A 230,686-nucleotide genomic window follows, 5' to 3' on the forward strand; every position below is an offset into this window, starting at 1 on the left:
GCCGCCGGAACGATGGTCAAACAAACCGTTCACGCGGCCGAATTGGAAATTCGGGGTACACGTGCTGCTGGCGTTCACGCGGCCGAATTGGAAATTCGGGGTACACGTGCTGCTGACGTTCAGGCGGCCGAATTGGAAATTCGGGGTACTCGTGCTGCTGGCGTTCAGGCGGCCGAATTGGAAATTCGGGGTACACGTGCTGCTGACGTTCAGGCGGCCGAATTGGAAATTCGGGGTACACGTGCTGCTGACGTTCAGGCGGTCGAATTGGACGCCACCGGAAAAAAGGAATCGGCGAGCCAGATAGTCTCTTCCGTTTCGATGGGGTCGGTGCGGCGGGCATCGAGCAGCCAGTTGCCGCCCTGGTGCTGGCGGGCCAGCACCAGGGCGGCATCGTACGACTCCTGCAATTCGACCAGAATGGTGGGCCGCAGCCAGCGCATGAACAGGATGTGCAGGTCGGGGCGGTACTCGATGGCATCGCTTTTCAACAGCATGCGCGTAAGGATTGGGTGCGTAACCGGGCGCTGCCGGCCAAGGTTTCAGGCAGTGGGGCGGGCCGCTGGCAGGCCCGCCGGGCCGGCCCCGGCTTCCTGCATACCCAGCAGCAGCCAGCCCGTTTGGGCCCCGTGGCTGGTGATGGCCCGGCCGTAGAGGAGCAGCGCCCGGGGCCCGGCCCCCGGGAAGGTAGCCGTGAACTCGAAGTCCTCGAACAGCTCGTCGGGGTGGCGCAGGGCTTCCTCCAGGCGCTGGGCCAGGGCGGGCTGCTGCCAGGCCCCGCCGTCGAGCTCGCGCAGCGGCAGGCCCTTGATGCGGGCGGCGGTGAGCCCGAAAAGCCGGGCAAACGCCCCGCTGAACGCCAGCACCCGCTGCTGGGCGTCGAGCACGAGCAGGGGCTCGCGCATGGTTTCCACGATGCTCTCGGCAAAGCGGGTACTGGCCTGAAGCTGGGTTTCGAGATTCTTGAGCGAGGTGATGTCGGTGAAGGTGATGACGGCCCCGCTGATGTAGTTGTCGAGGGTGCGGTAGGGCAGAATGCGCATGGCGAACCATTCGCCCTGGGTGGTTTGAATATTGGCCTCCACGGTCACCAGGCGGGCGAGCACCTGCCGCACGTCGTGGTCCAGGTGCTCGTAGCGCAGCGAGTTGGCGAAGTGCGTGACGGGCCGGCCCACGTCGGCGGGCAGCAGCGGGATAATGCGATGCACCGGCGGCGTGAAGCGCTTTATCACCATATCGTTGTCGAGGAAGATGGTGGCGATTTCCGTGGCGTCGAGCAGGTTTTTCATGTCGTTGGCGGCCTGGCTCAGCTCCTCGGTTTTGCTCAGGTACTGCGTGTTGAGGGTCATCAGCTCCTCGTTCAGGCTCTGCATTTCCTCCTTGTTGGTCATGGCCTCCTCGTTGGTGCTTTGCAGCTCCTCGTTGGCGCTTTGCAGCTCTTCCAGGCTGCTTTCCATCTCCTCAATGGTGGTTTGGAGGCGGTGCCTGGTGTAGTGCAGCTCCTTTTCCAGGGTCGGCACCTGGGCATCGGGGCTGCTGCCGGCCGCGGGTTTGCCCAGGCGCACCTTGCGGGGCGTGGGCTGTTCCTCAAACACCACCAGCAGCAGGCCGCTGAGCTGCTCGCTCTCCTCCAGCACCTTCACCGTGAGGCGCAGCAGCTGCACGCCGGTATCGAGGTGCAGCTTCACGTTGTCGGCCACCACGTGCTGGCGGGTGGCGGCGGCCTCGTGCACGGCCTCACTCAGCTCGTAGTTGAGCTCGGCGCGGGCCATGTCGAAGATGTTCATGCCGCCGAGGCCGGGGGCGGGCTCCAGGTAGCGGCCGGTGCGGCCGTTCACGTACAGGATTTCGCCTTTGGCGTTGATGACCACGGCGGGTGGCGTGTACTGGCGCAGCAGCACGCGCTGCACCAAACCGGCAAATGCGCCCTCTTTGCGCGAGGAAGTTGAACTCATGGAAGCAGAAGCGGGGGCCGGAATGGGTTGCGTGTGCTGCCGGGCCAGGGCAAACGGAAAATTAGCCACCCGCGTCACCGACGACGGCGTTTCGGTGCGGCGCGAGAGCTTCCACTTCACGTCCAGGGGCTGAAACATTTCCTGAAAGCCGGCCAGGTTTTCGCTGGGCCCCAGAAACAGCAGCCCGCCGGGGTTCAGGGCGTAGTGGAAAACCGGAATGAGGTTCTTTTGCAGCTCCGCGCTCAGGTAAATGAGCAGGTTGCGGCACACCAGCAGGTCAAGTTTCGTGAAGGGCGCGTCCTTGTTCAGGTCGTGCAGGGCAAACACCACCACGTTGCGCACCTCTTTCCTGATGCGGTAGCCGCCCTCGGCCGGGGTGAAGAAGCGCCGCAGCCGCTCGGGGCTCACGTCGGCCGCGATGGTTGCGGGGTAGTATCCGGCGCGGGCCAGGTCGATGCCCTCGGCGTTGATATCGGTGGCGAAAATCTGAATTTTGAGGTACTTCGCACCCTCCACGTCTTCCAGGCATTCGAGCAGCGTGATGGCCAGCGAGTAGGCCTCCTCGCCCGTGGAGCAGCCCGGCGCCCACACCCGCACGGTGCTCTTGGCAGGCTTCTGGCGCAGCAGCGGCAGCAGGCGCTGCCGCAGGTGCTCAAACGCCTCCCGGTCGCGGAAAAACTTAGTCACCCCAATCAGCAGCTCTTTAAACAGGGCCAGCACCTCGGCGGGGTTTGCCTGCAGGTAGCGCACGTAGTGCGTAAACTCCTGAATCTGGTGCGAGTTCATGCGGCGCTCAATGCGCCGGAACACGGTGTTGCGCTTGTAAAACGAAAAGTCGTGCCCGGTCTGGGCCCGGATGAGGTGAAAGATTTTCTGGAGGGCGTGGGCCGGCTTCACGGCGCTTTCGGGCTCCTCGGGGCGGCGGGGGCGCGCGCCCGGGTGGCGCACGAAGTCCAGCAGCTTGGCCGGCAGCTGGTCGGCGGGCAGCACGTAGTCAACAAACTCGGTGGCCAGGGCCGCACGCGGCATCGAATCGAACTCGGCCGTTTCGGGGGCCTGCACCATCACCATCCCAAAGTTTTCCATCACCATTTTCAGCCCCAGGCTGCCGTCGGCCCCCAGCCCCGAGCACACCACGCACACGGCCCGCTCCCGCGCATCCTTGGCCAGGCTCTGGAAAAAGAAGTCGATGGGCAGGCGGCGGCCCGGCGGCTGCGTCGGCACAAACAGCAGCAGCATGCCGTGCAGGATGCTCATGTCGCGGTTCGGCGGAATAACATAGACGTGGTTGGGGCGCACGCGCAGGCCATCGGTCACCTCCAGCACGGGCATTTTGGTGAAGTGCTGCAACACCTGCGTCAGCTCCGATTCCTGGTCAGCCGAGAGGTGCGTGACCACCACGAAGGCCATGCCGCTGTCGGCGGGCATGGCCCGCAAAAACTGCTCGAACGCCACCAGCGAGCCCGCCGAGCCGCCCAGCCCCACCACCGGAAACTGGTCGGCCGGCTTGCCGGGCCGCCCGGCCTCGCGCAGCAAGGTGGGCGTGAGGGGCTCGTCGGCATCGCGCGGCAGGTCGGCGGCGGGCGTGATGACAACCGCGGACTGGCCGGGAGCGGGCGGAATTTCGTTGGATTGCATAAGCAAAAGAGTCGGCGGGACCACACGCGGGCCGGCGCGGCCTCGTTTCGGCCCGCTCCGCTAAAAAGCCGGACTAACCGAAGGCTGACAAATTTACCCCAAAAAGCTCGCCGCGCGTCCCCCTTCCCCTTTGCATTCGCGTAAAGCCGCTAACGTCTTTTTCTTTCTTCATGCCCGCTCCCTCCCATCTCATTGTTATTGGCACCTCGGCCGGCGGCATGCCCGCGCTGGTGCGCCTGGTGGCCCAGCTGCCCGCCACCCTGCCCGCCGCCGTGCTGGTGGTGCAGCATTTTGCGCCCGACTCCGACGGGCAGCAGCTCGTGGACCGGCTGGCCAGCCACACCCAGCTGCGCTGCCGCCTGCCCACCGATGGCGAAACCATTGAGGCCGGCACCCTGTACCTGGCCCCGCCCGACCGCCACCTGCTGGCCAAGGACGGCAGCATCGGCCACCTGCTGGTGACCAAAGGCCCCCGCGAAAACCACTACCGCCCCGCCGTCGATGCCCTGTTCCGGTCGGCGGCGGTGGCCTACGGGCCGCGCACGGTGGGCATCGTGCTCACCGGTATGCTGCACGACGGCACGGCCGGCCTCGAATTCATTAAGCGCTGCGGCGGGGTGACCATCGTGCAGGACCCCCACGAAGCCGAGTACCCCAGCATGCCCGAAACCGCCCTGCGTAACGTCGACATCGACTACGTAGTGCCGCTGGCCATGATGGGGCCCTTACTGGAGGAAATAACCCACGGCGCCGTGCCCCAGGCCCAGGCCCCCATCCCCGAAGACCTGAAGCAGGAGGCCGCCATCGCGGAGCGGGTGGTCGGCAACACCGAAGCAGTTGCCGCAATCGGCCATCAGGTGCCCCTCACCTGCCCCGACTGCGGCGGCAGCCTCTGGCAAGTGAGCGAGGGCCGGCTGCTGCGCTTCCGCTGCCACACCGGCCACGCCCACACCGCCGACAGCCTGCTGAATAAATCCCAAAAAAGCCTGGAGGAAACCCTGTGGGTGGCGCTACGCATGATGGAAGAGCGCAAAAACCTGCTCAGCAGCATGGCCGAACGGGGCGAAGCCCCCTACCCTGAACACCAGGCCGAGCGGCTCGAAGAAATCAAAAAGCACATCAACCGCCTGCGGGAGTTTTTGCTCAACGGCAGCGGCGGTGGCGCCGTGCCCCCGCCGCCGGGGTAGCAGGTGGTGGCCTGGGGGAGCAGCCTAGGCCAGGTGCTGATGGTAGCGCCACTGGTGCCAATGCGCCTGCCGGGCGGCGTCGAGCAAGGTGGGTACGATGCTGAGTGCCGGCCCGGCCTCCTGGGCCAGCAGCACCTTTTTCACGGGTTCCGGCACGTGCACCAGCACCAGCTCGGCCCGCTGCTCGCGGAGGCAGTGGTGCAAACGCCAGAGCAGCCGCGCCGCCTCGGCAGACAGCGACTGGAGCATCCCGCAGTCGACCCACACCGCCGCCTTGCCGCTGCGTTGGGCGCACTTCAGCTGGTGCGCCAGCGCCGTTTCCAGCTGCCCTTGCTGGGTGGGGGCCAATATGATGAGGTAGCTCTCGGGTAATAGCTCGTGGTATACAACTGACATAGCGAAGACAACAAGTTGATAACAAACAGCATACCAGCCAACCAGCCGAACAGCCCGGCCCGGCATCGAGGCTGGTTCGGATTAGTACGCCTCGGAATAATTGACAGCATTACAAATTTATCCACCGCCGTGCAGGAAAGCTACCGCATAAGTACGGGTTGTTGCCGGGGCAAATACTGATATTTATGCGTCAATAAATGCTATTTTCATTAGCTTCCAATCGGTAGTCGTTGCTGCTGCCGCCTGCATTTATGTGGCCCCAATCGCCCGGCTAAAGCATTGAGCCGGGCTTCACGCTTGGCCATGCCAGTAGGCTTGGCAGGTTTTGCTGCTTTGCGGGCACCCTGCCTTTTGCCGTCAGCCGTTCACCTGCCCTCCCAATCCAGCCCCTGTTTTATTTACTGCTGTTACGCAGCAGGATGTAGCGCGGACTTTGTAGTCCGCGAGTCTGCGCCGTGTAGTGGTTGTAGCGGCGCAGACTCGCGGACTACAAAGTCCGCGCTACATCCCCCGAGGCGCTTTAACAAGGAGCGTGCGTAACAGCAGGTATTTATGAGCCCTTCCGCACGCAGCAGCATTGGCTGGCCAACGGCATTCCGGCCATTGCGTTTCTGGTGGGGCTATTCTGGCTGCGCCGGCCCACCGCGGCGGTGCTGGCCTGGTTCCGAACCATTGCCATCCGCCGGGGTTGCTAGCCCATTGGTGGGCGGCACTGGCTTTCTTTGTGCTTCATGAAAATTCTATATACTTACCTGCGCAACTACTGGCCGCTGCTGGCCCTGGCCCTCGTGCTGGCGGCCGTCAACCAGATATTCTCGCTGCTTGACCCCTACATTTTCCGCAAGCTGGTCGACCATTTCGTGCCCAAGAACGGCGGCGTGGGCGGGCTGCTGAAGGTGCCGTTCTGGCCGTTTTTCCGGGAGGCCATCCCCTACATCGGCATGATGCTGGGCGTGGCCATGGTGTCGCGCATCGCCAAGAACTTCCAGGACTACTACGTCAACGTCATCACCCAGCGGCTTGGGGCCAAAATGTATTCCGACGGCCTGCGCCACTCCCTGGAGCTGCCCTACCAGGTGTTTGAGGACCAGCGCTCGGGCGAGACGCTGGGCAAGCTCCAGAAGGTGCGAACCGACGTGGAGAAGCTCATTCAGGCCTTCGTGAACGTGCTGTTTACGTCGCTGGTGGGCATCATTTTCGTGATGTGGTACGCCATCACGGTGTACTGGCCCATTGCGGCGGGCTACTTCATCACCATCCCGCTGCTGGGCATCCTGAGCTTTGTGCTGAGCAAGCGCATCAAGGTCATCCAGCGCACCATTGTGGCCGAAACCACCTCGCTGGCCGGCTCCACCACCGAGAGCCTGCGCAACATTGAGCTGATAAAAAGCCTGGGCCTGGCCCAGCAGGAAACCGAGCGGCTGAACGGCATCACCAACAAAATACTCAAGCTGGAGCTGCGCAAAGTGCGCTACCTGCGCTCACTGAGCTTCGTGCAGGGCACGTTTGTGAACCTGCTGCGCAACACCATTATCCTGCTGCTGCTCTACCTGCGGGTGCAGAACCACATCAGCCTGGGCGAGTTCTTCTCGTTCTTCATCTACTCGTTTTCCATCTTTGGGCCATTGCAGGAACTGGGGGCCATCATCGGCATCTACCGCGAAACCCAGATTTCGCTGGGCAATTTCCAGCAGATTCTCGACACCCCGAAGGACGTGAAGCCGGCCCAGCCCAAGTCCGTGGCGCACATCGACAACCTGGCCTTCGACCACGTCAGCTTCAAGCACCTCACGGCCAACAACCAGGCGTTGTCAGACATTTCCTTCACCACCAGGCTCGGCCAAACCATTGCCTTCGTGGGCCCCTCGGGCTCGGGCAAAACCACGCTGGTGAAGCTGCTGGTGGGCCTCTACCCGCCCCTGTCGGGCCAGATTCTCTACAACGGCATCCCCGGCAATGAAATCGACCTCGACGAGCTGCGCGAGCAAATCGGCTTTGTGACGCAGGACACGCAATTATTTTCCGGCACCATCCGCGAAAATCTCCGTTTCGTGGCCCCCAACGCCACCGACGAGGAATGCCTGCTGGCCCTGCGCCAGGCCGCGGCCGATACCCTACTGTCCCGCGCCCCGCTGGGCCTCGATACCGTGATTGGCGAAGGCGGCGTGAAGGTTTCGGGCGGCGAAAAGCAGCGCCTCAGCATTGCCCGCGCCCTGCTCCGCAAGCCCACCCTCATGGTGTTCGATGAAGCCACGTCGGCCCTCGATTCGCTCACCGAAGAGGAAATCGGCAAGACGGTGCGGGAGCTGTCTGGCTCGCGCCAGCACATGACCATCCTCATCGCCCACCGCCTCAGCACCATCCTCCACGCCGACCGCATCTTCGTACTCGAGCGCGGCAACGTGGCCGAGCAAGGCCGCCACGACGAGCTTCTGGCCCAAAAAGGCCTCTACTACGCCATGTGGCGCCAGCAGATTGGCGAGCGCAAGGAAACGGCCGAAGAAGCGGTGGAGGCACTACGGTAGCCGTCCGTCATTGCGAGCGTAGCGCTGTCATTGCTTCGTCGCACCTCCTCGCAATGACAGCGCTACGCTCGCAATGACAGCCGATTACAGCTTTTGCAGCCGCCCGCGCCGCACGGTGCGGCCATCGGCCCACTCCACCTGGTACAAACCCGTACGCAGGCCACTTACATCAATGTCATTGGGGCCCGCCACCAGCTCAAACCGCGCCACCGCCTGGCCCAGCACATCATAAAAAGTGAGGCGGCCGGCCTGGGCCGGGCCGCTCACCTGCAGGCGGTCGGCCACCGGGTTGGGGTATAATGCCAAGCCCGTTTCGAGCCCCGACACGGCCAGCAGACCCGAGTAGCTGGTGCTGCCGTCGCGGTCGCCCTGCCGCAGCCGGTAATAGCGGATGCCGGACAGCAGGCGCGGGTCGCGGGCCTCGTAGCTGCGGGGGCGGCTACTGCTGCCAGCGGCGGGCTGCCGCAGCACCTCTGTCCAGCTTTTATCACCCTGTTCCTGGGCCTCCATGGCGAAGTAGGCGCTGTTGCGCTCCGTGGCCGTGCTCCACGCCAGGCTGGTGCCTGAGCCAGTTACGTAGCGGGCCGAGAACGCCGTCAGCTCCACGGGCAGCGGCCCACAGCCGGAGGGCGTGGGGGCCGCAGTAGGTGGCAAAAACCCGGTGCAGGGGTTGGTGGCGCTAAAGGCAAATACATCCTGACCGGCCGCAATGTCTGAGTTCGTGCTCAGCGTCCGCTTCACGGCAGTGGGCGCGATGGCGAAATGCATCACCGCCGTGGGCATGATAATGTGGTTTAGCTGGGTGCCGTGGCCAAGCTCGTGCAGGGCCACGCTTTCAAAATCGAACTGCCCGGCAGGAGGTGTCCCAGTGCCATAGTGCCAGGAAATGGCATCGCTGAAAGTATAATCCGTTTCAACCAATGAAAACTGAACCAGGCTGCCCACGAAGCAGCCCGAATAATACGAGGTAGCGGCCGCCAGTGTGCTGCCGCCCAAGGTCCCAAATCGCACCACGTTCACATTGTCGCCCGCGGTGGCTTCGGGAGCAGCAGCGGCCCCTACCACCCGGCGCAGCGGCGTGGCACAGGCCCACGAAGCCAGCGCCCGCTCGAACGAGGCCGGGGCGGCGGCTACCGCCGTTAAGCTGGGACTATACCTCAGCGTATAGCCTCCCTGTGTATCATCGTTGACGAGTTTGGGACGGGTGGGCGTGTCGCTGCCGGTCTGCGTGACGTTGCTCAGAGCGTAAGTTACCGTGAGGGACGCTGGGCTAATGCCGGTTTCAATGGCATCATTTATTACCCGGAAGTTACCCGTGCCGGCCACTTCGCCGGTGGCAATCACTAACGACGGCACCCGCACCTGAATCTGGGTATCGGACCACGAGACATAATCAGTAGGATTCGCCCCGGCGGAGCCGCCCCCGCCATTGTTAGCGTTCGGAAACTCTACGCGCCCGCTCCCTCGCGCCGTGCCGAAATTCGAGCCGTTAATAGTGAGCACGCTCTCGGTACCGGCCGTGAGGCTGGCCGGCGCAAAGCTGCTGATAACCGGCTGCGCCGTGGGCCGGGCCACCGGCAAGGCTCCCGCCAGCGCGGCATTGGGCCGCACGGCGCGCCAGGCCTGGCCGGCCAGGGCCACTACGGCCGGATACAGCGCCCCAGTGATGGAAGCGTAGCGGCCAAATGGTTCGACAGCCGTGCGGTCGGCCAGGTCGTAGCGCACAAAGCCCTGCGGCCCCGCTACCAGCCGGAAAGTACCGGGCAGCAACGGGTTGGGCTCCAGCAAAAACAGCCCCTGCTGCTCAGGAGCCAGCGTAATGCTGGTGCTCACCACCTCCCGCCGCAGGCCCACCGTGCCGCCAGCCTCGGCCAGGCGCAGCAGCACCGGCTCCGTACCCCGAAAAACCTTATACACCGTGAGTTCGCTGATGGTGTAAATGTGGCCGTTTTCGCTCACCGCTTGCTGGGTCCTTACCCCGGCCTCAACGATGAGGGTTGCCGTTGCCACGCGCTCGGCCAGCGGCGTGGGAATCAGCATGCACGCTTCCTGGGCCTGGCCGGAGCCCGCTAGCCCTAGCAGCACCAGCAAGACCACCACCCGAACCCTCAATGAAGTAAAGCCAATTTTCATATAGTAAAAAAACAATTATTTTATATTAAATCAAACCCTGCCCGATTAACTCCCAATTAAGCAGCGCAGTAAAATGGCCATTCCTGGGGTAGTAGTCCATCATATTATTACCTGCTGCTTGGGGTCGAAATTGATGGGGCGGGGCTTGGGGTTCATATCCTCCAGCGCGGCCACCACTATTTCGATAATGGCCAGGTCGCGCACCCATTTGCGATTGGCGGGCACCACAAACCACGGCGCGGAATCGGGCGAGCAATGGCGTAGCGCATCCTCGAAGGCATGCTGGTAATCGTCCCAAAGCGCGCGCTCCTTGAGGTCGTTGGGGTCGAATTTCCAGTTTTTGCCGGGGTCATCGAGGCGCTCCTGCAGGCGCTCGGCCTGCTCCTGTTTGGAGATGTGCAGGAAAAACTTGAGGATGCGCGTGCCGTTGTGGGTCAGCAAGGACTCAAAGTTGTTGATGGCTTCGAACCGCTGCCGGGCCTTTTTGTCGTCAACCAAACCGTGCACGCGGGTTATCAGCACATCTTCGTAGTGCGAGCGGTTGAACACGCCAATATGGCCCTGCTTGGGCGTATGGGCATGAATGCGCCACAGAAAATCATGGCTCAGCTCTTCCTGCGACGGGGCCTTGAACGTGGCCACCTGCACCCCGGCCGGGTTCACACCCGTGAGCAGGTTCTCAATCGCGCCGTCCTTGCCGCCCGTGTCCAGGGCCTGAAACACGATGAGCAGGCTGCGCTTGTGCTCGGCGTAGAGCAGCTCCTGTAGCACGCACAGGCGCTGCCGCAAGGCCAGCAGCCGGGGCCGCGCCGCGCTCTCGCTCGGGCGCTTGTGCGCAAAAGGCGTGGCCGCGTCCGGGTCCACGGCAGCCAGCCGAAACGACTTGCCTTTGACGCGTACGGCCGGGGTTTCGGGTAGTTTGAATTTCATAGGCCGCTAAGCTAACCATACTGGCCGTGACTGTCCTTAGTTACGCTACCCGCTCACCAGCCGCGCAATGCCAAAGGCGGCGGCGGCGGCCAGCGTCCCCACCAAAGCCATTTTGAGGGCCCCGGCCACGGGCGGCTGCCCGGTCATCCGGCTTTTGAGATAGCCAAACACCGTGAGACAGACCAGCGTGATGCCCGCCGACCACGCCAGCCCTTCCGTGGGCGTAGCCGTAAAAAAATAGGCGCTGAGTGGAATCAGCCCGCCCACGGCGTAGGCCGAGCTGATGGTAACGGCGCTTTTGGGGGCCTGCTTGGGGTCGGGCTCTTCCAGGCCCAGCTCATACTTCATCATGAAGCGCACCCACTGCTCGGGGTCGGCGGTGAGCTCCTTGAGGGCCAGCTGGCGGGTGGCGGCCGAGAGGCCCATTTCGGCCAGCAGCTCGTCTACTTCGGCGCGTTCCACGTCGGGCACTTCGTGCACCTCGCGGCGCTCGCGGCCCAGCTCGGTTTCGTAGTGCTCTACCTCGGTGCGGCCCGCCAGGTAGCCGCCCAGGCCCATGGCAATGCTGCCGGCCACTATTTCGGCCAGGCCCGCCGTAATCACCAGCCCCGACGAGGCTACCGCGCCGCTCAGGCCCGCCGCCAGGGCAAACGGCACCGTCAGACCATCCGACAGGCCAATCACCACATCCTGCAGCATGGCCGAGCTGGTGAGGTGGTCTTCGGGGTGCAGGTCGGGCGCGGGCTGGGTAATGGACTCAGACATACAAGGAAATTTAGGACGGGGAGATTAACCCGGGGTGCTGCTTTACGTACGTATAACTAGTTTTTTCGACGCCGGTTCTATCCGGTGGTTTTCACTCACTTCATTCGCCCCATCCCCATGGCATCATCCGCCAAAGCTGCCCCCAAAAGCTCCGCCTCCCCCAAAAAAGCCGCGCCGGCCGCCAAGGCTGCCGCCGCTCCCAAAGCCAGCGCCAACGGCAAGGCCAACACCGGCAATGGGGCCGGCAGCAACGCCGCCGTAGACATTCAGCCCCGCCTGAACCAGCAGCAGAACGCCCCCGCCCCTACCCAGCGCTACGGCACCGTGAGCCAGCGCCTGCCCATTGGCCTGGGCGAAAGCACCCGCCAGGGAAGTGTGACCATGCTCAACCAGCTGCTGGCCGACACCATCACGCTGCGCGACATGTACAAAAAACACCACTGGCAGGTAGTAGGCCCTACTTTCTACCAGCTGCACCTGCTCTTTGATAAGCACTACGAAGAGCAGTCGGTGCTGGTCGATGCCATTGCCGAGCGCATTCAGATTCTGGGGGGTGTAGCCGTGGCCATGGCCCACGACGTGGCCGAGCTGAGCAGCATTCCCCGCGTGCCGCGCGACCGCGAAGAACCGCCCGTACAGGTATCGCGCCTGCTCGACGGCCACCAGCGTATCCTCAAGAACTGCCACGACTACGCCAGCAAAGCCGACAAAAGTGGCGACGATGGCACCAACGACCTCATTGTGAGCCAGCTGGTGCGCACCAACGAACTGCAAGTGTGGTTCGTAGCCGAGCACGTAGTGGATTCGCCGCTCATCCAGGCTGAATAGGGTGTTCATTGATTTGATTTACTAAAAAGCGCTGCCGCATTAGTTGCGGCAGCGCTTTTTGGTGTTCCCGGAATTGCCTCGTCCCGACCCTATTGCGGCTCATCTTCGGTCCGGGCCTCCACTTTTCCGCTCTCATTAGTCTCTGCTTCTTCCACCGAATGCGTCTGGCCCAGGTTGCTGTCCTTTTTGGCCAGTTCGGCTAGGGCACAATAGAAGTTGTGCAGCAGGTTAATTTCCTCTTCCGAGAAGTCCTGGGCATTAATGAGCCGGTTGCTGGCTCCGGGCGTGGCAGCTATCAGCTCATTGAGCTTGAGGTGCAGCACCAGCGAATCCTTATTTTGGGCCCGCTGAATAAGAAAGACCATCAGAAACGTGACGATGGTGGTGCCAGTATTGATAACCAGTTGCCAGGTTTCAGAATAATGAAAGTAGGGCCCGGTTATGCCCCAGGCCAAAATAATAGCCACTGCCGTCGTAAACGCCACGGTGGAGCCCGAAAAATGGGTAATCCGCTCAGCCAGGCGACCAAAAAAGGAGCTTGTTTCGACATTATGGATGGTATGCATGACAGGAAAGTGAGTCTTTGGATAGCAGAAACCCCGATGGCCTCCGCAATGCCACAATATAACACCCTGAATAGTGGGCAATTGATGAAAAAGGCAGCCAGAAGGTTGTACGGCCGAAATCCGCCGGCTATCTTTGCACCCGCTTCGGTACCTCAACGAAGCCGGTTTCGGCCGAAATACCTGGTGCAATTACCCAATTCGCGCACGTGGTGAAACTGGTAGACACGCCATCTTGAGGGGGTGGTGCCTTCGGGTGTGGGAGTTCGAATCTCCCCGCGCGCACGTGAATCGAGAAGCCCGTTCCAAGTACTTGGAACGGGCTTTTTTGCGATAATCCCGGAATGCCCGGAACGTGTACCGCGAAATTTCATTTCGCCACGCGTGCGGTGCGTAAGGCCGTTTTCCCTATCCTTACGACCAAACTTCGCTGCGCTCGTAGCGAAATGAAATTTCGCGGTACACGTTCTGTTCGTATACGTTCTATTCCCGCTCGAAGGGGTTGCCGGGTTTCACCAGCACCACCCGCTCGCGCTCTACTACTACCTGGCCGGGCAAGGCTCCCTTGGGCTTGCGCACGAATTTTTTGGGCGTGACCGTGACCGGGCACAGCGTGTCGTGCTGGCGGCGCGAGTACCAGCCGGCCAGCTGCGCGGCGTGCTCCACCACGGGCTCGGGCACGGGCTGCCCGGCCCGGTGCCGGATGACGACGTGCGAGCCGGTCACGTCCTTGGCGTGCAGCCAGAGGTCGTCTTTGTGGGCGTATTTCTGGGTCAGCAGGTCGTTGTTCGCCGCGTTGCGGCCCACCAGGATGGTGAAGCCCCGGTCCTCAAATACCTTGAAGGGAAGTTCCGTGGCGGCTTTACTGGCGGCGGGCGTGGGGTCGAGGCCGTGCTGCTTGCGCCAGGTGCGCAAGGCCCGCAGCTCGGCCAGCGCGGGCTGGGTATCCATTTCTTCGAGGCGCTCGAGGGCAGTAAAAGCTTCGGTTTCGCGGCGGGCGATGCGCTCGCTGAGCTGGCGCTCTTCAATTTGCTGGTTTTTGCCCTTGCGATAGAGGTTTTCGGCGGTGAGCTGGGGCTTTTCGGTACGCTTGAGCTTTATGAGCCGCGCGGCACCCGTATAGAAATCCAGGACTTCAATCTGCGTGGCTCCGGCCGGAATATCGTGCAGGTTGGCCATGATGAGGTCGGCGGTATGGCGGTATCCCGCCTCGTGGGCCAGGGCGTGGAGGCGCTGGCGGGCGTGGGCGGCGGCGGTGCCGGCTTCGGCGGCGCGGCGCTCCAGGAGCTGGCGCAGCTGCCTGGTTTCCATCTCCAAGGCGCGGCGGCCCAGGGCCATGGGCACGAAGCGGCGCAGGGCCGCAATGGGGTCGTCGCCGCCGAAGGTTTCGAGCACGTCGCCGAGCGGCAGCAGGCTGAGGCGGGTGCGGCCGTCGAGCTGAATGAGGTAGTAGTGGGCCGGCTTTTCCAGCTGAGCCAGCACCTGGTTCACCAAGCGGGTTTTGGTTTCGGGCGGGGCCGGGTCGTAGCCGTGCAGGCGCAGGTAGCGCAGGGGCAGGTCGGCAAGCGGCGGCGGGACCACGACTTTAGCGGACTTTTCGGATTGGTCGGATTTTGTGGTCGGCGCGGGCGGCGCTGGTTGCGGGCGTAACTCCGCATCGGCCAGCAGCTTTTGCTGGAAGAGCTGAGCCGGACCTTCGGGCGACGAGCGGAAAATGGCGTTGGGACGCGGGCCGTAGAGCTTGAACACCAGCCGCGCCCCGCTGCGGAAATTCACTTGCAGCACCCGGTCCTGAGGCCAGGCCACCACGGTTTCGACCTGTTCGCCCAGCAGGTTGGGGAAAAGGTCGACGGAATTGGCACGGGCCCGTTGGAAGGTTTCGGGCAGGGCCAGGGCCGGGAAATTTGCCCCCAGCTGGGCTTTCAGCCAGAATTCGGTGGTACCGTTGATGAGGCCGATAACCAGCTCATCCTTTTCCTGCGTGAAGCACACGGCCACGCGGTAGCCCCGCAGCCGCTCGGTGAGCGCGGGGGCCAGCTGGCGCAGAAAATAGTAGTTGGTATGCAAAGGAAACGCCTAAATCCGGGGAAGATAGTGCCGGGTGAGGGCATGCTCCACGGTGCCGGTGTGGCGCGTAACCTGGGGCTCAACGAGCATAATCCAGGTTTCCTCGCTGGAATACGGTCGGTGCTCTACGCCCCGGGGCACCACCAACATTTCGCCGGGGTTAATGATAGCCGTATGGTCGCGGAACTCAATGTGCAGCTGGCCCCGAACCACTACAAAAAGCTCGTCTTCAGCCTCATGGCTATGCCAAATAAATTCCCCCTGCACTTTGGCCAGCTTCACGTGCTGGTCGTTCAAATCGGCCACCACGTGCGGGTGCCAATGGTCGGAGAACTGCCCAAATTTTTGGTCGAGGTTGATAACGTTCATAGAAAAAAGATGAAGCAGAAGCGAACGGGAGATTTTTCAAACAAAACCGTGTGCGGCCACAAAGCAGTTCCGGCTGATGAATGACTTGATAAAAGCGTTAGAGACCATCGTGCGGCCGATGGCTGAGATGCCGACATCCGGCTCGTCTCCAAGGCTCAAACCTCCACCTTCAGCCCGTCATACGCCAGGCGAATCCACTCCGGCAGCTCGGCTTCTACTTCGGCGTGGCGGCCCAGCTGGTGGCTGATGTGCGTGAGGTAGGCGCGCTTGGGCGAGGCTTCTTCGAGCACGGCCACGGCCTGGGCCAGCGTGAAATGCGAGATGTGCTCCTCGCGGCGCAGGGCGTTGAGTACGATGACGTCGGCATCGCGGAGCTGGGCGCGGGTTTCGGGCCCGATGTGGTTGGCATCGGTGAGGTAGCAGAAGCCGCCGATGCGGAAGCCCAGCACCGGCAGGCGGTGGTGCATGGCCCGCAGCGGCTGTACGGCCAGCCCCTGCACGTCAAATGGCACGTCGTCGCGCTCGATGGGGTGCAGCACCACGCGGGGCACGCCGGGGTACTTGTGCTCGGCAAAGATGTAGGCAAACTCCTGTTGCAGCTGTTGCAGCACCCGCGGCTCGCCATACACCGGCATATCCTGCTGCTGCCGGAAGTTGAAGGCCCGGATATCGTCGAGGCCGGCGGTGTGGTCCTTGTGCTCGTGGGTGAAGAGCAGGCCATCGAGGTGGGTGACGCGGGCCCGCAGCATCTGCTGCCGGAAATCGGGCCCGGAGTCAATCACGAGGCTGCGGCCGCCTACGGCCACGTGCACCGACACCCGCAGCCGGTGGTCGCGGTGGTCGAGCGAGCGGCACACCACGCAGGTGCAGCCTATCATCGGCACCCCGGAGGAAGTGCCCGTGCCTAAGAACGTTACGGTCACTGCGTTTGAATTAAAAATTAAGAATTAAAAATTAAGAGTTACCGCAAAGCCGAACGTGCAACCATATGCGGCGACGCGACATTTTTAATTCTTAATTTTTAATTCTTAATTCAATTTAACCTACGTACTGCTTCACTACGCGCACCAGCGCATCGAAATCGAGGGGCTTGGGCAGGTAGTCGCTCACGCCGGCTTCGCGGAACTGGTCCATCGAGTAGTTGTTGGCGTTGCCGGTGATGGCGATGATGGGGAGCGTGTTGATTTTGGGGTCGGCGTGGGCGCGGATTTCGCGGGTGCACTGCATGCCATCCTTCACCGGAATGTTGATGTCCATGAGCACGCAGTCGACGGCGTTGCTTTCCAGCTGCTTCAGCACTTCGCCCCCGTTTTTGGCCAGCACAATCTTGTACTTCTGCAGTTCCAGAATTTTGCGGGTGAGGTTAAGGATTACCGAGCTGTCCTCAGCAATGAGAATGGTTTTGGGTTGGGGGTCGGCGGACATGAGCGTAGGGTTAGGTGTTGGGTTCATAGGGTAGATTAGGGAGAAAGCAGCCGGTTTTACACGGGCGGGAAAGTAATGGCTCGCTCAACTGCGCCGGGGTACTCGGCAACGAACTGTGCAAAGTAATGTTCCAGAAGTTGAAAACCAGCTGCACCCGCTTCCACCCGTCCTTCTTTGAACTGATGCTCGAGGCGGCGCGCCTGGGCGGCCAGGGCCACGCCGCCCAGCGTAGCGGCCGTGCCCTTGAGCTGGTGCAGCATGGGCAGCAGCTCGCGGAAATTATCGGCGGCGGCCACGGGTGCGGCATCGCGCAGCAAATCGCCGGCTTCCTGCTCAAATTCCTGGTAGAGGTCGGAGGTGAATTCGGGGCCACCCAGCTCGATGAGCTGAAGCAAAATGGCATCGTCGAGGATGGGCTCATCGTTTTCGGGTTTTACCACGGGGGCGGCAACGGCTGACGGGGCCGCGGCCACTACCGGGCCGGCAACAGCCTCGGGCGCCGCTACCAGCGTAGCAGACGTATCAGTATCGGCCTTATCACCAGTTGGCAGCTGGGCCGGGCGGGCCGCCCGGGGGCGCAGCCAGCGGTGCAGCACTTCGTAGAGGTGGCGGCTTTTCACGGGCTTGCCCACGTAGTCGTCGAGGCCCTGGCGCATGAAGCGGCCGGCATCTTCCTGCATGGAGTAGGCCGTCATGGCCACCACGGGCGGGCAGGCGGCCCCCAGCAGCCGGCGGATTTCGGCCGTGGCGGCCACGCCATCCATGTCCGGCATCTGAATGTCCATGAAGATGATGTTGTAATTCGCGTTGGGGGCCGTGGCCAGGGCAATGGCTTCGGGGCCGCCGCTGGCCACGTGCACTTCGCAACCCAGCTTGGAGAGCAGGCGCTGGCCCACTTTCTGGTTGATGGCGTTATCGTCGACGAGCAGCACGCGGGGTATGGCATCGAAGGGCTGGAACACGGGCTCGCGCACCGGGGCCACGGCGGGCCGGTCTTCGGGCCGGGCCTCGCGGGCGCTGATGGTGAACCAGAACACCGAGCCCTCGCCTTCGTCGGAGAGCACCCCGATTTCGCCGCCCAGCAGCTCGGCCAGCTGCCGGCTGATGCTCAGGCCCAGGCCCGTGCCGCCGTAGGCCTTGCTGGGCGTAGTGTCGAGCTGGGTGAAATTGGTGAAAAGCAGGCTGGCGTTGTCGCTCGAAATACCAATGCCCGAGTCCTGCACGGCAAAGCGCAGGGTGTGCAGCTCGCCATCGGTGCTCACGCTGCTTACCACGATGCCCACCGTGCCCTCGTTGGTGAACTTGATGGCGTTGGCCACCAGGTTGCTCAGAATTTGGAGCAGCCGCACCTCGTCGGTCATGACGTGGGTGGGCGTGTGCGGGGTGATGTGGTAGGTGAAGCGGATATTTTTCTGCTCGGCCCGGTAGATAAACAGGGCCCGGATGCGCTCCATCACGGCCTGTAGCTCCAGCGCGCTTTCGTGCACCTGGAGCTTGCCGGCCTGCATCTTCGACAGGTCCAGAATGTCGTTGAGAATGGTGAGCAGGGCGTCGGAGCTTTTGCGCAGCGTGTCCACGTAGTCGAGCTGCTCGTCGGTTTCCACGGTCTGGTCGAGCAGGTCAATCATGCCGATGATGCCGTTCATGGGCGTGCGCAGCTCGTGGCTCATGTTGGCCAGAAACTGGGTTTTGGCTTCCAGGGCGGCTTCGGCGGCGTCTTTGGCCTGGCGCAGGTCGTCCTGCATCTGCCGGATTTCGGTCACGTCGCGGGCAATGCCCTCGGTGCCCACTTCGCCCACTTTCACTACCCGGGCATTCACGAGCACGCTCACGGGGTAGCCGTCCTTGTGCCACATCCGGGTTTCGAAGTTGCGCAGCACGCCGGTGCGCGCGGCCTCGGTATCGGCGCGGGGCAGGTCGTCGGCGCTCACGAAGTAGCTGGCCACGGTCTTGCCAATTACGTCTTCGGGCTCGTAGCCCAGCACCTCGCGCACCGACGGGCTGACGATGGTCAGCAGGCCTTCGTTGTCGGTGCGGTAATAGATATCCTGGAACGACTCGAAAATGGAGCGGAACTTCTCCTCCTGGGCTTCCAGGGCCAGCTGGGCCCGCTTCTGCTCCGTTATATCGTGGGCGATGGCCGAAATTTCCTCGAAGGAGCCATCGCCCAGGTAAATCGGGTTAAGGTAAATATCAGTCCACACATCATAGCCGCGGGCATCGCGCAGGCGCATCTCGAAGCGTTGGGCCTGGCCCTTGGCGGCCGCATCGTAGTGCTGCACAAAGATGTCGCGCTCGGCCTCGGGCATGCGGGCCAGGTCGGCTTCCCACAGGTCGAGGCCGCGCACCGGGTAGGTGCCGTTGCGCCGCAGGAACAGGGCCGCGTAGTTGCGGTTGAAGTTCATGAGGTGGGCGCGGGTATCCACGGTCCACATCACGTGCGAGCCACTTTCGAAGATGGCGTTCAGGCGGGCGGTCTGCTTGCCAATCTGCTCCTCGTTGCGCTTGCGCTCGATGGCCAGCGCCACCTGGTTCGAGATGAAGTGCAGCACGTCGAGGTCGCCGGGCGTGTAGGCATCGGCGCGGGCGTAGTCCTGCACGGCCAGCACGCCGATAATGCGGTCGCCGATGCTCAGCGGCGAGGCCAGCATGACTTCGGGCACCAACCCGTAGGCGTTGATGGTACCGTTGCGGATGAGCTGCTGAAAATCGGCGTGGGTGAGGTAGCGCGGCTGCCCGCCGGCGATGATGTACTCCGACACCCCCGACGAAAACGGCCGCGCCGCCTGCGGCCGGTGCTGGGGGTGCTGGTCGACGTGGTAGGCAAACTGCAGCTCGGTGCGGGCGTCATCACAGAGCGCGATAAACAGGTTGCTGGTTTCGATAATCTTGCTCAGCTCGCGGTGAATGGCCCCGTAGAGGCTGGGCAAGTCTTTGGCTGAAATGGCCAGGTTGGCAATACTGTAGTAGACTTTTTGCAGGCGCTCGGCCTTGATGCGGTCCGTGATGTCGTGCAGAATGGCCCGGCTGCTCACCGGCTGGCCCTCCTCGCGCACTACGCTCATGCTGCCAATGAGGTGGACCGGCTTGCCCAGGCTGGTCAGAAACACGGTTTCGACCTTGTTCACCGGCTCGCCGTCGTACAGATTGCGCAGCTGATAGAGCAGCTTGGCCTTGTAGTACGGGTGCACCACGTCGGCCAAGGTGCGGGTAGCCAGCTCGGCATCGGTGTAGCCCAGCTTTTCTTTCCAGGCCTTGTTCACGAACAGAAAGCCGTTGTCGGCGCGCAGGTGCTGCACCAGGTCCTGGGCATTGTCGAGGAAGTCCTGCAGGTGGGTGCTGTCGTCGGCCAGCGCGGGGGTAGCCAGGGCCCGGTCCTCGGGCTCCTGCCCCACCAGCCAGGCACCAGTGATGGCCCCGGCGGCATCGTGCGTGAAGCCGGTGCGCCACTGCACCGGGCGCGGATGGCCCAGGTGCGTGAGCACGGGCCGCTCGTAGCTGGCCACCAGGGTTTCGCGGGCAATGGCATCGAGGAATTGCTGGCGCTGGGCCGCCCGCTCGGCGGGCGCGGTGAAAATATCGTAAGCAAACTGCCCCAGCACCTGCTCACGGGCATAACCGGCAAAGCCCAGGAAGGTATCGTTCACCTCCACGATGGCCCCGTTCGCATCGAGCAACAAATAGAACTGCCCCAGCTGGTCGAGCAGCGTGGCGGGCAGCGGCGTAATAGGGGCAGGAATAGCAACCGAAGATGAAGCCATAAGTAAATACGCGTACGCCCTGGTAATATTTCCGGCTAAGATAGTCCGCAACGCGGTAGGCTACAGCGTAAATTTGACCAAAATATAACTAACGCGGCTCGGTTCCGGTCCGTTCTCCCGTCCCCTTGCCGCCTTCCCCCGCGCCGCTGCTGCTCTTCGCCGTTACCACCGACCTGTGCTACGACCAGCGGATGCAGCGCATTTGCGGCAGCCTGGCCGCCGCCGGTTACCGCGTGCGGCTGGTGGGGTGGCAGCGGCCGGCCTCGCCCCCGCTCACGCCCCAGCCCTACGCCCAGCACCGCCTGCGCGGCTGGTTTCAGCACGGCAAGCTGTTTTACCTGGAGTACAACCTGCGGCTGTTTTTCTACCTGCTGGGCCAGCGCGCCGCCGCCTGGTGCGCCTGTGACCTCGACACCGCCCTGCCCGTGTGGCTGCGGGCCCGCCTGGGCGGCCAGCCCTTCGTGTACGATGCCCACGAGCTATTCACGGAAGTGCCCGAAGTGGTGGCCCGGCCCGCCGTGCAGCGCGTGTGGCGCTGGGTCGAGGGCTTCATCGTGCCCCGCGCCCGGCTGGCCTACACCGTGGGCCCGGCCCTGGCGCGGGTGTTTGAGCAGCGCTACGGCCGGCCCTTCGCGGTAGTGCGCAACGTGAGCCGCCTGCAGGCCGATGCGCCGCTGCCGGCCGCCGCGGTTTCGTCCGGCGGCTACATTCTCTACCAGGGCGCGCTGAACGTGGGCCGGGGCCTGGAAAACCTGCTCGATGCCATGCCGCAGGTGGCGGGCCGGCTGGTGATTTGCGGCGAGGGCGACCTCTCGGCGGCCCTGCGCGAGCGGGCCGCGCGGCTGGGCCTACTGGCCTCGGGGTCCGACCCGGTAGGGCAGGTCGAATTTCGGGGTTTTGTGCTGCCCGAGGCCTTGCGGGACGTCACGCACCATGCCGCCGTGGGCATCATGCTGCTCGAAAACATTGGCTTGAGCTACTACTATTCGCTGGCCAATAAATTCTTCGATTACGTGCACGCCGGCATCCCGCAGGTGCTCATCGACTTTCCCGAGTACCGCGCCCTCAACGACCAGTTCGATGTAGCGGAGCTGGTGCCCGACCTCAGCCCCGCAACGCTGGCCGCCGCCCTCAACCGCCTGCTGCGCGACGAGCCCGCCCGCTACCAGCACTTGGCCGCCAACTGCCGCCGCGCCGCCCCCCAGCTCAGCTGGCAGCACGAGGAACAGGTGCTGCTGAAGCTATTTGAAACCCTGGTACCCGGTGGCCCAACCGTACCCCTGCCACACTAGCTTTACGCTTTGCTACAGCGGTTTCCAAGTCCATGTACAGAGTTAAAAGTTGAGAGTTAAAAGTCAGACGTATTGTGTTTTAACTTTTAACTCTCGACTTTTAACTGTTTTCAAAAATGTACATGGACTCGGAAACTGCTCTAACCGCTTCGATTTTGATGAAAAGACTACTCCCCGCGCTGCTTCTGGGCGGCGCTTGTTTTGCCGGCGGGGCCTTCGTGGCCCGGCCCACGGCTCCCGATGAAATTACGGTTCCCATGCTGCGCACGGCCCAGCAGCTGTTTGGGCTGAGTTTCACGGATGCGCAGCTGGACTCCACGCGGCGCAACCTCGCCGGCTACCGCGACAGCTACGAGGCGCTGCGCAAAATTGACCTTTCGAATAGCGTGGCCCCGGCCGTGGTGTTCGACCCGCGCCCGCTACGCCTGCGCCAAACCACTCTTTCCGGGGCCAGCAGCGCCGGCAAACTAGCTCCGCTGCCGGGCCGAGTGAAGCTGCCGGCCAACCGCGACGACCTGGCCTTTTACACCGTACGGCAGTTGGGCGAGCTGCTGCGCACCAGGCAGCTTTCCTCCGAGGAGCTGACGCAGTTCTGCCTGGCCCGGCTCAGGAAACACGACCCGAAGCTGCACTGCGTCATCACCCTCACCGAGGACCTGGCCCTGCAACAGGCCCGCCAGGCCGACCAGGAAATTCGCGCCGGCAAGTACCGCGGCCCGCTGCACGGCATTCCCTACGGCGCAAAGGACTTGTTCAGCGCCAAGGGCTACAAAACCACTTGGGGCTCGGTGCCCTACAAAGACCAAACCCTGAACGAAGACGCGGCCGTGGTGGAGCGCCTGCGCGAGGCCGGGGCCGTGCTGGTGGCCAAGCTCACGCTGGGCGAATTGGCGCAGGGCGACGTGTGGTTCGGCGAAAAAACCCGCACGCCCTGGGACGTCACCAAAGGCTCCAGCGGCTCGTCGGCGGGGTCGGCCTCGGCGGTGGCGGCCGGGCTGGTGCCCTTTGCCATTGGCACCGAAACGCTGGGCTCCATTGTCAGCCCGAGCACGGCCTGCGGCGTCACGGGCCTGCGCCCCACCTACGGCCGCGTGAGCCGCGCCGGGGCCATGGCCCTGAGCTGGACCATGGACAAAGCCGGCCCCCTGGCCCGCACCGCCGAAGATTGCGCCCTGGTGCTGGCCGCCCTCACCGCCGCCGGCCCCGACGCCCGCGACCCGGCCACGCTGCAGGCCCCCAAGATGTTCAGCTACGCCTTTGGCACCAACCTCGCCAAGCTGCGCGTGGGTTTCGTGAAAGCGGCGTTCGACCAGAAATACCCCACCCAGGCCAACGACCTGGCCAGCCTTGAGGTGCTGCGCAAGCTGGGCGTGGAGCTGGTGCCGATAGAGCTGCCGGCCATTGCACCCGGCGCGCTGCGCTTCGTGCTCACGGCCGAGGGCGCGGCGGCTTTCGACGACCTGACCCGCTCCGGGCGCGATAAAGAAATGGTGCTGCAAAACCGCTCGGCCTGGCCCAATACCTTCCGGTCCTCGCGCTTTATTCCGGCCGTGGAATACCTGCAGGCCCAGCGCGTGCGTAGCCTGCTCATCGAGCAAATGGATGAGAAGCTGAAAGGCCTCGATGCCTACATCGCCCCGTCCTTCAGCCCCAACCTCACGCTCACCAACCTCACCGGTCACCCGGCTATTGCCCTGCCCAACGGCTTCACGGCCGCCGGCCTGCCCACCACCATCACCTTCATGGGCCAGCTCTACGAAGAAGGCAAACTCCTGGCCCTGGCCAAAGCCTACCAGGACGCCACGGAGTTCGATGAAAAACACCCGGTTTTGTAATGTAAATTTTTAGTTGAGAACGGTGTAAAAAAGAACGTCATGCTGAGCCTGTCGAAGCATCTCTACCGCGAAGAGTAAATGATATTACTTGCGCGGTAGAGATGCTTCGACAAGCTCAGCATGACGTTCTCCTTTATTTCTGTTCCTCCTTAACCATCAAATCGCAGCACCTTTGCTTCCTCCTCACATCCTCGCCCAGCTGGCCCCCACGGCCGCCGACCCGCGCCCGGTGCTGCTCACCATTGCCGGCCCCACGGCCGTGGGCAAAACGGCCCTGTGCGTGCAGCTGGCCCAGCAGTTTGAAACGGAGATTGTCTCGGCCGACTCGCGGCAGTTTTTCCGGGAGCTGAGCATCGGCACGGCCAAGCCCACGCCCGCCGAAATGCAAGGCATCCCGCACCATTTCATTGACAGCCACAGCATCGCCGGGGACTACAGCGCCGGGCGCTTCGCCACCGATTGCCTCGCCGTGCTCACCGGGCTGTTTCAAAAGCACCCGCTGGTAATTCTCACCGGCGGCTCGGGCCTGTATGTGCAGGCCGTGACCGATGGCCTGGATGAGCTGCCCGGTGTGCCGCCCGAAGTCCGGGCCCAACTGCACGCCGAGCTGGCTACCCACGGCCTCCCCCACCTCGTGGCCGAGCTGGCCGAAACCGACCCCGTGGCCCACGCCCGCATCGACCAGCAAAACCCGCAGCGCGTGGTGCGCGCCCTGGAAATCACCCGCGCCACCGGCCGGCCGTTTTCCAGCTTCCACACCGCCGGCCCACCCGCCGAAAACCCGCTGTTTCGCAACGTGAAAGTAGCCCTCACCCGCGAGCGGGATGCGCTGTACCAGCGTATCAACCTGCGCGTGGAGCACATGCTGGCCGCTGGCTTACTTGATGAAGTGCGCGCCGTGCTGCCCTACCGCCACCATCATGCCCTGCAAACGGTGGGCTACCAGGAAATATTCGGCTACCTCGACGGCGAGTATGACTGGGCCGAAGCCGTGCGCCTGCTGCAGCGCAACACGCGGCGCTATGCCAAGCGCCAGCTCACCTGGCTGCGGCGCGATGCGGCCTATCAGTGGGTGAACGTGTAACGCGAAATTTCATTTCGCTACGAGCGTAGCGAAGTTCTGGCGTGAGGGCACACGCGGACGGCAATACTTCGCTGCGCTCGTGGCGAAATGAAATTTCGCGTTACACGTTCTTTACACGCTCAGGATTTCCACCATCCGCATGAAGCTCTGGTTGATGAGCTTCTTCTTGTTGATAGTATCCGTGAACGGCGTGTAAACCAGCTTTTTGTCTACGATGCCGGCCATGACGTTGCGCATGCCGTTCATGAGGCCTTCGACGGCGGCGATGCCGATTTGGGAGCCCAGCAGGCGGTCGGCAGCCGTGGGGGAGCCGCCGCGCTGGATGTGGCCGATGACCGTGACGCGGGTGTCGAGCTGCGGAATGGCTTCCTTCACGCGGGCGGCCACGTTGGTGGCGTTGCCCTCTTCCTCGCCTTCGGCTACGATAACGATAAACGAGGTTTTCGAGCGTTTCCAGCCCGTTTGCAGGGTATCGACTACGACATCAACGCTCATCTGCGTTTCGGGAATCATCACGATTTCGGCCCCGCCGCCGATGGCGCACGGGATGGCGATGTAGCCCGAGTCGCGGCCCATCACCTCCACGAAAAAGCAGCGGTCGTGCGAGTCGGCCGTGTCCCGGATTTTATCGATGCAGTCCAGCGCCGTGTTCACGGCCGTGTCGTAGCCGATGGTGTAGTCGGTACCGTAGAGGTCGTTGTCAATCGTGCCGGGCGCGCCCACGGTGGGAATGCCAAACTCCTCCTCAAAAATCATGGCCCCGGTGAACGTGCCGTTGCCCCCGATGGCCACCAGGCCTTCAATACCGTTGTTAACCAACTGGTCGAAGGCCTGCTGGCGGCCTTCCTTGGTCATGAATTTCTGGCTACGGGCCGACTTCAGAATCGTACCGCCCTTCTGCACCGTGTTCGACACCGAGGCCGAATCGAGCCGCACGAACTCGCCCTTAATCATGCCGCTGAAGCCGCGCATAATGCCGTACACCTCCAACCCGTGGTAGGTAGCGGTGCGCACCACGGCCCGAATGGCCGCGTTCATGCCGGGCGAATCGCCGCCGCTGGTAAAAACCCCTATTCTCTTCATCTTGCTATTTATAAAACCGGCGGATGCGCAAATGGCAGCCAAACCCCGCAAAGTTCGCGAAATGAATGCAAATTCTCACCCTCCCTTTCATATTACTCGTTTAGAGCGTTGAATGAGTATCTAAGGATACGGGCTTGGGCGTGCGGAAGCTGATGCTGCCGCGCTCCAATATCTCCATTGAGTGGCCGGCAGGCATTGTTACCAAGGCCAATGGGGCGTCTTTAGGTTGAGGTTATCTTTTTTTTACGTTTCGCGTATCTGGTAAGTAGCAACTAACTGTTTTACCTGTACCTTACCTCAGCATTTGGCCCACTGGCCGTTACCTTATTTTCCACCACTTAATTCCCACGTTATATGTTCGGTTTTTTCGAAAATGAGCAGGCCAAAAAAATTAAGGGCCACCTGCTAAACCTCGCCGCACTTGCCAAGGCCGATGGACACATCGACGAGCGGGAAATGAAGTTTATCATCTCCGTGGGCAAGAAAAACGGCATCAGCTCCTCAGAGGTACAGTCGCTGGTATCGGGCTCCAAAGGGGAAAGCACCGACCTGCCGACCAACGACTCGGAGCGGTTCGACCAGATTTTTGACCTAGTGGACATGATGCTGGCCGACGGCATCGTGGACGAGACGGAAATGGACTTTTGCATCATGATGGCCGAGAAGCTGGGCTTCCGCAAAGCCATCGTGGGCGTGCTGGTGCGCAAGATTTCGCAGGGCGTGAAGGACGGGCAACCCCGCGAGCGCATCAAGGAGGAAAGCAATTCCTTTCTGAATTACAACGAGTTGCCGCGCCCCTCGGTCAATATCAACTAGCTAATCTTACAGGGTTTGCCGGCCGTGGCCGCAACCGCATGGGCCCGTCGCAACTTCCTCATCCGAGGAAGTCCGACGGGCCTTTTGCGTGGCCGGCGATGGCCGTCGCCTACCGACCCGTGATGTGGGCAATGGCTCGCAGCAACGCCGCGCAGGCCTCGTCAATTTCCTCATCCTTAATAATGAGCGGCGGAGCCAGCCGCAGGGAGTTATCGCAAAACAGGAACCAGTCGGTGAGCACGCCTTCGTGGGCCAGGGCATGGTCGATGATGGGCTTGAGGACGGCAAAGGAGTCGAACTCCACCGCCATGAGCAGGCCGCAACCCCGCACGGCCCGAATGGCCGGGTGCCGCAGCTGCGCCCGGAACCGCGCCGCTTTCGCGGCCACGCCCTCGGCCAGCTTTTCATCCTGCATGACTTGCAGCGTGGCCAGGGCCGCCGCGCAGCTCACCGGGTGCCCGCCAAACGTGGTGCAGTGCCCCAGAATCGGGTTCGTTTTGAAGCCCGACATGATTTCGGTGCTGGAAATGAACGCCCCAATGGGCATGCCGCCGCCCATACCCTTGGCGCAGACCAGAATATCGGGCTCGATGCCGAACTGCTCGAACGCCCACATGGTGCCGGTGCGCCCGTAGCCGCACTGAATTTCGTCGAGGATGAGCAGGGCACCCACTTCCCGGCAGCGGCGGCGCAGGGCCGGCAGGTAGTACAGCGAGGGCACGCGCACGCCGGCCTCGCCCTGCACGGTTTCGATAACGACGGCCGCGGTGCGCTCGGTAATCAGGGCCAGGTCGGCAAAGTCATTGTGGCGGATGTGGCGCACGTCGGGCAGCAGCGGCCGGAAGCTGTTCTTGAAATCCTCGGAACCCGTGATGGAGAGCGCGCCGTGCGTGGAACCGTGGTAGGCGTTGAGGCAGGAAATGAGCTCGGTGCGGCCAGTGTGGCGCTTGGCCAGCTTCAATGCGCCTTCAATGGCCTCGGTGCCGGAGTTGGTAAAGAATACCGAATCGAGGTGGGCGGGCAGGGTTTGGTGGATGGCCTCGGCCAGCTGGGCGGGCACGGCCTGCACCAGCTCGCCATACACCATCAGGTGCAGGTATTTGTCGAGCTGGGCCTGAATGCCGGCCAGCACACGCGGGTGGCGGTGGCCCACGTTGCTCACGCCGATGCCCGAAATCAGGTCGAGGTAGCGGCGGCCGTCGGGGCCGTACATGTAGATGCCTTCGGCCCGCTCAATCTCCAGCAGCAGCGGAAAATCAGAGGTTTGGGCCTGGTGGCGGAGAAATAGTTGGCGGGGTGTCAGGACCACGGATTTATCGGATTTAAGCGGATTGCACGGATTTTGTAGTCGATTGTCCGGTTAATGGAATGGTAGTGGTGGCTTGGAATGGGGCATGGCTTTATTTTTTTTGGGGGGGGGGTGGTTTGGTGTTCTAATTCGTTCTTTCAACAAAGCCGGTTTCGTTTCGATTACCCCGCAAAAATAACGAGGCCGCTGCGGGGGCAGCGGCCTCGGAAAATATCGGCGCGGAATGGTGGATGCGGCGGCGCTAGTTGAGGCCGTCGCCCGGGCGGGCGGGCCGGTCGGCTACGCGCCTGATAACCTCCTTAGTGAAGTCGCGCTCGGCCTGGAATAGCTGGGCTACCTGGCGCAGGGAAATCACCTTTTGGAATTTGTCGAAGTACTCCTTTTCCAGGTTCAGCTCCTGCTGGCGCATGGTGAAGGCCTGGGTGAAATTCTCGCGGATTTGCTGGTCGGTCATGCCGTCGGCCACGTCGCGGCGCAGCAGGCGGCCGTTGCGATTGAACTCACGGCGACGGCCGGAAAATTCGTTGTAGAGCGGCCAGAACTTCTGGGCCTGGTCCTGGGTGAGGACCACGCGGTTGGTGATAAAGGCGATTTTGGCGTTTTCGAGCTGGCCCAGACGCTGGCCTTTGCGGCCCCCGCCAAACCCGCCCCCACCCTGCGCGTGGGCCGAAGAGGCCAACGTGAGGAGCAGCGCGGCCAGACTAAGTAATCGAAGCATAGATGAAAAAGCAGACATAATAGTTGACGGAAATTATAAATAAGTAAGGTCTTCGGAAGGCTGCGTATCGAGCACGTCATTCATTTCGTCTTCCGAGGCGTGCAAAAACCCTTTGGCAATGCTAGGGTGGGCAGCGGTGAGCACGGCCAGGTCAACGTTTTCGACGCGGGTACCGCTCGTGAGCAAATAGCCCACCAGCTCGGTACGGGGCACGGCATCGAGCGAGGCGACGCTGGCCGTGGCCGGTACCAATTGTGGCGTGCCACTCATGTAAAACGAAGCCGCGAAACCGCCCAGCACCGCTACCGAGGCCAGGCCCGTGCGCAGCGCCGGCGATAAAAAGCCGAGCCAGCCCCAGCCAGTGGCCGTGTCGCGGGCTTCGGCCTGGGGCAGCCGGGCCATTATCCGGGTAGGTAGCTTGTCGAAATAGCCAGCGGGCGGCTCGCTCAGCAGCGGGCGGGGCCGCCGAGGGTGCGCATCTAGCTTGAAGGAAGGTTTCATGGCAGTTGGATGAAGAAGAGGGAGCGGCGTTTAATTCCGCTAATAAAAAATTGTGTTGGGGTGGGCTAATGGTCGGTGTTGCGGGTCACGTAGTCTTCCACTTTTTTCACGGCGTGGTGGTAGCTGGCTTTCAACGCGCCCACGCTGGTGCCCGTTACCTCGGCCATTTGCTCGTAGGGCATCTCGTCGTAATAGCGCAGGTTGAAGACGAGGCGCTGCTTATCGGGCAGCCGCAGAATGGCTTTTTGCAGCTTCAGCTCGATTTCATCGCCGGCAATGGCGGGGTCGGCTTCGATTTTGGCGGCCAGCTCGGCCCCCACGTCGGTGAGCGGCAGCAGGAACTTGCGCCGCTTGCTGCTGAGAAAATTCAGGCACTCGTTGGTGGCGATGCGGTAAATCCAGGTGAAGAGCTGGGAATCCTGGCGGAAGTTTTCGAGGTGCTTCCAGACTTTAATGAACACGTCCTGGGTAAGGTCGTCGGCGTCGTCGTGGTCCACCACCATCTTGCGCACGTGCCAGTACACCTTGCTCTGGTACTTGCGCACAAGCTGATTGAACGCCAGGTTGCGGCTGGCGGGGTCCTGGAACCTGAGGAGTATTTCGTGGTCTTCCAAACGGCGAAAAGGTACGCCTGGGTGGCGAAAGCAGTGGTTGGAGGGCAAAGTAAGCCCCGCGTTTAACCGGGCCTGCTACAAAAGCTGCTATTCCCTGGCAAATAGTAATTTCGCCTATATTGTACGGCATGAAACCGGGCATGACAGAAATCAGCCAGCATCCTGCAGAAAACTACCCTACCGCCAAACGGCGGGAAATTTAACGCAACCGCCACATGAATACCTACGCTTCCGTTGCTCAAATAATCGTCGCCCTATCCGTCGGATTTGTATGGGTCTTTCGTTTCGACAACATTGTCCATGAATTTCGCCAGTATGAACTGAGCGATTTGACCCGCACGATGGTGGGGGCTACCAAAATAATACTGGCCACGCTGCTGGTCGCCGGCATCTGGTATCCGGCGTTGGTACTGATTCCCGCGCTGCTCATGGGCTTGCTGATGGCCGCCGCGCAATATTTTCATTTCAAGGTAAGCAACCCCTGGAGCAAACATCTGCCCTCTTTGTTTCTTCTGGTGCTGTGTGTTTTTATCGCGGCTGTGTCGCTCAAATTAATTTCCTAATGAGTTTATTTCTCGCCCTTGTTTTATTCTCCAGCCTGTCATTTTTAATTTACGGAATTGCCTATTTCAAATCGCCAAATATGAAAAGTGAGTTCAAGCGTTTCGGCTTGGAAAAACAGGGAATGTTGGTAGCTATTTTAGAAGTATTGGGTGCGATAGGACTACTGGTGGGCCTCGTCGCGAATCCCATTATGCTGATTTCGGCCGGCGGCCTGGCCCTGCTCATGCTGTTGGGCGTGGCCGTCCGCCTGAAAATCGGCGACAGCGTGTTGGTTTGTCTCCCGGCGTTTGCCTTCATGGTTTTGAACGCCTACATTTTTTACAAAGCACTGCCGCAGTAAGGAATTACGCCAAAGCGTACGCTACATTCGGGCGGCCTGGGCCGCTGGTACTCAGCGGCTGATGCTCCTCTCCCTCTTATGCGCGGCCTCAACAAAGTCACCCTCATCGGCAACCTCGGCAAAGACCCCGAAATCAACGTGCTGGACGGCAACGTGCCGGTGGCCAAGTTTTCGCTGGCCACCACCGAAACCTGGCGCGACAAAGCCGGCCAGCTCCAGAGCAGTACCGACTGGCACAGCGTGGTGCTCTGGCGCGGCCTGGCCGAGCTGGCCCAGGCCTACCTGCGCCGGGGCAGCCTGATATACCTCGAAGGCAAGCTCAAAACGCGGCACTACGACGATGCCGCCGGGGTGCGGCACTACGTGACGGAAATAATTGGCGAGCAGGTGCTGATGCTGGACAAGAAAACCGGCGAAGTGCCGCCCCCGACGCGATGAAAGCCGCCGTATCGCTGCACCTGACCGACGACCGCGCCGGGTTCCGGGTATTTTTTCCGTATTCCGATGCCGCCGTGCGGGCGGCCCTGCTGGCGGCCGGCGTGCGCTACGAGGCCGCCGCCCGCGGCTACCTGCTACCGGCCACGCCCGAAGCGGTGGCCCCCGTGCGGGCCGCCTGCCAGCAGCTGGGCGTGCCGCTGCACGTGCCGCTGGTGCCCGCGCTGGCCACCGCCCCGCCCCCGCCCACGCCGCACGAGCTGCTGCTGGGTCGCTACTGCCAGTTTATCGTGCTGAAGCGCTACAGCTCCCAAACGCTGAAAAGCTACCGGGGCGCCTTCCTACAGTTCCTCACGCACCACGCCCCCTGCCTGCCCCTGGAACTGGACAAGCAGGCGGTGCTCGACTACCTGGCCGGGCGCGTGGCAGCCGGCATCTCCGAAGCCTACCAGAATACCCTCATCAACGCCATCAAGTTCTATTATGAGCAGGTGGAGGGCCAGCCGCGCCAGTACTATGAGGTGCCCCGCCCCAAGCGGCCGCAAACCAACCCCAAAGTGCTGGCCAAAGAGGAAGTGCGCGAGCTGCTGCACGGTACCGATAACCTGAAACACCGCGCCATGCTCATGCTGGCCTACGGCCTGGGCCTGCGCCTGGGCGAGGTGCTGGCCCTCACGCCCGCCGACATCGACAGCAAGCGCATGGCCTTGTATGTGCGGGGCGGCAAAGGCAAGAAAGACCGGGACTTACCTCTGCCCGACAGCCTGTTGCAGCTGCTCCGGGCACAGTTCCGGCAGTTTCGGCCCGTCACGTTTCTCTTCGAAGGCCAGCGGCCCGGGGAGCCCTATGGCGAACGCAGCCTGCAGCTGGTGGTGAAGCAGGCCGCCGAACGAATCGGCATCCGCCGCCCCATCACCCTGCACATGCTCCGCCATTCGTATGCCACCCACCTGCTTGAAATGGGCACCAGTATTCGCATCATCCAGGATTTACTGGGCCACAGCAGCATCAAAACCACCGAAATCTATACCCATGTTGCACAACACGCCCGTCCCGCCTCGCCCCTGGATTCGTTGGGGCTGTAAAACCAAACCTTCGGGAAGCAGCCTGATTTGGCCTGCTTCCCGTAGGTTTGTTGCGGGTAAAGCGCCGGTTCCCGAAATTGGCTGGCGTACCGGGTTTCGGGAACCCGAATGTTATGCCCAATTTTAAGACGACAGAAATGAACGAGAAAATATTTTACACATCTGACGAACTTCTTGAAATTTTTAAGGAGCAACATAGACTTTGCAGTCCACTCGACCCAATCGCAGACGAGACATTTATTTTGACTCGAGAGACAAAAATATGGGAGTTACGTGACGCTCAAGACTTGATACCGTGGGACGAGTATGCGGAATTTTTAAATCAAGAATTTAGAATTGACGTTCCAATAAAGAAATGGAAAACAATTTTCAATCCAGACGACAAACAAACACTTGGCGACCTTTGTGACTTCCTGTCGACCGTTGCTGAAAAGGAAATAATCAAACCAGTTAAAAGACTTGGTGCAGAATGTTTATCGGCAGCAATATTTTTAACGTTAAAGCGAAATCTGAAAAGCAAAGGCGTTGATGTTACCGACTTAAGACCTTCAACGAAAATTGAAGAATTTCTAGAAATAAACAAAAACTTCTCTCCATTAATGGAAGAAGTAACTTTGACAGGCATCAAGACATTTGATAAACTTGAATATGGAAAATTAGAAACAGAAAGAAGATTTAAATATTGGGTTGACAAAATATTTCCCAATTGGGTTTACAGACGACCTATTCATGCGGGGGACATTCAGACATTTCGTGACTTGGTAGAGAAAATAATGGACAATGAAAAACTGGGCATAACAGCACATTTGCAATAGCGGGGCATTCGTGTTTCAAAGACAGTTTTGTGGGTAAATAATCTTTAGTATTTCAAATCAGCATTTGTGGTGAAAACCCCGCCATCGCAAATCTGCAAACCGTTGGCGGTGATTTAGAATACCACAATGTGAAAGGCATTTAACGGCTAGACAGTTACCTTTGTCGCAACCGGACAGCAGCTATGCACGTTGACAAATACCAACTCAAATCAGAAGAAGAACTTACCCGCTTTGAATTCATCAGCGAGGGGCCAAAGGGAGCTATTCGCAAGCTTATTGAGTTTCAAAACACTACCGTGCCTGAAGTTTATAATCTCGCATTTGGTGATAAGCACTTTGTGACGGGAGCCATCGATGACCTTACCGTTTCGGACAATGGCGATACCAAGAAGGTTTTAGCAACTGTTGTCGCTGCCGTCTATGCTTTTTTGGAAAGCCATTCGACTGCTTTTGTATATGCACAAGGCAGTACTAAAGCCAGAACCAGGTTTTACCGGATGGGCATTAACCGATTTTACGAAGGCATGCAACGGGACTTTTACCTCTATGGTCGCATCGGCGATGATTTTGTGGACTTTGAACCAGGAACAGCATACGAAGGGTTCTTAGCGCAGCGCAAAACTGTTTAACTTACCAATATGAAAACGGCACTGAATCTGACAGACAAATGGCCCTTTGTGACTATTGACCCGGCTTTGAGCGAGTATCGGGACAAAATTCTATTCCCTGAAAAACTGAAACAGGCGAACCAAGTACTAAAAACCGCTAAGTTTCCACCCAATAAAAATCGCCGCTAACATCAGCTTTGCGCAAGCAGAGCTGAAGAACATGGGCTGAACAGCAGATTATCAATTCGTATGTGGTGCAAGCCTCGGCTACTGGAATTCCTTATTCCCCGCCTTCGCAAAGCCGCAAACCGTTAGCGGAATCTTCAGCACCAAAAAGCCCCCGCAGCTGCTACAGTTGCGGGGGCTTTTTGGTGCTATTAGTATCGGTTACTTCCGGCGCTTCATCACCGCTTCCACGGCGGCCACGATGGCGGCGTCGGTGAGGCCGTATTTCTCCATGAGCTGGTCGGGGGTGGCGCTTTCGCCGAAGCTGTCGTTCACGGCCACCATTTCCAAGGGCAGGGGCTCTTCGCGGGCCAGCAGCTGGGCGATGCTGTCGCCGAGGCCGCCGTTCATCTGGTGCTCTTCGGCGGTGACCACGCAGCCGGTTTTGCGGGCCGAGGCGAGGATGGCCTGCGCGTCGAGCGGCTTGATGGTGTGGATGTTGATGATTTCGGCGTTGATGCCGCGTTCGGCCAGGAGCTTGCCGGCCAGCACGGCTTTCCACACAAGGTGGCCGGTGGCGAAGATGCTCACATCGGTGCCTTCGTTCAGCAGTACGGCCTCGCCGATGACGAAGTGTTGGTCGGCGGGCGTGAAGTTGGGCACCACGGGGCGACCGAAGCGCAGGTACACCGGGCCTTCGTGCTCGGCAATGGCGATGGTGGCGGCTTTGGTCTGGTTGTAGTCGCAGGGGTTGATGACGGTCATGCCGGGCAGCATTTTCATCATGCCCAGGTCTTCCAGAATCTGGTGGGTGGCCCCGTCTTCGCCCAGCGTGAGGCCGGCGTGCGAGGCGCAGATTTTCACATTCTTATCCGAGTAGGCAATGCTCTGGCGAATCTGGTCGTACACCCGGCCGGTGCTGAAGTTGGCAAACGTACCCGTGAAGGGAATCTTGCCGCCAATGGTCATGCCGGCGGCTACGCCCATCATGTTCGCCTCGGCGATGCCGACCTGGAAAAACCGCTCGGGGAAGTCCTTTTTGAAGGCGTCCATCTTGAGCGAGCCGGTGAGGTCGGCGCAGAGGGCTACTACGTTGGGGTTGGTTTTGCCGAGCTCGTGCAGGCCGGCACCGAAGCCGCTGCGGGTGTCTTTAGATTCGGTGTAGGGGAAGTCTTTCATGGGGAATTGGGGAGGTTATGGCGGTCAAACTCCCCTCCTTACCAAGGAGGGGATGTTCGCGCTTCAGCGCGAACGGGGGTGGTTGTGGGCGTTGAACGAATCGGCAAGAACCTCAGCGCGCCCCAAAATTACTTTCAATCGAATGCAGCACACTGTCCAAAGCAGACCAAATCAACTTATTCTCAAATCGCACGACTCGAATACCAACGCTATTCAAGTAATCAGTTCGCTCTGCATCGTGCAAATTGCCAGAGGCGGTGAAATGGGCCGCGCCATCTAATTCAACCGCGAGCTTTTCCTGCGGGCAATAAAAATCGAGAATGAATTCGCCGATGCTGTGTTGGCGGCGGAATTTACGGCCGGCTAATTGGCCGCTTTTCAGTACGCTCCAGAGCTTGGCTTCGGCGGGGGTTAGGTTATTTCTGAGCGTGCGGCGTTCGTCTTTTTTATGGGGTAGGTTGTTGAGGGTGGTCATATTGCCGATTGTTCTGAATGCCGTTCAACGCCTACAACCACCCCAATTTTCGCTTTGCGAAAATGTCCCCTCCTTGGTAAGGAGGGGAGTTTTCGTTCCGCTTCATTTCATTTCCCAAAAATAGCCACCGAAGTAGTCTGCCCACTTCTGATGCTGAAATTACGCACGTCCGTAAACTTGCTACCGGTACTCGTCTTTGTCCGAAATACCAGCCGATATGCCCCCGGCTGCATGGGCAAATTCAGCTTGCTGCTGCCAGCATCCGGCAGAGAGTAAATCCAGGTCTGCGACTCATCATCATTCAGCTGATAAATACTGCCGTAGCCTTTCAAATCGGTGGTAATGTTGAGGGTGCCGGGGGCGGCGTAGGTCATAGCAATTTCCTGGCCCTGCTTGATGCTGATGCGGCGCACGGTACGCGGCAGGGTCAGGGCTTCGACTTCGTAGTTGCCGGCCAGCAGCTTTTGGCGGGTGCCGAAGGTGCCGGCCGTGACGGTAGTGCCGCTGGGGGTGCGGACTACGGCGCGCATGGTGCCGTAGGGGTTGGGCGTGAGCTGCGGGCTTTGCAGCCAGAGCGTGCCCTGGGGCGTTTTGTAGGTGAGGACGTTGGTGGTGCCGGGCCGGATGGGGATATTGGCCTGGCGCACGGGCGGCACGGTGTTTATCACCAAATCATAGCTCTGGAGGGCGTCGATGTCGAGTACGTCGGCCTTGCCCTGGTCGTCGCGGTAGTGGACGTAGTTGTACTCGGGCTGCTCGGTCACGTTGTTCACGAACGTCATGTTCACGTTGCTTTCCACGGGCTTGCCGGCGGCGTCGGTGAGGTTGACGGAAACGGTGGTTTTGCTCAGCGTTTTGGCGATGACGTCGTTCATCACCGTGCGGAAAGTGGCGATTTCCGCCGCGTTGTAGTACTGGCCCAGACATTCGAGCTGCTTGCCGAAATCCCGCTCGGCCCCGATGCCGATGACGAACGGCTTCAGGAATACGTGCTTGCGCTGCAAGGCGATAGAGGCCGCGCAAGGGTCGCGGTTGCACGATTCGAGACCGTCGGTGATTAGCAGCAGCACGTTGCGCGACGACTTATCGGTGGGGAAGTCGTTGGCCGATTGCAGCAGCGAGTACGTGATGGGCGTGTTGCCCTGGGCTTTGAGCTCGGTCAGTTTTTTCTTGATAGCGGCCGCGTTGCGGGGCGCGAAGGGCACTTCGAGGCGCGAGTCTTCGCAGTTTTTCTCCGAGTTGGGGTACTGGTGGCCGTACACGCGCAGGGCCACCTCCAGGTTGGGGTAGGTGTTGAGCGAGTCGACCATCTTGCTGAGCATGCGCTTGGCCACGTTCCAGCGGGGCTGGCCTTCCCAGGGGGCCATCATCGAGCCCGAGGCATCGAGCAGGAAGAGAATGCGGGTGACTTTGGGGCGCTCGGGCAGAGCGTTTTGGGCATGGGTTTGGTAGGCGAAAAACAGCAATGCGGCCCATACGATTAACCTCACCCCCCAGCCCCCTCTCCCGCGGAGAGGGGGAGCCTGACGACAATTGGATGAAATCGTTCGGCTCCCCCTCTCCACGGGAGAGGGGGCCGGCCCCGCAGGGGTCTCGTGAGGTTGGCCGGGAAGGCAATACCGCATCAGCGAAATCACGGTTAATCAGCGGAAATCTGTGATTTAGTAGTCGGCCTCGGTGCCAACCGCCAGCTGTTCCAGAGCGGTAGCTAGTTGAGCATCGTTGGGCGCTACGCCGTGCCACTTGTGACCTTCCATCATGAAATCGACGCCGAAACCCATCTTCGTGTCCATGATGAACATGACGGGGCGGCCCTGGCCGGTGGCCGCCTGGGCCGCTTCGAGGGCGGGCAGCAGGGTGTCGAAGTTGTTGCCGTCGGCCTGGAGCACGTGCCAGCCGAAGGCTTCGAATTTGGCGCGCAGGTCGCCGAGGCCACCGATTTCGGCGGTGGGGCCGTCAATCTGCTGGCCGTTGTGGTCGATGATGCCGATGAGGTTGTCGATTTTGTGGTGGGCGGCATACATGATGGCCTCCCAGTTCTGGCCTTCTTCCAGCTCGCCGTCGCCCATGAGGACGAACACGCGGCGGTCGTCGCCGTTCAGCTTTTTGGCCTGGGCCGCGCCGCAGGCCACGCTCAGGCCCTGGCCCAGCGAGCCCGAGGCAATGCGAATGCCCGGCAGGCCCTCGTGGGTGGTGGGGTGGCCCTGCAGGCGCGAGTTGAGCTTGCGGAACGTGGCCAGCTCGCTCACCGGAAAGTAGCCCGAGCGGGCCAGCACCGAGTAGATGGTGGCGGAAATGTGCCCGTTGGAAAGGAAAAACAGGTCCTCCCCGATACCATCCATGCTGAAGGCTTCGGGGTTGTGCTTCATCACCTTGAAGTAGAGCGCCACCAGCAAATCGGTGCAGCCGAGCGAGCCGCCGGGGTGGCCCGAGTTCACGGCGTGCACCATGCGCACGATGTCGCGCCGCACCTGGGCGGCAATTTCCTGAAGTTCAGCAGTGGTTATTTCGGCGGTCTGGGGCATGGTGGTGGGGTTAGCTATTCGGTGAGTAAAGGTAAGGGGCCGGGTTGGAGTATGGCAAAAACGGCGAAGCCCGTGGTACGCGCGTACCACGGGCTTCGCCGGACGGAAACGGGCATTGCAACCGGTTGTGATGGGCTTCGCCGGATGGAAATGGGCCTGGTACGCGCGTACCATGGGCTCCGCCGGATGGAAATGGGCGTGGTACGCGCGTACTGTGGTCTTCGCCGGATGAAAATGGTCATTACAACCGGTTGCAATGGGCTTCGCCGTGCGGAAATGGTCATTGCAACCGGTTGCAATGGGCTTCGCCGTCCCGGTCTGACCGCCCTAGGCGGTCTGACCGGTTCCTGTGTGAACGACGACGCACTAACGACAACCGGTCAGACCGGGGCGCTGACCGGTTGCTGTGAGAACGATGACGTACTAACGACAACCGGTCAGACCGCCTAGGGCGGTCAGACCGGGGCACTGACCGGTTGCTGTGAGAACGATGATGTAACAACGACAACCGGTCAGACCGGGGCGCTGCTACTTCAGCAGCTGGGCGGCGTGCTCCTTGGTGTCTACTTTCCTGATGACTTTCTCAATCATCCCCATCTCATCAATCAGAAACGTGGTGCGGACGGTGCCCATGTAGGTTTTGCCGTAGTTTTTCTTCTCCTGCCACACGCCGTAGGCCTGCACGATGGCCTTGTCGGTATCAACCAGCAGCGGGAAGGGCAGCTCGTACTTGAGGGCAAATTTCTTGTGCGCCGCCTCGCCGTCGATGCTCACGCCGATGACTTTGATGTTGCTGGCGGCGAGCTCCTCTTGGTGGTCGCGCAGGTTGCAGGCCTGGGCGGTGCAGCCGGGCGTGTCGTCTTTGGGATAGAAATAGAGGGCGACTTTCTGGCCGCGCAGGTCGAGCAGGGAAATGACGTTGCCGTCCTGGTCGGGGGCGGTGAAATCGGGAGCGGGTTGGCCGGGTTCGAGGGTCATGGGGAGTGATGAATTTTGAGGGTTGAATGTTGAGTAAAAAGAACGTCATGCAGAGCGCAGCGAAGCATCTTTACCGTGTAACTAAACCTTCACGAATTGGATTACTACTGCCGTAAAGATGCTTCGCTACGCTCTGCATGACGTGCTGTTTTGATAGCTACAAGCTCAACGGAATCACCCGCTCGTTCCCGGCCTGGTCGGTCAGGCGCAGCTCGGCGGGGCCGCGCAGGCGGGCTCCGAGGGTGTCGCGGGCCACGGTGAAGAGGGTCGAATTCTTGTGCTCGAAGCGCAGCAGCCGGAACTGCCCGCCGATGAGCAGGCGGTAGCTGGCCAGGCCGGAAAGGTCGTCGCCGACGCGGAAGAGCAGCTGCCCGCCGGGCCGCCCGATGAGGCTGCCCTTGGGCGCGATGGTATCGCGGAGGATGCGGTAGGAGCCGAACTGGCGGATGTTGGCCGTAATCTGGCCCCGGTCGTCCCACTTGCCACCCAGGTAGGCCTTGCCGCCTTTGGGCGTGGCCGAGTAAATGGCGGTGCGGGCCGGGTCGGCGGGCGGGGTGGCGGGCTTGAGGGTGAGCACCGCCGTTTTGTAGAGGGGCAGCAGCGGCGAGCCCACCGTCCAGAAGCCGCTGCCAGTGGGTTCGGCCTTATAGGCGGTGCTCAGGTAGATGTTATCGAACAGTGTTTCGCGGCCGAAAACCAGATTGAGATAAGCCGTGGCGTAGTTGGTTTCCTTGCCGGCCGGAATCAGCACCTGGCGGTCGAATTTCTTCGTGATAGTGCCGAAGCGCAGCGAATCGGGCAGGCCGGCGCGCAGGTCGTAGAGGTATACGTTTTCGCTATTCTGAGTGTAGCTGGGCCGGATTTCGAGGCGGCGGTTGCCGCGCAGCAGCACCAGGTTGGCGGCCACCGAGTCGGCACTGGGGTCAGCCGCCACGGCCTTCAGCAGGTTGCGCGTGACCTCGAAGCGCAGGGCCGGCTTCTTCACCACCGCCGAGCGGGTTTTGAAGTATTCGGGCTGCTCGCCGCGCAGCACCAGGTGCACGGGCGTCTGGTTGTTGTAGGAGTCGGCCAGGGTGATATCGATGGCGTAAAGCTTGCCGGCTTCCACATTCAGGCGGCCTTTGCCGGGGCCGGTGGTGGCGTACATGGCGAGGTCGTTGCCCTCGTCCACCCACAGCTTTTGCAGGGTGCGGCCCTGGGTATTCTGGTACAGAAAATCGATGAAGTTGCCCACTTGGCGCGTGCCCGTCGGGAACGGCACCGCATCAATGGTGTGCTGATAGAACGGCTGGCCGTTCACCTGCACCGTCACGCGCTGGATGCCGTTGCGGTTCCACGCATTATCAAACCTATCGAAGCCCTGCACCAGCAGCCCCACCGTGCCAAAAGCGCTAATGGTATCGGGCCAGGTGGTGGCCACGCCCGGCCCCGGCTGCACCCTGGGCGCAAACAGGGCCTTGGCAAACACATTCTTCACCCGCGCCTCAATGCTGAGGGGCTCCAGCGCAAACGCCTGCAGCGTAGGCGCCACATGGTCCTGAATCTCGGGAAAGCCACCCCACTGCAAGGGGTTGTACTGCCGGTCCTGGGCATCGCGCACTTCCCAGTGCAGGTGCGGGCCGGCCGAGCCGCCGGTGTTGCCACTCAGCGCCACCACCTCGCCCCGCTTCACCGGAAACTGGTCTTTGGTCAGAAACAGCTCCACTTCATAGCTCTGTTTCTCGTACTGCCGGCGCAGCAGCTCGGCCGCCACGGGCCCTTTGAACTCGTTGAGGTGGCCATACACGGTGGTCAGGCCATTCGGGTGCGTAATGTAAAGCACGTTGCCGTAGCCAAACGACGACTGCTTGAGGCGCGACACGTAGCCATCGGCGGCCGAGTACACGGGCTGGTTCACCCCGCCGCCGGTCTTGATATCGAGACCGCCGTGGAAGTGATTGGGCCGCAATTCGCCCATGCTGCCGGCCAGAAACCCCGGCTTGCCCGGCGCGATTGGAAACAGAAAATACCCCGTGGCTACCGTAGGCCGCCCGGCCTTCAGCAATTCGCTAATGGTGCCGTTGCGGTCGGCCGAATCGGCTTCCTGGCCGCCCACGCGCCAGGTCAACAGCATTATTAACAGGCTCAGGATGAGTCCGGTCTTTTGTGGGTTGGTCAGCCCGGTTAACTTCTCTTTCTGCACTATCAATCGTTTTTAACTTAGGCTATTTCTTCTGGTACGTCATCACGAAAAAGAACGGTCATGCTGAGCTTGTCGAAGCATCTCTACCGCTTCGTTGAACGGCTCTAACGAAGCGGTAGAGATGCTTCGACAAGCTCAGCATGACCGTTCTACTATCGTTCGGCTCCCCTCCTACCGAATCCCCAGCTCCAGCAGCTTTTCGCCTTCCAAAAATCCTTCCAGCTGGTCGCCCATTTTCACCGGGCCCACGCCGGCTGGGGTGCCGGTGAATATCATGTCGCCCATCTTCAGGGTGAAGTATTTCGAGACGAAGCTGATGATTTTGGCGAACGGGTGCAGCATCAGGCCGGAGTTGCCGGTCTGGCGGGTTTCGCCGTTCACTTCGAGGTGAAAATTGATGTTGGCCAGGTCGGGGATTTCGGCCACGGGCTTGAAAGTGGGCGAAATCGGGGCCGAGCCGTCGAAGGCTTTGGCCAGCTCCCAGGGCAGGCCTTTTTTCTTCAGCTCGCTTTGCAGGTCGCGGGCCGTGAAGTCGATACCCAGGCCAATTTCATCAAAATAATTATGGGCAAACGACTCGTCGATGTGGCGGCCGTTCTTGCTCACGCGCAGCACCAGCTCCAGCTCGTGGTGGATGTCCTGCGAGAACTCAGGGATGAAAAAAGGCTGGCCACGCTGGAGCAGCGCGGTTTCGGGCTTCAGGAAAATGACGGGGGCGCTGGGCACTTCGTTGTGCAGCTCGGCAATATGGTCGGCGTAGTTGCGGCCGATGCAGATGATTTTCATGGCGGTGGGTGAGGCGAGCGGGAAAGGCTCAAAACTACGGCCCGGCACCGGCTTTCGGCAACCGGCGGCCGGGTTTTCCGGCCCTGGCCGGTGGCAAAAGCTAAACTTTTACCTGCCCTGCGCCCGTATAGATGCCGGGTGGCCACCCATGCGCCGGCCTCACCGGCCGGTTGGTATCGCCAATGGGGCTTGCCTGTTCGGCGGGTAGTTCACCTTTTTTTCCCTCCCCACCATGCTCAAAAAACTCACCCTCCTCGCCAGCCTGACCTTCCTTGCGGCTTGCTCCACGGTGCCCATTACGGGCCGCCGCCAGCTCAGCCTCGTGAGCGACAACGAAATTAATTCTCTGGCCGCCAATCAGTACCGCGAGGTCATCGCCAAAGGCCCGCTTTCCAGCAACTCGCAGCAGGTAGCCATGGTTCGCACCGTGGGCCAGCGCATCCAGGGCGCGGTCGAAGCTTATTTCCGGCAGCAAAACGCCGCCGACCAGCTGGCTGGCTACCAGTGGGAATTCAACGTCATTCAGGACGACAAGCAGCAGAACGCCTGGTGCATGCCCGGCGGCAAGGTGGCCGTGTACACCGGCATTCTACCCATCACGCAGGATGAAAACGGCTTGGCCGTGGTGATGGCCCACGAAGTTGCCCACGCCGTGGCCAAACACGGCTCCGAGCGCATGAGCCAGGGCCTGGTGCAGCAGCTGGGCGGCCAGGCGCTCGGAGCCGCGCTGTCCACCAATGCGCCCGCTACGCAGCAACTGGCGTTGCAGGCGTTCGGGGTAGGCTCGCAGCTGGGGCTGCTCCGCTACGGCCGCAACCAGGAAACCGAAGCCGACCACCTGGGCCTCATTTTCATGGCCCTGGCCGGCTACAGTCCCGACGGGGCCATCGCGTTCTGGCAGCGCATGGAGGCCCGCGAAAACCAGGCCTCGCCGCCCGAATTCCTCTCCACCCACCCCTCCAACGGCACCCGCATTGCCGATATCCAGCGTGAGCTGCCGGAAGCCCGTAAGTATTACAAGCCGCGCTAGCATCAATGAGTGAATGGGTGAATGAGCGAATGGGTGAATGATGTTTTCATCGTTTGACTCCAGAACTCATTCACCCATTCGCTCATTCACTCATTCACTCATTGGTTTATGAAATTCCTTCCTCGCGTTCTGGGTCTGGGCCTGTTGAGCCTGCTGATAATGCTGCTGGCCATGTCGTGCGAATCGACCAAGCCGGCCGAATTCGGCAGCCCCAACCGCCTCAAAGGCGAGGCTATCGCGGCCCCCGAAAGCCGGCAAATCGTGCATTTCACCGACAGCTCTACCGAGTACGTGACGCCGCGCAGCGAATTGGCCAAGGCCTTCATCCGGCAGTTTGGCGACGGCACGGTGATTGATAAAATTCAGGTGCGCAAAGCCCCCGGCGATGCCGGCGCAGCCGTGAGCTACTACCTCATCGGCATGGGCTTGCGCAACGGCGCGTTCCGGGCCATGGCCCTGCCCCTGAGCAGCGGCGGCGACAACACCTTCTACCTGCGCCCCAACGCCGAGCGCTACACCATCAGCGGCACGGGCTGCCCCATGTGCTTTTTCAACTTCGAAAACGGCCGCATCGTAGGCACCACCTGCGGCGAAAGAGTAGGCGGCAGCAACTGCGACCTGAAAGTTGACAAAAACAACTCCCTCTTCGCCGCTACCCGATGAACACCCGCAACAAATGGCTACTGCGGGCCGCGCTCACGGCCCTGGCCCTGCTCATCACCACTGATAAGAAGCGGCCCCCAGTGCCCCCAATGCCAAAAAAGCCCGCTGAGTAGCGGGCTTTTTTTAAGTAGCGCGAAGCGGTGCCTCGCGTCCCCGTGCCACTTGCAATGACGTGGGGACGCGAAGCACCGCTTCGCGCTACACCCCAGCCACCTCCGTGGCCAGCGCCGCCAGGTCCATCCCATCGAACGTGCCCGACGACATGAGCAGCAGGTTGGCATTGTCCCAGGTTTGGCTGCGCAGGAAGGCGGCCAGCTCGGCACTATCGGTAATCACCCGGATGTCGGGGCGCTGAAAGGCCTCGGCCACGGTGGCGGCGGCCAGCGGCGGCAGGCGCTTGTGCTCCAGCACGTGAGGGTTGAAGTACACCACCGCCACGTCGGGCGCATCGAAGCAGTGCGCGTACTGCGGCAGAAAGTCGGGGTTGAGGCTGCTGAAGGTGTGCAGCTCCAGGCAGGCCACCAGGCGGCGCTGGGGAAACTGCTTTTTCAGGGCCGTGGCGGTGGCTTTGAGCTTGCTGGGCGCGTGGGCAAAGTCCTTGTACACCACCGAGGTCGTACCTTCTTTCAGCAACTCCAGCCGCCGCGCCGCGCCGGGGAACGACTCCACGGCCCGGAAGAAATCTTTGCCCTTGATACCGAGCTGCTTGCACACCTCCTTGGCGGCTGAGATGTTGCGCAGGTTGTGCTCGCCAAATACCTGCACGGGCACTTCCTCGTCCTTCTTATTAAGCAGAAAGGTTTTACCATCCCGGATAACGTGCTCGTGCGGCCCGTAGCCGATGTAGGTCACGTCGGGGTTGGTGGGCACGGCAATGAGCTGGGTTTGCTCGTCGTCGCGGTCGTAGATGAGCACGCCAGCCTTGGGCGTCATATCGGCAAAAATGCGGAACTGCTCGCGGTAGATTTCCTCGGTCGGAAACACGTTAATGTGGTCCCAGCTGATACCCGAAATCACGCCGATGTGGTGCTGGTAGAGGTGGAACTTGGGCCGCCGGTCGACCGGCGACGACAGGTACTCGTCGCCCTCGATGATGATAATCGGCGCGTCGTCAGTCAGCTGCACCATCAAATCAAACCCCGCCAGCTGGGCCCCCACCGCGTAGTCGAACTTGCGGCCGTGGAAGCGCAGCACGTGCAGAATGCAGGCCGTAATGCTGGTTTTGCCGTGCGAGCCGCCGATGACGATGCGCTGCTTGTCGCGGCTGGCCTCGTAGATGTACTCGGGGAAGGAATAGATTTTCAGGCCCAGCTCCTGGGCCCGAAGCAGCTCGGGATTGTCGGGGCGGGCGTGCATGCCCACAATCACAGCCGACAAATCCGGGGTGATGCGGGCCGCATCCCAGCCCTCTTGGGCAGGCAGCAGGCCAGCGGCGGCGAGGCGGCCCGCGGCCGGCTCAAAAATCTCATCATCGGAGCCCGTCACGTGGGCCCCGCGCCGGTGCAGGGCCAGCGCCAGGTTGTGCATGATGCTGCCGCCCACGGCGATGAGGTGGATGGATTCGGGTTGCGGGGGGCTGATTACGGACTCCAAAATAGTGATTTTCAATTGAGGTATGGCATTCTTCAGGCCTTGATTGGCACTTGTCGACGCCCCCGTCAACAACCGTCGGGGCCTTCGAACTGACAACCAACCCCTGACAACGGGAAAGGGCCGCGAAAGTACAAAATCCCGGCCGGCGGCCTCATTCTATACCAAAAAGAAACCACTGCGCCGCCTTATCTTTTTCTGCCCCGGCGGGGTTAGCTTTGTGTAAATCGTGTGCTGCCCGGTCGCTTTTATTAATTCCGGACGGCTGTTTTCCGCTGCCCAATACCCTGTTTTGATTATGCCCGACCAAATGGACGACCGCCTGAAACAATCCGCTGCCCGGGCCAAAGCGGCCTGGGGTAATCGGGGCGGCACCTCGGTCCCTTTCAATGCCAGTGCGGCCGGCAAGCTGCCGCCCCAGGCCCCCGAGCTCGAAATGGCCGTGCTCGGCGCCCTGATGCTGGAGAAAGATGCCCTCACCTCGGTGATTGACCTGCTCAAGCCCGAGAGCTTTTACAAGGCGTCGCACAAGCTTATTTACGAAGCCATTATCCGGCTATTCGACAAGTCGGAGCCCATCGACCAGCTCACCGTGGTACATGAGCTGCGCGAGATGGGGTCGCTCGAAGCCGCCGGCGGACCATTTGCCGTGGCCAGCCTAACGGCCAAGGTAAACTCGGCGGCCAACGTGGAATACCACGCCCGCATCATCACCGAATCGGCCATCAAGCGCGAGCTGATTCGGATTTCGAGCGACATCCTGCGCGATGCCTACGAGGATACGACCGACGTATTTAAGCTGCTCGACGACACCGAATCGTCGCTGTTTGAAGTCTCGGAATCGAACATCCGGAAGAACTTCGACGACATGCGCAGCCTCATGGGCAAGGCCATTAAGGAGCTCGAAGAAAAGAAAAACCAGAAGGACGGCTTGACCGGCGTTCCCACCGGCTTCACGGCCCTGGACCGCGTCACTAGCGGCTGGCAACCATCTGACCTGGTGATTATTGCGGCACGGCCAGGCATGGGAAAATGCCTAGGAAAAGGCACCAAGGTGCTGATGTTCGACGGCGACCTGCGCAACGTGGAAGACGTGCGCGAAGGCGAGCTGCTGATGGGCGACGACTCGACCCCGCGCCGGGTACTGAGCATCGCGCGGGGCCGCGAAAATATGTACTGGGTGCGCCAGAATAAGGGCGACGACTACCGCGTGAACGAGAGCCACATTCTCTCCCTCAAGCGCAGCCGCAATGAAGGCCCGCACCGCCACGGCGACGTGCTGAACATTACCGTGAAGGATTACCTAGCCAAAGGCCCCAAGTTCCGCTCGAACTACAAAGGCTACAAAGTGCCGGTGGAATTTGAGGCGCAGGAGCTACCCGTAGACCCGTATTTCCTGGGCGTGTGGCTGGGCGACGGCGCCAGCGACAACTGCCGCATTACCGGCCAGGACCCGGAAATCATTGAGTACCTGCACGAATACGCCGCGACGCTGAATATGCAGGTAACGGTGGGCATGGCTGAAAACCGCTGCAACAGCTATGGCATTACCAGGGGCCGGCAGGGTGGCAACATTGCCGAATACTCCTTGCAGGACGAACTGCGCCAGCTGGGCGTGCTGGGCGACAAGCACATTCCCCGCGCTTACGCCATCAACTCAACCGAAAATCGCCTGCGCCTGCTGGCCGGTTTGATTGACAGCGACGGCCACCTCGACCCGGTTTCCAACGGCTACGAAATCACCCAGAAAAACCAGCGCCTGGCCCGCCAAATTAAGTTTCTGGGCGACTCGCTGGGCTTCCGCACGTCGCTCACGAAGAAGCGCGCCACCATTTCCAGCATCGGCTACGAGTGCGAAGTGTGGCGCGTGCGCCTCTACGGCGACATCAACCGCGTGCCGGTGCGGGTGGCCCGTAAGAAAGCGCAGCTCTGGGCCTCGCCCGTCGATTGGCGGCAAACGGGTATCACCGTGGAGTTCGACAACGTGGACGACTACTACGGCTTTGAGATTGACGGCAACCGGTTGTTCCTGCTTCAGGACATGACCGTGACGCACAACACGGCGTTCGTGGTTTCGGCCATGCGCAACGCGGCTGTGGAGTTCAAGCGCCCGGTGGCTATTTTCTCGCTGGAAATGTCCTCGTTGCAGCTCGTCAATCGTCTGATTTCAGCTGAGGCCGAATTGGACTCCGATAAAATCAAGAAGGGCACGCTGGCCGACCACGAGTGGCAGCAGCTCAACCACAAGATTACCGACCTCTCGGCCGCGCCGATTTACATCGACGACACGCCGGCGCTGAGCATCCGCGAGCTGCGCACCAAGTGCCGCCGCCTGCGCTCGCAGAAGGACGTGCAGCTCATCATCGTGGACTATTTGCAGCTGATGAGCGGCAACACCGACGGCCGCGGCGGCAACCGTGAACAGGAAATCGCCAGCATCTCGCGGGCCCTCAAAGGCATTGCCAAGGAGCTGAACGTACCGGTGCTGGCGCTGTCGCAGCTCTCGCGCTCGGTGGAAACCCGCGGCGGCGAGAAGCGCCCGCAGCTGAGTGACCTGCGTGAATCGGGCTCCATCGAGCAGGATGCCGACATGGTCATCTTCCTCTACCGTCCCGAATACTACGGCCTCGACCAGGATGCCGAGGGCAACTCGACCCAGGGCGTGGGCGAGGTCATCATCGCCAAGCACCGGAACGGCTCGCTCGAAACCGTGCAGCTCAAGTTCATCGGCAAGTACACCAAGTTTGCCGACCTCGACAGCGAAGGCGGCGGGGGCTTCGACAGCAGTGGCTACCAGCCGATGGGCCTACCCGCCAGCAACTTCGACAGCGAGCCGAGCAGCTTCGCGCCGAACACCATCCGCCTGGGCTCGAAGATTAATGAGTCGCCGGTGCCGTTCCCGAAGGGGAATATGAATAAGCACGAAGACCCGCCGTTTTAAGGATTAAAAATTGAGAATTAAAAATTAAAAATGGGTTTCATCAGCACTGGCTGACGTGACCCATTTTTAATTCCCAATTTCTGCATGACGACTACTCTTTTTCTACTCGGTTTCTTCGCTTTTCTGGCCGGCTTTATCGATGCCATTGTGGGCGGCGGCGGCCTGATTCAGCTGCCGGCTATGCTGCTGCTGCTACCGGGCGTGCCGGTGCCCACGGTATTTGGCACCAGCAAAGTGGCTGGCTTGTCGGGCACGGCGGTGGCCCTGCACCGCTACCTGAGCGGGCCGGAGAAGCTGGCGATTCGCTGGCGCACGGTATCCCTCACGGCGCTGGTGGCGGGCGGATTTGCACTGCTGGGCGCGCGGGCGGTGAGCCACCTGCACAAGGAGGCGGTGCGGCCGCTGGTGCTGGGGCTGCTGGTGCTCATGGCCATCTACACCTTCTGGCGGAAGGATTTTGGCAGCCTGCACGCGCCGCGTCTGCACGGCCGCCGCGAGATAATCACGGGTATTGTGCTGGGCGCGGCGCTGGGGTTTTACGACGGCTTTTTCGGGCCGGGCACGGGCAGCCTGCTGCTGTTCGCGTTCGTGGGCCTGTTTGGCTACGATTTCATTGCGGCCTCGGCGTCGGCGAAGCTGGTGAACGTGGCTACTAACGTGACCAGCCTGTTCTATTTCGCCAGCACGGGGCAGGTGCTGTATAAAGTGGCGCTGCCCATGGCGGTGTGTAATATGCTGGGTTCGACGCTGGGGGCGCGGCTGGCGCAGCGCAAGGGCACGGGCTTCGTGCGGCTGCTGTTTCTGGGCGTGGTGAGTGCGTTTATTCTGAAGCTGGGCTGGGACACGTTTGGGGCGTAGTTTAGGACGTTAGGCTTCACCCCCCACGTCAACCTCACCCCCTGACCCCCTCTCCAAAAAAGAGGGGGCACCGGAAATGCTTCCATCTAGAATCGTCAGGCTCCCCTCTTTTTTGGAGAGGGGCCGGGGGTGAGGTTGACGCGGAGGGTGAAGCGGTTGAGATGCTTCGGCTGCGCTCAGCATGACCGTTCTTTTGGATTTCAACTCACTTACCCATTCCCTACAGCTTCACTCCTACCGTGAGAAAATAGCTGCGGCCATCGGAAGGCAGGATGCCGGGGCCGGGGTAAGCGGTGGCGCGGCGCGTGAAGTAGCGGGCATCGGCCAGGTTGTTGATGCTGGCTTCGAGCTTGAGCCAGCGGCGCTCCCACGATACCGAGGCATCGAGAATCTGGTAGGCCGGGATTTTGCCGATGACGGCCGACGGGCCGGACGCCTCCGAGTTGGTGGCATCGGAAAACTGGTCGGACAGGTACAGGAACTGGAGCGAGGCCTTCACCGGGCCGTAGCCGACGCGGGTGCCCGTTTTCAGGTTCACGGCGGGCACAAATTCGACCTGGTTCCCTTGCACGCCCGTGAGCTGGCTCTGCACGTACCGGCTCCGAATCAGGCCCACGTTGCCAAAAGCCGACCACTGCCAGCGGCGCGCCAGCGGCTCGGCTTCGGTGGCGGCTGCGGTTGGGTTGCCCAGGTTCAGCAGCTCCACTTCGCCGTAGGCTTCGAGGCCCACGATGAGGGCGCGGCCGGCATTAAGGCGGCGGCGCAGGATGCGGTTCAGGTCGTCGTACTCCTGAATTTCGCCGATGCGGTTGCCGTAGTTGAGGGCGAACAGGCTCACGTCATAGGTGAGCACGCCGGTGGTTTCGCCCCGCACGCCGAGGTCGGCCGAGAAGCCGCGCTCGTCCTGGAGGTTGAGGTCGATGATGGCCGAGGGGTTCACAATCTGCATGTCGCTGAAGGTAATCGAGCGGTAGTTCTGCGAGATGTTGGCGTAGAATTCGCGCTGCTCCTTCGGCTTGTAGCTCACCCCAATGCCGCCCAACACGAAGCCCCGGCTGTTGAGGCGCTGCTCGTCCTGGCTCCGAATCTGAGTGATGTTGCCCGCCAGGTCGCGGTCGATGACGTTGAGCACGCCGTCGGCGCGGGTGCGGATGTACTCGTAGCGCACGCCCGGCGTCACCGACAGCTTATCGCTCAGGTAGAGGATGTTTTCGGCGAAGAAGGCGACGTTGTGGTTCGGGAAGCGGTAGTCGGAGCTGTTTTTGGTGCTCGAAAACTTATCGGGGGCCACGAAGCGGAAATCGGCCCCGCGCCCGGCCGGCCCGAAGCCCTGAATGCTGTGGGTGTTGCCGCGGTAGTAGCGCGTGCCCAACAGCAGCACGCCGTCTTTGCCGGCCACTTGGTAGCGGTTCAGAAAGCGGGCTTCGAGGCCGTAGTTGCGGAAGTCGCCGTCAATCAGGTCGCGGCCAATGTTGTCCTCGTCCCGCCGGTCGACCTGGTTGGGCCGGAAGCCCAGCGACTGCCGCGCCGCCACCAGCCCGAAGGCCGTTAGGTTCACGTTGGAGCGGGCATTGAGTTTCCAATCGGCGTTGATGTTGAACAGGTTCCAGTCGACGGCAAACCAGTTGCGCTCGCGGTTCGACTGCCGGGCATCCTCAGCAAACATCTTGTCGGTAAGGCCGCCGGGCTGCTGGGCCAGGTAGTCCATATGCGTCACCTGCACACCAGCTTTCAGGTTTTCGGTAAACTGATAGCGGACGTCGGCGTAGGCGGTTTTGCTCTCGTACTGCGAGTTGGGCCGCCAGCCGTTGCCGCGCTTATACTGCGCAAACGTGTAGTAGCTGAGCTTGCCCACCGTGCCGCTCACGCTGTTGAAGGAGTTGAAAAAGCCGAACGAGCCCACCGTCTGACGCGAAGTCACGGCCGCTTTGCGGTCGGGCTCGGGGCTGCGCATCTCAAAGTTCAGCAGGCCGCCAAACTGGGTACCATATTGCAGCGAAGCCGCCCCGCGCACCAGCTGAATGCGCTTCACGGCCTCGGTGGGCGGCGTGTAGTAGCTTTCGGGGTAGCCCAGGGCATCGGCCGAAATATCGTAGTTGTTCTGCCGCACGTTGAAGTTGGTGGTGCGGTTGGGGTCGAGGCCGCGCCCGCCGATGCTGAGCTGCAGGCCGCCGCCGTCGTTCTCCCAGATGTTGAGGCCCGGCACGCGGGCGTACACCTGCCGGGCGTTGTTGGTGGCGAGGTTGGCCACCAGGTTTTCGGGCACGATGACCTCCGATTTCTTGGCTGCGAAAATGGCCGTGCCTTCCACCTCGCGCAGCCGCGTCTGCCCAAACGTGGTCTGGGGCGCGGCCACCACCACTTCCTTCAGCGTGGTTTGCTCGCGGCGGGTCAGCTCAAAGCTAAAGCCATCGGCGGGCAGCGTTACGCTCAGGCTGAACGGCAGGTAGCCCAGCGCCGACACCAGCACCTGCTGCGGCCCGGCGGCCAGCCCGCTCACCTCAAACCGCCCGGTGCTGTCGGTGAGCACGGCGCGGTTCAGGCTCTTCACATACACCTCGCCGCCGACAACGGGCTCGCCGCTGCCAGCCACCTGCACCCGGCCGCGCAGAGTTTCCTGGGCCTGCGCGACGAGACTTGGTAGCAACAAAAACAACAGCAGCAGGGCTTTATAAACCGGTAATCTCATCAGTAAAGGGTAAAATCCACGGCTTGGGCGCGAAGCCCTCGGTCTGGCGGGCCAGGTCCACGGTGGGGTCGATGAAGGCCTGGCCCAGCCGGCCGTTCAGGCTCACGTAGGCATCGGCGTAAACGCGGGGATTATTCACGCCCTGGCCTATGTAGTAGGCCCGCAGGTAGTGCGCAAACTGCAGCATCATATCGGGCTGGGTGGCCATCATTTTTTCCTGCAACACGCTCAGGTGCTCCCCGTTATTCACCAGCCGGGCGCGGCCGGTAGCGGCATCCACTACTTTGAACTGGACCTGGCCCAGCTTTTCCATGAGCATCACCCGCCACGAAAACCGGTAGCCTTCTTCGGTCCAGAACAGCTCGCGGGGGTACAGCCAGTAGCGCAGCGGGGCCAGCAGCTGCACCATGAAAAACAAGGCGAAGCCGATGAGCAGCGCCAGCCGCACACGCGGCCGGTACACCAGCGGCGCGGCCGGCCGGGGCTCCTCCGCGCCCAACCGCAACAGCCGCCGCGCCCGCTCCAGCAGCCGCAGGTGAAATTCGGCCGGAAAGAAAATCAAAGCCGCCACTATCATCACGTACGGAAACATCCCGATGGGAAACAGGATAGCCGTGAGCACATGAAACACCACCACCGCCGCGTAGGCGTAGGGCCGCGTGAGGCGATTCAGCAAAAAAAACGGCACCGTGAGGTCGTAAAACGCCCCAAACCAGCTAAACAGGTAGGCCGTGGCGGGGTAGTTGAACAGGAAGCCCACCAGCGGCAGGTCGTTTTTGGCGGGCAGCCAGATGCGCAGCGGCGCGGCGGCCAGCAGCCAGTCGGAATTGAGTTTGGCCAAACCCGCGTACACGTACACGATGCCCACGAGCAGCCGCAGAGCATCCACGGTCCAGCGCGGCACCTGGTCGTACCGGCGGGCCGGCCGGCGGGCGGCATCCATAGAAAAAGCCGCCGCAGCCGGCAGAAAAACCAGCATCAGCGCCACCAGACTCACAAAATAGTAGTGATTCAGGTAGGTGCTCTTGTCCATGAGCTCAATGTAGGTGAAGCTCAGGAACAGGCCCGCCGCCGCCGGGCGGTAGTGCCAGCCCAGCGCCACCAGCAGCGCACACAGGCCGCAAACGGCAAACAGCGCATACGTGTACCCGCCCAGCGGCTTGATGAATTCCAGCCCGTAATAAGGAAAGAAAAGCTTCGGCTGCAGGTACAGCTCCGCAATCCAGCCCTTGGCCCAAAAACGCACGACGCTGGCCAGTATCAGCAGGCCAAAGGCCATGCGAAATACGGCCAGCGGCGCGGCGGAAATGTAGGTTTGGAAATAGCGCGGTTGCGGTTCTTCGGTCATTTATTTTTAATTAAAAATTGAGAATTAAAAATTAAAAATTTGCGCATTATCATAGATGTGCGACCAGAAATTTTTAACTCTTAATTCTCAATTTTTAATTGATTTAATCCCCGTCGTTATCCACGTAAGTCACGGTCACGCTCATGGCCGAGGTCATGTCCACTTTCAGCAGGCGCACGGCTTTCTGCATTTCGGCAAAGGCCTGCGTGGCGGCGGCGTTCCGCGTTTGGATAGTGGCGTGCAAATCCGGCCCCAGCCCGGCCAGCTGCTGGGCGGCGGTGCCAAATTGCGCGTTGATAATCTGGGCCAGCGACTGGCCGGTGCGGCTGTCCTTGGCTCCCAGCGCGTTGAGGTAGCTTGTGAGCGAAGGCTGACCAACGCGACCGTTGAAGGCGTTTTGCACCGCCGCGTGCGCCGCCACGGCCAGTTGCAGCGGCAGGTCCTGCCGGTAGTAATAGGCCTCAATCTTCTCCGGCGCGGCGATACCAGTCATGGCTCCGGCCGGAATTCCGATTTTGCCGGAGCGCAGAAAATGCTCGTAGTGGCGCGAAAACGCATTCACCGCCAGCGAGAGCGAGCTGCCAGCGTTGGTGCCCGTGCTACCGATAAACGTGGCGCGGTACGGGCCGTTCCACTGGCCCTGCACAGTGGTGAAGAGCTGGTCCATCTTGCCCACCACATCGGTGAGGTAGCGGCGCTGGTTGGCCGAGGCCACGAAGCTCTGCACGATGGCCGCGTCATCGGCCCCGATGCCATTCAGCAAGTAGTCCAGGGCCGGGAAGCCCTGCTGAGGAATGGTTGCCGACAGCTCGAAATTGTAGGTGCCCGCCGCGATGTTCCGGCGAATGCCGGCCGCGTCGGTGGGATAAATATTGAAGTGGTTGACGAGCGAAACGTCGGCCGCCGGGCCAAATTCGAACATTTCCACTTTCTGCCACTCCAGGTAGGCCTCGCGCCAGGCCTGGCGGGCGCTTTGCAGGCCCGCCACGGTGGGTGCGGCGGCGAAGGAGCCAGTCTGGGTTTTCATCAGGGTCAGCTTGCCGCCGAAAGCCTGGTAGCCCGGCTTAACCAGGTTGTCGGCCCATTCCGTGAGCAGGGCGGTACGGTTCAGGTCGGTGGTGCCGCCGGTAGCCGTGTCCGGTCCTTCCACCTCTTTTTTACAGCTGGAAACGACTCCTCCGGCGAGGACCATCGACAACGAAAACAGCAAAATGGACTTTTTCATACTACGAGTTGAGATGTGACAGCAACCCAACTAACGTAGCGCCGCAAGGTTGCGGCGCTACGTTAGTTGGGGCAAATCAAACGGTTGCTTAGAGCGAAAACTTAGTGTTGATGGCCGCGATGGCCACATCAGCCTGGGAATTGGTGAGGCTCCAGGCTCCGTTGGTGCCCGAGGTCAGGCCATTCAGCACGGAGTCGGCCCAGGCGGTGTCGGCCCCGGCCTTGGTGCAGAAGCGCAGCGAGTAGATGAAGCCGATGCCTTCGCCCAGCGCGTGGGCCTTCACGGCGGGGTCGGCGGCCGCTTTCCAGTTCACCAGGTACGATACCGCCGATTTGGCGATGGTCCGCTCCAGCTCGGTGCGGATGATGTCGGCCTGGGCCTTGAGCGTGGCTTCGTCGTTGTTGACGATGGCGGCGCGACCTTTCAAAAAAGCCAGGTACACGCCGGGCGAGGCCGGGCCATTCTTCTCGTTCAGGTAGCCGGCCAGAAACCGCTCGCGGGGCGTGAGGGCGATGTCGGTGGTCATGATGGCGTTGGTCGTGAGGTAGCCGTAGGCCATATCCCAGTTGTGCTCGCGCTCCGAGTAGAGCTTACCTGCCACCACCTTGCCGTTTTCGGCAGTCAGGGAGCTGTTGGTTAGCAGCACGTTGCCAATCTGGTCGAGCAGCAGCGCGCCGAGCAGGGCTTTCTGAATAACCTGGTTGGGCTCGAAGCCCCGGGCATCAACCAGGTAGCGACCCACGCGGCCGGCGTTGCCGGGCGTGGCCGTCTGGTTCACCGACTGGCTGGCCGTGGCCAGGGTGGCCAGCTGGCCGTCGATGTAGTTGCGAACGGTAGTGGCGTTGGCATCAGAGAAAGAGGCCGCCGTTTTGTCGCGCAGCTGCACGCCCGAGGTATTCAGGGCCGGGGCGGTAAAGGGGGCGTTGGCGCTGGTGTAGAGGTTGCGCAGCCGGGCCAGGTCGAGCGTGGCGGGCGTGGCCGGGGCGGCCACGGCCACCGTGGCCATGTAGTTATTCAGCTCAGTAAACATATCGAGCCGGGTAGCCGCCACGCCCAGGTCTACGGTAATCACCCCGTTGGCATCCTTAAAGGAAGTGGTGTAGGGCGAGGTCGCGGTGAGGGTGGCGTAGTCGATTTTGGGACGCAGGGCCGGCGTGGCTGGCGTAACTTCAACTTCTTTGCTACAGGAAACGAGGCCCAGGGCGGCAAAAAACAATCCGAAGGAAGCGCGGCTAACAATATTCATATGAAGGGAGAAAGCAGAAAACTGAGGAAGAAACACCTAACCAGCGAAGGCATTCCTTGTTTAGAATCGTTCTAAACTGATGCAAAGGTAAAGTCTATTTAGAATCGTTCCAAATAAAAATTCCCAAATTTTTCACCCTCTCCACCGCGCCGCCAACCATCTGTGATTCCTAAGCAGTTACCAACTTCTGCGCGACCATTTTGCCTGCTGGCTCCAGTTCAGACACCTCCGCCAGCAGCTCGTAGGAGCGCAGCCGGTCCTGAAAATCGGCGGTAATGGTGACGGCCGTGATTTCGTCCACGTCGTAATCGGCGGCCATTTTGGTGAGCTGAGCGTGTACCTAGCCAGGTGTGCCGCTTACCACGCGGTTGCGGTTGAAGGCCAGATGGGCCTGGTTTTCGGCCGTGAATTGGTAGGCCGCTACCTCCCCGGTGGTGGGGAAGGTGCCGCGCTCGCTCTTGCCGAAGCGCAGCAGCATGAGGTCCGTGGCGGCGCGCAGCGCCTGGGCTTTTTCCTCGGTATCGGCACAAACCAGGAATACGGCCACGTTGGCCAGCGGCGCGGCCAGCTCCTTGCTGGGCCGGAACCGCTCGCGGTACTGGCGCACGGCCGCCGGGCCTTCCAGTTCGCTTGGACTGATGCGCCCCGCACCGGCAGCCCGCGCCAATGAACAATTGCCCGCTCAGTTGTTAGGCCCCGAACTATCCCCCCCTTTTCCTTCGATGAGCGACCAGAATTTTGTTACCCTCGCCGTAGCCGACGGCACCGAAATGCGTGCCTACACGGCTTTTCCCAGCAGCACCGGCCCGGTGCCGGGCATCATATTATTGCAGGAAGCCTTTGGCGTTAATCACCACATCCGCAGCGTGGCCGACCGGCTGGCGGCGGCCGGCTACGCCGTTATCGCCCCCGAGCTGTTCCACCGCACGGCCGCGCCGGGCCTGGAAATTGCCTATTCAGACTTCGCTACCGGCGCCATGCCGCACTACAGTGCCATCAACGGCACGGACCTGACCGCCGACCTTCAGGCTTCGTTTGACTGGCTGCAAACGCAGCCGCTGGTGAAGGCCGATAAAATCGGCAGCATCGGCTTCTGCCTGGGCGGGCAGGTATCGTTTCTGGCCAATGCCGTGCTGCCGCTGGCGGCCGGCGTGTCCTACTACGGCGGCGGCACTCACACCATCGCCGACCGCGCCAAGGACCTGCACGCCACGCACCTGTTTTTCTGGGGCGGGCTCGATGCCCACATCGGCAAAGAGCAGATTGTCGAGGTAATCGACGCCGTAGAAGCGGCCCAAAAGCCCTACATCAACACCGTTATTTCCTACGCCGACCACGGCTTCCATTGCGACGAGCGGCCCAGCTACAACGCCGAGGCTGCCGCTGAGGCCTGGGCGATGACGCTGGCGTTTTTTGGGGAGAAGCTGGGCGGATAAGTTCGATTGATATGAATTAGAAGAACGTCATGCTGAGCTTGCCGAAGCATCTCTACCGCAGTAGTAAATAATTACTCTCGCGGTAGAGATGCTTCGGCAAGCTCAGCATGACGTTCTTGCTTTTAGCTCGTTCAAATATGCGCGTTCAAACCGTTGTTACTGCCGGCTCGGCAGTTTGCCGGCCCAGATACTGCGCCATGCTGCTGGCCAGCACAATCTGCAGGGCATGATAAAGCATGAGCGGCAGCAGAATAAGGCCGGTGGCAGCGCTGGCAGGAAAGAGCAAACTCGCCATCACGCTACCGTGCACCAACGACTTTTTGGAACCGCAGAACACGGCCACAATCTGGTCGGCGCGGGGGAAGCTCAGCGCCCGGCCCAGGGCCCAGATAATGCCGAATACCAACAGGTACAACGCCACCATGCCCGCGCCGAGCTTGAAAATATCGGCGGGTCGGTAGCTGGTGAAAACGCCATCGGCAAAAGAATCGCAGAAGGCCGTGAATACGATGAGCAGGATGGTAACCTGGTCGAATATGCGCAGGCCGGCCTTGTGCCGCTCGGCGAAGGCGTGGAAGCGGGAGTTGAGCAGTATCCCCGCTCCTACCGGCAGCACCACCTGCCACAGCAGCTGCACCGCCAGGCCCCACAGCTGCCCGCCGCCCGCGCTGGTGTGCAGCACCAGGCTGGTGAGCAGCGGGGTGATAATAATGCCCAGTAAGCTGGAAATACTGGCGTTAAAGATGGCCGCCGGCAGGTTGCCACCCGCAATACTCACCATCACCACCGACGTAGAAACCGTGCTGGGCAGCGCGCACAAAAAGAAGATGCTCTGCCAAAGCATCTCTCCGCCCTCAGCCCCAAAAAACGGGTGCGCCAGTAGCGCCAGCGCCGGAAACAGCCCGAACGTGGCCAGCTGCACCAGCGTGTGCAGCCGCCAGTTGCGCATGCCGGCCCGCAGCTTGGCGAAGCTCAGCTTCAGGCCATAAAAGAAGAATACCAGCGCCACGCCTACCGTCGTGATGGTTTTCCAGGGTACGGGGCTGGCCTTGCTGCCCAGGCCGGGCTGCAAGTAGGCCAGCACGACCACGCCAATCAGCGCCAGCAGGAACCAGTCGAGCCCGGCGCGGGACAACAGGGCGGCAAAACGGCTGGGGGCGGCGGGAATGGGTGTAGTCATAGAGCACATGGTACGGCAGTAGCGCGAAGCGGTGCTTCGCGTCCCCGAACTGTTACCCAACAATGGGCGACCGGCGCGGGGACGCGAAGCACCGCTTCGCGCTACTGGCTATTGACTATCAATTATTACTGGTCGCCGCCCGCGCCGCCGCCCAGGCCGGGGGCAGGGTTGCCCTGCACACCCTGCACGTTGGGCACGCCCATTTTCTCCTCGCGCTTGCGCTGATACTTATTGAATTGCGCCGGGGTCAGCACGTCCTTGATGGCGGATAGCCGCGAGCTGCCGGCGCTTTCCACAATGCCGGCCAGCTTGCGCGGGTCGCCCTTGTAGCGCAGCCGGCCCGATTCGACCTGCTCCACGGCCCGGCGGTTGATGACGCGCACCTTCTCCGTTTGCTGGGGCGAGAGGCCCAGATTCTGCTGCATATTGGTGGTGAGGGCATTGGCCTTGGTATCGATAGTCGCATCGGATGGCGCGGCCACGGGGGCCTCGGGCCGTTGCGTGGTTTTGGTTTTGACGACGGGCTGGCCCACGGGCTTCGTCTTGGTTTTGACAGTGGCCGTAGCGGGGGCCTGCGCCAACACAGCCGGCACGACGCCCACCAGCAGCAGAGAAGAAAGCAACAACAATTTCATAGGAACGGGAAATTCAGAAAAAAAGCAGGCGGCAAACGCGTCGTAAATATCGGCCGAAAACCGGACCAGCAAGCTTGTTAACGCGGCCCAAACCACGTTTCGTGCCAGTAACAGCCCGAAAAACGGGCCGTTGTTCCCCGCTGTGCAACCTTTAGCCGGCTTTTGCCTTATTACAAGGCATGAAACAAGCCAAACGCTCGAAAACCAACTGGCTGCTGGCCGCCGGCCTCGGCGCGGCCGCCCTGGCCGCTACCCTGTGGGGCAACCGCCGGGGCTCCTACGACCTGAGCCGCCGCGTGGTGCTCATCACCGGCGGCTCGCGCGGGCTGGGCCTGGTGCTGGCCCGCCAAGCCGTGGCCGAGGGGGCCCGCGTGGCCATCTGCGCCCGCGACGAAGCCGAGCTGGCCCGCGCCCGTCAGGATTTGCTGATGGCCGGCGCGGCCGAGGCCGACGTGCTCACCCTCTCCCGCGACCTCACTAATGAGGTGGAAGTACGCACCATGGTGGCCGAAGTGGAATCCCGCCTCGGGCCGATTGATGTGCTCGTCAACAATGCCGGTATCATTACGGCCGGCCCGCTCGACAACATGGACGTGCGCGATTTTGAGGATTCCATGGCCATGCACTTCTGGGCGCCGCTGCACGCCATGCAGGCCGTGCTGCCCAGCATGCGCCAGCGCAGCGCGGGCCGCATCGTGAATATTTCTTCGCTGGGCGGCAAGGTGGCCCTGCCCCACATGGCCCCTTACAGCGCCAGCAAATTCGCCCTGGTGGGCCTGTCCGAAGGCTTCCGGGCCGAGCTGCGGCAGCACGGCATTTCGGTGACCACCGTGTGCCCCGGCCTGCTGCGCACCGGCAGCGTGGGCCATGCCGAGGTAAAGGGTCAGCACCAAAAGGAATTTGCCTGGTTCAGCATCGCCGATTCGCTACCCGGCTTCACCCTAAGCGCCGAGCAGGCCGCCCGCCAAATCTGGAACGCCTGCCGCCGCGGCGATGGCGAGGTCATCCTCTCGCTGCCCGCCAAGTTCCTGGCTGCTTTCCACGGCCTGCTGCCCGGCACCACCACCGACATCCTGAGCTGGATGAACCGCGCCCTGCCCGCCACCGGCGAAAGCCCCGCCGCCAACGTGCGCCGCAAAGGCTACGACAGCGAGTCCGAAATCACCCGCTCGCCCCTCACGGCGCTAAACCGCAAAGCCGCCGCGAAAAACAACGAGCTATAAAACCAAGTACCCCGAATTTCTAATTCGGCCCGCCGGAACGATTCTCAATGAGTTGTTCTGGCGGGCCGAATTGGAAATTCGGGGTACTCAGTTTTACATCGTTGCGCCCGCAAACGCGTGGCAGCCCCGGTTTTTCATCGCGGCCAGTGCCTCATCGAGGTTGCCACCCAGGGCACTGCCGCTTTTCTTCTGGCAGAACGGGCAGGCGTGCAGGTCGCCGTCGGTATCGACGTACAGAAACCGGTCGGCGGCCCCGCCGCAACCCATGCGGCGCTGGTGGTAGCCGTAGTAGTGCACCAGGGGCCAGTCGAGGTATTGGGGGCCGAAGTTTAACGCTACGTAAAAGGCCTCGAGCAGCGTCAGCTGGGCCGGGCTGAGGTCGACCGGTTTTCCGGCGTAGTGGCCCACTGCGCGCGGCTCCAGTATCTGAATGAAGGTGACCCCCAGCTGCCGGGCCAGGCGGGCATAGGCCATCAGGTTGGCTTCGGTGGTGAACTCCTGCGTGGCGCAGAGGGACAGATTCACCACCAGGCCGGCTTCGTGGGCATGGGCGGCCGCCCGCACCGCATTCTCATAAGCCTGCGGAGAACCCCGAAAAGCATTGTGTCGGGCCGGCTCGTGGTGGTCGAGGCTGATGGTAACGCCCGTGAAACCGGCTTGCCTGAGCCGGCCGGCATTTTCGCGGGTGAAGTTGAAGCCCGAAGTAATCACCCAAAAATCCGTGCCGGGCCGGGCATCCGCCACCACCGCCACCAGGTCGTTGACGCGCAGCATGGGCTCGCCGCCGCTGAAAAAAATCTGGGTGACGTGCCGGGCCTGAAAGGCAGCTACCATTGCGCGAATGTCGTCCCGCGTCAGGCTTTCCTTCTGGTTCAGCGCATCCCACTCAAAGCAGTGCTCGCAGGCCAGCGGGCACTTTTTGGTAATGGCCAGAAACACCAGGTTCAGGGTTTCGGCATCGCCCCGGAAGGGCACCAGCCGATTGACGGTGGTGGCCACGTAGGCATCGTAGGCCGCGCCGGGCCAGCCGGGGGTCTGGTATTCGCGGTAGTAGCGGCCCGCCACCCGGGCGATTTTGCGCACCCGCAGCTCGCCGTAATACACGCGTTTCAACTCGTTTACGCGCTCAATGGCCAGCCGCACGCGGGCCGGCGTGCGCATAAAGCGCCACAGCAGGCGGGCCTCCACCAAGTGAAACAAACCCGTCAGGAGGCCGCGACGCAGCCGCGACGTGAGCACGGTGGGCGGTAGCGTGGGCAGCGCGACCGGCGGCCCGGCCGGCGCATCCACATAGGTAATATCGGCGATTAGGTTGGTTTCCATGGGCATTAGCGGTGGGCGATAACGGGCAGCATGGGCTGGGCGGCCAGCCGGTATTTTTCTTTCGAGAATTCAATGAAGCGGCCAGGCTGCTTAAAGGCGTAGAGCTCCGGCAGGTTGGGCAGGCCCTTAAAGTCGCGGATGTGCTCGTAGTAGCCCTTGGTGCGGAGGAATGCCGTGCGGCGGGTGCCCGCCTCGGGGGCCGGCAGCCGGGTTTCGTAGGCCAGGGTCACGGCCATGCCGGGGCGCGGCTGCGCCAGGTGCCGGGCATCGTCGGCAGCCAGCGCGGCGCGGGCATCGGTGCCGCGCTCGGTAGTGGCGCTGGCCAGGTGGCAGTTATCGAGCTGCACGAGGGCGTTGGGGCTGCAATCGAGGGCGGCGTAGTCTACTTCCCAGAACATGAAGCCGCACTCCAGCTTCACGCGCACCTGGCCCGTAGTTGCAGCCGGAAAATTGAGCGGCACCACCAGGTCGCGCGAGGCCAGCGGGCCGATGGTGGGAATGGTTTCGGCCAGCTGCCAGCCGTGGCCCGCCTCCACGTACACCTTCAGCGGAATGCCCTGGTCGAGGCCCCACTGGCGGTTGATGGCGGCGGGCTGGGTCTTTTGCTGCGCGGCCCAGGTGTTGTAGTACGACCCGAATTTCTCGATAAACGCCCCGTAGAGGTAATCCAGCCACAGCGAGTTCTGGGCGTGCAGCACCAGCTTGCCGTGCCGTGCCGCTACAGGCTTGGCGAAGCTGAGCACCACCTCGTTGGGGGCGCTGCCGGGCGTGTCTTCGTTGAAGAGCACGGCGCGGTGGTCGGTGGCTTGCAGCTGGGCCGTGTAGTCGTGGCCGGCCTGCGAGCGGGCCTGCGTGGGCGGCAGCGGCCGGGCCAGCGTCTGCACCTCCCCGCGCTGGTCCAGCAGCACCTGCACGGCGGCCGGATGCTGCACCACCCACAGCTCGGCCAGGTTGGTGTACTGCCGCTCCTTCAGCTCATTGCTGATTTTGACGTGGTACCGGCCATTTTCGGGCCGAATGGCGGGCAGCGGCATAAAGTCGTTGCGCTCGGCCGGCGCGAAAATGGCCCCGCCATAGGCCTCACCCACAAACTGGTAGTGCTGCCCATCGGAGGCGTACACAAACGGGCAGGAGCTTTTGGTGAGCACCGCAATGATGCCAATGAGCACAAACGCCCCCATCGCGATGCCCAGGCCCCCAAAAACGTAGGAGGCCGTGGTTTTACCCGTGTTTTTTTCAACCAAATCAATTTGCCGGATGGCCGCGAACGGAATGCTCACCCGGTCCTCGGTACCGGGCTGAACATCGCTGACATAAACATGCACGATGTTTAACACCAACGATTTATCCTTCAGCCTGTAGCGCAGTGAAGACCCTTTGCCCGGAGCCTCGGCATACGGTTTGGCCGCCGTGGTCAGCACTTCCTGGGTGCCTTCCAGCACCTCGCCGCTCAGCTTCGGGTTGCGCAGCATCCACGTTGCCGGGCCCTGGTGAATGACGAACAGCTTCGAATCGGCCAGCATATTCACGTTTTCCCGGCTCACGGGTTTCTCGCTGGTGCGGTAGTAGTTGCAGCCCGTAGCCAGCGGCCCAAATACCAGCAGCAGCCCCCAGGCCACGGTGGCGGCCACGGGGCGGTAGCGGAATAGCTCCAGCAGGGCAGGCAGCTTTCCTAAGAAAACAGGTCGTGTAGTCATGGTACAGAAAATCGGGGCGTTAAGTAAAGTTGGAATGGTGAGGTCAAGGTAGGAATATCCGGTTCACAATCAAGCATCAAATTCACCAGCATCAGACCTTAGCAAGCCGTACCAATACGCTGCAAAACCCTGTTAAAAAGAAGTATGCGCTCCATAAATAGGATATTACAAAAATCGCCACTAGGAAGCACCACTCTCCTGACGGCAGTGGATTCTACCAGACATTTCCCTCCTGCCTACGACGAAATTCGCGACAGACTTCATCATCTTGCGACCATGCTTTTTCCCGTCGGGCGAGCCCTGGGCCCCGCCCGCCTGCCCGTACACCTGCTGTGCGAGGTGCTGGCCTACAGCTACCGCCTCTACGCGCACCGGCCACGCCGAGCGGCTGGCGCACCCGCCCGGCGGCTGGCTCCACTACATCACCAACAAAACCATCGTGGGCGGCTTTCTGGGCGGCCTCGTTGGGGTCGGGCTCACCAAAAAGCGCTTGAACGTGACGGCCAGCAGCGGCGATTTGATGGTATCTCCCCTCCTGCCGGGCCTTCGCAGCGGCTGGCTCGGCTGCTTTTTCAGCGCGCTGGAGAATGGCACCTACGGCACGGCCCCTGTTCTGCTCTGGGCATCAACGTCGGCGATGGCATCCAGCGCCACCCCACCAGGCTCTACGAAATCCTCTTTCTGGCGGCGCTGGCGCTGCTACTGTGGCTGCTGGAACGGCGCGGGCGTTTGGCCGATGGCCGGCGGTTTCAGTTATTTCTGAGCGGCTATTTGCTGTTTCGGCTGCTGGTGAAGGCTTATCAAGCCCACGGCGGCACTGCCGGGGCTGGGGCTCACGGCGTTCAGTGGGCGTGTGTAGCGGGGCTGGGGTATTATGGGTGGCGGTGGCTTCGAGAAGGCACCAGCCGGGCCAGTAGCACGTTAGACGTATATTAGACCATCCAAACACCTTCCTCGCCATGCAGCCACTTCCCGAAACCTCGCCCCGATTCAGCAACATGCAGCTGGAATTGCTGCGACTGTATTCCCGCAATTTATCCGATGAGGAGTTGGGGGAAATCAAGCAGCTGCTGGCTGATTATTTTGCCGAGCGTGCCATTGCAGGGGCCAATGCCTGGTGGGATGCCAATAATTTCAGCGATGCCGACGTGGAACGAATGCTAACGACCAAAATGCGAGCAAATAAGCCGGGAGAAAATGTTGCGTTGCGTCATTGATACAAACGTGCTGCTCGTCTGCGTATCGGATAAATCGCCTTTGCACTGGATTTACAGCAGCTTCCGGGCCGGCAAGTTCGAGTTGTGCGTGACAACCGATATTTTAGCGGAATACGCCGAAATTTTGGAGCGGCACATGGGGCCGGTGACAAGCCAAGACACCTTGGATTCGCTCCTTTCCCGGCGCAACCTGATTGCAATAGAACCATCCTTTCGCTTCAACCTGCTACGCGACCCCGACGACAATAAGTTTGTGGATTGCGCTATTGCCGCTAATGCCGGGTGTATCGTTAGCCACGACCGCGACTTTCTGCCGCTTAAGGATATTGAATTCCCCAAAATGACGGTGGTGGATACATATGCTTTTCGTGTTTTACTATTTCCGTCGGCACTAATAATTCCTTAGAAATTTCATGAAAACGCCTGTTAATATCGGTCAGCGACGTTTTTCAACAAAGAAGGAGACCTTGATTCACTACAAGGGTATTCTCAACTCATATAAATTTGGGCAATCCTTGAATGATGACGACTTTGTGGATTTACTGGCGCTAGTAAATTACGAGTATCAGCTTACACTCAATCAACTCCCGCAAGCTGAACATACCAGCGAGCGAGCTGAAGAACAAACACAAAAAACCGATAATAAAGACGAATTACTTATAGCAGATATTATTGTTTCCAAAGCCCAGTTTAACACAAAGTGTTTTGAAGTAATATATAACAACAATTCGAGTTGCTATATTTCTTATATCATGTTAATAAACAGGCGAGGCTATACACCAGACTTGTTATTCACAACTGCTTGCAGAAATTGTATTCACAAAGACATGATGAGCGTAAAGCAGGATTATTTTAAAAAGCATTCCATTAAGGGGAAAGTAAAGGGGTGTAATTCAAAACTTCGCGGTGGTCTTTTTGCAGCTACTCCAAAAGCCCCAACAAGCGCCTCAACAAAGGTTGGCATCCCTGAGAAGCGATGGTGCCGCGAAGTTTTGAATTGCACCCAAAGTAAAGTGCCAGGAAACGAATTTTCCTTCCAAATGGGAGGAATTAGCTGTAGACCACCGGCAGCCGAATACTCTTTCCATAATAATTGACAGATTTAAGGAAGTAAATAAGATACAATTGAATGAAATAGAATACCGAACCACTAAAGAGAATATGATTGTTTTCAAAGACCAGGAATTATCACTGAGATTCATTTCGTACCATCGGGATAAAGCTACCCTGCGTGTAGTGAGGAAGGAACGTAATTCATCTCGTTCTTCGATGGGACGCGTCAAACCCAGCTCCAAAGATTTAACGATTGTTCAGAGTCAACTAACTCTATTCTAGGCAACAGCAAACTTCCCTTTCCAACTCATATGAACTAGTATCATTGTTCTCGTTTCAAACTGACTTCGCCAACGTGTTTTTGAAAGCTGCGCCACAGCAAAGCCAACTCGGCAACAACAGCGGCTGCATGAAACACCTGCTTCCAATCTGGCTAATGCTGCTTGCTGCCAGCCTGAATGCCCAAGCCCAATACCTCCCGCTACACGGCGGCGAATACCTGGACACCACCACGACCCGCAACCCCGCCTGCGCGAAGGTCATGACGCTGCCCTACTTCGCCGTGGATGCAAAGTATCCCCGTAGCTCGGCTACGCTGGTGCGGGAGGCGACTGCCTTTTTACAGCGCGGCAACCGCAAGTTCAGCGGCAGCGGCTACCTCACGTTTCGGTTTGTGGTGGATTGCGCAGGGTTTCGGCAGCCGATGACGCAGGTGCTGCAGACCGATGCGAACTACGCGGCCTCGCACTTCCGCCCGGAGCTGGTGAGCGAGCTATACGCTTTTCTGAAAACGATGAAGGACTGGCGCGTGGCTACCTATAGTGGCCACGCCGTGAGCTACTTCACTTATTTGACATTCAAAATAACCGATGGGAAAGTGGTGGCCGTTATTCCTTAGCCTGCTGGCCCCGGCTTATAGCAGCTATGGCCAACCGGCGGCAGCCGGGAGCTCTGCACTGGCGGGCGACTGCGGCAGCAAGGCCTACCAGGACAGCCTCGTGGCCCGGTACCTGGACCGGGGCGCACACCGCATCAGCCACCTGAGCCCGCAGTGGGGGCAATATTGCGACAGCCTGATTGCGGCCTGCCCCAACATTGCCTATGCCTACCAGCAAAAGGCCATGCCGCTCATCAAATGCGGGGACTATGCGAAGGCTTTTCCGCTGGTGAACAAGGCCGTGGAGCTGGATGCGAACCGCTGGCTGGCCTACCGGGGCTTTCTCAAGTGCATTTTCACGAAGGATTACACCGGGGCCATTGCTGATTTCCAACGCGTGGCGAAGCTGAAGCCCAACGGCCGCGAAATGGACCACACCTACTCATTTTTTGAGGGCGTGAGTGAACTGGAATTGGGTAATTACAAGCGGGCCGAAACAGCCTTTGCCCACGATATGGCCCTGCAGCGTGGCACCGACGGCACAGGCGAAATTCACTTCAACACCCTGTTCTACGCCGGCATGGTGGCCGCTGCCTCAAAGCAACATGCCCAAGCCGAATTATACCTGCAACAGTGCCTGAAAGTGTACCCGCAGTATCCGGAGGCCAATTATTACCTGGCACTTACCTACCGGGCGCAGGGCCGGCCCGCCCTGGCCCGGCAGCACCTGGAAGCCGCGCAGCGGGCCCTGACTGGTGGCTACCGGCTGAATGAGGACAACATATTTTACGCCAATTATCCGGGCCAGATAACGGAGCACGAAGTGACGCAGGCGTTGAAACAGAGCGGAAATTAATTACAAATGCTTTAATTGGGGCGGTTTCCAGCGCAGCAGAAACACAGCCGGCGCAACCGCCCAGCGCGCTGCCAATGCGGCCGAATAACCCAGGGATTGTAGCTACGTGGCGGGGCTGTCAGTCCTCTTTTGAAGCGGGCGCGGGCTGGCACTTGGGGCAGGTGTAAGTAGCCCGGCCGCCCACGTATTTTTTCTCAATTTTCACCTTCGGGTGGCGCGGGCAAAAAGTGTGGGCATCGGCGCTGGCGGGCGTGGCCGGGGTATCCCACTCGCGGGCGTGAATGAGAAAGCTGGCCGGAAAATGGCGGTAGTTGGCCTCCTGATTAATGGCCGTGTTCAGCACTAATTGCACGGCGGTGTGCAGGGCCTTGCCTTCCTTTTCGGTGAGCGAAGTACCCAGCCGCTCCGGGTGAATTTTGGCCTGAAACAGCACTTCGTCCACAATCCAGTTGCCGAGGCCGGCGGTGATGCTCTGGTCGAGCAACAGGGGTTTCAGCAGGGTCTTGCGGCGGCTGAGTTTCTGGTGCAGCTCGGCGGCGGTTATATCCAGGGCATCGGGGCCGATTTTCTTGGCTTTTTGGTGGGCGGCGGCGCTGTCGGCGAGGCGGATGCGGCCGAATTTGCGTGGGTCGATGAAGGCCAGGCGCAGGCCCGAGTCCTCCAGGTGCAGGGCCACGCGGGTGAAGCGCGGGGCATCGGCCTCGTCGCGGTAGCTGCCCACGTCGCCGGTCATACCGAAGTGCAGCACCAGCACTTTACCGTTATCCAGCTCCAGAAAGCAGTTTTTGCCCAGGCGGCTGGTGCCCGTGATACTGCGGCCTACCAGGCCGGCGCGGAGCTGGTCTTCGGGCGTGGCCAGGACGTGGGCATCATTCACCTGCACGGCGGCAATGGTTTGCCCCACGGCCAATTCGTCGATGAAGCGGCGGTAGGTTTCGACTTCGGGGAGTTCGGGCACTAGCGGAAGTGTTGAGGGTTAAGGGTTGAATTAGAACGTCATGCCCATCTGGCGTCCGCGCAATCGAAGCACGTCTACCGCTTCGTTGAACGACTCAAACGAAGCGGTAGAGATGCTTCGACTGCGCGGACGCCAGATGGGCATGACGTTCTGTTTCTGGCCTATTAACACTATCCAACCCGTCCCGGTTACGCTCCCTCCCCTACAAATCTGCGCGCAAGCCGCCTTCCAGCACCACCACGCCCGTACCGCCAATCTGCACCGATTCAATGCCCTCGCGGGGGCCGCTGATGCGCACCTGCACCGTGCCGGCGCGGCCCATGTCGTGGCCCTGCTCGGCCAGGAAATCCGGCGTGTCGAGGTAGCCATAATGCCAGAGATAGGCAGCCATGCCGCCCGTGGCCGAGCCCGTGACGGGGTCTTCCGACACATCGGGCGGGGTGCCGAAGTGGCGGGCGAAGGTATGGCCAGCCGGCGTGGCTCCGCCCAGGCAAAACAGGTGCGGGCTGAAAAAGTCGCTTTCGGCGCGGTAGCGGCCCAGCGCGGCGGGGTCGGCGACGTGGGCGCGGCGCAGGGCGGCGTGGTCGCGCAGCAGCAGCATGAGCTGGGGCGTGCCCGTGCTCACCGTCTGGATGGGCGCGCCGGGCAGCAGGTCGGCGGGCGTGAGGCCGAAGAGCGGCAGCACGGCTTCCGGCGTGTGCGTGGCCCCGAACACGGGTGGGCGCTGGGTCATCCAGACCAGTGGCGGCTCGGAGCCGGTGGGCGGCACTACATCAACCCGAATAGGGCCGTGGAGCAGGTTTAGCGTGAGCGTGAGGGCCGCGCCCGACGTGGGCAGCGCCACCCGCCCCGCGTGGAGCAGGGCCGTGACGGTGGCAATGGTGGGGTGCCCGGCCAGCGGAATTTCCTCGGCGGGCGTGAAAAAGCGCACCGTGAATTCGGTGCTGCCCGGTGCGGCCTGGTTCACAAAGGCCGTTTCCGATTGGTTGAACTCGCGGGCCAGCCGCTGCCGCGTGGCGGGGTCCAGGGCATCGGCGTCGAGCACCACGGCGCAGGGATTACCGCGCAGGGGCTCGGTAGTAAAGGCATCGACAAGCAGAAAGGGTAGTTGGGGCATGAGGCGATAAGCTGACTGAAGCCACGAAGGAACGACAAGGCCAGCACATGCGGGGTTGGAATTAAGAATTAAAAATGCCCACCTGACAATTCAAGTGGGCATTTTTAATTCTTCATTCTTCATTTTTAATTCATCCTCTAACGCTTCAGGACGGGTCGTGCAGTTTGGCTACGCGCTGGCCGGCTTTGTCGTACACATCGCCGCGGGCGGTGATGAACAAGCGGCGCTGCTGGCCGTCGGTGAGCACGAAGGGAAAGGCCGAGCTGGTGGTGCGCGTGACCCGGCCCACTTCTTCGGCATTATCCTCCTCGTCTACGCGCACCACTTTCAAGCCATTGGTGAGGTAGTAGCGCTGGTTGGGCTCGTTGCGGAAAGTGAGCTGCCCCACCAGCCGCACGGCACTGCCACTGACTTGGCTAATAGCCACCATTTCGCGGGTATCGGCGGCGGATTGCTCCGTGGGGAACAGGCGCACGGGCGTGCTATCGTAGCTGGGGCGAACGGGCTGCGGGGCACGGCGCGCCGCCACCACGGCCGGAGCCGCCGACGGAGCCACGGCGCGGGCGCTGGCCACAATCTGACCATTAGCCCGCTGCCAGCCCTGGCCGATGGCTACCAGGCGCGGGGCCCGGCCGGGGTGCGAAGCCGAGCCGCCGTCATCGGCCACGGTGGCCATGGCCGCCTGGGCCTGGGCCATGCTGGCCCCCAGCTTGCGCAGCACAAAACCCGAGAATTCATCGGCTTCGAGCTCATCGGCGGGCTGTGAACCGCCGGTGCGCAGGGTGTGGCCGTTGAGGTGATGGCCCATTTCGTGGGCCAGAATGCTGATGCCGGCCCAGTCGGTGTGGCCGGCCCGGTTCACGGAGTTCAGGAAATCAGGGTTGTAGAGCAGGAAGCGCTTGCCGTTGTACACCACGGCAGCCGCGTTGTCGACCTCGCGGGTGGCCCGCAGCTCGAAGCGGGCTTTGAGGCCCACGGCATCGGTGATTTCCCGGATTACGTCGTTGGGAGCGGGGGCGGTCTGGGCCTGAGCCGGGGCCGCCAGCAAAACTGGCAGCGCCAGCAGCAATGGAGCCGCCAGCCGGGTAAGGAAATGAGGGAGGAAAGTCATAATTGAAAGCCGGGAGTGAATGACTACTAACCGAGACGAAGGCAAGCGCAGTGCCAGATATTATCGCTGCTAACGAGCTGAATTCCGAGCCCAAACCCTACAACCAGTTGAACTTAAGCACCTGACATTCTCTACCAACAACGTGCGAGGAATGACTGGCAGTATGCACCAAAGTCCAATTTTTGAGGTTGCTGAAATAACGATTTGCAGGGGCTGGCAGTTCAATTTACAAGAGTCACACCGCCGCCGAAACAGTTGCGTAGCCCCACGCCGCCCGCCGGGGCCGGAGTAGCTTTGTGGCCGTAGCTGCCACCTCGCGTTGCACCCCAGTATTTTCTTCGATGAACCAAGCGCATATCCATCTCATTGTTAATCATTTGCCCATCATGGGAAGTCTGTTTGCGGCGGTGCTGCTGGCGGCGGGCGTACTGCAAAAAAACCTGAGCCTGACCCGCGCCGGGCTGGTAGCAGTGCTGGCGGCAGGCCTGCTGTGCCTGCCCGCGCAGCTCACGGGCGAGGGCGCGGAAGCCATCGTTCAGGATATGCCCCGCGTGAGCCGGGCCCTGATTAACAACCACGCGGAAGCGGCGGAGCTGGGTTTTTGGGTCCTGGAAGTGGCGGCTAGTCTGGCGCTGTTCAGCTTGCTGCTGCTGAAAAATGCTTCGCCCAGAGCGCGGCTGCTGTCGCTACTCACGCTGGGGCTGGCCTTCGTCAGCTTCGGGCTGCTGGCCCGGGCCGGCAACCTCGGGGGCCAGATTCGGCACACCGAAATCCGCGAAGGCTTTGGCACGCCCGACGAATTGTAATAATGAAGCTGGTGAGGAAATCGTCAGAACGTCATGTCGAAAGAATGTCATGCTGAGCGCAGCCGAAGCATCTCTACCGCTTCGCTTGGACCGTTGAACGAAGCGGTAGAGATGCTTCGGCTGCGCTCAGCATGACGCTCTGCCTACTTCATTAGCCACTAACCACTAAAAAAAGGATGCCTTTCCCCTTCTTTGGCGATGATAAATCGACGGTGGCGCGGCTGCTGTCCACCCTGCCCCAAGCTGGTGCGATAGCCTGGATTGGCCAGCGCCCGGTGCGACGCGAGCCCCTGGTTTCGGTGCCGGAAGCGGAGCTGAAAGCCGACTCGCATATGCTCGGCGACCACGCCCGGCCCAAAGCCGGCGGCAAGCGCCAGATTACCCTCATTCAGCACGAGCACCTGGCGGCGGTAGCGGGCTTTCTGGGGCTGGATGCGCCGCTGGACCCCGGCCGCCTGCGTCGCAACCTGGTGGTGAGCGGCCTGAACCTGCTGGCCCTGAAAAACCGCCAAATCAGCATCGGCGAGGAGGTTTTACTCGATATCACGGGCGAGTGCCACCCCTGCTCACGCATGGAGGAAGAGCTGGGCCCCGGCGGCTACAATGCCATGCGCGGCCACGGCGGCCTCACGGCGCACATTGCGCAGGGCGGCCGCATTCGGGTGGGCGACGTGGTGCGGGTGGTGGCCTAAACCCACCGGCGCGGCTACCCGCCGGAGTAACTTTAGTACCGGGCGGCCGTTTGGGGTTTCAGGGTCTTTCTCCCTTTCATCACAGCATCATGGCTTTACTCCTACCCTCTTTATTACCCGCTGGCCGCTGGCTGGCCGGGTCTGTTTTCGGCCTCGCGCTACTGGCCGGTCCGGCTGCCCGGGCCCAAACCGTGTACGCCCTCGGTACCCTCACCGCCGATTTTCTGGGCACGCCGGCGGGCTCGCAGGGCTTGGCTGTGATTGACCCCACTACGGGCGTAGCCGGGGCCACCACGCCGGTAGCAGGCGTGCCCGCCACTCAAAAACTGGTGGGCATGGATTTTCGGCCCGTCAACGGCCAGCTCTACGCCCTGGGCTACGATACCCTGGCGGTGGCCCCCACGGCCAACGCCCAGCTCTATACCCTGAACCCGACCACCGGGGCCACTACGCCCGTGGGCAGTGCCGTGCGCTTGGAGCTGGGCCGCCGCACCGCCCGCATCGGCTTCGACTTCAACCCCGTAGCCGACCTGATTCGGGTGGTGAGCACCAACCGCGCCAACTACCGCCTCAGCCCCGCCACCGGGGCCGTTGCCGGCACCGACGGCCCCCTGACCTACGCCAGCGGCACGCCCGCCACGCCGGGCATCGGCGCGGTGGCCTACACCAACTCGTTCCCGGGGGCCACCAGCACCACGCTCTACGCCTTCGATGAGCTGAACACCTCCGCCCCCGGCAACCCGGCCAATACGGCGCTGCTCTCCATCGTGAGCCCGCCCAACAACGGCACGCTCACGGCACCGGTGCCGGTCATGTTCGGCTCGTTTGTTACGGGCGCACCGGCAGCCATTGATATTGACATTTACGCCAACGGCGCTACCAACCGCAACGAAGCCTTCCTGATGGAGGTGACGGCCATGGGCAGCAGCAATTTCTACCGCTTGAACCTGGCTACCGGCCAGGCTACCCTGGTGGGCAATACGGTGCCGCGCTCCATTCCTTTTGCCCTGCGCGACATTGCCGTGGGCATTGGTCTGCCACTGGCGGCGGCTCCGGCGGCGCTGGCCCAGCTGGCCACGCTGGCACCCAACCCGGCCCGTGGCGCGGCCACGCTGCGGCTGCCCGCTGCCTTGCGTGGCACGCAGGCCACTGCCGTTGCGGTAACGGATAATCTGGGCCGGGTGGTGCTTCGCCGCACGCTGGCCGCCGGCCCGGCAGACGCGGTGGAGCTGCCCCTGACCGGGCTGGCCCCGGGCGTGTATTCGGTGCTGGCGCATACGGCGGCCGGACTCGTGGCCAGGCGCCTGGTGGTGCAGTAGACTAAGCGCCTGGTGGTGCAGTAGACTAAGCTCGCTCTTGCCAGCCTTCAGGGCCTCAATCTTAACGGGTTGAGGCCTTTTTACTGCTTTCCTGAGCAAAGCGCTGGGCACTACAAAATTTGCTTGTTAAAAATTCATTAAAGCCTCATCCGAGTTGCAGTAGCCATACGTAACTGGGTAGCGCCGGCCCATACTGGGCAGGGCCATCAGGTTTTATCTTTTTCTATTCACGAACCCTACTTTCCCGTTCATGCACACACCACTACTTTCGCACCTGGCATCGCGCCGGGGCATTCGTCGTTTGCTGGGCACGGCGGCGAGCCTGGCGCTGCTCCTGGGAGCGGCCGATGCGCAAGCCCAATCCGTCGTATATGGCCTGGGTACCCTGACAGGCAATTTTGGGGGATTCACAACAGGCCAGCAGGCCCTGGCTACCATCAACCCAACTGATGGCTCGGCTCCGCTTATCAACACGGCTATTTCGGGTGTGGCACCGACCCAAACACTAGTCGGTATCGACTCGCGGCCAAACACCGGCGAGCTGTTTGCCCTGGGCTACGATGCCGCCACAGGTGGCACGAATTCTCAGCTTTACGTGCTGAATCCGGCCACCAGCGTGGCTACGGCAGTGGGCAATGCCTTTCGGCTAGAGTTGGGTGGTGCCGCCGAACGCATCGGCTTCGACTTCAACCCGACGGTAGACCGCATTCGGGTGGTGAGTACCAACGATACCAACTACCGGCTCAATCCCACCCCCAACGCCAGCACCAATGCCATCGCAGTTATCCTCGATGGTACTTTGGCCTATGCTGGCGGCACCCCGACCAACCCTGGCATCGGCTCGGTAGCGTACACCAACTCGTTCTTCGGCAGCTCCAATACCACGCTCTACGATTTTGATGAGCTGAACACTACGGCGGCCACCACCCCTGGCAATACGGCGCTGCTGTCCATTCAAAGCCCTCCTAATAACGGTACGCTGATTACGCCCTCGAACGTGATGTTTGGCCCAGCTGTGACCGGCTCGCCACAGGCGATTGACATCGACGTTTACTTCAACCCTACCACGCGCGTCAACCAGGCTTACCTGACGGAAGTAACGGCCGGCGGCAGCAGCAATTTCTACTCGCTGGACCTGGCCACGGGCATGGCCACGTTCCGCGGCAATACCGTGCCGGCGTCACTCCCATTTGTTATCCGTGATATTGCGGCTCCCATCGAGGCCCAGGCTCCACTGCAGGCCATCACCGGGCAACTCGTGTACGGTGTCACGGCGTCCAGCAACCTCATTACGTTCGACTCGAACAACCCCGGCGTGGTACGCAGCCTGGTGGCCATTTCGGGCCTGCCGGCTACGCAAACGCTGGTGGGCACTGATTTCCGGCCCAATACCGGGCAGCTGTTTGGCCTGGGCTACGATGCCGCTCTGGCATCGCCGGGCCTGAACGCGCAGGTCTACACCATCAATGTTAGCACCGGCGCAGCTACGGCCGTGGGCAGCGCCATCCGGCTGGAGCTGGGCTCGGCCACCGACCAGATTGCCTTCGACTTCAACCCCACCGTGGACCGCATTCGGGTGGAGGGCACCAGCGACACTAACTACCGCCTCAACCCGAATACCGGTGGTGTTGCCGCCACCGACCTCGCGCTGAACTACGCCGCCGGCGACCCCGGCGCGGGCCAGAACCCGACCGTGGGCAGCGCGGCCTACACCAACTCCTTCGTGGGCGCCACCGCCACCGGCCTTTACAGCCTGGACCATGCCCTGGGCTTTATTTCCTTCCAGAACCCGCCGAACAACGGCACGCTGACCAACTCGCGGTCGCTGACCGGCGTGAACGGCGTGGGCACGGGCGGCGCCATCGGGGCCATCAACGACTTTGATATTTACTTCAACGGCACGACCAACATTGGCTACCTGGCCGCTGCGACTACTGCCGCCCCCAACAACAGCCGCTTCTACTCGCTGGATGCGTTCAGTCCCACGGTGACTTCGCCGCAGGCCGCAACCGACCTGGGGGCCATCGGCCTCGGTATCAGCGTGCGCGATATCTCGGTGCCGCTCTCGGCCGCTTCGACGGTAGCCGTGGCTCCGGGTGCGGTGACCGGGCAGCTGGTGTACGCCATTGCCGGCGGCAACCTGATTTCGTTTGACTCGAACGCGCCCGGCATCATCCGCTCGGCGGTGAACCTGGGAGCTGTGGCCACGGGCCAGGTGGTGGTAGGCGCGGATTTCCGCCCGGCCACCGGCCAGCTGTATGCGCTGGGCTACAATGCCACCAATGGCGAGTCGCGCCTGTACACGGTGAACCTCACCACCGGGGCCGTGACGGCTGTGGGCGCGGCTCCGATTACGCTGGCGCTGGGCGGCACAACCGACCGCATCGGCTTCGATTTCAACCCCACCGTGGACCGTATCCGGGTAATCAGCACCAACCTCGCCAACTTCCGCCTTAATCCCAACGACGGGGCAATTGCCGCCACTGATGGGGCACTGACGTCCCCCGCCGGGGCGGCCGCCTACACCAACAACCAGAGCAGCGCCAATACCACGCAGCTGTTTGACTACGATGCCACGACCGGCACGCTCTACCTGCAAAGCCCGCCCAACAACGGCACGCTGGTCACCATCGGCAACAGCGGCCTGACCGCCGCCGCGGCCGATGGAGCCGACTTCGACATCTACAACACCCCCGGCACTACCACCAACCTGGCCCTGCTGGCGGTGAACACCGACGCGACGGCCGGCCGCACCTCGTTCGACCAGCTCTACAGCATCAACCTGGCCAACGGCGGGGCTACCAGCCTCGGCACCATCGGGCAGGGCACGAACGTGACGGGCCTGGCCGCCTTCATTCAGGCCGGCACGCTGCTAACCTGGAACGGCTCGGTGAGCACCGACTGGGGCACGGCCGCCAACTGGACGCCCGCCCAGGTTCCGGCTGCCAACAACGACGTAGTTATCCCAAGCGGCACGCCCAACCAGCCCACCGTGAGCAACGCCCAACAGGCCCGCCTCGTGACGCTGACCACTGGTGCCGTGCTAACCCTGGCCAACGGCGGCACGCTGACCACGGGTGGCAGCTTCACCAACAATGGCGGCAGCGTGGCCGGCACCGGCACCGGCACCCTGGTGCTGGGCGGCACTGCATCGGTTATTGGCGGCACCAGCCTTTCGGCCTTCCCCAACCTGACGGTTACGAACGCCGCCAGCACCGCCGCCGCCGTATCGGTGCAGCGGGCCCTGACCCTGAACGGCACCCTCGCCATTGGGGGTACCAACGCCTTCACGCTCCTGAGCAACGCCACCGGTGCGGCTTACGTGGTGAACAACGGCAGCGCCGTACTCACGGGTTCGGCCACGGTGCAGCGCTACATCACGCCCAACCTGAACGGGGGCGTGGGCTACCGCCACTACTCGGCTCCGGTGAGCAACTCTTCGGTGAATGATTTGGCGACGGCGGGCTTCACGCCCATCGTGAACCCGGCCTACAACACCGTGGGCAATACCGTAACGCCGTTCCCGAACGTGTTCGGCTACAACGAAGCCCGCGTGACCACCAGCGGTGGCACCGGCGCGACTGATTTCGACAAGGGCTTCTTCTCGCCCAATGCCCTGGGCGACGCCCTGGAAGTGACGCGCGGCTACACGGTGAACATCAACGCTTCGGCGGTGGTGGACTTCACCGGCACGCTCAACAACGGCGCGACGGCCCTCACGGCCGGCGGCCTCACCCGCGGCAGCCAGACCGAAAGCGGCTACCACCTGCGCGGCAACCCCTTCCCCTCGCCCCTCGACTGGAACGCGATGGTGGCCAACAGCCGCCTGACCAACGTCCAGGATGCGCTCTACGTGTTCAAGAGCAGCGGCCAGTACACCGGTTCATACGCCAGCTATGTGAACGGCGTGGGCACCAATGGCGGCACCAACGTGGTGCCCGTGGCCCAGGGCTTCTTCGTTCGCACTGTGGCTGGCCAGACCGGTAGCCTGAGCTTCACCAACGCCGAGCGCCTGACCACCGACCCCGGTACGCCCTTCCAGCGCGGCACCGCTGATACCCGCGCCATTCTGGCCCTGACCCTGCGCAACGCCACCGCCGCCACCCAGACGGCCGTATACTTTGAGCAAGGCGCCACGGCCGCCTTCGACCGCGCCTTTGATGCCGCCGCCCTACCCAACAGCAACGGCCTGACGCTGGCCACCGAAGCCGGGGCCGAAGCAGTCGCCATCAACGGCCTGCCCCTGCTCACCGGGGCTGATGTGGTGCTGCCCCTGCGCCTGAGCGCAGCCGCTCCCGGCACCTACACGCTGGCCGTGGATAACCTGGCCAACCTACCCGCCAACTACCGCGCCTACCTGCGTGACGGCAGCACCGGCACCTACACCGACTTTGCTACTAGCTCCGCCGTGTCCCTGGCGCTGGCCGCCAACGGAGCCGCCGGCGGCCGCTACGCCGTGGTCTTCTCCACCCAGGCCCGCGTGCTGGCCACCGCCCCGGCCGCTCTGGCCCAACTGGCCACCGTGTACCCCAACCCGGCCCACGGCACGGCTACCCTGCTGCTACCCGTGGCCCTGCGCGGCACCCAGGCTACCTCTGTTTCGGTGGTCGACAATGTGGGCCGCACCGTGCTGAGCCGCACGCTGGCCGCCGGCACCGCCGACGCTCTGGAGCTGCCCCTGGCCGGCTTGGCCCCGGGCGTGTACTCGGTGCAGGCCCGCACCAGCGCCGGGCTCGTTGCCAAGCGCCTCGTGGTCCAATAGACGAGTAGTGGGCTTTAGCCTGCTGCTGAACCAGGAATGGTCCGTTGCCCGCTATTCGTCGGGGAGCGGACCATTTGCTTTTGGGAGTGCTGACCATGGCAGCCACATCAGTTATTGATAGTTATAACCGCATAAAAGGCCTTTCATATTTGAATTAATATTCTATTAGCTGTAATTAATCTTTTATTTTTGAATACCGTACACGGACGCTAAACCGACCAAAACTTTTTTACTCACTTGAGAGTCATCACATCAACGGTTAGCAGCACCTGAAATATTACCATTAAAACGATAGCCATTATGCAACAATTCCTACCTTCTCTGAAAGCACGTACCCGGCTGGCCCGGTGCGGCGCACGCTGGCTCTTTGCGGCCGGCCTAATAGCCAGCGCGCCGCTGGTTCGGGCGCAAACCATCATGGGCCTGGGCACCATCACGGGTTCCAACTTTCGGGGCGAGCCCGTGGGCTCGCAGGGCCTGGTACTCATCGACCCCAATAACGGCGCGGCCCAGAACCTGGCCCCCGTGCGCATCGCGGGCGTGGCGGCGGGCCAAACGCTGGTGGGCATCGATTACCGGCCCGCCGATAACCTACTCTACGCTCTGGGCTACGACGCCAGCACCGCCGGCAATAACACCCAGCTCTACCTGCTCAACGCCGGTACCAACGTGGCCTCGCCCATCGGCAGCGCTATTCGGCTGGAGCTGGGTGGACCCACCGAGCGCATCGGCTTCGACTTTAACCCGACCGTGGACCGCGTCCGGGTAACGAGCTCCAACGATGCCAACTACCGCCTTAACCCCATCACCGGCGGCATCGCGGCGACCGATGGCACGCTGGCCTATGCCGCCGCCGACCCCAACGCCGGCACCAACCCCGGCGTGAGCGCGGTGGCCTACACCAACTCCACGGTGGGCTCGGCTACTACTACCACGCTCTACGATTTCGACTACCGCAACAACGGCCTGTTCTCCATTCAGAACCCGCCCAACAGCGGCACGCTGAATACGCAGAGCACGGTGGTATTTGTCATCACGGGCGGCGCGGCCCCGGGCACCTACGGCATCGGCCAGCCCGATGCCATTGGCCTGGACATCTACTTCGACCCCGGCAACAACATCAATACCGGCTACGTGACCGAGGTGACGGCCCCGCGCTCGAACGGCGCCCGCGCCAGCAACACCTACCGCCTCGACCTGGCCACCGGCGTGGCTACCCAACTCGGCAACACCGTACCCGCCAGCCAGTTGCTGAACTTTGAAATCCGCGACCTGGCCGTGACGCTGGCCCCACCCGTGCTCGTGACCTGGAACGGCTCGGTGAGCACCGACTGGCGCACGGCCGCCAACTGGACACCCGCCTTCGTGCCCACCGCCGCCACCGATGTGGTGATACCCGGCGGCACGCCCTTCCAGCCCATTGTGAGCACCAACCAGCAAACCCGCGCCATCACGCTGAACACCGGGGCCTTGCTCACCACCGCCGACGGCAGCAACCTGGTGGTAGGCGGCAATTTCACCAACAACGGCGGGGCGCTGGCCGGTAGCGGCAGCGGCACCGTGGTACTCGACCTGAACACCGCCCAAACCATCGGCGGCACTTCGCCCACCATTTTCCAGAATCTGACCATCGGCCTGGGCACGGCTAGCCTGGCTCCGGCTGCTTCCTTGGCAGCTCCCGCCTCAGTGCGCCGCCTGCTCACGCTCTTCGGCGACCTCACCGTGACGGGCCAGACCTTCACGCTGCTTTCCGATGCCAGCAACACGGCCCAGGTAGTGAACATCAGCGGCAGCGTGGTGGGCGCGACCACCGTGCAGCGCTACATCGACCCCAGCCGCAACGGCGGCCCGGGCTACCGCCACTACAGCCCGCCCGTGAGCGGCAGCACCGTGGCCGACCTGACCACGACTGGCTACACGCCGGTGGTGAACCCGGCTTACAACACGATTGGGAATACCGTGCGGCCTTTTCCCACGGTTTTTGGCTACGACGAAACCCGCGTGAACAGCAGCGGCAACCCCGCCCCAATGGACTTCGACAAGGGATTCTTCTCGCCCGGCAGCCTCGGCGATGCCCTGGAAGTGACGCGCGGCTACACCGTCAACATCCCGGCCACGGCCAATGTGGACTTCGTGGGCACGCTCAACAACGGGCCGCTCACGGCTGGTGGCCTCACCCGCGGCGGCCAGGCCGAAAGCGGCTACCACCTGCGCGGCAACCCCTACCCCGCTCCGCTCGACTGGCAGGCCATGATTGACGCCGGCCGCCTTACCAATGTCGACAATGCGCTCTATGTGTTCAAGAGCAGCGGCCAGTACACCGGTTCGTACGCCAGCTACATTGCCGGCGTGGGCGTGAACGGCGGCACCAACATCCTGCCTTCGTCGCAGGGCTTTTTCGTGCGCACCAGCGCGCCCGGCCAGGTGGGCCGCATTTCCTTTACCAACCAGGAGCGCCTCACCACTTACAATAACACGCCCTTCCAGCGCGGCACCGCTGATACCCGGACTCAGCTCACGCTGAGCCTAACCAACGCTGCTGCCGCAACGCAAATAGCCGTTTATTTTGATAAGGGCGCTACGGCCGGCTTCGACCGGGCCTTCGACGCGGCCGCCCTGCCCAACAGCAACGGCCTGACGCTGGCCACGGAAGTAGAGTCTCAGCCAGCGGCCATCAACGGTCTGCCCGTACTCACCGGGGCCGACGTGGTGCTGCCCCTGCGCCTGGCAGCCACGGCGGCCGGCACCTACACGCTGGCCGTGGATAACCTGGCCAACCTGCCCGCCAACTACCGCGCCTACCTGCGCGATGGCAGCACCGGGACCTACGCCGACCTGGCTACTACGCCCTCCATCAGCCTGACCCTAGCTGCCAACGGAGCCACCGGCGGCCGCTACGCCGTGGTATTCTCCACCCAGCACCGCGTGCTGGCCACCGCCCCGGCCGCCCTGGCCCGCCTGGCCACCGTGTACCCCAACCCGGCCCACGGCACGGCCACGCTGCTGCTGCCCGCGGCCCTGCGCGGCACCGCCGCCACGGTCGTGACGGTGGTCGACAACCTGGGCCGCGCCGTGCTCGCCCGCACGCTGGCCGCCGGCACCGCCGAAACCCTCGAGCTGCCACTCACTGGCCTGGCTCCCGGCGTCTACTCGGTGCAGGCCCGCACCGCCGCCGGACTCGTCGCCAAGCGCCTCATCGTGCAGTAGAGCCTGGCAAACGGCCATTGTTCGTACAAACAGAAATGCCCCGGCCGTTGTGGCTGGGGCATTTCTGTTTCTGTTTTTTTCATCAAAAAATAAAAAAACCTCCCGCCAAAGGCGAGAGGCTTTCCGAGCTATGAAAACAACTGTCTCCCAAGGAGACACGCCCACCTACGCGCAGTGATGGGCAGTTGGATTGCGCACAATGGAGGTTTTACGCCCCATCCATGCGCACGATTTTGGGCGTGAACGAGCCCAGCACGTCCACCAGCTCGCGCTGGCTGGCCATCACGGCGTGGATATCCTTGTAAGCCATCGGCGCTTCGTCGAGGCCGCCCCCGATTAGCTCGATGCCGTGGTCGGCGAGGTACTTGCGCACCTGGCCTTCGCCCAGCTCGGCCTTGGCGCGGGTCCGCGACATGAGCCGGCCGGCCCCGTGCGAAGCCGAGGCCAACGACTCGGCCACGCCCCGCCCCCGGACAATAAAGCCGGGAGCCGTCATCGAGCCGGGAATGATGCCGAGCACGCCCGCGCCGGCCGGCGTGGCCCCTTTGCGGTGCGTGATGACCTCGCGGCCGTCGGCCAGCCGCTCTTTCCAGGCGAAGTTGTGGTGGTTTTCCACTTTCGCCAGCGGCTTTTCGCCAAGGGCTTTGGCCAGACGGCGGTGAATCTGGTCGTGGCAGGCCGAGGCGTAGTCCCCGGCCAGGGTCATGGCGGCCCAGTATTCCTGGCCGGCTTCGGTGTCGAGGCCCAGCCAGGCGAGGTGCTGCGCCTCGCCGGGCAGCTGGCACACGTCCTTGGCCAGCTTGGTGTAGCGCTCGGCAATGCCCGCGCCCAACCCCCGCGAGCCGGAGTGCGACAACAGGCCTAAATATTGCCCAACGGGCACGCCCAGCTCGTTTTCGGCTTCGGTGATTTCCACAATTCCGAACTCCACGAAGTGGTTGCCGGAGCCGGACGTGCCCACCTGCTCGGCGGCCTTGTCGAGCTTGTTTTTCAGGAAGGGAATGGTCCGAAACTGCTCGCTATCCAGCACGGCGTGGTCCAGGCGTTTGCCCCGCTCGAAGCCCCGACCACTGCCGAAGCGCGTGTTTTCGAGCAAGAGGCTGCGCAATTCCTGGGTGCGCTGGGTGAGGTACTTGGTCGGCAAATCGAACACCGACAAAGCCATTCGGCAGCCGATGTCGACGCCCACGGCGTAGGGAATCACCGCGTTATCCGTAGCCAGCACCCCGCCGATGGGCAGGCCGTAGCCGTGGTGGGCATCGGGCATGAGCGCGCCGGCCACGGTCACGGGCAGCTTCATCGCAATTTCCATCTGATGGATGGCTCCCTGCTCGATGTGCTCGGCCCCGAACACGGCGTATTCCTTGCGCTCGACCAGGCTGATGTGCCGGTTGGGCGGCGGCAGCAACGCCGCCGCCGTATGGCTCCAGTCGAGGTGCGTGAGGTAGTCGTTGGGGTTGGCAATAAGTTGACCCAGCAAAGCCAGCTGGTCGGTTTGAGAGAGTTTTTTGAGGTGCTTGCGCTGCAATTGAGCCAGTGCGAGCCCGATGGCCCGACCTTCGGGAAAACCGAGGTTTCGAAGGTCGTTGCCGCGTAATTGAGAAGCCATAAAAATGATTTTTGCACGAAATGGAAACGCATTTTTGGCGCTTCGCTCGTTGATTAAAAATAGGAAATTGAATAAATCGAGCCGGGCAAAAAGACGCGTCGCCGGTTGGCATTTGCTCTACCAGACTGAGCTACTGCCAGCAAGCCGGCAGGCGGGATTCGAACCCGCGACCCAATGAATCGAAGGATGGCGATGCTACGGCACCAGCCCGTTTTATTCAGAAAAAACCGGAGCAACAAGCGTCCCGCGCAACGGGCCCAGGGGCCCCACGGGATTGGTTCGAAGTAGCACGGGACTACGGCATCCGGCAATTTAGTATTGGCTTATTCCGAAAATTCAGGGCAACAAGCGGCAGGCGAGTCAACCGCGGCCGAGGCCACGGAGGGGGATTCGAACCCAACTGAATTGCCCGAAGGCAATTTTCTCAACCATCGAAGTAACGCCCGTCTACGGCACCTGAATCAGGCGGAGCAAACCGAGGTGGAACGGGCCACCGCAGTGGCTCCGTCCCGGTCGGCGACTGCCCCAATTGGGCAGCCGTCTTCCTCATTTCAGTATTGTAGCGCGAAGCGGTGCTGCGCGTCTCCGCGCCATTAAAACCATCAGAACGACTGCGACCTGCGCGGGGACGCGCAGCACCGCTTCGCGCTACATTGCCCGGCCGGTTTTTACTGGTTTATAATTCAATTTTCTCGATTTCGCTGAGGGCCGAGCCGCCGTTATCCAGCGCCGCCAGCACGTCGAACACCTTATCCGACCAGCCGGCGATGAGGGCCACGCCATTTTCGGGGCGCACCTCCAGCGGCACGGTGCCGTGCCCGGCCAGGTCGAAGAGGTAGAGACGAGCGTTGGGAGCCACGGTACGGCGGTAAGCGGCCCATTCCTGAGCCAGGGTACCCCCGTCGCCGGTGCTGTTCCAAAGCTGCACGTCGGTGAAAATCATCACCTTGTCCACCACCTCACAGCGCTGGCGCAAGTCCTTGATTACCAAGTATCCGTTGGTGCTGTAGCCCACCTCGCCTTCGCGGCGGTAGAACTCCTCCACGTTGCGCAGCACCGGCCCACGGGGCAGGCTGATGCGCTTCCACGTATCACCAAACATGCCGGTAATAACGTTCTGGCAACGGCTCTGGAGCAGCATCCCCAGCACCAGGCTCACGTCGTAGAGCAGCACTTTGCTGCGCGGCGAAATGGCCTTTTGCATGGAGCTCGACACGTCGCAGGCCACCACTACGCGGGTGTCGTGCCCGAAACCGCGCACGTTCACCGCGCTGTGCGCAATGGCCGTTTCGAGCGCGGCCAGCACCGCCGCCACCTGCCCACCGGGCAAGGCTTTCACCTCGCGGAAGGCGGCCAGGAAGCGGAACGGCAGCTGCTTGCTGCGCGCCACCGCAAACCGGTCGGCCAGGGTGGCACAAACCTGCTCCATCGCCTCGGCCGATACATTGGCTTCGAGGATGTTGCGCAGGTTGCGCAACAGGGCCATGTAGCCCAGTTTGCCGCTGGCAATGAGCGTTTCCCAGGTGCTGCGGACGGCCGTTTGCCGGTCGGCATCAGTGGCGTAGACTTGCTGGCCCACGGCGGAAAGCTCCGTTTCCCAGGTGTAGGGCGTGGGCAACTCACCGCGCACCAACTGGTTGAACAAGGCTTGCTGGGCCGCGTCTTTCGCGTTCGGGTGAACGAGGAAGAGCGCATCGCGCAGGCGCACGGCCCCGGCCCGGTCGTATTTGGCCAACTGGTAACCGTCGAAACGGTTGAAGCTGAGCGCCAGGCCTTTTTGCAGCTGCTTGGAGAGGCGATTGAGGATTTTGGTCCCGCTCCGGCCGTTGGCCTGGGCGTAAAAAGCCAGCAATTCCGTGATTTCATCGGGGCGCTGCACCACGCGGGCCACCAGGCGGCTCACGAGGCTGTCGCCCCGGTGCAGCTGGGCCAGCTCCACGCACAGCACCAGGGGCACGGTGCGCAAATTGAGGCTTTCGCGGGCATACACGGCCAGTTGCGCTACGAACAGCGGGTCATTTTTGGCCACCAATTCCCGCAGGCGCAGCAGGCGGGTATCGGCGGTTTCGTAGAACTGGTCGCTGAGTGCGGCGGTGGCCACGGCGGCGTACAGCTCCACCTGGGGCGTGAGCGTGAAGGCGGCCGCACCCGCGTGGTTGACGGTGGGCGCGCTGTTTCGGGAGAAGAAGTTGAAGCGCATTTTAGAAGTGTTGAGGGTTGAATTTTGAGGGTTCATTTACTATCGCAACGAAGCGGTAGAGATGCTTCGGCTACGCTCAGCATGACGTTCTTTTCGAATGAATCACAACTTCTAATTACCGTCAAATTGAAATTCAATTTGAATTAAACGCACCTCTTCCCATCAAATAAAAACGCATTTTTATTTAGTAATTAATGCCACGAAAAAGCCCGGCTTTTGCGGGCCGGGCTTTTCTATTTCGCGTGATTCACGCCGAAGTTACCGACGCATCCGACAAAGAAGAAAAGCACGGCCGCACCGTTTCAGCGAGCCGCAATCGGGCCGGCGCTGGGGCTGCTGGGGCAGGTAATTGGGACGGATAGGGTGCATGGATTGAATAGGTAAGCGGCTGATAAACCGACAAACAACAAAAAACCCGAGCGTTGTGGGCTCGGGCGTGGCGGGTTTCAGCGGAAGCTAAAATCAGGCAAACGTACCGAGCGGAGACAGCCGGACTGGCTGCATCTTATCCGAATTGCTGGTGAATAGTTCGTGGCGGTACATGGCTGTTTGCTTTTGGTGCGACAAAGGTTGGACATTAATTTTAATTGCGCAAATAATTTCCAATAATAAATTGAAAATTATTTTCCATGCATTCTAATTGCGATTCAAAAGCCCGTTATTAATTACACCAGACGCGTTTATCGGCGTTCAATTATTCTCACTATAATCTCACTTACTCAAAACATCTACCTCTTATCAGCAGTACCACTCGGCCATGCCCCGCCTCGCCACCTCCGACCATTACACTCTCGACCTGCCCGCCGGGCACCGCTTCCCCATTGCCAAGTATGCCCTGATTCGGGAGCAGCTGCTGTGGCAGGGCATTGCCGCACCCGAAGATTTCTACGAGCCGGGCCTGTGTGCAGAGGAAGACCTGCTGCGCGTTCATACTGCGGAATATTGGCATCGGGTGCGCGATTTGCAGCTCACGCCCCGCGAGGTGCGCAACCTGGGCCTGCCGCAAAGCCCACAGCTGGTGCGGCGCTCGCTGAGCAGCAGCGCGGGCACGCTGCAATCGGCCGTGCGAGCGTTGCGCGATGGCATTGGCCTGAACCTGGCCGGCGGCACCCACCACGCCTTTGCCGACCGCGGCGAGGGGTTTTGCGTGCTGAACGACCAGGCCATTGCGGCGGCCCACTTGCTGGCGCGGGGGTTGGCCCGGCAAATTTTAATCGTGGATTTGGACGTGCATCAGGGCGACGGCACGGCGGCGATTTTTCGGAATGAGCCGCGCGTTTTCACGTTTTCCATGCACGCGGGGGCCAATTACCCGCTGCGGAAGGAGCAGTCGGATTTGGATATTGCCCTGGCGCTGGGCACTGGCGATGCGGAGTATCTGGCGCAGCTCCGCGCCACGCTGGAGCCGCTGGTGGAGCGGGTGAAGCCTGATTTTATCTTCTACCAGGCCGGAGTTGATGTGCTGGCCACGGATAAGCTGGGCAAGCTGGCCCTCACGCCCGCCGGTTGCCGACAGCGCGATGAACTGGTGCTCGGCTTGTGCCACGCCCGCGGGCTGCCCGTGGCCGTGAGCATGGGCGGCGGCTACTCCGAGCGGCTGGCCGACATCGTGGATGCGCACTGCAATACATTTCGGGTGGCATTTGAGCTGTGGCCGTAGGGTGGGGGCAGGAAGTTACCGCAGAGGTTCGCGGAGATGAAACGCAGGGGGCCGCAGAGCCCGGGAGCCCGGGAGCCCCGTGCAGCGCACCAAACGGGCTTTGCTACCTTTGCAGCGAATGAAAAAAGCTGATTCCGCGCATCCCGCGCCTGTTACCGTGCCCGTCCGGCAAACCGAGCAAGCAGCGGGCACACTCGCTCAGCAGGCTTTTCGGCAGGCAATTCTGGACGTGGAAAACCTGCGCGAGCGGTTGCGCGACCTTCGCGCCGAGCAGGCCGAGGCCCGCCGGCGCTACTGGCAGCAGGTGGGGCCGGCGGCTACGGCTGTGGTGGCGGCCCGCCACGCCCTCTACGCCCCCCTGGAAGAAGCCCTGCTGCTGAGCTACTTCAGCCGCCTGGAGGAACAGCAGATTACGGGCGTGATTTTGGGTAATGCCCGGAACCTGGAAGAGCGGTTTGGGGAGGATGAAGCGGCTGTTATCCGAAAATACGCGCCGGCCGGGTTTCGAAAATCCTCGACCGCCAAGGCCACAGGGCAAGCCCCGGGTGACCGGGCTAGCGAAGCAGATTTTGCCCCCGACCCCACCCTGCCGCCCCACGAGCAAGCCGCCGCTGCCGCCCGGGCCCGCCGCAAAACCAAAGCCCAGCGCCAGCAGGAAGCCGCCGCGCAAGCCGCGCAGGCCGACCAGCAGCAGCTCGAATCCAATACCAAAACCATCTATCGCCAGCTGGCCCGCACCCATCACCCCGACCTGGAGCGCGACCCTACAAAACAAGCCGACAAAACCGCCCAGATGCAGCGCATCACCGAAGCCTACGAGGCCGACGACCTCTACACGCTGCTGCAGCTGCTGGCCGAATCGGGCCCCGCCGATGCGGCCGCCGACGACGTGCTGGCCCGCTACACCCGCGCCCTGCTCCAGCAGCAAACCCAGCTGAAGCAGGAAATGAACGAGCTGAAATATGGCCCCAACGGCTTTATCACCGCCTCGGGAAAAAAGCAGGAGCTGGAGCTCCGCCAGCTCAAGCGCGACCTGCGGGCTGAGGCTGAATACGTGCAGCACGTGGGCCGGCTGATGAGCGAAGCAGACGGGTTGCGCGAAGTGCTGCGGCAGCTGGCCACCGAAGGCTTGGATAGCCTATAAGAACGTCATGCTGAGCTTGTCGAAGCATCTCTACCGTGCAAGTAACTAATTACTATTGCAGTAGCGATGCTTCGGCAAGCTCAGCACGACGTTCTTGTTATTCCAGCAGAAGCTTACGCGCCTTTCGAAGCCAGAATATCCACCATTTCGATATGCGGTGGGCTCGCCCAGAGGTCGGCGTGGGTGCCCAGGGCTGCGGCTACCTGGCCAGCAAGGTGGGCTTTGCGGCCGGCTTCGTCGGGGAAAGTATCGAAAATACCGAACGTGGACGGCCCCAGGCGCAGGGCGTACCAGGTAGTAGTGGCGGGCTCAGCCTCCACGATTGGCAGGGCCCCGGCCAGGAAATCGGCAACGGTTTGTTCGTGACCAGGCTTCACTTCGAGGCGAACTAAAAGAGCAACTTTTACCATAAAACAGGTGGTTTGGGTTAGTGGATTGAATACAACAAGAGCCAACCAAATTTGGCTGCCACAGTTGAGAGCTACGCGATAAACGCCACCGCAGATTGCACCACGTCGGCATCGCGCAGAATGCGGTTGTGCCCCAGCCCGCGCGTGGCGTGCAGCACCGCCCCCGGCCAGGCCGCCACAATCTGCTGGCCTTCCGCGAAAGGCACTATTTCGTCGCCTTCGTCGTGCATCACCAACACCCTTTCGGCTCCCGTGCCGGGGCCAGCCGCTGCCGCCGCAAACGAATCGGCGGGGCGGCCGGTAGTTTGCTGAATGTGGGTGGCGAACTGCTCGACCACATCATTCGACAAATACAGGAAATCGGCGAAGCGGGTGGCCACTGCCCGTGGGCTCACCGGAGCACTGAGCAGCACCAGCCGCGGCAGCACCGCCGCCCCGGGCAGCCGCACCGGCAGCCCCGCCACCGAAGCCGCCCCGAACGAATGCGCCACAATGGCCCGCACCTCGCCGGCCGTATCCACCACCGCCTGCACCGCCCCACCAAAGCTGGTGAGCGTGGCCAGACGGCCGGCCGATGCCCCGTGCGCCGGCCCATCCAGGGCCACCACGCGGTAGCCGGCGGCCAAAAGCGCCGGCACCCAGGCCCGCCAGAAGCTGGCCCGGTGCTCCCAGCCGTGTACCAGCACCACCGCTGGCGCCTGGACCGAGCCCCATTCATACACCGCCACGGGGCCCGCTTCGCCTACGATGGTGCGGCGCACGGCCTCAGCCAGCACGGGGCTTTCCCAGGCTTTGAGCGGCAAGCGGCGCGGCGTGCAGAACAGCCGCCAGGCCAATCGGAAAGCCACCTCTGGCGCTACCACCGACAGTATTTTCAACTGCCAGCGCAGCCAGCGCAGGCCCGCGGGCGGCGATGGGTAACGAATTTGCGGGACAACCGTCGGGGGCGTACCGGGCCGGTACAGCGTGTGAGCAGGTGAATAAATATTGGTCATGGCAACCGAGTTACTTATCAATGGAATATCCTGATTATCAAGACACTTGAAGCACCGAAAAAATATTCATCAGCTTGGGAGAAGCTCCAGCCGCAGCTGGCCGACGATGACCTGAAACGGCGTCTCATCGTGTACGCGGGCCACTTGCAGGGCCCCGGCCAGGGTAGTGAGCACCTGCGTGGCCTTGGCCGCCGGGCTGCCCACAAACCGCAATGTGCTGGTGGCGCGGCCCACGGCCAGCACCTGCGCCAGCCACTCGGTCAGCTCCCGGTTGAAGGTGCGCAGCTCGGCTTGCATGGGGGCGGGTAGCGTGCGAAAATCAGCGGCCAGGGCCCCGAAAAGGCACACGCGGCGGTCGTGGCCGAGGTGGTTATCGTACACGGCAAACAGGGCTTCGAGCTGCTGGTTCGGGGGCAGGTCGGCCACGCGGGGCAGGTCGCGCCACTTGCGCAGGCGGCGCAGCTGGCGGGTAACCAGCGCCGTGCCCAAATCGTCTTTGCTCGGGAAATGGTAGTGAATGGCGGCCGGCCGTACGCCCAGCTCGCGGGCCAGGTGCTGGTAGCTAAACGCATTGAAGCCCCGCTCAAGCAACAGCGTTTCCGCCAGGTCAAGGATGCGCGTGCGGGTATCGGGAATAAGGGTAGAACTGGAAGCTTGATTTGACATAACGAGGCAAATGTACAACTTACTTACTAATTAGTAAGTAGAATGATAAATCACAAAAAAGCCCTCCACGCATTCGTGAAGGGCTTTTCATTTCTGTAAGGTCAAGCGAAGGTGCTAGCTTATTTCCTCATCCTGGCCCAGACCCAATGCATCAACGGCGGCTTGCACGGCCTCGGCGCGGTACGCGGGCGCGGTGGCGGGGGCTTTGAGCAAACGTAGCAGCCGTTGATATTTCTGGCGGCCCTCGGCCAGCATTTGCTCGCTCACTTCGATGGTGAATACCCCGAAGGGCTCCACCTTCTGCACGCCCACCAGCAGAAACCGCTCGGCCCGGAGGGCGTCGGTGTAGAAGGCGGCCTGGCGGTCGTAGTCATAGGCCGAGCATTGCCAGAGGAAATGGTCGGCATCGCGGGCCATGGTGGTTTTAAAGTCGATGATGGTGAAGGGCTCGTCGGCGTGGTCAACCACGAGGTCGGCGCGCAGCTTGCAGAGCGTATCCGTCTGGGGCTCGGTGAAGAGCACGCTCACTTCGGAAGTGCCCCGTGCCAGTAATTCAGTCAGTTGCGAGTTCATCTGCACGCCTTCCACCAGCCACCACACCAGGGTATCGTTGAGGCCGGGCTGACCCGCCACGTAATCATCGGGCTCCAGCAAGGCCGTGTGAAAGGCGGTGCCGAAGCTCAGGGCACCTTCGTTGGAGCTGGTTTGGGAGCGCGGCGGCCGGCCGTCGAGGGCATCGCGCAGCCGCGAGAGGTCGGAATTGGCAATGGCCGGCAGGGCGCGGTAGGTATCGTAGTCGAGGCGCAGCAGGTCGGGTCGGCGGAAGTCGGGGGCAGAGGCGGGCACGGGGTTGAGCATGGTCGAAAAGGTAACAGATAAAACCGCATAATGACTCCACCGATGCCCGCTTTTGCCAACGCGAAAGCGCCGGTACGCCGGCTTACGTATGCCTGAAATCGGCCCTTATTCAATGCAAGCGGCTGGCTCTTATTCCCCTCCCCCATTATGGCTTCCTGGATACCCTACGCCCTGCTCGCCGCCCTGTTTGCGGCCCTTACCGCCATTTTTGCCAAAATTGGCATCAAGGGCGTCGACTCTGATTTGGCCACCGCTATTCGCACCGTGGTAATCCTGCTGCTGGCCTGGGGCATCGCCATCGCGCGCGGGGCCACGGCCGGGCTGCCGGCGCTCTCGCAGCGCACGTGGGTATTTCTGGTGCTGTCGGGGCTGGCCACGGGAGCGTCGTGGCTGTGCTACTTCCGGGCCCTCAAGCTGGGCCCGGTGAGCAAAGTGGCCCCGGTAGATAAGCTGAGCGTGGCGCTCTCGCTGCTGCTGGCGGTGGTGTTTTTGGGCGAAACCATTTCCGTGCGCGGTGCACTGGGCGCGGGCCTGATTTTGGCCGGCACGCTGGTTCTGGTGTGGAGCTGAAGGTCCACGTTGAACTTCACTAATAAAACTTAAATATTATTTCTTCGCAAAACACAAAATTTATGGCATTCGGTCATAATATATCTTTCACTATAGCAATGTATTATCAACTTATAACCAAAGTATTTATTCCAAAATGAGGAACTTAATTAATTGCATTATTACAATTTAATATGTAACTCGTGAATTTTTATCGGGCTTTTACAATTAAGCAACTATCATCCTATCACCAGTCGCATTATATGCTCATCCATCATGAAAAAATACTTTACTCCCCTGATTATCAGCGTGGCAATATGCGCCCTGTCGGTACTGTCCGCCCAGGCCCAATGCACGTACACTGCCATGAGCAGTGGTTTGTTTTCCAGTGCCAGCACCTGGCAGGTAAGCTCCTCCACTAACGCTATCTGTAGCGAAACTCCAACTTCTGACACCGACGCCATCATTATCATCCGAGGCTTTAACGTGACGCTGGATGTGAACTACGCAGTAGCCAAGGATGGCTCCATCCGCATTGAGAACAGCGGCTCGCTGATTGGCGGAGCCGACCTGATACTGGGCGACGGCACCGGCAGCCAAGCGGCTACCCAACTGATAATTGAGCCAGGAGGCACGTTGCGGGTGGCCCAGCTGACGGTGGACAAGGCAACCATTATGGTAGATAATCCACTCAGCGCCACCCGCCCTACTACACTGACGACCGACTGCAACCTGGTACTAATCAATTCGTTCATTACGGACAATAGCCAAACGTTTATCAACGGCAGTATCGACCTAACCAAGGGGGGCTCCAATAATACGCTCTGCGGGACTGGCAGCGTCCGCATTATCGGGTGCGTATTTGGCGGCAACGGAGCCGTGCGCAAGATGGCCAACAACTGTGCGTCGTCGCTGGTTACCACGGTGTGTTCGCAGCAACAGAAGCCTGCCGGGTGTCCAGGGCCTGTTTCTAACAACAATGCCAATGAGGCTGCTTGCGATGTGCTGGTGGGCACCTGCGCACCGCTCCCCGTCGAGCTCATCCTATTCACGGCCACCACTACGGCCCGGCAAACAGTAGTCCTGCACTGGGTAACGGCCTCGGAGAAAAACAGCCACAGCTTCGTGGTAGAGCGTTCGGCCGACGGCAAAGTCTTTCGTAGCCTGGGCACCCTGGCCGCCGCCGGCTCCACGCAGGCCCGCACCACCTACGACCTGACCGATGAGCAGCCGCTGTCCGGCATCAGCTACTACCGATTGCGCCAGGTAGACCTGGACGGCACCACCACCTACTCACCGGTCCGGAACGTGAAGCGCGGCTTGGCCAGCGGTGAAGGCCTGGCCGTGTACCCCGGCCGCTCGGCCCAGGAATGGGTGGTGAGCACCGCCCTACCCGCCGAAATCCTGGCGCAGGGCCCCGCTGTGGTGCGGGTAATCGATGCCCTGGGCCGCCTGCACCAGGTACCCTGCCCTGCCGATGCCTCCCAGGCTGGCCAATGGGCCCTGGACCTGCGCTCGCTGCCCACGGGCATCTACATTGTGCGGCTCATCACCGCCGCGGGCTCGTTTAGCCAGCGCATTGCGCAGTAGCCAGCGGCACCGAGCAGACCATTTTTCGGGGCAGGCAAGCCTGTGGGCATACTACTTTCACCGCCATACTGCTGGCCCCGAAAATATTTCTATACGGCTTGTAAGGTTCGATGTCAGCACCCGTCTGTTCGAAAGAACCATATCATGACTGCCTTATGGAAAAGCGCCTAACCACCCGATTCCTGCTGCCCGTGCTGGCCGCCCTGACCCTGGCCCTGGGCGCCTGCAACAAGTCCGTTGATGCGCCCACCCCGGCGGCCCCCGTGGCACCGGCCGGCACCACTACTCTGCGCATGGGCACCGTAGTGGCGCAGGGCGGGGTGATGAGCGGCGGCACCCTCGATATTGTGAAGGCCCCCGACGGTACCGAGCACATCAGATTCAACACCGGCTTTCACTCCGATTTTCACACCGGCTCGCTGGGCATCTACCTGGCCAAGTCCGATGATTTGATTCGTAACCAGCGGGCCGCCAATCCGGCCAACGTGCTGCGCGTGGGCACCATCACGCAGTCGGGGGCGCAGTCGCTGCTCATTACCGGCACGGCCACCGGCTTTTCGCATGTCATCCTGCACTGCGATGCCGCTCAGTACAACTTTGGAGCGGCAGCACTGAAATAGTCCCCCGTTCCCGCTGCAATGCCCAATCGTTACGCCCATCTGAGGGGCCTGCTTGCCTTCGGCACCGTGCTGCTTGCCGCAACGTCCGCCCAGGCCGGCGGCGGCTGGACCCGCCTGCGCGGCCACGGCTACGCCAAAGTCGGCCTCACCGTGGCCAATACCGACAAGTATCACCCGCTGCAGGGCGGCACTGTTAATACGGCGCAGTTTCGGCAGCAGGTGTACAGCCTCTACGGCGAGTACGGCCTCACCAATCGCCTCGAAGCAACGTTAAATTTTCCGTTTTTTCGGCGCGCCACTTTCCCCGACACCAGCCCCGGCCAGGGTGTGGGCGACCCCGAATTTGGCCTGCGCTACGGCCTGCTCACCGGCAAGTGGCCGCTGGCCGTGCAGGTGGCCGCCCAGGCCCCGCTCGGCGACCCCAATAAGCGCGGCTTCAATAAAAACGACCCCACCGATTTCATATTCCTGCCCACCGGCAACGGCCAGTGGAACATCTGGACCCGGGCGGCCCTCTCGCACACGCTGGGCACCCTGCCCGCTTTCTTCACCCTCGAAGCCGGCTACAACACCCGCACCGCCGGCTTCACCGACCAGTATACCTATGGCGCGCAGGTCGGCTACAAGTTTTTCGATAAGCTCTGGCTCACCGCCAACCTGCGTACCCTCGACAACGTGCGCGCCCCCGACCCCAGCAAACTCAACCGCATTGGCCTGGGCGAGGGCGTGGCCTACTCGGCCGCCAGCCTGGGCGCGAGCTACAACTTTACCAAGCATCTCTCCGCCACCGCCGACGTGGCCGGGGGCTTCGGCAAACTGCGCAACGTGTATTCGGGGGTGCAAACCACGTTGGGAGTGGCGGTAGAATGGTAAGACGATTCGCTTGATGCGGAATGCAGTAAAAAAGAACGTCATGCTGAGCTTGTCGAAGCATGACGTTCTTTTTACTGCATTCCTCCTTATTCATTCCTCGTGCTTTCCTAAAAACAGCTCACTCCCCTCCCGCCAACGCCGCACCTTTGCCGCGATTTCCGCCAGGCCCAGGTTGTGAATACTACCCAGGTGGGTGGTCTGAAACTCGCGGTGCGGCACGTAGCTGCCGTCCTCCACGGCCCGGCCCACCTGCTGGTAGGCATCGCGAAACGGCACGCCGGCAATAATCAATTGATTAATATTTTCGACGGAGAATATCGGGTCGTATTTCGCCTGCTCAATCACGCCTTCTTTAATCTTAATTTCGGGCAACGCAAACAGTAGGATATCCAGCAAATCGCCAAATGCCAGCATGGGTCCGAACAGCAGCTCCTTCAGTAGCTGGAAGTCGCGGTGGTAGCCGCTGGGCAGGTTGCTGGTGGCCAGAATAATATCGTTAGGCAGCGCCTGGAGGCGGTTGGCGTGTACCCGCACTAGCTCAAACACGTCGGGGTTTTTCTTGTGCGGCATGATGCTGGAGCCCGTCGTAAATTCCTTTGGCAGGTTTACGAAGCCTAAATCCTGGCTGTTATAAAGCACCAAATCGTACGCCAGCTTACCCAGCGTGCCGGCCGCACCGGCAATGGCAAAAGCCAGCGTTTTTTCGGTCTTGCCGCGCAGCATCTGCGCGCCCACGCTGCTGACTGCCACACTGCCAAAACCCATTTCCCGGGTCGTCATTTCCCGGTCGATGGGAAAGCTGCTGCCGAAGCCCGCCCCCGAGCCCAGGGGGTTCTGGTCGGCCACCCGGTGCGCGGCCTCAAACAGCGCCAAATCCAGGAGCAAATGCTCGGCATAAGCCGAAAACCACAGCCCGAAGCTACTTGGCATGGCCGCCTGAAAGTGCGTGTAGCCCGGCAGGAGGTCATTTTTGTGCGCTTCCGCCTTTTGCAGCAGCACATCAGCCAGGGCCAGTATTTTGACTGAAATGCGCTCCGTATAATCCTTCAGGAATAGCTGGATAGCTGTCAACACCTGGTCGTTGCGCGAGCGGGCGGTGTGGATTTTCTTGCCGGCATCACCGAATTTATCGGTCAGGTAATATTCAATTTTAGAATGTACGTCTTCGAAGTCGTCTTCAATCCGGAACGTGCCGGCCTCAACCTGCGCCAGCAGCTCATCCAGCCCGGCAATCAGCTGCTGCCGCTCCGTTTCGGATATCAGGCCCACTTTGGCCAGCATATTGGCCTGCGCCTTGGAGGCCCGCATATCAAACGGTGCGAGGTGCATGTCGAGCGCCCGGTCCTGGCCCACGGTGAACTTTTCGATGGTATCGTTGACCGAAAATCCTTTCTCCCAAATCTTCATAGCGCAAAGTTTCGCGAAGTTGATTGCAGGACGATTAAGTCTCACAAAGATTAATTAATGCCTGCACAAACTGGCACGTTTTCTTAAAATAAAAGTGTGTCGAACCTCTTCTCTTCGCGATACTTATTTAAGCTTCGCGATACTTTGCGCGTCGACATCAGTCAGCAGCTCAATGTAATCCCGGATTCCCGCCCGAATCTCACTCACCAGAACAAACTCATCCGGTGTGTGCGAGCGGGCACTTTCGCCCGGCCCCATTTTAAGGGTTTCAAACGGCATTATCGACTGGTCCGACAATGTCGGCGAGCCGTAAATCGTCTTTCCCATCGCTAATCCTTTGCGAACTACTGGATGATTTTCGCTGATGCGCGAAGAATTCAAATGCGTAGAGCGCGGCACAAGTGTCGCCTGCATATTATCCCGTAGAAAATCAATTATTTCCTGGTTCTGATACAGCTCATTCGGACGCACATCAATTACAAACTGGCAGCGGTCGGGCACCACGTTATGCTGTGTGCCGGCAGTTATTTGCGTCACCGTCATTTTCACCGGCCCCAGCAGCGGCGAAACCCTCGGAAACTGGCAGTTTCGCAGCCACCGAATATCATCCAGCGCCTTATAGAGGGCATTTTCGCCTTCTTCACGGGCAGCGTGGCCGGTTTTGCCGTGGGCCGTGCAATCCAGCACAATCAGGCCTTTTTCGGCAATAGCCAGGTTCATTCCAGTAGGCTCGCCCACAATTCCCAAATCAATTTTACCGAATTCGGGTAGCACACTACGGATGCCATTGGAACCCGATATTTCCTCTTCCGCCGTAATGGCGCAGATTAGGTTAAACGCATTCGGTTTATTCTGAAAATACAGAAATGCCGCCAGTAAACTCACCGCCGCAGCACCCGCATCATTGCTGCCGAGGCCAATCAATTTATCCCCCTGGCGTACCGCACCAAACGGCGAATAATTCCAGCCCGCGCCGGCCTTCACCGTATCATGGTGCGAATTAAGGAGAATAGTCGGCTTACTAGCATCGAAATGCTGCGAAACGGCCCATACGTTATTATTACGACGGTTTGCCGCCACCCCATGCGCCGCCAGAAACTCCTGAATCAGCGTGGCGGTGCCCCCCTCTTCGCGGGAAAACGATGGCGTATTAATCAGTCGGACTAATAATTCAATCGCCTTGTCACTTAATTGATTTATCAGGTCAGGCATAGCGTGGTTTTTACGTCTCCATTGATTTGCAACGCGTGCTCAATAATTACTTTTTCAACCCCAAACTGCAAGGCATCAAAAGCATTTTCTAATTTTGGCAACATGCCATCGGCAATAATCCCGCTTTCTTTTAATACTACGTAATCAGCCAGCGTTATTTTGGCAATTACGGAATCACCATCCGCAACATCAGCCAAAACGCCTCTTTTTTCAAAGCAGAAATGCAATTTTACCGCGTATTTCTTACTCAATGCCTTGGCGACGGAAGCAGCAATCGTATCAGCATTGGTATTTAATAATTGACCATGGCCGTCGTGGTTGATAGGGCACAGCACCGGGGTCAGCTGCAGCTGCAGGAACTGGTGCAGCAGCTCCGCATCCACACTCTTTTCACTTAAATCACCTACGAATCCGTAGTCTACTTCTCGCACCGGTCGTTTCACCGCTTTTATAATATTGCCATCGGCACCACTCAGGCCCAGTGCATTAACACCTTTACTTTGCAGGTAAGCCACAATCTGCTTGTTGGTTTTGCCAGCGTAGAACATCGTTACGAGGTCGAGCGTGACCGCGTCGGTAATGCGACGCCCATCAACCATGCGCGGGGCGATGCCGAGGCGCGTGAGCATTTCGCTGGCTCCCTTGCCCCCACCATGAACCAGGATTTTCGGGCCGCTAATTACCGAGAATTGGCGCAGAAATCCCTGCAGGTCCAACTCATGGTCGATTATGCCTCCGCCTATTTTAAATATATTTAACTCGGGCTTCATTACTACTTCACATACGCGCAAACCCACCGGCAGGCAGCGGCTATTTCAAAAAAACCACGGGAAATGTTGCAGGCAAAAGTAGGGGCTTTTACCTTTGCAGCAGAAATGAACCTCCAGGTTCGGCGTTGTGTTAAAGCGCCGAATCGACATATCTCCGCCGTGTCCCGTCTGGTTTCCACTTCAACGTTGCTCGCTCCCGCCGCCTGGCTGGGTGTAGCCGGCGTGTGTGAAACTGCCAGCACATTGGTGCGACGACCCTAGCGGCTTCAGCAGCCGCATGTTGGCCCCTTGGCCAGCCCCTTTGAGCCGGGCTAGTATCCGCTCTACTTACAGACAGGTTTGGGCTTTAGCAGGAACTATCCGCACGAAACGGATAGTCCGGACAGCCGCGTATCTATCCCTAAGTTCTTAATAATCAATGATAATTCGGGTTGCAACGCCAGCGGACGCACAGTACGCTGACTTATTATGCCAATGGTACGTCGAGTCGGCCAAAACAAGGGGCACTGGCATCGCCAAGCGCGAGCCGGCCTACGTGGCCCAAAAAATGGCTAGTGGCGATAGCATCATCGCCTTCGTGGATGGCGAGCTGGCCGGCTTCTGCTATATCGAAACCTTTGATGACAAGACCTTTGTCGTGAACTCGGGGCTGGTGGTGAACGCGGCCATTCGCAAGCATGGCGTGGGCCGGGCCATCAAGCAGGGCGTATTCGATTTGTCGCGCACCAAGTACCCAAACGCCAAGATTTTTGGCATCACGACCAGCCTGGCCGTGATGAAAATCAACACTGATTTGGGTTACGAGCCAGTTACGTTTTCCGAGCTTACGGCCAGCGAAGATTTCTGGAAAGGCTGCAAAAGCTGCAAAAACTACGGCATTCTCATGGACAACGACCGCAAGATGTGCCTCTGCACGGGTATGTTGTTCGATGCCGCCGACAAGCTCCTGCAGGTGCAAGTACCCGATTTTGCCGCCCTGGCCACCGCCTCTTTTGCTCCTGTCTCCGCCCCCGAAACTGATTCTGCATCATGAAGAAAAAAGCCATTCTCGCCTATAGCGGCGGCCTCGACACCTCGTTTTGCGCCGTGTATTTATCGCGCGACCTCGACCTGGAAGTACATACCGTCATCGTCAACTCGGGCGGCTTCACGGCCGAAGAGCTGGCGGCCATCGAGAAACGCGCCTACGAATTGGGTTCGGTGAAGCACGAGGTAATTGACGTGACCACGCGCTTCTACCACGACTGTTTGCGCTACCTACTGTTCGGCAACGTGCTGAAAAACGACACCTATCCGCTGAGCGTGAGCGCCGAGCGCATGTTCCAGTCGCTGGCCATTGCCGAATACGCCCGTGTCAACGAGGCCGACTACATCGTGCACGGCAGCACCGGAGCCGGCAACGACCAGGTGCGCTTCGACGTCGCTTTTTCGGTTATCGCGCCCAAAACCGAGATTCTCACGCCCATCCGCGACCTTAAACTCTCGCGCCAAGCCGAGATTGAGTACCTGCACCAGCAGGGTTTCGAAATGAGCTGGGAAAAGGCAAAATACTCCATCAACAAAGGCATCTGGGGTACCAGCGTGGGCGGCGTCGAAACGCTGACTTCGCACGAGGCCCTGCCCGAAAGCGCCTACCCGTCGCAATTGCAGCGGCAGGATTCGGAGCGCGTGGAAATCACCTTCGAAAAGGGCGAGCCGGTGGCGCTGAATGGCGAAACGATGGACCCGATAACCCTGATTCAGAAGCTGAACGAGCTGGGTTCGGCCTTTGCCATCGGCCGCGATACGCACGTCGGCGATACCATTCTGGGCATCAAGGGCCGGGTGGGTTTCGAAGCCCCCGCGCCGCTCATCCTCATCAAGGCGCACCACCTGCTGGAGAAGCACACCAGCACCCGCTGGCAGCTGCTGCACAAGGACTACATCGCCAACTGGTACGGCACCTTGCTGCATGAGGCTCAATACCTTGACCCGGTGATGCGCGACATGGAAGCTTTCCTGGAATCGTCGCAAACCCACGTTTCGGGCAAGGTATTCGTGCAGCTCAAGCCTTATCAATTCGACCTGCTTGGCATCGAATCAAAGTATGATATGATGCAGTCGAAAGTGGCCACCTACGGCGAGGAAAACAACGCCTGGGATGCCCGCGACGCGCGCGGCTTCATCAAGATTTTCGGCAACCAGCTGAAAATTAGCGCGAGTTTGCACGAGTAACCCCTCCCCAACCCCTCCCCGATGGGGAGGAGCTTCGATTTAGTTTCTCCTTACTGATTATGCATAATTTGAAGTCGTCTGGCTCCCCTCCCCACCGGGGAGGGGCCGGGGGTGGGGTTAAGGCCGGCATCGTGGGCGGGGCCGGCTACACGGCCGGCGAGCTGATTCGCATCCTGCTGCACCACGAGTTTGTGGAGCTGGGCGGCATCGTCAGCTCGTCGAACGCGGGCAACCCGGTGCACCAGGTGCACGACGACTTGGTGGGCGAAACCGACCTGACCTTCGCCTCCGAGCTGGCCGGCGACGAGGACGTGGTGTTTCTGTGCCTGGGCCACGGTAATTCCAAAGCCTGGCTGCACCAAAACACCCTGCCCGAAACCACCCACGTCATTGACCTGAGCAGCGATTTCCGCCTGACGGCCGATGCGGAGTTTGAAGGCCGCGAGTTCATCTACGGCCTGCCGGAGCTGAACCGCAGCCGCATCCAGCAGGCCCGGAACATTGCCAATCCCGGCTGCTTCGCCACGGCCATTCAGCTGGCGCTGCTACCGCTGGCTAAGGCCGGCCGGCTCACCGACGACATCCACGTGTCGGCCATCACCGGCTCGACCGGCGCGGGCCAGAGCCTGTCGGAAACGGTGCATTTCTCGTGGCGCACCAACAACGTGTCCATCTACAAGCCCTTCACGCACCAGCACCTCGGCGAAATCGGCGAGAGTCTGGCGCAGCTGCAGCCGCAATCAGCGGCGGAAATTCACTTCATCCCCTACCGCGGCAATTTCGCGCGGGGCATTTTTGCCAGCGTCTACACGCCCTCGGATTTGACGCAGGACGAGGCGCGGGAGCTGTATAAGCAGTTTTATTCTGACGCGCCGTTCACCACGGTTTCGGATAAGGAAATACATCTGAAGCAGGTGGTGAACACCAACAAATGCCTGCTGCACGTGCAGAAACAGGGCAAGCAATTGTTAATTACCTCGGTGATTGATAATCTGGTGAAAGGCGCATCGGGCCAGGCGGTGCAGAACATGAATCTGCTGTTTGGGTTACCGGAAACGACGGGGTTGATAAGTAAGGCTTCGTTTTTTTAAGCTAACCGAACGTCATGCTGAGCCTGCCGAAGCATCTCTACCGCTTCTATAGAACATGATTTCACCAAAAAACTTCGACAAACAGGTCAGCATGAGAATTTCAGATTACGCTTATGACTGCTGAAACTAAGTTACTAGCTGAAGTAATTCGACATTCTCCAGACGGAGCCGACTGGTTTATTTCTACAGATTCCTATGACGGCATCAAGTATATACTTGGCAGCTTATTAACAATCACAGAAGGCGATTGGATTGTCAATATTACTGAGCAGAATAGAGAAGCCGTCGCTAGCTTGATTGAAAAACACGGCTTATCAATGAAGATAGTGCACACTTCTGTTGAGACTAAAGAGCAAACTGTTTTGCTCAGAGGTTACGATAGAATGGCTTTCATTGGAATCAAAGAGAGTTTTTACGAAGGGCTAAATCAAGAAAATATACCTACCACATTAGACATCGAATTAGATTAAGTTCTGACAGAATCTAACCGCTACTCAGCATGGAGCTTTTCAACGTCTACCCCCTCGTCAACATCACGCCCGTGCGCGCACTCGGCGCGAAACTCTGGGACGACCAGGGCCAGGAGTACCTGGATTTCTACGGCGGCCACGCCGTGATTTCCATCGGCCACAGCCACCCGCACTACGTGCAGCGCCTGACGGAGCAGCTGCAAAATATCGGCTTCTACTCCAACTCGGTGCAGATTCCGATTCAGCGCGAGCTGGCCGAGAAGCTGGGCCGCGTGTCGGGCTACCCGGATTTCTCGCTGTTTCTGTGCAACTCCGGGGCCGAGGCCAACGAGAATGCGCTGAAGCTGGCCTCGTTCCACACCGGCAAAAAGCGGGTTGTTGCCTTCCGGGGCGCGTTTCACGGCCGCACCTCGGGCGCGGTGGCCGCCACCGACAACCCCAAAATCGTGGCCCCCTTCAACGCCGACCACGCCATTTCCTTTGTCGGGTACGACCTGAAAGCGGTGGCCGAAATCCTGCGCGGCGGCGACGTTTGCGCCGTTATCGTGGAGCCAATCCAAGGTGTGGGCGGCATCATCATGCCTTCCGATGATTTCCTGCAAGGCCTCTCGCTGCTGTGCGGCGCGCATAATGCCCTGCTGATTGCCGACGAGGTGCAGAGCGGCTACGGCCGCAGCGGCAGGTTCTTCGCCCACCAGCACGCCGGCATCCGACCCGATATTATTGCCGTGGCCAAGGGCATGGGCAACGGCTTCCCCATCGGCGGCATCCTGATTGCGCCCGAGCTAAAAGCCTCCTACGGCCTGCTGGGCACCACCTTCGGCGGCAACCACCTGGCCTGCGCCGCCGCCTTGGCCGTGCTCGAAGTCATTAAAGACGAGAGGTTATTAGCTCACGCCACCGAAATGGGGGGGTATCTGCGTCAGGAATTGGAAGCCCACGCCGGGGCCGAAGAAATTCGCGGCCGCGGCCTGATGGTTGGCATCAAATACAACTTTCCCATCAAGGAAATCCGCGACAAGCTGCTGACGGAGCACCACATTTTCGTGGGCAACGCTTCGGACCCCACGGTGCTCCGGCTGCTGCCACCGCTGAATATCACGAAGGCGGAGGTCGATAGGTTTTTGGGGGCGCTGGTTGCGTTAACCCCACCCCCTAGCCCCCTCCCCGGTGGGGAGGGGGAACTGGTTTCTAGTGCTAGAATTTAGTTTTTATTCCAAATTTTCACCCATATACCACCAGCTAATTTCTAGAGCTAAAAACTAGAAACTAGTCCCCCCTCCCCACCGGGGAGGGGGCTAGGGGGTGGGGTTACCCATATGCCACAAGTAAAACTCATCCTTGAAGACGGCACCTCCATCACCGGCGAATCCTTCGGGGCCTTCACCTCCGCCGCCGGCGAGGTCGTGTTCAGCACGGCCATGACCGGCTACCCCGAAAACCTCACCGACCCCTCCTTCGCCGGCCAGATTCTGGTGCTCACCACCCCCATGGTGGGCAACTACGGCGTGCCCGGCGAGGAGCTCTACGACTCGATTTCCCGGATTTTCGAGTCCGACAAAATCCACATTGCCGGGCTGGTGGTGAACTACTACTCCGAGGAGCACAGCCACTGGAACGCCGCCAAAAGCCTCGGCGACTGGCTGAAGGAGTACAACATCCCCGGCATCTGCGGCGTCGATACCCGCATGCTCACCAAGAAGTTGCGCGAGAAAGGCGCGATGCTGGGCAAAATCGTGGCCGGGGACGACGTGCCCTTCCACGACCCCAACCTCGACAACCTGGTGGCGCAGGTGAGCCCGGCCGACATCCGGCACTACGGCAGCGGCCAGCACAAAATCGTGCTCGTGGACTGCGGCACCAAAACCAACATCATCCGCTGCTTCCTGGAGCGCGATGTGGAGCTGATTCGCGTGCCCTGGGACTACGATTTCACGACCCTCGATTACGACGGCCTGTTCTTAAGCAACGGCCCCGGCGACCCCAAAATGTGCGAAGCCACCATCCGGCACCTGCAAAAGGCCCTGGCCCAGGACAAGCCCATTTTCGGCATCTGCCTGGGAAGCCAGCTCATGGGCCTGGCGGCGGGCGGCGACACCTTCAAGCTCAAATACGGCCACCGCAGCCACAACCAGCCCGTGAAGCTCACCGGCACCCAGCGCTGCTACATCACCAGCCAGAACCACGGCTTCGCGGTGGATACCGAAACGCTACCCGCCGAGTGGCAGATGCTGTTCGAGAACCTGAACGACGGGACTTGCGAAGGCATCAAGCACACGTCCAAGCCGTTTTTCTCCACCCAGTTTCACCCCGAAGCCGCTGGCGGGCCGGAGGATACGGAGTTTCTGTTTGATGATTTTTTGAAAGCGGTGGTGGAGTATAAGCAGGGGAGATAAATGAACGTCATGCTGAGCGGAGCGCAGCGAAGTCGAAGCATCTCTACCACTTCATTGAGCTGACCTAAATAAGATTTAGTAGAACAAGTCTGATTTTTAGTTACTTCCTGCAAACGTTAAACCTAATAAGCAATACCCCGATGTGGATTGAGCACGTTTTGAATCCTAAAACCATAACGAGTATTTACTCAACGGAACCCCCATCTTTAGCGCAAGTGCAGCTACATGAGTTGTCCATTGTTTGTGGCGGTGACCTGCAATGCAAGCTCCGTTTCGACTTAAAGGATTTCCCTGCTGACGCCCCAATCAAATGGGTACAGCGGAGATGCAATACAGTTCAACTGACTCTAAATTTGATTCAAACGGACCTAATCCAGTGTACTATTCCCAGCGGAAGCGGCATTGGAGACTTGAGCATCATTCACGATGGAATACGCTTTCAAATAACATTTAGTACCCAGCCGCAAGGAGTCGTTTTTCAAGCAACGGCTACCTGGATACATGTTGATAGCATATCAGGCTACCAAAACGAACAATCTTGATTGGCCACGTTGGCTCATAAATGGTTATTTGTGCGGTAGAGATGCTTCGACTTCGCTCAGCATGACGTTCTAAATTTGGCAGTGGTCTAAAGCATGGTGATTGTAGGAACGCGCTATGGCGCGTTCACTCCTCGAACAACTGAGGCGACCCGGCGCAGGCGGTGAACGCGCCGTGGCGCGTTCCTACCGCATCACCTGCGATTAGACCACCGCCCTAAATTTACCCAGCATGTACGTCTACATCCTGACCAATCCAACCCAAACCGTTTTGTACATCGGCGTCACCAACGACCTCACGCGGCGGCTTTACGAGCACAGCAGCGGCCGGGGCGACGCTGGGAAATTCACCGGACGGTATCAGGCTGATTTGCTGGTGTACTTTGAAATAGCGCCCGATGCAACGCAGGCCATTGCGCGGGAAAAGCAGTTGAAAGGCTGGACCCGCCGGAAGAAAGATGCGCTGATTAGTGCGTTTAATCCGACTTGGCAGGCCATTGATTTAGAAACCTGGGAAGGCTGAACCCAACAAATACTCAGAACGTCATGCTGAGCTTGTCGAAGCATCTCTACCGCTTCGTTGCAGTAGTAATTCAACGAAGCGGTAGAGATGCTTCGGCTACGGCTCCGCCTTCGCTCAGCATGACGTTCTTTTTCACTCTGCCCGACGTTCTTTTTTGAACACACACGACCTAATGAACAAACCCAACAAAGTACTCATCCTCGGTTCCGGCGCCCTGAAAATTGGCGAGGCCGGGGAGTTCGATTATTCCGGCTCGCAGGCCCTCAAGGCGCTGAAGGAGGAAGGCATCCGCACTATCCTCATCAACCCCAACATTGCCACCGTGCAGACCTCCGACGGCATGGCCGACGACGTGTACTTCCTGCCCGTGACGCCCTACTTCGTGGAGGAAGTCATCAAAAAAGAGCGGCCCGATGGCATTCTGGTGGCCTTTGGCGGCCAGACGGCCCTGAACTGCGCCGTGGCCCTGTACCGGGCCGGCGTGTTCGAGCTGTACGGCGTGCGCGTGCTGGGCACGCCCGTGCAGAGCATCATCGACACCGAGGACCGGGAGATTTTCAAGGTCAAGCTCGACCAGATTGGCGTGCTCTCGGCCCGCAGCGTGGCCTGCACGACGATGGCCGCCGCCCTGGCCGCCGGCGAAACCATCGGCTTCCCCATCATCGTGCGGGCCGCCTTCGCGCTGGGTGGGCTGGGCAGCGGCTTCGCCAATAATATGGATGAGCTGCGCCCCCTGGCCCAACAGGCTTTCACGACTTCGGACCAGATTCTGGTGGAAGAATCGCTGAAGGGCTGGAAGGAAGTGGAGTACGAAGTGGTGCGCGACCAGTTTGATAACTGCATCACGGTCTGCAACATGGAGAACTTCGACCCCATCGGCATCCACACCGGCGAGAGCATCGTGGTGGCCCCGTCCCAGACGCTGAGCAACCGCGAGTACCACAAGCTGCGCACCATCGGCATCAAAACCATCCGGCACCTGGGCATCATCGGCGAGTGCAACATTCAGTACGCCCTCGACCCGCATTCCGAAGATTACCGCGTGATTGAGGTGAATGCCCGCCTCTCGCGCTCGTCGGCGCTGGCCTCGAAGGCGACGGGCTACCCGCTGGCCTTCGTGGCCGCCAAGCTGAGCCTGGGCTACTCGCTGGCCGAGCTGAAAAACAGCGTCACGCAGACCACCTCGGCCTTTTTCGAGCCCGCCCTCGACTACGTGGTGGTGAAGCTGCCGCGCTGGGACCTGGGCAAATTCTCGGGCGTGAACCGCCAGATTGGCTCGGCCATGAAGAGCGTGGGCGAGGTGATGGCCATCGGAAAAACGTTCGAGGAAGCCATTCAGAAGGGCCTGCGCATGCTCGATACCGGCAAGCGCGGCTTCGTGGCCAACCGGCCCGACAACGTGGACAAAGACACCATTGACCAGCTCCTGAGCGAGCCGAACGAGGAGCGCATCTTCGCCATCAACAACGCCTTCGAGGCCGGCTACACGCTGGAACAGGTGCACCAACTGACGAAGATTGACCACTGGTTTTTGCAGCGCCTGTTCACCATTTTCGAGCTGGGCCAGCAGCTGGCCGCCGGCCGCGCTGCGGGCTTGGATGGGTTGGAAACCAAGCTGTTGCGCGACGTAAAAAAGGCCGGTTTTTCGGACCAGCAGATTGCCGTGCAGCTGCTGGGCGAGGGGGACGTGAAGGCCGATGAGCTGCGCGTGCGCGCCCGCCGCAAGGCCCTGGGCGTGCTGCCCGTGGTGAAGCAGATTGACACGCTGGCCGCCGAATTCCCGGCCAAAACCAACTACCTCTACACCACCTACCACGGCACCGAAAACGACCTGGCCCGCGAAACCGCGAAGTCCATCGTGGTGCTGGGCTCGGGCGTGTACCGCATCGGCTCGTCGGTCGAGTTCGACTGGTGCGGCGTGCAGGCCGTGCAAACGGCCGCCGAGGAGGGCTACAAAACCATCCTCATCAACTACAACCCCGAAACCGTTTCGACCGACTACGACGTGAGCGACCGGCTCTACTTCGAGGAGCTGAGCTTCGAGCGGGTGATGGACATTCTGGATTTCGAGCAGCCCGGCGGCGTGATTCTGAGCACCGGCGGCCAGATTCCCAACAACCTAGCCATGCGCCTCGAAGAAGCCCACGCGCCCATCCTGGGCACCACGGCCGCCCACATTGACGAGGCCGAAAACCGCCACAAGTTCAGCCGCATCATGGACGAGCTGGGCATTGCCCAGCCGCGCTGGCAGGAGTTGACCTCGCTGGAGGCCATGCACGGGTTCGTGCGGGAAGTGGGCTACCCGGTACTCATCCGGCCGAGCTACGTGCTGTCGGGCGCGGCCATGAACGTGGTTTCCAACGCCTTCGAGCTGGAAGAATTCCTGAAAGCGGCCAAAGAAGTCAGCGCCGAATACCCGGTGGTGGTGTCCGAATTCATGCAGGAAGCCAAGGAAATTGAGCTGGACGCGGTGGCCGACCGGGGCGAAATCGTGAGCTACGCCATTTCCGAGCACGTCGAGTTTGCCGGCGTGCATTCCGGCGATGCCACCATGTACTACCCGCCCCAGCGGGTGTACGTGGGCACCATCCGCAAGCTCAAAATCATTGCCGAAAAGGTGGCCCGCCGCTACGAAATCAGCGGCCCGTTCAACATTCAGTTTCTGGAAAAAAACGGGGCCATCAGCGTGATTGAGTGCAACCTGCGCGCCTCGCGCAGCTACCCTTTCGTGTCGAAAATCTCGGGCAACAACCTCATCAAAAAGGCCACCCAGGTACTGCTGGGCAAGGAAGTAGCGCGCGACGAAAGCGAGCGAATCTACGACCTGCCCTTTGTGGGCGTGAAGGCCCCGCAGTTCTCCTTCACCCGCCTGCCCGGCGCCGACCCGGTGCTGCGCGTCGACATGGTGAGCACCGGCGAAGTCGGCTGCCTGGGCGACACCGCCGAGGAAGCCCTGCTGAAATCGATGCTGAGCGTGGGCTACAAAATCCCCGCGAAAACGGTGCTCATTTCCGGCGGCCCCATCCTGTCGAAAGTGGCGCTGCTCTCCGCCACCGGGCTGCTGGTGAAGCGCGGCTACCAGATTTACGCCACCCAGGGCACCCACCGCTTCTTCGCCGAAAACAGCATCCCCAGCAGCCTCCTTTTCTGGCCCGACGACCTGCAGGAGCCCAACGTGCTGACGTATTTGAAGGAAAAGAAAATCGACCTGGTCATCAACATCCCGAAAAACCTGTCAAAAGGCGAGCTGGATAACGACTACAAAATCCGCCGCACCGCCGTGGATTCCGGCGTGCCCTTGCTGACGAATGCGCGGCTGGCAAAGGCGTTTATTAAGGCGTTTTGTACGCTGGAGATGAAGGACTTGAAGATTAAGAGTTGGAACGAGTATAAGGCGATGTAGAGACGCATATTTGCGTCTCGTCGTTAAACCATTATCATGAAACACAGCCTTCTTTCTCTTCTTCTATTACTTCTGGTAAGCTCATGCAACATTAGTGACGAAGCCAAGGAACTTGGCAATGGTTACACTTATGTAGGAGAAGGAGCCCCTTTAAATTACATCATTGGTAGTCATACTATTTATCCTAAAGTAGTGGGATTTGAATTTGATGAGTCATTTATTGTGGTAGCTCAAGAGCCTAATTTGGAAGGGTATAAATCAATACTTGGTACTGACTTAGATTCGCCTTATAGCTCATACCCCAATTATTTGGCTGATTCAGCAAGCTTACAGCATAAATTGTCAAAAACTGACTTTGAAACAGTTAGAAAATTTGGGCCCTTATTTTCAGCGTTAAAACAGAAAGACCTTTCGCCAGAGAATACTAGCAATGACATAGCGATACGCGAGGCAGTTGCTGACAGTCTTTTTCATAACGACCCATATTACCAAACTATCTTTCGACACAAGCGAAACTTCTGGATTATTCAGAAAGAAAAAGACGTTTTGTTCGGCCCTTTTAACTTCCAGCAGTTCAATCAGCAAAGAGAAATAATGGGAATTAGCCTGAAACTTGCCGAAGAATAATCCATGAAAAACTTGGCGGTGGTCCAAACTATGGTGAAATCTTGAAATAGCGGCAATTAATTATTGGCTCAAAACTATCGCTAGCACATCGCAGACGAGGCTTTTCTGGCTTTATGAAATGAGTGAAAACAGCTGCACCACCTTATTTTGGACCACCGCCAAAAACTTCACCTCCTTCGCCAATGCGGGCGACTACAAAGCCCTGTTGCAGCAAGCCCTAGAAATTAAGGCTAACCCCTACGGCTACCAGCACATCGGGCGCAACAAAACCACCGCACGGTTTTTCCACCTCACCACCCGGCTGCCCCTGAAACGGTGAAGCCCCCGGTGCAGGAACACCGAGGGCTTCGAAGAAGCAGGTGGAAACGCCCCTAGCTTCTCGGTCCAATGAGTAAGAAGCTTGCGGCGAAGAGGCTAAAGCAACTTACGCTTCAGAACCGATTACTAACGCCGCAACGGCCGTAAATCCAGTTCAAAACCGGGAAGTGCCGGCTCAGCGCTCAGCGTCGCGTCGAAGCTGCTGATTTCTTCCGGCTCCTGGCCGGGGCGGTAGATGGTGGCGGTTTCGTTAGTGGGGTCGAGTAGGAAGCCGACTTGTACACCATTGGCCAGGTAGGTTTCCATTTTGCGGCGCAGCGGGGCTAGCCCATCCGACGGTGAACGGACTTCAATTATGAACGTAGGGCATACCGGTGCGAAACGCAGGCGCTGCTCCTCAGTCAGAGCATCATACGCAGCTTTGGGCACCCACGAAGCATCAGGAGAGCGGACGGAGCCGTCGGGTAATGTGAAGCCAGCCGAGGATTCAAACACGTAGCCCAGCTGGTGCTGGCGGTTCCAGAATGTCAATTGAAAAAAAACTTCGCCGCATTTGAGGCTTGATTCGGAACCGGCAGGAGGCATAAAGATGATTTCGTGGTCGGCGTTGCGCTCCAGGCGCAGCAAGGGATTATCCTGACACAAGTCGAAAAACTCGTCGTCCGTGAGCCGGGACAGCGGGCCGTGCAGCACCACTACGTTGTCGATGTCGGCGAAAGTCATGGCAAGAATGTGGATGAAACGTCTTCAAATATAAGTTGTCGTACCCTTATAAGATGAGGTCAGCGGGATTGGTTCGACCGCCTTTTCCCTAGCATGCCGTTCTTGCGGAACAATTCTGAAACCATGAAAAACTTCACCTCCTTTGCCGATGCGGGCGACTACCAAGCCCTGTTGCAGCAAGCCCTGGAAATCAAGGCCAACCCCTACGGCTACCAGCACATCGGGCGCAACAAAACCGTCGGCCTCATCTTCTTCAATCCCAGCCTGCGCACCCGGCTCAGCTCCATCAAGGCGGCCTACAACCTGGGCGCGCAAGCCTGGGTGCTCAACGCCGGAGCCGACTCCTGGACCCTGGAAATGGCCGATGGCGCGGTGATGAACGGCGGCACCCAGGAGCACATCAAAGACGCCATCGCGGTGATGAGCCAGTACTGCGATGTGCTGGGCGTGCGCACGTTTCCTACGCTCACGGACAAGGCTGAGGACTACGGCGAAGTCGTCTTCAACAAGATTTTGCAGTACGCCACCGTGCCCGTCATCAGCCTGGAAAGCGCCACCCTCCACCCGCTGCAATCCTTCGCCGACCTCATCACCGTGGCCGAAACCAAGCCGAGGGAGCGCGTGAAAGTGGTGCTCACCTGGGCTCCGCACGTACGCGCCCTGCCCCAGTGCGTGCCCAATTCCTTCTGCGACTGGTTTTCGGAAATAGACTGGGTCGACTTCGTCATCACCCACCCCGAGGGCTACGAGCTGGACCCGCGCTTTACCAAAGGCGCGCGCATCGAATACGACCAAAAGAAGGCCCTAGAAGGCGCCGACTACGTGCAGGCCAAAAACTGGAGCAGCTACACAGACTACGGCCAGGTGCTCGGCAACGAACCCGCCTGGATGCTCACCCCCGCCCACATGGCCCTCACCGACAGCGCCAAGTTCCTGCACTGCCTGCCCGTGCGCCGCAACGTGGAAGTATCCGACGCCGTGCTCGATGCGCCCGGCTCGCTCATCATCCAGGAAGCCGGCAACCGCACCTTTTCCATGCAAACCGTGCTGCACGAGCTGCTGAAGTAGCGCTGGCACCAGCCAGCTCCTACAACGCATACCGTAATCCCCTATTAATCATATCTAAAAGCCCATAGCCCGCCACTTAACCCGGCTGGCTATGGGCTTTTTCGTAGCCCGGCCGCTACGTTATTCCGGTACGAAAAGCAGCGGCAGCTGGAGCCACCGAACACCACGAAAAAGCCCCATCCTGTTTCCAGAATGGGGCTTTTGCTGTGATCCCGCTGGGATTCGAACCCAGGACCCGTACATTAAAAGTGTACTGCTCTACCAGCTGAGCTACAGAATCGGTACCTTTACCTTGGAAGGGCGTTTCCTTCTTTGGTGGCACAAAAGTACTATAGCCTCTCGGACTACACAACCCTGACTTTAAAAAAAGTCTCTCTCTTTTCTGTGCGAAGCCTTTTCTTCTCCCTAATCTTCCTGCCTCTCTGTGGCTTGAGTGCAAACTCACCCGCAAAAAAAAATTCGCCAGTTAAGGTCCTAGCCGCACCGACCAGCTTACGGCGGGCCGATTCTTTGTTTGCGGCGGGGCAATATGAGGCGGCGGTGCCTGCTTATCGACGGCAAATTTGGCAAAACCGGCGCGCCTCGCCCGAAATGCTGCTCAAGATGGCCTATGTTCAGCAGCAGCTGGGGCATTACCCGGCCGCCCTCTTGTATCTGAGCATGGCGCAGGCCCGCCAGCCCCGGGTGCGCACCTGGCGGCAAATGACGGCCCTGGCCACCCAGCACCGCCTGGTGGGCTACCCCGCCACCTGGCAGCAGGAGCTCAGGGTGCAGGCGCAACGCTACTACTACCCGGGCCTGCAAGTGCTGCTGGGCGCGGCGGTAGTGGTAGCGGTGTGGCTGCTGTGGCGGCGCAGTGCGCGCGGGGCCTGGCTGGGTTATGCTGTGTACGTGGCCGTGGCGGGAATTTACCTGCACTTTCTGCGCCCCAAGCCGGTAGGGCTGGTGGCCCGGCCGGGCGCGGCGCTCATGGCCGGGCCGGGCGCGGGGGCGGCCTGGCTCAGCACGGCCGCTTTAGGCGACCGGCTGCCAGTGCTGGGGCACCAGGATATCTGGTACCGGGTAGAATGGCAGCGCCGGGTGGCTTTCGTGCGCGGAGCCGACCTGCTGGTGGTAGAATAACTGCCTAACGTTACGCAGTACCTTCGGTCAAGCGCCGCTGTGAATGTAGCGCGGACTTTGTAGTCCGCGGGTCCACGCCGTTCTGACTGCTTTAACGGTGCAGACTCGCGGACTACAAAGTCCGCGCTACATCCACAGCGGCGAGTTAAGTTGTTACTGATAAGTAGGTCGTGGGAATTAGTTTGATTTATCAGCACGTCATGCTGAGCCCGTCGAAGCATCTCTACCGCTTCGCTGAACGGCCCTGCTGAAGCGGTAGAGATGCTTCGACTGCGCGGACGCCAGATAGGCATGACGTTCCTTTTTATTGCAAAGTAATTTACCCGACCTACTTACTTTTGTCCCCATGTCTGCTTCCCTCACCCTTACCGGCCTATACCTCTACCCCGTGAAGTCTCTGGGGGGCTATGCAGTGCCCGAGGCCGATGTGACTGCCCGGGGCCTGCGGCACGACCGCCGCTGGCTGCTCGTGGACGAGCGCAACCGCTTCATGACCCAGCGCCAACAGCCCGAGCTGGCTTTGCTGACCGTGGCTCCAGCCTACAACGGCTTTTTGCTGAGCCACCGCCAACGGCCCGATTTACTGCCCCTGTTCATTCCCTTCGAGGCCACGCCCGACCGCACGCTGTTCGTGACCATCTGGGATGACATGGCATGGGCCTGGCGTGGCACCCCCGAAGCCGATGCGTGGCTGGCCGAAGCCCTGGGCCGCCCCTGCCGCCTGGTGTATATGTCCGACATGGTGCGGCGCGACGTGGAGCCGGAACACAACCCCGAAGGCCAGCTGGTGAGCTTTGCCGATGGCTACCCTTTCCTGCTGATTGGCGAAGCGGCCCTGAATGACCTGAATGCCCGCCTGGCCCAGCCGGTGCTCATGAACCGCTTCCGGCCCAACCTGGTGTTTGGCGGCGGCAGCCCGTACGACGATGACGCCTGGGAGCAATTTGCCATTGGCGGCGTACCGTTTCGAGCGGTGCGGGGCTGCGGCCGCTGCGTGCTCACCACCATCGACCAGCAGACGGCTGCTAAAAGCCCCGTAGGCGAGCCCCTGCGCACGCTGGCCACCTACCGCATGGCTGAGAGCAGCACGCTGTTTGGCCAGAACGTGACCGGTCCCGGCCAGGGCCGCCTGCGGGTGGGCGATGCCGTGACGGTACTCAGCCGGAAGTAGCCACATTCCGGCACGGGTGCAACTCGGTGGCCCATGGGTGCGTTCTGCCGGGCCGGGGTTATTCGCGCCGGCTTTCGCATGGATTTAGCGTACCTACTGGACTTTCTGGCCCGGCTCGCGGCCAACAATACCACGGCCTGGATGGCCGGGCACCGCCCCGATTACCAGCGCGCCCGCGCCGCCTGCACCGAGCTGGTGCGCCAGGTGCTGGCCCAGGCCGCCACCACCGACCCCGACCTGGCCCAGCTGACGACTGCCGATGTCCTGTTTCGGCTGCACAAAAACGACCGGGCCCACCGCGACCCCGAGCCCTACAAGCGGCGCATGGGCGCGGGCCTGAAGCGTGGGGGCCGCCACGCGCCGCGTGCGGGCTATTTTCTGGCCATCCAGCCGGGATTGAGTTGGCTGGGGGCGGGCACGTTTCATCCTACTCCGGCCATGCTGGCGGCCATGCGCCAGGAAATCCATTACAACGGGGCCGAATTTCATCGGCGGCGGCAGGCCCCGGAGCTGCTGCGCTACTTTCCGGCGGGCCTCGACACCACGGGGCCGCAGCTGACCCGCCCGCCCCGCGGCTACGCGGCCACCGACCCGGACCTGGCCTGGCTGCGTCTGAAAACCGTGGGCCTGAATCGGTTTTACAGTGATGCCGAGGTGCTGGCCCCGGATTTTGTGGCGCAGGTGGTGGCGGCCATTACCGCCGCCCGGCCCCTGGTCGACTTTCTCAACGAAGCGATACCGGATTTGGAGTAGTTATTTCCTGCTGTTAGACAGAGACTTTGTCCAAGCAATGCAGGCGGCTGTAGCACGACGCAAAGTCAGTAAAACAACTCTAAGCAGTCGTTCAAAAGTAAACGGGTTATTAGATGCTTGTTGTTAGTTGTCAGTCAGATAATTGCCATCCTACCAACAACTAATGACTAACAACTTAAAATATCATACTGAGCTTGCCAAAGCATCTCTACAGATTCGTCAGGGCCGTTCAACGAAGCTGTAGAGATGCTTCGGCAAGCTCAGCATGACCGTTCAGGCGCTTTCCCTACACGCTCTTAGAAAAGGCCGAACAGGGTGTTGTTTATCTTGTCGATGATGGTGCCCAGGTCTTCGGGGTTGTGCACGTAATCGAGCTCGTTCACGTCCACGATGAGGTGGCGGCCGGCGCTGTAGCCGGCTATCCACTTCTCGTAGTGCTCGTTGAGGCTTTTGAGGTATTCGATGCTGATGCTGTTCTCGTAATCGCGGCCGCGCTTCTCAATCTGACTGACGAGCTTGGGCAGGTCGGCCCGCAGGTAGAGCAGCAAATCGGGCGGGGCCACGAGGTCAATCATTGATTCGAACAGCGCGTAGTAGTTGTTGTAGTCGCGGGTTTCGAGCAGGCCCGACTCGTGCAGGTTGGCCGCGAAAATGTGGGCATCCTCGTAGATGGTGCGGTCCTGAATGATGCCGCGCCCCGCCTTTTGCAGCTCCTTGATGTGCTGGGTCTGCCGGAAGCGGCCGTTGAGAAAATATACCTGCAGGTGGAAGGCCCAGCGGGGCATGTCGTGGTAAAAATCCTTCAGGTAAGGATTATCGTCCACATCTTCTAAAAACACTTCCCAGCGAAAGTGCTGAGCCAACTTATGAGCCAGCGTGGTTTTGCCAGCTCCAATGTTGCCGACGATGGCAATATGCATGCGCTACGGATAAAAAAGACGGGAGGATGAACGAACCCCAAAGGTAGCAGCGCCGTTCGATAGCTAAGCTGGGCCTGATGTTAATCAAGTATAGTATATATTTGAAGCTCGCTGCTTTTTTCCCCCCTCCTTCTACTATGCTTTCCGGCCCACCCACCCAGCGGCTTATCCTCGACGATGCCCAGGGAGCACTCCTGGCTGAGTATTTATTCTATCCGGCCGATGAGCTGCTGTACGTGCGCTGGCACGGGCACCTGACCGGGGCCGAAATAATCCGGGGCGTGGAGCAGGGCAGTAGGTGGCACGAGCAGCTGTCCTATTCCCTCATTCTGAACGACAAGAGCGACACCGGCGGCGACTGGAGCGATGCCCTGCCCTGGCTGGAGTATGAGTGGCTGCCCGCAGCGGTGGTGGCCGGGGTACGGGCTATGGCCTACGTGTTTTCACCCGACCGTGAAAACCGGTTTGCCAGCCAAGAATTTGTGCTGGCCGTGCGACCGCACATTGCCATCGAACTATTCGAAGACCTGGACCTGGCCCTGGCCTGGCTACTGGAGCAGAAGCCCGCCGGGGCCATAACCCACGCGGCCACGCCCCCGAGCACACCGCCACAAGCTAGTCCCGCGACTCCTTAACCTTGCGGGCCCCGCGCAGGGTGTGAAACTCGCCCTGGAATGACCGAATGCGGAGCCGCTCTTCCAGCGGCAGGGCCGGGCCCCGGTGAGCTCGTCCCCACGGCGCGGGCCAGCGGTGGTGCGGGTTTGGGCCTGGCCCGCTAAGCTGAGGCTGGTAAGCAAGAGAAGGAATGAGACGGATTTCATCGTCATTTGGAATTGAGGATGGCGGAAACCGGCCTTGTAACGCACGGAGCTGGCCAGGCGTATCGGAGTGGGTGGCGTGGTTTCAGTTTTTTCGCCCCAATTTCGCGTTTTGCCGCTTATGACTTCTGACGCCCCCACCGCGCCGCCGCGCATTGAGCCCGCCACGCTCCACGACATCCCGACCATTATTCAGCTGGCCGAAGCGACCTGGGAGCCCACCTACCGGTTCATCATCTCGGGCGAGCAGCTGGAGTACATGTACCGGGTTATTTATTCGCCGGCTTCGCTGAAGCGGCAGATTACGGAGGAACACCACTCGTTTCTGCTGGCCTACGTGGCCGGCGAGCCAGCGGGGTTCGCCTCGTTCAGCCCGCTGCCGGCCGGCGACGACGGCGGAACCGGCTTCAAGCTGCACAAGATTTACGTGCTGCCCACCAAGCAGGGCCAGGGCCTGGGCCTCCACCTGATTGAGGCCGTGGAAAACGCCGCCCGCCAGGCCGGCGGCCAGTTTCTGGACCTCAACGTGAACCGCTACAATCCCGCCATTGCCTTCTACGAGCGGCGCGGCTTCGGGCGGCACCGCGAGGTCGACGTGCCCATCGGCCCGTATTTCATGAACGATTACGTCATGCGGAAGGAGCTGTAGCTTTTATAATTAAAAATTGAGAATTAAAAGTTAAAAGTTAATGCCTTTTTTTCTGTATACTCAATTTTGCACCCTGTTAACCAAGCCAATTTTAATTTTTAATTCCTACTTTTTAATTCCCTTCTCATGGCCATCAAACTCACTGTCCTTTCCAACGGCTCGCTCCGCGTAGAGGGCGAAGACATCGAACTAGTTGACGCCGACGGCCAGCCGTATGGTCTCGGCGGCCGCCAGCGCATCAGCATCTGCCGCTGCGGGCTCTCCAAGCAGAAGCCCTTCTGCGACGGCTCGCACAAAGGCCATTTCGAGCACGCCGCCGTGGCGTTCGATTTGCCCGCGCCCAAGCCGGCCGTGTAAGCTGGGTTTTCAGCTTGACAACAGCTCGTCATGCTGAGCAGGGCCGAAGCATCTCTACTGCGTGACTAACTAGGTTTAGCACTGAGGTAAAGATGCTTCGGCTCCGTTCAGCATGACGTTCTTGTTTTACATATTCCACCATCCCTACCCCGCCGCCGGCCGGGCCCCGGCCCCAAGCATCAGCCACAGGTTCTGGCGCACGATGTCGCCCATCGAGTCGCATTTGTCGAAGGCGGTGGTGTGGTGGTAGCGGTTGAGTTCGGCCTTGAGTTGGGCCACCTTTTCGGGCGGGGCCAGCTCGTGCTGGCGCATCACCTCTAGCAGGTCGCGTAGGCGGTGGCGCTCGGCGCGGGCGCGGCGGGCCATCAGGGCGCGCTCCTCGGTTTGGTACTGGCGCAGGGTTTCGGGTTTCAGCAGGCGGGCGCACAGCTCCACCACGGCCGCGTTATCCTTGAAAAACTGCGGCAGGTACATGGCCCGGCGGCCCTCGTAGCTCTGCTGGTCGAAATCGATGGCGCGCACCCGGTACTGCTCGTCCTCAAAGTCAGGCGTTACGTCGATGACGTAGTTGTAGGCCCGCATGTCGCCTAGCAGCCGGACGAAGCAGCGCTCGTTGAACTTCACAAACTCCTTGGCGATACGCACCTGGTTGATGTGCGGCTGGCTCAGGCGCAGGCGGATAAAATCATCGCCCGGAATGCCCGCGATGTGCTCCTCCACGAGCGTGTCGCCGCTCACCAGGAAGTTCATGGAATTGGGCGACAGCAGGTGCTCCAGCTCCAGCCCGTAGAGGCGCGAGGCATCGGCACGCTTCACGTAGAAGTAGTCGTAGTTGTCGTTGAACTGATTGACGATACGCACCCGAAACGGGTTGGAATTACCAAACTGACAGTAATCGATGCGGTCGGCCACGAGGTGCTCGGTGAAGCTCAGGTCGCCGGCCGTTTTCAGCAGCGCATACACTTCCGTCAGCCCCTGACTGAGCTCGCGTAGTGCCTGGGGCTCGAAAAACACCGTCTGCCACAGCGTATCGTGCCCCGTGCGGTCCAGCAGCGGGAACGAGCTGCTGAAGAACTTCAGGTCGGTGTAGCTGACAGGCAGCGGGGCCTCCCGGTCGTAGGCGCGCAGGTACTGCCGCAGCTCGGGCGTGATGGGATAAGGCGGCTTTTTGCGGGAGATATCCATGAGGCAATGGGTGAAGGAGTGAATGAGCGAATGAGTGAATCAATGGGCATCATTCACCCATTCGCTCATTCACCCATTCACCCATTGATTACCCTGCCAGCTCGCTCACCAGCTCCACGTATTGCTGGCGGGCGGCTTCCTGGCTGGTGCCTTTCAGGCCGCTCCAGGCATCGTACTTGGCAATGGCTTTGAAGTCGAAGCCACCGGGGCGGTCGCCGGTTACGTCGCCGTCGGTGGCCTGCTTGTAGAGGGCGTAGAGCTGCAACAGCACCATGTTGGAGGGCTTGGTGGGCAGCTGCTGGGCGCGCTGGCTGGCAGCTTCAAAATCTTCCTGGGTCGTCATGTGGTGAGGTATGAAATGGTGAAGTAGTGAGTCTGACGTTTTAATGGCGCAATTTGCGCATAATACAACGTTAAACTCACCATCTCACACCTCACCATCTCACCGTATGACGCGCAAATCTATTCACGCACTGGCCACGGCCGCTTTGCTGCTAACCGCTCCGGCTGCTTTCGCCCAAAAAACCTACCTGCACTGCGGCCGCCTGCTCGACGTGCGCAGCGGCAAGCTCCTCACCCAGCAGACTATTGTCGTAGAAAAAGACCGCATCACGGCCGTGCAAAGCGGCTACACGGCCGCCGCCGGCCCGCAGGACAAGGTTATCAACCTGGAAAACCGCACCGTGCTGCCCGGCCTCATCGACTGCCATGTGCACCTGGAATCGAGTCCCAGCCGCAACAGCTTCCGCGAAGGCTTCATGCTGAACCCGGCCGACGTGGCTTTCCGCGCCCAAGGCAACGCCCTCACCACGTTGCGGGCTGGCTTCACCACGGTGCGCGACTGCGGCGGCTCGGGCGTGAACACCAGCCTGCGGGGGGCCGTGGAGCGCGGCCTGGTGCCGGGGCCGCGCATTGTGTCGGCGGGCATGGCCATCTCGGCCACCGGCGGCCACATGGACGATACCGACGGCCTCAACGAGGACCAGATAACCAAAGCCGGCCACCCCATCAACCTAGCCAACGGCCCCGACCAGTGCCGGCAGGCCGTGCGCGAGCAGTTCAAGCGCGGGGCCGACCTCATCAAAATTGCCAGCACCGGCGGCGTGCTCGACCTGAGCAAGGACGGCACCGGAGCCCAGTACAGCGAAGAGGAAATCCGCGCCATCGTGGAAACGGCCAGGGATTTGGGCATGCGCGTGGCCTGCCACGCCCACGGCGCGGAGGGTATCAAACGAGCCATCCGGGCGGGCGTGACCAGCATGGAACACAGCTCGCTGATGGACGAGGAGGCCATTAAGCTGATGGCGAAAACCCGCACCTGGTACGTGCCCACGCTCATCGCCGGCAAGTCGGTGGCCGATACGGCCCGGCTGCGACCCGACTACTTCCCGCCCGTTATCGCGGCCAAGGCCCTGAGCGTGGGCACCAAAATGCAGGGTACTTTCTCGCGCGCCATCAAGGGCGGGGTGCGCGTGGCGTTTGGCACCGATGCCGGCGTGTTCCGCCACGGCCAGAACGCCCGCGAGTTCGGCTACATGACCGAAGCCGGCATGACGCCGCTCGACGCCATCCGCACGGCCACTCTCAACGCGGCCGAGCTGCTGGGCGAAACCACCGATTTGGGCGCCATCGAAGCCGGCAAGTACGCCGACATCGTGGCCCTCGACGGCGACCCGCTGAAAGACATTTCGGCCCTCATGCGCCCCACCTTTGTGATGAAGGCCGGCGTGGCCTACCGACAGGAGTAGCGGGCCGGAGCTGACGTTTGTAATTAAAAATGAAGAATTAAAAATGAAGCTGTTTAGAAATTAGCCGAAACGGCGTAGAGACCCATACTTGCGTCTCTGCATCAACCGGATAAATCAAAAAAGTCTCGCTTTTAATTTTTAATTCTTCATTTTTAATTGCCTTAAAAACGGTATACTGACCCTGAAATCCCTCTACCGGACCGTGCTTTCGCGGTACAGCTTGGTCACCAGATACAGGCCGGCTTTGCTGTCGTAGTCGCTCAGCCCATCGTAGAATTTCAGCTTATCGAGGGCCGCCGCGAAGCCCGGGTTGCTGGCCGCGTACTGCTCGCGCAGGTAGGCCGTGGTGAGCGGAAAAATGAGGCCCGTGAGGCCCACGCTGAAAAAATATTGCGTGGCGGCGAGCCCGCGCCCGCCGTAGCGGGCCGAGCCGGAGGTACCCACGTTGCGGGCGCTGGTGTACAGGCACAGCGTATCGGCGTGTTCCAGCCGGAACTCGTCGCCCCGGAAGATTCTCGTGGTGCGGCCCTTGTCCGAAACCACGCCCCAGACGCTGTCGGGGGCAATGCGCACCTTTTGGCTGGAGGGGCCGCGGGGCACTACCACGACCACCTGGCCGCGCTTGTCGGGGAAAAAAGCGTTGGAGCCGGCGGGTTGCGGCTGGTGCCGGCGGTAGGCTGCCGCCGAGCGGTACGCCCCCGGCTGATGGGTAGAAACCTGGGCCACGGCCGGGCCGGCTACCAGCGCCAGCAATGCCAAAAGCGAGTTGCGGAAAAGATTCATAGCGAATGCGGAATAGCCAAAGGTACGGCCCGGCCGGGGCGGGGTTTGGGCCGGGCGGGCCGCATGTGCCAGCCATTGCCGAACTTTGGGCAGGGCAAGGCATCCCAGCCCGTCAAATTTGTTCTTTCCATGAAAAAAATCCTCCTGCCGCTGCTGCTCGCGGCCCTGATACTTGCCCATGGCACTGCCGGGGCTTGGGGCTTTTTTGGCCATCGCACCATCACGCAGGTAGCGGTGTACGAGCTGCCGGCCGCCATGCAGGCTTTTTACTACCGGCACATGGCCGAAGTGGTGCGCCTGAGCACGGCCCCCGACGAGCGCCGCAACTCCGACCCCACCGAAGCGCCCAAGCATTTCATCGACATCGACCACTACTCGGAGGAAGACCCCTTCGGCAAAGTGCCCCGGCAATACGACAAGGCGGTGGAGAAATTCTCGGCCGACACCCTCAAGAAGTACGGCACCGTGCCGTGGGTGATTATGGAAACGAAAGCAAGCCTCACCGAAGCCTTTCGGCAGCGCGACACGGTGGGCATAGTCAAGTACTCGGCCGAGCTGAGCCATTACGTGGGCGACGCTTTCGTGCCGCTGCACACCACCATCAACTACGACGGCCAGCTCACCGACCAGAAGGGCCTGCACAGCCTCTGGGAAAGCCAGCTGCCCGAGCGCTACATCACCGAGTATAAGCTGGACGGCGAGCCCGCCAAATACCTAAAAGACCCGCTGGCGGCCGTGTGGACGGTGGTGCAGCAGAGCTACGGCTTCCTGGGCGAGACCTTCGACCGGGCCAGCAAGATTGAGAAAGTGATGAAGCCCGACGTGCGCTACACCTTCTCGCACAAATACGGCAAAACCTCGCGCCGCTACTCCGATGCCTTCGCCGATGCTTATAATAAGAGTGTGGGCGGCATGGTCGACTACCGCCTCAAGGGCGCGCCCACGCTGGTGTCGTCGCTTTGGCTCACGGCCTGGCAGGACGCCGGCAAACCCGACCTGAGTACCATGATGACCCCGGCCAAAGCCACGAAAGAGGAGAAGGAAAAGCTCAGCACCGAGCTGGTGGCCTGGAAGAAGAACACCCTGGCCCAGGACCAGCTTTTGCTGGCCCAGCAGAAAGCCAAAAAAGTGGAGGTCGTTGACGAGATTAAGTCGGCCAAGGACATGGCCGATGCGCCCGATGCCCCCGCCGAGCCCGCCGAAGCCCCCGCCGCGCCTCTCGAAGCGCCCGATTCGGCAATAGCGCCAGCCCCGGACAAAGTGAAGGTGAAAACCAAGAGCAAGGACGGCAACACCGAAAAAACCAAAACCAAAGGACCTAAATAATGGGCCGCCGGCCCTCCCCTGCTATGGCCCTCCCCTGCACTGCCGGGCGGTGGCTGCTTGGCCTGGCGCTGCTGGCCGGCTGCAACCAGGCTCCGCCCGCCACCGCGCCGCCTACAGTAGCCGCTGCCGTGCCCGGCCCCGACCTGGCCACCCTCACCGACAGCGCGGCCCCGGCCGCGCTGCTCGCCTACGGCCGCCAATATCCCGGCTCGGAGATACTGGTGCGCACGCGGCTAGGCAACATCCGGGTGAGGCTGTATGACGATACGCCCATTCACAAGGCCAACTTTCTACTGCTGGCCCGCAAAGGCGTGTTCGACGAAACGATGTTCAACCGCGTGGTGAAGGACTTTGCCGTGCAGGGCGGCCAGACCTACGCGGCCCGCACCATCCGGCTGAAGCGCTACCGCCTGCCGCCCGAGTTTCGGGCCGGGCACTTTCACCACAAAGGGGCGCTGGGCATGGCCCGCTACGACGACGAGCAGAACCCCGGCCGCCTGTCGTCGAACACTGATTTCTACTTCGTGGTGGGCGAAAAGCTGGCCCCCAACCAATCGCAGGCCATGGCCGGCCGTCGCCTCACCCCGGCCCAAACCAAGGCCTACGCCACCGTGGGCGGCGTGCCCTCGCTCGATGGCCAGTACACGGTTTTCGGCGAAGTCGTGGAAGGGCAGGATGTCGTCGATAAAATCGCCAACGAGCCCGTGGAGTCGGATAAATGGCCGGTGAAGGACATCCCCATCAAGGTAGAAGTGGTGCGGTAACCAGAACTCAGAGGCTGAACGTCATGCCGAGCGCAGCCGAGGCATCTCGCGTGCAGTAGCACTCCAATCGTATGAGTCACTGTTGCATGCGAGATGCCTCGGCTGCGCTCGGCATGACGTTATAATGCCTTCAAAACGCAAAAAAGGCCCGCCTCCAGGGGAAGCGGACCTTCTTCTATCGGGCGGGCAAATGGGTTCGCACGTCTGATTCAGCTAACTCCAAGCAAACAGCTTACCAAATTTTGGCGCGGTCGGCGGAAGAACGCACCATTTTGTCGCCTTCCTTGCAGCTAAAGGCCTTGTGGAACTCCGGCATGTTCTGCAGCGGGCCGATGGTGCGGTACTGGCCGGGCGAGTGCGGGTCGGTCTGGATGAGCTGGCGCATGGCCTCGGGGCGCTGGTTGATGCGCCAGATTTGGGCAAAGTTCAGGAAGAAGCGCTGCTCGGGCGTGAAGCCATCGATGGACTTGCCGGCCTTGGCCTGCGGGGTTTTCATGAACGCGGCGTAGGCAATGGTGAGGCCCCCGAGGTCGGCCAGGTTCTCGCCCATCGTCAGTTTGCCGTTCACGTGTACCGAGTCCATCGGCGAGAAAGCGTCGAACTGCTTGCCCACCACGTCGGCTTTGGCCATGAACTTCTCGCCGTCTTCTTTGGTCCACCAGTCGCGCAGGTTGCCCTGCGAGTCCACCTTGCGGCCCTGGTCGTCGAAGCCGTGGGTCATTTCGTGGCCAATCACGGCCCCGATGCCGCCGTAGTTCACCGCGTCATCGGCCTTGGGGTCGTAGAAGGGGGCCTGCAGAATGCCGGCCGGAAACACAATCTCATTCAGGCTGGGGCTGTAGTAGGCGTTCACCGTGGGCGGGGTCATGCCCCACACGCTGCGGTCCACGGGCTGGCCAAACTTGCTGAGGTTGTCCTGGGTGCCCCACTCGGCGGCGGCAAACAGGTTGTTCAGGGCGCTTTCGCGGCTCACGCTCAGCTTCGAATAGTCCTTCCACTTGTCGGGGTAGCCAATTTTCACCACGAAGGCGTTGAGCTTTTTCAGGGCCTCGGCCTTGGTGGCCGCGCTCATCCAATCAGTAGCCATGATGCGCTCGGCGTAGGCCACGCGCAGGTTTTCGACCAGCTGCTTGGCCCGGGCTTTGGCCGCGGGGCTGAAGTCTTCATCCACGTAAATCTGGCCGAAGGCCTCGCCCAGCGAGCCATCGGTGGCGGCAAAGGCCCGGCGCCAGCGCGGCTGCGGCTGCTTGGCCCCCGACAATACCTGCGTAAAGCGGAATTCTTCGTCAACATAGGCTTTGGGCAGGGCCGCCACCACCGACTCCACCAGGTGCCAGCGCAGGTACTGCTTCTGGTCGGCCACGGGCTCCTCTTTCAGCATGGCACTGGCCTCTTTCAGGTAGTCGGGCTGGCCCACGATGATTTCCTTGGCTCCGGACAGGCCACTTTCCTTGAGGCGCAGCGGGAGGTTCAGGTTGGGGTAGTCGGCCACGGCTTTGTCCACCGTCATCTTGTTGTAGTTGCTTTCGCGGTCGCGCAGGGCCACCGGGTCGCGGCTGGCTTTGGCCATGCGGGTTTCGAGGCGCGTCACGGCATCGGCGTTCTTTTCGGCCATGGCCTGGTCGTCGCCCAGCAGCTTAAACAGGTTGATTTGGTAGGTGCGATACGCGGCCCGGATGGTTTTGGAGCGCGCATCTTCTTTGAGGTAGAAGTCGCGGTTGGGCAGGGTCAGGCCGCCCTGGCGCAGCTGCACGGCATACACGCTGCTGTTCTTGGCGTCCTGGCCCACGCCAAAGCCGTACCAGCCCTTGCCGATGTTCTTCGGGTTGGCCAGGTAGGCCTGCACGCCGGCCACATCCTGAATGGCGCTGATTTGGCTGAGCCGGGGCTGCAGGTACTTCAGGCCCGCTTTTTCCACGGCCACGCTGTCCATGGCGGCGGCGTAGAAGTCGCCCACTTTCTGCATGTTCGAGCCCGGCTTGGCCGTGCGGTCGGCAGCGGCTTTTTCCAGAATGCGCCGGGCCACGCTGCGGTTGCGGTCGCGCAGCTGGTTGAAGGAGCCCCAGCCCGTTTCGGAGGCCGGAATCGGGTTGTTTTTCATCCAGTTGCCATTGGCAAACCGGAAAAAGTCATCGCAGGGCGCTACCGAGCGGTCGAGGTTGGCCAGCGTTACGCCGACACCCGACTGCCCCGTTGTGGATACGGTGGTTTTATCCTTGCCCGCGCTGGACTTGGTTTTAATCTTGGTTTGGGCCTGGGCCGCGCCGGCCACCAGCGTCAGCAGCGCCGCCGAAAGGGCGGCCCGCCGCACAAAAGAGTACTGATGCATGGTTGAGTGAAATAGATTGTAGGGGGAATGTTAAAAAGCAGGAACGTCATGCTGAGCGGAGTCGAAGCATCTCTACCGCAGTAGTAAATGAATTACTTACCCGTAGAGATGCTTCGGCTTCGCTCAGCATGACGTTCCTTCTTTAATCGTTCAATCGTTCTGGCAACCTACCAGATTTTGGAACGGTCGGCGGCGGCGCGCATCATGGTGTTACCATCCTGGCAGCCAAAGGCTTTGTAGAACTCGGGCATGTTCATCAGCGGGCCGTTGGTACGGAACTGGGCCGGCGAGTGCGGGTCGGTCTGCACCTGCTGGCGCAGGTACTCGGGCCGGGCGTTGGTGCGCCAGATTTGGGCGTAAGCCAGGAAGAAGCGCTGCTCGGGCGAGAAGCCGTCGATTTTGGCCTGGGCCTTGGCCTGCGGGGTTTTCTCAAACGCCTGGTAGGCGATGGTGAGGCCCCCGAGGTCGGCCAAATTTTCGCCCATGGTCAGCTTGCCGTTCACGTGCACCGAGTCCAGCGGCATGAAGGCATCGTACTGCTTGCCCACGAGGGCGGCTTTGGCGTTGAACTTATCGGCATCCTCCTTGGTCCACCAGTCCTTCAGGTTGCCCTGCGAGTCGTACTGGCGGCCCTGGTCGTCGAAGCCATGGGTCATTTCGTGGCCAATCACGGCCCCGATGCCGCCGTAGTTCACCGCGTCGTCGGCCTTGGGGTCGTAGAACGGGGGCTGTAGAATGCCGGCCGGGAACACAATCTCGTTCATCGGCGGGTTGTAGTAGGCATTCACCGTGGGCGGGGTCATTCCCCACTCATTGCGGTCAATCGGCTTGCCGAAGTGGTTGATTTCCTCCTTATTGGCCCACACGCGGGCGGCCAGCAGGTTGTTCAGGTAGCTCTCCCGCGAGATGTTCAGCGTCGAGTAGTTCTTCCACTTATCGGGGTAGCCGATTTTCACCACGAAGGCATTCAGCTTTTTGAGGGCTTCCTTTTTAGTGGCCGCGCTCATCCAATCGGTGGCCTGAATGCGCTCGCCGTAAGCCACGCGCAGGTTCTCAATCATTTGCTTGGCGCGGGTCTTGGCCGCGGGCGAGAAAGCCTTGTCCACGTAGAGCTGGCCGAACGCCTCGCCCAGGGCGCGGTCGGTCGCGCCCAGCGTGCGCTTCCAGCGGGGCTGCTGCTTCTTGGCACCGCTCAGGGTCTGCGAGAAGCGGAAGGCTTCGTCGCCGTAGGCCTTGGGCAGGGCGGCCGTCACGCTGCTCACCAGGTGAAAGCGCAGGTACTGCTTCTGGTCGGCAATGGGCTCGTCCTTAAGCATGGCGCTCACTTCTTTCAGGAAATCGGGCTGGCCTACAATTACCTCTTTAGCTGCGCCCAAGCCACTTTCCTTCAGCATGAGGGGCAGCGCCAGGTTGGGGTAAGCGGCGCTGGCCTCGGCCAGCGTCATTTTGTTGTAGTTGGCGTAGGGGTCGCGCAGGTCCACGCGGGCCTTGCTGGCTTTGGCCAGGCGCGTTTCGATGCGCTGCACGATGGCGGCGTTGGTGCGCGCTACCGATTCGGCATCGCCGAGCATCTTGAAGGTGTTCACCAGGTACGTATCGTAGGCCGTGCGAATGGCTTTCGAGCGGGCGTCGTCCTTCAGGTAGTAGTCGCGGTCGGGCAGCGAGAGGCCGCCCTGGCCCATCTGGACAGTATACTGGGTGCTGATTTTTTCATCCTGGCCCACGTACATGCCGTACCACACGCTGCCGGCTTGTGCTTTGGGGTCAGCCATGAAGCGCTGCATCTCGCCCAGGTCCTTGATGGCCGCGATGCGGTTCAGGTGCGGCTGCAGGTACTTGAGGCCGGCGGTTTCGATAGCGGCCGAGTCCATGGCCGAGGCGTAGAAGTCGCCTACTTTCTGCATATTCGAGCCTTTGGGGGCCTTGGCGGCATTCCTGGCGGCGTCGTTGAGGATGGCCCGCAGGGTGGCGTTGTTGTGGTCGGCCAGCTCGTTGAACGAGCCCCAGCGCGATTCCGCGGCCGGAATCGGGTTGTTTTTGAGCCAGTTGCCCGAGGCGTAGTGGAAGAAGTCTTCGCAGGGCTTCACCGAGGGGTCGATGTTGGCAATGTTAATACCCACGCCTTTCTGGGGCGGCGTTGGGGCGGGCTTGTCGGGCGGGCCGGCCGCTACCGTAGCAGCCAGGCTGCCCAGGCCGAGTACGGCCAGGCTAAGCTGCCGCGCAATTGAAGTTGAAAACATGAAGCGAATGTTGGGTTGGGAAATGATGCCGTGAAGTTACAGACACCCGGTCTTAATTCCGGTTGCACCGATGGTGAGGGCATGAGGGTAAGAGGGTAGGGGGTATTTAGGGCAGGAGGGTGTGCGGGTAGGAGGGTAAGAGGGTAAGAGGGTATAATCGATTAAGTGCCTCCTACCCGCACACCCTCCTACCCTCCTACCCTCCTACCCTAAAAACCCTCCCACCCCCCTACCCTCCTACCCTCCTACCCTAAAAACCCTCCCACCCTCCCGCTTCCCTTGTAACTTGCGCCCATGCCGCTCTACAACCGCCGCCCCGAGCTTCAGCCCCCTCCTGCCCCGGCTCCCCTGGGCCTGGCCGCGCTGCTGGGCTACGTGCGCCAGGCCCTGACCCAGCAACTGGCCGATTCCTACTGGGTGGTGGCCGAAGTGGCTGAGCTCACCGTGCCGCGCTTTGCCAATGCGCACTGCTACCTCACCCTCACCGAACAAACCATTGACCCGCGCGGCACGCCCCTCAAGGCCCAGGCCCGCGCCACGCTCTGGAGCCAGCGCTACCAGCAGCTGGCTCCCGCCTTTGAGCGCGCCACCGGCCAGCCGCTGCGCCCCGGCCTCAAGCTGCTACTGCGGGTGCAGGTGCGCTTCCATGAGCAGTATGGGCTGAGCCTCGACGTAGTGGCCATCGACCCCAGCTATACCGTGGGGGAGCTGGCTTTGCTGCGGCTGAAAACCCTGCGCCTGCTGGAAGAAAAGGGCCTGCTGGAGCGGCAGAAGCAGTTGGCTCTGCCGCTGGCTCCGCAGCGGCTGGCAGTTATTTCCTCGCCCACGGCGGCGGGCTTTCAGGACTTTGTGCAGCAATTGCAGGAAGCTCCGTATGATTTTGCCCTCACCTTGTTTCCGGCCACCATGCAGGGCGACGAGGCCCCGGCCAGCATTCGGGCGGCGCTGGACGGCGTACGCGCCCGGCGCGGGCAGTTCGATGTAGTCGTTATTATCCGGGGTGGCGGCAGCCGGACCGACCTGCTGGCGTTTGATGAATACGGCCTGGCAGCGGCCGTGGGGGCTTTTCCGCTGCCCGTACTCACCGGCATTGGCCACGAGCGCGACGAAGCCGTGGTGGACCTCACGGCCCACCGCGCCCTGAAAACGCCCACCGCCGTGGCCGCTTTCCTGGTTGACCGCCTGGCCCGCCTCGAAGCGGCCATTCTCGGTCTGGGTTCGGAAATAACGGCCCTGGCCCGCCGCCAGCTGCACCAGCAGCACACCCGCCTCGACCAGCTGAGCGGCCGGGGCCGCTACGCCGCCCACCGCCAGCTCGATGCCGCCCGCACGGCCCTGCACGCCCGCGCCCGCCAGGCCACCCAGCCCCCGCGTGAGCAATTGCGGCAGCTGGCCCAGAACCTGCTGCGGTTCCGGCACCAGCTGCCCCGGGCGGCGCGGCGGGCCCTGGCCCACGAGCAGCGCGGCCTGCGCCAGCGCGGCCGGGTGCTGCTCAAGCGCTTTGCCCGCCACCACCAGCGCCGCCGCGAAGACGTGCTGCGCCGCCGTTTTCAGCTGCAGCTGGCCCTGGAGCGCCACCTGCACCGCCACGAGCTGCGCCTGGCTCAGCTAGCAGTCAATAACAAGCCATTCACCACTAACCGTTAATCATTAATCACTACATATGACTTACCGTGAAGCCATTGAGGAACTGGAAACTATTCTTCGGGCCTTGGAAACTGATGCCGTGGACGTGGACGACCTCACCGCGCGCGTCGAACGCTCGGCCGAGCTGATTCGCCTCTGCCGCCACAAGCTGCGCCACGCCGAAGCGTCACTCGACCGCGTGTTTGACACGCTGGATGAGGAGGACGAAGCCGACGAGGAAATAGAAGAAGCGGAGGAGAACGAGGAAGACGATGCCAGCGCGCACGACAACCTGCCCGGTGGGGCCGGCCGGGCCTGGTAATTATTTTTTTGGCGAATGCCAGTCTTGCTTTTGTTTGTCTATATTTGACGCATCAATCCTACATAATCTTACTTTTTTCAAACTTTTTTCTGCATCACTGATGCCATTTAACGGAACCGAAGGCAAAGCCATTGAACTGAGCACCGCTGCCCAGTTCACCCAAAACTACCGCGAGGCAAACCCTGACCCAGGCACTATTTTAGGCTGCTTTTTGGGCAAAAATATTCTCAACCAGCTTCTTGGGCAGTCTGGCTGCGAAGGAATTCGCTTCTACTACGGCCTCAACGGGACCACGCCGGAGCTGGTGGCCGTGGGTGCCGACAGCGAAGAGAACGACCAACTGGGCATCGTATCGGGCGTCCAGTGCATTATCGCCGACGAGGGGGTTAAGTGCCCGCCCAACTCCAGCCAAACCAACCCCCTGAATACGACCCCTCAGCAGAACGAGGAGAAATAACACTGCCCACCAGCGCCCTTCATCCCCAACTCATTGTCTCACCATGCTCGCTACTACACTTGTTCAGCTATCGCTAAGTATGATGACTGTTATGCAGTTGAGCATTCTGGTGCCGATGCTGGTAGTGTGGCTGCGCAGGCGAGATTTCCCACCCGCCGTGAAGATTCTGAGCTGGTACGTATACCTGTCCGCTTTCTGCGTTCTGGGCATACGGTTCTTTGCACCCTATGACAATTCGCTGTACCTTATCTATTTTAACGTGGGTAAGATTGCGCTGTTCGCGACCGTGTACTACAAGGCGGTGGAATCAGTCCGGATGCGGCAATTGGTGCTCATCACCGCGCTGGCGGCACTGGCCGTGTGCGTGGGGCTCACGGCCAGTGGTTTTTTTACCCACTCCTTTGATTTGGCCGTAGTCGTGTGCCGGGTGGTACAATCGGCGGTGCTGGCCGCTTTCGCGTTGGTCTACCTCGAACAGATGCTCGGCCACGGCACTACGGCACCGGTTTCACGCGACCCCATTTGGCTGCTGAGCGTGGGCCAGCTGCTGTATTCGGCGGGCACCGTCACGGCCTTCAGCCTTGACTATTTATCGAGAACCCCATACGAACAAGCTCCTAAATCCATGATAGTCGCGGTTGTCGGAACTATTTTCAACGTGTTTCTGACGCTGGCCTTTTTGCGGGCGAAGCCGCTGCCTGCGGTAGCGGCTGACGCGGAAACCCCGTCGGCCAGTCAGCTCGCCCGGGCCTGACCCGGCCCTGGGCGGGCAGTGGGCAGTGGCCGCTTTCCCAGCGGCTGGCCTTTGAGTTGATGCGGGCCGGCTGGGCTGGGGGCCGGGCCTTCTGTTCCGATAGTCATTACCGAAAATTATGTCTGGCCCGACTGGTTTTATAACCGGTCATATGCGTACTTACCGGTGTCATTGGCCCTGGCCTACTTTCAGATTTCTCGCGCTGCCTGCCCACTAGCGGCCTTCATGTGACCAACTTTCTACCCTTGCTACTCCTCACTCCCACCCTGCTCCTGCTTGTGCTTGGGCTGGTGTGGTTTGTGGTGCGCTACCAGCGGGGGCAGCTGCGGCAGCAGCAGGAGCTGGCCCAGATGCAGGAAACGGCGCAGCAGCAAGCCCTGGCCGCCGCCCTGGTAGCCCAGGAAGACGAACGGCAGCGCATCGCGGCCGAGCTGCACGACGGCGTGGGTACCATTCTGGCCCTGGCCAAGCTGCACCTGTATGCGCCCGGCCGCCCGGCCTCGCCCGAGGCCAGCGACCTGATTGACCAGGCCGTGGCCGAGGTGCGGCGCATCTCGCGCAACCTCCAGCCGGCCACGCTCCAGCAGCTGGGCCTGGCCCAGGCGCTGCGAGCTCTGACGCAGGCCGTACCCACCGAAAACGGCCCGGAAGTGCGCCTGGAGCAAGAAGGAGCCCTGAACCGGCTCATCCCGCCGCACGAGCTCATGGTGTACCGCATTGCCCAGGAGCTGCTCACCAACGGCCTGATGCACGCCGAAGCCCGGCACATCGTGCTGCGCGTGACCACCGTACCCGGCCTGCTTACGCTCACTTACTCTGATGACGGGCAGGGCTTTAATGTATCCGCCCTGGAAGAATTGCCGCCGCCCGGGCCCCACGGGCAGCCGGTGGGCATGGGCCTCATCAACCTGCGCAGCCGGGTGGCGGTGCTGGGTGGCCAGCTACATTATCATTCCGAGCCGGGCATGGGCACGCGCGTGGAGGCCGTGCTGCCTGTGACGCTGCTGCCCGCCGGCTCGGCGACCTCTACTTTTTCGCTTAACTCATGACACCCAATCCTACTTCTGCTGCTGTGGCGGTCCCCGTCCGCCTGGCCATCGTCGACGACCATATTCTCTTTCGCAAAGGCCTGCGGGCATTGCTCAGCGGCTACGCGGGCATTGAGGTGGTGTGCGAAGCCAGCAACGGCCAGGAGTTTCTGGAGCTCCTCGACCAGGGCAGCACCCCCAACGTGGTGCTGATGGACATGCAGATGCCTATCCTCGACGGCCTGCAAACCACCCGCCTGCTCCGCACGCAGTTCCCGGGGGTGCGCGTGGTCATCATTTCCATGCACGACGACCCTTCGCTGGTGAGTACCGTGCTGGCCGAGGGCGCCCACAGCTACCTCGTGAAAAACACCTCGCCCGAAGAAATGCGCAGCGCCGTGCTGGCCGCCGCCGCCGCCGGAGCCCGGTAGCGGCGAGGTGTGAGGTGGTGAGGTGGTGAGGTGTTAAATAGTGAGGTGTGAGTTTGATGTTTCGACTGCGCATGTGGCGCGTACAGAACATCAAACTCACACCTCACCATTTCACACCTCACACCTCACCTACAGCGTGGCCGACAGGCCTACCGTGAAGGTGCGGCCGCGGTTGAAGAAGGCCTGCAGGCTGGCCACGTCGGTGTTGGAGTTGGCACGGTTCGAGACGTCGGTGAAGTAGAACTCGTTCAGCACGTTCAGGATGGAGCCCTTCACGCCGAAGCGCACCCGGTCCTTGTAGAGGGGCTTGAAATCGTAGCCCATGTGCAGGTCGATGTTGCGCGAGGTAGGCAGGCGGTACGAATCGGTGCTGGCGGCCGGGTCCCGGATGAGGTCGGGGTTGAAGTCGGCGTAGTACTTGGTGAAGAGCAGGAACGACGGGCGGATATAGGCACCACGGAACGGCTCGTAGCGCAGGCCCACCTGAAACTGATTCTGGGCGGCATCGCCCACGTGCACGCCATTGAGGTACACGGGCTGGTCGAAGCCGCCTTCCACGGGGTTACCTACTTCGTCGGTCTGGTCGAGCAGGCCCTGGCCCGTCCAGCGCCAGTCGCCGAGCGAAATGGCCGCGTTCAACTGCAGGCGGCGGCTGATTTCCTGCGCCACGCTCATTTCGACGCCGGTGTGGCGGGCATTCACGTTGCGCACGTTGCTATACACGGGCTGGCCGGTAGCCGTGGAAGTGGACGTAGTGGTTTTGTTGCTCCACAGCGTGTAGTAGGCATTCAGCATCACTTTCAGGCTGGGGTAGCTGATGCCGTAGCCGATTTCGGCGCTCGTGATGCCTTCGGGTCTCACGTTGCTGTACTTGCGGCCCTGCAGATTGTAGAGCAGGTTGAAGAAGGGCACCTTGCTGTTGTAGCCCACATTGGCGAAAATGTTGTTGTGCTCGGTGAGGTTGTAGTTGGCGCCGGCCTTCAGGCTGTAGCCGGTGAAACGGGTCCATTCCGTTTCCTTCGCATTGCCTTCGGCGTCTCTCAGCTGGAAATAGTCGATGCGCTTGTAGGATACCTGCGACATGGTGGCGCTCACCACGGCCGAGAGCAGCGGGGTCTTGTACTCCAGCTGCGAGTAGCCGCCCAGCCACTGGGTTTTGCCATCGTAATTGTAGCCCAGCTTATCGCCCACGCGAAAGCGGGTGTTAGCTGGCACATTCTTATCACGGGCACCGGTTTGGTCCAAGGCGTAGTCGCCGCCCAGCAGGTCGCGCACCTCGCGGTAGTGCAGGCCGGTGTAGCTGCGGCCATCCACCCCCGCCGACAGCGTGAGCTTGTCGTTGAGCAGGTAGTCGCCGCCCACCACGAAGCCGTACCAGCGGTGGCTGTTCACGGCATTGATGAGGAACTGCGTGGACTGCCGCTGGCCATCGGCCCCCAGAAGGCGGTAGTTGTTGTCGTAAATTTTCTGGAAGTCGGTCTGGCCGCTGGGAGTTTCCAGCGAGTTGGTAGTGGAGGTGCTCAGGGTGCCGCCCAGCAGACTGGAGCCCCCGCCCGTGCCGTAGGAGGCGTAGAGCACCGTGGACACAAACAGCCGGTCGTTCACCTGCCACAGGTCGTTGAGGTTCACCTGGGGCTTATGGTAAAAGTTGGTGCGCTCATTGAGCACTTCTTCGCCCTGGAAAATCTTGTTCTTGTTGGCATCCAGCGTGTAGCGGTTCAGCGTGCCCCAATATGGGTTGTAGGCAAAGCCGCGGTCGCCGTTGGGAATAATTTTGGCTCCAATCTGCCGGGCCTTGTCATTTGAGAAGTAGCCTACTTCCCTCGGGAAGCTGCGCTGGCCGTGGCGCTGGGGCGAGCCCAGGCCCGTGAGCGACAGGTTGTGCTTGCCCAGGCGCTTGCTGATGTTGCCGAAGTACGTCCAGGCATCGTCAAAGGTCTTGTCCACCCAGCCGTCGGAGGTGCGGCGCGAGCCGTAGGCCGTCACGGCCCAGCCGCCTTTCAGCTGGCCCGAGCTCAGCATGAGCGAGTACTTCTGGTAATTGTTCGAGCCGGTTTCGAGCCGGGCCAGCACCGACCTCTTGTCCTCGAAGCCCTTGGTGAGCACGTTGATGGTGCCGCCCACCGCGGGCACGGCAATCTTGGAGGCCGACAGGCCGCGCTGCACCTGCAAGGACTTGGTCACGTCGCCCAGGTCCCAGTTGGACCAGAATACCTGGCCGTTTTCCATGTCGTTCACGGGCACACCGTTGATGAGTACGGCCACGTTGCGCTGGTCGAAGCCGCGTATGCTGATGCGCGAGTCGCCGGTGCCGCCGCCGCCCTGGGTGGCGTACACGCCGGGCGTTTCGTTGAGAATCAGGGGCAGGTCACGGTTCGAGAGGGTTTCGCGCAGCTTCACCTCGCTCACGGCCGCGAAGGCCACGGGGGTTTCACGCTCCTGGGCCTGCGAGGCCACCACCTGCACCTCGTCGAGGCTGGCGTTGTCGGCCGTGAGCGAGAAGGTGGCCACCACGCTCTGGGTCGTGATTTTTACCGTCTGTGTTTTGGGCTTGTAGCCCACAAAGCTGGCCTGCACCGAGTAGGTACCGGCCGGCAGGTTGCCAATTTTGTAGCTGCCGTCGGAATCGGCCCCGCCGCCGGTGCTCTGGCCATTGCCGGTTACCTGCACGGTGGCCCCGGGCAGGGTTTCCCCGGTCACGGCTTCGAGCACGCGCCCGCGGATGGAAAAAGTGTTCTGAGCCAGCGCCGGCAGGGTAAGCAGGACGGCTAAAAGAGCAGTAACGAATTGCTTCATACCTATTAAAATACCACCCGGCACACTCCGGGGACAACAAATATACGGCATCGCCGGGGCTGGCCGTATTACTTGGCAGATAATGGTTTGATGAAGAAATTCACGGGCCGGGGCCGGCCCGAACCCAGCGCCGCTATTGGCCACCGCCTGGCAGCAACGGCCTGGCCCAACTCCGCGACCTGGCAAGCCAAACGTGGGCACGGCACTATATCTTCGGGGGTTGGGCGCACGCCATCCGCCAATCGGCCCGGCAATTCACTCTTTTCCTTTCCTGCTTTGTATGCTTTTTTCGCGGCTTCTTTTTAGTAAATGGCCCCGCCTGCTGCTGGGGCTGCTGTTGGCCGGGGTGGGAGCCGGACGGGCCGCCCAGGCCCAGGTGTACTACCTGGATTTGAGCAAGCAGACCCTGAGCCTGCCCGACCGCACCGTGTACATCGAGCAGGTGCTGGACGGGCGTGCCAAACGCACCGGCATCGGCAGCGTGCATCGGGGCGTAAACAATGCCCTCCAGCAAGCCGACCTGCGCCCCAACGTGCCCCAGGCCCTCACGGCCTGGGTGCAGGCGCAGCTACCACAACGCCCCACCGACCACCCCGTGGTGCTGGTGGTGCGGCAGCTGGCACTGGCCGAAGCAATCAACGCTTTTTCGGAGAAAGCCAGCCTCGATTTGGCAGTGGATGTGTACGCGCACCTGGCCGATGGCTACCACTACGTGCTGAGTGCCGCCGAGCTGGTGGAAGGCAAGGGCCTGGAAACAACGGCCCGCCACCCCGTTAACCTGGCCACGGCGCTGCAGCGCTGCCTGGCCCAGTGCCAGGCCGTGAACTGGGCCCAGCTGCCGCCCCAGCCCGCCCGCACCCTGGCCGAGCTGCAGCAGCTGGGCCACCCCGCCGCCCCGGTTCTGACGTATGCCATCCTCACCGATTCGGTGCGCCCAAAGGGCTACTACCCCACTTTTCTGGCTTTCCGCAACAACCAGCCCGTGACGGAACCGGCCTTGAGCATCGAAACCACCCCGCGCACGGCCAAGGGCTGGGAAGCCACGCGGGAGGTGGTACCCTCGCTGGCGGCCACTGCCACCGCTCCCAAGGAACTGTTGCGCAAAGTCTGGGGCTTTTCGGATGGGCAGCAGCTTTATATATGGTACAGCCGGCATTACCTGCCCCTGACGCGCGACGGCAGCGTGTTCCGTTTCGTGGGCTTTGCCGGGGCCGACCCCGGGGCCGTGGGCACGGCGGGCTACCTGGCCGGGCCGATAGGAGGAGCTATTGCGGCCGCCGCCACCGCGGGCAAGCCCGCCGATTTCACGCTGGATATGGTGACTGGGGCCGTGTCGCCCTTCAGCGAAACCAGCGGGCCCGCCCCCGCCGATACGGCCCTGATTTACGTGTACCGCCGCGCCGGCAGCACACCCACCCCCGTGCGGGTGCTCCTCAACGGCAAGGTGGTGGCGGAGCTCGGCGAGTGGCAGTTCGCCACCATTCCCTGGACGGATAAGCTGCACGAAGTGAGCCTGTGCCTGGAAAATTCCTCCGGGCGATGCGCGTCCTTCATCCCGGCGTTTGGGCGCACGGCGTACGTTGAAATAGCCCGCAACCCGACCGACGCGGCCAAGCCTCCACTGGAACAAGTAGCTGACAAAAAAGGGGTATTCGACTTGCGCGTGATTCATGCCCGCACCAGGTCGGCCGACTAGCGCCGACTACCCCAACTCCACGGCGGGGTCCCAGAGCAACTCGCCGAAGTTCTGCACCCGGTCCTCCACCACGCGCACGCCTTCGGCTTCCAGGGCTTGCTGCATGGCGTCGGGGGTGGCAAAGTGCAGGCGGCCGGTGAGGTGGCCCAGGCGGTTGACCACCCGGTGGGCGGGCACGTACTGCCCGGCGGTGTGGGCGGCCATCATGGCGTAGCCCACGGTGCGCGCGCCGTGTCGGGCGCCCAGGTAGTGGGCAATGGTGCCATAGGTGCTCACGCGGCCGGCCGGGATGAGGCGCACGACTTCGTGCACATCCTGAAAGAAATTACGCGGCTCGGGCGAATTGGGGGCAGCTGGCTTCATCGGGACGAAGGTAGGGCCGGTCTACATGATATTGCCCTACGTCTATTTTTTGGGCAATTCGCGCAACCTTTCCCCCCCAAATCGGACTATAGAAGCTCTATTTGCCCAATCACGCGGCCGTATTGTTTACGGCGATGGAAAAGCGCCCCAACATCCATCGCCGTTCGCGCGTTCTCCCCAGTCATGAACTTGGAAAAATCACCCGTTGCGCCTCCCACTACCTGGGATACCACCTCCACGCCTGCCCCCACCGCCGCCCCCGTGCCGCCCCCGCTGCCGGACCCGGAAACGCCGGCTTCGGGTGGCCGCAGCTGGCTGGGCTGGCTGATTGCCGCAGTGCTGATTGCCGGGCTGGTTTTCGTCAAAATCAAGTACTTCCCCAGCCCTACGGGCGACGATAAAAAGGGCGGCGGTGGCAAAGGCGGTGCTGCTAAAGGCGGCCCCGGTGGCAAAGGTGGCGGACAGCGCCTAGCCGTGCAGGTATACGTGGTGAAAGCCACCAGCCTCACCGACGAAGTAGCCGCCACCGGCTCGGTGCTGGCCGAAGAATCGGTCATTATCAAAAGTGAGCTGTCGGGCAAAATCACCAGTCTTAACATTAAGGAAGGGCAGGCGGTAAGCAAAGGCCAGCTGCTGTTCAGCATCAACGCCGATGAAGCGCAGGCGGCAATTCAGAAGCAGCAATACAACATCAAGCTGTTTCGTGACCAGGAAAAGCGCCAGCGCACGCTATTAGATAAGGAGTACATCAGCGCCCAGGAATACGAGCAGTCGAATAACCAGCTGCTCACGGCCCAGGCCGACCTGCAGGCCCTGCGCGCCACCCTGGCCAAAGCCTATGTGCGGGCCCCCTTCGCGGGTGTGCTGGGCCTGAGCACCGCCACCGTGGGCACCTACGTGAGCCCGGGCGCCGAAATCACAACCCTTTCGAAAGTGCGGCCGGTGAAGATTGACTTTGCCGTGCCCGGCCGCTTCGCCGCCAGTGTGCGGGCCGGCGACGTGGTGAGCGTGCTCGACGAAACGACCAATAAGAAGTACGACGCCAAGGTCTACGCCATCGACCCCCAGATTGACCCCGTGAGCCGCACCCAGCCGGTGCGCGCCCGCTTCGCCAACACCAACAATGAGCTGCGCCCCGGGGCCTTCGTGCGCGTGAACCTGCAGTTGGGCGAAACCGAGTCGGCGCTGCAGATTCCTACCGAATCGGTGATTCCGGAAGCCAGCGGCTACAGCGTGTACACGGTGAAAAACAACAAGATGGTGCCGAAGAAAGTAAAAATCGGCATTCGCTCCGACAAGGTTATTCAGATTACCAGCGGCCTGGCCGTGGGCGACTCGGTATTGCGCACCGGCATTTTGCAGGCGAAGCCAGGCGACGCGGTTGTGATAATTAAGAATTAATAATTATTAATTAAGAATTCGGCCTGGCTGATGAAAGAAGATAATATTATTCTTCAAAAAAGCTACGCTTTTGCCGTTCGCATCGTGCGACTCAGTCAGTTTTTGGTAAAAGAGAAACACGCGTTTCAGTTGGCCGACCAAATACGCCGGAGCGGTACATCTATAGGAGCAAACGTTGAGGAAGCTGTTGGCGGGCAGTCGCGCAGGGATTTTATTTCAAAGTGCAGTATTGCTTATAAAGAAGCCCGCGAAACCCATTACTGGTTACGCCTACTGCGTGACACGGATTATTTACAAATTCCCCAAGCAGACTCTTTACTGGTTGACTGCGAAGAATTATTGAAAATATTAACGGCCATCATCCGTTCCTCGAAACCCGAAATCTCCAATTCTTAATTATTAATTCTTAATTATTAATTAAAAAGAGCATGAGTTTATCCTCAACTAGCATCAACCGGCCGGTGCTCGCCATCGTGATGAGTCTGGTCATTATCATCTTTGGCGTAATCGGCTTCCGGTACCTCAGCATTCGGGAGTACCCGAGCGTGGACCCGCCTATTATCACGGTGTCGGCTAGCTACACTGGCGCTTCGGCCGACGTGATGCAGAGCCAGGTAACCGAGCCGCTGGAGGAAGCCCTAAACGGCATTGCCGGCATCAAGAACCTGACCTCGAACAGCCGCGACGGCCGCACCCAGATTACGGTCGAATTCGACCTCGATGCCGACCTGGAAAGCGCCGCCAACGACGTGCGCGACAAGGTAGCGGGGGCGCAGGGCCGCCTGCCGCGCGACATCGACCCGCCCGTGGTGAGCAAGGCCAACGCCGACTCGCAACCCATTGTGCTCACCTACCTGGGCAGCACCAAGCGCACCCTGCTGGAACTTACTGACTACGCCAACAACACGCTCAAGGAGCGGATTCAGACCATTCCCGGCGTGTCGGAAGTGCGGGTGTACGGCGAGCGCAAATACTCGATGCGGCTGTGGCTCGACCCCGTGAAGCTGGCCGCCCTGCGCGTGAGCCCGGTGGACGTGCAGGCCGCCCTGACGCGCGAAAACGTGGAGCTGCCCAGCGGCGCGGTGCAGGGCCAGAGCACCCAGCTCACGCTGCGCACCATGGGCCGACTTAGCTCGGTGAAAGACTTCAACAACCTGATTATCCGCAAGGATGCGGTGTCGCTGATTCGCTTGTCCGACGTTGGCTACGCGGAATTATACCCCGAAAACGAGCAGACCATCTTCCGGGTGAACGGGGTGCCGGGCGTGGCCCTGGCCGTGATTCCGCAGCCCGGCTCGAACCAGATTGAGATTGCCGATGCCTTCAACAAACGGCTGGAGCAGTACGGCAAGGACCTGCCGCCCGACCTGAAGCTGCAGCCGGCCATCGACAACTCCATCTTCATCCGCGACTCCATTCGTGAGGTGGAGCACACCATCATCGAGGCCTTCGTGCTGGTGGTGGTCATCATCTTTTTGTTTTTGCGCGACTGGCGCTCCACGCTCATTCCGGTGGTGGCCATTCCGGTGTCGCTGGTGGGCATCTTCTTCGTGATGTACCTGCTCGATTTCTCCATCAACGTGCTGACTTTGCTGGCCATCGTGCTGGCCATCGGCCTGGTGGTGGACGATGCCATCGTGGTGCTGGAGAATATTTACAGCCGCATTGAGGACGGCGAGGACCCGAAAACGGCGGCCACCAAGGGCACCGAGGAAATTCTGGTGGCGGTGGTGAGCACCACGGTGGTGCTGGCGGCGGTGTTTCTGCCGGTGGTGTTTCTCACGGGCATCACGGGGCGGCTGTTCCGCGAGTTCGGCATCGTGGTAGCGGGCTCGGTGCTGATTTCGGCCTTCGTTTCGCTCACCCTCACGCCCATGATGTGCTCGAAGCTGCTGAAGCGCCAGGAAACCCACAACTGGTTTTACCGCAAAACCGAGCCCTACTTTGAGCGGCTGATAAACGCCTACCAGGGTAGTTTGAAGACGTTTTTGAACAACCGCTGGCTGGCCTGGGTGATGATAGCCGTGACGGGCGGCAGCATCTGGTTTTTTATGCGCACCATTCCCGCCGAGCTGGCCCCGGTGGAGGACCGCAGCCGCGTGAGCGTGAACGCCACCGGCCCGGAAGGCGCCTCGTTCGAGTTCATGGACGCCTACATGGCCCAGGTGACGAAGCTGGCGCTCGACTCGGCCGGCGCGGGCCTGAGCAGCGTGTTCACCGTGACCTCGCCGGGCTTCGCTGGGGGCTCTAACTCGGGCATCGCCCGGGTGCTGCTCGTCAACGCCGACGAGCGCACCCGCACCCAGGACGACGTGGCCAAAACCATGACCAACGGGGTGAAGCAACTCTCGGCGGCCCGCACCTCGGTGTCGCAGGACCAGAGCATCGGCTCGGGCGGCGGGGGCGGCCTGCCGGTGCAATTCGTGGTGCAAACGCAGAATTTTGAGAAGCTGCGCGAGGCCGTGCCCAAGTTTCTGGACGCGGCCCGACAGGACCCCACCTTCCAGTTCGTGGACGTGAACCTGAAGTTCAACAAGCCCGAGCTGCGCGTGAACATCGACCGCGAAAAGGCTCAGAGCCTGGGCGTATCAGTCCAAAGCATCTCGCAAACGCTGCAATCGGGCCTGAGCGGGCAGCGCTACGGCTACTTCATCCGCAATGGCAAGCAGTACCAGATTATCGGCCAGGTGGCCCGCGAAGACCGCAACCAGCCGCTCGACGTGCGCCTGCTGTCGGTGAAAAACAACCTGGGCGAGTTGGTGCAACTCGACAACGTCATTCGGCTCGAAGAAAGTAGCACGCCGCCCCAGCTCTACCGTTTCAACCGCTACAACTCGGCCACGTTCTCGGCCTCGCTCTCGCCCGGCAAAACCCTCGGCGACGGCATTGCGGCCATGCGCGCCATCGCCGACAAGAGCCTCGACGACACGTTTTCAACCGAGCTATCGGGCGCCTCGCGTGACTTCGAGGAAAGCTCCTCTTCCCTTCTCTTCGCCTTTGGCCTGGCCCTGGCGCTGATTTACCTGGTGCTGGCCGCGCAGTTTGAGAGCTTCCGCGACCCGATTATCATCATGGTGACGGTGCCGCTGGCCCTGTCCGGCGCGCTGCTCAGCCTGTGGTACTTCAACCAGACGCTGAACCTGTTTTCGCAAATCGGCATCATCATGCTGGTGGGTCTGGTGACGAAAAACGGTATTCTCATCGTGGAATTCGCCAACCAGCGCGTCGAGAAGCACAACGTGGATTACATGACGGGCCTGATTGAAGGGGCTACGGCCCGCTTCCGACCTATTCTGATGACGTCGCTGTGCGCCATTCTGGGCATTTTGCCCATTGCCATCGCCACTGGCGCGGGCGCGCTCAGCCGCCGGGCCATGGGCATTGGCGTGGTGGGCGGGCTGTTTTTTGCCACCGGCCTCACCTTGTACGTCGTGCCGGTGATGTATTCCTATTTCGCCACCGCTAAAAAGCACAAGCCCAAAGTTGCTGAGGCAGCCGTGGCGTAACTCCCCTCCTTACCAAGGAGGGGACGCTGGCGCGAAGCGACAGCTGGGGTGGTTGGGGCGTTGCACGACACCCGAACGACTCGCAGGAACAAAGCAGTCGCGAGCCGTTCAACGCCCTAATCACCCCAGTTTCAGCCTTGCTGAAACATCCCCTCCTTGGTAAGGAGGGGAGTATGATGTTCCGAATTCCTCTTGCATGAAAGCCTTTCTCTTTCTTTTCCTATTACCGCTCATCAGCGTAGGCCAGCGGGCCCCGGCACGGCCGTTCACCAGGCAGCAGCTCGCCAAGCCGGCCACGGTACCCGCCGCGCCGCCGCTTTCTTTGCAGGAAGCCATTGCCACGGCCTTGCAGCACAACTACGGCATCCTGCTTTCGCGCCGCGATGAGCAAATTGCGGGCAACAACGTGACGCGCGGCAATGCCGGCCAGCTGCCCTCCCTCACCGGCAACCTCACCCGGACGTTCAATAACAACAACATCAACCAGCGCTTTGGCGGCAACGAGCCACGCACCATCAACGGGGCCACGTCCAACAACCTGAACACGAACGTAACGCTGGGCTGGACGATTTTCGATGGCTTCGGTATGTTCATCGCCTACGACCGGCTGAAAACCCTGCGCCAGCGGCAACAGCAAATAACCCGCGCCACGGTGGAAGAAACCGTGGAAACCGTGACCAACGCCTACTACGACGTGGTGCGCCAGGCCGGCAAAATCACCTCGCTCGAGGAAGCCCTCAAAATCGGGCAGGCCCGCATCGACCTCACCCAGGCCCAGGTAGAGGTGGGCGTGAGCGCCAAGGTGGAAGTCCTCACCGCCCGGGTGGACTACAACGCCGACCGCAGCCTGCTGCTGCAACAGCAACAGGCCCTGACCGCCGCCAAAATCACGCTCAACAACCTGCTCGGCCGCACCCCGCGCCTCGACTTCGCGCCCTCCGATAGCCTGGTGGTGACGCGTGACCTGCGCGAGGAGGTGGTGACGGCCGGCATCAAGGCCAACAACCCGCGCCTGGCCCAGGCCCGGCTGGGCGTGGATGTGGTGACGTATGACCGCAAGCTCACTCGGGCGGCGCGCTTTCCGCAGGTCGGACTGGTGTCAGGCTATGGCCTCAATCGCAACATCAACAACGCCGCTTTCGCGGGCACCGTCCTCACCACCAGCACCAACCAGGTGCAGGGCCTGAACTACGGCGTCACGGCCTCAATGCCCATCTTCGACGGCTTCAACCTGCGCCGCCTGGAACAAAACGCCCGCGTAGCAGAAGAGCAAAGCCAGCTCAGCCTCGACCAAACGGCCCTTCGGCTCGATGCCGATGCCGCCACGGCCTTCGCGCAGTACCAGAATTTCCTGCAGCTGCTCGACCTCGAAGAAACCAATATCCAGCTGGCCCGCCAAAACGTGGACATTGCCCTGGAACGCTACCGTCTGGGCCTGCTCACGCCCCTGGCCCTGCGCGAGGCCCAGCGCAACGAGCTGGCCGCCGAAACCCGCCTATTGGACATCCGCTACGCGGCCAAACAGGCTGAAATCGCCCTGCGCCGTCTCAGCGGCGAATTGGTACGGGGGTAGCCGGGGCTGTCATTGCGAGCGCAGCGCGGCAATCCGTCCTGTCAAAACCAGACATTTTCTGAAACGACAATCCCCGGTACTGCGCAGTACCTTTTCCTTGCCCACATTTAGCAGGTTGAACGGTCTGGTCTGACCGCCCCAGGCGGTCTGACCGGTTGAAGCAACAACGATTTCGGTTCAGCGACAACCGGTCAGACCGCCTGGGGCGGTCAGACCGGAGCAACGACCCCGGATGTGGGTAAGCACAAAGCAGTACGCAGTGTCGGGGCTTAGCTTCGCTGACCTTTAGTTGTCACGTTTTAAGGTTAGTCGCTGAGAACAGGACGGATTGCATCGTTGTGCCTCCTCGCAATGACAGGCTATTCCTTCACAAACCGCTTGGTCTCGCTCGCGCCTTTGGTGGTGATTTTGTAGAAGTACGTGCCCGCGGGCAGGTCATGTAAATCGAGCTGCTGCGTGTGAGGGCCTTTTTCCACCTTCGTATCCGATACCACGGTGCGCAGCCTGGTGCCATTGCTATCGAGCAATTCTACCGTAACGGGGCCGGCTTTTCTCACTTCGTAGTTGAGCTGGCTGGTGGCGGCCGCCGGATTGGGGTACACGCTGGTGATGCCCACGCTGCGCTCGGCCGGGCTGGTGGCAGCGGCGGTGGGGTCCATCAGCAGAAACTTAGCGGGCTTGAATAACCGCCGCAAACCGTCGGGCTGGTGCTTGCGGCCGCCAGCAGCGGCCACGGCCTGCTGCTGCTCGGGCGTGGCTTTACTGGTGATAATGGCTTTGATATCGGCAGCCCACTTTTCTTTATGGGGCTGAATTTCCCGGGCCAGCTGCGCGATGGGCGCATCGTACTTCTGAGCCATCTGGGCCACGCTCAGCATGATGCTCCGGGCCTGGAAACGCAGCTGCTGCACCTGTTGCTGCGAAGCCTCGGTAAGGGTGGGGCGGCCGGCTCCGGGCTGGTCCTGCCCAAGCTGCCGGCGCAGGGCCTGACCCTGGGTTTTGAGGGCCTGCAGCTGACTGCGGTAGGCAGCCAGCTGGGTACGGTCGGCGGGGCTGAGCTGGGGCTCCAGCTTCTGGCGCTGCTGCCGCAGCACGGGCAGTATGTTGGCGGCGAAATAAGCGCGGATTTCGCGGCGCAACGGCTGGTCGGCGCGCTGGTGGCGGCCACCCCGGGCCACGCCGGCCACGGTAGCGAGCAGCACAACCAGCAAGAGCAGGCTCAGAAATTTTGGGGTAGTCGATTTCATAACATTCAATGGAAAGGCCGATGCAGCATCCTATTTTACAAGGCTATGGATGCGTCGGAGGGTTGAAAGTTTAAGAAGCAGAGCGAAAAAATACACGGCCTTGCTTCACTGTACCTCCCCATTCAAAACGCAAAAGAGGCCGCCCCTAGTGGGAGCGGCCTCTTTTCTAATTGCCTGGTGCAATGGTTATTCCAACACCACTTTGCGCACTACGGGGGTGCCGTCCACGTTCAGGCGCAGGGTATACACGCCCGCCGCGAGGCCGCGCACATCAAACGTTGCGTCGATGCCCTGGCCGGCGGGGGCCCGCAGCGTGCGGGTCTGCACCGTTTGGCCCAGGGCGTTGAGAAGCGTGGCCGATACGGCCGCCTTGCTACTCAGCAGCGGCAGCTGCACCCGGAACGAGCCCGAAGTTGGGTTTGGGAAGAGCTGGATTTGGGCCGCCAGGGCTTGGGCGGCACTATTAGCCAGCACCCCGGCAGCGCGGAACTCCAGGGTGAAGCGGCCGGGAGCCGTGGTTCCATTGAGGGTGAAGGCGTACGTGCTGCCAGCGGTAAGTACCGTGCGGGTGCTGGTCAGGGCATCAATCAGCGCAACGGTGCCGGTGAAATTGGCCACGTTCGCCGCATCGAAGGTGTAGGTGCCGGCCTGCGGCACGCTTACCGCCAGCGGAACCAGCACGGCGCTGTTGCCCAGCACCGGCAGGCCATTGATGGCCATTTCGTGACTGGCGGCCAACGTGGTTACGTTGAGGCCGCTGGGGTTGGCCAGCTTCGTGGCATCGTATTCAACGTCGCGGCCCGCCGTGGCTCCGGCTTCGAAGTACACATAGGTTTCATCGAGGCCGGCGGCGGTGCCGCGCAGCTGCAATTGCAGCTGGGGGCGGCTGTCGGCCGTGCCGCGGCCAAAAGTGGGCTCGGAGCCGAAGGTGGTGACGCGGTTGGCATTGGTCAGGTTCACCGAACCGTTCGTGCCAACCGCCGCAACCCGCACGAAGTAGCCCGCCGCCGTAGGAATCAACGACGAAGCCCCGATGCCGTTGGCGAAGCTGCGGTAGCCGCCGCCGTACTGGCCGCTGCTCTGAAACACGTACATAGCGGCATCCATGCCGGGGCGCTGGGCCGGCGTCACGGTGCTCCAATCCAAGGGCGCGGGGTACGGGTTGCCAAGGAACTGCCAGCCCGCCTGCGCATCGGCGCCGCGGCTAAGGGTGCCGGAATTCACTAAACCCGTGATTGGACTTCCGACAAAGTCTACCAAGGCTGCATTGGGGGCATTTGCGGTGTAGCCGCGGCCTGTTTGCATCACGTCGTTTGCAGCGGGCGAGAACCAGCCTTTATCAAAGCTTCCGTAGGTAGAAGTCACAGTGGCAATCCGGCCCTGGTCGTAGCCAAACACCGTCGGGAAGGGCGTTACCGTGCTGGGCGTCGGACTGGTGTTGTAGGTTGTGTTGTACACCGGCGTGAACCCGGGGGCAGTGAGGTCGCTCAAACCGATGGTAATCACCGGCGTCGAGTAGTGGCGGTAGCCAATGGGGTTGCTGCTGCTGATATAGCGCTGCACCGTCAGCGGGCCCACCATGTTACCGGCCCCGTGGTCGAGCACGGCCGTGCCGCTGGCCGAGGATAGCAGCGTCAGGGTTAGGCCATTCGTGGCCAATGTTCCCGAGCTCAGGGTCAGTTGCTGCGCCACGCCTATTGGGTTGGTGAGCGTCACGTTGAGGCCGCCACTAAGCAAGCCGCGCACCTGGGCCGGCAGGCCGTTGCCCGTCACCTGCGGCTGGCCACCAAGGTAGGCGTAGGTGGCATCGGAGCTGTAGCTGCGGGTACCGGTCACCTGAATCAGGCCGGAAGCACCGCTGGCCGTGATGCCCGCCGCGTCGCAGATATCGAGGCGACCACCGGCTTGCAGCACGAAGTTGCCGGGGCCGTCCACCGTTTTAATGTTGCTGGTCGCGCTCTGGCAATTGCCGCTGAGCACCCCGGCCACCGTGAGCGTCCCGTTGACGGTGAGGATGCTCGTGAGGGTAGCGATGCCGGTGCTGGTCACGGTCACATTGTTGTAGGTGCCGCTCACATTCTGGGCGTTGCTCACCGTCAGGTTCGTAAGCGTGCCCTGGCCGCTCAGGTTGATGAGGTAGGGGTTATTGCTCTGGCTGTTGTTTGGGATGCTAACGCTGCCCGTAGCCGTGCCCGGCGCGGTGGGCAAAAACGAGAGGCCGAACGTGGCCGTGCCGCTAGGGGCCACCGAAGTGGGCTGTGTGCCGCTCAAAAAGTATGGCCCGGTCAGTACGAACGTGCCGAGGGTGAGGGCATCGGTCGTGCTGGAGTTCGAAATCGTGAACGTAACCGGGCTCGAAGCGGTGGATACAGGGCTGGAGAACCCGCTGTAGGTACCGCCGTTCGAAATAGCCGTACCGGCCTGGCTCACCGCAATCAGCGGATTAGCGGCAGCCGGCACGCCCGTTCCGCTCAGGTTGAGCTGGAAGCTGGCGTTGCCGTTGGCCGCGTCGCTGGTGATGCCAATGGTCCCCGATTGCGGGCCGGTGCCTACCACGTAAGTCACTGTTATCGTGGCAGTCCCGCCATTGGCAGCCACCGTGGCCGGCGTGGTAAAGGTCTGGAAATTGAATACCGTCGGGTTCGTGGCCACCACGCTGCTGATGGTGAGCGGGTCGGGGCCCGAATTAGTCAGCGTGAATACCGCCGTTTGGGTAGTGCCGGTGGTCTGGCTGCCGAAGCTGTAGCTGGGGTTGGCTCCGTTGGCGATGGGCGTAGCGCCCTGCGTCACGGTCAGGGCCGGAGCCGCCGCCAAGGTCGTGAAGCCGATGCTGGCGGCGCTGGAAGTAGCTCCGGCCGCGCAGTTGCTCACGATGTTCACGGTGTAGGCCGTGCCGGGCGTCAGGCCCGAGAGGCTCACCGACGTAGCGGCTGCCGTCAGGGTCCGGGTAGTCGTCACCGGCGTGGTCGTCACAGTGTAGCCATTGACCGCCGAGGCGCTGCCCGTGAAGCTCACCGTGGCCGAGTTGCTGGTAACCGCGCTGGCGGCCAGGGCCGTGGGGGCGTTGCACGGGGCGGCGGTGAAGTCACTGATTTGCAGGTCGTCGATACTGATACGCGGGTTCGCCCCAGCCGTAAGGTTGGTCGACGAAAGGCGCAGCCGCACGTTGCCGGCCACGTTCAGCGTGAAGGCATAGGCTGTGAGCGTACTGGTGAGCGCGGGCGGCGTCCCGGTAACCGTGTAGTTCGTCCCGCCATCAGTCGAGTATTCCAGCACGAAGCTTGGTCCCGAGTCAGTGCCGTACAGCGCGGCATTCACCGTCACCACGCCGGCTCCGGTGGTTTTATCGAAGTTCATGACCAGGGTCCCGCCGCCGCGCAGGCGCACGCTCTGGGCATTATTCTTTTTATCGCTGGCATCGTTGTTCAGCAGCAGTCCCTGAAACAGGTTCCAGCTCCCGGTGGTGAGGGCCACCGCCGTGCCGCTGGCCGCAGTAACGTAAGTCGACTGGGTGGCTGCTTCGAAGGGCTCAAAGAAGCCAGCCGGCGGCGTAGTGGCCGTTATGCTCACGGTGTTCGAGGTACCGCCGGGCGTGGTCACGCTCACTGGGAAGGCACCGGCACTGGGGGCCACAATGCGCACCGTAACCGAAGTAGCCGATACCGCGCTGGGCGTGAGCGTGCCGCCGTTGAAGTTGACGGTTGAGCCCGTGAGGTTGGTGCCCGTGAGGATAACGGGCGAGGAAATGCCCACCAGCAGGCTGGTCGGGCTGGCCGAAGTCAGCGTGGGTACGGGCGTTACACCGGTGCCGTTCAGGGTGATGGAGTAGCTGGGCGTGCCCTGGCTGTTGTTGGCGATGACGACGGTACCCGTGCGGGCACCGGCGGCCGTGGGGGTAAAGGTCAGGTCGAAGGTGGCCGTGCCGCCGTTGGCTGCCACCGTGGTCGGAGCCGTGCCACTCACGGCAAAGTTGCCGGTAGTAGTAATGCCGGTGATGGTCAGGGCATCGGTGGTGCTGGCGTTGGTGATGGTGAACGAAACAGCCGGCGAGGTGCTGCCCACGAAGGTGCTGGCAAAACCCGGGAAAGTGCTGCCGCTGGCATAGGCCGTACCAGCCTGGCTCACGGCAATCAGCGGATTGGGAGTGATGGCCACGGCCTGCGCGCTCAGATTGATGACGTAGGTGCCCTCGTCCGCGTCGTCGTTGGCGATGGTCACCGTACCCGTACGGGTGCCGGCGACGGAGGGCGTAAACGTCACGTTGAAAGTAGCCGTGCTGTTAGCGGCCACCGTGGCAGGCACGGTACCGGTCACGCTGAAATCGCCGGTCGCGGCAATACCGCTGACGTTGAGCACGGTGCCGCCCAGGTTCTCAATAATAAACGTCTTGACGTCGGTGCTGCCAATGGTGGTGCTGGCAAAACCGCTGTAGGTGCTGCCGGTGAGGTAGGTGGTGGTACCCTGCTTCACGTTGATTTCGGCCGGGGTGGCGGCCCCGCCGCAGGGTGCCAGCGTCGTGCTCATATTTCGGGGGGCCGGCGACGTGCCGTTGGCAAAGTCGGCACTGTTGACGTTGGTGTCGGTGCAGCCCGCGCCCGCGCGCAAAAGTGCCGTCGCGGTGCTGGTGGGGGCCGGCGCGACCGCGCCCTCGAAGGTGTTGCCCGTGCCGTAGCCCACAAAGTCCACCACGTTAGCGGAAACGGTGCCGGGCGCCGTGAACGTGACCGTGGTCGAGTTGTTAGCCAGGAAAATCTTAGCGCCCCCGTTGGCCACGCTGGGCGAACCGCTGGTAGGAGTAAGAGGGGTTACCTGGTCAACAGCGGGCGTGGTCAGGGCCGCGCCAACCGTGCCAGCTGTGCCCGTCAAAACCGAATAGTATTGTCCGGGTGCCAGGGTGATGCCCGTCGGGATGGCGATAGTACCCGAAACCACTGTTCCAGTGGCCGAGGCGTACTGAATGGAGTAGCCGCCGATATTGACAGCCGCCGCCGAGCGGTTAAAAATCTCCACGTAGTCACGGGCGTAGGATGTACCAACGGCTCCGCTACCGCCGCCCGCATATACCTGGCTGATAACGACGGTGGTACTCTGCCCCCTACCCGCCAGCGGCAGCAGAAAAAGCAACAAACTCAGCAGCCGCACCCAGCGGAATGACTGCCCCTTCGTGTAAAGTGTATGCATAAACAGTGAGTGATTGATTGATTGATGGTGGGAAATAAAAATGAAACAACAATACCGAAAACCTCCCTCCCGAATGACCGCAGCAGGCGGCCTTCAGCCAGGCGAAATTATACCAATGAAAACCATACAGGAGCATGTTTTTCAACTCGCCTGCATAGTCTCGTGAAAATGCCTTTCAGCAAGGTAGGCAAAAAAAGCGCGCCTGTTCAGCCCCACCGCACAACTGGCCGCAATCCTATCTGCTACCCGCTTATTATCATTGTGTGAACCCAGCGCGGGCCCCTACTTCAGCGCCCGCAGCTGCTCCAGGGCCTCCTGGGTTTCCCTGGGCTTGTTCCGTTCCAGCTCCTCCGCCGAGGCCGGATTTTTGGGCTGGGTGCCGTAGAAAGTCAGAATATTCTGCCGGGCGATAGGGTTGAGATTTTCGAACTTCCTGGCCGCGAGCTTGCGCAGCCACTCCCCGTAGGTTTCATCGGCCAGCGGGTACTCGCCCGCGCGGGTAGGATGGCCGGTATCGAAGTCCTCATTGGCCAGGGCCAGGGGCTCGGCGGCGGTGTCGGCGGGCTGCCGGGCCACGTTGGCGCAGTACTTGGCCATCACCGTCCGGAAGCTGCTCCGGAAAAACTGCTGCGCTTCGGGCGTGGGCAGCTTGAAGGCAAACGGCTTGAGGGGCCCAATCTTGGGTAGAATCCGAATGAAGTACGAGATGATGCGGGCCCCAAAGCCGGGCTTCTCGTACTCGTTGCCGTACTCCTTGCGAAACTGCTTGGGGCTGTTGCGCTGCAGGTAATCGCGGCGGTGGGCACCGGGGCTCAGCTTCTTGATATCCTTGCGCTTGTAGTGCCACGCCGAGCGGGCCGCCGTCGGAATCAGCTGGCTCACGGCAAAGCGGAAGCTGGCAATACTCAGGTCCACATTCACGATGACCTGGCCCAGCTCCAGGCCATAGGTTTGCAGAAAAGCCCGCTCCAGCACCGCCTTGCTCACCTGAAACCCGATTTTCTGGTGGTAGTCCTGGGTGTGGTACTTGCCGCTGGCCAGCTGCACCACATCGAAGGCGAACTCCAGCTGCGTGTGCTGCTTGGGAGCCTGATGGTAGGTAATGACATCACCAAATTTGGCCCGCAGCTCCGGATACACCGATGCCATGGCCCGGTTGGTGCCTTCGGGGTGGCCGCTGATGTCCGCTTCATAGTGGGCCAACGCCCCCAGGGAAAAGGCGTAGTCGTTGCGGTCATGCGACTGCCGGATGAGGTTGCGCACGAAATCGCCCGACCGCACATAGTGCGTCAGGTTCGTAAACAGCGCCGAGCCAAACGGATAGTAGCCCATATCCTGAATAATGGCCCCGCCGTAGGCGTAGGCTTTGGCATCCAGGAGCTGCTCGGGCGTGGTGCCGGGATAGCGCCGCAGAATGGCCGGCACCAGGCAGCGCTCCCAGGTCGAGTCGATGTTGGCCTGGTGAGTGAGTACCGAGTAGGCAGCCGCCGGACGGGCCGCCAGCACCATCAGCACCACCAGCAAAAGGGAATGTAAGCGCAACATGAAATAATGGATAAGCACAGCGTTGGCTGCTTGCAACGGCAAACTACTCTTTACCGTTGCGCCCGGCCGCCCGGTCCAACAGCCAATCCTCTTCGCCAGATTATAGCAGCCCCGCAACACCCTTCACATTCAGCCGGGCAAACTTCTGCACGCGGGCAAATTTGGCCATTGCTTCCTCCAGCTCCTCATCCCTGGGCAGCGGAGTTGGCACCTGAGTCAGCAGCCGCTCAAAGACGGAGGCGGCAATATCCATGTACCCAAGCAGTAGAAGGTACAGCTGCTTCTTTTCGTCTTCGGCGTAGCCCTTCACCCGGATGGCCTTGGTAAGCGTATCGAGTTGGGTGGTTTCGTCGGTAAACAGGTCGCGCAGGGCGCTACGGCGCTGCCCATACTCCTGTAGCTCGTCGGCGCTGGCGGCCGAAGCGGCAAATGGGAAACTTCCATTTGCGAAAGCCACCGCTCTGGCAAAGGCCGTTTCGGCGGCGTACACCGTGGCCAGGTGCTTTTGCAAACTGGTCCACAGTCCAGTCCGGGCTTTGTCGAAGGTGCTGGGGCTGGTCTCGCTCATGGAAAGGGAAGTTAAAGTGGCGTGCTGTAAAAGTATGGGAGCAGGTCGCCAATTCGGACTTTCGCCTCCCTAAGTCACCTTTTTTAAGGCCGCTTTTTACACATCACCCTGAAAAATCAAAACCCCGTTTCCAGGCTGGAAACGGGGTTTATTGTAGAGAGCGAGGGATTCGAACCCCCGGACCTGTTACAGTCAGCGGTTTTCAAGACCGCCGCAATCGACCACTCTGCCAGCTCTCTGGAAAAGAATTATAAATTATAAATTTTGAATTATAAATTGACAGCTTGCAATTTATAATTCAAAATTTATAATTGAAAAAAGTAGAGAAGGGGGGATTCGAACCCCCGATACCGTTGCCGGTATAACGGTTTTCGAAACCGTCGCATTCGACCACTCTGCCACCTCTCTAACAGGCTCCCCGAGTGATTGGGGAGTGCAAAAGTAGCAAGGAATAGGGTATGAAAGACTAGGTGTGAAGAATTTTTCGGAATTTTTCTGCTATCGCATTCACAATCAATTCCTCATTTTTCTTTCTCATTCTTCTCTGCGCGAAGCATTTCCTGCATCATCAGCCGGCGGCGACCGGTGATGGCGTCCATGCTCACGTTCACCTCGAAGCCGATGATAAGGGTCATGCACACGAATTCGAGCCAGACCATGAAGCCCACCAATGCCCCAATGGAGCCGTAAAATGTGTTGTAGGAATCGAAAATGCGCACGTAGAGCGTGAATAGAAACGAGACCAGGAAGATGAGCAGCGTGGCCACGATGGCCCCCGTCGACACCAGCGGCCATTTGTCGTGCACGGGCGGCACGAAGTAATAAATCACGCACGTCGTGCTCAGAAATAACCCCACCAGCGAGCCGTAGCGGATAAGCGTCAGCACCAGACCGGTAAACCGCTCGGGCACGATTTCATAAAACACCAGCCCATCAATCAGGTAAGTACCGAAGAAGATGCCGGCAATGGCCAGCACCAGAATCAGCGACAGCACGAACGTGAGCGCCGTGGCAATCATGCGCTTGCGCAGGTAGCTGCGGTGCTTAAACCACGGGTACTTTTTCTCGAAGGCATCGAGCAGGGCCATGATGCCGTTGGAGCTGAGCACCAGGGCCGTACCGAAGCCGAAGGACAGCAAGCCGCCGTGCGGGATGTTCACGATGTCCTCAATGGTAGAAGCCGTTGCCGCGTACAGCTCGCGCGGCATAAAATCGGCCAGGAACTGCAGGATATCCACGTTCAGGTTCGGTACGGGGATGTACGGAATGAGCGTGAACAGGAAAATAATGGTCGGAAACAGGGCCACCGTGAGGTTGAAGGCCATGTAGGCGGCGCGCTTCTCCAGGCTATCAAGGCGCAGCTCTTGCAGAACGCGGTCGAGCACGTCGTAGAGCGAGGCCTGGCCGCCGGGCAGCCGCAGCCGCTTCAGGCCCACAATCAGCCGCCGGTACGGCCGTTGCTGGCGCACATCGGGGAAGCGGGCACGGCGAAGAGCGGGCGTTTTCAAGGAGGGTTGAGGGTTAAGGGTTGGCCGTCATGCTGAGCTTGCCGAAGCATCTCTACCGCGTAACTAACTCAATCGATTGGAATACTAATGAGGTAGAGATGCTTCGGCTGCGCGGACACCAGATGAGCATGACGTTCTGGTTTAGTCCTTTCAACTCACTTTCCAAAGGCGGCCGGCGCGGGCGCATCGGGCGGAACAGCGCCGGGCGTGGGCAGCACCGGGCTATCAAATTCATCTTCACCAAAATACGGCAGCAGCCGCTCCTGAATGTTTACGGGCATGGGCACGGGCCGGCCGGTGGTGGTAGCCACAAACACCATCAGCGTGTGGCCTTCGGTGAGCAAGTCCCCGGTTTCGTTGTAAATCTCATACTCAAACAGCACGCGGGCACCCTCGGGCGGCTGGCGCAGTAAGAGCCGCACGGTCAGCAGGTCGTCGTAGCGAGCCGGGCGGCGAAAGCGGGTGCGGATTTCACCAACCGGCATGCCCACGCCATCGGCCTCCAGCTCCTTGTAGCTGATGCCGAGCTTGCGGAATGCCTCGGTGCGGGCCACCTCAAAATACGCCGCGTAGTTGCCGTGATAGACGTAGCCCATCTGGTCGGTTTCGGCGTAGCGCACGCGGATTTGGATATCGGAGGTGTACATATTGATAGCTAAAACGTCATGTCGAGCGTAGCCGAGACATCTCGCTCGAATCGTTGCATCGACAGGATTACTGCTGCACGCGAGATGTCTCGGCTACGCTCGACATGACGCTCTGTTAAGTTACTTAATTCCGGCCCGGTTCAGCGCGGCCTGGTAGCGCCGTGCATTCATAATGTGCTCCCGCTCATTGGGGGCAAAGGCGTGGTAGCCGCTAAAATCCTCCTTGGCGCAGAAATAAAGGTAGTTATTGCTCTCCGGCTTCAGCACGGCGTCGATGCTGGCGATGCTGGGCAGGTTGATGGGGCCGGGCGGCAGGCCGGCGTATTTGTAGGTGTTGTAGGGCGAATCCTTTTGCAGATGTACGTTGAGCACGCGCTTGATGGTGAAGTCGCGGTTGGCGTAGACGACCGTTGGGTCGGCCTGCAGCTTCATGCCTTTTTTCAAGCGGTTGAGGTACACGCCCGCGATGCGGGGGCGCTCGTCGGCATGCTGCTGCTGCTCGGCTTCCACGATGCTGGCCAGGGTGCTCACCTGGGCGCGGGTGAGGTTGAGCTTCTCGCGCCGGGCGTCGCGGGCCGGGGTCCAGAACTTCTCATATTCCTTCTTCATCCGCTTCATGAGGTTGTCGGCGGAGGTGTTCCAGTACAGCTCGTAGGTGTTCGGGATGAACATGCTGAGCACGGTAGTGGTGTCGAAACCCAGGCTGCGGGTGTAGCTCGGGCTGCTCAGCAGCGAGTCAATCTGGGCGGGGCGGGCATCAATCTGGTTCGAGAGCTTATCGGCCAGCTCGCGGCGCAGGCGCACGTTGGTGAAGGTGAGCTTGAGCGGCGACTGCAGGCCGGCCTTGAGCACGTTGACGAGCTGGCGGTTGGTGTAGCCGTCCTTCAGCTCGTAGCGGCCGGGCTTCACGTGGGCCGGATACTTCATGAGCTTGGCCACGAAGTGCAGCGAGAGCTTGTCGACCACCGCGCCGGTGGCGTCAATAGTTTTTAGGGCCGCCTGCCAGTCGTCGTCGCGGTGCACCACCACGTAGGTGGGCTTGCCTTTGGTTTCGATGTTGGCGGTGAAGAACACCTGATAAAAATAATAGGAGAAGCAGACCAGCGCGAGCGTGAAGACGACGCTCACGGTGGCCCAGCGCCGACGACGTTTCAGGGCTTGGTCGCGGCGTTCGATGACCGACATTTTGGCGGGTTGGGACATGGGGACTGGGGAGAATATCGGGGAGGCGGCGTCAAAAGTACGAACGGCCGCAACCCCGGGGCCTAAGTTGCGTCCTGTTTGCTCCATTTCGGCCGGGCGTAGTACCTTGCCCGCATCTTTGGGCCGGCCGCCAGCTTCTGGTAGCCGCTGGCCGGCGGCCACCGGCCGTTTTCCCCCTCCTTGTTATATCAACCTCCAGCTCCTTATATGCCCGCCACTCTTCTTCGCATTCACCCCGAAAACCCGCCTCATAACCGCATTCAGCAAGCCGTTGACGTATTGCGCAAGGGCGGTGTCATCATTTACCCCACCGACACCGTGTACGGCATCGGCTGCGATGTAACCAATGCCAAGGCCGTTGAAAAGGTGTGCCGCATCAAGAAGCTCTTCCCCGAAAAGGCCAACCTGAGCTTCATCTGTCACGACTTATCGCACATTTCCGACTATGCCCACGGCATCACTACGGAAACCTATAAAGTCATCAAAAAAGCCCTACCCGGCCCGTTCACCTTCATTTTTGAGGCCAGCAGCAACGCTCCGCGCTTCGGCGGCACCAAGCGCAAGACCGTCGGCATTCGGATACCCGATAACCAGATTATCCTGCAATTGGTGAAGGAGCTGGGCAACCCCATCGTGAGCACCTCAGTGCGCGAGGACGAAAACACCATCGATGAGTACGTGACCGACCCGGACCTGATTTTCGAGAAATACCGCATGCTGGTCGACCTCGTCATCGACGGCGGCTTCGGCAATAACGTGCCCAGCACTATCATCGACTGCACCAACGACGACTTCGAGCTCATCCGCCAGGGCGCCGGCGACATTGAGCAGTATTTGTAATAGCCGAGCCGCGACCCTACGCTCAACGAATCAGCCCCGATGCCTTTACTGGCATTGGGGCTATTTCATTAAGCACACAGCACTAGCGGCACTAGCCCCGCTCCTACTCGCCCAGGCTGCGCTGGTGTTTCCAGCGCCGATGCGTCCACAGGTACTGCTCGGGCGAGGCGCGCATGTCCTTCTCCAGCTGCCGGGCGAAGGCTTCCGCAATGGGAAACGTGCCATGTGGGGCACTGGCCACCGTACGGCTGTCGGGCATTTCAGTGAACGTGACTTCGTAGTACCCGCGCCGCACCCGGCGGATACCAATGTACAGCACGACGCAATTGAACTGCGTGACCAGCCGGTCGGCGCTGGAATAAAAGCTGGTATCCTGGTTCAGGAAGGTCGTCCAATACGGCCGGTCCTCGGGGCCGGCAGCCTGGTCGGTGAGCAGGCTGAGGGTACAGCCGTAATTCTTATGGGCTACCAGATAGCGCAACGTGGCCGGCATGGGCACGGCATCGGCCCCCAACCGAGTGCGCAGCCGGCGCGTGAAGTGCTCAAAAAACGCATTGTTCAGCGGCTTGTACACGCCCGCCGCCCGGCCTGGAAACTCCAGGGCCGCGCCGTTCAGCAGCCACTCCCAGTTGCCCATATGCGAGCCCAGCGAGAGCACCAGCCGCTGCTCGGCAAACGGCTGGGCCATCAGCTCAGGATTGGTGAAGTGCATGCGCGGGGCCAGCTCGGCAGGGCTGATGGTCGCCATCTTCAAGATTTCGACTATCACCTGCGAAAAGTGCCGGTAGAAAGCCTTGCCAGTGCGCTTTACCTCCGCCGGGCTCATTTCCGGAAAGGACCTGCTCAGGTTCTGCTGCAACACCCGCCAGCGGTAGCGCACCACGTAGGTCAGCAGAAAGTAAATACCCTCGCCCAACCCGTAAAGCACCGGCATGGGCAGGCGCGACAGGCCCAGCAGCGCCCACCGCAGGGGCTCGTAGTACCAGGCGTAGGGGCGTTTGGCACCCGGCAACCTGGCGGTGCTAGCCGTGCTCATCGGGGTATGGCGGCTCCGGCCGGCGCATAGTCGGCGGCACTGCGCTCGCCGATGGCCCGGTGCCCGGCCAGCAGCTTCTTGTTGCCCGGCCCCCCATACACCTCAATAAACAGCGTGAACGGCCCATCGGGCAGCGGCCCCGCTGGCAGCTGCCCGACCACGGTGGTCGGCCGGCCGCTCTGGGGCGTGAGGGTGGCGTCGGCATCGGCGGCCGAGCCGTCGGGCGTGGTGAGGTGGTAATGCACGCGCAGGGGCTGGCCAGCGGGCGCGTTGTGCAGCTCGGTATAGAAAAAAACAGTTTCGGCCCCGCGGCCGTAGCCGCCGCCGGGTGTGCGGGTGAGCCGGTAGCCGCCCCGGGCAAAATTGTCGTCGCCCCCACTGCGGGCGGCGGGGCGCGCTAGCAGTACCACGTCGGTCAGAAACACCCCGGCGGGGCCTTCCACCACCAGCGGCTTCTCCACGGTGGTTTCGCCGTTGGCGGCGCTATACAGGTCGCGCACGGTACCGCGCAGCGTGTATTTCCCATCGGGCAGCATGATGCGCTTGAGAAAGCTCTGCGGATTTTTGATGGCAATGGTGGTGTCCGTGAGCACCGGCGGCTTGAGGGTAATGACCTCCCGATAAGCCGGTTTGCCGTCGGCTTTCAAAATTTCCAGCGTGACCGTAGCCGCCGACTGAAACGAGCGGGGGGCCCGCTGCCGGTAAGTAAGCGGCTGGGTGGGCACGGTCACGTAGATTTCGACTTCGCCGCCCTTCTCCACCTTATTCAGGTTTCGAAAGCGGGCGACATCGAGCAAAATCTGGGGCGGGGCTGCCTGAGCGGCCAGCGCGCTAAGGGCAATGAGCAGGAGGAAGAGGAAGCGCATGGAACAAAAGTAAGGCCGGGGCCACGGCAGCCCGCCCGATAGAACGCGAAAGCTCCGCTACTGGTGGCACGTGCGCAGCATAATTCGGCTACGGCCCGGCCGGTGGCGAGGAGGGCCGCATATTTGCGTCTTGTCAATAATTCGATGAGCCAGGGCGTTTCGCAGCCCCGCTGGCTCATCGGTAACGGCGTCCGGCTGCCTTTATCCGAATCAATGATTATTCTCACCGAACTCCATTACCACCCCCCGGCCGCACTCTTCGCCGAGCTGCTCCGGGCCGATGGCTTGCTGCTGGAAGCCCAGGAGCACTACCGCAAGCAAACCTACCGCAACCGCTGCCTTATTCGCACGGCGCAAGGCGTGCAGCCCCTCACCGTGCCGGTAATCGACGGCAACCGGGCCGAAAAAGTGACGGCGGCGGCCATCGAAATCGACTACCGCCAGAACTGGATTCACCGGCACTGGCGCACCCTGCAAACTGCCTACGGCAATAGTCCGTACTTTGAGTACTACGCCGACTACTTCCACGATATTTACGTAGGTAAGCCGGCGCTGCTATTCGACCTCAACCGGCAGTTTCTGCTTTTATTATTGCGCTGCTTTCGCCTCACGCTCCCCGTCCAGCTCACTACCGAATACTACGCCCACTACCCGCCGGGCCAGCTCGCGGCTGATTCAATCCTTGACAGACGCGACTGGCTGACACCCAAAACTGCTTCCCAATCCCCGAAACCTGACACTCCGGCAGTTCAGTCCCTGGTCCTGCCCTACCCCCAGGTATTTGGCCCAGGTTTTGAGCCGGGGCTGAGCGTGCTGGACTTGTTGTTTTCGCAAGGGCCGGCTGCCGGCAGCTTTTTGCGGTAACCTGCGTATTTCTGCCGACGTTAGTATCACCTGAGTGCTTACCGGGTTTCTTTCCGCCCGAACCTTCGCCCGAATCTGCTTGTTTTCAAGCGACATCGGCCCAACCCGTCATTCGTGTACTCGCCCGACGCGGGGCTATTCGATTTTTTTACTACGTTTATTGGAATGGAAGCTAAATTCTCAAACCGCGTCAAAGAGGTTATTTCCCTCAGTCGGGAGGAAGCCATCCGTCTCGGGCACGATTATATCGGTACCGAGCACCTGTTGCTGGGCATGATTCGCGAAGCCGAAGGCACCGCGCTGGGCTTGCTGCGCAAGCTGGGCGTGTCCATCGATGAGCTGAAGTTCTCGCTCGAACAGGCTACCCGCAACACCGCCACCCAGGGCACCAGCATCACCGGCTCGATTCCGCTCACCAAGCAGACCGAGAAGGTGTTGAAAATAACCTACCTGGAGGCCAAAATCTTCAAGTCCGAAATCATCGGCACCGAGCACCTGTTGTTGTCTATCCTGCGGGACGAGGACAATATTTCTTCCCAAATTCTCAGCAAATTCAACGTGAACTACGAAACTGTGCGCGACTCGCTGGATTACCATGGTAACGCCGGCTCTGTCCCGCAAAACCGCACCCCCGACACCGACGACGACGACAACGACAAGTTGTTTGGCGGCGGCACTCCCGGCCGCGGTGCCGGGGCTGGCACCACCAAGAAGCCCGGCGAAAAATCGCGCACTCCGGTGCTCGACAACTTCGGCCGCGACCTCACCAAAATGGCCGAGGACGACAAGCTCGACCCCATTGTGGGCCGCGAAAAGGAAATTGAGCGCGTAGCCCAGATTCTAAGCCGCCGCAAAAAGAATAACCCCATTCTCATCGGTGAGCCCGGCGTGGGCAAAACGGCCATCGCCGAAGGCCTCGCCCTGCGCATCATCCAGAAGAAGGTAAGCCGCGTGCTCTTCAATAAGCGCGTAGTAACGCTGGACCTGGCTTCGCTGGTGGCCGGCACCAAGTACCGTGGTCAGTTTGAGGAGCGCATGAAGGCCGTGATGAACGAGCTGGAGAAGTCGCCCGACGTGATTCTGTTTATTGACGAGCTGCATACCATCGTAGGGGCTGGCGGGGCTTCGGGCTCGCTCGATGCTTCCAACATGTTTAAGCCGGCCCTGGCCCGCGGCGAAATTCAATGCATCGGCGCCACTACGCTGGATGAGTACCGTCAGTACATCGAGAAAGACGGGGCCCTGGCCCGTCGTTTCCAGATGGTGATGGTGGACCCCACCACGCCCGAGGAGACCATTGAAATCCTGCACAACATCAAGGACAAGTATCAGGACCACCACCACGTGGTGTACACCGATAAGGCCATTGAGCAGTGCGTGCTGCTGTCGGACCGTTACATGTCTGACCGTTTCCTGCCGGACAAGGCCATTGATATTCTCGATGAGGCCGGTGCCCGTGTGCACATCAACAATATTGTGGTGCCCGAAGATATTCTCACGCTCGAAGAGCAGATTGAGAACATCAAAGGCGAGAAAAACCGCGTGGTGAAATCGCAGAAATACGAGGAAGCCGCCAAGCTCCGCGACACCGAGAAGAAACTTCTGGACCAACTCGAAACGGCTAAAAAGAGCTGGGAAGAGGAAACCAAGAAGAAGCGCTACACGGTGAAAGAGGAGAACGTGGCCGAGGTTATCGCCATGATGACCGGCATCCCCGTTTCGCGCGTGGCACAGAACGAAAGCCAGAAACTTCTCAACATGAACGAGGAGCTGCAAGGCAAAGTAATTGGCCAGGACAAAGCCATCAAACAGCTCGTGAAAGCCATTCAGCGCACGCGGGTTGGTTTGAAGGACCCCAAGAAGCCGATTGGCTCGTTCGTATTCCTCGGCCCGACGGGCGTGGGTAAGACGGAGCTGGCCAAGGTGCTCGCTACCTACCTCTTCGATAAGGAAGATGCGCTGGTGCGCGTCGACATGTCGGAATACATGGAGAAATTCAGCGTATCGCGCCTGGTGGGCGCGCCTCCCGGCTACGTGGGCTACGAAGAGGGTGGCCAGCTGACGGAAAAAATCCGCCGCAAGCCGTATTCGGTTATCCTGCTCGATGAGATTGAGAAGGCGCACCCGGACGTGTACAACCTGCTGTTGCAGGTGCTGGACGACGGTATCCTGACCGACGGCCTCGGCCGCAAGGTGGACTTCCGGAACACCATCATCATCATGACTTCGAATATCGGGGCACGGGACCTGCAGGACTTTGGCGCGGGCATCGGCTTCGGCACCAAGGCCCGCGAGGCCAACATGGACGAGCTAACCAAGGGCACCATCACCAACGCCCTGAAGAAGACTTTTTCGCCCGAGTTCCTCAACCGTTTGGATGACGTTATCGTCTTCAACTCGCTGGATAAAAAGGATATTCACAAAATCATCGACATCAGCCTGGCCAAGCTCCTCTCGCGGGTGCAGGCCCTGGGCTACCGTGTCGAGCTGACCGAGAAGGCCAAGGATTTTGTGTCGGATAAAGGCTACGACCCCAAATACGGTGCCCGTCCGTTGAATCGTGCCATCCAGAAGTACATCGAAGACCCGATTGCCGAGGAAATCCTCAAGGCGCAGGTGGTGCAGGGCGACGTCATCACGGCGGACTACACCGAAGGTGCCGAGGAACTGACCTTTGCCGTGAGCAAAAGCGGCGAGGCACAGAACCTGGCCAGCGACGAGCGCCCGGCCGAAACGCCGGAAGCTCCGGACTCGGACGCGAAGAAGTAGCTTGCGGCAGTAGCACATGCTTTAGCTTGTGCCTGAGTAGCAAAGGCCGGCCCCAGCAATGGAGCCGGCCTTTTCGTTGTTAATTTGGTATTCGCTAACTCCTCAATTCCCGCTCGCCATGTCTGCCGCCCTCGCCCAGCCCAAGCTTCCGCCCAAAACCTGGTACAGTCCGGAAGAATACCTCGCGTTCGACAACGCGGCCGAAGGCCGGTTCGAATACATGGATGGCCGCATCACGCCCGTGGGCCAGCCCGATATGGTGAACGTGCTCGACCCCACCTTTCGGGCGGGGGCCAGCCCGGCCCACTACCGCTTGGCAAACCGATTAGCAGGCTTGTTATTCAGCCGACTGCGAAATGGGTGCGAAGCCGCATCCAGCGATGCCCGCGTCCATATCCCCGTAACCCGCGCCTACACTTACCCCGACTTGGTTATCGTGTGCGGCAAGCCGGAGTACCTCGACCCTGAAGCCGCTCTGCCCTCGCTCACTAATCCGAAAGTCATCATTGAAATCCTTTCCGATTCGACGGCCGAATACGACCGGATGGGTAAGTTTATGCGCTACCGCAGCATCGAAGCGTTGCAGGAGTACGTGTTGATTGACTCCCGCCAGCTGGCCGTGGAAGTATTCAGCCGGCACGCAAACGGTTGGAACTACGCGCCAGCCACCGAGCCGGCCGACTTGCTGACACTCACCAGTGTGGGCGTGCGCATAGCGCTGAGCGAGCTGTACGCAGGCATTGTGGGCGAGTTATAAGCCCCCGAGCGGCTGCGCATTATCTTGCTGCCTGATTCTAACTAACATCGCCGAACCCCAGCACTTTCACTCCCTTCTCCATGAATTTTCTGCAAAGAGCGGCCCTGGCCGGGGCCGGCGCGGCCCTCACCAGCGGGGCCATGGCGCAATCGGCCCCGGTGGCTCCAATCAAGCCCAAGGTATTCACCGATTTCGGCATCACGCGCACCGACAACTACTACTGGCTGAACCAGCCGACCGAACCGGCTGTCCTGAAATATCTCAACGCGGAGAATGCCTATTTCGACCAGCAGATGGCCGGGGCGCAGGCATTGCAGAAGAAGCTGGCCGCCGAAATTAAGAACCGCATCAAGCAGGAAGATGCCACCGAGCCTTACCGCGACAATGGGTACTACTACTACTCACGCTTTGAGTTTGCTTCGGAATACCCGGTTTATTGCCGCAAGAAGGGCAGCGTAATCGGGCCGGAAGAGGTGCTGCTCAACGGCGATGAGATGGGCACCGGCCAGAAGTATTTTCAGATTGGCGACTGGTCCGTGAGCGATAATAACCAGCTGCTGGCCTTCTCGGTAGACACCGTGAGCCGGCGGCTCTACACGCTGCGCTTCAAAGATATTGCGACGGGCAAGCTGTTGCCGGAGCGTATTGTCAACACGGGCGGCGAGGTGGTTTGGGCGGCCGACAATAAGACGGTGTTCTACACCAAAAAGAACGTGACCACGCTGCTGCCCTATCAGGTGTATCGGCACACGCTGGGCACCGACCCCAAGGGCGACGCGCTGGTGTATGAGGAGCGCGACAACACGTTTAACGTGCAGGTGAACCGGTCGAAATCAAAGAAATATATCGGCATCGAGCTCGCCAGCTCGCTGTCGTCGGAGTACCGCTACCTGGAGGCCAGTGCGCCCACCGAGCAGCCCAAGGTGTTTCAGCGCCGTGAGAAGGACCACCTGTATCAGGTGGAGCACCTGGCCGACAAATTCTACATCCGGACCAATTGGCAGGCCCCCAACTACCGCCTGATGACCACGCCCGTGGCCACCACCGGCAAAGCCACCTGGACCGATGCGCTGACCCGCCACCCGGAAATTTTCCTCGATAACTTCGAGCTGTTCAAGGAATATTTTGTGCTGAACGAGCGCAAGGGTGGCCTGCGCCAGCTGCGCGTGGTGAGCCTGAAAGACAAACAGGAGCATTACCTGCCCTTTGAAGAGCCGGCTTACACGGCCACTATCGGCGTGAACCGGGAGCAGGACACGCCGGTACTGCGCTATAACTACACCTCGCTCACCACCCCGGCCTCCATCTTTGAGTACGACATGAGCACCCGTGTCGCGACCCTGCTGAAGGAGCAGCCGGTGCAGGGCAACTACAACAAGTTCGACTACGTGACGGACCGCGTATTCGTGAAATCGCGGGATAACAAGTTCATTCCCATGTCCATCGTGTATAAGAAGGGCACGAAGCTGGACGGGAGCGCACCGCTGCTGCAATACGCCTACGGCTCCTACGGCTTTTCGCAGGACCCCACCTTCAGCGCCGCCCGCCTGAGCTTGCTGAACCGGGGCTTCGTGTACGCGCTGTGTAACATTCGGGGCGGGCAGGAAATGGGCCGACAGTGGTTTGAGGACGGCCGGATGCTGCACAAAATCAACAGCTTCAACGACTTTATCGACTGTTCCGAATACCTCACCAAGCCGCACGAGGCCACCGTAGGCAGTGCCAAGGTACAGCAGCGCTACACGGCTTCGGATAAGCTATTTGCCATGGGCGGCAGCGCCGGCGGCCTGCTGATGGGGGCCGTGCTGAACATGCGGCCCGCCCTCTACAAGGGCGTGATTGCCGCCGTGCCGTTCGTGGATGTGGTTACGACCATGGCCGACCCCACCATCCCGCTCACCACCAGTGAGTACGACCAATGGGGCAACCCCGCCGACGAGGAATACTTCAAGTACATGCTCTCCTACTCGCCCTACGACAACGTGAAAGCGCAGGCTTACCCCAACATTCTGGTTACCACCGGCCTGCACGACTCGCAGGTGCAATATTATGAGCCGGCCAAATGGGTAGCCAAGCTACGGGCCCGCAAGACGGATAAGAACCTACTGCTGCTGCACACCGACATGGTAGCCGGCCACGGCGGGGCGTCGGGCCGCTTCAAGTCGATTGACGACACGGCCCGGCAATACGCGTTTATGCTGATGCTGCTGGGCAAGACGCTGTAGAGCGGCACGGAAGAGAGATGAAAGAACGTCATGCCGAGCGCAGCCGAGGCATCTCGCGTGCCCTAGTAAACCCAGTCGATTGGATTACTGCCACACGCGAGATGCCTCGGCTACGCTCGGCATGACGTTCTGCTCTTCCTATCCTGCGCCCCGTAATCTACCCGTAACCTACCTTTGGCTTCCAATTCCCGCGCACCCATCCCACCCGCGCGCTTACCCCTGCTCATGCCCGACCCGCACGCCCACGCCCACCTTTCCAAAACCGATTTGCTGGCCCGCAAAAACGAAGAAGCCCTGCTCGGCGGCGGCCAGGCCCGCATCGACGCTCAACACAAAAAAGGCAAGCTCACCGCCCGCGAACGGGTTGATTTGCTGATGGACGAAGGCTCGTTCGAGGAAATCGGCAAGTTCGTGATGCACCGCTCCAAAGACTTTGGGCTGGATAAAGAGCATTACCTCGGCGATGGCGTGATAACCGGCTACGGCACGGTGAATGGCCGGCTGGTGTACATTTTCTCGCAGGATTTCACGGTTTTCGGTGGCTCATTGAGCGAAACCCACGCCGAGAAAATCGTAAAAATCATGGACCTCGCCATGAAGAACGGCGCGCCCGTCATCGGCCTGAATGACTCGGGCGGGGCCCGGATTCAGGAAGGCGTGGTGAGCCTCGGTGGCTACGCCGACATCTTCTATAAGAATACCCTGGCCTCGGGCGTGGTGCCGCAGCTCTCGGCCATTATGGGGCCATGCGCGGGCGGCGCGGTGTATTCGCCGGCCATCACCGACTTTATTCTGATGGTGGAGCACACGAGCTACATGTTCGTGACCGGCCCCAACGTGGTGAAAACCGTGACCCACGAAGAAGTAACCAGCGAAGAGTTGGGCGGGGCCAGCACCCACTCGGCCAAAAGCGGCGTGACGCACTTCAGCTGTGCCAACGAAGTGGTGGCCATCAATAATGTCAAGCAGCTGCTGAGCTACATGCCGCAGAACTGCGAGGAAACTGCCCCCGCCCAGCCCTACGAGGCCAGCGGCGACGAAAGCCGCCCGGCGCTGGATAAGCTGATTCCCGACAACGCCAACCAGCCCTACGACATGCGTGAGGTGATTGAAGGCATTATCGATGCAAATTCCTTCCTCGAAGTCCACCAGAATTTCGCCGAGAATATCGTGGTTGGTTTCGCCCGGCTGGCGGGCCGCAGCATCGGCATCGTGGGCAACCAGCCGGCCGTGCTGGCCGGCGTGCTCGACATCAATGCCAGCACCAAAGCCGCCCGTTTCGTGCGCTTCTGCGATGCGTTCAACATCCCGCTGCTGGTGCTGGAGGACGTGCCCGGCTTCCTGCCCGGCACCGACCAGGAGTGGCGCGGCATCATCACCAACGGGGCCAAATTGCTCTACGCCTTCTGCGAGGCCACCGTGCCGCGCATCACCGTCATCACCCGCAAAGCTTATGGCGGGGCTTATGATGTGATGAACTCCAAGCATATTGGGGCCGATATGAACTACGCCTGGCCCACGGCCGAAATCGCCGTAATGGGTGCCAAAGGCGCGGCCGAAATCATCTTCAAACGCGAAATCGCCAAGGCCGACGACCCGGCCGCCAAGCTCCAGGAGAAGGTCGACGAGTACCAGGAGAAATTCGCCACGCCCTATCGCGCCGCCCACCGCGGCTTCGTGGACGAGGTAATTCTACCCTCGCAGACGCGTCAGAAACTGATTCGCGCCTTCAAGATGCTGGAGAACAAAGTGGATACTATGCCGCGTAAGAAGCACGGCAACATTCCGCTGTAAAGTCGGCTTATTTGGACGTCATGCTGAGCTTGCCGAAGCATCTCTACCGCAATAGTAATTATTTACTTACGCGGCAGAGATGCTTCGGCAAGCTCAGCATGACGTTATTAACATTAATAACTCCCTACTATGCGTCCCGAATCGTTCGAATTCCTCCAAGCTTACCTCAACAATCCCTCTCCCACCGGCTTCGAAAAAGAAGGCCAGAAACTGTGGCTGGAGTACCTCAAGCCCTATATCGACGAATATTTCGTGGATACCTACGGCACGGTGGTGGGCGTGATTAACCCCAAGGCGAAATACAAAGTCGTCATCGAGGCGCACGCCGATGAGATTTCCTATTTCGTGAATTACATCACCAAGGAAGGCTATTTGTATCTGCGGCGCAACGGCGGTTCCGACCCGCTGGTAGCGCCCAGCAAACGGGTAAATATCTTCGGTGAGAAAGGCATAGTGAAGGCCATTTTTGGCTGGCCCGCCATCCACGTCCGCAAGGTGGAGCAGGACAAAGCGCCCACCATCGAGACGGTGTTTTTGGACTGCGGCGCGAGCAGCGCCGAGGAAGTGGCCGAAATGGGCGTGCACGTGGGCTCCGTAGTCACGTTTGAGGACGAGATGACGGTGCTCAACGACAAGTTTTACGTGGGCCGGGCGCTCGACAACCGCGTGGGCGGCTTCATGATTGCCGAGGTGGCGCGCATGCTGAAGGAGAACAAGAAAAAGCTGCCCTTCGGCCTCTACATCGTGAATGCCGTGCAGGAGGAAATTGGCCTGCGCGGAGCCGAAATGGTAGCCCACCGCATCAACCCCGACGTGGCCATCATCACCGACGTGACGCACGACAGCCAGTCGCCGATGTATGAGAAAAAGACGGCTGGCGACATTTCCTGCGGCAAAGGCCCGGTGATTACCTACGGCCCGGCCGTGCAGAACAACCTGCGCGACCTCATCATCGACACCGCCAAAAAAGCCGAAATTCCGTTCCAGCGCGCCGCCGCCACCCGCGCTACCGGCACCGATACAGATGCCTTTGCCTACTCCGGCTCCGGCGTGGCTTCGGCCCTGATTTCACTGCCGCTGAAGTACATGCACACCACCGTGGAAACCGTGCACAAAGACGACGTGGAGAGCGTAACGCAGCTCATTTACGAAACGCTGCTGCGCATCGAAGACGGCCACGATTTCCGGTATTTTGTCTGAACCGCGGATTTATCGGATTAGTCGGATTCACCGGATTTTGTGGCCGAATCGACATAGTAAAAGGCCCGCAACTGCGGGCTTTTTTGTTGCTTGAATAGTTGAATGAGAACAGAATAAGTGCGCACCCTCCACAAAATCCGATGAATCCGACTAATCCGATAAATCCGCGGTTCAGACTTCCTTTAACCGTCACCGACCAAATGGGCCGGCGCGTGGCGGTGCCGTTTCCGCCGCGGCGCATCGTGTCGCTGGTGCCTTCGCAGACGGAATTACTGTTCGATTTAGGTTTGGGCGAAAAGGTGGTGGGCGTTACCAAATTCTGCATTCACCCTGCTGAGGCCCGCACAAAAACCACGGTAATTGGCGGCACGAAGAATTTTGATTTTGAAAAAATAGTCGCGCTGAAACCCGATTTAATAATTGGGAATAAAGAAGAGAATTATCAGGCCGGCATCGACCAGTTAGCTGCTAATTATCCGGTCTGGCTGAGTGATATCAGCAACCTGACGGAGGCGCTGGATATGATTAGGCGCGTTGGCTTTGTCGCCGGGGCTAAGGAAAGAGCGGAGGCAATGGCAGCGGAAATCGACGCCTCTTTTGCAGCGCTGGCAACTGGTGAAACGACTGTTTCGGCCGCCTATTTTATCTGGCGAAAACCGTACATGGGGGCTGCTACTGGCACTTTTATCGACGATATGCTGCGCCGTGCCGGCTTCACCAACGTCTTTGCCGGGCAGGCTCGCTACCCGGAAATAACCGCCGAACAATTGGCAGCCGCAGCACCCCGGCGCATACTCTTATCATCCGAGCCGTACCCATTTAGTGAAAAGCACATTGCCGAATTTCAGGCAATCTGCCCGACCGCGAAAATCGAAATTGTCGACGGCGAATTATTCAGCTGGTACGGCAGCCGACTCCTGAAATCAGCTGCTTACCTCAGTCAGCTTCGTTAATTACGAAACCGCTTTTCGCTAATTCATTCCAGAATTGCGGGTAGGATTTCTTCACCACCGTAGGCGACTCAATATTCAGCGGGCCCCGCAGAGCCAGCGGCGCGAAAGCCATGGCCATGCGGTGGTCGTGGTAGGTGGCTACCGATTGATTGTTGACCGCGAACCCCACCGATTCGGCCCGGAAACACCCTGCCGACACTTCGCGCAGGTCGCCGCCGAACTTGGCCAGCTCGGCTTGCAGGGCCGCGATGCGGTCCGTTTCCTTAATGCGCAGGCTCTCCAGGCCGGTCATATCCACGGGCCGGTTGAGGGCGGCCGCGACCACGGCTACGGTTTGGGCCAGGTCGGGGCAGTCGGTGAAATCCAGGGTCAGTACTTCCGCTTGGGGCGCGGGCGGCTGCTGTTTCAGGTGAATTCCATCTGGCCGAAACGTGGTTTCTACCCCAAAGTGCGTCATCATTTCAACAATGGCCTGGTCGCCCTGTAGCGACTCGCGGCGCAGGCCGGACAGCGTGATTTCGGAGCCGGCCGGGGCCAGCGCCACCAGCGAATACCAGTAGCTGGCGGCCGACCAGTCCGACTCCACGGTATAATCGGTGGGCTGGTAGTGGCCGGGCCGCACCGTCAGCGTGGCATCTTCGGCCGAGCAGTCGGCCCCAAAAAGCTGCATTAGCGCCACCGTCATGTTGATGTAGGGACGCGAGCCGACGTGCCCGGTGAGGCGCAGGCGCAGGCCGCCCGGCAGGCGCGGGCCCACCATCAGCAGCGCCGAAATGTACTGGCTGCTGATGTCACCGCGCACGGCCAGCTCGGTAGGGGCTTCGGTTTCTTTCGACGCGGTGAAGCCAGCCAGCTCCAGCGGCGGGTAGCCTTCGTTGTTGAGGTACTTGATGCCGGCTCCGGCTTGCCGCAGGGCTTCCACCAGCACACCGATGGGCCGTTGCTGCATGCGGGCGGTGCCTACAAGGCGGCCGTGCCAATTCGTAACCGCCAGATAGGCAGTCAAAAATCGCATAACCGTTCCTGCATCCTCGGCATCAAGCACATCGGTACCGGGCGCGGCAGCCAGCAAGCGGCGCATGAGCTGGGTGTCATGGGCATCGGAAAGGTTGCCGACCGTGCCGCCGCCGGCCAGGGCCTGTAGAATAAGAGCACGGTTGGCTTCGCTTTTGGAAGCCGGAAGTTGGGCGGTGCCATGGAGCGGGCCGCCGGGCCAGGAGAGGTGCATTTTTAATTCTCGGTTGTTAATTATCCGTTGTCAGTTGTCAGTCAGTTGGCTTCTGTTGGTTTCTGTTGGGTGGCAAACGCGAGCCAGCGACTAACAACGGACAACTAGCAACTGGCAACTGGTTAGGCTACAGCCGGTGGTAATACCGCAGCGACTCGGCGATTTCGGCGAGGGTCACCGGCTGGTCATACACCCCGTTGCCGATGCCTTCCAGCAGGGTGCAGTTAATGGTATTGCCGGCGTTTTTCTTATCCTGCAGTGCGAATTCGGCAATAGCTTCGGTTTCCAGGCCCACAAACGACAGCTTATCGAAGACCGAAAACACGAAGGTTTCAATTTTATCTAATTCCTCGGGGCTCAGCAGGCCCCGCTGCACCGAGAGCCAGCTTTCGCACACCAGGCCGGCAGCCACGGCTTCGCCATGCAGGGCCTCGCGGCCGGGCTGGGTGAGCAGGTAGCTTTCGAGGGCGTGGCCCACGGTATGGCCGAAATTGAGCAGCTTGCGCGGGCCGGCTTCCAGTGGGTCCTGGGCTACGATGCGCTGCTTGAGGGCCACGGAATCGCGGATGATGGCGCTCCAGTCGTCGGTGAGCCAGCCCAGGCGGCGGTTCTGCTCGAAGGCGGCGGCATCGGCAATGAGCCAGTGCTTGATGACCTCGGCGTAGCCCGACTTGAGCTGGCGCGGGTCCAGGGTTTGCAGGAACCGGGGCTCGATAAATACCGCGGCCGGGGCCTGAAATACCCCCAACTGATTCTTATAACCCTGAAAATCGACGCCCGTTTTGCCGCCCACGCTGGCATCTACCTGCGCCAGTAGCGTAGTAGGCACCTGCGCGAAGCGGATGCCGCGCTTGTAGAGCGCCGCCGCGAAGCCGCCCAAATCGGTGACTACGCCCCCGCCCAGATTCACGAGCACGGCGTGGCGGTCGGCCCGGTGCTGGGTTAGTGCGGTCCACACGGTATCGCAGCTGGCCAGCGTTTTATACTCTTCGCCGGCCGGAATTTCGATGAGGTGATAATTGGGGGGGAGGTGGGGCTCCAGCAGCGGCAGGCACAGGCGGGCGGTGTTGCCGTCGACCAGCACAAACACGCGGCTCACGGCGGGGCGGTACAGAAACTCGGCCAGCGCCGAGAGGGCTGCGGGCCCGATGATGACGGAATTATCCATGGGGCAAAAGTCGGCACAAAAAGCCGGCACCGGCTTATAGCCCCGGCCCGAGGTGCTCGACGCCATCCACCTGCGGGCGGCCATTGAGCACCTCGGTTTGCTTGCGGATGCTCTCCAGGTGAATCAGCTTGTAGAGCTCGGCCACGAATTTGTTATTCACATTCAGCTTGCTGGCCCAGTCGGTTCGAGTGCTGAATATTTCCTGCCAGCGGTCAAACTGCAGGATTTTCACGTTGTTCTCCTTTTTGTATTCGGCCAGCTCCTCCACCAGCGCCATGCGGCGGGCCAGGGCTTCCACGATTTCGCGGTCGGCCACGTCCATTTTCTGGCGCAGCTCTTCGGCTTTGTTTAGGTATTCGACGTTGTTGGAAGAGCGGTAGCGGTATTTCAGCTCGCTCAGGATTTCGCCCAGGCGCTGGGGCGTCACCTGCTGCTCGGCGTCGCTCAGGGCGTGGTCCGGGTCGGGGTGGGTTTCAATCATCAGGCCGTCGTAGTCGAGGTCGAGGGCCTTCTGGGCGATGGGCAGCAGCAGGTCGCGCCGCCCGCCAATGTGGCTGGGGTCGCAGATGAGCGGAATGTGCGGGAAGCGCGTTTTCAGCTCAATGGGCAGTATCCAGGTGGGCGCGTTGCGGTAGCGGCTGGGCGCAAACGTGCTGAACCCCCGGTGAATAGCCGCCAGGTCGGTGATGCCGGCCCGCTCCATCCGCTCCAGCGCCCCGGCCCACAGGGCCACGTCGGGGTTCACGGGGTTTTTCACCATCACGGGCACGCCGGTGCCGGCCAGCGCATCGGCCAATTCCTGCACCGCAAAGGGGTTGACGGTGGTGCGGGCCCCAATCCACAGCACGTCGATGCCGTGGCGCAGCGCATCTTCTACGTGGCGCGGCGTGGCTACCTCAATAGCCGTGGGCAGGCCGGTTTCGGCCTTCACGCGCTGTAGCCAGGGCAGCGCCACTACGCCCATGCCCTCAAACGAGCCCGGCCGGGTGCGCGGCTTCCAGATGCCGGCCCGGAACAAATCGATATTTCCCAATGCCTTCAGGCCGTGGGCGGTGGCCAGCACCTGCTCTTCGGTTTCGGCCGAGCAGGGGCCGGCAATGAGCAGCGGGTGCCCCTTACGGGCCAGCAGTTGGGTAAAGAACGTGTTCGGAACGGCGGGCATTTCTGGGGCGATAAGTAAGAACGACTTTCCGGCCGACAGCCGAAAATCACGGCAAACGTAACTCGTTTCCCCGGAACGTTGTTTACCGGTTACCTTCGCGCCCTGCTTAGCCCTGCCCAAATTCCCACGATTTAGCTGCCCAACTTATGCTGTCTCCCGCCCCCACTCAAGCCCCGCCCGTCTCGTTCGAAAACACCCGCGTGGCCTTTGCTTCCAAGTCCGATGCCCAGCTGCGCAAAGTCTACGCCCTGTTTGCGGCTATGAACAACGGAAGCCTGGTAAAAACCGGCAGCGGCCTGATGAAAGCAGCCCTGAAGTGGAACCTGCCCGGCACCCAGTTTCTCATCAAGCACTCCATCTTCGAGCAGTTTTGCGGCGGCGAAACCATTGCCGAATGCCGGCCCGTGACAGCCGAGCTGGGCAAATACAACATCGGCACCATCCTCGACTACTCGGTGGAAGGCGAAGGCAGCGACCGCAGTTACGACCGCACCCGCGACGAAATCCTGGCCACCATCGACGAGGCCCACCGCTCGGCGCACATCCCGTTCTCGGTATTCAAGGTAACGGGCGTGGCCAATGTGGCTATTCTGGAGAAAATTCAGGCCGGCCAGCTGCTCACCACCACCGAAGAAGCCGCCCACGCCCGCGCCGTGGCCCGCGTGGAAGCCCTGTGCGCCCGGGCCCACCAGCACGGCGTGCGCCTGTTTGTCGATGCTGAAGAAAGCTGGTTCCAGCACACCATCGACCTGCTGGCCTACGACATGATGGCCAAGTACAACCAGGAAAAGGCCATCGTCTGGAATACCTACCAGCTCTACCGTCACGACCGGCTGGAAGCTCTCAAAGCCGCCCACCAGGCAGCCACCGAAGCGGGCTACTATTTCGGGGTGAAGCTGGTGCGCGGTGCCTACATGGAAAAGGAGGCCCGCGTAGCCAGGCAGCGCGGCCAACAAAACCCCATCAACCCCACCAAGCAGGCCACCGACGACCTCTACGACGAAGCCCTGCGCTATTGCGTGCAGCACATCGACCGCATCAGCACCTGCGCCGGCACGCACAACGAAGCCAGCTCCCTGTTCCTCACCCAGCTCATGCAGGAGGCCCACCTTGCCCCCAGCGACCCGCGCGTGTGGTTTGCCCAGCTCTACGGCATGAGCGACAACCTCTCTTACAACCTTGCCAACGCCGGCTACAACACGGCCAAGTACCTGCCCTATGGCCCCGTGGCTGCCGTGATGCCCTACCTGCTGCGCCGGGCCGATGAAAACACCGCCATTGCGGGCCAGAGCAGCCGGGAATTTCTGCTAATTCAAAAAGAAATTCGGCGGCGTCAGGGGCGTTGATTCCGGACTGCTGACGCCCGCTTTTTACACCTGAAACAGCTCTGAAACCCGTCCTGTCACGTATTCGATAATCGGACAGCCGAATTTTAGGAACGATTCTGGTAGGGAGTAAGCCCGTTGGGTTAGAAATTGCTGGTGCCGGCGCGGTAAATAAGTTATGCCGCGCAGCCAAAATTTGCTAATTTTCAGCCCCCAAACCGGTTTTTGCTCACTTGTAACCCTGCCATGATTGGTCGTATTCGCACGTACTTAATTCGCTATTCCCGGCTGCAAACCGGTACCGTAAGCTACCTCACGCTGGTGCAGGAAGCTGAATTGGGACTTAATCTGGAAATTTCACACGAAAAATCCCGACTCAATGAGATGCTGGCCGAAATTTCGCTGGCCGAGCACGAAGCCGGACGGCCGCCACTCAGCGCGCTCGTGAAAGTGCAGGGCTCCAAGGGCCAGGGCGACAACTTCTACAAGCTGTGCGAGAAAATGGGGATGGGCGAATGGCGCACCCTAAAACAGGACGAGGAGTTCCTGAAAGGCCTCATCAGCGACTGCCGGGAATTCTGGCGCGACGAGGCCAATTTCCAGCAATTTGCCTGAGTTCCCTGAAAGGATACCGGGCACGAAGCGGACAAACGGGATAAACACGTAAAACAAGAGGAATAAGAGCAAGGGTGTAACCTCCTTTAAGGCGGTCCCGTTAAGGAGAGCAACCAGCCGGTAGGTTGGCCTTTCTTTCTCACTCTCCTTTTCCATCCCATGAACACTAACGATTCGAACAACCCGCAAAATTCCGGTACCGGCGCAGGCGCTAACTACGGCACCAGCAACACTGGCACCGGCATGGGCAACAGCACTGGCCAGAGCAACGAAGGCACTAGCTATAATGCCGGCACGGGGGCTTCGCCAACTAATTCGACTGATGGTGATGACTTCAGCGCCACTGCCAAGGGCGGTGCCATGGCCGGCACTGCTGGTGCCGCAGTAGGCCGCGCCATCGATGGCGTCCAGAACACGACCGACAGCGCCGCCCACGCCGTGACCGGCCAGCCTTACCGCGACGGCGGCAGCATGAGCGGCATGTTCCGCGACCGCAACAGCGCCGAAAAAGCCTATGAGTCGATGCACTCGCGCGGCTACGGCAAAGACGATGTAAACCTGCTTATGTCGGATGACACCCGCAAAACGCATTTTGGTGACAATACCCCTGATACCGACCTCGGCGACAAGGCCATGGAAGGTGCCGGCGTAGGCTCGGCCATTGGTGGCACCGCCGGTGCGATTATTGGTGCCATCGCCGCCATTGGTACTTCGGTAGCCCTGCCCGGCCTGGGCCTGATTATCGCTGGTCCGCTGGCCGCTGCCCTGGCTGGTGCCGGTGCCGGTGGCCTCACGGGTGGCCTGGTAGGTGCCCTGGTAGGCTCGGGCATCCCCGAGGAGCATGCTGCTGAGTACGAGAGCGGCATCAAAGACGGTGGTATCGTGATGGGCGTGAAGCCCCGCAACGCCGAAGATGCCAAGTACTTCGAAGACGAGTTCCGTCGCCACAACGGCGATAAAATCTACAAGTACTAGTTTGACTTTCAGGCGTTAGCCTGAGTGATTACGAAAAAGCCTTTCCCATCTGGGAAAGGCTTTTTTAGTGCCGTTGGCCCGCTGTAAAATTACCGCCCCCGATTCTGCTCGCTGCTTCAGGAAAGGCTTTGCGGAGTCGGGCACTTATTTCACCCCCAATGGCGTTTTTGACGTAGACAGATTGCGCTGAAAGTGCCCTGCACCGGCCGTATATTTGAATTTCATCTACGCTATATTTTTCGCTAATGTCGTTTCCCCGCTTGAAAGTCGGCCTGTATGCCTTTTTGGTGGCAGCCGTGTTCGTTCTGGCATCCTACCGGTTGTTTCACCGGGCCGATTCGGTGGTGCCGAGCAAAGACCAGGTGCTGATTGGCACCATGCTCGAAGGCCTCACCCAGGCCCATTACCAACCCGAAAAAGTAGACGACGCCTTTTCCAAGCGCGTATTCGACTTATATGTAAAGCACCTCGACTACCGCAAGCAGTTTTTGCTGGCGAGCGACATCGACCAGCTGCGCCAATACCAGACGCGCATCGACGACGAGGTGAAGCGCGGCTCGCATGAGTTTCTCGACCTCAGCACCAAGCTGATGGCCGAGCGCACCACCGAAATGCAGGGCCTGTACCGCGAAATCCTGGCCAAGCCATTCGACTTCACGGTGGATGAGTCGTTCCAGACGGATTTTGAAAAAGCGGCTTTCCCGGCCGACAAGGCCGCCCAGCGCGAGCTGTGGCGCAAGCTGCTGAAATACGAAACCCTGAGCCGGGTATCGGAGATGATGGAAGCGCAGGAGAAGGCCAAACAGAACCCCAAGCCCAGCGGCGCTACCGCCGCGCCCAGCGCCGCCAACGCCCAGGCCCCCACCGCCGCCGAACCCACTCGCACCCCCGCCCAGATGGAAGCCGAGGCCCGCAAGCGCGTGCTGAAGTACTACGACGAGCAGTTTGCCGAAATGAACGAAACGGATGCCAATGAGCGCCTGGCGACCTACGCCAACACCATTGCCAACACCTACGACCCGCACACCGAATACTTCGCGCCCAAAGCCAAGGAAGATTTCGACTACGAAATGACCGGCCGCTTCGAGGGCATCGGGGCTACACTGCGGGAGAAGGATGGCCTGATTTACGTCGATGATATTATGCCCGGCTCGGCTTCGTCGCGTCAGGGCGAGCTGAAAAAGGGCGATGCGCTGTTGCGCGTAGCCCAGGGCGCGGCCGAACCGGTAAGCATTGAGGGCTGGCACACGGCCAAAGCCGTGACGCTGATTCGCGGCAAGAAGGGCTCGGAAGTTCGCCTCACGGTGAAGAAGCCCGACGGCAGCACCAAGGTCATTCCCATTATCCGCGACGTGGTGGTGGTAGATGAGAAGTACGCCCAGTCGTCGGTCATCACCGATAAGGGCCAGAAAATTGGTTACCTGCGCCTGCCCGGCTTCTATGCCGACTTCAACGACAACGGCGGCCGGAGCTCGTCCGACGACGTGAAGAAGGAGCTCGCCAAGCTCAATGCGGAAGGCGTGAAGGGCATTGTGATGGACCTGCGCTTCAACGGCGGTGGCTCGCTCGGCGATGCCGTGTCGATGGCCGGCCTGTTTATGGGCAGCGGCCCCATGGTGCAGGTGCGCGACGGCCAGGGCCGTACCAATGTGCTGACCGACAACGACCCCCGCGTGCAGTACAGCGGCCCGCTGGTGGTGCTGGTGAACAAGTATAGCGCTTCGGCGTCGGAGATTCTGGCGGCAGCCATTCAGGACTACCGCCGCGGGGTGGTGATGGGCTCGACCAGCACTTACGGCAAGGGTACGGTGCAGCGCATCTTCGACCTCGACGAAGCGCTGCCCTCGGAGCTGAACAGCATCAAGCCCATTGGCTCGCTCAAGCTCACTACCCAGAAATTCTACCGCGTGAATGGCGGCTCGACCCAGTTTAAAGGAGTGGTTTCCGACATTGTGGTGCCCGACCTCTACTCCTACCTCGACCAGGGCGAGAAAGAATCGGATTACCCGCTGAAGTGGGATGAGATTCAGCCTGCCCGCTACCGCATGTGGGACGACGCTCCGGCGCTCGATAAGCTGCGTACCAACAGCAAGGCCCGCATCGCGGCCAATCCCGGCTTTAAGGTGATGGATGAGATGGTGAAAAGCATGCGTAAGCGCAAGGACGAAACCACCGTCTCGCTCAAGCTGAGTGCCTACCGGGCTGAACAGCAGCAGGCCAAGCTTATTTCGGACCGCTACGAAGAGGCCCAGAAGACCACCACTGCCCTCGCCTTCTCGCCCCTGGCCGCCGATGTGCGCGCCCTGGGCGGCGATACGGTGAAGGTGAACCGAGCCGCTCGCTTCACCAAAAGCCTGAAAAAGGACATCACCATCGGCGAAGCCGTAGCCGTGATTCAGGATGAGCTAAAGAACTAGCCACCGCCTTACTTAGGAGGCTGAAGCTCCCGCATCCTCTGGTGCGGGAGCTTTTTTTGGCTTTTTTTTAGCATGACAACCTTGTTAGTAAATATGGGTGAAGAGTATTATTTCAAATGATTATTTTAATTTGAAATAACTAGTTGATTATCAGTAATTTTAATACATATTAAAATTGACAATAAAATTAGCAAACAGGCAACTAAAAGTCCTGCTTATGCTGTTTACTTAGCATGACGACTCACGAGGAAACCCGCATTATTCCGCTCAACCCGCCGGTAGCCACTATCGCCGATGAGCAAGAGCAGAAACTGGCTGACGAAACCTGGCGCAAGTCTATTCCGGCGCAGGTTTTTCTCAACTACTTCTTCGCTATTAACTATCACATTCAGGAAAACGACGACCTGCTGGGAGGCTTGCAGCACTTGCCGTTCTTCCGCAGCCATACGGCCGAGCTGAACGAGGCCGACGTGGCGGCCCTCACCAAGCTGCTGCACACGAGCTGGAGCACGGAGTACGCCCTGCGGGCCACCGCTGAGCTGGGCGATGAGAATTTCCTGCGCAATGCCCTTCACTGGACGTTCCCGCAGGCCTACCACGCCATCTTATCGGGCCTGCAGGCTTTTCTGTACACCACGGGAGTGCGCAGCAGCAACAGCCAGCTTATCCGCCGGGAGGTGGGGCGGCTGGTGGTGAAGAATGCTTACCCACGCCCGGTGTCGTTCTATGCGGCCGGCGCGTATGGCGACTTCAGCATTCATCGCCTGCCGCTGGCCGGCTACAAGGCCGGGCTGCACATCGCCGGCAAGGAGATTGATGCGCAGGCCCAGATTGGGCAGTTCCTGCGCACTACTCGCAAGATGAAGGCGCAGTGGACCCGCGCCCAGGTGCAGACCAACCCCAATACGGCTATCCGCAGCCAGAAAACCGGCCGGCCCCTGGATAAGTGGACGGCCGCGCACTGGCAGCAGATTACCTGGCGGCTGGGCTACACCACCATCTTCGACCTGCTGGGCCGCCTGCGCATTTCGCAGACCAGCCGTGAGATTGAGCGCTACGTGGAGGCCGATATCGACTTCCGCCTGTTTCATGCCTCCCTGCTGAACCTGGTGAGCTACCTCAACGGCGTGCACGAAACCTACGTGGCCAAGGCCCTGGGCCTGGAGCGCTACCGCCAGCTGGTGGCCGAGCTGCCACTGCACTTGCAGTCGGGCTTTGTGCAGGAGCGTCTGCGCACCCGCGTTGAGCCGGTGCTGGCGCCGACGCCGCCGAGCGCCCCGGCTCTCAATGCGGAAGCCCCGCAGTACCGCATGGCCGCCTAGACCACGGATTGGCTCGGATTTTAGCGGATTTCACGGATTTTGTAGTCGGCGCGATTCGCAGGGTTCGTTTGGTGAAAAAGTATAAACGCCGCTCCGAATAGGGGCGGCGTTTTTCGTTAGTTACTTTTGCAAATAATTTATTTTTTCAATCCCGCAGATTATCACAGTGGGCTGTTCGATACCCGCGAGCCACGGCTTACGGGCCGGATAACGTCTACAAAATCCGTGAAATCCGCTAAAATCCGAGCCAATCCGTGATTCATTTAAGCGAACAGGAAATACAGCGCCGCCAGAAACTCGAAGAGCTGGAAAAGCTGGGCATTGAAGCCTATCCATCGGAGTTATTTGACGTGACGTTCTATGCGAAGGAAATCCAGGACAACTATCATCCTGAGCTTAATAACTTCCAGGAAGTGACGCTGGCCGGGCGGCTGATGTCGTCGCGGGTGATGGGCAAGGCCTCGTTCGCGGAGCTGATGGACACCTCGGGCCGTATTCAGCTCTATGTGAACCGGGACGAGATTTGCCCCGGCGAGGACAAGACCCTGTATAACGTGGTGTTCAAGAAGCTGCTTGATTTGGGCGACTTCATCGGCGTGAAGGGCCGCGTGTTCAAGACGCAGGTGGGCGAAACGTCCATCCACGTCACGGAGCTGAAGCTGCTGGCCAAGGCCCTGCGCCCCCTGCCCGTGGTGAAAACCCAAAAGGACGAAGTAACCGGCGAGGTAACGACCTACGATGCCTTCACCGACCCCGAGCAGCGCTACCGCCAGCGCTACGTAGACCTGGTGGTGAACCCCAGCGTACGCGATACGTTCATCAAGCGCACCCAGCTGGTGCAGTCGATGCGGAATTTCCTCAACGACAAGGGCTACCTGGAAGTGGAAACACCGATTCTGCAGCCGCTGTACGGTGGCGCGGCGGCCCGGCCCTTCACCACGCACCACAACACGCTGGACATGACGCTGTACCTGCGCATTGCCAATGAGCTGTACCTCAAGCGCCTGATTGTGGGCGGGTTCGATGGCGTGTACGAGTTCAGCAAAGACTTCCGCAACGAGGGCATGTCGCGGTTTCACAACCCGGAGTTCACCCAGATGGAGCTCTACGTGGCCTACAAGGACTACGCCTGGATGATGGACCTGGTAGAGGAAATGGTGGAGCGCGTGGCCATGGCGCTGCATGGCCAGACCGAAGTGCAGGTGGGGAATAATGTCATCAACTTCCAGCGGCCCTGGCAGCGCTACACCATGTTCGAGGCCATTGAGAAGTACACCGGCATCGCCATCGGCGAGATGGACGAAGCCAGCCTGCGCGAAGCCGCCACCAAGCTCAATGTGCACCTGGACCCCAGCATGGGCAAGGCGAAAATCATCGACGAGATTTTTGGCGAGCATGTAGAAGGCAAGCTGATTCAGCCCACGTTCATCACCGATTATCCGGTGGAAATGTCGCCGCTAGCCAAAAAGCACCGCGACCGTCCCGGCATGGTGGAGCGGTTCGAGGCCATCTGCAACGGCAAGGAAATCTGCAATGCTTTCTCGGAGCTCAACGACCCCATCGACCAGCGCCAGCGCTTCGAGGACCAGCTGGAGCTGGGCAAGCGCGGCGACACCGAGGCCATGGTGCTCGACGAGGACTTCCTGCGGGCCCTGGAGTACGGCATGCCGCCCACGGCCGGCCTTGGCATCGGCATCGACCGCCTGAGCATGATTATGACCAACTCGCACTCCATTCAGGACGTGCTGTTTTTCCCGCAGATGAAGCCGGAACCGCAGATTAGGGAGATTTAGTGATTAAGTGAGATGCGAACGAACCAGCATGATTGGTTTACTGCTGGTTCATTGCTGGTTTATCCGCGTCTTATCTAATCCAAAAATCTTTGCCATCTGCGGTCCGAAATCGAAAAGCCCCACACGAAATATCGTGCGGGGCTTTTCTTTTTTACAGCCTTCCCACCCTTCAAACCGCTGACGTTCTCAGAAGCTTGCGATGGGACCGTCTGATTTTACTACTGAGTTGTTTAACCAATTTCAGTAGAAGCTCCTACGACCGGCAATTTTGCTGACAACACGTTTCGGCCTTCTTTCAAGTCGGCTGTGGGAGAGTTTACGGATATGCGACCGATGGGTTACGCAAAAGCATTTTTTTTCGCGCGAAGGCCCTATAGTTTGGCCCGGTGACGGGTGTCGTCGCCGAAACCATCGTAGTCGGGGTTGTCGTGGCTGTGGGTGTGGGCCGTGGAGGGTGTGCCAGCGCCCAGGCCTTCCAGCAGGCGGTCGGCGGCTTGTTTGTCTTCTTGTTTGTCTTCGCTCGCGGCGGCATCAGGGTTGGTATGGGCCGCTTCAGCTCCCTGCGCCTTGGCCAGGGCGTCCTTCACCAGCTTGCTGAGGTCGCCGCCCCACTTGGAGGCCGACTTGCGCAGGTTGGAACGGGTGTCGTCGCCGGTTTCGGGGGCGAGCAGCAGACCGGCCACGATGCCGGCGGTGGCTCCGGCGATGAGCGAGAAAATGACTTTGCCTTTATCGTCTTTCATGGGTTTTGCAGGAAAATAGAAGAATTTGTTTCTTCCCTAACGGGAAACCGGGCCGAGTTGTTGGGCCAGCAAAAAGCCCCGCACCTTGCGGCGCGGGGCTTCGGGTAAACCAGCAAGAGCTGGCTTACATATCGTTCAGCATTTTGGTTACTTCGGATTTGCCCTTGCCGAGTTTGTCCTGCAACTTGCCCACCAGCTCGTCGCCCTGGCCTTCGGCATAGGTAAGGTCCTCGTCAGTAAGCTGCGCGTACTGCTGCTTCAGCTTGCCTTTGATTTCGTCCCAGCTGCCTTTCATTTTCAGGCTGGCACCGGCACCGGTCAGGCCCATATCTTCGAGCTTGCCGGAATATTCTTTGAATTTAGCTTCGAGGTCGGAACCCAGTTTCGTAGCCTGCTCGCCGAGCTGGCCGCTGTATTTGGTTGCCGCGCCTTTCCAGTTTTCACGGGTCGTCGAACCTTTATCGGGGGCCAGCAGCATGCCGGCAATGATGCCTGCACCGGCACCGGCAAGAGCAGCTAAAAGGATTTTACCGGCGTTGTTGTCTTCTTCGTGGTACGACATGAGAATGGGTATGAAGGTGAATTGAGGGATTTAGAATTGAGGCAAAATAAGCACGAAACCGTGTTCCGGCCTTTCAGCAATGAATTGCGTGATGGCAGTGCTCTTTCTGCTTGCCTATACGGTAGGCAACGCCCGGGGTTGAGGTTGGCGGGAAATTTTCCGGAGTCCGATACGTGCATACCGGCCCTGAACGGGCCCTGCGGCGGGAATTGGGGCCGCCGGGCGTAGATTCGCCCCACTCCTCACTGGCGCTGCTTATGAAAACCTATTGGGTGCTGGGCGCGGCACTGCTGCTGGCCCCGGCGTGCCGGCGCAGTGCCCTACCTGCCGCTACTTCCGCCTGCATCGACCCGGCCACAGTCAACCCGCAGGGCATCTGCACGATGGAATATGCCCCCGTGTGTGGCTGCGATGGCAAGACGTATTCCAACCCCTGCGCGGCCCGCAACGCCGGCGTGCGTACTTATACCGATGGGCCCTGCACCGCAGCGGCTCCCAACTAGCGTTTCCGCGTTGATGTCTGCTTCTGACCAGTACCGCGACTTCTGCCGCACCGCGCCCGACGTGCCGATATTTGCCCAGCCGTGGTACCTCGATGCCTGCGCCGAAGGCGGGGCCTGGGACGTGGTGCTGGCCCACGACAATGGCCGCGTGGTGGGAGCCTTGCCGTTCTTCCACAAAAAGAAAGGGCCGTTTCGCTACGTCACGATGCCGCCCTTCGTGAAAATGCTGGGGCCGTACCTGCTGCCCGAGTTTCGGGGGCTCCTCAAAAAAGAGCACGGGCTGCTGGAGGAATTGATTGGGCAGTTGCCGGCTTTCGCGGCTTTTAAGCAGAATTTCTACCCCACGGCTACCAACTGGCTGCCCTTCTACTGGCAGGGCTTCCGACAAACCACCTACTACACCTACCGCCTCAACGGCCTGCACCAGCTCGCCCAGCTTGAAGCGGGCATCAACCGCAACCTGCGGCGCAATATCCAGAAGGCCCGGCAGCAGGTGCGGGTAGTGCATAACCTGCCGCCCGAGGAATTTTACCGGCTCAATAAGCGGAGCTTCGACCGCCAGGGCCTGGCTATGCCGTACTCGTGGGCACAGTTTGCGCGGCACGATGCGGCGCTGGCCGCGCACGGAGCCCGGCAATACTTCTTCGCCGTGGATGCGCAAAACCGGGTGCATTCGGCAGCTTACCTGATTTGGGACCAGCAGGCCGCCTACTACCATTTGTCGGGCGATGACCCGGCGCTGCGAGAGAGCGGCGCGGGCATTTTGCTGGTGTGGGAGGCTATTCGCTACGCCAGCGAAGTGCTGGGCCTGGCCTGCTTCGATTTTGAGGGCAGCATGCTGCCGGCCGTGGAACGCATCCGGGTGCAGTTTGGCGCGGTGCAAACGCCGTATTTTTTTGTCTGGAAATACAATTCGCGGGCTTTTGAGTTACTGGAGAAGCTGAAGCCGTAAGAGTATTTGGCAGTGGTATACAGCAAGGTGCCGTAGGAACGCGCCATGGCGCGTTCGACCGTTGAACAACTGCTTTGGACTTGCGCAGGCGACGAACGCGCCATGGCGCGTTCCTACCTTTACCGTGCTTTCGATGCCCCCAACCAGTCCATCAAACCCAATGTCTGAAAAACGCTACGTCCTCAATCCCGCACCTTTTATAGTACCCACCACCGACGGCAAGCTCATTGAAGAGCATGTGGGCGGGGCCAGCACCGGCACTTCGGCCTACAGCCTGGCGCATATGGTGGCACCACCGCACTGGAGCGAGCCGCACCAAACGCCCAGCTTCGACGAATTCACGATTGTGGTGCGCGGGCGGAAGCGGTTCGAAATCGACGGCGACGTGGTGGAATTACAGGCCGGGCAGGCTTTGCTGATTAAGGGCGGAGCGCGGGTGCGGTACTCCAACCCGTTTGAGGAGGAGTGCGAGTACTGGTCGGTGTGCGTGCCGGCCTTTGGCCCGGATACCGTGAACCGGGAAGACGAATAGACTGCGGCCCGGCAAATTTGACGGTTGATTTCTCAGCCTTTCCACGCCTCTTTTTCCCATGGACCAGCGCATCATCAACCTATTTGACGAGTACACCCACGCCCCGCTCAGCCGCAAGGACTTTATGGACCGGCTGAAAAAACTGTCGGGTAGCGCGGCGCTGGCCCTGGCGGCTTTGGCGATGCTGGAGCCCGGCTACGCGGCCGCGGCCAGCATCGCGCCCGAAAATGATGACCTGGAAACGGAAGAAGTGAGCTGGCCCGGCGACGGTGCCACCATGCGCGGCTACCTGGTGCACCCCAAGGGCAGGAAGAAGCGCGGCGCCGTGGTCGTTATTCATGAAAACCGCCGCGTCACGCCCCATATCAAGGACGTGACGCGGCGCGTGGCTCAGGCCGGCTACCTGGCCCTGGGCGTGGATGGCCTGTCGCCGTTGGGCGGTACGCCCCTCGATGAGGACAAGGGCCGGGAGCTCATCGGCCAGCTCGAACCGGCCAAAAACCTCAATAACTACCTCGCGGCCCTCGCCTACCTGCGCGGCCGGCCCGACTGCAACGGCCGCACCGGGGCCGTGGGTTTCTGCTGGGGCGGCGGGCTGGCCAACCAGCTGGCCGTGCACGACCCCAGGCTGAACGCGGCCGTGGCCTACTACGGCCAGCAGGCCAAGGCCGGGGATGTGCCCCAAATCAAAAGCGCCCTGATGCTGCACTACGGCGGCCTCGACCAGCGCATTAATGCGGGCATTCCGGCCTATGAAACCGCGCTGAAAGCTGCCGGAACTAAGTATGAGCTGTATGTATACGAAGGGGTGAACCACGCCTTCAACAACGATACCTCGCCGGCCCGCTACAATGCCGGGGCCGCCAAGCTGGCCTGGGACCGCACCCTGCGTCTTTTCAAGGAAAAACTGGCCTAAGCCGGGCAACCAACCGGCGTTTGACAGCATCTTTGCGGTGTTCTCACGCAAGCTATGTCAAGCCGGAAGCTACCCATTCTGCTTACTGCGCTGCTGCTCAGGGCCGCCAGTAGCGCGGCCCAGAGCGCGGCGCCCGTCACGCCACCCTCCCCGGCTTACGAGCAGGTGAGCGTGCCCGTACCCCGGGCCGTGTCGCTGGTGGTAGATGTGGCCCGGGTCCTTTTTTCGCGGGAAACTAGCGCTGATAAGGTGCAGGCACTGATAGACCGCCGCCGGACCCGCTCCGAGCGGCGCGACCAGAGCCTGACCATTCCCGTTCCGAAAAACCGCCTGACCCGCACGCTCGGACTGGTGGAGTAGGTGGCAAGATGAAAGCCAGGGAGGGCAAGGCCAAAATCAAGCAAGCCGATAAGTACGTTGTCAGATAGTAGTTATCAATCGACAGGACGACTGTAATCGCCTGACTGACAACAATAAAAAGTAGACATTTACGGTTGAACGACTTCTTAAACGCCTTCAGCGTTGCGTCAACAAAAAGCCTCAGCCGGATTTGGCTGAGGCTTTTTGTTGACGTGGGGAGTGTTAGCTGATGTTCTTAGAGCGTGCCGCGCCGCGCTTTTCTGGACGTTGTAGCAGCACTGCGGCGCGTACCACGATGCTTGAACAGACCAAAGACTCCTTTTTTACGGCGGCTGTGCCCCCGGTAAAGGCGATACACGGGCACGTAGTTACCGGCCGTGGGCTTGCGCCGGTGAATGGGACGGGCCGTAGCGGCAGCCGGTGCGGCCTGTACTTCGGCGGCGATGAACCCCAACATGCAGAAGAATAACAAAGCAGTTCGCAGCATAAAAAAGGTGGTGATGGTGGTACGAAACGGACGGCAGATTACGCCACCGGCAGCGGCTTGCTACCGATTCATTAACCCCCGAAAGGGTAGAATTATTTCCCTGACGCCACTTTTTCTCGGCCGTTCCGGCAATGCAATCGGCAGAATCGAAGCCTGAGCCGCTGAAAATGAGTTATTAACAAACCATATTAATTATTTCAATTTCTTCGAATAAGGTCCAGACTATCTGCATTTTGGCCATTTATTTAATCCATTAGTTAGCACTAAAATACGTATTTGTTAAACAATTAAGCGTACTGACGTCTGCTATTCAGTCCTGTTATTTTGAAATAACAACGCCAGAATTCGCGGCACGGTGGTGCGGTCATTTTCATCGAACCACTCGCGAAGCGCCACGCACCCGAAACCGCTGGCCTCGCCTGCTGCCACGAAGTCGGAAACGTGATGCACGAAACAATCGAGCTCGAAAATCCCGCTCCCGTCATCGAACCGGGCCTTGCTGCCCTGGTACTGCTTGAAGGGGTGCAGCTCACCAATGTAGAACAGGCCGCCCGGCTTCAGGGCCTGCCTGTTGCGCTGCACTAAATTCACGCCAGATGCGGCACCTATCGCAGGATTTTTGACGCCTCGGTCCGTAACTCAAACATGTAAGAAGCTGGCGAAGGCGATGGCGGATGATGGGAACGAGGTACTGGATATAGCTTCTTGAACACGGATAATGTAAATTCGCAGCTGACTTACCTAACCACTTAATTTTCAATACTGTTTTCATGTTCCAATTTTATTCCTGCCACCGTTCATTCGTTGCTTTACTACTATCAGGTGCCGTGTTGTCCAGTAGCTGCAGTAGCACCACTGTGCTTCAATCGATGCCGGTTGGCGCACGCATCTATGTAGATGGGGAGGCCGTGGGCACGACACCATATCGGCATTCCGACACTAAGATTGTCGGAAGTACCACCTCAGTACGCATGGAGAAAGAAGGATATGAAACCTACAATACTTCCTTCTCCCGGGATGAGCAAGCTGACGTCGGAGCCATTATCGGGGGTGTCTTCGTTCTGGTACCTTTTCTATGGACGATGAAGTACAAGCCCGTGCATTCATACGAGCTAAAATCGCTGACTCCCGCTCAGAATCCCGGCCCGGTAACGGCCCCGCCTATTAAACCTCGGGCCGAACGTCTGCGCGAAAACAAAAAGCTGCTGGATGAGAAGATTCTCACGCCTCAAGAGTATGAGAAGGAAAAATCGCGCATTCTGTCAGAACCGGAATAACTTCTTAAAAATTTCGGGCGTGGCGTGGTTATCCTGAATCATCAACCAAACCTATGACCATCGACTTCACCCATGTCGATAACAAAGCGTCTTTTCACCTGATGGCGAAAAGCCAATGGGAATTTCCGAATTGGTATGGCGTCAAGCGGGGCGCTTTCTGAGATGTCATCCTCAACTTGGTCGAAATGCTGGACTGCCCCCATCGGCGCGAGCTTGCAGAGGCGCGGCAAAACCGCTGCCCGCCGCCCAAGAAATCGTCTCTTAGGGGCCGTGCGAACCGAGACACGCAGTTTTACCCAAACACGATGTTTCGCGCAAATACGCTTTCTCAACCAACCCGGCACAGAGCAGTGAGGGAAGCATAGCCTGGCAACCAGCGCCTGAATCCCGCAAAGGCACGGGCCCGCGCCGCCCCACCAAACCGCAGTCAGAACGGCCTGTTGCGCACCCGACAATCCCTTTCCCGATAGTTTGCCGTAGTTTGTTCCGGGGTAACAGCCTCGCACCGGAATGGAACAAAAAACTGCTGAAAGCTCCCACCACCTGCTCGTATTTGCCCGCGAACCGGTGCTGGGGCGCGTGAAAACCCGCCTGGCGGCCGATATCGGCCCCGAAGCCGCCCTGGCCGTGTACCGCGAGCTACTGGCCCTGACCGCCGCCGCCGTCACGGCCAGCGCAGTGCCGGCCACCGTGTGGCTGGCCGAAGCCCCCCACCCCACCGCCGATACCGCCCTGCCCCGCCCCGAGTGGCCCGGCCTGCCCTGGCGCGTGCAGCCGCCCGCCGACCTGCTGGGCGAGCGCATGGCCCACGCGTTTGGCGAGGCCTTTGCGGCCGGCGCGGGCCGCGTGGTTATCATCGGCACCGATTGCCCGGGTCTGGAGCCAGCCATTCTGCAACGGGCTTTTGCCGCCCTCGAAGCCCACGACCTGGTGGTGGGGCCGGCCGAAGATGGCGGCTATTACCTGCTGGGCCTGCGCGAGCTGCAACCCGCGCTATTCACCAGCAAAGACTGGAGCACCGCCACCGTGCTGCCCGATACCCTGGCCGATGCCGCCCGCCTGGGACTGCGCGTGGCCCAGCTGCCGGTGCTGCACGACGTGGACTCGGCCCGCGACCTGGCCGCCTGGCGCGGCTAGCGAGTACCCCGGATTTTCGATTCGGCCGCGCTAATAATTAATCCAACGTTTATCGAGGAGTTTACTCGTAGAAATGCCGCAGCCGGCGGGTGGTGGTCAGCACTATCCAGTCGCCCAGCCGGGGAAAGAAGGTGTGCATGACGACGATGAGCCGGCCCAGGGCCGAAATCACCGTGCGGCGGCGGCGGCGGCGAATGTGCCGCAGGATGATGGCCGCCACCTCGGCCTGGGTTTTCTGCCAGCGCGCCGGCCGGTGCGCGATGAGCACGGGCTGCCCGGCCGCATCGAGCACGCGCTTGTCGGGGTCGTTTTGGGTGAAGCCTACGTGCACGATGCCGAAATGCACGCCCGTATGGTCCAGCTCGAGCCGGAGCGTGTGCGCCAGATTGGCCAGCGCGGCCTTGCCGGCACAGTAGGCCGAGCCGCTGGGCATGCCGTTGAGCGCCGAAATCGACGAAATGAAGGTGACGCTGCCCCGCGTGCGGGTGAGGTGCGGCAGCGCGGCCTTGAGCGGGTACACCGAGCCGTACACGTTACTGTCGAACACCCGCTGGAACACCTCGGGCTGCATGTCGGCGAAGTAGGCGCGCTGGGAAATGCTGGCGTTGGTTATCAGCACATCGAGCCGCCCAAAGGCCTGGATGGCCGCCGCCACCAGCCGCTCGCAGCTGGCGTAGTCCGTGACGTCGGCCACGCAGCTCACCACCGCGAAACCGGCCCGCACGAAGCCCTGCCGGGTGTGCTCCAAGCGCTCGGCGTTGCGGCCGTTGAGCACCACGGCCGCGCCGGCCGCGCACAGGGCCCGTGCCGTTTCGCGCCCAATGCCCGATTCGGAACCGGTAACAATGGCTACCTGACCGACAAACGCCCCTTGCCCGGCCGGCACGGGCTGGGCGGCCGGGAGCGGCTGGCCAGAAATATTATCAGACATAGTGGTGGGTTTTGAACCAGACCAGGGCTTCGGCTACGGCTTGTTCGATGGAAGTTTGGGGCAGCCCCAGCTCGGCGCGGGCCTTGGCGGGGCTGAAATAGTGGCCGTCGTTGGCCACGGCCGCCATAGCGGCATTGAGCTGGGTCGGGCGGCCGGTCAGGCGGGCTTTCACCTCGCAGATTTCGCCGTAGAGGCGGGCCAGCGCCGCCGGCAGCGGCCAGCGCGGCGGCGGCACGTCCAGCACGCGGGCCATCAGCCGAAATGCGTCCCGGTAGCTCAGGTTTTCATTGCCCAGAATGTAGGATTCGCCCACGCGGCCCTGGGTGAGAGCATTCACGGTCGCCGTGGCCACGTCGCGCACATGCACGTAGTTTTTGCCGCCAGCCGGGTAGCCGGGCAGCCGGCCCCGGTACAGCTCCAGCAGCAGGGCGTTGGAAGTGGGCCGGGCATCCTGCGGGCCCAGCATGAAGGTGGGATGCACCAGCACGGCGGGCAGCTGCTCCCGCGCCACGGCGTGCAGCACGAGGTCGGTGGCGGCGCGCTTGCTGTCCATGTAGTCGAGGCCGTAGCGCTGGCCGGCGTAGGGCCGGGTTTCGTCGCCGGGCTGGGCTTGTGAGCCAAAGCCGAAGACGTTGGCCGTGCCCACGTACACCAGCCGCGCCACGCCGGCGGTGCGGGCCAGCTGGAGCACGGCTTCCGTGCCGCCCAGGTTCACGGCCCACACGGCAGGGCTGCGGGCGGGGTTCACCTGGGCCAGCGCGGCGGCGTGGATGATAGCCGCGCAGCCATCAGCCGCGCCGGCCAGGGTGGCGGGCCGGGTCAGGTCGGCCTCGTGGTAGTCCACGGCCCACGCGGCGGGAAACGGCCGCCCGCTGCCCGGCCGCAGCAGCGCCCGCACCTGGTGGCCGCGCTGGTGCAGCTCAGCCACCAGATGCCGCCCAAGGAAGCCGTGGGCCCCGGTTACGAGAACGGTGCCGGGCATCAGCGGTAGTTGAGCATGGCTTTGTAGGTGCGGGCAATGCGGACCGGCGAGGCTTTCAGAAAGAAGAGTGAGAAGGCCGTGAGGTTGGCCAGCTGCACGCGCAGCCAGCCGTTGGTTTCGTATTTGCGGGCCGACACCAGCACGTCCTGCGGCACGATAAAGAAGGAGGCCACCCGCCGAATCCGCTGAATGATTTCGAAGTCTTCCATGATAACAAACCGCTCATCGAAGCCGCCCAAGCGCGCAAACAGCGCCCGCGTGATGAACAGCGTCTGGTCGCCACCCCGGCTCATAATGCCCTCAAAACGCGTCCCAAAGCTATTGATGCGCAGCAGCGGGTGCGGCGAATCGAACCGGAACCGGTAGCAGCCGGCCGCGTGCCCCTGCGCCACGGCGGCTTGCAGCGTGGCTACGTAGTCGGGGTGAATGCCCACGTCGGCGTGCACGAAATACAAAATGTCGCCGGTGGCGTGGGTGGCTCCGTAGTTCATCTGCACGGCCCGGCCGGCTTTGGGGGCCAGCAGCACCGTGGCCCCGGCCTGGCGGGCGGCGGCGGCCGTGCCATCGGGGCTGTCGGCATCCACCACCAGCACTTCGACCTGGCCCCTGGCATCGTACTGACGTAAAGCCTGCACCAAACGGCCAATGACCGCACCCTCGTTGTAAGTGGGAATAATAACGCTAATGGTCATGTATCACTTCTAAGTAGGTCGGGTAAATTACTTTGCAATAAAAAGGAACGTCATGCCTATCTGGCGTCCGCGCAGTCGAAGCATCTCTACCGCTTCAGCAGGGCCGTTCAGCGAAGCGGTAGAGATGCTTCGACGGGCTCAGCATGACGTGCTGATAAATCAAACTAATTCCCACAACCTACCTAATGCTATGCAAGCTCTCCATTTTCGCGGTGTTTGCCACCCGCCAAATTACTGCGCCCCGATACTATACGAATCATGCCCTTGTTCTGATTGCCTCAACCATAACTTAAGCCCGGCTGGCCGTACCTTTTTTCGTATGAAAGATGCAGGCCAATCTTTTATTCGGGAGCCAGCCGCGCGTTTACTCACGGGCCTGCGCCAGTGGTGGCTGCGTCTGGGTCTGGGATTGAGCGTGGTGGCCCTGCCGGCTCTCGGCCAGGCTCCTAAGCCCGCGCCGGTCGAAACGCGCCGGTATGCCATCGAAGTAGCGGGCCTGCGCGTGGGTACCATGACGGCTACCCGCCAGCCCCAGGCCGGAACAGAAGTCGTGTACACGCTCGTCAGCGACGTTAAGGTGGACTTTCTGTTCTACCACCTCAAGATTTATTATCAGGTCATGAACCGGTTTCGCGGGGGCCAGCTTCAGCTCTCGAAGGTAGAAGCCCACACCAATCAGGGCAACTTCTCGTCGCGGGCCGAGTGGAAGGACAACCACTACGACATCGTGGCCGACCAGTACAAGCACCACTACCGGGCCACCGAAACGCAGCCCATCACCTACGCCGTCACCAACCTGTTTTTTGGTGAGCCCGCTGGGCAGGTGCGGGCCTACGCCGAATATTTTGGCGATTATTTTGAGGTGGGCCGGGAAGCCGCGGCCCGCTACCACGCCCGGCGCGACGGCCGTGAGGACGAGTACCAGTACACCAATGGCCAGCTGGTGACAATCATTAAAAAGAACCCGCTCAAGAATTTCATCATTCGGCAGGTGCCATAGTTTCATAAAAAGCACGCCGAAATAGCATCAACTTTGCAGGGTTTAGTACAAACACGCCCGTTCCCCTTACAACTTTTCGCAGCCGTTCAGGCGGCACCTTCATGCGTCTTTTCGTTCATTCCCCCCTCAGCGTCTCTGGCCGCGCTTATCTGCAAGAGCAGCTTCCAGCCTCCTTCGACGTCACGTTTTGTAACGACCTGCCCACCGAGCAGCAGTTTCCGGCTTTTCAGGAAACGGAAGTGTTGCTTGGCAACCCGCCGCCGGCCTGGCTGGCGGCCGGCGCTCCGCCCCTGCTCCAGCTCTGGCAAATCGACTCGGCCGGCTTCGAGCGCTACCGCCACCTGCAACTGTCTGTTCCGGTGGCTAATATGGGCGACTTCTTCGCCTGGCCCTGCGCCGAAACCATGGTGGGCGGCCTGCTGGCGCTTTACCGGCACTTACCTGAGCTGGCCGTGCTCCAGGCCCAGAAGAAATGGGTGGGCGGGGCCTACGCGCGCAACCGCTCGGGCCTGCTGCGCGGCAAGCGCGTGGTGGTGCTCGGGGCCGGGGCCATCGCGCTGGCCCTGCGCCAGCAGCTCACGGGCTTCGAGTGCCCGGTGCAGCTGCTGGCCCGCACCCACCCCGAGGCCCAGCTGCATTCCAAAGAAGACCTGAAAGCCGCCCTGCCCACCACCGACATCGTGATAAATACCCTACCCGGCAGCGCCGTGGGCTTTTTTTCGGCCGAGCTGCTGGAAACCATGCGCCCGGGCAGCATCTACGCCAACGTGGGCCGCGGCAACACCACCGACGAGCCCGCCCTGCTGCGCCTGCTGCAAGCCGGCCACCTCGGCGGGGCCGTGCTCGACGTGACCGCCGTAGAACCCCTGCCCGCCGACAACCCCCTCTGGACCCTGCCCAACGTGCTGCTCACCCAGCACACCGGCGGCGGCCAGCACCACGAAGACGAAGGCAAAGTCGACGTGCTGCTGCGCAACCTGGAGCGGCTGCAAGCCGGCCAGCCGCTGGAGTACCTGGTGGATTTGAGCCGGGGATATTGAGCGTCCCAAAAATCACAAAGAAGCCCGACCAATCAGCTTGTCCTTACCCAAATCCGAGGCCGCTGCTCCGGTCTGACCGCCCTAGGCGGTCTGACCGGTTGTCGGGAGGGCGAAACCGGTTGTGCTTTAACCGGTCAGACCGCCTAGGGCGGTCAGACCGGACCGTTCAACCTGCACCCGGCGGCAGCCGGATAAATTTGGGCAAGGACAAGCCCATTAGCCGGGCTTCTTTGTAACCGATGAGAAACCGGTTAAACTACTCGGCGCTATCCACGCCGGCGGCTTTGGTCATCATATCCACAATCTCAGCCGAGATGCCGGTGGTGCTGAAGCCGCCGTCGTGCATCAGGTTTTGCATGGTTACGTAGCGGGTGAGGTCCGAAAACAGCGAGATGCAGTAGTCGGCGCAGGCTTCGGCCGGAGCGTTGCCCAGCGGCGACATCATGTCGGCGAAGTTGTAAAAGGCGTCGAAGCCGGTGATGCCGGTGCCGGCCGTGGTTTTGGTGGGCGACTGCGACACGGTGTTCACGCGCACTTTTTTCAGCTTACCGAAGCGCTGGCCGTAGCTACGGGCAATGCTTTCGAGCATGGCCTTAGCCTGGGTCATGTCGGTGTAGTCGAGGAAGGCGCGCTGGGCGGCGATGTAGCTCAGGGCCACGATGCTGCCCCACTCGTTCATGGCGTCCTGCTTCTCGGCCACGGCCATCATCTTGTGAAACGACATGGCCGACACGTCGATGGTCTGGTTAAAGAATTTGTAGTCCAGCTCGCCGTAGTGCTTCTTTTTACGAATGTTGGCGCTCATGCCAATGCTGTGCAGCACGAAGTCAAGCTTGCCGCCCAGCTGCTCCTGCGCGCCCGAAAACAGCGCCTCCAGCTCCTCCGTCGACGTAGCGTCGGCCGGAATGATGGGCGCGTTGCACTCCTCGCTCAGCTTGTTGATTTCGCCCATGCGCATGGCCAGCGGCGCGTTGGTAAGCACGAAGCGGGCACCTTCGGCGTGCGCCCGCTGGGCCACTTTCCAGGCAATAGAATGTTCGTTGAGTGCGCCGGAAATAATGCCGACTTTGCCGGCGAGGAGGTTATTAGCCATTGAGTGACTGCGTGACTGAGTGATTGAGTGAGGTCAGCCGGCCCTTGAACCAGCTTGGATTTCCGCGCAAGTTAGCAATTCACTCAGTCACTCAATTGCTCAGTCACTCCTACGCCACCGTTTCCCCCCGCAGCGCCAGCAGCTCGCGGGCGCTCTGGTAGGCATTTTCGCTGGGCTTGGCCCCCGCAATCATGTGCGCGATTTCCTTGATGCGGTCGTCCTGGTTCAACTCGCGGATACAGCTCACCGTGCGGTCGGCACGGTCTTCCTTGTACACGAAGTAATGGACGTCGCCGGCCGCCGCCATCTGCGGCAGGTGCGAAATAGCAACCAGCTGGTGCTTCTGCGCCATCTGCTGCATCATTCGGCCCACCTTTACCGCAATTTCGCCCGAAATACCCGTGTCAATTTCGTCGAATACGATGGTGGGCAGGGCCGTTTTATCAGCCAGCATGTACTTGATGCACAGCATCAGGCGCGAGAATTCGCCGCCCGAGGCCGCCTTGCTCAGCGTCTGGGGCTGCGCGCCCTTATTCGCGGTGAAAAGGATGCTCACCACATCGGTGCCGCTGGTGGCGGGTGCGCCGGTGCTGTGCTGCACCACAATGCGGGCATGCGGCATCCCGAGGTCGGCCAGCAGCGCGCCCAGCTGCTTTTCAAAGTGCGGAAACGACTTGCGGCGGCTTTCCGAAAGCTTGGCCGCCTGCTTGGTCACGGCCGCCAGGGCCGCGTCGGAATCCTTACGCAGGCGGGCTATTTCCTTATCCAGGCTCAGCACCGAACTCACTTTTTGGCGCAGCTCGTCGCGCACGGCCATCAGCGACTGGAGGTCGCGGGCCTGGTGCTTGCGCTGGAGCGTGTAGAGCACGTTGAGGCGGTCCTGCAATTCCTCGGCGCGGGCGGGGTCGCCTTCGGTGCGGCGCTCGGCGGTTTCCACCTCGTCGGCAATGTCGTGCAGCTCAATCAGGCAGCTATCGAGGCGCTCGCGCAGCTCGCGGAAGTTGTCGGCGTAGCTGGCCACCTGGCCCAGCAGCTGCACGGCTTCCTTCATGCTGCCGGTGGCGCAGGTTTCGCTGTCGCGCAGGCCGTGCAGCGCCTGGCTCAGCTTGTACTTGATTTCCTCGGCGTGCTCCAGCTGCTTCACTTCCTGCTCCAGTGCGTCCTGGTCCTCAGTATCGAGGCGGGCCTCTTCCAGCTCATTCAGCAGGAAGCTGTTGTAATCCAGCTCCTTGCTGGCCTGTGCCGCCTGGCTTTCCAGGGTTTGCAAATCGGCTTCCAGCTTGCGGTATTGCCTAAAGGCGTGGCTATACATAGTGCGCTGCGGCACCAGCCCGGCGTACAAATCCAGCAGGTTGAGTTGGAATACGCCATCGCCCAGCAATAACGTGTCGTGCTGCGAGTGAATATCCATCAGGTTAGCCCCGATTTTCCGCAGGGCTTCCAGCGTCACCGGCGTGTCATTCACAAAGGCCCGCGACTTGCCATTGGGACTGATTTCGCGCCGCAGAATGCAGTGCGTGTCATAGTCCAAATCCTCCGCCTCGAAAATATCCTGCAACTGGTAGTTGGCAATATTAAACTGGCCCTCAATCACGCATTTGCGCTCGGTGTCGAACAACATGCGCGAGTCGGCACGGTTGCCCAGCAACAGGCCAATAGCGCCCAGCATGATGGATTTACCAGCCCCGGTTTCACCCGTAATAATATTCAGCAGCGGTGACGGGCGCAATTCTAATTGCTCAATCAGCGCGTAGTTTTTAATCCGTAAATCGACAAGCATAAATAGATTATAAAGTCAACGAGAACGTCATGCTGAGCTTGCCGAAGCATCTCTACCGTGGCAGTAATTAACTACTAATACAACAAAGCGGTAGAGATGCTTCGGCAAGCTCAGCATGACCGTTTCAACGGTTTCAATTAATTAATTCACTTTAGGACGGTCTGATATTTCGCCGAATTACCGGGGTCTACTTCGGTCAGCATGGTCACCAGTTGCTGCTTCTGCTGCGCGTCCTGACTGGTGCGGAAAATATTAGCAATTTCGTCGGATTTCGCATCAAAAAAGGCGCGGGCAAACAGGGTGCCGGGACGGATAAGGGCCGCTTTCTGCACCCCCGTCAGGGCCGTCATCACCGAGGCGCGGGCTGCCTCCGGCTTCTCAATGAATACGTCCATGCCCTGCCGGTAGTAGGCGTAGAGGCCCGTGCGGAAGGCCTCCAGCTGCGGGTCGGTGATGTTGTCGAGCAGGAAGTGGCGCTCGCGCGAGCCGGTGCCGCGCCAGCCTTCGTCGGCCTCGTTGGTCTGGGTCTGGCCGGCAGAGTAGTTGACCACGTTGCGGGCCAGCTCATAATACGGCGTGCCGCCCAGCCGGGCAAACGTGTCGCGGTCGAGCCCGATAACAATGTAGGCGTAGTAGCCCAGCAGCGACGACAGGTTGGAAACGAAGCTGTTGGGCGAAAAGTCCAGCGGGTTTTGCGGCGAGTAGTTGAAGTTGAAACTCCGGTCAACCACACTGATGACGTTGGTATCGTAGCCAGTGCCATACACCGGGCGCGTCGAAATCAGACGCATGGTGGCGTTATAAGTGCCGTTCTGCGGGATGCCGGTGATGCCGATAAATACTTTCAATCGAATTCGTTCCTCGGGCCGGTAGGTTTGGGTGGTCCAGGCGCGGTTGTTGAGAAACGTGCGGATGTCGTTCTGCATCTGCGTGACGATGGTGGGGTCCGAGATGGTCACGTTCTCGGTCGACACCCGCACTTCGGCCAGCAGCTCCTGGGCGTGGGCCACGGAGCCGGCCAATAGCAAGAGCGCGCAAATCGGCAGGGCCGCAAGTAGTTTTCGCAATGGGAGCATCAGGCAATGGGGGCCCGGCGGGCCAGAATCAGGCTAACCAGTCCGCGGGCCACATCGGCTTTGGACTGCAACTCAAAATTAACGATTTGGCCGGCCGCATCCAGCACGGTCACCTTATTGGTGTCGTGGCCGAAGCCCGCGCCCGCGTCGCGCAGCGAATTGAGCACGATAAGGTCGAAGTTTTTCCGGTGCAGCTTGTCCTGGGCGTGGGCCAGCTCGTTCGACGTTTCTAACGCAAAACCGACCGCAAATTGTTCAGCCCGCTTGCGCTGGCCGAGCGTGGCGGCAATGTCCACGTTCTTCACCAGCTCCAGCGTCAGCGTTTCGCCCGATTTTTTGATTTTATCAACCGCCACCTGGGCCGGCCGGTAGTCGGCCACGGCCGCTGCAAACACCCACACCTCGGCTTCGTCAGCCACTTTCGCGGCTTCCGCAAACATCTCCGCCGCCGTTTCCACCCGCACGGTGCGGATGCGGGCGCTGGCCGGGTCCGGCAGCTGGCTGGGGCCGCTGATGAGCGTTACCTCGGCACCCTGCGCCGCAAAAGCTTCAGCCAGCGCGTAGCCCATCTTGCCCGTCGAGCGGTTGCCGAGGAAGCGAACGGGGTCAATGGGCTCGTAGGTGGGACCAGCAGTGAGGAGAACGTGCATTTAGTAGTAATCGGGAGGGAGAAAATCAAATAACGTCATGCTGAGCGCAGCCGAAGCATCTCTAATGCTTCGTTACAACGATTGAGGTAGTTGCTCAGTAGAGATGCTTCGGCTGCGCTCAGCATGACGTTCATTTAGCCCCAATACCTTCAAAAAACCTCGTCAGCTTGGCCATAATATCCTCCGGCTCCAGCATGCGGCCGGGGCCGGTGAGGCCGCTGGCCAGCTCGCCGCTGGGCGAGTCGAAAACGTGGTTGCCGAAGGAGCGCAGCCGCGCCAGATTCTGCGTCACGGCCGGGTGGGCGAACATATCCACGTCCATGGCCGGAGCCAGAAAAACCGGGCAGCGAGCCGACAAATACACGGCGCAGAGCAAATTAGGGCATAAGCCATTGGCCAGGTGGCCGATGGTATTGGCGCTGGCGGGCGCAATCAGCAGGGCATCGGCCCACAGGCCCAGCTCCACGTGGTTGTGCCACTCGCCGGCGGCGGCATCACGCAAAAAGCCCGTCAGAACGGGCTTTTTGGAGAGCGTGCCCAGCGTGAGGGGCGTGACGAAAGCGGCGGCGGATTCGGTGAGAATGACCTGTACCTCGGCTCCGGCTTTCACCAGCAGGCGCGTGAGCGGCGCGGCTTTGTAGGCCGCAATACTGGCGCTCACGCCCAGCAGAATGCGGCGGCCGGCAAGGGCGTTTGGCGTGGTCAATTCGTTGTCCGTTGTCTGGTCGGGCATAAGAATTCGTTGCTGATGACTGGGCATAATAAGAACGTCATGCTGAGCGAAGTCGAAGCATCTCCACCGCAATAGTAACTGATTACTTACGCGGCAGAGATGCTTCGACTTCGCTCAGCATGACGTTCTGTTTTAACTTATCCGATTTACTCGGCAGGAATTTCTAGAACAGCTCGCGGGGCACCGGAACTTCCTCCGGCGCGGGCGTGGTATAGGCAATCTTGCCCGCCAGAAACTCCTCGATGGCGAGGCTGGTCGGCTTGGGCATGCGCTCGTAGTGCTTGGAAACCTCGATTTGCTCGCGGTTTTCGAATACTTCCTCCAGGTTGTCCACGGTGGAGGCGAACTCGGCCAAACGGTCGTTCAGCTCCTCTTTCAGCTTAATCGAGAGCTGATTGGCGCGCTTCGAAATCACGGCAATGGCCTCGTACACGTTGCCGTTGTCGCCGGTGATGTCGGCCACGTTGCGCGTGATGATGGAGCTCGACGGGGTGTTGGGATTAGGTTTCATGGGCTGAATTAGTGACAAATTAGTTGGATGCCGCGGCGGGCGAGACTTTCAGCTTGGCAATTTCGGCCTGGCTGACATCGTACATATCCTGAGCGGTTTTCAGGTTTTTGCTTTTGGGATAAGCATCCAGGTACTGCTGGTAGAAACTTACCGCTTCCAGAAAACGCTCCCGCTGCTTCGACTCGATGCTTTCCTGAGCCCAGGCGTATTGGGCGTTTAGGCGCAGAAAAGCGGCTTGCTCAGCAAAGGCCGAAGCCGGATACTGCTGCTGGAAGTTGGTGAGGGCCACCACCGCAGCCTGATTGTAGCGCAGCTGAAAATAGAGTCTGGCGCTTTCGAAAGCTTTGTTCTCCAGCTTCTTCTGCAGCTCCTGCGACATGTTGTCGGTTTCGTCCTTGAATTTGCTGGTCGGAAAGCGGTTCAGGAAGTCCTGAATGGACTCGAGCGCCGAAACCGTGTTGGTCTGGTCGAGCTCGAAGCCCGGCGAGTCGAGAAACAGCGACTTGGCGTGCAGATAAGAGGCTTCCTCGGCGTACTCCGAGTTGGGGTACGTGTCGGTGAATGTCTTGAAATAGAACGCGCTCAGCACGTAGTTGCGCTGCTTGTAGTTCGTGTTGGCGAAGTAGAACTGGGCCTTCTCGGCCTCGGGCCGGCCCTTGAGCAGCGGAATCAGGTCTTCGAGCAGGGTTCCGGCCCGGAAGAAGTCACCCTTGTCGTAATACTTTACGGCAGCTTCGTACTTTTTATTGACGTCGGTGCTTTTCAGCAACTTTTGGTAGCCACTGGCGCAGGAGCCCAGAATGAGCGTACTAACGAGCAGAAACAGAACCGTGAGGCGGGAAATCGGCATAAGGGGTGCAAAGGTAACGATTTGAGCCGGCGAAGACAAACCGGCGGCCGCTGGCAGCGCGGCCATCCGGCAGCAAGAGCGCCGATGGGCACGTAAAGGTTGCAGCTAGCGGCGGGCGGCGGGCGCGGCGACCGGCTTCGGAGCAGCCACTTTGGGCACTATTTTTTTGGCGGGAACTTTTGCGGGCACTGCTTTCGGCTTCGAATTGGGTTTGGCCACTTTGCTTTTGGTAGTGGGTTTAGTGGCCTTCTTCACAGCTTTGCGCTTCTTGGGCCGGTCGTCGAACTGTTTGCCCAACACCTGGCGGCGGGTGGGCCGTTCTTTGGCCCGCCACTCAAAGCCCTTGAGTCGCTCGTCGTCGGGCTTGAGCTCGTGGGGCGGAATAAATTTGGCCTCGGGGTTGGTGAGGACCGAGATTTTATTGAGCTTGCTCTCCACGAACAGCAGGCGCATGTTGGCCGACAGCATCCGGTTCATGCCGGTGGTCGCGGTATCGTTATCCAGCGCGTAAAAGATGCTTTCGGCATTGCCCAGCACGTCCACCCGCCGCAGCTTGTTGTCCCGGAAATAGGCCATCATGTTGCGGCCCTTGGTCTGGTTGAAGTTCAGCAGCGTGTCCTGGTCCACGGCAAACGCATTGGCCTGCAGGCGCATCTCATCAATCTGGCCCCGCTTCGAGCGAATCTGAATAGAATCGGCCGACAGCTGGTTTTTGGCCTGCCACAGCACCGGATTCCGGCTCATGTAAATAATGCTGTCCTGCCGGTCGTAGGTCAGCGAATCGCACACGCCCTGCATCGTGCCCCGGAAAATCTGCACCCTGGGATAAGCGTAAAGCACGGTGCGCGTGGTGGTTTGGCCGGGCCGGGCCTCCACGCTGACGAGCGTATCGGCGGCCATATACAGCGTATCCTTGTCGCTGATATTGCGCACCACCGGCCGGCCACCGTAGAGCTTGGTGCGGCCCAGGCCGCGCCAGTATTTGCCGGCATCGCCGCGCAGGGTCAGGTTGTCCTTTTTCGAAATCAGCGAGACGTGCCCGTTGGCCACGCCGTACTGCTTCACCTCGTCGTACACCAGCCGGTCGCCGCCCAGCAGGTAGTTGGGCGTATCGATTTTAGCGTTTTTCTTAAAGTTGGACACCCGCGTGAGGGTGTTGTATGTGCCGCCCTCGGCATACAAATTCCCCTGCTTGCCCTTGATGCGAGTGGGACCATTGAAGGTGGCGATTTTGCTGACCGTATTGTAGCGCAGCGTGTCGTTATTCAACTCCGAATCGGGCGTCACGAGGTGCACGTTGCGCTTGAAAACGAAAACCTTCGAGTTGGTATCGTAGTAGCCCTGCTGGCTGTCGAGGGTGTTCTGCGGGTCGGTGAGGTGGCCGGTTTCGGTGTAGGAAGCCGTTTTGCGGTTCAGGTCGTAGTCGAGGCTGGGCGTGGTCAGGGTCATGCGCGGGTCGCGCATCACCACGTTGCCCAGCATGCGGGCGGTGCGCTTATCGCCATCGTAAAAGCCCTTATCGCCGGTGATGGTCATCGAGTCGCTCTGCACTACGCGCACGTTGCTGAACGCCTCCACCTGGTTGCGCTCCAGGTACTGGTAGGCCGAATCGCAGTACAGAAACACGTCGTCCTGCTGAAAGCTGACGTTGCCGAGCAGCTTGCGGATTTTCACCCCGGCGAAGTCGCCGCCCACTAACTCACCGGCCATCAGTAGCTTAATGGGTGAGCCTTTGCCCTTGGGCGGCACGGTGGCCGGTGGGCGCGGCGCGGTAGCTGCGGGCGCCGGCACAGCCGGCTGCGCACCCGGGCGCTGGGCCCGCCCAAGTAGCGGCGAGAGCAGCAACAAAAGAAAAAAGACGCGGAACAAGGTCATTCGGGGCCCAAAGGTACGGACGGGGTCCGCGCTAACGGCCATCTTTGCGGTGTAGTACCTGCCGGGCCCCGGGCCCCTCCTTTTTCTTATGCTTGATACCATTCGCCATTTTATTGAAGAGCACGCCCTTTTTTCCATCGAAAACGACCCCATTCTGGTGGCCGTGAGCGGCGGGCTCGATTCGGTGGTGCTGCTCGACATTCTGCACCGCCTGGGCGTGCAGGTGGCAGTGGCGCACTGCCACTTTGGCCTGCGCGGCGAAGACGCTGATGCCGACGAGCAGTTTGTGCGCAAGCTGGCCAAGCAGTACGGCCTCCCCTATTTCGCCGAGTTTTTTCAGACCAAGGAATTTGCCCAGCAGGAAGGCATTTCGACCCAGATGGCCGCCCGCCTCCTGCGCTACCGCTGGTTCGAGCAGGTGCGCCAGACGCAGGGATTAACCTATATCGCCACGGCCCACCACCAGCGCGACGAAGCCGAAACCATGCTGCTGAATCTGACCCACGGCACCGGCCTGGCGGGTCTGCATGGCATTCAGGTGAAAAACGGCCACCTCGTGCGCCCACTGTTGGGCGTGGGCCGCGATGACCTGCACGAGTACCTGGTGGAGCGCGGCCTGCGCTGGCGCGAAGACGATAGTAACGACAGCCCCGTGTACCAGCGCAACCTGCTGCGCATTGAGGTGCTGCCCGTGCTGCGCGAAATCAACCCCAACCTCGACCAGACCATGCACGGCACCGCCGAGCGCGTGGGCGGGGCCGAGGAAATTGTGCGCCGCTACGTGGCCGACACCGCCGCCCAGGCCCGCCGCGACGAGGCCGAGGTAACTTACCTGAGCATCGCCACCCTCCAGAAAACCGCCGCTACGGCCCTGGTGCTGCACGAGATTCTGCGGCCCTTCGGCTTTTCGTGGCTGGTGGTGAAGGATATCGTGGCCGCCTTCCCCGGCGAGAGTGGCCGGCGCTTCGACTCGCCCACGCACCGCCTGGTGAAGGACCGGGAGCATCTGGTTATCACGCCGCGGCGGCTCACGCAATTCGGCACCTTCCAATTGGCCGCCGGCCAAACCGACCTGCTGGCCGACGGCATGCGCCTGAAAGCTGAGCTGCACGACGACGCGAAGCACTTCATCATCCCGCGCTCGAAAAGCACGGCGGCGCTCGATGCCGACAAAATCAAATTCCCGCTCACGCTGCGCAAGTGGCAGGAAGGCGACTGGTTTATGCCGCTCGGCATGAAAGGCAAAAAGCTGCTCAGCGATTTTCTCATCGACCAGAAAGTGCCCCTGAACCTGAAAGACGACGTGCGCGTGCTGACTTCGGCTGACGGCAAAATCTGCTGGGTGGTGGGCTGGCGCGTCGATGACCGGTTTAAGGTGGAGGAAACATCTGAGCGGGTTCTGACCGTGCAGCGGATGTAACGTGGACTTCGCGAGTCCGCGAGTATCGGGCCGCCCTCTCCGCCTTGCCCCTTCACGCAGTTTATTATCTTACCCGTGAGCTGGTGCGCGGCTGGCACATGCTGCCCTGGCCCAACCCCTGCCCGAGCTGGTGACCACCCCAATTCGTTACGGGTGCTGGCTTGATAATCAGCCGGGGAAGCAGAGGAATTTCAACACGGGATACAGGAGTACGCCATGCATCCGCCGAATCCGCTGGATAAACTGAATTTTTATAATTGAAAGTCAGGCATATAGGGGGGGGGGGGTGAATAAATATCCTTCCTAATGCATTTGATGAATCAATTATCTCTTGCAGCTTTGTCAGGCAATTCAACACGCCCATTCTTATATTTTTAGAATGGAGTACAAACGCCCGGATTTCCACCTTGGCTGATTGGATTGTTTCCCATATTCCGAACAATGAATTTCGGATTGCCTGCTTTTCGCACAGGCTCGCCGCCGTTCGCACGTTGGCGGTGGTCTAATCGCAGGTGATGCGGTAGGAACGCGCCACGGCGCGTTCACCGCCTGCGCCGGGTCGCCTCAGTTGTTCGAGGAGTGAACGCGCCATAGCGCGTTCCTACAATCACCATGCTTTAGACCACTGCCCGCACGTTAACCCCGCCGGTTTCCGGCTTGGGTTAATTCTCGGCGGTGGTCCAAAACGGGATGAGAGAGATTTTATAAACGAAAAACACCTAGTACAAAGCATTGCAAACCAGATGGTTGAACGTTATTGTATTTTATAGAATCAAATCTTTCATCCTGCGTTAGACCACCGCCTTAATAACATATCGCATTTGACAAGGTCTAATTTCACAAAAACATTTTCAATACAATTAATTACAATGACTAATAATGTGCGTCCGGTATTTTTGATATTGACTCTACTATCCCTGTTTTTTCAGTTGTGTGCTAACGCGCAGCCAGCCAAAATTACTAGGGCAACAACCTGTTTGCGTGCCATTTATCGCTTCGATTACAAGCTTGACTCGGCTGTAGCCACGCCCAAGAGTGAGCAAACTATACTGCGGATAAATAATGGCACCTCCTGTTTTAGAAGCAAGACCCAGCATGTTCGGGATAGTGTTTATACAAGCTTAAGCGGCCGTCCAGAAAAAGAGAGAATTCAAGAGTCCCTTTACGCAGGGACAAAAACGGGTAAAACCCAAATTGATTATTCTATTATCAAGGAGGCTGCCAAAGACAAGGTTTTTTACCATGACAAAATCCGTACGGTAGACTACCAATACCAGGAAAAAGCCCCATTGTTTCACTGGAAAATAATGCCGGTCAAAAAGACGGTTGCCGGCTACGAGTGTCAGCAGGCGTTCACTGCTTTTGGCGGGCGCACTTGGGAAGCTTGGTTCACGCGCGATATTCCTGTGAGTGAAGGACCGTACAAATTTTATGGTTTGCCTGGCCTCATCGTGAAAGTGCGCGACACGCACGACAATTACGTGTTCGAGCTGCTCAGCTTTGAGAGCACTCCCAAGCCATTTACTACTTCCGCAACCTCGTCGGCGCCGTTAATTAAAAAAGCTAAATTCAAACAAGCCAAACTTAACGACGAACAAACTTTTCTCGACTGGATGGCCTCCATGGGCAACTACGTGTCGGAGAATATGCGGAGTACTTATGCCGCGAAACTAAAACGCCGCAACAATCCGCTGGAACTGCAATAATTCGGGCCGTGAGAGTTGCGGCAGCAATGCTAGTTTGGCTGCTTTTTCCCTAGCTAGTGGTCACTTGCCTTGGCAATTGTCCCTAGCAGGTGCCCGGCTACCGGATGGAGTGCGGCCGCGCAATATCTAAATTGCAACCCATAAAATCCACGCGCAACCCTCTACCCGTAATGAGCAGATACTTCTTCTCGGTTTGCCTACTAATCACGCTGCTGATAACCGGACTTTTATCCGCCTCAGCACAGCCAGCGAATAGTGGCGCGCCAACCTACTTACGCGCCATTTATCGCCTCGACTACAAGCTTGACTCGGCAGTGGTTATTCCCAAGAGTGAGCAAATGATATTACGGATATATGATGGCAAGTCCTGTTTCCAGAGCAAAGCCAAGCAAATGCAGGACAGCTTATTTACAACTCTAAATCACTTGTCAGGGCAGGAACAACTCAATAAAGCAGGCCCCATTTTATCTAAATTGGGTAAAACTGAAATTCGTTACTCCATTTTCAAGGAACCGTCTAAAGACCTTGTTTTATACCATGATGTTATCGGTACAGAGGACCACCAATACCAAGAAAATGCACCGCTGTTTCACTGGAAAATAACGCCGGTTAGAAAGGCAGTCGCTGGTTATGAGTGCCAGCAGGCATTCACGGGTTTTGGCGGCCGTACATTCGAAGCCTGGTTCACCCGCGACATTCCCGTGAGTGAAGGCCCCTACAAATTTTATGGCTTGCCCGGCCTTATCGTGAAAGTGCGCGACACGCACAGTAATTACTTATTCGAGTTGCTCAGCTTCGAAAATAACCCTAAGCCATTTGATATTTCCGCTACTTCGCCAGTTATCTTAGGTCCTAGCGCATCGGCTCCACTGATTAAAAAAGCAAAGTTCAAACAAGCTAAACACAACGACGAATTGACAATTTTCGACCGGTTTGCCGCTAGCGGCAACATAATTCCGGAAGGAATTCAAAGGGATTATTTTGCAAAAATAAAGCGCCAGAATAATCCACTGGAATTAAAATAGTCGTACCTGTGCCACGCCTGAGAGACTACCCGTTTCGGCTGACTATTCTTTACCTGCTAGTATCCGGGCTGGCATTGGCCTGCCCCAAAGCCACCGCCCAAACCGTCCTCACCGGCACGGTGCGAAACGCGGCCGGCCAGCCGCTGGAGGGCATCCTGCTCGAAGCCGAAACCAAGGCCCAGCCGCCGGCTACTGCTTTTGTTATCTCAACTGCCGATGGCAGCTTTAGGCTGACGCTGGCCGCCACGCCCGCCAGCGACTCGGTGTATCTGAGTACCCGCGCCCTGGGCTATGCCGCGCAGCAACTGCGCCTAGCCAACCGCAGCCAGACGGTGGCCATTGCCATGCGCGAGAGCACCACCAAGCTCAGGGAAGTGACCGTGCGGGGCGCTCCCATTACCCGAGAGGGTGATACGCTCAGCTACAAGGTCAATGCCTTCGCCACCAAGCAGGACCGGGTGATTTCGGACGTACTGAAGAAAATGCCCGGTATCGAAGTGGCCGGCGACGGCCGGATTTCCTACGAGGGCAAGGCCATCAGCAAATTCTACATCAATGGGCAGGACTTGCTGGAAAGCCGCTACACCCTGGCCAGCGACAACCTGCCCGTCGGGGCCGTGCAGAGCGTGCAGGTACTGGAGCGCCACCAGCCCATCCGGGCGCTCGACAGCCTGGAACGGCCCGACAACGCGGCCCTCAACATCAAGCTCAAGAACAAGGTAACGGCCACCGGGCAGGCCATTCTCGGGGCCGGGCTGGTGCCCGCGCCGCTGGCTCCGCTCTGGAACGTGACCCTCTCGCCCATGCTCTTTGCCGGGCGGCAGCAGCTCATCGATACCTATCAAAGTAATAACACCGGCCAGGACGCGGCCACTGCCCTAAAATCCCTGACATCGCCCGACCCGCGCACGGGCAGCGAGCTGAGCAACCAGCCGCCCGACCTGACGCACGTGCTGGGCCTGGGCCGCCCGCCGGTAGCGGCCAGCCGCTACCTGTTCAACCAGGTGCACCTGCTGAGTGCCAACCACCTCGTCACCATCAGCCCGGAAAACCAGCTGCGGGTGAATGCCTCCTACCTGCACGACGCGCAAACCCAGCGCGGGGGCTCACAGACGCGGTTTTTCCTACCCGACGGCCGCACCGTGACCCTGACCGAGGACCGGGTGAACCGCTCGACGCTCAGCAACCTGCTAACCGACCTGGCCTTTATCAAAAACGTGAAGCGCTACTATCTGAAAAACACGCTGAGCCTGGATGCCCGCTGGGATGCCCAGACCGGCGACCTGTACCGGGCCGAAAGCCAGGCCAGCATTCAGCAGCGCGCCCGCACCCCGTTTGTGGGCCTTACCAACCGGCTGGGGCTGGTGCGGCCCATCGGCGGCGGGCGCATCGTGCAGGCATCGTCGCTGGTATTTTTTACCAACAGCCCGCAGGAACTGGCGGTGCGGCCGGGCCCGTTTGCGGGCCTGCTGGCGGGCGGCGTAGCCTATGACTCGGTCCGGCAGCAGGCGCGGCTGGGTGGCTTCTATACCAGCAACTCGGTGGGCCTGACGGGCACCCGGCGCGGCTGGGCCTATTCGGGCACGGCCGGCTTCGCGCTGGAAGCCCAGCAACTGGCCACCAGCCTTGAAACCTCGGCCGGCCCGGCCCCGGCCGGACTACCCCTGCGCAACGATTTGGCCTGGTGGCGCGGCCGCTACTACCTGGAGCCGGGCTTGAGCCGCATATACGATACCTGGGACCTACGCCTGCGCGTACCCGTGAGCTACTACGATTTCCGGGCCACCGACGCACCGCTTGGGGCCGGGCAGCGCCTGTACACCGTGGTGGCCGAGCCCACCCTGAGCATGAGCCGCAAACTGAGCCCCCACTGGAACGTGTCGGTGGATGCGGGCCTGAGCAACAACTTCGGCCGCATCGAGCAGCTGAGCTACGCGTACATCCTGCGCGACTACCGCACCCTGCAACGCAACGCCGCGCCCCTGCCCCGCACCCAAACGCAGCACTACGGGGGCGGCTTCTACTTCACCGACCCGCTGGAGTCGCGATTTATCTACGCGAATTACACCTTTAGCAACGCGCTGAGCAACCGCCTCTATAGCAGCCAGGTCGATGCCAACGGTGCTCTCACCACCCTGGCCCTCGACAATGAGGCGCGCACGCTTGCCCACACCTTGAACGCCAGCGCCAACCAGTTCATCAGCCCCTGGAAAACCAACCTGACCCTACTGCTGGTAGGCAGCTACCGGCAGCAGCCCGAGCTACTGAACGGCCAGCTGGTGCAGGCCGACACCCGCAACGCCACGGCCAGCCTTAAAGCTAGCGTGGCAGCTTTCGACTGGGGCAGCCTGGAGTACCAGGCGGCCCTGACGACGCTGCGCAGCCGCTTGGCCGACCTGCCCGCCACGCCCGCCGCGCTGGTGCAGGAGCACCACGCCACGCTGGGCGTGTACCCCGGCGAGCACCACCAGTTCACGCTGGCTGCCGACTACTATGACAGCCGCGGCCCCGCCCCCACGGTGCGCGCCGTATTTGCAGACCTCACCTACCGCTACGCCCTGCCCACCGCCCGCAAAATCGACCTGGAGGTGCGCTGGAGCAATATTTTCGACACCCGCCAGTATCAGTACAGCTTCGTGAGCCCGTTCCAGCTCACCCAAACCACCTACCAGCTGCGGCCGGCCCAGGTGCTGGCCTCGGTGCGGCTCTCGTTGTAGCGCCAGGGTTCCAGAAGTTAGTTTGGCGGTGGTCCAAAGTAGGGTGACAAACAGTTGGTCAAACAAATTAAATTTCTTTGCAAGTTATTGCCCAATAGTAATTAACAGCTAAGTATAACCTGCTTAAATTAACATTTCACCCTTCTTTGCACCACCGCCGTTAGTTTTAGCCCGCTGGGGCGATTTGCAGGCCGGGGGTTGTGGCAGGCGAAATGGAATTTGGTGCACTCGTACTTGCGCGTCCCGCCGTACTTTTACCCCCGAAACTCCAACCCACCCAATTCCTCTCTTATGAAAGTTACCGTAGTCGGAGCCGGCAACGTTGGCGCAACTTGCGCTGATGTGCTCGCCACCCGTGAAATTGCCAACGAAATTGTTCTGGTTGACATTAAAGAAGGTATTGCCGAAGGCAAAGCCCTCGACATCTGGCAGAAAGCCCCCATTCTCGGCTACGACTCGCGCACCGTGGGCGTAACCAACGACTACGCCCGCACCGCTGGCTCCGATGTAGTGGTTATCACGTCGGGCCTGCCCCGCAAGCCCGGCATGACCCGCGACGACCTGATTTCGGTGAACGCCGGCATCGTGAAGTCGGTGACTGAGCAGGTGGTGGCTCACTCCCCCAACGCCATCATCATCATCGTGAGCAACCCGCTCGACGTGATGACCTACCAGGCCCACCTCACGGCTAAGCTGCCCCGCGAAAAGGTGTTCGGCATGGCCGGCATCCTCGATACGGCCCGCTACCGCGCCTTCCTGGCCGAGGCCCTGAACGTGAGCCCGAAAGACATTCAGGCGGTGCTCATGGGTGGCCACGGCGACACCATGGTGCCCCTGCCCCGCTACACCACCGTGGGCGGTATCCCCGTTACCGAGCTCATCGGCAAGGCCGAGCTCGACGCCATTGTGGAGCGCACTAAGAACGGCGGCGGTGAGCTGGTGAAGCTCATGGGTACGTCGGCTTGGTACGCGCCCGGCGCGGCGGCGGCCCAGATGGTGGAAGCCATCGTGCGCGACCAGCGCCGGGTGTTCCCCGTGTGCCTGGAGCTGCAGGGCGAGTACGGCATCAACGGCGTGTACCTCGGGGCCCCGGTTATCCTCGGCAAAAACGGTGTGGAGCGCGTTATTGAATTGCAGCTCAACGACGAAGAAAAGGCCATGCTCGAAACCTCGCGCGGCCACGTGAAAGAAGTGATGGAAGCGCTTGACAAAATGACGGCCGTTGCTTAATTTTTTGATAAGAAAAAAAATAGCCGGCTCCTTACGGGGTCGGCTATTTTTTAGACTTGTTCCTAAATACAGAAAAGGGCAAATTCAGCGGTCATGCTTCATCTTGCGTCCGCGCAGCCGAAGCATCTCTACCGCTTTGGTGCAGTAGCATTGATTACTAGTGCGGTAGAGATGCTTCGGCTGCGCGGACGCAAGATGAAGCATGACGTTCTTTTTTCATTATTACTTATTCGGGAACAAGTCTTTTATGTAAGTGCGTTTGTCATATATCTATTGCAACAACTCGATTCGGAACCCGATTGAGCCGTTGCAGGATGGGCACAACTACCCGGATTATGCCCTTTAGTTTGCTGCGAATATTGCCTACCTTGCAGCCCTAGCGCACTATCCGCCTTTTCGCCCATGAAAAAAGAGCTTACAAATTTGTTCGACAAAACCTATTTAACCATCGAATTTGATGAGGCTAATAAGTGGATATATAATAACTGGGTAGGTGTGCTGCCCACCGATAAAGTTATTCAGGGCTGCCAGGCTACGCTGGAGTTTTTGCGGGAGAAGCCCTGCCCGCACATGCTGAATGACAACCGCAAAGTGGTGGGCTCTTGGAACTCGGCCAACGATTGGATTGCTGAAAACTGGATGCCCCAGGCGCTGGCCATGGGCCTGAAGCGCTTTGCCCACATCGTGTCGCCGGGCATATTCGGGCAGGCCTCGGCGGCCGAAATGATAACCCGCGTGGGCACTCAGTTCGAAATGCGCCTTTTTCAGGACATCGAGCTGGCTAAAGCCTGGCTGCGCGGGGCGTAGTCCCGCCCCCTACTGCTGGCTGGCCCGAAATAGCTTCTGCTTTTCATCTTTGGAAAGACTTTCGTAGCCGGAGCGCGAAATCTTGTCCAGGATGGTATCAATCTCATCCTGCAGGGGCTGGCCCTGCACGGCGGGCTTCTTGCTGCTGCTGGCGGCCGTGGCGGCCACCGGCTCGGGGCGGCGGGTGGTGCTGCTCACGCGCATGGCGGGGCGGCGGGTGGCGAGGCGGCTGAACCAGTTGCCCACGGCCTGCACCGGACGGCCCAGGTCGCGGCCGGCCTGCAGCTGCTTGATGAACAGAAACCCCAGCAGCGCCCCGCCCAGGTGGGCAAAATTGCCACCGGCGTTGCCACCGTTTACCCCAGCTAGCGAGATGAGCACCACCACGGCTGCAATCCACTTAATTTTAACAGGGCCAATGAGAATCAGCATAAACGTATAGTCGGGCAGCAGCGTGGCGGCAGCTACAATAATGGCAGTAACAGCTGCGGAAGCACCTACCATTGCTGGCATTTGTTCACCAGGGCCTGGAATGAAATTTGGAATATAGTTATATGCTATCAAGAATATCACCGCACCAGCCAGTGCCCCCAACACATAAATGCTCACGAGGCGTCGGTCGCCGAGGTACTCGCGCACCAGTTGTCCGAACCAGTACAGATTGAGCATATTGAACAGGATATGGAAAAAGTCTTTGTGAGTGAAGGCATAAGTCAGCAGCGTCCAGGGGTGGCGTAGTAGGACAGGCAAGGCCGATGACAGTTCGAACTGCCGCAATACTGGCGGGTAGTAGCCGCTGGCGCTACTTACGGTAAGAATGGTGCGCAGCACAATCAAGCCCGCAAACACCAGCACATTCAACAGAATGAGTTGAATGAGGGCGTTGTCGCGGCGGCTGAAGGCGGTGCGGATATCCTGAACTATGCTCATGGCACGAATTAAACGGATTGTACGAATTTGGCCGGCCTACGGGTAGCCGGGCGGCTCACATAATTAGGGTAACAAGCAACTAGTAAAAACGCTCCCGGCCTCCCTCCCAGAATTTTACTAAAATGAAACCAGCCAGCAGGCCACCAAGGTGAGCAAAGTGCGCAACATTGTCGCCGGGCGATGGATTTATTCCTTGATACAGCTCATAGGCAGCGTAGCCGAAGACAAGATATTTGGCTGCTATCGGTATCGGAATTGGAAAAATCATCATTTTGGTATTGGGAAACAGGTACGCAAACGCGAACAGCACCCCAAATACTGCACCCGACGCCCCCAGCATTCCCACTCCGCTGCGGATTTCCGACACGATGGCATCGACCGTGGCAGTGGCCGAAGCAACATATTCGGTATTGGTTGGATTACGGGTCATCGCCATGGCCAAAGGCGCGTACGTTTCGTTACCGGGCAAATTATCGCGGTAAAACTCCGCGAAGGTTGCACCCGAAGGATTAGCCCGAAATTCTTGCTGTGAGGTAACGAGCTTGTTGATTTCGACATATTTCACCCCTTCATAAAGCATTCCGGCACCTACCCCGCAAATCAGCCAGAATACCAGAAACCGCTGTGCCCCCCAGCGCTGCTCGAGTAGCGGCCCGAAAGAAATAAGGGCGAACATGTTGAACAGTATGTGGAAGAACCCCCCATGCAGAAACATATAGGTCAGAAACTGCCACGGGAAGAAATTCGGCGACCCAATTGGGTACAGGCTTCCTATTTTAGTGATGATTGGCAACAGGCTAATCTGCGCCAGATAGCATGCGATGTTTGCAAAAAGCAGTGCGCGAACGGTGGGTGTGAGGTTACTAAGATTGAACATGCAGCGAAAGTAGGTGCCGCGAGTGCTTCGCGGCTGAGCTTATTTACGGAAAAAATCGGCCAGCTGCTGACCATCCAGCAGCACGAGCGTTTTGCGGCCGTCGGGCGTGTAGCCGGGCACCTGGCAAGCAAACAAACGGTCGGCCAGCGCGCTGAGTTCGGCTTCGGGCAGGCGGGCGGTAGCCGTGCCGGCGGCTACGCGGCGGGCCAGGGCCCGGGCCAGGCTTTCGCTGCGGTCGAGCTTGAGCGGTCCGGCGGCGGTGCGAAACTGCTCGATGAGGCTTTCCAGCAGGTCTTTCTCATCCTGAACAGGCATGCCGGCCGGAATAGCTTCCACGGCAATGGTATTGGGCCCGAACTCAGCGAAGATGAAGCCCAGGGCGTGCAGCGGCTCGGTGAGCTCGCGCAGCACGGCAAAATCGGCGGGCGAAAACGTGACCGTGCGCGGAAACAGCAGGGTTTGCGACGAGCCCACGGCGCGGGCCAGCTCCTGCCGGTACTGCTCGTAGAGAATCCGCTCGCGGGCGGCTTCCTGGTCAATCAGCAGCACGCCCGACTTCACGGGTACCAGCACGAAGCGCTGCTGCACCTGCACGGCGCGGCTACCCGGGCCACCCTCGCGGGCGGGGCTGGGCCGAGCCGGCACGGGCTCCGGCGTGGTCAGGCCCAACGAAAAACCGGCGGTGCCGGCCGGCTCGCGCCCCAGTGCTGCGGCACTGGCATCGGCGGCCGGGGCCGTAGCAAAGCTGCGCGCCGTCACTTCATCAATGGCCGCGTCGTCGCGCACGGGCTGGCCCAGCTCGCGGTAGAAGGCTTCCAGCTCGCGGCGGGCCTGCTCGGTGGGGCGCGGCGGCAGCTGGCGCTCGTAGCCGTCGCGCCGGGTGTCAGATTGGAAATTACTGAAGCCCGAGCTGCTGCCCCCGGGCCGGGCAGCGGCCGAAGCCGCCGACGCCAAAGCATCGGGGCGGTAGCTGTCGGCACTGGCGGCGGCACGGGCGGCGGGCGTGATGGCGGGTAGGTGGTCGTCGGGCTCGCCGGTGCTTTTGCCGGCCCGCAGTGGGCGGATGGGCGCAAAGTTCACGTCGCCATCGAAGTCCAGCGAAGGGGCGATGTTGTGCAGGCCCAGGCTCTGCTTCACGGCGGCCCGCACCACGGCATACACGGTTTTCTCGTCCTCGAACTTGATTTCCGTCTTGGTGGGGTGCACGTTGATGTCGATGGCTTTGGGGTCGAGCTCCAGGAACAGCACGTAGAACGGGTGCGTGTCGCGGGCCAGCAGGCCTTCGTAAGCCGCCAGCACGGCGTGGTTGAGGTAGGCCGAGCGGATGAAGCGGTTGTTGACGAAGAAAAACTGGTCGCCCCGGCTTTTCTTCGACGATTCCGGCTTGCCCACGAAGCCGCGCACCGAGATGGAGTGCGTCACCTCCTCGCAAGCCGCGAGCTGTTCCTTATAGCCGTTGCCAAGCAGCGCCACAATGCGTTGGCTGAGCTTACCGGCGGGCAGACCAAATACCTCAAGCTCATTCTGGTACAGCGAGAAGGCAATCTGCGGGTTCGCCAGCGCCACGTGCTGAAACTCGTCGAGAATATGCCGCATTTCCACGGCGTTGCTTTTGAGAAAGTTGCGCCGGGCGGGCACGTTAAAGAACAGGTTTTTGACGGCGATACTCGTGCCGTCGGGGCAGGCCGTGGGCTGCTGGCTGGTCACCTGCGAGCCCTCCACCAAGAGCAGGCTGCCGGTATCCTGGTCGCGCTGCTTGGTCCGGATTTCAACCTGGGCCACGGCCGCGATGCTGGCCAGGGCCTCGCCGCGGAAGCCGAGGGTACGAATCCGGAATAAATCTTCGGTGCTGCGAATTTTGCTGGTGGCGTGGCGCTCCAGGCTCATGCGGGCATCGGTGGGCGACATGCCGGCCCCGTTGTCGACTACCTGCACGAGCTGCTTGCCGGCCTCTTTCACAATGAGTTGCACCTGCGTAGCCCCGGCATCGACGGCATTTTCCAGCAGCTCCTTCACCACCGAAGCAGGGCGCTGCACTACTTCGCCGGCCGCAATCTGGTTGGCGAGGTATTCGGGGAGCAAATGGATGATATCGGGCATCGTTGGGAATCGGGAAGCGGAGGGAAAACAGGAGGCATCGAATAGCTAACCAGCACGCCAACAAGCGGAAACGCACCGGACAATAACCAGAAAACCACTACGTTTTAAACCCACGCCGGGGTTTTCTGCGTAGCTTTGCGGCTAAATAGCGGAGTCACAGCGCAAATTTTCACGGTTCTTACCGTCCTTGTTTCGCCCTGCCGACGGCCACTGTTGGAACCTCTAAACCTAGCTGGCGGGTTCCGCCATTACACACGACAAAAGTACGGCCTTCACGGCCCGTTTACCTCTTGAATCAACCCAACACCCCCACGGGGCTGATGCACATTCCCTTCCGGCTAGGCTTCGCAGCCTTGCTGTTGGCCGCGGGTTTGCTGCTGTCGTTTGCTGAAGTGAAAAAGATGCCGGCCGACCCGATGCCGACCTCGCCGGCCGAAATGGCCTGGGTTGATAGTGTATTCAACTCGCTCACGCCTGACCAGCGCCTGGGCCAGCTGTTTATGGTGGCCGCTTACTCTAATAAGGACCGCAGCCACGTCGAACGCATCGAGCGCCAGGTACGCAACCAGAATATTGGCGGGGTGATGTTTATGCAGGGCGGCCCCAAGCGGCAGGCCATCATGACCAACCGCCTGCAGGCCGCCGCCAAGGTGCCCCTGCTCATTGCTATGGATGCCGAGTGGGGCCTCGATATGCGCCTCGATTCCTCGGCGCACTTCGCCAAGCAGATGACTTTGGGGGCGATGGACGACCCCAAATACGTGTACCAGATGGGCCGCAACATTGCCCGCAAAATGCGCGCGCTGGGCGTGCACGTCGACTTCGCCCCGGTGCTCGACGTGAACTCCAACCCTAGCAACCCGGTGATTGGTAACCGCTCGTTTGGCGAAGACCAGGTGCAGGTGGGCAAACTAGGCATCCAGTATATCAAGGGCTTGCAGGATAGCCGCGTGATGGCGGTGGCCAAGCACTTCCCCGGCCACGGCGATACCGACACCGACTCGCACGTGTCGCTGCCCGTCATCAACACCGACATGGCCCGGCTCACGAAAGTGGACCTGGTGCCCTTTCAGCAGTCGTTTGAGGCAGGGGTGATGGGCGTGATTGTGGCCCACCTCTACATGCCGCTGTTCGACACGACCAACGCCAAGACCACCACGCTGTCGCACGCGCTGGTGACGGACTTGCTCAAGGACAAGATGGGCTTTAAGGGCCTCGTGTTCACCGACGCGCTCAATATGAAGAGCGTGAGCCGGCTGTACAAGGACGGCGAGCTGGACGCGATGGCGCTGGCCGCCGGCAACGACGTGCTCCTGTTCTCGGAAGATGTGCCCTCGGCGCTGCTCCGCATCAAGGAAGCCGTGGCGGCGGACAAACTCAAACAGGAGGATTTGGACCTGCGCATTCGCAAGATTCTGCGGGCCAAGTACTGGGCCGGACTGGCCGACTACAAGCCGGTGAACATGGCGACCCTGCGCGACAGCCTGAACACGCCCGACACGAAAGTGCTGGCTCAGAATATTTTTGAGCACGCCGTGACGGTGGTTAAAAACGACGACCAGCTCCTGCCCTTCCAGCGGCTCGATACGCTGCGCATCGCGGCCATCACCATCGGCACGCAGGCCGAGGGCCCGTACGCGACCATCTTCAACAAGTACCAGCCCGGGCCGGTGTACGCCGTACCCAACCGCTACGCCGACGACAGCACGTTTGCCCGCATCAGCAGCCGCCTGCAGGGCTACAACGTGGTGGTGGTGAGCCTGCACAACATGAATAATACGCCCAGCCACAACTACGGCCTGGGTGATGGCGCCCTGAAATTCATCAAGCGGCTCGAAGCTAATCCCCGCCTCAAAACGGTGGTGGTGGCCATGGGCAATGCCTACTCGCTCAAGTTTCTGGAAAGCGCCCGTACCCTGGTTTGTGGTTATGAGGACCATTATGCCGCGCAGCTGGTGATGCCGCAGGTACTGTTTGGGGCGCTGCCGGCCCGGGGCAAGCTGCCGGTCACGGTTTCGCCCAACATGAAGGTGGGCAACGGCATCGCTACGCTCGACCTGCACCGCCTCCGCTACGCCACTCCCGAAAGCGAGGGCCTGAGCTCGCGCGTGCTGGCCCAGATTGACAACATCGCCCTGGAAAGCCAGACCTACGCCGCCGCTCCCGGCTGCCAGGTGTTGGTGGCGAAAAACGGTACCGTGGTATTCGACCAGAGCTACGGCTATTGCACCTACGACCAGACCCAACCCGTAACCAGCAACACGCTCTACGACCTGGCTTCGGTGACCAAAGTGGCCGGCACCCTGCAGGCCGTGATGTACCTCAAAGACCAGAGCCGGCTGAACCTGGAGGAAAAAGTGGCCACCTACCTGCCCGAGCTGGCCCGCACCAACAAGCGCGACATGACCATCCGCGAGGTGCTGCTGCACCAGGCCGGCCTCAAGCCGGGCATTCCTACCTGGGAGCGTACCATCAACAGCAGTGGCCTGAAGCCGACTTTCTACGCCAGCACCCGCTCCGATGATTTCCCTAATGAAGTAGTGCCCGGCGAGTACAGCACCAAGGCCGCCGACGACTCGGTGTGGGCCTGGACCATGCGCTCCAGCCTGCTGCCTAAAATCAAGGGCAAGTACCCGACCGAATACTCCGACCTGAGTTTTATGGTGATGAAGCGGGTATGTGAAAAAATCCTGAAGCAGCCGATTGAAACGTTTCTGCAGGACAATTTTTACCGCCCGCTGGGCTTGGGCAGCATGACGTATAACCCGTTGCAGCGCTTTCCCAAAAGCTGCATCGCGCCCACCGAAAACGACACGTACTATCGCCGGGAGCAGCTGCAGGGCAGTGTGCACGACCAAACCGCCGCCCTCGTCGGCGGCGTGGGTGGCCACGCCGGCCTCTTTGCCACGGCCAACGACCTGGCCGTGCTCATGCAGATGAACCTGCAAAACGGCCGTTACGGCGGTACCCGCTACTTCCAGTCGGCCGTCGTGTCAGAATTTGCCCGCCCGCAGGGCGGCGGCAGTCGTCGCGGCCTAGGCTGGGACCACGGCGACCCCAGCAAACCCACTGGCCCCACCAGCAACCTGGCCCCGGCCAGCACCTTTGGCCACACCGGCTTCACGGGCACTTGCGTATGGATGGACCCGGATAACGGCATTCTCTACATCTTTCTGTCCAACCGCGTGTACCCTGATGCCGGCAATAACAAGCTGCGCCAGTACAACATCCGCACCCGCATTCAGGAGGTGATTTATAAGTCGCTGGCGGCGGGGAAAGCGAAAGAATAGCGGCCGGCGCAACCTTGAGAAGGGGCAGGCGGTCAGGGCGATATTATTCACCTAACCCGTCCTTTCCGATGCCACGCTTTACCCTGTTATTCCTGACTATGCTGCTGAGTGCAGCCACGGCTTTCGCCCAACCCACCTTTCGGCTCGGCCTGCGTGGGGGCCTCAACCGGGCCTCGTCCACGGTAGAGCCATCCCGCATTTCAAGCTCCCAGTACTATTATTCGGCCAGCAAGTCGGCCCTCTTCGCTTGGCAGGCGGGGGCTGTACTGGAGGTAGCGTTTCGCCGGTTTTCGTTGCAGCCGGCCTTGGTCTTTTCGCAGAAGGGCGAGCAGTTTGACGCCGCTACATCCATGAGCGGCGTGGCGGGCGTAAGCAGCACGGAGCTTTCCACCGTCAACCGCTCTAACTGGCTGGAATTGCCGGTGAATATGGTGTACACGCTGCATGGCTTTCAGCTTTTTGCCGGGCCTTACGTAGCTCTGGCTGTAGGCGGGCGGCAGCGGGGCACCCTGATGGAAGCCTCGCCTTTCGAACGGTTTGGCCCCTTCGACTACGACAAAAAATTATATTACGGCAAGGGGACGACAAACCGTCGACTTGATGCCGGCGTCAATTTTGGCCTGGGCTACCGCAAGGGGCCACTGCAAGTGCAGCTGGGCTACGGCCTGGGTCTGCGCAACCTGCACCAGGCGTTTTCCCCTTATATCGTTTCCGAAAATCCCCACTACAATCAGTTTGACGACGACGCGGCCTACAACCGCTTAGTGCAGTTCACGGGTGTCTATTTTTTCAAGCTGTAGCCCAAGCCTTATTTCACTGCGGGTTACGAATATATCAGGAGGTTCTACCGGGTTACATTGGAAGCGCGCACGAAATTGAAACAACATTGCGGGGCGGCCAACGTCTTTGCACAAACGCCCGGCTTGCCAACATCCCAACCCGATTCCGGTTAGGCAGAACGCGCGGCTCATTTTCGCGTTAGCTTCTTTATGAATATTGGTATCGTTTGTTACCCCACGTTTGGCGGCTCCGGCGTGGTGGCCACGGAGCTGGGCAAAGCCCTGGCCCAGCGCGGCCACCGCGTGCACTTTATCACCTACAGCCAGCCGGTGCGGCTTGATTTCTTCAACGAGAATCTCTTTTACCACGAGGTGTATGTGCCGGCGTACCCGCTGTTTCAGTTTCCGCCCTACGAGCTGGCGCTGACCAGCAAGATGGTCGACATCGTACAGAATGAGAAGCTCGACGTGCTGCACGTGCACTACGCCATTCCGCACGCCTCGGCGGCCTACATGGCCAAGCAGATTCTGCGCGCCCGCGGCATCCAGATTCCGGTGGTGACGACCCTGCACGGCACCGATATTACCCTGGTGGGCAAGGATGCCAGCTTTGAGCCGGTGGTCACGTTCAGCATCAACCAAAGCGACGGCGTGACGTCCGTTTCGGCCGATTTGCGGCGTGAGACCTACGAGTACTTTGCCATTGAGAAGGACATCACCGTCATTCCCAACTTCATCGACCTGCACCGCTTCAAGAAACAGGAAAAGAGTCATTTCCGGGCCGCAATTGCGCCCGAGGGAGAGAAGCTGCTCATTCACACCAGCAACTTCCGCACCGTGAAGCGGGTGGAAGACGTGCTCCAGATTTTCGTGGGAGTTCGTGAAAAGATTCCCGCCAAGCTGCTGCTCGTGGGCGATGGCCCCGACCGCAACCGCATGGAAAAACTGGCCCGCGACCTCGACGTGCACCGCGACCTGCGCTTCCTGGGCAAACTCGAAGCCGTGGAGGAAGTGCTCAGCGTGGGCGACCTGTTCCTGATGCCTTCGGAAAATGAGAGCTTCGGCCTCGCCGCCCTCGAAGCCATGGCCTGCGAAGTGCCCGTGGTGAGTACCAACGCCGGCGGCATTCCCGAGCTGAACGTGCACGGCGTGACCGGTATGCTCAGCGAAATCGGCGACGTGGCCGACATGGTAAAAAATGCCCTCTACGTGCTCGATGACGAGAACCTGCCCCGCTTCAAAGCCGCTGCCCGGGCCCGGGCCGAGGAGTTTGCGGTGGAGAATATCGTACCCCGCTATGAGGAATGCTACCAGCGCGCTATTGAAGCAGTGACCGTAGCAGTGTAGAACGACACTCCCCTCCTTTTTTCAAGGAGGGGATGCGACCGCGAAGCGGGCGCTGGGGTGGTGAAGTCGTTGCACGATGGGCGAACGATTGAAGGCGTGAAGTCGCTAGTCGTTCGCGCATCGTGCAACGACTTCACCACCCCAATTTTGCTTTCAGCAAAATGTCCCCTCCTTAAAAAAAGGAGGGGGGTGTCGTTCTAAAACAGCCCGGCTGCCTCGTTTTTCACCACCGCCAGCGCCTGCGCGGTCGGCTCGGCCCCGTCCAGCATCAGGCCTTCCAGAATGCGCTTGGCCAGCTCGGTGCCACGCGCCTGCCCGGGGTTGGGCAGGCCGTGGAAAGCACGGTTCACCATGGTCAACACGTTTTCCTTGGCTTCTTTTACCAGCGTCCAGGCATCGCCCGAAATGTAGAGCTGCTGCGAAAGGTTGTGCTCATACTCGGCGCGGATTTCCTGTTGCAGCAGGCGGTGAAAATCGGGGGCGGTAGAGCCGGCGCTGCTCAGGCGAACGAGGATATTATTGGGCGAAATACGCTCCAGAAAAAGCACGATGCGCTCGTAGGCCTGCAGGCGCAGGGGCAGCGTGGCCTTGCTGCTTTCCAGGCGCATCTCAATCAGGCGGCGCTGCTGCTCCCGCTCCAGAAACTGCCGGAACAACAGGTAAATGGCTCCGGCCACGATGAGAGCGGGCAGAGTAATCTTGAGCAGGTCGAAGAAATAGGTAGTTGAATCCATGCAGGAGGCAGGGGTTGGCCGGCCAGTTAGTAAGTACTTGTAACGGTATCATCGGTGAGTAGGTGCTGACCGCAATTCGGGCAAATTTACGCCGTGAACCGCCGGCCCCCAACTGCTGTTTGCTCCCTGACAGCGGCGGCGCGGGCTACTCCGGTGGCGGCTGTATCTTTGCAATCCTCTCGCTTTAAATCGACTTACATTATGGCTTCTGTTGCCACCCTCGCTCCCATTACCCTCACCGACCGCGCCGTTGTGGAGGTAAAAAACATCATTCAGGAAAAGAACGTCCCGGCCGATTACGGCCTGCGCATTGGTGTGCAGGGCGGAGGCTGCTCGGGCATGAGCTACCTGCTCGGCTTCGACAAAGCCAAGGACGCCGACGAAATCTACGACCTCGGCGGCCTGAAGCTCATCATGGATAAAAAGCACGCCATGTACGTGCTGGGCATGGAAGTCGACTTCCAGGACGGCCTCAACGCCCGCGGCTTTGTGTTCAACAACCCCCAGGCCAAAAGCACCTGCGGCTGCGGCACGTCGTTCTCGGCGTAATTACTGGCGGGGTTTCGCGCTTGCTTTTTCCGTTCCCTACTTTTTCAGCATGGATTCTCTGCTCGTTACCCCGACTTCGGAAGCTGATTTGCAGCTCCTGACTGCCCTCTTCAAAAAAATGAAGATTAAGGCGCGGGTGTTGCCCAAGTCTGCTCCTGCCACCCGGCCGAAATCCATTTCCCAACCGGTAGCAACTACGGATTTCGTACCTCAGACCCAGGCAGAGCAAAATATGCTGGAAGCGGTTTTGGAACTTCGTGAGGTACTGGCAGGTCGCAAGCAAGCCATGTCGCTGAAGCAATTTCTCGATGAGCTTGAATAAGTTCGTCGTTGATACCGCAGGGTCGTTTCGACGTGAAGCCAAACCACTTCTGAAGAGGTATGCATCACTCAAAGAAGAGTTGTATAAATTGAATGAGGTGTTAGCCTCGAATCCAAAAACAGGAGTTTCAGTTGGCAAAAATTGCTTTAAAATCCGTCTCAAAATTGTCAGCAAAGGCAAGGGCAGCAGCGGTGGCGCACGTGTGATTACCTGCGTGGTGGCCGTAACCGAAACAGTATTCCTGCTGTCGATTTATGATAAGTCGGAGCAGGAGAACATCTCTGATAAACGCCTCACTGAACTACTTCAGCAGCTGCCTCCGCAGGGGCAGCCGTAGCACCAACATAGCAGGTGAGCCTTACCACTGCATTCAAGCCCTGACCCATTGGTCAGGGCTTTTTCGTTTACTTTCGCGACAGCTATTCCACCAATTTTCGGCCCGATGCGTCTGATTCTTTCGCTACTCTTCAACCTGTGCCTGTTGGCGCTGACCACCCAGGCCCAAAAATTCACCGCCGCCGAACTGGCCCGCTGGCAGCAGCAGGCCCGTCAAGTATCCATCACCCGCGACACGTATGGCGTGCCGCACATTTACGGCAAGACCGATGCCGACGCGGTGTTTGGCCTGCTCTACTCGCAGTGCGAGGACGATTTCAACCGCGTCGAGACCAACTACCTCGACGCCATCGGCCGCCTGGCTGAGGTGGAAGGCGAAAAGGAGTTGTACCACGACCTGCGCGCCCGCTTGTTCATGGACACCCTGCAGGCCATCAGCATCTACAAAAAAAGCCCGGCCGAGCTCAAAAAGCTGCTCGAAGCCTTCGCCGACGGCACCAACTACTACCTGGCCACCCACCCCACGGTGCAGCCCCGGCTGCTGCGCCGCTTCCAGCCCTGGATGCCGCTCATGTTCAGCGAGGGCAGCATTGGCGGCAACATCAGCGTGGTGTCGGTGGGCCGGCTGAAGTCGTTTTACGGGCAGAAAAAGTCCAGCTCCTGGCTGGATGCCGATGCTGAGCGCAAGGACCGGAGCGAGATTGGGTCGAACGGCTTTGCCATCGCGCCGGGCAAAAGCGCCAACGGCCACGCCCTGCTGCTCATCAACCCGCACACGTCGTTCTACTTCCGCGCCGAGGTGCAGATGGTGAGCGAGCAAGGCCTGAACGCCTACGGCGCCGTGACCTGGGGCCAGTTTTTCATCTACCAGGGCTTCAACCAGCACTGTGGCTGGATGCACACCTCCAGCAGCGCCGACTCGATGGACGAATACCTCGAAACCATCGAGAAAAAAGGCGGCGCATTCTACTATAAATACGACGGCAAGCTGCGCCCCGTGGTGGTGCAAAAAATGTCGCTGCCCTACAAAGACGGCGACAGGCTACTGCGCAAGGAGTTCACCACCTACCGCACCCACCACGGCCCCATTGTGGGCCAAAAGTCCGAGACGCAATGGGTGGCCGTGCGCATGATGAACGAGCCGCTCGCCGCGCTACGGCAGTCCTACCTGCGCACCAAGGCCCGCGACTACCCCAGCTTTCAGGAGGTGATGAAGCTGAACGGCAACGCCACCAACAACACCGTATTTGCCGATACCAAGGGCAATACGGCCTACTGGCACGGCAACTACATGCCCAAGCGCAGCCCCAAATTCGACTGGAATCAGCCCGTGGATGGCAGCACCTCAGCCACCGAGTGGCAGGGCTTTCACGGCGTGAACGAGCTGGTGCAGGTGCACAATCCGGCCAGCGGCTTTATTCAGAACTGCAATTCCACGCCGTTCACGGTATCGGGTACCAGCAGCCCTGCCGCCGCCAATTACCCCGCCTACATGGCCCCCGACGCCGAAAACTACCGTGGTCTCAACGCCGCCCGCGTACTCAGCGGCAAAACCAGCTTCACGCTTGACACCCTGATTGCGGCCGCCAACGACCCGCACCTCGCCGCCTTCGATGACCTGCTGCCCCCGCTGCTGGCCGCCTACCAGCCCACCTCGGCCGAAAAAGCCGCCGCCCCCGCCGTGGCCGAAGCCATGGAGCTGCTGCGCGCCTGGAACCGCGGCTACAGCCAGACCTCGGTGGCCCAAACGGTGGCCATCTATTGGGCCGAGCGGCTACAGGCCAAAGCCCGGGCCCGTGTGCCCGCGGCCCAGCCCCAGCAGGACTACATCAGCTTCACACGGTTTGCCCTGGCCAACACCACCCCCACGGAGAAGGTGGCTACCCTGGCCGAAACCCTCGACGACCTCACCCGCGACTTCGGCACCTGGAAAATACCCTGGGGCGAAGTCAACCGCTTCCAGCGCCTCACCGGCCGCGTGGTGGAAACCTACGATGACCAGCGGCTCAGCCTCCCGGTGGCCTTCACCTCGGCCAACTGGGGTTCGCTGGCTTCGTTCAAGGCGCAGACCTACCCGGGCACCAAAAAGCGCTACGGCGATATCGGCAACAGCTTTGTAGCCGTGGTCGATTTCGGCCCGCGCATCGTGGCCCGCTCCGTGATGACCGGCGGGCAGAGCAGCCGGCCCGGCACCCCGCACTTCACCGACCAGGCTGCCCTATATTGCAACGGCCGGTTCAAGGAAGTGCGCTTCTACCCGGAGGACGTGAAGGCGCACGCCGAAAAAACGTACCGTCCGGGCCAGTAATCAGCAGTTGGTTTCCCAGCTATTATTGAGGCTGTTTAAAAAGTCGGTCATGCTTCATCTTGCGTCCGCGCAGCCGAAGCATGACGTTCCAGAGGTTTGCAATTTTCTAAACAGCTTTGTTTCCCATCAACCCAATCAGCCCGCCATGGACATCAAGTATTTATCCGACGACAAAGGCAAAATCACCGGCGTTTTCATTCCGATTGAGGACTGGGAGCGCCTGCAGAAGGAATATAAGATAGCCGAAAAAGCCCCGGCTGATTCCGGCGAAAAGCTTCAACAGTCGCTGACTGAGGCCCTCAAGAAGGTGAAGCCAGCGGAGTAGCATCAACGTTTGAGGCAATTTTCAAGCATAAAAAAAGCCCGGTGGTACCGGGCTTTTTTTATGCTTGAAAATAGAATTGGTCTAGCGGCCAAAATCATCCTGAACGCGCACGATGTCGTCCTCATCCGAGGGATTACCCGCGTCGGTGTGCTGCCAGATTTCGGCCAGCACGCCCCAGCCCTCCAAGCCCACCAGGCGGTGCCGCTCGCCCTGCCTGAGCACGATGCGCTCGCCCACTGCATAGCTTTTCACTTCGCCCTGCTCGTCGGTGTCGCTGGTAGCCACGCCCACCGGGCCCTGCACCACCTGCCAGATTTCGGCGCGGCGGTGATGATACTGCCAGCTCAGGCGCTGCCCGGGAGCCACCAGCAATACCTTGGGACTGAGCTTGCCCGAAATTTTCAGTCCCTCCACCGAAAGACCATCGAAGTACGTATTGGCAAACTCCTGGGCCTGGTCTTCCTGAATGACGAAAAAACCGCCCCAGGGGCGCGTCTGGTCCTCTTTGGCAATAGTAAATCCCTGCTCTTGCAGCTTTGCGGCTACTTGCTGAAATAGGGCTTGTTTTTTGGTGTCGGTGGTAAGCATACGCTGGAAATACTGTCTGAATAGCAAAAATCTATTCACAAAGTAAGAGCACAGTACCGGTTTAAGCGAATTAGAGTGGCCTATTATTGGTGTACATCTTCTGTGGGTGCGGTAGAGCCGCAACATTTTGTGGCTCGTCGTTGGGCGATGATGAGCGAATGGCGCGGCTTCGACCGTTGAACGACGAGCCGCAAAATAGTGCGTCTCCATATCGCGCACATCAACCTGGAAACCGCTCTAAGCAGTCGTTCAAAAGCAAACGGGTTATTAGTTGCTCGTTGTTAGTTGTCAGTCAGCCGATTGCCATCCTACTGATAAATAACAACTTAGAGGCTATCCGAATAGGCCGTTATGCCGAGCGCAGCCGAGGCATAACGGCCGCTTTGTTGAGGTGGCGGCTGCTTACTGCTGCACGCGAGATGCCTCGGCTGCGCTCGGCATGACCGTTCTTTTCTTCCCTATTCGGATAGCCTCTTAGTACGTCTTGGCCGCATCCATCGGCACTACTACCACGAAATCGGCTACGTTCACCTGCTCCTTCTCCAGCGTCTGCAGCTGCTCCTGCGTCACCACGCTGATGGTGCGTACGCGCAGCTTGGGCGCGTACTGGCGCAGGTAGGCCCCGATGCCTTCGTGGTTATCGGAGTGGTAGCTGCCGTTGAAGTGGAGCAGGGTTTGGCCGGCCTGGCGGCTGGTTTGGATGAAATGGGCCATGGTGGCATCCCTCAGCGCCTGGGCCTGGATGATGTTCTGGGCCCCGCCGCCGTGGGCTTTGCCATCGCCGCCGAACATGGCGGCCATGTTTTTGTAGCCGGGCAGGTCGTAATCCACTTTCAGGGGTAGCGGGGCCAGTAAGGCGCGGTCCGCGGCCGGGATTTTGTCGAGAGCGGTGAGGCTGCGCTGGGCCACGACTTTGGCGAAAGGGCGCGGGGCGTTGGTGCCCACGACGGGCACCCGGTTTTCGCGGGCAAGCTGCAACAGCGGACGGTAGTCGGTGTCGTAATTGGGCCACGGCCGTGCTTGACGCAGAAAAGCAGTATCGGCCAGGGTGCCGGCGGTGTATTGAGCCACCAGGGGCTGCACGTCGCGCTCAAACATCTCCATGCCCAGCACCAGCTGGCCGGGCTTCTTCAGCTTCAGCAGGTCCTTGGCTACCTGCAGCTCCAGCCAGTGGGCGATGGCATCGTTGTGCTGCTCGCCGAAGAGGACGACATCGGCCTGCGCCAGCTCCTGCATCATCTGGTCGTAATCGGCCGGCTGGCCGGCGGCGCTAAAGAGGCGGTAGGCCGGCCGGTCGGCGGTGAAGGCGAGGCTGGTGAAGGCCAGGCAGAGCAGGGAAAATATGCGGAAGATTGTCATATTAAAAAGCACGTCATGCTGAGCGAAGTCGAAGCATCTCTACCGCAGCAGTAACTGATTACTTACGCGGGAAAGATGCCTCGACAAGCTCAGCATGACGTTCAAAGTTTTTCCGGATGCAACTTTTAGCCCTTATAAAACATCCACTTCGACAGCTCCTTGTACGTCACTTTCTTGCCGTACATCAGGATGCCAACCCGGTAGATGCGGGCCGCTACCCACGTCACGCCCACGAAGCCGGCAATCAGCAAGCTGCCCGAGAGCAGCAGCTGCCAGGTGGGCACGCCGAAGGGCAGACGCATCACCATGGCAATGGGCGAGGTGAAGGGAATCATCGACAGCCAGAGGGCCAGCGGGCCGTTGGGGTCGCCGTTGATGATGACGTTGATGCTGACCACGTAGCTCAAAATGAGCGGTACCGTGACCGGGAACATGAACTGCTGGGCGTCGGTCTGGTCGTCCACGGCCGAGCCGATGGCCGCGAACATGGCCGAATACAACAGGTAGCCACCCAGGAAATAGAACAGGAACCCGCCGATGATGCTGCCGATGGGCAAGCCTTCGAGCACATTCAAGAGGCTGAACTGGCCAGGTTTGGGCGCTACTACCTCGCCCCCATTGGCGGCCGCCACGGTGGCCGCAGCCGTAGCGGGGGCCTGGCTTGGGGCCGTGGCGGCGGGGCCTGCGGTGCTGGCGGGCACTGAGGTGGTCGCTATAGTAGTGGCCGGCTTCTCAGACTTCATCAGCAGCGGCACGGCCACCGTGGTGATGGCCCACGACAGCGCTATCCACAACCCAAACTGCGTGAGCACCACGCCCGCGATGCCCAGAATCTTGCCCATCATGAGCTCAAACGGCTTCACCGACGAAATCATGACTTCCATGATGCGGTTCGACTTTTCCTCGCTCACGCCACGCATCACCTGCACGCCGTAGACGAAAATGAACATGTACACCAGGATGGACAGCACGTAAGCCATGCTGGTGGTCACGGCCACGTCGTTGCGCTTGCCGCCAATTTCGTCGAGATTGATAGCCGTGAGTTCAATCCGGGCTTGCAGGTTGTCGATGGTTTCCTGCTTGAGACCGGAGCGGGCCATCTTCAGCTCGCCCACGGCTTTGTTCACGGCCTTGCGGATGTTGCTCTGGCGGTTGAGCGACACGTTGCCCTTGCCCAGCACCTGAATGCCCTTGGTGCTATCGAGCCCGAAGCCGGCCGGGAAATTGAGCAGCGCCGCCTGCTTGGGCTTGGCCTGCTCGAAGGCTGCCTGAGCGGCGGCCAGCGAGCCGGGCGCGGCGGGCACAAACACGACCTCATCCGTATTCTGCAGGTGGCTGCGCAGGTCGAGGCCGCTTTCATCGTGAACGGCTACCGTATCGGCCCCCGACGAGGAGCTGAGCTTGGCAATGGCAATGCCCGCCCCCGCCAGCAGCAGCGGAGCCAACAGCGAAATGACCAGAAAACTCTTTTTCCGGACGCGCGTGAGGTATTCACGCTGAATGATGAGCCAGATTTTATCCATGATGTTGGGGTTGCAAAAGAAAGGTGTGTTGGGGAAAAAGGGAGGAAACAGACGGTCATGCTGAGCTTGCCGAAGCATCTCTACCGCGTAAGTAATCCATGCTGAGCGAACGAAGCGGTAGAGATGCTTCGGCAAGCGGACGCCAGATGGGCATGACCGTTCCTTGGGGCATGATTGTGCCTTGATGCACAACCGTGCATTTACCGGCTCAGCTATACTTCCTGCGCCGCCAGCAGCGCCTCCGGCATCGTCTCCCCTACCCGCCGGATGAAAATTTCGTTGATGCTCGGAATTCGCTCCCGGAAAGCCTGGATTTCCAGCTGCGTCATGGCGAAGCGCAGCAGGTCGTTGGGCGTGGCGCCGGGGTGAATCTGGATGCGGGCGAAGACGTGGCCGTTCTCGCGCTCCTTCTGTTCCAGCACCTCAAAATCGGGATGCGTGAGCATGAAGCGGCCCCGGCCTTCCAGCTCGTAGGTGTTGGTTTTGAACTGGTTCTTGATGTCGCCCACCGAGCCGTCCAGCACCTTGTGCGCCTTGTTTATCAGGGCAATGCTGTCGCACAATTCCTCCACCGATTCCATGCGGTGCGTCGAGAAAATGATGGTCGAACCCTGGTCGCGCAGGGCCAGAATTTCGTCCTTGATGAGGTTGGCGTTAATCGGGTCGAAGCCCGAAAACGGCTCATCAAGGATAATCAGCTTGGGCTCGTGCAGCACCGTGGCAATGAACTGCACCTTTTGCTGCATGCCCTTGCTGAGGTCTTCCACGTTTTTCTCGGCCCAGTGCTTCAGCTCCAGCCGGTCGAGCCAGCGGCGGATGCGCCCCATGGCATCGGCGCGGCTCAGGCCCCGCAGGCGGGCCAGGTAGAGCAGCTGCTCGCCCACTTTCATCTTTTTGTAGAGGCCGCGCTCTTCGGGCAGATAGCCGATTTGGCCAATGTGGCTGGAGTTCAGCCGCTCGCCCCGGAAGCGGATTTCACCCGAGTCAGCGCCCGTAATCTGGGTGATGATGCGAATGAGCGAGGTTTTGCCCGCGCCGTTGGGCCCAAGCAGGCCGAAGATGCTGCCCTCCGCAATGGAGAGGCTCACATCGTCGAGGGCAACGTGGTTGGCGTAGGCCTTGCGCACGTTGATGGCTTCGAGAATAGGTTTCACAGAAAAAGAGGATTAGGTGTAGCGCGCACTTCAGCTTGCGCCGGTTAAGGGTTAAAAGTAAATGAAAACCAGGTATCAGCCGGCCGGCTCGTCGCCCAGCTCGCGCAGGCTGGCTTCGAGGCGGTCGAGGTGCTGGCCGTAGACCCGCTGAAGGTACCAGCGGATGTACTTTGTCACTGGCCAGTACAACGCCAGACTTACTACCAGCTCCAGGCCCAAGGCCAGCAGCAGCCGCGACGGCGGAATGGCCACCACGCCATTTTTGGGCTCTAATAGTCCGGCAGTCATCCCCACGAGCCCCGCCACTGGAATCAGCACCATCGTAAACCGATAGTAGAAGCGCATGAGGACCCGCAGCCCACTGGTAACGCGCACAAGATGAGTACGCAAATCGCCCTCTGGCCTGGTGATGCCGCGCAACAGACCCATCTTCCGGTAGAAATAATAGATGCACAGCAGCGCTACCAAAGCCAGCAGGTACCCCATCGTCCGCAGCCAGGCGAACGGGGCAAAGACAATCAATCCCAGCGATACCACCAGGAAACCAGTGTTGATTAACAGGTCTCTACGGGCATTCTGTCGCAACTGCTCCAAACTATCCATAGACCGCTGGGCCAGTAGTCGGGCAACTTCGGCGGCATCGAAAGCAGCCGGTTCGCCGGCCGGCTCAGGCCGCTGCCATTGGCGGCGCAGGTCATCAAGTTCCATAAGATAGTACCGGTTTCATGGTTAACAGGGGACTAATTGCTGCCGCAGCTTTTCCTGCACGCGGTGCATTTTCACGCGCACATTGTTCTGGGTGATGCCGAGGATATCGGCCATCTCATCATAAGGCCGGTCTTCGAGGTAGAGCAGGATAAAGGCCTTGTCAACTTCCGAGAGCCGGCCAATGGCCCGGTAGAGGGCGGCCCGGTCGTCGGCATCGAAGCCCGTTTCGGGGGCCTGGGCCACGGCCAGGGCTTCCGCATTCAGCTCCGTCGGGGCCGGGCGGCGGGTGCGCTGGCGCAGGTTCGAGATGGCCACGTTCAGCGCGATGCGGTAGAGCCAGGTGCTGAGTTTGGCCCCCGGCTGCGGCACGTAGCGCGGCCACGCCCGCCACAGCTGCAACACCATTTCCTGGAACAAGTCCTGCCGGTCGTCGGCATCCTGGCAATAGAGCCGGGCCACGCGCCGCAGCAACGGCTGGTACTCGTGCAGCGTGGCAACAAAATCGGCAGAGGGTGCGGCAGACATGTGAGGCAGTGGTTTCGAGTAGTTAATCGCCAAGCCGAACCCGGGCATTACAGCGGCAACCAAAAAATATTGCGAATATAAATTTTTCAGCTGCGGGTGTAATGCCACCCGGCTACCGGCGATGTATCACCCAAAACAATCCTTCTCGTCCTCATCTGCTTCGTGAGAAACCCATACGTCATCGCTGGTATCGTCTTTGGAATGGGAAGCCTCTCTCAAATCCTGGTCGGCAATTATTTTGCCGCGTTGGCTACGGGCTTGTTCGCCGCTGGCCTGCTGCTCTCCAATATCGTCTATTTGCCTTCGCCCACCAAAGTTGCTATCAATTCGCTGCGCAACTGGCGCAACCTGACTGCCATACTGTTGGTAGCGTCCTCAATAGGTCTGTTCGGCTACGACATCGGCCGCGCTTTGTATCAAGCCATCCACAAGCCAACTGCTGAAACAACCGCCAAATAAACCATTAATACCTACTCTTTTCTCACCTTTTTTCTGTAAAATATGCGTTTTTCAACCCTTTCCCTCGCTGCTGCCCTGCTACTGGCCAGCCCCCTGGCACACGCCCAAAAGGCTGCAAAAGCCCCCAAAACAGCCGCACCTACGGCCACCAAATCCCTGCTCTGGGAAATTTCGGGCAACAAGCTCGCCCAGCCGTCCTACGTATTTGGCACCATTCACCTGCTCTGCGCTGACCAACTGAAAGTAAGCGAAGCGGTAAAGAAGGCCATCGGCAACTCCCAGCAAGTGGCCCTGGAGCTGGACATGGACAGCCCCACCATGGCCGAAGAAATGCGCAGCCAGCTGATGCTGCCCCCCGGCCAAACTGTGCAAGGCTGCATGACCAAGGAAGAGTATGCCCTCGTGAACGACTACTATACCAACGAGCTAAAGATGCCCTTCGCCCAGATGGGTACCATGAAACCGTTCATCCTCTCCACCTTGCTCTATCCCAAAATGCTGGGCTGCCCGATGGGAAGCTACGAAATGATGCTGGTGGAAATGGCCAAGGCCAAGCAAATGGAAGTCATCGGCCTTGAGACAATAGCCGAACAAATGGGCCTGTTCGATAAGATTCCTTGCCAGAAACAAGCCCG

Annotated in this window: 202 protein-coding genes and 4 tRNA genes (1 of these 206 cut by a window edge); 110 read left to right on the forward strand and 96 right to left on the reverse strand. The window is 60.5% G+C overall.

The features are described 5' to 3' along the window. Window positions 1–254: 254 nt before the first annotated feature. Together ABD819_RS03350 and ABD819_RS03355 are read right to left on the reverse strand one after the other, a co-directional pair. Window positions 255–497: a hypothetical protein gene (locus ABD819_RS03350; protein ID WP_345120979.1), complete on the reverse strand. Its 243-nt coding sequence runs from the start codon at window positions 495–497 to the stop codon at window positions 255–257. Window positions 498–542: 45 nt separating this feature from the next. Further along, entirely contained in the window at window positions 543–3,593 is a 3,051-nt protein-coding gene (locus ABD819_RS03355) for a CheR family methyltransferase (RefSeq protein ID WP_345120981.1), read from the reverse strand. Window positions 3,594–3,763: 170 nt separating this feature from the next. Between ABD819_RS03355 and ABD819_RS03360 the strand changes: the two genes are divergently transcribed. Further along, window positions 3,764–4,780 carry a chemotaxis protein CheB gene (locus tag ABD819_RS03360; RefSeq protein WP_345120983.1) on the forward strand — a complete coding sequence of 339 codons (1,017 nt, stop codon included), beginning with the start codon at window positions 3,764–3,766 and terminating at the stop codon, window positions 4,778–4,780. Window positions 4,781–4,804: 24 nt separating this feature from the next. On the opposite strand, the gene ABD819_RS03365 is transcribed toward ABD819_RS03360, so the two are convergent. After that, complete coding sequence (locus ABD819_RS03365; protein ID WP_345120986.1) at window positions 4,805–5,176, reverse strand: STAS domain-containing protein; 372 nt, start codon at window positions 5,174–5,176, stop codon at window positions 4,805–4,807. 731 nt (window positions 5,177–5,907) lie between these two features. Between ABD819_RS03365 and ABD819_RS03370 the strand changes: the two genes are divergently transcribed. Beyond that, window positions 5,908–7,701, forward strand: a complete 1,794-nt coding sequence (locus ABD819_RS03370) for an ABC transporter ATP-binding protein (RefSeq protein ID WP_345120988.1) — start codon at window positions 5,908–5,910, stop codon at window positions 7,699–7,701. Window positions 7,702–7,785: 84 nt separating this feature from the next. On the opposite strand, the gene ABD819_RS03375 is transcribed toward ABD819_RS03370, so the two are convergent. From ABD819_RS03375 to ABD819_RS03385, 3 genes are all read right to left on the reverse strand, one after another. Further along, the gene (locus ABD819_RS03375; RefSeq protein ID WP_345120990.1) at window positions 7,786–9,834 is read right to left on the reverse strand and encodes a T9SS type A sorting domain-containing protein; all 2,049 of its coding nucleotides are present in this window, start codon (window positions 9,832–9,834) and stop codon (window positions 7,786–7,788) included. 99 nt (window positions 9,835–9,933) lie between these two features. After that, window positions 9,934–10,764 carry a polyphosphate kinase 2 family protein gene (locus tag ABD819_RS03380; protein WP_345120992.1) on the reverse strand — a complete coding sequence of 277 codons (831 nt, stop codon included), beginning with the start codon at window positions 10,762–10,764 and terminating at the stop codon, window positions 9,934–9,936. 45 nt (window positions 10,765–10,809) lie between these two features. Further along, window positions 10,810–11,529 (reverse strand): VIT1/CCC1 transporter family protein, encoded by a 720-nt coding sequence (locus ABD819_RS03385; protein WP_345120994.1) that lies wholly within the window; start codon window positions 11,527–11,529, stop codon window positions 10,810–10,812. Between the two features lie 117 nt (window positions 11,530–11,646). On the opposite strand from ABD819_RS03385, the gene ABD819_RS03390 reads away from it, so the two are divergent. Next, complete coding sequence (locus ABD819_RS03390; RefSeq protein ID WP_345120996.1) at window positions 11,647–12,357, forward strand: Dps family protein; 711 nt, start codon at window positions 11,647–11,649, stop codon at window positions 12,355–12,357. 89 nt (window positions 12,358–12,446) lie between these two features. On the opposite strand, the gene ABD819_RS03395 is transcribed toward ABD819_RS03390, so the two are convergent. Further along, a complete protein-coding gene (locus tag ABD819_RS03395) occupies window positions 12,447–12,923 on the reverse strand; it encodes a low affinity iron permease family protein (protein ID WP_345120998.1) in 477 nt (158 codons plus the stop codon). Between the two features lie 200 nt (window positions 12,924–13,123). Here ABD819_RS03395 and ABD819_RS03400 point away from each other — a divergent pair. Beyond that, window positions 13,124–13,205, forward strand: a tRNA-Leu gene (locus ABD819_RS03400). Window positions 13,206–13,403: 198 nt separating this feature from the next. Here ABD819_RS03400 and ABD819_RS03405 read toward each other — a convergent pair. From ABD819_RS03405 to ABD819_RS03425, 5 genes are all read right to left on the reverse strand, one after another. After that, entirely contained in the window at window positions 13,404–14,987 is a 1,584-nt protein-coding gene (locus tag ABD819_RS03405; protein WP_345121000.1) for an NFACT RNA binding domain-containing protein, read from the reverse strand. Between the two features lie 9 nt (window positions 14,988–14,996). Continuing rightward, window positions 14,997–15,356, reverse strand: a complete 360-nt coding sequence (locus tag ABD819_RS03410; RefSeq protein WP_345121002.1) for a cupin domain-containing protein — start codon at window positions 15,354–15,356, stop codon at window positions 14,997–14,999. A 155-nt stretch (window positions 15,357–15,511) separates the two neighbouring features. Then, window positions 15,512–16,279, reverse strand: a complete 768-nt coding sequence (locus ABD819_RS03415) for an MBL fold metallo-hydrolase (RefSeq protein WP_345121004.1) — start codon at window positions 16,277–16,279, stop codon at window positions 15,512–15,514. A gap of 115 nt (window positions 16,280–16,394) precedes the next feature. Next, window positions 16,395–16,781 (reverse strand): response regulator, encoded by a 387-nt coding sequence (locus tag ABD819_RS03420; RefSeq protein ID WP_345121006.1) that lies wholly within the window; start codon window positions 16,779–16,781, stop codon window positions 16,395–16,397. Window positions 16,782–16,837: 56 nt separating this feature from the next. Continuing rightward, the gene (locus tag ABD819_RS03425; protein ID WP_345121008.1) at window positions 16,838–20,542 is read right to left on the reverse strand and encodes a PAS domain S-box protein; all 3,705 of its coding nucleotides are present in this window, start codon (window positions 20,540–20,542) and stop codon (window positions 16,838–16,840) included. Between the two features lie 125 nt (window positions 20,543–20,667). Between ABD819_RS03425 and ABD819_RS03430 the strand changes: the two genes are divergently transcribed. The 3 genes from ABD819_RS03430 to miaA all read left to right on the forward strand — a co-directional run bounded on the left by ABD819_RS03430 (window position 20,668) and on the right by miaA (window position 24,753). Further along, complete coding sequence (locus ABD819_RS03430) at window positions 20,668–21,834, forward strand: glycosyltransferase (RefSeq protein WP_345121011.1); 1,167 nt, start codon at window positions 20,668–20,670, stop codon at window positions 21,832–21,834. Window positions 21,835–21,992: 158 nt separating this feature from the next. Then, window positions 21,993–23,669 carry an amidase gene (locus ABD819_RS03435; RefSeq protein ID WP_345121013.1) on the forward strand — a complete coding sequence of 559 codons (1,677 nt, stop codon included), beginning with the start codon at window positions 21,993–21,995 and terminating at the stop codon, window positions 23,667–23,669. A gap of 172 nt (window positions 23,670–23,841) precedes the next feature. Beyond that, complete coding sequence (gene miaA, locus ABD819_RS03440) at window positions 23,842–24,753, forward strand: tRNA (adenosine(37)-N6)-dimethylallyltransferase MiaA (protein ID WP_345121015.1); 912 nt, start codon at window positions 23,842–23,844, stop codon at window positions 24,751–24,753. 111 nt (window positions 24,754–24,864) lie between these two features. On the opposite strand, the gene pfkA is transcribed toward miaA, so the two are convergent. Next, entirely contained in the window at window positions 24,865–25,836 is a 972-nt protein-coding gene (gene pfkA, locus ABD819_RS03445) for a 6-phosphofructokinase (protein WP_345121017.1), read from the reverse strand. Between the two features lie 354 nt (window positions 25,837–26,190). Between pfkA and ABD819_RS03450 the strand changes: the two genes are divergently transcribed. After that, window positions 26,191–26,652 (forward strand): tellurite resistance TerB family protein, encoded by a 462-nt coding sequence (locus tag ABD819_RS03450; protein WP_345121019.1) that lies wholly within the window; start codon window positions 26,191–26,193, stop codon window positions 26,650–26,652. 109 nt (window positions 26,653–26,761) lie between these two features. Here ABD819_RS03450 and ABD819_RS03455 read toward each other — a convergent pair whose 3' ends face one another. From ABD819_RS03455 to ABD819_RS03470, 4 genes are all read right to left on the reverse strand, one after another. Beyond that, window positions 26,762–27,955, reverse strand: coding sequence for an aspartate aminotransferase family protein (locus ABD819_RS03455; RefSeq protein ID WP_345121399.1), 1,194 nt, complete (start codon window positions 27,953–27,955; stop codon window positions 26,762–26,764). A gap of 247 nt (window positions 27,956–28,202) precedes the next feature. Continuing rightward, window positions 28,203–28,679: a hypothetical protein gene (locus ABD819_RS03460; protein WP_345121021.1), complete on the reverse strand. Its 477-nt coding sequence runs from the start codon at window positions 28,677–28,679 to the stop codon at window positions 28,203–28,205. 33 nt (window positions 28,680–28,712) lie between these two features. Then, a complete protein-coding gene (locus ABD819_RS03465) occupies window positions 28,713–29,180 on the reverse strand; it encodes a hypothetical protein (RefSeq protein ID WP_345121023.1) in 468 nt (155 codons plus the stop codon). Window positions 29,181–29,245: 65 nt separating this feature from the next. After that, window positions 29,246–29,794 (reverse strand): RNA polymerase sigma factor, encoded by a 549-nt coding sequence (locus ABD819_RS03470; protein WP_345121025.1) that lies wholly within the window; start codon window positions 29,792–29,794, stop codon window positions 29,246–29,248. Between the two features lie 215 nt (window positions 29,795–30,009). Between ABD819_RS03470 and ABD819_RS03475 the strand changes: the two genes are divergently transcribed. The 7 genes from ABD819_RS03475 to ABD819_RS03505 all read left to right on the forward strand — a co-directional run bounded on the left by ABD819_RS03475 (window position 30,010) and on the right by ABD819_RS03505 (window position 33,830). Beyond that, entirely contained in the window at window positions 30,010–30,357 is a 348-nt protein-coding gene (locus ABD819_RS03475; protein ID WP_345121027.1) for a DoxX family protein, read from the forward strand. Next, window positions 30,357–30,698, forward strand: a complete 342-nt coding sequence (locus ABD819_RS03480) for a DoxX family protein (RefSeq protein WP_345121030.1) — start codon at window positions 30,357–30,359, stop codon at window positions 30,696–30,698. The genes ABD819_RS03475 and ABD819_RS03480 overlap by 1 nt, the downstream gene beginning before the upstream one ends. Window positions 30,699–30,776: 78 nt before the next feature. After that, entirely contained in the window at window positions 30,777–31,136 is a 360-nt protein-coding gene (gene ssb / locus ABD819_RS03485; RefSeq protein WP_345121032.1) for a single-stranded DNA-binding protein, read from the forward strand. Next, a complete protein-coding gene (locus tag ABD819_RS03490) occupies window positions 31,133–32,218 on the forward strand; it encodes a tyrosine-type recombinase/integrase (RefSeq protein WP_345121034.1) in 1,086 nt (361 codons plus the stop codon). Before ssb ends, ABD819_RS03490 begins: the two co-directional genes overlap by 4 nt. Before the next feature lie 137 nt (window positions 32,219–32,355). Beyond that, entirely contained in the window at window positions 32,356–33,033 is a 678-nt protein-coding gene (locus tag ABD819_RS03495; RefSeq protein WP_345121036.1) for a hypothetical protein, read from the forward strand. A 182-nt stretch (window positions 33,034–33,215) separates the two neighbouring features. Then, window positions 33,216–33,662: a DUF6934 family protein gene (locus ABD819_RS03500; RefSeq protein ID WP_345121038.1), complete on the forward strand. Its 447-nt coding sequence runs from the start codon at window positions 33,216–33,218 to the stop codon at window positions 33,660–33,662. 9 nt (window positions 33,663–33,671) lie between these two features. Continuing rightward, entirely contained in the window at window positions 33,672–33,830 is a 159-nt protein-coding gene (locus tag ABD819_RS03505; RefSeq protein WP_345121040.1) for a hypothetical protein, read from the forward strand. 198 nt (window positions 33,831–34,028) lie between these two features. Here the strand turns inward: ABD819_RS03505 and ABD819_RS03510 are convergent, their stop codons facing one another. From ABD819_RS03510 to ABD819_RS03540, 7 genes are all read right to left on the reverse strand, one after another. Continuing rightward, window positions 34,029–34,985: a transketolase family protein gene (locus ABD819_RS03510; protein ID WP_345121042.1), complete on the reverse strand. Its 957-nt coding sequence runs from the start codon at window positions 34,983–34,985 to the stop codon at window positions 34,029–34,031. A gap of 112 nt (window positions 34,986–35,097) precedes the next feature. After that, window positions 35,098–35,460, reverse strand: coding sequence for an endonuclease domain-containing protein (locus tag ABD819_RS03515; RefSeq protein ID WP_345121044.1), 363 nt, complete (start codon window positions 35,458–35,460; stop codon window positions 35,098–35,100). Window positions 35,461–35,567: 107 nt separating this feature from the next. Beyond that, entirely contained in the window at window positions 35,568–36,926 is a 1,359-nt protein-coding gene (locus ABD819_RS03520) for a vWA domain-containing protein (protein ID WP_345121046.1), read from the reverse strand. Window positions 36,927–37,121: 195 nt separating this feature from the next. Next, the gene (locus ABD819_RS03525; RefSeq protein WP_345121048.1) at window positions 37,122–37,985 is read right to left on the reverse strand and encodes a transketolase; all 864 of its coding nucleotides are present in this window, start codon (window positions 37,983–37,985) and stop codon (window positions 37,122–37,124) included. Between the two features lie 528 nt (window positions 37,986–38,513). Continuing rightward, on the reverse strand, window positions 38,514–38,963 hold the full coding sequence (gene bcp, locus ABD819_RS03530) for a thioredoxin-dependent thiol peroxidase (RefSeq protein ID WP_345121049.1): 450 nt from the start codon (window positions 38,961–38,963) through the stop codon (window positions 38,514–38,516). A gap of 157 nt (window positions 38,964–39,120) precedes the next feature. Beyond that, a complete protein-coding gene (locus ABD819_RS03535) occupies window positions 39,121–41,076 on the reverse strand; it encodes a M23 family metallopeptidase (protein WP_345121051.1) in 1,956 nt (651 codons plus the stop codon). A 240-nt stretch (window positions 41,077–41,316) separates the two neighbouring features. After that, window positions 41,317–41,931: a fumarylacetoacetate hydrolase family protein gene (locus ABD819_RS03540; RefSeq protein ID WP_188561768.1), complete on the reverse strand. Its 615-nt coding sequence runs from the start codon at window positions 41,929–41,931 to the stop codon at window positions 41,317–41,319. 232 nt (window positions 41,932–42,163) lie between these two features. Between ABD819_RS03540 and ABD819_RS03545 the strand changes: the two genes are divergently transcribed. Both ABD819_RS03545 and ABD819_RS03550 read left to right on the forward strand, forming a co-directional pair. Beyond that, window positions 42,164–42,961, forward strand: a complete 798-nt coding sequence (locus ABD819_RS03545) for a M48 family metallopeptidase (RefSeq protein ID WP_345121054.1) — start codon at window positions 42,164–42,166, stop codon at window positions 42,959–42,961. 108 nt (window positions 42,962–43,069) lie between these two features. Further along, entirely contained in the window at window positions 43,070–43,624 is a 555-nt protein-coding gene (locus tag ABD819_RS03550; RefSeq protein WP_345121056.1) for a hypothetical protein, read from the forward strand. Between the two features lie 198 nt (window positions 43,625–43,822). Here the strand turns inward: ABD819_RS03550 and ABD819_RS03555 are convergent, their stop codons facing one another. Next, window positions 43,823–45,232, reverse strand: coding sequence for a UDP-N-acetylmuramate--L-alanine ligase (locus ABD819_RS03555; protein WP_345121058.1), 1,410 nt, complete (start codon window positions 45,230–45,232; stop codon window positions 43,823–43,825). Between the two features lie 280 nt (window positions 45,233–45,512). Between ABD819_RS03555 and dnaB the strand changes: the two genes are divergently transcribed. Together dnaB and ABD819_RS03565 are read left to right on the forward strand one after the other, a co-directional pair. Continuing rightward, complete coding sequence (dnaB, locus tag ABD819_RS03560) at window positions 45,513–48,155, forward strand: replicative DNA helicase (protein ID WP_345121060.1); 2,643 nt, start codon at window positions 45,513–45,515, stop codon at window positions 48,153–48,155. 84 nt (window positions 48,156–48,239) lie between these two features. Beyond that, the gene (locus ABD819_RS03565) at window positions 48,240–49,013 is read left to right on the forward strand and encodes a sulfite exporter TauE/SafE family protein (protein WP_345121062.1); all 774 of its coding nucleotides are present in this window, start codon (window positions 48,240–48,242) and stop codon (window positions 49,011–49,013) included. A 220-nt stretch (window positions 49,014–49,233) separates the two neighbouring features. On the opposite strand, the gene ABD819_RS03570 is transcribed toward ABD819_RS03565, so the two are convergent. The 6 genes from ABD819_RS03570 to ABD819_RS03595 all read right to left on the reverse strand — a co-directional run bounded on the left by ABD819_RS03570 (window position 49,234) and on the right by ABD819_RS03595 (window position 56,188). Further along, complete coding sequence (locus ABD819_RS03570; protein WP_345121064.1) at window positions 49,234–51,702, reverse strand: TonB-dependent receptor domain-containing protein; 2,469 nt, start codon at window positions 51,700–51,702, stop codon at window positions 49,234–49,236. Then, on the reverse strand, window positions 51,683–53,050 hold the full coding sequence (locus ABD819_RS03575; protein ID WP_345121065.1) for an HTTM domain-containing protein: 1,368 nt from the start codon (window positions 53,048–53,050) through the stop codon (window positions 51,683–51,685). The genes ABD819_RS03570 and ABD819_RS03575 overlap by 20 nt, the downstream gene beginning before the upstream one ends. 103 nt (window positions 53,051–53,153) lie before the next feature. Then, the gene (locus ABD819_RS03580) at window positions 53,154–54,275 is read right to left on the reverse strand and encodes an imelysin family protein (protein ID WP_345121067.1); all 1,122 of its coding nucleotides are present in this window, start codon (window positions 54,273–54,275) and stop codon (window positions 53,154–53,156) included. An 88-nt stretch (window positions 54,276–54,363) separates the two neighbouring features. Beyond that, window positions 54,364–55,521: a DUF4856 domain-containing protein gene (locus tag ABD819_RS03585; protein WP_345121069.1), complete on the reverse strand. Its 1,158-nt coding sequence runs from the start codon at window positions 55,519–55,521 to the stop codon at window positions 54,364–54,366. Between the two features lie 169 nt (window positions 55,522–55,690). After that, window positions 55,691–55,840, reverse strand: coding sequence for a hypothetical protein (locus tag ABD819_RS03590; RefSeq protein ID WP_345121071.1), 150 nt, complete (start codon window positions 55,838–55,840; stop codon window positions 55,691–55,693). A 21-nt stretch (window positions 55,841–55,861) separates the two neighbouring features. Then, complete coding sequence (locus ABD819_RS03595) at window positions 55,862–56,188, reverse strand: LLM class oxidoreductase (RefSeq protein WP_345121073.1); 327 nt, start codon at window positions 56,186–56,188, stop codon at window positions 55,862–55,864. 55 nt (window positions 56,189–56,243) lie between these two features. Between ABD819_RS03595 and ABD819_RS03600 the strand changes: the two genes are divergently transcribed. Continuing rightward, complete coding sequence (locus tag ABD819_RS03600; RefSeq protein ID WP_345121075.1) at window positions 56,244–56,957, forward strand: dienelactone hydrolase family protein; 714 nt, start codon at window positions 56,244–56,246, stop codon at window positions 56,955–56,957. A 145-nt stretch (window positions 56,958–57,102) separates the two neighbouring features. Here the strand turns inward: ABD819_RS03600 and ABD819_RS03605 are convergent, their stop codons facing one another. Further along, a complete protein-coding gene (locus ABD819_RS03605) occupies window positions 57,103–58,137 on the reverse strand; it encodes a bile acid:sodium symporter family protein (RefSeq protein WP_345121077.1) in 1,035 nt (344 codons plus the stop codon). Window positions 58,138–58,262: 125 nt separating this feature from the next. Then, window positions 58,263–58,772, reverse strand: coding sequence for a hypothetical protein (locus ABD819_RS03610; RefSeq protein WP_345121079.1), 510 nt, complete (start codon window positions 58,770–58,772; stop codon window positions 58,263–58,265). A gap of 179 nt (window positions 58,773–58,951) precedes the next feature. On the opposite strand from ABD819_RS03610, the gene ABD819_RS03615 reads away from it, so the two are divergent. Then, window positions 58,952–59,995, forward strand: a complete 1,044-nt coding sequence (locus ABD819_RS03615; protein WP_345121082.1) for an SDR family NAD(P)-dependent oxidoreductase — start codon at window positions 58,952–58,954, stop codon at window positions 59,993–59,995. 93 nt (window positions 59,996–60,088) lie between these two features. Here the strand turns inward: ABD819_RS03615 and ABD819_RS03620 are convergent, their stop codons facing one another. Then, window positions 60,089–61,318: a radical SAM protein gene (locus ABD819_RS03620; RefSeq protein WP_345121084.1), complete on the reverse strand. Its 1,230-nt coding sequence runs from the start codon at window positions 61,316–61,318 to the stop codon at window positions 60,089–60,091. Window positions 61,319–61,323: 5 nt separating this feature from the next. Beyond that, window positions 61,324–63,015, reverse strand: coding sequence for a hypothetical protein (locus ABD819_RS03625; protein WP_345121086.1), 1,692 nt, complete (start codon window positions 63,013–63,015; stop codon window positions 61,324–61,326). A 276-nt stretch (window positions 63,016–63,291) separates the two neighbouring features. Here ABD819_RS03625 and ABD819_RS03630 point away from each other — a divergent pair, with 276 nt between their 5' ends. The 6 genes from ABD819_RS03630 (at window position 63,292) to ABD819_RS03655 (ending at window position 67,018) form a co-directional block, all read left to right on the forward strand. After that, window positions 63,292–63,951 carry a prolipoprotein diacylglyceryl transferase family protein gene (locus ABD819_RS03630; protein ID WP_345121088.1) on the forward strand — a complete coding sequence of 220 codons (660 nt, stop codon included), beginning with the start codon at window positions 63,292–63,294 and terminating at the stop codon, window positions 63,949–63,951. Window positions 63,952–63,974: 23 nt separating this feature from the next. Beyond that, window positions 63,975–64,232 (forward strand): hypothetical protein, encoded by a 258-nt coding sequence (locus tag ABD819_RS03635; RefSeq protein ID WP_345121090.1) that lies wholly within the window; start codon window positions 63,975–63,977, stop codon window positions 64,230–64,232. After that, window positions 64,213–64,638, forward strand: coding sequence for a putative toxin-antitoxin system toxin component, PIN family (locus ABD819_RS03640; RefSeq protein WP_345121092.1), 426 nt, complete (start codon window positions 64,213–64,215; stop codon window positions 64,636–64,638). Before ABD819_RS03635 ends, ABD819_RS03640 begins: the two co-directional genes overlap by 20 nt. 7 nt (window positions 64,639–64,645) lie before the next feature. Then, on the forward strand, window positions 64,646–65,329 hold the full coding sequence (locus ABD819_RS03645; RefSeq protein ID WP_345121094.1) for a hypothetical protein: 684 nt from the start codon (window positions 64,646–64,648) through the stop codon (window positions 65,327–65,329). A gap of 392 nt (window positions 65,330–65,721) precedes the next feature. Next, window positions 65,722–66,183 carry a hypothetical protein gene (locus tag ABD819_RS03650; protein WP_345121096.1) on the forward strand — a complete coding sequence of 154 codons (462 nt, stop codon included), beginning with the start codon at window positions 65,722–65,724 and terminating at the stop codon, window positions 66,181–66,183. Beyond that, window positions 66,155–67,018 carry a tetratricopeptide repeat protein gene (locus ABD819_RS03655; RefSeq protein WP_345121098.1) on the forward strand — a complete coding sequence of 288 codons (864 nt, stop codon included), beginning with the start codon at window positions 66,155–66,157 and terminating at the stop codon, window positions 67,016–67,018. Before ABD819_RS03650 ends, ABD819_RS03655 begins: the two co-directional genes overlap by 29 nt. Before the next feature lie 118 nt (window positions 67,019–67,136). On the opposite strand, the gene mutM is transcribed toward ABD819_RS03655, so the two are convergent. The 3 genes from mutM to ABD819_RS03670 form a co-directional block, all read right to left on the reverse strand. After that, window positions 67,137–67,976 carry a DNA-formamidopyrimidine glycosylase gene (gene mutM / locus ABD819_RS03660; protein WP_345121100.1) on the reverse strand — a complete coding sequence of 280 codons (840 nt, stop codon included), beginning with the start codon at window positions 67,974–67,976 and terminating at the stop codon, window positions 67,137–67,139. Between the two features lie 202 nt (window positions 67,977–68,178). Continuing rightward, window positions 68,179–69,093, reverse strand: coding sequence for a PhzF family phenazine biosynthesis protein (locus ABD819_RS03665; RefSeq protein WP_345121102.1), 915 nt, complete (start codon window positions 69,091–69,093; stop codon window positions 68,179–68,181). Window positions 69,094–69,238: 145 nt separating this feature from the next. Next, window positions 69,239–70,204: a M48 family metalloprotease gene (locus tag ABD819_RS03670; RefSeq protein ID WP_345121104.1), complete on the reverse strand. Its 966-nt coding sequence runs from the start codon at window positions 70,202–70,204 to the stop codon at window positions 69,239–69,241. 386 nt (window positions 70,205–70,590) lie between these two features. On the opposite strand from ABD819_RS03670, the gene ABD819_RS03675 reads away from it, so the two are divergent. From ABD819_RS03675 to ABD819_RS03695, 5 genes are all read left to right on the forward strand, one after another. Next, a complete protein-coding gene (locus ABD819_RS03675; protein ID WP_345121106.1) occupies window positions 70,591–71,010 on the forward strand; it encodes a hypothetical protein in 420 nt (139 codons plus the stop codon). A gap of 176 nt (window positions 71,011–71,186) precedes the next feature. After that, entirely contained in the window at window positions 71,187–71,702 is a 516-nt protein-coding gene (locus tag ABD819_RS03680) for an MOSC domain-containing protein (RefSeq protein WP_345121108.1), read from the forward strand. An 89-nt stretch (window positions 71,703–71,791) separates the two neighbouring features. Beyond that, the gene (locus tag ABD819_RS03685; protein WP_345121110.1) at window positions 71,792–73,021 is read left to right on the forward strand and encodes a DUF4394 domain-containing protein; all 1,230 of its coding nucleotides are present in this window, start codon (window positions 71,792–71,794) and stop codon (window positions 73,019–73,021) included. Window positions 73,022–73,271: 250 nt separating this feature from the next. Beyond that, window positions 73,272–77,783 carry a DUF4394 domain-containing protein gene (locus ABD819_RS03690; protein WP_345121112.1) on the forward strand — a complete coding sequence of 1,504 codons (4,512 nt, stop codon included), beginning with the start codon at window positions 73,272–73,274 and terminating at the stop codon, window positions 77,781–77,783. 300 nt (window positions 77,784–78,083) lie between these two features. Then, complete coding sequence (locus ABD819_RS03695) at window positions 78,084–80,990, forward strand: DUF4394 domain-containing protein (protein ID WP_345121114.1); 2,907 nt, start codon at window positions 78,084–78,086, stop codon at window positions 80,988–80,990. Window positions 80,991–81,198: 208 nt separating this feature from the next. Here the strand turns inward: ABD819_RS03695 and ABD819_RS03700 are convergent, their stop codons facing one another. After that, window positions 81,199–82,599, reverse strand: coding sequence for an RtcB family protein (locus tag ABD819_RS03700; protein WP_345121116.1), 1,401 nt, complete (start codon window positions 82,597–82,599; stop codon window positions 81,199–81,201). 676 nt (window positions 82,600–83,275) lie between these two features. After that, window positions 83,276–84,799: a TROVE domain-containing protein gene (locus ABD819_RS03705; protein WP_345121118.1), complete on the reverse strand. Its 1,524-nt coding sequence runs from the start codon at window positions 84,797–84,799 to the stop codon at window positions 83,276–83,278. A gap of 757 nt (window positions 84,800–85,556) precedes the next feature. On the opposite strand from ABD819_RS03705, the gene ABD819_RS03710 reads away from it, so the two are divergent. Continuing rightward, complete coding sequence (locus tag ABD819_RS03710; protein ID WP_345121120.1) at window positions 85,557–86,459, forward strand: histone deacetylase family protein; 903 nt, start codon at window positions 85,557–85,559, stop codon at window positions 86,457–86,459. Between the two features lie 118 nt (window positions 86,460–86,577). Then, window positions 86,578–87,603 carry a J domain-containing protein gene (locus ABD819_RS03715; protein WP_345121122.1) on the forward strand — a complete coding sequence of 342 codons (1,026 nt, stop codon included), beginning with the start codon at window positions 86,578–86,580 and terminating at the stop codon, window positions 87,601–87,603. A 113-nt stretch (window positions 87,604–87,716) separates the two neighbouring features. Here ABD819_RS03715 and ABD819_RS03720 read toward each other — a convergent pair whose 3' ends face one another. The 4 genes from ABD819_RS03720 to ABD819_RS03735 all read right to left on the reverse strand — a co-directional run bounded on the left by ABD819_RS03720 (window position 87,717) and on the right by ABD819_RS03735 (window position 90,532). Beyond that, on the reverse strand, window positions 87,717–88,013 hold the full coding sequence (locus ABD819_RS03720; protein ID WP_070730927.1) for a putative quinol monooxygenase: 297 nt from the start codon (window positions 88,011–88,013) through the stop codon (window positions 87,717–87,719). A gap of 71 nt (window positions 88,014–88,084) precedes the next feature. After that, window positions 88,085–89,008 (reverse strand): alpha/beta fold hydrolase, encoded by a 924-nt coding sequence (locus tag ABD819_RS03725; RefSeq protein WP_345121127.1) that lies wholly within the window; start codon window positions 89,006–89,008, stop codon window positions 88,085–88,087. Between the two features lie 69 nt (window positions 89,009–89,077). After that, window positions 89,078–89,674 carry a TetR/AcrR family transcriptional regulator gene (locus tag ABD819_RS03730; protein WP_345121129.1) on the reverse strand — a complete coding sequence of 199 codons (597 nt, stop codon included), beginning with the start codon at window positions 89,672–89,674 and terminating at the stop codon, window positions 89,078–89,080. A 114-nt stretch (window positions 89,675–89,788) separates the two neighbouring features. Next, window positions 89,789–90,532, reverse strand: a complete 744-nt coding sequence (locus tag ABD819_RS03735; RefSeq protein ID WP_345121131.1) for a PD-(D/E)XK nuclease-like domain-containing protein — start codon at window positions 90,530–90,532, stop codon at window positions 89,789–89,791. Between the two features lie 147 nt (window positions 90,533–90,679). Between ABD819_RS03735 and ABD819_RS03740 the strand changes: the two genes are divergently transcribed. From ABD819_RS03740 to ABD819_RS03755, 4 genes are all read left to right on the forward strand, one after another. After that, complete coding sequence (locus ABD819_RS03740) at window positions 90,680–91,102, forward strand: EamA family transporter (RefSeq protein ID WP_345121133.1); 423 nt, start codon at window positions 90,680–90,682, stop codon at window positions 91,100–91,102. A 255-nt stretch (window positions 91,103–91,357) separates the two neighbouring features. After that, on the forward strand, window positions 91,358–92,671 hold the full coding sequence (locus ABD819_RS03745) for a T9SS type A sorting domain-containing protein (RefSeq protein WP_345121135.1): 1,314 nt from the start codon (window positions 91,358–91,360) through the stop codon (window positions 92,669–92,671). A gap of 155 nt (window positions 92,672–92,826) precedes the next feature. Next, entirely contained in the window at window positions 92,827–93,291 is a 465-nt protein-coding gene (locus tag ABD819_RS03750; protein ID WP_345121137.1) for a hypothetical protein, read from the forward strand. 18 nt (window positions 93,292–93,309) lie between these two features. Then, entirely contained in the window at window positions 93,310–94,164 is an 855-nt protein-coding gene (locus ABD819_RS03755; RefSeq protein WP_345121139.1) for a hypothetical protein, read from the forward strand. A 90-nt stretch (window positions 94,165–94,254) separates the two neighbouring features. On the opposite strand, the gene argH is transcribed toward ABD819_RS03755, so the two are convergent. The 3 genes from argH to argB all read right to left on the reverse strand — a co-directional run bounded on the left by argH (window position 94,255) and on the right by argB (window position 97,553). Continuing rightward, entirely contained in the window at window positions 94,255–95,571 is a 1,317-nt protein-coding gene (gene argH / locus ABD819_RS03760) for an argininosuccinate lyase (RefSeq protein ID WP_345121141.1), read from the reverse strand. Window positions 95,572–95,694: 123 nt separating this feature from the next. Then, window positions 95,695–96,783 carry a M20 family metallo-hydrolase gene (locus ABD819_RS03765; protein WP_345121143.1) on the reverse strand — a complete coding sequence of 363 codons (1,089 nt, stop codon included), beginning with the start codon at window positions 96,781–96,783 and terminating at the stop codon, window positions 95,695–95,697. Next, window positions 96,771–97,553, reverse strand: a complete 783-nt coding sequence (gene argB, locus ABD819_RS03770; RefSeq protein WP_345121145.1) for an acetylglutamate kinase — start codon at window positions 97,551–97,553, stop codon at window positions 96,771–96,773. The genes ABD819_RS03765 and argB overlap by 13 nt, the downstream gene beginning before the upstream one ends. Before the next feature lie 418 nt (window positions 97,554–97,971). Here argB and ABD819_RS03775 point away from each other — a divergent pair, with 418 nt between their 5' ends. The 11 genes from ABD819_RS03775 to ABD819_RS03820 all read left to right on the forward strand — a co-directional run bounded on the left by ABD819_RS03775 (window position 97,972) and on the right by ABD819_RS03820 (window position 109,135). Next, window positions 97,972–98,586, forward strand: a complete 615-nt coding sequence (locus ABD819_RS03775) for a GNAT family N-acetyltransferase (RefSeq protein WP_345121147.1) — start codon at window positions 97,972–97,974, stop codon at window positions 98,584–98,586. After that, complete coding sequence (argG, locus tag ABD819_RS03780) at window positions 98,583–99,767, forward strand: argininosuccinate synthase (RefSeq protein ID WP_345121149.1); 1,185 nt, start codon at window positions 98,583–98,585, stop codon at window positions 99,765–99,767. Before ABD819_RS03775 ends, argG begins: the two co-directional genes overlap by 4 nt. Before the next feature lie 59 nt (window positions 99,768–99,826). Continuing rightward, window positions 99,827–100,858, forward strand: a complete 1,032-nt coding sequence (gene argC, locus ABD819_RS03785) for an N-acetyl-gamma-glutamyl-phosphate reductase (RefSeq protein WP_345121151.1) — start codon at window positions 99,827–99,829, stop codon at window positions 100,856–100,858. 113 nt (window positions 100,859–100,971) lie between these two features. Beyond that, window positions 100,972–101,328: a hypothetical protein gene (locus ABD819_RS03790; RefSeq protein ID WP_345121153.1), complete on the forward strand. Its 357-nt coding sequence runs from the start codon at window positions 100,972–100,974 to the stop codon at window positions 101,326–101,328. A gap of 29 nt (window positions 101,329–101,357) precedes the next feature. Further along, the gene (locus tag ABD819_RS03795) at window positions 101,358–102,536 is read left to right on the forward strand and encodes an aspartate aminotransferase family protein (RefSeq protein WP_345121155.1); all 1,179 of its coding nucleotides are present in this window, start codon (window positions 101,358–101,360) and stop codon (window positions 102,534–102,536) included. A 111-nt stretch (window positions 102,537–102,647) separates the two neighbouring features. Next, window positions 102,648–103,724, forward strand: a complete 1,077-nt coding sequence (gene carA, locus ABD819_RS03800; RefSeq protein WP_345121157.1) for a glutamine-hydrolyzing carbamoyl-phosphate synthase small subunit — start codon at window positions 102,648–102,650, stop codon at window positions 103,722–103,724. Window positions 103,725–103,864: 140 nt separating this feature from the next. Then, window positions 103,865–104,266 (forward strand): Imm50 family immunity protein, encoded by a 402-nt coding sequence (locus tag ABD819_RS21475; RefSeq protein WP_425553913.1) that lies wholly within the window; start codon window positions 103,865–103,867, stop codon window positions 104,264–104,266. Window positions 104,267–104,495: 229 nt separating this feature from the next. Further along, window positions 104,496–104,786 carry a GIY-YIG nuclease family protein gene (locus ABD819_RS03805; RefSeq protein ID WP_345121160.1) on the forward strand — a complete coding sequence of 97 codons (291 nt, stop codon included), beginning with the start codon at window positions 104,496–104,498 and terminating at the stop codon, window positions 104,784–104,786. Between the two features lie 172 nt (window positions 104,787–104,958). Continuing rightward, complete coding sequence (carB, locus tag ABD819_RS03810) at window positions 104,959–108,189, forward strand: carbamoyl-phosphate synthase (glutamine-hydrolyzing) large subunit (protein ID WP_345121162.1); 3,231 nt, start codon at window positions 104,959–104,961, stop codon at window positions 108,187–108,189. A gap of 36 nt (window positions 108,190–108,225) precedes the next feature. After that, entirely contained in the window at window positions 108,226–108,816 is a 591-nt protein-coding gene (locus ABD819_RS03815; RefSeq protein WP_345121164.1) for a hypothetical protein, read from the forward strand. 118 nt (window positions 108,817–108,934) lie between these two features. Then, complete coding sequence (locus ABD819_RS03820; RefSeq protein ID WP_345121166.1) at window positions 108,935–109,135, forward strand: hypothetical protein; 201 nt, start codon at window positions 108,935–108,937, stop codon at window positions 109,133–109,135. 125 nt (window positions 109,136–109,260) lie between these two features. Here ABD819_RS03820 and ABD819_RS03825 read toward each other — a convergent pair whose 3' ends face one another. After that, window positions 109,261–109,857 carry a Uma2 family endonuclease gene (locus ABD819_RS03825; RefSeq protein WP_345121167.1) on the reverse strand — a complete coding sequence of 199 codons (597 nt, stop codon included), beginning with the start codon at window positions 109,855–109,857 and terminating at the stop codon, window positions 109,261–109,263. A 123-nt stretch (window positions 109,858–109,980) separates the two neighbouring features. Here ABD819_RS03825 and ABD819_RS03830 point away from each other — a divergent pair, with 123 nt between their 5' ends. Beyond that, window positions 109,981–110,925: a Rossmann-fold NAD(P)-binding domain-containing protein gene (locus ABD819_RS03830; protein WP_345121168.1), complete on the forward strand. Its 945-nt coding sequence runs from the start codon at window positions 109,981–109,983 to the stop codon at window positions 110,923–110,925. A 207-nt stretch (window positions 110,926–111,132) separates the two neighbouring features. Here ABD819_RS03830 and ABD819_RS03835 read toward each other — a convergent pair. Beyond that, window positions 111,133–111,205: transfer RNA gene (locus ABD819_RS03835), tRNA-Lys, on the reverse strand. Window positions 111,206–111,516: 311 nt separating this feature from the next. Between ABD819_RS03835 and ABD819_RS03840 the strand changes: the two genes are divergently transcribed. The 3 genes from ABD819_RS03840 to ABD819_RS03850 all read left to right on the forward strand — a co-directional run bounded on the left by ABD819_RS03840 (window position 111,517) and on the right by ABD819_RS03850 (window position 113,971). Next, window positions 111,517–112,047 carry a hypothetical protein gene (locus tag ABD819_RS03840; RefSeq protein ID WP_345121169.1) on the forward strand — a complete coding sequence of 177 codons (531 nt, stop codon included), beginning with the start codon at window positions 111,517–111,519 and terminating at the stop codon, window positions 112,045–112,047. Between the two features lie 346 nt (window positions 112,048–112,393). After that, window positions 112,394–113,218: an MOSC domain-containing protein gene (locus ABD819_RS03845; RefSeq protein WP_345121170.1), complete on the forward strand. Its 825-nt coding sequence runs from the start codon at window positions 112,394–112,396 to the stop codon at window positions 113,216–113,218. 33 nt (window positions 113,219–113,251) lie between these two features. Further along, window positions 113,252–113,971 (forward strand): DUF2461 domain-containing protein, encoded by a 720-nt coding sequence (locus ABD819_RS03850; RefSeq protein ID WP_345121171.1) that lies wholly within the window; start codon window positions 113,252–113,254, stop codon window positions 113,969–113,971. 296 nt (window positions 113,972–114,267) lie between these two features. Here the strand turns inward: ABD819_RS03850 and ABD819_RS03855 are convergent, their stop codons facing one another. Next, window positions 114,268–114,891 (reverse strand): deoxynucleoside kinase, encoded by a 624-nt coding sequence (locus tag ABD819_RS03855; protein ID WP_345121172.1) that lies wholly within the window; start codon window positions 114,889–114,891, stop codon window positions 114,268–114,270. Between the two features lie 137 nt (window positions 114,892–115,028). Here ABD819_RS03855 and ABD819_RS03860 point away from each other — a divergent pair, with 137 nt between their 5' ends. From ABD819_RS03860 to ABD819_RS03870, 3 genes are all read left to right on the forward strand, one after another. Beyond that, window positions 115,029–115,526 carry a hypothetical protein gene (locus ABD819_RS03860; protein ID WP_345121173.1) on the forward strand — a complete coding sequence of 166 codons (498 nt, stop codon included), beginning with the start codon at window positions 115,029–115,031 and terminating at the stop codon, window positions 115,524–115,526. 304 nt (window positions 115,527–115,830) lie between these two features. Beyond that, a complete protein-coding gene (locus tag ABD819_RS03865; protein WP_345121176.1) occupies window positions 115,831–116,358 on the forward strand; it encodes a GNAT family N-acetyltransferase in 528 nt (175 codons plus the stop codon). Window positions 116,359–116,484: 126 nt separating this feature from the next. Next, window positions 116,485–116,715, forward strand: coding sequence for a CDGSH iron-sulfur domain-containing protein (locus ABD819_RS03870; protein WP_345121178.1), 231 nt, complete (start codon window positions 116,485–116,487; stop codon window positions 116,713–116,715). A gap of 144 nt (window positions 116,716–116,859) precedes the next feature. Here ABD819_RS03870 and ABD819_RS03875 read toward each other — a convergent pair whose 3' ends face one another. Beyond that, complete coding sequence (locus ABD819_RS03875; protein WP_345121180.1) at window positions 116,860–117,900, reverse strand: hypothetical protein; 1,041 nt, start codon at window positions 117,898–117,900, stop codon at window positions 116,860–116,862. Window positions 117,901–117,988: 88 nt separating this feature from the next. Further along, window positions 117,989–118,243: an acyl-CoA-binding protein gene (locus tag ABD819_RS03880; protein ID WP_345121182.1), complete on the reverse strand. Its 255-nt coding sequence runs from the start codon at window positions 118,241–118,243 to the stop codon at window positions 117,989–117,991. 106 nt (window positions 118,244–118,349) lie between these two features. Here ABD819_RS03880 and ABD819_RS03885 point away from each other — a divergent pair, with 106 nt between their 5' ends. Beyond that, window positions 118,350–119,648: an amidohydrolase family protein gene (locus ABD819_RS03885; protein WP_345121185.1), complete on the forward strand. Its 1,299-nt coding sequence runs from the start codon at window positions 118,350–118,352 to the stop codon at window positions 119,646–119,648. Between the two features lie 192 nt (window positions 119,649–119,840). Here ABD819_RS03885 and ABD819_RS03890 read toward each other — a convergent pair whose 3' ends face one another. Further along, window positions 119,841–120,431 carry a hypothetical protein gene (locus ABD819_RS03890; RefSeq protein ID WP_345121187.1) on the reverse strand — a complete coding sequence of 197 codons (591 nt, stop codon included), beginning with the start codon at window positions 120,429–120,431 and terminating at the stop codon, window positions 119,841–119,843. Window positions 120,432–120,560: 129 nt separating this feature from the next. Here ABD819_RS03890 and ABD819_RS03895 point away from each other — a divergent pair, with 129 nt between their 5' ends. Further along, window positions 120,561–121,757, forward strand: a complete 1,197-nt coding sequence (locus ABD819_RS03895; protein WP_345121189.1) for a zinc dependent phospholipase C family protein — start codon at window positions 120,561–120,563, stop codon at window positions 121,755–121,757. A 23-nt stretch (window positions 121,758–121,780) separates the two neighbouring features. After that, a complete protein-coding gene (locus ABD819_RS03900; protein ID WP_345121191.1) occupies window positions 121,781–122,521 on the forward strand; it encodes a peptidylprolyl isomerase in 741 nt (246 codons plus the stop codon). Between the two features lie 232 nt (window positions 122,522–122,753). On the opposite strand, the gene ABD819_RS03905 is transcribed toward ABD819_RS03900, so the two are convergent. After that, complete coding sequence (locus ABD819_RS03905) at window positions 122,754–124,850, reverse strand: M13 family metallopeptidase (protein WP_345121193.1); 2,097 nt, start codon at window positions 124,848–124,850, stop codon at window positions 122,754–122,756. A gap of 167 nt (window positions 124,851–125,017) precedes the next feature. Next, window positions 125,018–127,090, reverse strand: a complete 2,073-nt coding sequence (locus ABD819_RS03910; RefSeq protein WP_345121195.1) for a M13 family metallopeptidase — start codon at window positions 127,088–127,090, stop codon at window positions 125,018–125,020. 294 nt (window positions 127,091–127,384) lie between these two features. On the opposite strand from ABD819_RS03910, the gene xseA reads away from it, so the two are divergent. From xseA to ABD819_RS03940, 6 genes are all read left to right on the forward strand, one after another. Then, the gene (gene xseA / locus ABD819_RS03915; protein ID WP_345121197.1) at window positions 127,385–128,737 is read left to right on the forward strand and encodes an exodeoxyribonuclease VII large subunit; all 1,353 of its coding nucleotides are present in this window, start codon (window positions 127,385–127,387) and stop codon (window positions 128,735–128,737) included. Between the two features lie 16 nt (window positions 128,738–128,753). Beyond that, on the forward strand, window positions 128,754–129,038 hold the full coding sequence (gene xseB, locus ABD819_RS03920; RefSeq protein WP_345121199.1) for an exodeoxyribonuclease VII small subunit: 285 nt from the start codon (window positions 128,754–128,756) through the stop codon (window positions 129,036–129,038). A gap of 100 nt (window positions 129,039–129,138) precedes the next feature. After that, window positions 129,139–129,495 (forward strand): hypothetical protein, encoded by a 357-nt coding sequence (locus ABD819_RS03925; protein ID WP_345121201.1) that lies wholly within the window; start codon window positions 129,139–129,141, stop codon window positions 129,493–129,495. A 79-nt stretch (window positions 129,496–129,574) separates the two neighbouring features. After that, entirely contained in the window at window positions 129,575–130,249 is a 675-nt protein-coding gene (locus ABD819_RS03930) for a hypothetical protein (RefSeq protein WP_345121203.1), read from the forward strand. A 245-nt stretch (window positions 130,250–130,494) separates the two neighbouring features. Next, the gene (locus ABD819_RS03935) at window positions 130,495–131,298 is read left to right on the forward strand and encodes a sensor histidine kinase (protein ID WP_345121205.1); all 804 of its coding nucleotides are present in this window, start codon (window positions 130,495–130,497) and stop codon (window positions 131,296–131,298) included. Beyond that, a complete protein-coding gene (locus ABD819_RS03940; protein ID WP_345121207.1) occupies window positions 131,295–131,708 on the forward strand; it encodes a response regulator in 414 nt (137 codons plus the stop codon). The genes ABD819_RS03935 and ABD819_RS03940 overlap by 4 nt, the downstream gene beginning before the upstream one ends. A gap of 129 nt (window positions 131,709–131,837) precedes the next feature. Here ABD819_RS03940 and ABD819_RS03945 read toward each other — a convergent pair whose 3' ends face one another. Further along, window positions 131,838–134,504, reverse strand: a complete 2,667-nt coding sequence (locus tag ABD819_RS03945; protein ID WP_345121209.1) for a TonB-dependent receptor — start codon at window positions 134,502–134,504, stop codon at window positions 131,838–131,840. A gap of 280 nt (window positions 134,505–134,784) precedes the next feature. On the opposite strand from ABD819_RS03945, the gene ABD819_RS03950 reads away from it, so the two are divergent. Next, window positions 134,785–136,200: a hypothetical protein gene (locus ABD819_RS03950; RefSeq protein ID WP_345121211.1), complete on the forward strand. Its 1,416-nt coding sequence runs from the start codon at window positions 134,785–134,787 to the stop codon at window positions 136,198–136,200. 6 nt (window positions 136,201–136,206) lie between these two features. On the opposite strand, the gene ABD819_RS03955 is transcribed toward ABD819_RS03950, so the two are convergent. After that, the gene (locus ABD819_RS03955) at window positions 136,207–136,563 is read right to left on the reverse strand and encodes an MGMT family protein (protein WP_345121213.1); all 357 of its coding nucleotides are present in this window, start codon (window positions 136,561–136,563) and stop codon (window positions 136,207–136,209) included. A 183-nt stretch (window positions 136,564–136,746) separates the two neighbouring features. Between ABD819_RS03955 and ABD819_RS03960 the strand changes: the two genes are divergently transcribed. The 4 genes from ABD819_RS03960 to ABD819_RS03975 all read left to right on the forward strand — a co-directional run bounded on the left by ABD819_RS03960 (window position 136,747) and on the right by ABD819_RS03975 (window position 143,043). Next, window positions 136,747–137,964: an efflux RND transporter periplasmic adaptor subunit gene (locus ABD819_RS03960; protein ID WP_345121215.1), complete on the forward strand. Its 1,218-nt coding sequence runs from the start codon at window positions 136,747–136,749 to the stop codon at window positions 137,962–137,964. 30 nt (window positions 137,965–137,994) lie between these two features. Further along, window positions 137,995–138,360, forward strand: coding sequence for a four helix bundle protein (locus ABD819_RS03965; RefSeq protein WP_345121217.1), 366 nt, complete (start codon window positions 137,995–137,997; stop codon window positions 138,358–138,360). 32 nt (window positions 138,361–138,392) lie between these two features. Then, window positions 138,393–141,470 carry an efflux RND transporter permease subunit gene (locus ABD819_RS03970; protein ID WP_345121220.1) on the forward strand — a complete coding sequence of 1,026 codons (3,078 nt, stop codon included), beginning with the start codon at window positions 138,393–138,395 and terminating at the stop codon, window positions 141,468–141,470. Between the two features lie 196 nt (window positions 141,471–141,666). Continuing rightward, entirely contained in the window at window positions 141,667–143,043 is a 1,377-nt protein-coding gene (locus ABD819_RS03975; RefSeq protein WP_345121222.1) for a TolC family protein, read from the forward strand. 359 nt (window positions 143,044–143,402) lie between these two features. Here ABD819_RS03975 and ABD819_RS03980 read toward each other — a convergent pair whose 3' ends face one another. The 9 genes from ABD819_RS03980 to mltG form a co-directional block, all read right to left on the reverse strand. Then, the gene (locus ABD819_RS03980) at window positions 143,403–144,290 is read right to left on the reverse strand and encodes a T9SS type A sorting domain-containing protein (protein WP_345121224.1); all 888 of its coding nucleotides are present in this window, start codon (window positions 144,288–144,290) and stop codon (window positions 143,403–143,405) included. A 186-nt stretch (window positions 144,291–144,476) separates the two neighbouring features. Beyond that, the gene (locus tag ABD819_RS03985; RefSeq protein ID WP_345121226.1) at window positions 144,477–149,471 is read right to left on the reverse strand and encodes a beta strand repeat-containing protein; all 4,995 of its coding nucleotides are present in this window, start codon (window positions 149,469–149,471) and stop codon (window positions 144,477–144,479) included. A 282-nt stretch (window positions 149,472–149,753) separates the two neighbouring features. After that, complete coding sequence (locus ABD819_RS03990; RefSeq protein ID WP_345121228.1) at window positions 149,754–151,016, reverse strand: zinc dependent phospholipase C family protein; 1,263 nt, start codon at window positions 151,014–151,016, stop codon at window positions 149,754–149,756. A gap of 100 nt (window positions 151,017–151,116) precedes the next feature. Continuing rightward, window positions 151,117–151,584 carry a hypothetical protein gene (locus ABD819_RS03995; protein ID WP_345121230.1) on the reverse strand — a complete coding sequence of 156 codons (468 nt, stop codon included), beginning with the start codon at window positions 151,582–151,584 and terminating at the stop codon, window positions 151,117–151,119. Between the two features lie 154 nt (window positions 151,585–151,738). Then, a tRNA-Ser gene (locus ABD819_RS04000) sits at window positions 151,739–151,823 on the reverse strand. Window positions 151,824–151,905: 82 nt separating this feature from the next. After that, a tRNA-Ser gene (locus tag ABD819_RS04005) sits at window positions 151,906–151,992 on the reverse strand. A 113-nt stretch (window positions 151,993–152,105) separates the two neighbouring features. Then, entirely contained in the window at window positions 152,106–153,092 is a 987-nt protein-coding gene (locus tag ABD819_RS04010; RefSeq protein WP_345121232.1) for a YihY/virulence factor BrkB family protein, read from the reverse strand. Between the two features lie 155 nt (window positions 153,093–153,247). Next, window positions 153,248–153,739 carry an acyl-CoA thioesterase gene (locus ABD819_RS04015; RefSeq protein WP_345121234.1) on the reverse strand — a complete coding sequence of 164 codons (492 nt, stop codon included), beginning with the start codon at window positions 153,737–153,739 and terminating at the stop codon, window positions 153,248–153,250. A gap of 120 nt (window positions 153,740–153,859) precedes the next feature. Then, on the reverse strand, window positions 153,860–154,942 hold the full coding sequence (mltG, locus tag ABD819_RS04020) for an endolytic transglycosylase MltG (protein WP_345121236.1): 1,083 nt from the start codon (window positions 154,940–154,942) through the stop codon (window positions 153,860–153,862). Between the two features lie 207 nt (window positions 154,943–155,149). Here mltG and ABD819_RS04025 point away from each other — a divergent pair, with 207 nt between their 5' ends. After that, window positions 155,150–155,782 (forward strand): L-threonylcarbamoyladenylate synthase, encoded by a 633-nt coding sequence (locus ABD819_RS04025; protein WP_345121238.1) that lies wholly within the window; start codon window positions 155,150–155,152, stop codon window positions 155,780–155,782. Window positions 155,783–155,885: 103 nt separating this feature from the next. On the opposite strand, the gene ABD819_RS04030 is transcribed toward ABD819_RS04025, so the two are convergent. Beyond that, entirely contained in the window at window positions 155,886–156,818 is a 933-nt protein-coding gene (locus tag ABD819_RS04030; protein ID WP_345121240.1) for a lysophospholipid acyltransferase family protein, read from the reverse strand. Continuing rightward, window positions 156,815–157,684: a hypothetical protein gene (locus ABD819_RS04035; RefSeq protein ID WP_345121242.1), complete on the reverse strand. Its 870-nt coding sequence runs from the start codon at window positions 157,682–157,684 to the stop codon at window positions 156,815–156,817. Before ABD819_RS04035 ends, ABD819_RS04030 begins: the two co-directional genes overlap by 4 nt. A 213-nt stretch (window positions 157,685–157,897) precedes the next feature. On the opposite strand from ABD819_RS04035, the gene ABD819_RS04040 reads away from it, so the two are divergent. The 7 genes from ABD819_RS04040 (at window position 157,898) to ABD819_RS04070 (ending at window position 168,246) form a co-directional block, all read left to right on the forward strand. Next, complete coding sequence (locus tag ABD819_RS04040; RefSeq protein WP_345121244.1) at window positions 157,898–158,548, forward strand: WbqC family protein; 651 nt, start codon at window positions 157,898–157,900, stop codon at window positions 158,546–158,548. A 165-nt stretch (window positions 158,549–158,713) separates the two neighbouring features. Then, the gene (locus tag ABD819_RS04045; protein ID WP_345121246.1) at window positions 158,714–161,317 is read left to right on the forward strand and encodes an ATP-dependent Clp protease ATP-binding subunit; all 2,604 of its coding nucleotides are present in this window, start codon (window positions 158,714–158,716) and stop codon (window positions 161,315–161,317) included. A gap of 118 nt (window positions 161,318–161,435) precedes the next feature. Further along, on the forward strand, window positions 161,436–162,074 hold the full coding sequence (locus tag ABD819_RS04050) for a Uma2 family endonuclease (RefSeq protein ID WP_345121248.1): 639 nt from the start codon (window positions 161,436–161,438) through the stop codon (window positions 162,072–162,074). Window positions 162,075–162,154: 80 nt separating this feature from the next. Then, a complete protein-coding gene (locus ABD819_RS04055) occupies window positions 162,155–164,299 on the forward strand; it encodes a S9 family peptidase (protein ID WP_345121250.1) in 2,145 nt (714 codons plus the stop codon). A gap of 225 nt (window positions 164,300–164,524) precedes the next feature. Further along, window positions 164,525–166,093: an acyl-CoA carboxylase subunit beta gene (locus ABD819_RS04060; protein ID WP_345121252.1), complete on the forward strand. Its 1,569-nt coding sequence runs from the start codon at window positions 164,525–164,527 to the stop codon at window positions 166,091–166,093. Window positions 166,094–166,222: 129 nt separating this feature from the next. Further along, the gene (locus ABD819_RS04065) at window positions 166,223–167,293 is read left to right on the forward strand and encodes a M42 family metallopeptidase (protein WP_345121254.1); all 1,071 of its coding nucleotides are present in this window, start codon (window positions 166,223–166,225) and stop codon (window positions 167,291–167,293) included. 140 nt (window positions 167,294–167,433) lie between these two features. Then, window positions 167,434–168,246, forward strand: a complete 813-nt coding sequence (locus tag ABD819_RS04070) for an ABC transporter substrate-binding protein (RefSeq protein WP_345121256.1) — start codon at window positions 167,434–167,436, stop codon at window positions 168,244–168,246. Here the strand turns inward: ABD819_RS04070 and ABD819_RS04075 are convergent. The 3 genes from ABD819_RS04075 to ABD819_RS04085 all read right to left on the reverse strand — a co-directional run bounded on the left by ABD819_RS04075 (window position 168,230) and on the right by ABD819_RS04085 (window position 171,804). After that, window positions 168,230–169,474, reverse strand: coding sequence for a 3-phosphoshikimate 1-carboxyvinyltransferase (locus ABD819_RS04075; protein WP_345121258.1), 1,245 nt, complete (start codon window positions 169,472–169,474; stop codon window positions 168,230–168,232). The genes ABD819_RS04070 and ABD819_RS04075 overlap by 17 nt on opposite strands. Before the next feature lie 127 nt (window positions 169,475–169,601). Continuing rightward, window positions 169,602–170,642 (reverse strand): 3-dehydroquinate synthase, encoded by a 1,041-nt coding sequence (aroB, locus tag ABD819_RS04080; RefSeq protein ID WP_345121260.1) that lies wholly within the window; start codon window positions 170,640–170,642, stop codon window positions 169,602–169,604. Between the two features lie 34 nt (window positions 170,643–170,676). Next, entirely contained in the window at window positions 170,677–171,804 is a 1,128-nt protein-coding gene (locus tag ABD819_RS04085) for a chorismate mutase (RefSeq protein ID WP_345121263.1), read from the reverse strand. A gap of 146 nt (window positions 171,805–171,950) precedes the next feature. Here ABD819_RS04085 and ABD819_RS04090 point away from each other — a divergent pair, with 146 nt between their 5' ends. The 6 genes from ABD819_RS04090 (at window position 171,951) to lysS (ending at window position 180,251) form a co-directional block, all read left to right on the forward strand. Continuing rightward, a complete protein-coding gene (locus ABD819_RS04090) occupies window positions 171,951–173,150 on the forward strand; it encodes a proline dehydrogenase family protein (protein WP_345121265.1) in 1,200 nt (399 codons plus the stop codon). A gap of 225 nt (window positions 173,151–173,375) precedes the next feature. Continuing rightward, a complete protein-coding gene (locus ABD819_RS04095; RefSeq protein ID WP_345121267.1) occupies window positions 173,376–173,744 on the forward strand; it encodes a hypothetical protein in 369 nt (122 codons plus the stop codon). A gap of 159 nt (window positions 173,745–173,903) precedes the next feature. After that, complete coding sequence (locus ABD819_RS04100; protein ID WP_345121269.1) at window positions 173,904–174,719, forward strand: hypothetical protein; 816 nt, start codon at window positions 173,904–173,906, stop codon at window positions 174,717–174,719. 245 nt (window positions 174,720–174,964) lie between these two features. Continuing rightward, window positions 174,965–177,136 carry a carboxy terminal-processing peptidase gene (locus ABD819_RS04105; RefSeq protein WP_345121271.1) on the forward strand — a complete coding sequence of 724 codons (2,172 nt, stop codon included), beginning with the start codon at window positions 174,965–174,967 and terminating at the stop codon, window positions 177,134–177,136. 233 nt (window positions 177,137–177,369) lie between these two features. Then, the gene (locus ABD819_RS04110) at window positions 177,370–178,458 is read left to right on the forward strand and encodes a hypothetical protein (RefSeq protein WP_345121273.1); all 1,089 of its coding nucleotides are present in this window, start codon (window positions 177,370–177,372) and stop codon (window positions 178,456–178,458) included. 257 nt (window positions 178,459–178,715) lie between these two features. Then, the gene (gene lysS / locus ABD819_RS04115) at window positions 178,716–180,251 is read left to right on the forward strand and encodes a lysine--tRNA ligase (RefSeq protein WP_425553917.1); all 1,536 of its coding nucleotides are present in this window, start codon (window positions 178,716–178,718) and stop codon (window positions 180,249–180,251) included. 371 nt (window positions 180,252–180,622) lie between these two features. On the opposite strand, the gene ABD819_RS04120 is transcribed toward lysS, so the two are convergent. Together ABD819_RS04120 and ABD819_RS04125 are read right to left on the reverse strand one after the other, a co-directional pair. Further along, window positions 180,623–180,994: a YtxH domain-containing protein gene (locus ABD819_RS04120; RefSeq protein WP_345121277.1), complete on the reverse strand. Its 372-nt coding sequence runs from the start codon at window positions 180,992–180,994 to the stop codon at window positions 180,623–180,625. A 124-nt stretch (window positions 180,995–181,118) separates the two neighbouring features. Beyond that, window positions 181,119–181,556: a CsbD family protein gene (locus tag ABD819_RS04125; RefSeq protein WP_345121279.1), complete on the reverse strand. Its 438-nt coding sequence runs from the start codon at window positions 181,554–181,556 to the stop codon at window positions 181,119–181,121. Between the two features lie 257 nt (window positions 181,557–181,813). On the opposite strand from ABD819_RS04125, the gene ABD819_RS04130 reads away from it, so the two are divergent. From ABD819_RS04130 to ABD819_RS04150, 5 genes are all read left to right on the forward strand, one after another. Continuing rightward, the gene (locus ABD819_RS04130; RefSeq protein WP_345121281.1) at window positions 181,814–182,059 is read left to right on the forward strand and encodes a Kazal-type serine protease inhibitor family protein; all 246 of its coding nucleotides are present in this window, start codon (window positions 181,814–181,816) and stop codon (window positions 182,057–182,059) included. 13 nt (window positions 182,060–182,072) lie between these two features. Next, complete coding sequence (locus ABD819_RS04135) at window positions 182,073–183,011, forward strand: GNAT family N-acetyltransferase (RefSeq protein ID WP_345121283.1); 939 nt, start codon at window positions 182,073–182,075, stop codon at window positions 183,009–183,011. Between the two features lie 160 nt (window positions 183,012–183,171). After that, window positions 183,172–183,543 (forward strand): cupin domain-containing protein, encoded by a 372-nt coding sequence (locus ABD819_RS04140; protein ID WP_345121285.1) that lies wholly within the window; start codon window positions 183,172–183,174, stop codon window positions 183,541–183,543. 58 nt (window positions 183,544–183,601) lie between these two features. Further along, window positions 183,602–184,459 carry a dienelactone hydrolase family protein gene (locus ABD819_RS04145; protein WP_345121287.1) on the forward strand — a complete coding sequence of 286 codons (858 nt, stop codon included), beginning with the start codon at window positions 183,602–183,604 and terminating at the stop codon, window positions 184,457–184,459. Window positions 184,460–184,513: 54 nt separating this feature from the next. Beyond that, complete coding sequence (locus tag ABD819_RS04150) at window positions 184,514–184,819, forward strand: hypothetical protein (protein WP_345121289.1); 306 nt, start codon at window positions 184,514–184,516, stop codon at window positions 184,817–184,819. 235 nt (window positions 184,820–185,054) lie between these two features. Here the strand turns inward: ABD819_RS04150 and ABD819_RS04155 are convergent, their stop codons facing one another. Next, window positions 185,055–185,306 (reverse strand): hypothetical protein, encoded by a 252-nt coding sequence (locus ABD819_RS04155; protein WP_345121291.1) that lies wholly within the window; start codon window positions 185,304–185,306, stop codon window positions 185,055–185,057. A gap of 306 nt (window positions 185,307–185,612) precedes the next feature. Then, on the reverse strand, window positions 185,613–185,897 hold the full coding sequence (locus ABD819_RS04160; RefSeq protein WP_345121293.1) for a hypothetical protein: 285 nt from the start codon (window positions 185,895–185,897) through the stop codon (window positions 185,613–185,615). Between the two features lie 179 nt (window positions 185,898–186,076). Between ABD819_RS04160 and ABD819_RS04165 the strand changes: the two genes are divergently transcribed. The 3 genes from ABD819_RS04165 (at window position 186,077) to ABD819_RS04170 (ending at window position 187,720) form a co-directional block, all read left to right on the forward strand. Further along, window positions 186,077–186,583 carry a PEGA domain-containing protein gene (locus ABD819_RS04165; RefSeq protein WP_345121294.1) on the forward strand — a complete coding sequence of 169 codons (507 nt, stop codon included), beginning with the start codon at window positions 186,077–186,079 and terminating at the stop codon, window positions 186,581–186,583. A 53-nt stretch (window positions 186,584–186,636) separates the two neighbouring features. Continuing rightward, window positions 186,637–186,744 (forward strand): barstar family protein, encoded by a 108-nt coding sequence (locus ABD819_RS21605; protein WP_486326954.1) that lies wholly within the window; start codon window positions 186,637–186,639, stop codon window positions 186,742–186,744. 349 nt (window positions 186,745–187,093) lie between these two features. Next, window positions 187,094–187,720, forward strand: coding sequence for a TIGR04282 family arsenosugar biosynthesis glycosyltransferase (locus ABD819_RS04170; protein ID WP_345121296.1), 627 nt, complete (start codon window positions 187,094–187,096; stop codon window positions 187,718–187,720). Window positions 187,721–187,781: 61 nt separating this feature from the next. Here ABD819_RS04170 and ABD819_RS04175 read toward each other — a convergent pair whose 3' ends face one another. Genes ABD819_RS04175 through ABD819_RS04185 form a run of 3 tightly spaced genes read right to left on the reverse strand, consistent with a single transcriptional unit; the run spans window position 187,782 to window position 190,325 of the window. Continuing rightward, window positions 187,782–188,651, reverse strand: a complete 870-nt coding sequence (locus ABD819_RS04175; RefSeq protein WP_345121298.1) for an SDR family oxidoreductase — start codon at window positions 188,649–188,651, stop codon at window positions 187,782–187,784. Then, window positions 188,644–189,633, reverse strand: a complete 990-nt coding sequence (locus ABD819_RS04180; RefSeq protein WP_345121300.1) for an NAD-dependent epimerase/dehydratase family protein — start codon at window positions 189,631–189,633, stop codon at window positions 188,644–188,646. Before ABD819_RS04180 ends, ABD819_RS04175 begins: the two co-directional genes overlap by 8 nt. Continuing rightward, window positions 189,633–190,325: a TIGR04283 family arsenosugar biosynthesis glycosyltransferase gene (locus tag ABD819_RS04185; RefSeq protein ID WP_345121302.1), complete on the reverse strand. Its 693-nt coding sequence runs from the start codon at window positions 190,323–190,325 to the stop codon at window positions 189,633–189,635. The genes ABD819_RS04180 and ABD819_RS04185 overlap by 1 nt, the downstream gene beginning before the upstream one ends. Before the next feature lie 319 nt (window positions 190,326–190,644). Between ABD819_RS04185 and ABD819_RS04190 the strand changes: the two genes are divergently transcribed. Both ABD819_RS04190 and ABD819_RS04195 read left to right on the forward strand, forming a co-directional pair. Continuing rightward, complete coding sequence (locus tag ABD819_RS04190) at window positions 190,645–191,325, forward strand: DUF6134 family protein (RefSeq protein ID WP_345121304.1); 681 nt, start codon at window positions 190,645–190,647, stop codon at window positions 191,323–191,325. Window positions 191,326–191,426: 101 nt separating this feature from the next. Continuing rightward, window positions 191,427–192,365 carry a D-2-hydroxyacid dehydrogenase gene (locus ABD819_RS04195; RefSeq protein ID WP_345121306.1) on the forward strand — a complete coding sequence of 313 codons (939 nt, stop codon included), beginning with the start codon at window positions 191,427–191,429 and terminating at the stop codon, window positions 192,363–192,365. A 256-nt stretch (window positions 192,366–192,621) separates the two neighbouring features. On the opposite strand, the gene ABD819_RS04200 is transcribed toward ABD819_RS04195, so the two are convergent. From ABD819_RS04200 to ABD819_RS04235, 8 genes are all read right to left on the reverse strand, one after another. After that, window positions 192,622–193,458 (reverse strand): enoyl-ACP reductase FabI, encoded by an 837-nt coding sequence (locus ABD819_RS04200; protein ID WP_345121308.1) that lies wholly within the window; start codon window positions 193,456–193,458, stop codon window positions 192,622–192,624. A 109-nt stretch (window positions 193,459–193,567) separates the two neighbouring features. Beyond that, window positions 193,568–195,238 carry a DNA repair protein RecN gene (gene recN, locus ABD819_RS04205; RefSeq protein WP_345121310.1) on the reverse strand — a complete coding sequence of 557 codons (1,671 nt, stop codon included), beginning with the start codon at window positions 195,236–195,238 and terminating at the stop codon, window positions 193,568–193,570. Between the two features lie 146 nt (window positions 195,239–195,384). Then, entirely contained in the window at window positions 195,385–196,314 is a 930-nt protein-coding gene (gene porD / locus ABD819_RS04210; RefSeq protein ID WP_345121313.1) for a type IX secretion system protein PorD, read from the reverse strand. Then, window positions 196,314–196,964, reverse strand: a complete 651-nt coding sequence (locus ABD819_RS04215) for a phosphopantothenoylcysteine decarboxylase domain-containing protein (protein WP_345121315.1) — start codon at window positions 196,962–196,964, stop codon at window positions 196,314–196,316. Before ABD819_RS04215 ends, porD begins: the two co-directional genes overlap by 1 nt. 130 nt (window positions 196,965–197,094) lie before the next feature. Then, a complete protein-coding gene (locus ABD819_RS04220) occupies window positions 197,095–197,697 on the reverse strand; it encodes a flavoprotein (protein WP_345121317.1) in 603 nt (200 codons plus the stop codon). 163 nt (window positions 197,698–197,860) lie between these two features. After that, entirely contained in the window at window positions 197,861–198,208 is a 348-nt protein-coding gene (locus tag ABD819_RS04225; RefSeq protein WP_345121319.1) for a DNA-directed RNA polymerase subunit omega, read from the reverse strand. 19 nt (window positions 198,209–198,227) lie between these two features. Continuing rightward, entirely contained in the window at window positions 198,228–199,058 is an 831-nt protein-coding gene (locus tag ABD819_RS04230) for an outer membrane protein assembly factor BamD (protein WP_345121321.1), read from the reverse strand. Between the two features lie 105 nt (window positions 199,059–199,163). Continuing rightward, window positions 199,164–200,933 (reverse strand): OstA-like protein, encoded by a 1,770-nt coding sequence (locus ABD819_RS04235; RefSeq protein ID WP_345121323.1) that lies wholly within the window; start codon window positions 200,931–200,933, stop codon window positions 199,164–199,166. 88 nt (window positions 200,934–201,021) lie between these two features. Between ABD819_RS04235 and tilS the strand changes: the two genes are divergently transcribed. The 6 genes from tilS (at window position 201,022) to ABD819_RS04265 (ending at window position 209,838) form a co-directional block, all read left to right on the forward strand. Beyond that, window positions 201,022–202,353: a tRNA lysidine(34) synthetase TilS gene (gene tilS, locus ABD819_RS04240; protein ID WP_345121325.1), complete on the forward strand. Its 1,332-nt coding sequence runs from the start codon at window positions 201,022–201,024 to the stop codon at window positions 202,351–202,353. Between the two features lie 869 nt (window positions 202,354–203,222). Then, window positions 203,223–204,059 (forward strand): GLPGLI family protein, encoded by an 837-nt coding sequence (locus ABD819_RS04245; protein ID WP_345121327.1) that lies wholly within the window; start codon window positions 203,223–203,225, stop codon window positions 204,057–204,059. A 170-nt stretch (window positions 204,060–204,229) separates the two neighbouring features. Continuing rightward, a complete protein-coding gene (locus ABD819_RS04250; RefSeq protein ID WP_345121329.1) occupies window positions 204,230–205,084 on the forward strand; it encodes a GLPGLI family protein in 855 nt (284 codons plus the stop codon). Between the two features lie 8 nt (window positions 205,085–205,092). After that, window positions 205,093–207,801, forward strand: coding sequence for a carboxypeptidase-like regulatory domain-containing protein (locus ABD819_RS04255; RefSeq protein WP_345121331.1), 2,709 nt, complete (start codon window positions 205,093–205,095; stop codon window positions 207,799–207,801). A gap of 291 nt (window positions 207,802–208,092) precedes the next feature. Continuing rightward, entirely contained in the window at window positions 208,093–209,031 is a 939-nt protein-coding gene (mdh, locus tag ABD819_RS04260; protein WP_345121333.1) for a malate dehydrogenase, read from the forward strand. A 402-nt stretch (window positions 209,032–209,433) separates the two neighbouring features. After that, window positions 209,434–209,838, forward strand: coding sequence for a hypothetical protein (locus ABD819_RS04265; protein ID WP_345121335.1), 405 nt, complete (start codon window positions 209,434–209,436; stop codon window positions 209,836–209,838). Window positions 209,839–209,847: 9 nt separating this feature from the next. Here ABD819_RS04265 and ABD819_RS04270 read toward each other — a convergent pair whose 3' ends face one another. From ABD819_RS04270 to mutL, 3 genes are all read right to left on the reverse strand, one after another. Continuing rightward, entirely contained in the window at window positions 209,848–210,768 is a 921-nt protein-coding gene (locus ABD819_RS04270) for a rhomboid family intramembrane serine protease (RefSeq protein ID WP_345121337.1), read from the reverse strand. A 79-nt stretch (window positions 210,769–210,847) separates the two neighbouring features. Next, window positions 210,848–211,645, reverse strand: a complete 798-nt coding sequence (locus ABD819_RS04275; RefSeq protein ID WP_345121339.1) for a rhomboid family intramembrane serine protease — start codon at window positions 211,643–211,645, stop codon at window positions 210,848–210,850. Between the two features lie 39 nt (window positions 211,646–211,684). After that, entirely contained in the window at window positions 211,685–213,745 is a 2,061-nt protein-coding gene (gene mutL, locus ABD819_RS04280; RefSeq protein ID WP_345121342.1) for a DNA mismatch repair endonuclease MutL, read from the reverse strand. A gap of 290 nt (window positions 213,746–214,035) precedes the next feature. On the opposite strand from mutL, the gene ABD819_RS04285 reads away from it, so the two are divergent. From ABD819_RS04285 to bshA, 3 genes are all read left to right on the forward strand, one after another. Continuing rightward, a complete protein-coding gene (locus ABD819_RS04285; RefSeq protein ID WP_345121344.1) occupies window positions 214,036–217,035 on the forward strand; it encodes a serine hydrolase domain-containing protein in 3,000 nt (999 codons plus the stop codon). 68 nt (window positions 217,036–217,103) lie between these two features. Next, window positions 217,104–217,835 carry an outer membrane beta-barrel protein gene (locus ABD819_RS04290; RefSeq protein ID WP_345121346.1) on the forward strand — a complete coding sequence of 244 codons (732 nt, stop codon included), beginning with the start codon at window positions 217,104–217,106 and terminating at the stop codon, window positions 217,833–217,835. 189 nt (window positions 217,836–218,024) lie between these two features. Further along, on the forward strand, window positions 218,025–219,161 hold the full coding sequence (bshA, locus tag ABD819_RS04295; protein ID WP_345121348.1) for an N-acetyl-alpha-D-glucosaminyl L-malate synthase BshA: 1,137 nt from the start codon (window positions 218,025–218,027) through the stop codon (window positions 219,159–219,161). Between the two features lie 197 nt (window positions 219,162–219,358). Here bshA and ABD819_RS04300 read toward each other — a convergent pair whose 3' ends face one another. Further along, window positions 219,359–219,895 carry a DUF7935 family protein gene (locus tag ABD819_RS04300; RefSeq protein ID WP_345121350.1) on the reverse strand — a complete coding sequence of 179 codons (537 nt, stop codon included), beginning with the start codon at window positions 219,893–219,895 and terminating at the stop codon, window positions 219,359–219,361. 201 nt (window positions 219,896–220,096) lie between these two features. Here ABD819_RS04300 and ABD819_RS04305 point away from each other — a divergent pair, with 201 nt between their 5' ends. From ABD819_RS04305 to ABD819_RS04325, 5 genes are all read left to right on the forward strand, one after another. Continuing rightward, window positions 220,097–220,444, forward strand: coding sequence for a HesB/IscA family protein (locus ABD819_RS04305; RefSeq protein ID WP_345121353.1), 348 nt, complete (start codon window positions 220,097–220,099; stop codon window positions 220,442–220,444). Window positions 220,445–220,493: 49 nt separating this feature from the next. After that, the gene (locus ABD819_RS04310) at window positions 220,494–220,766 is read left to right on the forward strand and encodes a hypothetical protein (protein WP_345121355.1); all 273 of its coding nucleotides are present in this window, start codon (window positions 220,494–220,496) and stop codon (window positions 220,764–220,766) included. Beyond that, the gene (locus ABD819_RS04315; RefSeq protein WP_425553916.1) at window positions 220,753–221,103 is read left to right on the forward strand and encodes a hypothetical protein; all 351 of its coding nucleotides are present in this window, start codon (window positions 220,753–220,755) and stop codon (window positions 221,101–221,103) included. Before ABD819_RS04310 ends, ABD819_RS04315 begins: the two co-directional genes overlap by 14 nt. 105 nt (window positions 221,104–221,208) lie before the next feature. Next, entirely contained in the window at window positions 221,209–223,410 is a 2,202-nt protein-coding gene (locus ABD819_RS04320; protein WP_345121359.1) for a penicillin acylase family protein, read from the forward strand. Between the two features lie 145 nt (window positions 223,411–223,555). Further along, window positions 223,556–223,735 carry a hypothetical protein gene (locus ABD819_RS04325; protein ID WP_345121361.1) on the forward strand — a complete coding sequence of 60 codons (180 nt, stop codon included), beginning with the start codon at window positions 223,556–223,558 and terminating at the stop codon, window positions 223,733–223,735. Window positions 223,736–223,816: 81 nt separating this feature from the next. On the opposite strand, the gene ABD819_RS04330 is transcribed toward ABD819_RS04325, so the two are convergent. The 6 genes from ABD819_RS04330 to ABD819_RS04355 form a co-directional block, all read right to left on the reverse strand. Beyond that, on the reverse strand, window positions 223,817–224,323 hold the full coding sequence (locus ABD819_RS04330) for a cupin domain-containing protein (RefSeq protein WP_345121363.1): 507 nt from the start codon (window positions 224,321–224,323) through the stop codon (window positions 223,817–223,819). Between the two features lie 474 nt (window positions 224,324–224,797). Continuing rightward, window positions 224,798–225,682: a ChaN family lipoprotein gene (locus ABD819_RS04335; protein WP_345121365.1), complete on the reverse strand. Its 885-nt coding sequence runs from the start codon at window positions 225,680–225,682 to the stop codon at window positions 224,798–224,800. A gap of 125 nt (window positions 225,683–225,807) precedes the next feature. After that, complete coding sequence (locus ABD819_RS04340; protein WP_345121367.1) at window positions 225,808–227,205, reverse strand: ABC transporter permease; 1,398 nt, start codon at window positions 227,203–227,205, stop codon at window positions 225,808–225,810. A gap of 212 nt (window positions 227,206–227,417) precedes the next feature. After that, window positions 227,418–228,359: an ABC transporter ATP-binding protein gene (locus ABD819_RS04345; RefSeq protein WP_345121369.1), complete on the reverse strand. Its 942-nt coding sequence runs from the start codon at window positions 228,357–228,359 to the stop codon at window positions 227,418–227,420. A 75-nt stretch (window positions 228,360–228,434) separates the two neighbouring features. Next, complete coding sequence (locus ABD819_RS04350) at window positions 228,435–229,067, reverse strand: hypothetical protein (protein WP_345121371.1); 633 nt, start codon at window positions 229,065–229,067, stop codon at window positions 228,435–228,437. 21 nt (window positions 229,068–229,088) lie between these two features. Beyond that, the gene (locus tag ABD819_RS04355; protein ID WP_345121373.1) at window positions 229,089–229,592 is read right to left on the reverse strand and encodes an RNA polymerase sigma factor; all 504 of its coding nucleotides are present in this window, start codon (window positions 229,590–229,592) and stop codon (window positions 229,089–229,091) included. A gap of 162 nt (window positions 229,593–229,754) precedes the next feature. Between ABD819_RS04355 and ABD819_RS04360 the strand changes: the two genes are divergently transcribed. Then, window positions 229,755–230,051, forward strand: a complete 297-nt coding sequence (locus ABD819_RS04360; RefSeq protein WP_345121375.1) for a hypothetical protein — start codon at window positions 229,755–229,757, stop codon at window positions 230,049–230,051. A gap of 42 nt (window positions 230,052–230,093) precedes the next feature. Beyond that, on the forward strand, window positions 230,094–230,686 hold the 5' portion of the coding sequence (locus ABD819_RS04365; protein WP_345121377.1) for a TraB/GumN family protein. Its footprint extends 304 nt past the window's final position; 593 of the gene's 897 nt are visible here — the first part of the coding sequence; it begins with the start codon at window positions 230,094–230,096; its stop codon lies off the right edge, out of view.

This window comes from Hymenobacter antarcticus (assembly GCF_039539545.1).
Classification (GTDB): Bacteria; Bacteroidota; Bacteroidia; order Cytophagales; family Hymenobacteraceae; genus Hymenobacter; species Hymenobacter antarcticus.

Coding starts and splice junctions, on each gene's coding strand:
- ABD819_RS03755 (WP_345121139.1), top strand. CDS start 93,310: ATGCCCAATCGTTACGCCCATCTGAGGGGCCTGCTTGCCTTCGGCACC.
- ABD819_RS04125 (WP_345121279.1), bottom strand. CDS start 181,556: ATGTCGTACCACGAAGAAGACAACAACGCCGGTAAAATCCTTTTAGCT.
- ABD819_RS03735 (WP_345121131.1), bottom strand. CDS start 90,532: ATGCTCAACCCCGTGCCCGCCTCTGCCCCCGACTTCCGCCGACCCGAC.
- ABD819_RS03975 (WP_345121222.1), top strand. CDS start 141,667: ATGAAAGCCTTTCTCTTTCTTTTCCTATTACCGCTCATCAGCGTAGGC.
- ABD819_RS03765 (WP_345121143.1), bottom strand. CDS start 96,783: ATGCCTGACCTGATAAATCAATTAAGTGACAAGGCGATTGAATTATTA.
- ABD819_RS03905 (WP_345121193.1), bottom strand. CDS start 124,850: ATGCATCAGTACTCTTTTGTGCGGCGGGCCGCCCTTTCGGCGGCGCTG.
- ABD819_RS03460 (WP_345121021.1), bottom strand. CDS start 28,679: ATGCTTCGATTACTTAGTCTGGCCGCGCTGCTCCTCACGTTGGCCTCT.
- argB (WP_345121145.1), bottom strand. CDS start 97,553: ATGAAGCCCGAGTTAAATATATTTAAAATAGGCGGAGGCATAATCGAC.
- ABD819_RS04170 (WP_345121296.1), top strand. CDS start 187,094: ATGGAACAAAAAACTGCTGAAAGCTCCCACCACCTGCTCGTATTTGCC.
- ABD819_RS04145 (WP_345121287.1), top strand. CDS start 183,602: ATGGACCAGCGCATCATCAACCTATTTGACGAGTACACCCACGCCCCG.
- ABD819_RS03385 (WP_345120994.1), bottom strand. CDS start 11,529: ATGTCTGAGTCCATTACCCAGCCCGCGCCCGACCTGCACCCCGAAGAC.
- ABD819_RS03855 (WP_345121172.1), bottom strand. CDS start 114,891: ATGCATATTGCCATCGTCGGCAACATTGGAGCTGGCAAAACCACGCTG.
- carA (WP_345121157.1), top strand. CDS start 102,648: ATGCCACAAGTAAAACTCATCCTTGAAGACGGCACCTCCATCACCGGC.
- xseA (WP_345121197.1), top strand. CDS start 127,385: ATGCCGCTCTACAACCGCCGCCCCGAGCTTCAGCCCCCTCCTGCCCCG.
- ABD819_RS04095 (WP_345121267.1), top strand. CDS start 173,376: ATGATTGGTCGTATTCGCACGTACTTAATTCGCTATTCCCGGCTGCAA.
- ABD819_RS04180 (WP_345121300.1), bottom strand. CDS start 189,633: ATGCCCGGCACCGTTCTCGTAACCGGGGCCCACGGCTTCCTTGGGCGG.
- ABD819_RS04195 (WP_345121306.1), top strand. CDS start 191,427: ATGCGTCTTTTCGTTCATTCCCCCCTCAGCGTCTCTGGCCGCGCTTAT.
- ABD819_RS03585 (WP_345121069.1), bottom strand. CDS start 55,521: ATGAATATTGTTAGCCGCGCTTCCTTCGGATTGTTTTTTGCCGCCCTG.
- ABD819_RS04035 (WP_345121242.1), bottom strand. CDS start 157,684: ATGCGCTTCCTCTTCCTCCTGCTCATTGCCCTTAGCGCGCTGGCCGCT.
- ABD819_RS04040 (WP_345121244.1), top strand. CDS start 157,898: ATGATTATTCTCACCGAACTCCATTACCACCCCCCGGCCGCACTCTTC.
- ABD819_RS03410 (WP_345121002.1), bottom strand. CDS start 15,356: ATGAACGTTATCAACCTCGACCAAAAATTTGGGCAGTTCTCCGACCAT.
- ABD819_RS03545 (WP_345121054.1), top strand. CDS start 42,164: ATGCTCAAAAAACTCACCCTCCTCGCCAGCCTGACCTTCCTTGCGGCT.
- ABD819_RS03710 (WP_345121120.1), top strand. CDS start 85,557: ATGCCCCGCCTCGCCACCTCCGACCATTACACTCTCGACCTGCCCGCC.
- ABD819_RS03480 (WP_345121030.1), top strand. CDS start 30,357: ATGAGTTTATTTCTCGCCCTTGTTTTATTCTCCAGCCTGTCATTTTTA.
- ABD819_RS04245 (WP_345121327.1), top strand. CDS start 203,223: ATGACTAATAATGTGCGTCCGGTATTTTTGATATTGACTCTACTATCC.
- ABD819_RS03725 (WP_345121127.1), bottom strand. CDS start 89,008: ATGACCAATATTTATTCACCTGCTCACACGCTGTACCGGCCCGGTACG.
- ABD819_RS04220 (WP_345121317.1), bottom strand. CDS start 197,697: ATGCCCGACCAGACAACGGACAACGAATTGACCACGCCAAACGCCCTT.
- ABD819_RS03550 (WP_345121056.1), top strand. CDS start 43,070: ATGAAATTCCTTCCTCGCGTTCTGGGTCTGGGCCTGTTGAGCCTGCTG.
- ABD819_RS03985 (WP_345121226.1), bottom strand. CDS start 149,471: ATGCATACACTTTACACGAAGGGGCAGTCATTCCGCTGGGTGCGGCTG.
- ABD819_RS04315 (WP_425553916.1), top strand. CDS start 220,753: ATGAGCTTGAATAAGTTCGTCGTTGATACCGCAGGGTCGTTTCGACGT.
- ABD819_RS04015 (WP_345121234.1), bottom strand. CDS start 153,739: ATGTACACCTCCGATATCCAAATCCGCGTGCGCTACGCCGAAACCGAC.
- argG (WP_345121149.1), top strand. CDS start 98,583: ATGAAGAAAAAAGCCATTCTCGCCTATAGCGGCGGCCTCGACACCTCG.
- ABD819_RS03715 (WP_345121122.1), top strand. CDS start 86,578: ATGAAAAAAGCTGATTCCGCGCATCCCGCGCCTGTTACCGTGCCCGTC.
- ABD819_RS03570 (WP_345121064.1), bottom strand. CDS start 51,702: ATGAGATTACCGGTTTATAAAGCCCTGCTGCTGTTGTTTTTGTTGCTA.
- ABD819_RS04290 (WP_345121346.1), top strand. CDS start 217,104: ATGCCACGCTTTACCCTGTTATTCCTGACTATGCTGCTGAGTGCAGCC.
- ABD819_RS04075 (WP_345121258.1), bottom strand. CDS start 169,474: ATGCACCTCTCCTGGCCCGGCGGCCCGCTCCATGGCACCGCCCAACTT.
- ABD819_RS03630 (WP_345121088.1), top strand. CDS start 63,292: ATGCTTTTTCCCGTCGGGCGAGCCCTGGGCCCCGCCCGCCTGCCCGTA.
- recN (WP_345121310.1), bottom strand. CDS start 195,238: ATGCTTGTCGATTTACGGATTAAAAACTACGCGCTGATTGAGCAATTA.
- ABD819_RS03685 (WP_345121110.1), top strand. CDS start 71,792: ATGGCTTTACTCCTACCCTCTTTATTACCCGCTGGCCGCTGGCTGGCC.
- ABD819_RS04235 (WP_345121323.1), bottom strand. CDS start 200,933: ATGACCTTGTTCCGCGTCTTTTTTCTTTTGTTGCTGCTCTCGCCGCTA.
- ABD819_RS04230 (WP_345121321.1), bottom strand. CDS start 199,058: ATGCCGATTTCCCGCCTCACGGTTCTGTTTCTGCTCGTTAGTACGCTC.
- ABD819_RS04135 (WP_345121283.1), top strand. CDS start 182,073: ATGTCTGCTTCTGACCAGTACCGCGACTTCTGCCGCACCGCGCCCGAC.
- ABD819_RS03830 (WP_345121168.1), top strand. CDS start 109,981: ATGAAAAACTTCACCTCCTTTGCCGATGCGGGCGACTACCAAGCCCTG.
- ABD819_RS04250 (WP_345121329.1), top strand. CDS start 204,230: ATGAGCAGATACTTCTTCTCGGTTTGCCTACTAATCACGCTGCTGATA.
- ABD819_RS04320 (WP_345121359.1), top strand. CDS start 221,209: ATGCGTCTGATTCTTTCGCTACTCTTCAACCTGTGCCTGTTGGCGCTG.
- ABD819_RS03875 (WP_345121180.1), bottom strand. CDS start 117,900: ATGGATATCTCCCGCAAAAAGCCGCCTTATCCCATCACGCCCGAGCTG.
- ABD819_RS03940 (WP_345121207.1), top strand. CDS start 131,295: ATGACACCCAATCCTACTTCTGCTGCTGTGGCGGTCCCCGTCCGCCTG.
- ABD819_RS04100 (WP_345121269.1), top strand. CDS start 173,904: ATGAACACTAACGATTCGAACAACCCGCAAAATTCCGGTACCGGCGCA.
- ABD819_RS03840 (WP_345121169.1), top strand. CDS start 111,517: ATGCTGCTCAAGATGGCCTATGTTCAGCAGCAGCTGGGGCATTACCCG.
- ABD819_RS04300 (WP_345121350.1), bottom strand. CDS start 219,895: ATGGATTCAACTACCTATTTCTTCGACCTGCTCAAGATTACTCTGCCC.
- ABD819_RS03850 (WP_345121171.1), top strand. CDS start 113,252: ATGGGTGCGTTCTGCCGGGCCGGGGTTATTCGCGCCGGCTTTCGCATG.
- ABD819_RS04165 (WP_345121294.1), top strand. CDS start 186,077: ATGTTCCAATTTTATTCCTGCCACCGTTCATTCGTTGCTTTACTACTA.
- ABD819_RS03675 (WP_345121106.1), top strand. CDS start 70,591: ATGGGAAGTCTGTTTGCGGCGGTGCTGCTGGCGGCGGGCGTACTGCAA.
- ABD819_RS03945 (WP_345121209.1), bottom strand. CDS start 134,504: ATGAAGCAATTCGTTACTGCTCTTTTAGCCGTCCTGCTTACCCTGCCG.
- ABD819_RS03495 (WP_345121036.1), top strand. CDS start 32,356: ATGAACGAGAAAATATTTTACACATCTGACGAACTTCTTGAAATTTTT.
- ABD819_RS03910 (WP_345121195.1), bottom strand. CDS start 127,090: ATGTTTTCAACTTCAATTGCGCGGCAGCTTAGCCTGGCCGTACTCGGC.
- ABD819_RS03610 (WP_345121079.1), bottom strand. CDS start 58,772: ATGAAATTGTTGTTGCTTTCTTCTCTGCTGCTGGTGGGCGTCGTGCCG.
- ABD819_RS03790 (WP_345121153.1), top strand. CDS start 100,972: ATGACTGCTGAAACTAAGTTACTAGCTGAAGTAATTCGACATTCTCCA.
- ABD819_RS03535 (WP_345121051.1), bottom strand. CDS start 41,076: ATGCTGTTGACCTGGCGCGTGGGCGGCCAGGAAGCCGATTCGGCCGAC.
- ABD819_RS03390 (WP_345120996.1), top strand. CDS start 11,647: ATGGCATCATCCGCCAAAGCTGCCCCCAAAAGCTCCGCCTCCCCCAAA.
- ABD819_RS04175 (WP_345121298.1), bottom strand. CDS start 188,651: ATGTCTGATAATATTTCTGGCCAGCCGCTCCCGGCCGCCCAGCCCGTG.
- ABD819_RS03425 (WP_345121008.1), bottom strand. CDS start 20,542: ATGGCTTCATCTTCGGTTGCTATTCCTGCCCCTATTACGCCGCTGCCC.
- ABD819_RS03720 (WP_070730927.1), bottom strand. CDS start 88,013: ATGGTAAAAGTTGCTCTTTTAGTTCGCCTCGAAGTGAAGCCTGGTCAC.
- ABD819_RS03580 (WP_345121067.1), bottom strand. CDS start 54,275: ATGAAAAAGTCCATTTTGCTGTTTTCGTTGTCGATGGTCCTCGCCGGA.
- porD (WP_345121313.1), bottom strand. CDS start 196,314: ATGCTCCCATTGCGAAAACTACTTGCGGCCCTGCCGATTTGCGCGCTC.
- ABD819_RS04340 (WP_345121367.1), bottom strand. CDS start 227,205: ATGGATAAAATCTGGCTCATCATTCAGCGTGAATACCTCACGCGCGTC.
- ABD819_RS04140 (WP_345121285.1), top strand. CDS start 183,172: ATGTCTGAAAAACGCTACGTCCTCAATCCCGCACCTTTTATAGTACCC.
- ABD819_RS03870 (WP_345121178.1), top strand. CDS start 116,485: ATGGCCATCAAACTCACTGTCCTTTCCAACGGCTCGCTCCGCGTAGAG.
- ABD819_RS21605 (WP_486326954.1), top strand. CDS start 186,637: ATGACCATCGACTTCACCCATGTCGATAACAAAGCGTCTTTTCACCTG.
- ABD819_RS03650 (WP_345121096.1), top strand. CDS start 65,722: ATGCTGCTTGCTGCCAGCCTGAATGCCCAAGCCCAATACCTCCCGCTA.
- ABD819_RS04030 (WP_345121240.1), bottom strand. CDS start 156,818: ATGAGCACGGCTAGCACCGCCAGGTTGCCGGGTGCCAAACGCCCCTAC.
- ABD819_RS03635 (WP_345121090.1), top strand. CDS start 63,975: ATGCAGCCACTTCCCGAAACCTCGCCCCGATTCAGCAACATGCAGCTG.
- ABD819_RS03805 (WP_345121160.1), top strand. CDS start 104,496: ATGTACGTCTACATCCTGACCAATCCAACCCAAACCGTTTTGTACATC.
- bshA (WP_345121348.1), top strand. CDS start 218,025: ATGAATATTGGTATCGTTTGTTACCCCACGTTTGGCGGCTCCGGCGTG.
- ABD819_RS03655 (WP_345121098.1), top strand. CDS start 66,155: ATGGGAAAGTGGTGGCCGTTATTCCTTAGCCTGCTGGCCCCGGCTTAT.
- ABD819_RS03775 (WP_345121147.1), top strand. CDS start 97,972: ATGATAATTCGGGTTGCAACGCCAGCGGACGCACAGTACGCTGACTTA.
- ABD819_RS04335 (WP_345121365.1), bottom strand. CDS start 225,682: ATGACAATCTTCCGCATATTTTCCCTGCTCTGCCTGGCCTTCACCAGC.
- ABD819_RS04305 (WP_345121353.1), top strand. CDS start 220,097: ATGGCTTCTGTTGCCACCCTCGCTCCCATTACCCTCACCGACCGCGCC.
- ABD819_RS03355 (WP_345120981.1), bottom strand. CDS start 3,593: ATGCAATCCAACGAAATTCCGCCCGCTCCCGGCCAGTCCGCGGTTGTC.
- ABD819_RS03740 (WP_345121133.1), top strand. CDS start 90,680: ATGGCTTCCTGGATACCCTACGCCCTGCTCGCCGCCCTGTTTGCGGCC.
- ABD819_RS04085 (WP_345121263.1), bottom strand. CDS start 171,804: ATGCCCGCCGTTCCGAACACGTTCTTTACCCAACTGCTGGCCCGTAAG.
- ABD819_RS03600 (WP_345121075.1), top strand. CDS start 56,244: ATGAGCGACCAGAATTTTGTTACCCTCGCCGTAGCCGACGGCACCGAA.
- ABD819_RS04325 (WP_345121361.1), top strand. CDS start 223,556: ATGGACATCAAGTATTTATCCGACGACAAAGGCAAAATCACCGGCGTT.
- dnaB (WP_345121060.1), top strand. CDS start 45,513: ATGCCCGACCAAATGGACGACCGCCTGAAACAATCCGCTGCCCGGGCC.
- ABD819_RS03960 (WP_345121215.1), top strand. CDS start 136,747: ATGAACTTGGAAAAATCACCCGTTGCGCCTCCCACTACCTGGGATACC.
- argH (WP_345121141.1), bottom strand. CDS start 95,571: ATGAAGATTTGGGAGAAAGGATTTTCGGTCAACGATACCATCGAAAAG.
- ABD819_RS04105 (WP_345121271.1), top strand. CDS start 174,965: ATGTCGTTTCCCCGCTTGAAAGTCGGCCTGTATGCCTTTTTGGTGGCA.
- bcp (WP_345121049.1), bottom strand. CDS start 38,963: ATGACCCTCGAACCCGGCCAACCCGCTCCCGATTTCACCGCCCCCGAC.
- ABD819_RS04025 (WP_345121238.1), top strand. CDS start 155,150: ATGCCCGCCACTCTTCTTCGCATTCACCCCGAAAACCCGCCTCATAAC.
- ABD819_RS03505 (WP_345121040.1), top strand. CDS start 33,672: ATGAAAACGGCACTGAATCTGACAGACAAATGGCCCTTTGTGACTATT.
- ABD819_RS03370 (WP_345120988.1), top strand. CDS start 5,908: ATGAAAATTCTATATACTTACCTGCGCAACTACTGGCCGCTGCTGGCC.
- ABD819_RS04225 (WP_345121319.1), bottom strand. CDS start 198,208: ATGAAACCTAATCCCAACACCCCGTCGAGCTCCATCATCACGCGCAAC.
- ABD819_RS04200 (WP_345121308.1), bottom strand. CDS start 193,458: ATGGCTAATAACCTCCTCGCCGGCAAAGTCGGCATTATTTCCGGCGCA.
- ABD819_RS04090 (WP_345121265.1), top strand. CDS start 171,951: ATGCTGTCTCCCGCCCCCACTCAAGCCCCGCCCGTCTCGTTCGAAAAC.
- ABD819_RS03980 (WP_345121224.1), bottom strand. CDS start 144,290: ATGAAATCGACTACCCCAAAATTTCTGAGCCTGCTCTTGCTGGTTGTG.
- ABD819_RS03680 (WP_345121108.1), top strand. CDS start 71,187: ATGCCTTTCCCCTTCTTTGGCGATGATAAATCGACGGTGGCGCGGCTG.
- ABD819_RS04110 (WP_345121273.1), top strand. CDS start 177,370: ATGACGACTCACGAGGAAACCCGCATTATTCCGCTCAACCCGCCGGTA.
- argC (WP_345121151.1), top strand. CDS start 99,827: ATGCATAATTTGAAGTCGTCTGGCTCCCCTCCCCACCGGGGAGGGGCC.
- ABD819_RS03865 (WP_345121176.1), top strand. CDS start 115,831: ATGACTTCTGACGCCCCCACCGCGCCGCCGCGCATTGAGCCCGCCACG.
- ABD819_RS03475 (WP_345121027.1), top strand. CDS start 30,010: ATGAATACCTACGCTTCCGTTGCTCAAATAATCGTCGCCCTATCCGTC.
- carB (WP_345121162.1), top strand. CDS start 104,959: ATGAACAAACCCAACAAAGTACTCATCCTCGGTTCCGGCGCCCTGAAA.
- mutL (WP_345121342.1), bottom strand. CDS start 213,745: ATGCCCGATATCATCCATTTGCTCCCCGAATACCTCGCCAACCAGATT.
- ABD819_RS03380 (WP_345120992.1), bottom strand. CDS start 10,764: ATGAAATTCAAACTACCCGAAACCCCGGCCGTACGCGTCAAAGGCAAG.
- aroB (WP_345121260.1), bottom strand. CDS start 170,642: ATGGATAATTCCGTCATCATCGGGCCCGCAGCCCTCTCGGCGCTGGCC.
- ABD819_RS04155 (WP_345121291.1), bottom strand. CDS start 185,306: ATGCTGCGAACTGCTTTGTTATTCTTCTGCATGTTGGGGTTCATCGCC.
- ABD819_RS04355 (WP_345121373.1), bottom strand. CDS start 229,592: ATGTCTGCCGCACCCTCTGCCGATTTTGTTGCCACGCTGCACGAGTAC.
- ABD819_RS03925 (WP_345121201.1), top strand. CDS start 129,139: ATGCCATTTAACGGAACCGAAGGCAAAGCCATTGAACTGAGCACCGCT.
- ABD819_RS03965 (WP_345121217.1), top strand. CDS start 137,995: ATGAAAGAAGATAATATTATTCTTCAAAAAAGCTACGCTTTTGCCGTT.
- ABD819_RS04330 (WP_345121363.1), bottom strand. CDS start 224,323: ATGCTTACCACCGACACCAAAAAACAAGCCCTATTTCAGCAAGTAGCC.
- ABD819_RS04055 (WP_345121250.1), top strand. CDS start 162,155: ATGAATTTTCTGCAAAGAGCGGCCCTGGCCGGGGCCGGCGCGGCCCTC.
- ABD819_RS03820 (WP_345121166.1), top strand. CDS start 108,935: ATGAGTGAAAACAGCTGCACCACCTTATTTTGGACCACCGCCAAAAAC.
- ABD819_RS04215 (WP_345121315.1), bottom strand. CDS start 196,964: ATGCACGTTCTCCTCACTGCTGGTCCCACCTACGAGCCCATTGACCCC.
- ABD819_RS04265 (WP_345121335.1), top strand. CDS start 209,434: ATGAAAAAAGAGCTTACAAATTTGTTCGACAAAACCTATTTAACCATC.
- ABD819_RS03565 (WP_345121062.1), top strand. CDS start 48,240: ATGACGACTACTCTTTTTCTACTCGGTTTCTTCGCTTTTCTGGCCGGC.
- ABD819_RS03510 (WP_345121042.1), bottom strand. CDS start 34,985: ATGAAAGACTTCCCCTACACCGAATCTAAAGACACCCGCAGCGGCTTC.
- ABD819_RS03670 (WP_345121104.1), bottom strand. CDS start 70,204: ATGACTTTCCTCCCTCATTTCCTTACCCGGCTGGCGGCTCCATTGCTG.
- ABD819_RS03690 (WP_345121112.1), top strand. CDS start 73,272: ATGCACACACCACTACTTTCGCACCTGGCATCGCGCCGGGGCATTCGT.
- ABD819_RS04185 (WP_345121302.1), bottom strand. CDS start 190,325: ATGACCATTAGCGTTATTATTCCCACTTACAACGAGGGTGCGGTCATT.
- ABD819_RS03640 (WP_345121092.1), top strand. CDS start 64,213: ATGTTGCGTTGCGTCATTGATACAAACGTGCTGCTCGTCTGCGTATCG.
- ABD819_RS04270 (WP_345121337.1), bottom strand. CDS start 210,768: ATGAGCATAGTTCAGGATATCCGCACCGCCTTCAGCCGCCGCGACAAC.
- ABD819_RS03360 (WP_345120983.1), top strand. CDS start 3,764: ATGCCCGCTCCCTCCCATCTCATTGTTATTGGCACCTCGGCCGGCGGC.
- ABD819_RS03995 (WP_345121230.1), bottom strand. CDS start 151,584: ATGAGCGAGACCAGCCCCAGCACCTTCGACAAAGCCCGGACTGGACTG.
- ABD819_RS03350 (WP_345120979.1), bottom strand. CDS start 497: ATGCTGTTGAAAAGCGATGCCATCGAGTACCGCCCCGACCTGCACATC.
- ABD819_RS03860 (WP_345121173.1), top strand. CDS start 115,029: ATGCTTTCCGGCCCACCCACCCAGCGGCTTATCCTCGACGATGCCCAG.
- ABD819_RS03970 (WP_345121220.1), top strand. CDS start 138,393: ATGAGTTTATCCTCAACTAGCATCAACCGGCCGGTGCTCGCCATCGTG.
- ABD819_RS04065 (WP_345121254.1), top strand. CDS start 166,223: ATGCGTCCCGAATCGTTCGAATTCCTCCAAGCTTACCTCAACAATCCC.
- ABD819_RS03515 (WP_345121044.1), bottom strand. CDS start 35,460: ATGACCACCCTCAACAACCTACCCCATAAAAAAGACGAACGCCGCACG.
- ABD819_RS04350 (WP_345121371.1), bottom strand. CDS start 229,067: ATGGAACTTGATGACCTGCGCCGCCAATGGCAGCGGCCTGAGCCGGCC.
- mltG (WP_345121236.1), bottom strand. CDS start 154,942: ATGTCCCAACCCGCCAAAATGTCGGTCATCGAACGCCGCGACCAAGCC.
- ABD819_RS03575 (WP_345121065.1), bottom strand. CDS start 53,050: ATGACCGAAGAACCGCAACCGCGCTATTTCCAAACCTACATTTCCGCC.
- ABD819_RS03645 (WP_345121094.1), top strand. CDS start 64,646: ATGAAAACGCCTGTTAATATCGGTCAGCGACGTTTTTCAACAAAGAAG.
- ABD819_RS04045 (WP_345121246.1), top strand. CDS start 158,714: ATGGAAGCTAAATTCTCAAACCGCGTCAAAGAGGTTATTTCCCTCAGT.
- ABD819_RS03490 (WP_345121034.1), top strand. CDS start 31,133: ATGAAAGCCGCCGTATCGCTGCACCTGACCGACGACCGCGCCGGGTTC.
- ABD819_RS03590 (WP_345121071.1), bottom strand. CDS start 55,840: ATGGCCGCCGATTACGACGTGGACGAAATCACGGCCGTCACCATTACC.
- ABD819_RS03955 (WP_345121213.1), bottom strand. CDS start 136,563: ATGAAGCCAGCTGCCCCCAATTCGCCCGAGCCGCGTAATTTCTTTCAG.
- ABD819_RS03395 (WP_345120998.1), bottom strand. CDS start 12,923: ATGCATACCATCCATAATGTCGAAACAAGCTCCTTTTTTGGTCGCCTG.
- mdh (WP_345121333.1), top strand. CDS start 208,093: ATGAAAGTTACCGTAGTCGGAGCCGGCAACGTTGGCGCAACTTGCGCT.
- ABD819_RS04130 (WP_345121281.1), top strand. CDS start 181,814: ATGAAAACCTATTGGGTGCTGGGCGCGGCACTGCTGCTGGCCCCGGCG.
- ABD819_RS04310 (WP_345121355.1), top strand. CDS start 220,494: ATGGATTCTCTGCTCGTTACCCCGACTTCGGAAGCTGATTTGCAGCTC.
- ABD819_RS03950 (WP_345121211.1), top strand. CDS start 134,785: ATGCTTTTTTCGCGGCTTCTTTTTAGTAAATGGCCCCGCCTGCTGCTG.
- ABD819_RS03620 (WP_345121084.1), bottom strand. CDS start 61,318: ATGGAAACCAACCTAATCGCCGATATTACCTATGTGGATGCGCCGGCC.
- ABD819_RS04190 (WP_345121304.1), top strand. CDS start 190,645: ATGAAAGATGCAGGCCAATCTTTTATTCGGGAGCCAGCCGCGCGTTTA.
- ABD819_RS03885 (WP_345121185.1), top strand. CDS start 118,350: ATGACGCGCAAATCTATTCACGCACTGGCCACGGCCGCTTTGCTGCTA.
- ABD819_RS03375 (WP_345120990.1), bottom strand. CDS start 9,834: ATGAAAATTGGCTTTACTTCATTGAGGGTTCGGGTGGTGGTCTTGCTG.
- ABD819_RS03880 (WP_345121182.1), bottom strand. CDS start 118,243: ATGACGACCCAGGAAGATTTTGAAGCTGCCAGCCAGCGCGCCCAGCAG.
- ssb (WP_345121032.1), top strand. CDS start 30,777: ATGCGCGGCCTCAACAAAGTCACCCTCATCGGCAACCTCGGCAAAGAC.
- ABD819_RS03730 (WP_345121129.1), bottom strand. CDS start 89,674: ATGTCAAATCAAGCTTCCAGTTCTACCCTTATTCCCGATACCCGCACG.
- xseB (WP_345121199.1), top strand. CDS start 128,754: ATGACTTACCGTGAAGCCATTGAGGAACTGGAAACTATTCTTCGGGCC.
- ABD819_RS03750 (WP_345121137.1), top strand. CDS start 92,827: ATGGAAAAGCGCCTAACCACCCGATTCCTGCTGCCCGTGCTGGCCGCC.
- ABD819_RS03450 (WP_345121019.1), top strand. CDS start 26,191: ATGTTCGGTTTTTTCGAAAATGAGCAGGCCAAAAAAATTAAGGGCCAC.
- ABD819_RS04070 (WP_345121256.1), top strand. CDS start 167,434: ATGAATCCGACTAATCCGATAAATCCGCGGTTCAGACTTCCTTTAACC.
- ABD819_RS03605 (WP_345121077.1), bottom strand. CDS start 58,137: ATGACTACACCCATTCCCGCCGCCCCCAGCCGTTTTGCCGCCCTGTTG.
- ABD819_RS03900 (WP_345121191.1), top strand. CDS start 121,781: ATGGCCCTCCCCTGCACTGCCGGGCGGTGGCTGCTTGGCCTGGCGCTG.
- ABD819_RS03420 (WP_345121006.1), bottom strand. CDS start 16,781: ATGTCCGCCGACCCCCAACCCAAAACCATTCTCATTGCTGAGGACAGC.
- ABD819_RS04150 (WP_345121289.1), top strand. CDS start 184,514: ATGTCAAGCCGGAAGCTACCCATTCTGCTTACTGCGCTGCTGCTCAGG.
- ABD819_RS21475 (WP_425553913.1), top strand. CDS start 103,865: ATGTGGATTGAGCACGTTTTGAATCCTAAAACCATAACGAGTATTTAC.
- ABD819_RS03895 (WP_345121189.1), top strand. CDS start 120,561: ATGAAAAAAATCCTCCTGCCGCTGCTGCTCGCGGCCCTGATACTTGCC.
- ABD819_RS03665 (WP_345121102.1), bottom strand. CDS start 69,093: ATGCCCCAACTACCCTTTCTGCTTGTCGATGCCTTTACTACCGAGCCC.
- ABD819_RS03930 (WP_345121203.1), top strand. CDS start 129,575: ATGATGACTGTTATGCAGTTGAGCATTCTGGTGCCGATGCTGGTAGTG.
- ABD819_RS04120 (WP_345121277.1), bottom strand. CDS start 180,994: ATGAAAGACGATAAAGGCAAAGTCATTTTCTCGCTCATCGCCGGAGCC.
- ABD819_RS03465 (WP_345121023.1), bottom strand. CDS start 29,180: ATGAAACCTTCCTTCAAGCTAGATGCGCACCCTCGGCGGCCCCGCCCG.
- pfkA (WP_345121017.1), bottom strand. CDS start 25,836: ATGAAGAGAATAGGGGTTTTTACCAGCGGCGGCGATTCGCCCGGCATG.
- ABD819_RS03525 (WP_345121048.1), bottom strand. CDS start 37,985: ATGCCCCAGACCGCCGAAATAACCACTGCTGAACTTCAGGAAATTGCC.
- ABD819_RS03845 (WP_345121170.1), top strand. CDS start 112,394: ATGTCTGCTTCCCTCACCCTTACCGGCCTATACCTCTACCCCGTGAAG.
- ABD819_RS03435 (WP_345121013.1), top strand. CDS start 21,993: ATGAAAAGACTACTCCCCGCGCTGCTTCTGGGCGGCGCTTGTTTTGCC.
- ABD819_RS03825 (WP_345121167.1), bottom strand. CDS start 109,857: ATGACTTTCGCCGACATCGACAACGTAGTGGTGCTGCACGGCCCGCTG.
- ABD819_RS03540 (WP_188561768.1), bottom strand. CDS start 41,931: ATGAAAATCATCTGCATCGGCCGCAACTACGCCGACCATATTGCCGAG.
- ABD819_RS03890 (WP_345121187.1), bottom strand. CDS start 120,431: ATGAATCTTTTCCGCAACTCGCTTTTGGCATTGCTGGCGCTGGTAGCC.
- ABD819_RS04050 (WP_345121248.1), top strand. CDS start 161,436: ATGTCTGCCGCCCTCGCCCAGCCCAAGCTTCCGCCCAAAACCTGGTAC.
- ABD819_RS03795 (WP_345121155.1), top strand. CDS start 101,358: ATGGAGCTTTTCAACGTCTACCCCCTCGTCAACATCACGCCCGTGCGC.
- ABD819_RS03615 (WP_345121082.1), top strand. CDS start 58,952: ATGAAACAAGCCAAACGCTCGAAAACCAACTGGCTGCTGGCCGCCGGC.
- ABD819_RS03365 (WP_345120986.1), bottom strand. CDS start 5,176: ATGTCAGTTGTATACCACGAGCTATTACCCGAGAGCTACCTCATCATA.
- ABD819_RS03695 (WP_345121114.1), top strand. CDS start 78,084: ATGCAACAATTCCTACCTTCTCTGAAAGCACGTACCCGGCTGGCCCGG.
- ABD819_RS04060 (WP_345121252.1), top strand. CDS start 164,525: ATGCCCGACCCGCACGCCCACGCCCACCTTTCCAAAACCGATTTGCTG.
- tilS (WP_345121325.1), top strand. CDS start 201,022: ATGCTTGATACCATTCGCCATTTTATTGAAGAGCACGCCCTTTTTTCC.
- ABD819_RS03705 (WP_345121118.1), bottom strand. CDS start 84,799: ATGCGCTTCAACTTCTTCTCCCGAAACAGCGCGCCCACCGTCAACCAC.
- ABD819_RS03815 (WP_345121164.1), top strand. CDS start 108,226: ATGAAACACAGCCTTCTTTCTCTTCTTCTATTACTTCTGGTAAGCTCA.
- ABD819_RS03500 (WP_345121038.1), top strand. CDS start 33,216: ATGCACGTTGACAAATACCAACTCAAATCAGAAGAAGAACTTACCCGC.
- ABD819_RS04275 (WP_345121339.1), bottom strand. CDS start 211,645: ATGTTCAATCTTAGTAACCTCACACCCACCGTTCGCGCACTGCTTTTT.
- ABD819_RS03745 (WP_345121135.1), top strand. CDS start 91,358: ATGAAAAAATACTTTACTCCCCTGATTATCAGCGTGGCAATATGCGCC.
- ABD819_RS03990 (WP_345121228.1), bottom strand. CDS start 151,016: ATGTTGCGCTTACATTCCCTTTTGCTGGTGGTGCTGATGGTGCTGGCG.
- ABD819_RS03700 (WP_345121116.1), bottom strand. CDS start 82,599: ATGGCTTCTCAATTACGCGGCAACGACCTTCGAAACCTCGGTTTTCCC.
- ABD819_RS03625 (WP_345121086.1), bottom strand. CDS start 63,015: ATGACTACACGACCTGTTTTCTTAGGAAAGCTGCCTGCCCTGCTGGAG.